The sequence below is a fragment of the Micromonospora polyrhachis genome (genome assembly GCF_014203835.1).
GTDB lineage: Bacteria > Actinomycetota > Actinomycetes > Mycobacteriales > Micromonosporaceae > Micromonospora_H > Micromonospora_H polyrhachis.
In genome coordinates, this window is sequence record NZ_JACHJW010000001.1 from 3,374,049 (window position 1) to 3,601,634 (window position 227,586).

Sequence of the window (227,586 nt, forward strand, 5' to 3'; positions counted from 1 at the left end):
GTGCACTGTACAGATCTGGACTGTGCCGGTTGTCGAGTCCAGTGTGTAGTTGAACAGTGCAAGATCACAAGGAGTAGTTGGGAGTGTTCTGTGCGCGAAGAGGGGGTCCGCCGCCGCAGCGGTGGACCCCCTCTTTGTCAGCCTGGTACGTGTCAGGGTTGCCTGATGCGCCCACTCCGGAGCGCGTCGAGGAACTCGGAGAACGCGGACTCCGAAAAGGCGAGGACAGAACCGTTCTCGCCGGCCTTGCTATCGCAGACTCCCACCAGCCCATGTTGCTCCGAGTGCTGGAACTCCACGCATGCGTTATTGCCGTCGCTCCGGCTCGACTTGCCCCATCTGCCCGTAAAACGCGGATCGGTGGGGTTCACATGACCAGAAATCATTCCCGGCTCCTCTCAGGAGTTGAGTTCAGCGGTCAGGGTCTTGATCGCAGACTGAAGGAGTCGCATGCTCTCGTTCGGGCCGTGCGCTGCGTTGAGCAGCCGGCCAAACAGCTCTACGTAGTCCCTCACCTCGGCTTGTCCCGCATCATCATCGTCCGGGACGAGATAATCTTTGTAGACCGTGTCTACGACGACAACCCGCAGGTCAAGGTCGTTGTAGCGGTAGATGGTGAAGGGGCTTCGCGGGGCAGGTCCATCGGCAAGCCGGGCTCGGACTGGCAGCACGCGTAGGTCGACGTTGGCTTGCTCGGTGATGATGCCGACCAGGTGGTGTAGCTGACCGAGGGCCACTCTGGTATTGACAACCCGGTCGTAAATGGCCGCCTCCTCGACGACCACCGTGAGCCGCGTCGGATGCGAGCCGTGCAGGACCTCCTGCCGACGTAGTCGTCCACGGACTACTTGCTCTGTCGAGGGCGATGCCGATTGCGATGTCGCGTGTACGCGAAACCGGGCGTACTCCTCGGTCTGCAAGAGCCCAGACAGGACATGCGGGTTGTACTCGTAAATCTTTGCGCCCTGTTCAAGGCGGGCAGCGGTGACCTGAGCAGCCCCCATGCCCGCGAAGGCGCGACGCTGCCACCATCCCGGCCGCTCGGCGTATCTCGCGACACCAACCAACGTCGTGTACAGCGCCGAGTCCGGACTGATCTTGAGCGCTTCCAGTACGTCCACGACCAGGCCGGCGCTTACTCCGATCTTGTGCTGCTCTGCCCGGATGATCGCGACGCGATCTCTCCCGACCAAAGCGGCCAGCTCCTCCTGAGTGAGGCCATGATCCTCCCGCAAGCGCCGCAGGTCCCTGGCCAGGACTATCCGTGCGGCGAGTGGGCTTACGGGTACTGGCTCCAGGTCCGGCTCACCTGATGGCATGCGCACCTCCTCTGAGGAGCAGACGTTGCCAGAGTCGCACATCGCGATCTAAAGGGGTGGCCGGGGTGCTGATCATGGATCACGCAGGAGGTACGCAGATACCCCACTACCTGCTTCGTCAGCTGTTTCAGGAGCGTCCGTCGGGCATGTTGACGGAGTGGCGATGCCGCCGCTATTACAGCGAGTGGACCTTACAAATGACCATTCCAGAGGAGGCAAACGATGACCGCACCCGATCTGGCCCATGCTGGCTGGCGCAAGAGCAGCCGCAGTGGGCCAAACGACTCGAATTGTGTCGAGGTTGCTGAGCTTGCTGCGGCGGTCGGGGTACGTGACTCGAAGGACCCGTCCAGTCCGGTGTTGGTCTTCGCGTCGTACGCCTGGTCCAGCTTTGTTGGCGGCCTGCGGGGCGATGGCGGCAAGTCACGTTGATGGGCGCTGGTGATGCCGCCGGCATCACCAGCAGCTTGCCTTGCTGCCGAGCCGAGTGCCGACACCCACCCTTGGTAGTAGCGGCAGATGGACGTCGGCGGCAAGGTCGTCGGTGACGCCGTGGGTGTCGAGGAGTTCGGCGAGAGGGGGCGGACGACGTCAGATGCCCGTCGGGTACAGGTCTACCTTGACGTTACGCAGTTCGACCCAGTAGCCGACCGACCGCTCCGGCAGGTCGGCGATCTCCGTAAGCACCAGACCGTCGCCGACCCTGATTGTTACCACGCTGTCTCGGCCCTGGGCGGGTTCGATCCGACCACGCATGACCACGGCCGCATCGCGGCTGCCGATGAAGTCCGTCGCCTCAGTCGCAGGTACGGCCGAAACGCCCCATTGCACCGGATCGCGAATCTCCCACTCGACATCGACCTGCTGCCCTGGCGTAGGCACCTCGGTGTCGCGCCAGATGCCGGCTGCGGCACCAACAGCACAGGTGAAGATGACCCGCAGGGGCGTTGCCTTCACCACGTCCAGGAGAAGCACGTTCACGGTGCGGCACGGTACCGGTCAGCCGACCAGCTTGTGCTCCGTGTCGACCGTAGGTCGGTGACCGAGAGGCGGACAGCGAGGCGTACGAGCATCGTGCAGTCGAGGTCCACCACCTGTTGCGTGAAGCAGGGTTTGCCTAGCGAGCAGGGCCCTACCCCGATGATTCCACGGCAGAAAACAAGGATGCCGGCGGCGAATTGGGCGTGGAAGACTGCGCCAGCGACAGCAGGCACAAGCAGCGAGGGCCAGCGTGATGACTGAGGACGGGACGACAGTACTGTGGCGGCCGGCCGGACCTGAGGAGCTGGGACTCGTACGTGAATCCGGCTGGCGGCGCTGGCCCCCTCGGTTGCCGGATCAGCCTATTTTCTATCCGGTCCTCAACGAGGACTACGCGATCAGGATTGCCCGGGACTGGAACGTCCCCGCCTCCGGGGTCGGGTACGTGACGAGGTTCCGCGTCGAGGCGGAGTTCCTGCGTCGCTACCCCGTACGCAGGGCTGGCGGTGACACCATCCTTGAGCTGTGGGTGCCCGCTGAGGAGTTGACCGAGTTCAACGGACACATCGTCGGGTTGATCGAGGTGGTGTGCGAGTTTCGGTGACCGTCGTGGTTGGGCATGCGCGAGGACCCCTAGCACACCGACCCGCAATGACAGAAGATGTCTTTCGGCACGATCCTTGTCCGCCAAGTTTCTGATAAGGACCGACCGGGCGGAACCCGGTTGCGAAAGATGCGGTGCACCCTTCCGGATGGCACTCTTCGGCGACGGCCAGTCAAGTGCCGGGGCAGTGGTGCGTGAGGCATGCCCACCCTGTCGGAAGAGTTGCGTAGCCATCGCTGGGAGGAGCGTCAATGGTTGGGGAGCCGCGCACCCCGCTCAGCCTAGCGATGAGTTTCGCTGGGGCACCTGCCTGCGGCGCGATTTGTTCCACAGTGGACGATTGCTCGTCCGTAGGCTACCACCTCCGCCGTTCGTCGCCCGCCGGGCGCGCGTGCCGGCCCACTCGTGACTGCGCGGTCGGAGTGCATCGCGCTGGATCGCTCGGAATCGACCGTGGCTAGACCCGGCCGCATCCGCGCGTTCTCCAGCGCTGCCGTCAAGCTGTTTCGCGGCACCGATGCTTCAGCTGGGCAAGCGCGCGACGACTGGGCAGATCAACAAACCATCGAAACTGTCACGATTAGTGAGGAATCAATGTCTGAGTCGAGCTTGTCGCAAATCGTCATCAACGCGGTCAAGAGCTTTCGCAGTTCGGTGCCGGAATGCGTTGCCGCTGGAGTCGTCGACATGTCGACCGGCATGCTGCTGTCGGTCGACACGACGGACAGCCACCCGCAGGAGGTGCTGGATCTGCTCGCGGCGGCGACCTTCGACATCTTCCAGGGTCGGAACGTCACGATGATCGAAGACATCTTCAAGGCGCGGCGGGGTGTCAGCGGTGGTGGCCACTACTTCCAGGAAATCCTGGTGAACAGCCAGAATCTCACCCACTTGTTCATCCGCAGCGCGGTGAGCCCCAATATCGTCGCCGTTGTCGTCTGCCGGCGTGCGGTCAACATTGGCATGATGTTCGCGCAGGCGCGGATGGTGATGCGGCAGATGGAGTCCGAAGGGGTGTGACCGCTTTGAGGCATGCTGACCTGGGGGTCGAGACAGTCCACGAGGCCACGGGCTGAGCTGGGTCGACGGCGAGCATCCCGGTGCCTGCCCGTCGCCGTTGCTGGGTGACGGGTAGCTCGAAAGGCGCACACACATGTCCGGACGGTTCGCTGTCCTCCACCAGGCCATGCAGATTCTCGGGGCGCGTTCCGTCACGGTGTTCTCGGTTTCGTCCGGATCCGAAGTCTGGTCGAAGACCGTGACCACGGTGACAACCGACCCTGACCTGGTGGCTGCCATGGCCGGCATGGTTGCGGCAGCCGGACGTCTGGCGACGGTCGCCGACCCGGTCGGTCCGTTGGACGAGGTTCTCGCGCTGGACGAGGTCTGGTTTCATGTGCTGTACCCCATCGGCAGCCCGGAGACCGGACCCCAGGTCGCATACCTGCTGCTCGAACGGAACGTGGCAAATCTCGCTGCGGCCCGGCGTGAGTTCCGGACCCTGGTCCAGGCGGTGCCGGCATCGCAACCCGGTCCCACGTCGTCGAGCGAGGAAACGACAACACCGGCCACGACACCCCATGCCGCTGATCGGCCCGCCTTCCCGCGACGGGTAGCGGCGATCCCGACCGAGCCGGGAGCATTGCCTGAGGACCGAACGTTCGGCGATCACACCCGGTGGCTGAACCAGGCAGCGGGCCCGTTCGTATCAGATGAGCGGACACTCCGCCGACTGCTGGAAGCCTTGCGCCAGCTGTAGTGGACGTAACTTGAGGTCAGGTTGTCCCGCCGAGGCGGGCATGCACAGGGAAGTGGCGTGTATCTGGACGACGAGAGTGGCAGGGCCGTACAGGCCGAGTTGGCTGCCCTGCGAAACCACGTGTCGGGCGTGCTCGGCTGCGTTCTCGCGGGGGTCGACGGTCTGCTGATCCTCAACGATGCCGGTCCCGGCATCGAGCCGCACGACATCGCCGCGATGGCCGCAGCCACCGTCGGTCTCAGCCGGCAGTTCAGCCGCGCACTGGACCAGGGGGTGTTCCAGGAGTGCACCGTACGAAGCACGCAGGGGCACTTCGCCGTGTACAGCGTCGGTGAGTGGGCGGTGCTCGCCGTACGGGCCACCGAAGGATTGAACATCGCGCGGCTGCACCTGGAGGCGCGGGCCATGGCCGCCAGGATCGCCCGGATCCTTCCCGTAAACCAGTGGTACGGCCAGAGCTAGCCGTACCCGCTGCGCCATCCGGCCCTCGTCACCAACCCCACTTGGATCGCATCGGTCGGGCGGTCAGCGACTTCGGGGTGCCGTACTCGGTGATCTCGGCCCTGACCCGGGTGACAAGCTGATCGGCGCTGTCGCCGTCCGCTGCCTGACCTCGGTATTCGGGACCTTCCCCCACCCGGTACGCCACTACTGTCCATGGTCGACCGAACATTGCCCGCCCGATCAGGGCGAACGGGGTGAGCAACAGGTTCAGCGTCAAGTGGATCAGGTATACCAGGACGAATGGCAGTGACAGAGCCATCACCAGCACACCGACAATCATGATGGCGTCGCTGAGGTGCAGGCCAACCTCCATCAACCGGAACCCCCACGGCTGTTTCGGGGCCCAGGGCAGCCAACGTCGTCCCACCCGCCATCGGCGTCCGTCCCGGCTGGTCAGTCGCGCCATCGGTCAGGCCTCGGTGAAAACGGTAAGGTCGCCGCCGAAGATTTCGTACATGCTGTGCAGGTTTGCCACCATCATCTCGATGGAGGAGGCGAACATCTTCGTCTGAAGCTCGATCACCCGGCCGGTGTCTTTGATCAGATCGACCACGGTGAGCACCAGCTGGAGCAGGCTCCATGCCGCCTTTCCGAGGCTGTCGGTGGTGGCCAGGGTCGCGACGGCCTTCTTGATCCGCGCGGTATAGAAGTTCAGCGCCAACAGAAAGCTGTTGATGATGTATTCGTAGGCGTTCGCGATCCACTCGTACGTCTGCTGATACGCCTTGAAGACGTTCGCGAGCGCCCCGAAGCCCCGGATCAAGCGGTCCCGCATGTGGTAGTCGAAGGCCGTCGACGCGCTACCAGCGTCGCCGGTCCAGTGCGCGGAGAGCAGGTCCATGCCGTGTTCGAGGTTGTCGGCGACCTGCTCGGCACCCCGCTCCAGCTCGCCCATGGCCTCGGCTATGCGGCGCAGCGTCCCCCATTCGCCGAGCACGAGGGGCAGCGCCTCCGCCAGCAGGTCGTATCCGGTCACCCATTTCACTATGTCGTTGATGTGGCCGAGCAGGCCGTACACCGATTCCTTGGCGCTTTCGGAGTCGCGGCGTTCGGTCGGCACGACCAGCCGCACCGCCGCGCCTGCCGAGAAGCCGTTGGTCACCACCACGACGTCCTGTTCGCGGTGGTCCGCCGGTAGGTTCCAGGTGCGACCGGTGGTCCACAACCGGTCGGCTGCTGCGGCGTCGGCCCGGTCGTAGTTGTCGGCGGTCAGCCGCAGGTCGTACGCGGTCAACCACAGCCCACGGTCAGCACCGCCGAGGAACGTCAGCAGCGCTTCCGAACTGCTCTCGACTGCCCAGCGGGCCGGGGTCAGCAGGCCGGTCAGGCCGGTGGTGTCGGCACAGTACTGCGCGCAGTACGTACGCATGCTCGCCACCGCTCCACTGCGGTTCTGGTCGATCTGGTCGGCGTATCCACGCAGGTGGCCCGTCTTGACGATCAGACTCATCGGCCCGACCGTCCCGCCGTCTGGTCCGATGATGCCGTCGCCGTCGCCGTCGCCGTCGCCGTCGCCGTCGCCGTCGCCGTCGCCGTCGCCGGTGGCTGGCCTGACGGTGCCGTCCCGGGCGACGATGGCTGGCCTGACGGTGCCGTCCCGGGCAGGGCGGCGCGGATCGCGGCCTCCGCCTGCTCGTCCGTCATCTCCTCGGTGACCAACTCGAACGAGCGCCGTACCGCAGCCAATCGATCAGCCAGCCAGATGTGGGCGGATCGTACGTCCGGATCCTCGCTGTCTCCGCGCGCGACGTCGACCCAGTCGAGGTCGGCGTCGGCGATCCGCGCCCGTACGCGGAGGAAGGCAGGTGGCGCGTCCTCGGGTACGTCCTGGTCGGTTCCGCCGCCGGAACGTTGGGCAGCCTCCCGTTCTGCCGCCTCGCGGGCCTCGAACTCCTCGATTTTGGCCAACACCCCGGTACGCCACTGTCCGAGCTGACTTTCCATTTCCGCGATTTCAACTCGCTGGCGCTGGACGTACTCGTCCCTTGCGATGCCCGCTTCCCCCATGCCGGAGGATGTTCGCAGCGCTCGACGGGACGTGCAACCCCTGTCGATCATCTGAGTTTCGGCTGTCGGATTTGTTACTCGCGGCCGTAATAGGCTCTCGACATGCGGATAGGCATCGTGATTCTGGCGGACCAACGGTGGACCGAGGCAGAGCGCCGGTGGCGTCAGGTCGAGGAGTGGGGATTCGACCACGCCTGGACGTACGACCATCTCGGCTGGCGGGATCTGGTCGATGGCCCCTGGTTCGACGCGGTGCCGACGCTCACCGCCGCAGCCATGGTCACCTCACGGATCACACTCGGCACGCTGGTCGCCTCACCGAACTTCCGGCATCCGGTCTCCTTCGCCCGGCAGGTGACCACGCTCGACGACGTCTCCAACGGCCGGGTGCTGCTCGGGATCGGGGTCGGTGGACTTGGCTTCGATGCCGCCGTACTCGGGGCGGAGCCGCTGACTCCTCGGCAACGGGTCGACCGGCTCGCCGAGTTCACGGAACTGTTCGATCGGATCCTGCGCGAGGATCGGGTCACCTGGCGCGGTGACTACTACGCGGCTGTCGATGCCCGAAGCAATCCCGGCTGTGTGCAGCAGCCCCGGGTGCCCTTCGTGATGGCGGCCAACGGGCAGCGTTCGATGCGGCTGGCCGCCCGGTTCGGGCAGGGTTGGGTGACCGTCGGCGACGCCTGTGACGACATCGAGGAGTGGTGGCGGTCGGTGGCACGGCGGTCGGAGCAGATGGACCGGACCCTGGACGCCGCCGGTCGCGACCCGGCCAGCCTCGACCGCTACCTGTTCCTGGATTCGGCACCGGTCTTCTCGCTCTCCAGCGCGTCGTACTTCGCGGACGCGGTCGGCCGAGCCGCCGACCTCGGCTTCACCGACGTGATCACTCATTGGCCGCGGGAGTCGAGCTGGTACGCGGGGGACGAGGCCGTACTGGAAGAGGTGGCGACGACCCTGCTGTCGCAGTTGCGTACCGGCGGTTGAGTCGACCGGGTTGGCCCGGCAAGTGTCAGACGAGTCGGGCGGCGTGGGCGACTGCGCCGAGCACCCTCTCGTCTCCGGTATGGAGGTACACGTCGGCGACCGCGTCCGCCAGCTTGATGACGTGCGCGTCACCGTGTTCGGCGGCTCGGTGCAGTGCCTCCTCCGGCGAGGTGTTCGGGACCACCGAGGGGGTGGTGCCGACCGTTGGCGCGTACCCGGCGGTGATGGCCGCGGTCGCGGCCCAGGCGGCGGCGAGGCTCGGTGCCCACAGTGCCGGGTCGAGCGCCGGCAGGGTACGCAGTACCGCGGTGGGCGCGGTCACCGCGTGTACGAGCATGACCGGTTCCCCGTGGGCGAACCGGAGGTAGTCCAGCGCCGCCCGGTGTACCAGCTCACCGAGGAGTTTCCGCGCCTCGTCGGGGGTGTGGGCGGGTCGCAGGGCGGCTACCGAGGCCGGCCAGTCGGGCAGGTCGGGGAGCCGGCCGAGCCGGTCCCGGATGCCACCGGTCTGGTCGTCGATGCGGGGAATGCCGGCCAGGGCGACGGCCACCTCAGCCCGACCCGGCAGCCCGGTAGCCACGTCGAGTAGGTCCGCTGCTGCGCCAAGCTGGCCAGTGGTCACGCCGGGCAGACCGGGGATCGCCTGCCAGCGGGCCGCCCAGTAGGCGAGGGCCTGGCCGAGTTCGGTCAGCCGGGTTGGCGTGCTGCCGGCGCGCAGCGCCCGGACGGCGTGTCCGACTCGGATCACCCCGTGGGTCGCGCCGGCGGCGAGCCCGGGGAGCAGTCGCGGCCACCAGCGACCCAACACCTCCGGCCAGGGCTGTTCTTCGAGCGCTCGATCGAAGTAGGCGAGCCAGTCGCCGATGCGTGCCGGGTCACCGAGGGCGGCCCGCCAGTCCGTGATGGCATCCCTGGTGCCCGGCAGATCGTCCAGCCGGGGCAGGTACGCGTCGAGCCAGCGGTGGATGCGGGCACCGTGCCCGTGGCGGGCGAGTGCCTCCACCGTCATCGGTCCGTGATTGGACAGCCAGCCCCGGTATTCGGGGCCGGTGCGGTGCAGTCGCTCGTATGCCTCGTCCAACAGGTCGAAATCCATGGCTGGCAGCCTGCAACTTGAACCCAGGTTCAGGTCCAGTCAGATTTCCCTGCCGGTGAGCAGGGCGCGTACCCGTAGCTCCGCCGCGAGTCCGGCGGGGCAGTCGGCGATCACGGCGGCGGTGCCGACCGGCTCGGCGGACCGGGCGGCCACCACCTGGTAGAGCGCGCGGAGTTGGGCGCCGGTGGCCACCCAGTCGTCCACGACGAGTACCCGGTCGCCGGGACGCAGGTGCCGGTCGCGTACCCCGAGGGTGAGGGTCCGACCCCGGTAGTCCGATGTCGTGCTGGCCCAGGTGGTCGGCCCGGCGATCAACCGACCATCGGGACGCTTCTTGTACGCGGGCACGAAACCGACGCCGAGCGCGGTCGCCACCAGAGGGCCGAGCATCAGCCCGGTCGCCTCGGGGCTGACCACGACGGTGGGTCGGTCGGGCCGGAACAGGTCGGCAAGAGCCGGACCGAGTCGGGCCAGGATTTCCGGCTCTCGCCACCAGCCGGAGACGTCGCTGACCAGGTGGCTCGCCGCCGGCCCGGGATCGACCCAGCGGAAGTGTTCTACCAGGAGTTTCCTCAACTCGTCGGGCACCCGACCATGGTGCGGCACCCGGGCACTTCCGACCCAACACGGGTCGGATGATCGGCTACACGTTTCCCCGCAAATGCAGGCAAATCAGAATGATCACGTTGACCTTCGAAGTGCTTCTCTGGCTAGCGTCCGCACGGTCTCCTAGTCGATCGAAGGGCCAGGTCAGTGGCGGGCAAGCACTTCCGGGTACGGGCATTCAGGTCGCGGGTCGGCGTCGTCGTCGGCGCGGCGGTGGGCGTGGCGGTCGTCGTCGGTGGCACGGTGGGCGCGGTCCAGCTCGCCTCCGGCGGGACGGACGGGGCATCGGTGCCGACGTCCGCGACGGCGGGTGAGGCGTACCCGTCGTTGGTGCCGAGTGCCTCCGGCGAGCCGTCGCAGACCCCGTCGGCCACGCCCACCACCGTCGCGCCGACCACGGCCAGCCCCACCGCGACCCGGTCGCCCGAGCGGGCGTCGCGCAAGACCCGGGCCGCCACGCCGAGCGCCACCGCCAGTCGGAGCGCGGCGGGGAGCACGGTGGTCGGCAGCGGTGCCTGCGGCGCGTCCTTCTACGCCGAGGGGCAGATGACCGCCAACGGGGAGACCTTCGACCCCGAGGCGCTGACCGCCGCCCACAAGACCCTGGCCTTCAACACCAAGGTACGGGTGACCAACCCCGCCAACGGCAAGTCCGTCGTGGTGCGTATCAACGACCGGGGTCCCTACATCGACGGCCGGTGCATCGACCTGTCCCGGGCGGCATTTCGGGCGATTGCCTCACTCGATCTCGGCGAGGTCAACGTCAAGTACGAGATCCTCGGGTAACTGTCCAACCGCATGTCCCGTGACCGTTCGGCGGGTGCCCGATGGCTGATGCGCCAGGTGGCCAGAACCGTATCGGACGAGGGGTCAACTTCGTTCAATCGCCGCGCTCAATCATGCATGCTGTTCGGCGTACCCATGCAACTTTTGTCGTCGGGCCGCCGCCCGCTGAGCCCTGGATCCCGCGCCGGCCTCGGCGCGGCCCTTGTGTTGCTCGCGTTCGTGTCCGCAGTGGAACTCGCCGATGGTGGTGGCGCGAACTATCTGGGCCTGATGGCGGCGGCGCCCTTCCTCGTGGCCGCGTTCGCCCCCTGGCGGATCGTGCTGGGGATCGGGGCGATAGCCACCGGGCTCGCGGCCACCTTCGCGCTGAGCAGCGACAGGATTACGCTGGCCATGGCGGTCAACGTGGTGGGGATCGCCCTCTCCACGGCCATCGCCGCCGCAGTGGCGATGATCCGGCAGCGGCAGGCCGAGCGGATCGCCGAACTGTCCAAGCTCGCCTCGGTGGCCCAGCAGGCGGTGCTGCGCCCGCTCGGTCCACAGGTGGGTGCGTTGGCGGTGGCGGGACACTACATCTCCTCCACGGCTGCGGCAGATATCGGTGGAGACCTCTACGAGGCCATCGACACCCCGTACGGCGCTCGGCTGATCATCGGCGACGTACGCGGTAAGGGGTTGGACGCGGTCCGGCTGGCCAGCATCGTGCTCGGCTCCTATCGGCATGTCGCCTATGAGCGGGCCGACCTGCGGGCCATCGTCGCGGATCTGGACCGGGCGGTGGCCCGCAGCGTCGGTGACGAGGACTTCGTCACGGCGGCGCTGGTCGAGGAGCGCGGGGGAACGTTGACGATCGTCAACTGCGGTCATCCGGCACCGCTGCTGCTGCGTCGGGGCAAGGTGATCCCGTTGGAGCCGCCGGCCCCGGCACCGCCGCTGGGGTTCATGCCGGTCGTCGCGCCCCGCGTGGAGCGGCTCGAACCGGGCGACCGCCTGCTGCTGTTCACCGATGGGCTCGGCGAGGCCCGCCGGGACGGCGAGTTCTTCCCGACCGCGGATCGGGCCTGGCAACTGTTGGGGCACGGTACGGTCGCCGACGGGCTGGCGTCCCTGGAGACCGCCCTGGTCGAGTGGGTGCAGGGGCAGCTCGACGATGACATCGCGCTGGTGCTGATGGAGTACTCCGGTCCGCAGGCGATCAGCACTGCGGCGGTGCCGAGCTGGGAGGTGGGCGCGGCCGACGTCTGAGGCCGGGTCCGCGATCCCGGAGTCTGCTGTCCGTGACATGTCAGCAGCAGTTTCGCCGAGTGGCTTGTCGCTGCCTACCGACGAGTAATATAGTTCGGAGTTACTGATCGGTAACTGGTGCGTGGAAGCGGGGCCGGCGAGCATGACCCATTACAAGAGCAATCTTCGGGATATCGAGTTCAACCTCTTCGAGGTCTTCGGCGCGGACCGTACGTTGGGGCAGGAGCCGTACACCGAGCTGGACACCGACACGGCCCGGAGCATCCTTGCCGAGATGGACCGGCTCGCCCGCGAGGACCTGGCGGCCAGCTACGTCGAGGGCGACCGCAACCCGCCGAAGTACGACGCGGCGACCCACTCGGCGCCGCTGCCCGAGGCGTTCAAGAAGTCGTACCAGGCGTTCATGGACTCCGAGTTCTGGCGACTGGACCTGCCGGGCGAGCTGGGCGGCACCAACGCACCGCGCGCCTTCTGGTGGTCACTGGCCGAGCTGGTGCTCGGCTCCAACGCCCCGATCTGGATGTACGCCTCCGGCCCGTCCTTCGCGCACACGCTGAGCATGGAGGGCACCGAGCGGCAGAAGCGCTGGGCCAAGCTCTTCGTGGAGAAGCAGTGGGGCTCCTCGATGGTGCTGACCGAGCCGGACGCCGGTTCCGACGTCGGTGCCGGTCGTACCCGGGCCATCGCACAGCCGGACGGCTCGTGGCACATCGAGGGCGTGAAGCGGTTCATCACCTCCGGTGAGCACGACCTCACCGACAACATCGTCCACTACGTCCTCGCCCGTCCCGTGGGTGTCGAGGGCGTCGGTGGTCCGGGCACCAAGGGGCTGTCGCTCTTCATCGTCCCGAAGTTCCACTTCGACGAGGAGACCGGCGAGCTGCTGGACCGCAACGGCGTCTACGCCACCAACGTCGAGCACAAGATGGGCCTGAAGGTCTCCAACACCTGTGAGCTGACCTTCGGCGAGCACGGCGTACCGGCCAAGGGCTGGCTGATGGGTGACGTGCACGAGGGCATCCGCCAGATGTTCCTGATCATCGAGTACGCCCGGATGCTGGTCGGCACGAAGGCGATCGCCACCCTCTCCACCGGCTACCTGAACGCCCTGGAGTACGCGAAGAACCGGGTGCAGGGTGCCGACCTGCTCCAGACGGCCGACAAGACGGCTCCCCGGGTCACCATCACCAACCACCCGGACGTACGTCGGTCGCTGATGCTGCAGAAGTCGTACGCCGAGGGGCTGCGGGCGCTGGTCTGCTACACCGCCTCCTGGCAGGACAAGGTGCACCTGGCTGAGGCGGCCGGTGACGAGAAGGCTGCCAAGATCGCCAAGAAGGTCAACGACCTGCTGCTGCCGCTGGTCAAGGGCGTCGGTTCGGAGCGGGCCTACGAGCTGCTCGGTCACGAGGCCCTGCAGACGTTCGGTGGATCCGGTTTCCTCCAGGATTATCCGCTTGAGCAGTATGTCCGGGATGCGAAGATCGACACTCTCTACGAGGGTACGACCGCGATCCAGAGCCTCGACCTCTTCTTCCGGAAGATCGTCAAGGACGGCGGGAAGGCCCTGATGTCGGTGGCCGCCGAGATCCAGGCGTTCGTCGAGTCCGAGGCCGGCAACGGACAGCTCAAGGAGGAGCGGCAGGCGCTGGGCAGGGCGCTGGTCGAGGTGCAGACCATTCTCGGCACCATGACCAGTTGGCTCGGTGAGGCGCAGGGCGGCGAGCCGCGGGCGCTCTACAAGGTGGGCCTGAGCAGCCGCCGGCTGCTGCTCGCCGTCGGCGACCTGGTCGTCGGCTGGCTGCTCCAGCGCCAGGCCGAGATCGCGCTGGCGGCCCTGGCTGGCGAGGTTTCGGAAGCGGACAAGTCGTTCTACACCGGAAAGGTGGCCGCTGCCCGGTTCTTCGCCCACGAGGTGTTGCCGCGTATCGGCGCCGACCGCCGGATCATCCAGTCGACCAGCCTCGACCTGATGGACCTCCCGGAAGACGCCTTCTGACCGATCCGGGGAAGTGGCACGCCTTTTGATCGACCCGGGAAGGTGCCACGTCCGGGGTTTGCTTCCCTGGCCAAGGGAATCCCCCGAATATGCGGCGGCCGGCGAGCAGTTGCTCGCCGGCCGCCGCGCTATTCTTGAGGGGAGTAGTTCGCCCGATTTGTAATAGGAAGCCCAGAAGCCATCGCACAGGGGGAGTGCAGCGCACATGGGCATCGGTAGCGGTATCTTCCTTATCACAATAGGCGCGATTCTGACATTTGCCATCAGAGCGAACGTATGGTGGATTGACCTACGCGCGGTGGGCTGGGTGTTCATCCTGGCCGGTCTGGCCGTACTCCTGACGACCTTCTGGTTCTGGCAGGACCGGCGACGGCGTGCTCGTACGTTGATCGTCGAGGAGAACCGGCTGTCCCATCCCACGGCGATGATGCCACCACCACCGGATCCGCCCCCGCCGAACGCGCCACCGAGCTGACCATGGCTGGTCGGGGCAGCCGATCGATGGGGCAGTGCTGACCGTAAGTGTTCAGCGGAGTTCGTTGACGTCGAAGCGGATCTTCCGGCCGAGCGCAGTGGCGACGGCCCGGACCTGGTCACGGTGAGTGACCAGGTCCGGGCCGTTCAACGTGTACGCCTACCGTCCTTCTCGCGTTTCGCCGATTCGGTGGGGTGGCGTACGGAGGTTCAGGGGTGCGCGGTGAACCGGTCCGTGACCGGTGCCTCGCCCGGGTCGACGGTTGCCCAGTCGCCGGTCACCCGGTGCACCGCCATGTCACTCGCACCCAGTCCCCCGGAGATCGGGTGCGTGGGATCCAACAGGTACGACAACTGGGAGATGCTCGGGTTGTGCCCGATCAGTAGCACCACGCTCCGCGACGGATCCAGGGCGCGAAGCAGGTCGAGTAGCTCCTCGGCACCGTGCTGATAGATCGTGGCCTCGTAGTGGACGATCGGTGCGTTCGGGGATGCCAGCGGATCACTGGTCCTGCTCGGCCGCTCCGCCAGCTCCGTCAGGCCCAGTGCCACACCGTGCCAGGTCTGGCGGGTGCGTTGGGCCGGTGAGCAGATCACCGTGTCCGGTCGGTAATGGTGTTCGGCCAGCCACTGGCCGGCGGCCGCCGCGTCGGCGGCACCGAGCGCGGTGAGCGGCCGGTCGAAGTCCGGCAGGTCCGGTGACTGTCCGGCCTGGGCATGGCGGAGTAGGACGATGCGCCGTTCGGTCATCCGCCCAGCTTGCCTGATTGACCGTGGAACCACGTGGGTAAGTCGATGAATGCCGCAACCTCACATGTGGCAAGCGGCGGGTAGCGAATGCCAGCTGATAGCCAAGGAGGCAGCAAAGTGGGCATCGGTGGAAGCATCTTCCTTATCGCCCTGGGCGCGATCTTCGCGTTCGCGGTCGAGTTCGAGCTGGGCTGGCTCGACATCAGCGTCGTCGGCTGGGTGCTGATGATCGCTGGTGTGGTCGGTCTCATCATGACCAGCTGGTTCTGGAACCGGCGTCGCACCGTCGTCACCACCCCCGTGGCGGAACGCCGGGTCGTACCCACCCAGGACGCCCGGGTCGTCGAGGAGTACCGCGAGGTGCGCCGCCCCGGCCAGCCGCGTTGACGGCACAGCAAGTCATCGGCCCCGATCAGGATCTGCGTCAATGGGTGGAGTGAGTGTGAGCGCTCACCCCACCCATTGCGCTCAGGCGAAGAGGGCGAAGTAGATGGCGATGTGGTGGCAGATCGCGGCCAGCAGGGTGCAGGCGTGGAAGAACTCGTGGTGGCCGAAGACGGTGGGCCAGGGGTTGGGTCGGCGTAGCGCGTAGAAGACGGCACCGACGCTGTAGACCGCCCCGCCGACGATCAAGAGGACCAGCGCGGTGACACCACCCTCGCGCAGGATGTCCGGCAGGATCGCGACCGCCACCCAGCCGAGAGCCAGATAGAGCGGCGCGGAGACCCAGCGTGGTACGTGCGGCCAGACGAGTTTCAGCGCCACTCCGGCCAGGGCACCGCCCCAGACCAGCGAGAGCATGATCGCTGCGCTCCGGTCGGAGAGCAGCAACAGGCAGAGCGGGGTGTACGTACCGGCGATGAATACGAAGATCATCGAATGGTCGAGTCTTCGCATCACCTGATAGCCGCGCTCGGACCAGACCCGTCGGTGATAGAGGGCGCTGGTGCCGAACAGGCCGCAGACGGTGAGGCTGTAGATGGCGCAACTGATCAGCGGAGCCCAGCCGGGCCGACTGGCGGCGAGTGAGCAGAGCACTATGCCGCAGACGGCTGCGACAAAGAAGGCGTAGGCGTGCAGCCAGCCGCGCATCCGTGGCTTACCGATGTCGACCGGCTTCATCCGTAACGGGGCCGAGGTGGTCACGTCACTAGGTTACGGCACCGTAGGTTACTTCTAAGTAGTGGAACGCGTCACGTGTCGCCGGCAGGCGCGCCGGCGCCAGGATCACCCGGCCAGGCTCCGGCGGCCAGGGTGTGCAGCACGAGCGCGCCGATGTTCCACGCATCGTCGGCACCGCTGTGATGGCGGCCCTCCAACGGAAGCTCGACGTGCCGAAGCGCCCCGGCCATCCCCATCTTCCGCTGGAGGCCGTACGCCTGCGCGAACACCGCCTTGGCGTTGACGTGCCGGGCACCGAACGGGTACGGCACCTGCGTGGCCCCGCATTGGCGCTGGAACTGCAGCCGGTCGTAGTCGCCCCAACTAGCCCAGACCCGGGGACCCGCCTGATGCCGCGTCGCCAGGAGTCTGCACGCCTCCGCGAAACTCACGCCGGCGTCGACCTCGGCCTGGGTGAGGCCGGTGAGTTCCGTACAGAACGCACTCACCCGCGACCGTGCCGGCCGGACCAGGATCCGGTCACGGGCCACCCGCCGCCGGTCGACCAGATCGACCACGCAGAGTCCGATCTCGATGATCTCGTTGGTCTGGTCCCGTGGGGACGGACCCCGCCAGCAGGTCGCCTCGACGTCCACGACGTTGAGTAACCGATCGGGCTCCCATGGATGTGACACGACGGTGAGCCTATGGATCGGCTGGTACGCCAGCATCCGGTTTTCCTCCGCCGCCCGATCCTGTCGATTGGACGGCTGGATGCCGAGTGGACGCCCGGACCGATGGAGCTGACGCCCAGCCCGATGTCAGGCAGGATGCTGAGCCATGCGGGTACGGCGGGTGGGAGAGCACGGACTCCTCCTCGACTGCGTCGACGCGGGCCAGGTCGAGACGTGGCGAGCCGAACTCTGGCGACGACGCGCGGCCGGCGAACTCGACGCCGTCGAGATCGTCCCGGCGGCGCGAACGGTGCTGCTCGACGGGGTGCCCGATCCCGCCGCGACAGCGACGTCGATCGCCCGCTGGTCGCCGCAACCGGTCATCGAGACCACCACCGGGAACAGTCCCGAGGTGGCCATCCCCACCGCGTACGACGGGGCGGACCTGCCCGAGATAGCGGCATTCTGGGGCACTACCGTCGAGGCGGCGGTCGAGCGGCTGACCAGCATCGAGTTCCGGGTGGCGTTCTGCGGCTTCGCCCCCGGCTTCGCCTACCTGACCGGCCTGCCCGAACAGTGGACAGTGCCCCGACTGGCCACCCCCCGACCGAAGGTGCCGGCCGGCTCGGTCGCGCTCGCCGGGGCGTACGCCGGGATCTATCCCACCGCCTCGCCCGGCGGTTGGCGACTGGTCGGTCGGACCGAGGTCACGCTCTTCGACGTACACCGTGACCCGCCGGCGCGGCTCGTCCCCGGCGCTCGGGTCCGGCTGGTGCGGGCATCGTGATCGAGGTCGTTCGGGCCGGTGCCCTAACCACCGTCCAGGACCTGGGCCGACCAGGCTACGCGCACCTCGGCGTACCCCGCTCCGGCGCGCTGGACGCCCCGGCGTTACGGCTGGCCAACCGGCTGGTCGGCAACCCGGAAGAGTGTGCCGGGCTGGAAACCACGGTGACCGGCTGTGCGATCCGACTGGTCGACGCCGGGACGGTCGCGGTGACCGGAGTCGACGCGCCGGTACGGGCCGCCGGGCGGCCAGCCGATCCTGGGCGGCCGTTGGCCATACCGGCGGGTGGGCTGGTAGAGGTCGGACCAGCTCGGACCGGGGTGCGCTCCTATCTGGCCGTCGCCGGAGGCATCGCCGTCGAGCCGGTGCTCGGCAGCCGCGCCACCGACACCCTCTCCGGGCTCGGCCCGGCACCGCTGCGCGACGGCGACACCCTGCCGACCGGCCCGGTCACCAGCGCCCCCGCCCCGGTCGACTTCGTGCCGTGGCCGGCCCCGTCCACCATGGTCGACCTGCCGATCCGCCTCGGCCCCCGGGACGACTGGTTCACCGACGAGGCCATCGCCCGACTGCTCGGTACGACGTACACGGTCACTCCGGTGAGCAACCGGGTTGGTGCGCGACTGGCCGGTGTGGCCCTGCCCCGCGCGAAGGTCGGCGAGTTGCCCAGCGAAGGGATCGTGCTCGGGGCGGTACAGGTGCCCGCCGACGGGCAGCCGCTGATCTTCCTCGCCGACCATCCGACCACCGGTGGCTATCCGGTGATCGGTGTGGTCGCCGACGTGGCGCGGCTGGCCCAGGCCCGCCCGGGTACTACCGTGCGATTTCATGGACCTCAACGCTGACCTCGGTGAAGGCTTCGGCATCTGGCGGCTCGGTGACGACGAGGCACTGCTCGACCTGATCACCTCGGCCAACGTCGCCTGCGGCTTCCACGCCGGAGACGCCAGCACCATGCGCCGGATCTGCGCGGCGGCCGCCGAACGCGGGGTCGCCGTCGGAGCCCAGGTCGGCTACCGCGACCTGGCCGGCTTCGGCCGGCGGCGGATCGAGTACGCCTTCGACGAACTGCGCGACGAGATCGTCTACCAGATCGGTGCGTTGGACGCCTTTTGCCGGCTCGCCGGAACCTCGGTGCGGTACGTCAAACCACACGGCGCGCTCTACAACACCGCTGCCCGGGACGAGTCCCAGGCGGCGGCGGTGGTGGCCGCGGTGGCCGGCTACCACCCGGGGCTGCCGGTGCTCTGTCCGCCCGGATCGGTGCTCGCCCAACTGGCCACCGGGGCCGGACTGCGGGCCGTCGCCGAGGGATTCGCCGACCGGGGCTACCAGTCCAACGGCGCGCTGGTGCCACGTACCGCCCCCGGTGCGTTGGTCACCGATCCGGACCAGGCAGCCGACCGGGCGGTGCTGATGGCCGTCGAGCAGCGCGTCGTGGCGGTGGACGGCACCCCCGTACCCGCCCCGGTGGAGTCGATCTGCCTACACGGCGACACCCCGGGCGCGGTGACGGCCGCCGGGCGAGTCCGCGCCGCTCTCAGCCGTGCCGGGGTGGAACTCGCCTCGTTCGCGGGCTAGCGCCGTACTCGCCGGTTGCGGATGACCGTCCTCTCCTTCGGCTTCAAGTGGAACTCGCCTCGTTCGCGCGCTAGCGGTGCACTTCGGGGGTCAGGTGTCGAGGCCGCGCAGGATCAGCGGGAGGCGGTTCGGGCCGTCGGGCGTGAGACGTACCGGCACTCCCCAGTCCTGCCGGGTGAGGTGACAGGCCGCATGCTCCTCGTCGGCGTCACAGGTCGCCGCCTGGGCGGTCACCTGGAGCACACCGCTGGTCACCTCGGGATTGACGACCAGCCGGCGGGACAGCTCGGTGGTGACCCCGACGCCGTCGAGCAGCAGCTCCGGTGGGGACGCCGACACCTCAAGCCGGGTCGACGGCCCGAACGTCTCGTCCAGTTTCTGGCCGGGCGGCGGAGTGAAGACGATGTCCAGGGTCACCTCGCCGGGGGCGAGGTCGGTCGGTGGGCGTTCCGCCCGGTGCCGGTCGCCGTTGACCGTCGTCGCGCCGATGGCGGAGAGCGCACCCGGCGCCAGCCGGGACAATCGATGTGCTGCCGACTCGACCACCAGCACCACGCCGTCAGCGGCCAGCACGACGTCGCTCGGCTCGGCCAGGCCATCGGCCACGGTGGCGACGACGTCGGCCTCCGGGTCGTAGCGGCGGACCGCCCCGTTGTACGTGTCGGCCACCAGAACCGAGCCGTCCGGCAGCGCGCACACCCCCAGCGGATGCTGGAACAACGCCTGGTCGGCGGGACCGTCGACGTGACCGAAGTCGAACAGGCCCTGCCCCACCGCCGTGTGCATCGCACCGTCCTCGACGTACCGCAGGGCGCTGGTCTCGCTGTCTGCGATCCACAGGCGGGAGCCATCCGGTGAGACGGACAGCCCGGACGGCTGGGCCATCCATACGTCGGGCAGTGGCCCGTCGCGTAGCGCCTCGACCGTGGTGCCGGCGTAGATCCCGACTGTCCGCTTTACCGGATCGAACCACCAGAGCTGGTGGATACCGGCCATCGCGATGACGACCTTGTCGTCGTACCAGGCGAGGTCCCAGGGGGAGGAGAGGTCGATGGAGAGCGCGTCGTGTGCGTGGTCGTCGACCGTCGAGCGCCACTGGCGGCCGGTGCCGGCGACCGTGGTCACCTCGCCGGTCGCCAGGCTGACCCCGCGCAGCAGGTGGTTGACGGTGTCTGCGACGACCAAGTCGTAGCCGGCGATCCCGGCGACGTGCTCAGGCAGCCGGCACATCCCCTGCGGCTCGGAGAAGCTCGCCTGGTCGGCCGCACCGTTGGCCCGACCGCGCTCGCCGGAGCCGATCCGCCGCCGCACGGTCTCCCCGTCGGGGGCCAGCTCGACCAGCGAGTGTCGGGCCGAGTCGGAGACCAGCAGGTTTCCGCCGTCGAGCGCCACGGCCTTGCCGGGAAAGCGCAGGCTGGTCGCCGGTTCGGCCGGCGGGACGTACGGCCCGACCCCCCGGTGCAGGGTGCCCTTGGCCTCGTGCACCTCGATCAGCTCGTCGAGGAGTCGACCGATCCCCTCCGCGTGGCCCTCACCGGCCATCGTGGCGACGACGTAGCCCTCCGGGTCGATCACGGACAGGGTCGGCCAGGCCCGGGCCGCGTACTGCTGCCAGGTCTTCAGTTCCGGATCGTCCAGCACCGGGTGCGCGACGCCGTACCGCTCGACGGCGGCGACTACGGCATCCGGGTCTCGTTCGTGCTCGAACTTTGGCGAGTGCACGCCGATGACGACGAGTACGTCGCCGTACTTCTCCTCCAGGGGACGCAACTCGTCGAGTACGTGCAGACAGTTGACGCAGCAGAAGGTCCAGAAGTCGAGGATCACGAAACGTCCTCGGAGATCTGCCAGCTTGAGGTCCTGCCCGCCGGTGTTCAGCCACGCGCGGCCCTGGAACTCGGGTGCGCGTACCCGTGGTGATGCGTCCATGCGATCAGCCTGCCACGCCGTCTGGCGTCGAAGGCGGGGGGTTGTGCAGGTCTGCCAGCGGTGAGCGTCCCGGAGCATGGCCTCACCCTGGGGAGTCACGATTCCGCCCCGGCACCGGACGTCCCCCTGTGGCGGGCCATTGGCGAGCCACCACTACTTGTTGCTGCGGTTGCGAGCCTGGATGGCGAGCATGACCGGGGTGGGTGTGCCGCCTTCGGTGAAGTGCTCGAACTCCAACCCAGCGTCGAGGAAGGCGTGCAGCAGTTCCGGCAGAGGGCGGTGGGTGGCCCCGACCTTGTCGCGGACTCCTTGATCGGTCCAGGAGTTGTGGGTCCAGTGGCTGTCGAGATAGCCGGGCCGGATTACGACGGCGTCCGGGTCGGTCCGGTCGGCGAACCCGCCACAGAAACAGGGGTGCACCCCGATGTGGACGAACCTGCCGCCCGGCCTCAGTACTCGGGCGACCTCACGGAGCACCTGAGGATAGGCCGGCATGTCGGTGTGGACCATCACGGCGACGACGGCGGGCAGGCAGCCGTCGGGGAACGGGAGTCGTCCGACGTCGGCTCGGGCGATCGGTAGGCGGCCCGCAGCGTGTCTCAGCATCCCCGCGGAGAGGTCCACCCCGAGGGGGCACCAACCCAGCTCACGAACGAGCGAGGCGTACCTGCCGGTGCCGCAGCCGATCTCCAGGCAGGTGCCTTTACCCGCACCCAGCAGAAGGCGTAGCGCCTGCTCGATGCCGAGTGGATCGCCGTCGGCTTGTCGCCCGACGAACTCCTCCTCGTACCAGTCCGCGATCTCGTCGTACGTCGACACCGGTCCCATGCGTTCCACCCTAACCATCTCAATCGATCAGACGCGATGGCCGACGTAGGTGCTCTCTTCGTGAACGTGGTGCCATTGGGTGATGACGATGGAGTCATTGTGGCTTCATCTAGGGCCAAATATGTGCCATCATGGCACCATGAACGTCAATCAGAGCAAGATGCTGCGGATCTTCCGGCGAGTGGGGGTCATGGCCCTGGCTGTCACACTGCTGGCCGGGGCAGCCACACCCGGGATGGCCGCTCCGGACACCATGGCCGCGTCGAAGGTCGCTGCCGGGCAGGAGCGCCCGGAGTTGCAGGCGGCTATCCAGGAGTTCGTCGACATCGGTTTCGCCGGGATGCAGATGCGCGTGCACGATCAGCAGGGCGAGTGGGTCGGCAGTGCCGGGGTACGCAAGCTGGGTGAAACCGCGAAGCCGCCGACGAACGGGCGGTTCCGGATCGGCAGCAACACCAAGACCTTCATCGCGACCGTGGTGTTGCAACTGGTGGCCGAGGGCAAGGTCCGGCTGGACAACCCGGCGGCCGACTACCTGCCGCAGTTCGGGCTGGACCGGCGGATCACGGTGCGGATGCTGTTGCAGCACACCAGCGGGGTGTTCAGCCACACCGGCGACTATTACGACGGGACGGCCATGCCGGGGATCCCCTCGGCGGGCCAGGAATGGGTGGACAACCGGTTCCGCACCTACCGGCCGGCGGAACTGGTGCGGTTCGCCCTGTCCAAGCCGGCGCTATTCGCGCCCGGGACGAGCTGGAACTACTCCAACACCAACTACACGCTGGCCGGACTGTTGATCGAGCAGGTCACCGGCCGCTCGTACGCCGAGGAGATGCAACGGCGGATCCTGCGGCCACTCGGGCTATCGGGCACTGTGGTGCCGGGTGCCTGGTCGGGGATCCCCGGGCCGCATGCCCGCAGCTACTACCACTATCAGGACGCCGGCCAGTGGCGGACGGTCGACGTCACCCGGCAGAATCCCTCCTGGCTGTTCGGTGCCGGTGACATGATCTCGACCACCCAGGATCTGCACACGTTCTTCTCCGCGCTGCTGGGCGGCAAGCTCCTGCCGGCCCCGCTGCTGGCCGAGATGCGCAAGGCGCATCCGGGCGGCAACGGCTTCGGCCTGGGGTTGCGCGTACAGGACGTGAGCCCGGACTGCGACGGCACCATCTTCTTCCACAACGGCAGCACCATCGGCTCCGGAGCGCTGATGTACAGCACGCCCGACGGCAGCAAGACCCTGACTGCCTCGGTGACCGGCGGAAACACTGAAGTCGACCTGGTAGGGGAGTATCCGGCAGCGTTGGACAACCTCCTCAAGGAGGTGTTCTGCGGCGAGTAGGCCGCAGCCTGACAGGCCAGCCGACAGCCTGAACACCGGACCGGTACGCCTGCTCGGACGCCGGGCAGAGCAGGTATACCGCGTTCGTAGTACGCATCGAGGGCGGTCCGTTCGTACAGTGCCGGTATGCGGCGGTGGCTGGTGGACGCGGCACTGGTGGTCGGTGCCGGTGGTGTCACGGTGTATCGGGTCGCCGTCGCGACGGTGGCCCCGGCGGACCGACCACCCGACGAGTGGGCGTACGTCCTCAGCGTGGCGATGGCGGTGGCGCTGCTGGCGCGTCGAAGATGGCCGGGGACGGTCATGGCCGCGGTGGGCGGCCTGTTCCTGCTCTACCACGTGCTGGAGTACCCGGGCGGCGCGCCGGCGGTGCCGCTGTGGGTGGCGCTGTATTCGGTGGCGGTGGCCACCCGCCGCCGGGCTGGACTGGTGCTGGCCGGGATCCTTCTCGGGTTCGACGCCTACAGCCGCATGGTGATCAACCAGGTCGGGCTCCTGGACGCCACACTGGACAGCTCGACCGTGGTGTTCGTGTCGATGCTGCTCCTCGGCGAGGTGGTACGGGGTCGGCGGACAAGACTGGCGCTGCTGGCCGCCGACCGTGAGCGGGTGGCCGCGCTGCGGGTCACCGAGGAGCGGATACGCATCGCCCGGGAGTTGCATGACGTGACCGCGCACACCCTGGCGGTGGTGAACGTGCAGGCCGGGGTGGCGGCCGAGGTGCTGGACGACGATCCGGCACAGGCTCGGGCAGCGCTGGAGAACGTACGGCGTGCCGCCCGGGAGGCGCTGAACGAACTACGCGCGGCGGTGGGAACGATCCGCGACGGGTCGCGCCCAGCCGAGAGCGCAGACGACAGAACCGGGGGCGACAGAACCGGCGGCGCAGACGACAGAATCAGGGACGACAGAGCCGGCGGCGACAGAACCGGATGCGACAGAACCGAGGTGGAGCCGCCCGGACCCACCCTGGACCGGCTGCCCGCACTGGCCGCCTCGACCGGGGCCGTCGTCGTCTACGAGGGGGAACGACGGCCGCTGTCCCGGGCGGTGGAGTTGACGGCGTACCGGATCGTGCAGGAGGCGGTGGCCAACGCGCTGCGGCACGCGGAGGCCCAGCGGATCGACGTACGGCTGGGGTTTCGGCCGGATGGCCTGTCGCTGTTGGTCTCCGACGACGGTCGGGGCGCGACCGGACCGCCGGGCAACGGGCTGCGTGGCATGACGGAACGGGCCGTCGGCCTGGGTGGCTGGTTGCGGGTTGGCCCGGCCGACGGCGGGGGTTTCCAGGTACGGGGGTGGCTGCCGGGATGACGGTACGAGTGTTGCTGGCCGACGATCAGACGCTGGTCCGGGCCGGTTTCCGGGTGCTGTTGGAACGGGCCCCGGACATCGAGGTCGTCGGCGAGGCGGCCGACGGTGACGAGGCGATCGCCGCGACTCGGGCGCACCGGCCGGACGTGGTGCTGATGGACGTACGGATGCCCGGCACCGACGGGCTGACCGCCGCGCGGCGGATCCTCGCCGACGAGCGGCTGCCCGGGGTACGGGTCGTCATGCTGACCACCTTCGAGTTGGACGAGTACGTCTACGCCGCGCTGCACGCGGGCGCGAGCGGTTTCCTGCTCAAGGACCTGGAACCGGAGGAGCTACGGCGGGCGGTCCGGGTGGTGGCCGCCGGGGACGCGCTGCTGGCCCCGGCGGTGACCCGACGGCTCATCGCGGCGTACGCGGGTGGTCCGGCCGTGCCAGGGGTGCACACGTTGACCGCTCGGGAGCGGGAGGTGGTGGCGTTGGTCGCCGACGGGCTGTCCAACGCCGAGGTGGGAATGAGACTGCGGATGAGCCCGGCGACCGCCAAGACCCACACGAACCGGGCGATGGTCAAGCTCGGTGCCCGGGACCGGGCACAGCTCGTGGTCTTCGCCTACCGCAGCGGGCTGGCCCGGCTACCGCGTCCGCGGTAGCGTGCCGTCCGCGATCGACGGATTGGTCGACGTCGTTCCGCTCGTAGCGTCGAGCACATGTTTCTTATCTTGGGTCCGGCGCTCAATCTGCTCGCCGGCTTCTTCTGGGAGAGCGACCGGCAGGGGGTCACCGCCGGTACGCTCATCGTGCTCTCCACCGGTCTCTGGCTCATCGGCCTGCTCGGGCTCTACGACCGGCTACGGCCGCTCGCGCCGAGGTTCGTGGCGGTGGCCGTACCGCTGGCGGTCTTCGCCACCGTCGGTGGGCTCGCCTTCGGGTTCCAGAGCATCTACGAGGGGATGTTCGACGTCTCGCATGCCGCGGCGGTCGAGCAGCTCAACCACTATCCGTTCACCGCCAACTCGCTGTACTGGCTGGCCGGTCCGATGTTTCCGCTGACGCTGTTCCTGCTGGGGGCGATGCTGCTCAAGCTGCGGGCTGCGCCGCTGCCGGTCAGTGTGCTGATGATGTTGGGGGCAGTGGCGTTCCCGCTGAGTCGGATCACCCGGGAGCCGACCATCGCGCACGTGGCGGACGTACTGCTGTTGCTGCCATTCCTCTACCTGGCGGTGCGGTCGCGGTTTCCCAGCCGTCCCGCCGCCGAGGCAGCCAAGGCAACCGAATTATCCGAATCGGACGCGGGACGTAGGGGTCTCCCCCTATTGCGTCGATCTGCACCGAAGTAGAGGTGTCGGGGACGGCTGCGACCTGAGCAGGATGTGATCATCGCCGATGGATGGCAGGGTTTGGGTAACGGTCAGGTCGCTGACCGTAATCTGAAGGGAGCCTCTGTTGGCGATACCAAGTCGTACGCGACTGGCAGCGTTCGCCAGTGCGACCGTACTGGGAGTGGGGGCGGTGTGGGGCGGTGCGCCGGCCGCCTCCGCTGCCCCCACCGAGCCGGGACCGGCTGCTGTCACCACCGAGCCGGGACCGGTTGCCGCCCCCACCGCGCCCGGCCTGGACGAGCGGACCGCGGCCCGGATCGACTGGCAGCCCTGTGCCGACGCGCCCGGGGTGCAGTGTGGATCGATCACCGTACCGATCGACTGGAACGATCCGGGCAGGGGCGGCGTGGACATCGCGCTGGCCCGCCGGCCGGCCACCGACCCGGGCCGCCGGATCGGTGCGCTGCTGATCAACCCGGGTGGGCCGGGCGGCTCCGGGGTGGACGTCATCAAGCAGGACTCGATGCTCTCCGCCGACGTGCAGCGGCAGTTCGACATCATCGGGTTCGACCCGCGTGGCGTCGGCGCGAGCAACCCGATCCTCTGCCCGGCCGTACCGGCGCTGCCGCCGCCGGCCGAGTTCCCGACCACGCCGGCGACCTTCGCGGCCCTGAAGACGTTCAACCGGGCGTACGCCCAGGACTGCCGCCGGTTGACCGGACCACTCTTCGACCACGTGGACACGCTCAGCGTCATCAGATTCCTCCGTGGATACTGCGGCCTTCAGGCCGGAGAGGAAGCGGACTCCTGCGGAGCAGGTCAGGGGTAGCCGATTCGCCGTCGAGGCGAAGTCGGCGTCTACCCACACCCTGTCCGCAAAATCTGTCACAAACAAGTGCGCTAACATGTGAGGCATGTCCACGCGTGTCGTGAAGCGGGCCTTCAAGTTCCGCTTCCACCCGATCCGGGAGCAGGCCGACCTGCTGAACCGGACGTTCGGTTGCGTGCGCAAGGTCTACAACCTGACCCTGGAGGCCCGCACCACTGCCTGGTACCAGCGGCAGGAGCGGGTCAACTACAACGCCACCAGCGCCCTGCTGACCGCCTGGAAGAAGACCGAGGAGCTGGCGTTCCTGAACGAGGTGTCCTCGGTCCCGCTCCAGCAGTGCCTGCGGCACCTCCAAGGCGCGTTCGCCGCGTTCTGGGAGAAGCGGGCCAGGTACCCGCGCTTCAAGTCCAAGCACAAGTCCCGGGCCTCGGCCGAGTTCACCCCATCCGCCTTCCGCTGGAACAACGGCGAGCTGACCCTGGCCAAGATGACCGACCCGCTGGACATCGTCTGGTCGAGGCCGCTGCCCGAAGGGCAGTCGCCGTCCACGGTGACGGTGTCCCGCGACTCGGCTGGCCGCTGGTTCGTGTCCCTGCTCTGCCAGGACACGATCGAGCCCGGCCTGGCCACCACGGCGGCCGTCGGCATCGACGCCGGACTCGAGCACCTGATCACCCTGTCCACCGGGGAGAAGATCGCCAACCCCCGCCATGAACGCGCCGACCGGCTCCGGCTGGCCCGGGCCCAGCGGGAACTGGCCCGCAAGGACAAGGGCTCCAGGAACCGGGCCAAGGCCCGGCTCAAGGTCGCCCGTGTCCACGCCCGGATCGCCGACCGCCGCCGTGACCACCTGCACAAGCTGAGCACCCGACTCGTGCGTGAGAACCAAACGCTCGTGATCGAGGACCTGACCGTGCGCAACATGCTCGGCAACCACACCCTGGCCCGCGCCATCAGCGACGCGGCCTGGACCACCTTCCGTGAACTGCTCACCTACAAGGCCGACTGGTACAGCCGGGACCTGGTCGTGATCGACCGCTGGTACCCGTCGTCCAAGGTCTGCTCGGCCTGCGGGCACCTCACGGAGAAGATGCCGCTCAACGTCCGGTCGTGGACCTGCCCCTGCGGGGCCGTTCACGACCGCGACGTCAACGCGGCCCGCAACATCTTGGCCGCCGGGCTGGCGGTGTCCGCCTGTGGAGCTGGCGTAAGACCTCAACGGGGGAACCTCCGTTCGGGGCAGCAGGCCGTGAAGCAGGAAACCCGGCGGGCGACCGCCGGAATCCCCGCCCTTTAGGGCAGGGAGATGTCAACCAGGACATGGACGCGATCCGGGCGGCCCTCGGCGAGCGGAAGTTGAACTACTACGGCGTCTCGTACGGCACGCTGATCGGCCAGCAGTACGCCCAGCGGTACCCGAACCGGATCCGGACCATGGTGCTGGACAGCAACATGGACCACAGCATCACCACGGCCTGGCGGTTCATGCGGACCGAGGCGACCGGCGTCGAGGAGAGCTTCGACGAGTTCGTCGCCTGGTGCCAGCGCTCGACCGAGTGCGCGCTGCACGGCCAGGACGTACGGAAGGTCTTCCGGGAGCTGCGTGCCAAGGTCGAGCGGGGCGAGGTGGTCTTCCCCGGCACGGACATCACCCTCACCCCGATCCTCTTCCTGCGGGTCGTGATGGGCATGCTGTACGGACCCGAGTGGCACGACCTGGCCCAACTGCTCGTCGTGCTGCGCGACGGCGACCCGGTGCCGGCCGGCCTCGCCAGCTCGATCTCGGGGCTGGTACCGACCACCGGCTCGGCCGGTACGGTGACGCTGCCCGCCGCCCCGGTCCGGATCGCCGGCGAGGCGGCGATACCCGACCCGACGATGATCATTTGTCAGGACTGGCGGCTGCCGGTGCGCAGCGCGGCCGAACTGGCCATCTATCGGCAGGGGCTGCGGCTGGTCGCACCGGACATGACCCTCTCGCCGCTGGGCTGGCTGGTCCCGGTCGCCTGTGCCGGGCTGGCGGACCTGCACCGCAACCCGCAGGCCCCGCTGCGCTTCACCGGATCACCATCGATCCTGATGCTGACCAGCCGGTACGACCCGTCCACCCCGTACGAGTGGACGATGACCGCAGCCCAGCAGAGTGGTGTACGGGTGCTGCACTACGACGGGTGGGGGCACGGCGTCTACTTCAAGGGCAGCGCCTGCTCGATTACGGCGACGGACAACTACCTGATCACCACGCGACTACCGGCGGCGGGCACGTACTGCCCGGCGGTGGAGCCGACCGCCGGAGCGTCACGTCGTGGCCCGGTGGCACCGCCGACCATTCGCTTGTGGAGATGGTTTTCCGAAAGTGATTCGGAGCTGATCGCTGACGCGGCTGGGCCCGGGACAACTGTCCCGGGCCCAGCCGTTCAGTGTCGGCATTCCCCTCGCCAGCTGCGCAGTTGGATACCAGTGGGTAACTAGCAAATTTACGTTGATCTCCTCTTGCCGCGCTTCTTTCCGTCCGGAAAACTGAGGCTCGTCTCCTCTTTCGGGTCGATGGCGACGAGCGGCCCGTGGTGCGGACGAAGGGGCTGATCGAGGTGCGCACTGGGCCGGCGCGGCGGAGAAGAAATCGATGACGGCCGGTAGCGTCGGTGCGACGAGCACCATGTTCGCGATGCTGACCCGGGGGGCCGTCGCGGGCTTTTGGCGGATGACCCGTCGACCCCTGTTTGCCCGGCGACGGCAAGTTGTCGAGGCCGGACCATCCTGGACCGCCGCCTGCGCCACCATCCACCGGCAGGCGTTCCGCAGCCTACTTCTCGGGGCCCTGGCCTTCCGGGTTCTCGTGTTGCTGGCGCTGCCCATCCCGATCGCCGCCCGGGGCGGGGCGGAGACGCTGGTCTGGCTGTTGCCGGGCGGCGCGTTGCTGCTCGTCGCCAACGTCGGTGCCCTCGCCACGGCATACCGTTACCAGACCATCGATTTCGGCCGGATTCGCGGCATCGTGCTCGTCGACCTCCTCCTGGCGTACGCGGTCAGCCTCCTGATCAGCGCGACGACGTCGTACCCGGAGTTGTTCGTGGCGTACCTGGCCGGCGCGGTGGCCCTGATGACCGGGGCGTACGGCCTGCTCGGCGGGCTGGCCGCCGCGCTGCTCTCCGTACCGGTCCAGCTGGCCGGACCGGCGCTGGGGGCGAGTGTCGGCGGGGCGACCGTCACCGGGCGGTTCCTGTGGCTCGGCCTGGCCGCCGTGGTGGCGGTGGCGGCCCTGGTGGTCTGTGGCCTCAGCGTCCACCGGGCGATGCTCTACGGCTTGCGGGCCGGTCGGGACGCCGAGCGGGCCCGGATGCTGCGTGCCCTGCACGACACGGTGCTTCAGACCCTGGAGGCCATCGCCCTACAGAGCGCGGCGGACGAGACCGAACCCCGGGCGGCCCTGGCCGAGCTGCGCGGCGCCGCCCGGGTCCAGGCTGGCCGACTGCGCCGGATGCTCACCGAGGGCGGCGGTACGGACGACACCACCTTTTTCGGGGCGCTGGCCGAGCTGTCGGAGGAGTTCGCCGTCCAGGGATTCCGGGTCGAGCTGGCAGTGGCGGCCGGGGCTGGCAATCGGTTGCCCCGCGTCGGCCGGGAGGCGCTGCTCGCCGCGGTCCGGGAGGCGCTCGGCAACGTGGCCAAGCACGCCGGGGTGGGCGACGCGGTGGTTCGCGTCGTCGAGGACCGGGGCGGCCTGGTCGTGGTGGTACGCGACCACGGGCGCGGCTTCGACGTGACCACCTGCCGGCGGGGGTACGGCCTGCGGGAATCCATCACTGCCCGACTGCGCGATGTCGGTGGTGAGGGAACCGTCGAGTCCCGGCCCGGCCGGGGCACCCGGATCACCCTGCGAGTGCCCGCGTGATCCGGCTGCCTGCCGGCAGGGGTCGGGCTGCCGGCGTGGGGCGGTCGTCTGCTGGCCTGGGGCGGTCGTCTGACGGCGGAGGTCGGCCTCGGCCGGGTAGTGGCGCGGGCCTCCGCCCGGGGCCGCTCGTCGCGGCGCTCGGCTGTGTCGGCGTACTGGCCTGGACCTCGCTGACTGCCGCACAGGCAGCAGAGGCAGCACCGGCGGCACAGGCGGCACAGGCAGTTTCGGCGCCCGCACAGGCAGCACAGGCAGTTTCCGCGCCTGCGCAGGCAGCACAGGCCGTCGCGGCATCGTCGTTGTCGGCAGCCGGTGTACTGGACGGCTGCACCAGACCGGTCGGGGTGCACACGACCGGCACCCCCTGGGCGGTGGAACTACTCGGTCCCCAGCGGGTCTGGCCGTTGACCACCGGACGTGGCGTACGGGTGGCCGTGCTCGGCACCGGGGTCGACGCGGACAACGCCCAGTTTGGCCCCGACCAGGTCGAGACCGGCACGGATGTGCTGGCCGGACAGCGTGGGGCCACCGACGACTGCGACGGTCGGGGCACCTTTGCCGCCGGTCTGATCGCCGCTCAGCCGAACGACCAGACGACCATGGTCGGGCTCGCCCCCGGGGTGACCGTGCTGCCGGTGCGCTACACGCAGGCCACCCGACAGGGCAATGGCGCCGTCGACCCGGATCGGCTGGCTGCCGCCATCGACGCCGCGGTCACCGCCCGCGCCAAGGTCATCTGCGTGGTGGTGCCGGCCACCGCCGACAGCCCGGCCCTGCGTACCGCCGTTACTGAGGCACTCGACGCCGACGTCGTGGTGGTGTCGCCGGCCGCACCGGGGGCCCAGAGCCGGGGCGGCATCAGCTATCCCACCGCACTGCCCGGCGTGTTGGCGGTCGGTGCGTTCGGGCCAGACGGCGCGGCGGTCTCCCCCGAGTCCGGGGAGCACATTCGGGTGGCCGCCCCCGGCCGTGGCCTGGTCAGCCTGGCCGCCGGCACGAACAGGCTCGGCCACACCCCGGTGGTCGACGACCCGGCGTACGCGGCGGCGTACGTGGCCGGCACGGTAGCGCTGGTCCGGGCGTACCGACCGGGGCTGCCCGCCACCGAGGTGGTGGCCCGCATCGAGGCGACCGCCGACCGGGTGGCGGTCGCCGGTCGACATCCACAACTCGGCTGGGGCATGGTGAATCCGTATCGGGCGGTCACCGCCGAGGGGATCGGTAGTACGCCGCCCAGCGGCAGCGCCGGTCCGGAGATGATCGCGGCGGCTCGTCCCGCTCCGGATGACGGCACGGAAGGGCTCGTCGTACCCCTGGTGCTGGCGGGGCTCGGTGTGGCCGTGGCGACTGGCATCGGCACCGTGGTGGTACGCCGGGGCCGGGCCAGGGGATGGCACCCCGGCCCATAGGCCGTGCCTTATTGCTGCCAGACGATGCCTGTGCCGTATGCCTGAATGTAATGGCCGGCCGTGGCGGCGCTGCGGAACACATGCTTGTTGCCAACAAATCGAAGGCCGACGACGGCGTGGAAGCCATTGTGTAACGCCGCGTTCATGATGTCCTGATAGGCCTCGGCGACCGAGGGCTGCGGGTGTGAGCAGACAATTCCGCTGTGCACCACGGTGCGGTCCGCCATGTGGGGAATGCTGTCAGTCGTAGACATTGACAGGAAAGGCTGACTCACATCAGCGAGGATACCTGATGGCGACCCTTGAGCTACCCGACGAAATTGTCGGCAACACCCGGCAGCCGGCTCAATTTCCGTCCGCGGTCGGTACGCAGGCGGTGGCACCGCCGACGACCACGTCGCCGGTGCCGTCCCGGGCGATGTGCACGCCGAGGTTGGCCCCGTCTCGCTGGAACTGGTAGGCCACCTCGGTCTCGCTGCTGCGGTCGGTGCTGTGCCAGCCCTCCGCCGTCAACTCCGGCACCACTTCGGTGAGGAGGATGCCGATCGCCTCCGGTGTGGTGGCCACCCGCAGGTTGTATTCCCACCGGACCGACTCGCTCGGTGTGCCGGCCGGTCGGAACATGTCGCAGTCCAGTTGCTCGTCGCGGCTGATCCGGGGCTCGCCGAACCGGGCCGCGATGCCGTCCAGCATCGTACGCAGAGGTGCCGCGACAGCGGCCAACGGTGCGAAGTCGATGGGTGTGGTCACGGCGTCGACCGTACCGGCACCACCGCGCCACCCGTGAAGACGTTGTAGATGTTCCACCATGCGTCGGAGTGGTAGATCAGCACGTCGGAGTGGGCGGCCTTGCCCTCCAGCGGCCGGCCGTCGGGATAGTTGCCGGTCTCCAACCGGACCACCCCGGGAAACTCGTCCGGATCGGCACCATGACCCCAGTTGCCGATGTTCACGTCCCGCACCCAGGCGATCGGGTCGCCGGGCGCGGTCATCGAATAGCGCTGCACGTCCTGGTGGACCGGGCGCAGGTCCGCCGGCCCGCCCACGTCGTGCCCCATGCCGGCTGACTCGATGTGCAGCACCCGGTTGGCGTCCAGCCCGAACTGCTCGGCGGTGCCGACGACCGCGCCGCCGTACGAATGGCCGGCGTAGGTGACCTGCACCCCGTTACCGGCGGCAGCCGAGCCGGCGATCTCCGTACGTAGCTCCTGGGAGAACTCGGCGAGCCGGGGCCCGAGATCGTCGGCGTAGCGCGCCGACGGTGCCTGCGGAAACAGGTTGGACGGCAGGTCACCGTCCATCCACAGGACGACCGCCAGGTCCCGCTTCGGGGCCGCGTCCACGAACCCGGCCATCGTGTCGTGGTAGCGCTCCAGGGTGGCCAGCTCGGAGTACGTCCCGGGGACGAAGACCGCCACGTTGCGGGTGTGGGGCCCGATGTCACCGACCAACTCGACCATCGAGCCGTCGCCCGACGGATCGAACGACAGGATCTTGCGGTGTTCGGCGAGGATGTTCTCGTACAACTCGATGCGAGCCTGCGACTTCTCGATGTCCTGCTTCAGGAAGCGTTCTTCCTGGTAGTCCCGGTGAAACGGTGGGCCGTCCAATTCCTCCTTGAGCTGGGCCAGCCGCTGCCGTTCGGCGTCCAGCGCGGTGCTGACCGCCTGCCGGTTCGCGGCGATCCGGTTGGCGAACGGGGTGGAACCGGCCGGTGCGGCACCACCACGTCCACCCTGGGCCGGGTCGGCGGCACCACCGAGCAGGCTCAGGAAACTCTGGCTGACCCGGGTGTCACCCTGTCGGTAGTTGGCGACCGAGGCGGTCACCCCGGCGGCCAACCGGCGCGTACCGGTGACCGCCGTCTCCAGTTCGGTGGTGCTGGTCTGGAGGCTGCTGCCGTGGGCGTGCATCGCCTGCTGGGACTGGGGCAGTCGGCCGAACGCCTCGGCGGCGACGGGCGGTGTGCCGATCCGGGCCCGTACGTTGCTCAACTGGTCCGCGCCGCTGTTCAGTTCGGTGGCGGCGGTGTCGAGGGCGGCCGGGACCGCCCGGTATCCGGTGGCGGTCATGCCCATGGCCGTTGGTTGTTGGCGTGCTGGGTCGGGTCGAGGTCCTCGCCGATCACCGCCGGGGTGACCAGGGACTGCTCACCCCAGACGTCCTCGGTCTCGATCAGCCAGGGCGGAATTCGGCGACCACCGGCGGCGTCCCCCGCCCCCATCGGCGCGAACGGCATGGCCGGCATGAAACCTCCGGCCATTCCCTTCGCGCCGACCGCCGCCGCGGCTCCGGCGGCACCAGCGAGGCCGTTCACCACCGGGGCACCGGACTGCCCATTGAGCATCTGGTTGCCGACCGGGGTCCTGTCGGGATCGCCGCCACCGCCGATGCCACCGATACCTCCACCTCCGCCACCGCCGAGCCCACCGCTACCACCACTGGCGAGCGGGGTGGTGCCGGTGCCGGGGGGATCGGTCTTCTTGCCACCCGGCTTGCTGCCGGGCAGCAGCCGGGGCAGCATGCCGGTGAACCGGCCGCCGAGCGCGGCCGAGGCGGCGGCGATACCGGCGGTGAACATCGCACTGAACAGCGGCGGGCTGGGAGCGGGGTTGGGCTGCGTCGGCCCGGTCGGTGGTGTGCCGTCGGGCGGGGGAGCCACACCCGGCTGGGGCACGACCGGGACGGGTGGTGAGACCGGGGCCGGGTCGTTCGCCGGGGGTGCGGTGGTGGGCCGGCTGGCGGCGGTCGGCGCGATCGGCATGGTGTCCTCGGCCACCGTGTAGTGCCCGGCCAGCGTGGTCATGACCTGGACGGCCTGCTGGTGGGCGGCGCTGGCTGCGGCCTGTGCCTGTTGTTGGGCCTTGACCTGGTTGATGGCGTCGGACTGCTGTCTCTGGAGTGCGTCGACTGTCGACGGCGGGGTGTCGGCCGGCAGGACGAGTGGTGTCGTCGCGGCGGCGATGACCGACGGAGCGAGGTCGGGTACGGACTGTGGGGCGGGCATCGCCTTACGGGCGGTGTCGAGCGCCTCGGCCGAGGTGTAGGTCAGGTCGCGGATCGCGTACGCGGTGTCGGCGACCCGGCGGATGCCGGAGGTCAGGTCTTTGATCATCGTTTGGTACTGGCGGGCCGCACTGCCGTCCCACCACTGCTCGAACTCGCGGAGCTGACGCTCGACGTCACCGGCCCGGTCATGCAGCGCGTTTCCGGCCGCCTCCCAGCCCCGTGCCGCCGAAACCACCGTCTCCGGTTTGCTGGCGTAGAGCATCCGGACGAGTTCCGGGTGGCTGTGCTGACTGAAGTCGCTGCGGACCCGGCCGCCCCGCTGGTTGCCCGGCATCGTCTCAGCCCTTTCCGTGGCCGCGGAAGGAGGTGGCCACGCCGAAGTCGTACTCGGCGTAGCCGTCGGCGATCATGTGGGTCACGTCGTTGGCGAACGCGATGGCTTCCCGCACCGTGTGCAGCAGCTCGTGCATCTGTTCGACCGCCGTCCGATGCCGGTCGCTCAGTGAGGACGCCTCGACGAAGTCGCCGAGCAGCATCGGCTGTACGCGCAGCAGGCCGAGACTGTCGGTCGGCTTACGCATCGCCTCCAGCTGGGTCTCCAGCTCCCGGGCGAACTCTTGCAGCGATTCCAGGTGGACCCGGAACGACTCCTCTTGGGACATCGGCGCGCTCTCCTGTCTCGGCGCTCGTCGGCAAGACCCTCATCAGGCTGATCCGGATCGGCGACCGATGGGTCACCGGTTCCGTTCTGCGACGGCCGCTCCGGTGGTCTGGCCGGCGATGGCGCGGGTGGGTCCCCCCTAGGCCCCCGCGCCATCGCCGATCAGTTCAGCCGAAGTAGCTGGCGTTACGGTTCTCCAGCGCCAACTGCACGTCGTGCGCCTCGTTCACCTTGCCGGAGAACTGACCGATGATCGTGATGATCTCGTTCAGCGCAGCGCGCAGCCGGGTTTCGGACTGCTCGGCGGCCTGACCGGCGGAGCTGCCGGAGGCGTACCAGGTTTCCTTGATCGGACCCAGGCTGGTGTGCAGCTGCTCCATGTGGCCGGTCAGCGACTGGGCTTTCACGTGCAGCGAGTCGGCGGCGGCACGAAGCCCCGCGAACTCGACGTTGATGACATCGCCGTTCATCTCAGATCACCCCATCCGGGCAGGTCAGGCCGGCCCACCGGCGAGACGGTTGAGTACGGAGCTGCCCTCGCCGACGGCGCCCGCGAGGCCCTTGAGGGAGTCGGCGACGGTCCAGTCGCCGGTGTCGTAGTTGCGGAAGCTCTGGTTGACCAAACCGGACATGGTCTCCAGTTCACGGGCCGCGACCCGCATGCTCTCCTGCAGTCGGTTCTGCAACTGCCAGAACGCGGTCGCCTGGTTGCCGGCGTACCGGCTCAGCACCGAGACGAGTTCGCTCTCCAGCTCGGTCATGGTCCGCGCCGCGTTCGTAGCGGCCTCGTCGAACCCGCTGACCGCTCGCGTCATCGCAGCGGCATCGCTCTTGAATCCGGGACTGGCCACGTCGGGTCACCTCCTTCAGGCGGAGTGGCGCGCCGGCTCGCGGCGCCGTACACGCTGGGGATGTTAGGTAGGTGTGACCCTTTGTTAGTACGGCACAACTACCGGCCGGGGACACGGCACTATTACCCACACGACCGACACGCGGGTGCCCACTCGGCCCATCAGACACCCGTAGGAATCAGGTGGAACCATCACCGGACCAGGCGATCTGGACCAGCGACACCCCGGTACGCCGGTTCACCAACTGGCCCCGGCCGGGCGGCTGCACGCTGGGCTTGACGTCCGCCAGCAGTGCCCCCTCGTCCCGGGGACCGGAGAGCAACAGGCCGGGCGTACCGAGGTCACGTAGCCGTTGCATCCCCGGCTCGTAGAGGGCCCGGCTCGCGCCACCCGTACGGCGGGTTACCACCAGGTGCAGGCCGACGTCCTTGGCCTGCGGCAGGAACTCCAGCAACGGGGCGAGCGGATTACGGGTCGGCGTCACCACCAGGTCGTAGTCGTCGACGAGGACGAACAGCTCCGGCCCGGTCCACCAGCTCCGGTCGCGCAACTGCACGGCGGTCAGCTCGGGGCCGGGCATCCGCTGCTGGATTCCCTGCGCGGCCTCGGCGATGAGCTGGGTGAGCACCGGCTCGCTGCCGGCGTAACCGAGCAGGTGGGGACCGGTGATCGCGTCCAGCAGCCCGCGCCGGTAGTCGCCGATGATGATGGCGGCATCGGCCACCGAATAGCGGGCGGCGATCTGCTGGGCCAGCACCCGCAGCAGGTTGGTCTTGCCGGACTCGACGTCCCCGAAGGCGATGAAGTGCGGGTCGGCGTCGAAGTCCAGATAGCTCGGGCCGAGGTCCGCCTCGGCCAAGCCGACCGGGACGCGCCGGTCGGCGCGGGCCTGGCCGTCGGCTGGTACCGGTGCCGGCAGGTCGGTGACCGGCACCAGCCGGGGTAGCAGCCGTACCTGCGGGGCTCGCGCCCCCCGCCAGGCGGCGTCCACCTGTTTGACCAGGTCCGCCGCACCGGCTGGCAGGTCGGCCACCGAGTTGCCCGCGTCGATCCGGGGCAGGGCCCCGAGGAAGTGCAGCTTCTCGCTGGTCAGGCCGCGCCCGGGGGAGCGTGTTGGCACGCTGGCGGCGGCCCGCCGGTCGTACGCAGAGTCGGCCGGGTCACCGAGCCGCAGTTCGATGTGGGTGCCGATCAGGTCCCGCAGCGCGGGGCGGATCTCCATCGCCCGGTTGGCGGAGAGTACGACGTGGATGCCGAACCCGAGCCCCCGGGCGGCCAGCGTGGTGACCGTCTCGTCCAGCGGCTCGAACTCCTGCCGCAGCGTCATCCAGCCGTCGATAACCAGGAACACGTCACCGAAGGCACGCCCGTCGGCGGTCGGTGGCGGCTGCCGTCGGAAGGTGGCCATCGAGTCGATCCGGTGCTCCGCGAACAGCTTCTCCCGCTCGGCGAGGAGCGCGGTCAGCTCGGCGACGATCCGGCGTACCTTCTCGGTGTCCATTCGGGTGGCGTAGCCACTGACGTGTGGCAGCCCGGCCACGGTTGCCAGCCCGCCACCACCGAAGTCGAGCACGAAGAACTGCAGCTCGGCGGGGGTGTGGGTGAGGGCGAGGGCAGAAACCAGGGTACGCAGCAGCGTGCTCTTGCCGCTCTGCGGACCGCCGAGCACCAGGGCGTGCCCGGCCGCGCCGGAAAGTTCCGCCCAGAACAGGTCCCGACGCTGCTCGTACGGCTTGTCCACGATGGCCAGTGGCACGGTGAGCTGGCCGTTGCCGGCCCAGCCGACCGGGCAGAAGCCACGCTCCGGGTCGAGGCCGAGCGGGGGCAGCAGTTGGTCGAGGCTGGGTGGCTCGGCCAGCGGCGGCAGCCAGATCTGGTGGGCGGCGGGGCCGTGCCCGAGCAGCCGACCGACCATCGCGTCCAGCACTGTCATCCCGACCGATCCCGGGGCCGCTTTCCGGTCGTCGACGGTCGTGGCGGTCGCGATTGCACCCGCCTCCGCCTCGGTCAGCTCCAGCGGAGCCAGCCGGTACGGCAGGATGCGCCGCTCGTAGGGCACCTCCGCCTCGGTGCCGGGGGCCTGCTCGGGTGGGAGTTCTCCGGAGACGTACGCGGCCTTGAAGCGTTGCAGGGTGGTGGTGTCGTGCTTCAGGTAGGCCGAGCCGGGCACCGAGGGCAGCTCGTACGCGTCGGGCACCCCGAGCACCGCCCGGCTCTCCGAGGCGGAGAAGGTACGCAGCCCGATCCGGTAGCTGAGGTGACTGTCCAGGCCGCGCAGTCGCCCCTCCTCCAGCCGCTGCGACGCGAGCATCAGGTGGATGCCGAGGCTGCGACCGAGCCGGCCGATCATCACGAACAGGTCGATGAACTCCGGTCGGCTGGAGAGCAGTTCACTGAACTCGTCGATGATCACCAGTAGGGAGGGCAGCGGACGCAGCGGGGCACCGTCGGCGCGGGCCCGCTCGTAGTCGCGTACCGAGGCGTAGTTGCCGGCGGCCCGGAGCAGTTCCTGCCGGCGTACGGTCTCGCCGCGCAGCGCGTCACCCATCCGGTCGACCAGGGTCAGGTCGGCGGCGAGGTTGGTGATCACCGCACAGGTGTGCGGCAGGTCGGTCATGCCGGCGAAGGTCGCCCCGCCCTTGAAGTCGATCAGCGCGAGGTTCAACGTCTCCGAGGAGTGGGTCGCCGCCAGGCCGGTGACCAGGGTGCGCAGCAGTTCACTCTTGCCGGAGCCGGTCGCCCCGATGACCAGCCCGTGTGGACCCATGCCGCCCTCGGCGGACTCCTTGAGGTCGAGGTCGACCGGGCGGCCGTCTGGGTCCACGCCGATCGGGATGCGCAGCCGGTCGCGGGGGGCGCGGGGGCACCAGGTGACGGCGGTGTCGAGGTGCCGAGGGTCGCCGATACCGAGCAGGTCGGAGAGGCCGAAGGTGCCGGCGAGGGGCTGGTCGGTGCGGATGGGTGATCCGGTGTGCAGCGCGGTGAGCTGCCGGGCGACCACCTCGGCACCGGCCACGCTGAGCTGGTCGGGTTCACCGACCAGGGCCACCCCGTCGGTCGTACGCATGCCGAGGTGCCCCTGGGCGAGGACCAGGTCGAGGACGCCCGCACCGTCGCTCGGTGCGCCGCCGATCTCCAGCACGGTGGTGCCGGCCAGCCCACCGGCTGGGACCAACCCCGCGTCGGGGTGGGTGGCCCCGCCGTCGACCAGGATCAGCAGGTGCGGAGCGTCGGGGCGGGCACCGGGCCGGAACGTGCCCCGGGTGCCCGGCTCGGCAGGGTCGTCGGCGAGCAGTGCGGCCAGCCCGGCCAGGGTGGGTGCGGCGAGCCGGGTGGGGCCGCTCGGGTCGGTCCGGCCCGGGTGCATGGCGTGTGGCAGCCACTTCAGCCAGTCCCAGGTGTCCTGCCGGTCGGGTGCGACACAGACGGCGATCCGCAGGTCGTCCGGGGAGTGGAAGGTGACCAGGTGGGCCAGCATGGCCCGGACGAGGTGCAGCCCGATCGGCCGGTCGCCGGCCAGGGTGATCCGGCGGAACGAGCGCAGCGAGACCGCCACCGGCAGGTCGGCGACGGTGGCATAGGTGCGGATGAAGTGCCGTAGCGAGGTGGAGGCGACCGGGTCGAGGTCCTCCAGTGGCGCGGTCTGCGGGGCGCGCAGCGCCGTGGCCAGCCGCTGCGGCCCGACGCCGACGCGTACCCGGCCGAAGTCCGGATCGGTGCGGCCCCGTTCCCACAGCCGGTCGGTGCCGGCGTACGACCACAGGTCGGCCGGTTCGGGTAGCGCGGCGAGGGCAGCCTCCCGTTGCCGTACCGCCACCTCCCGGACCTGACCACGTAGGCCGCCGAGGTAGCGCAGGTAGTCGCGCCGCTCGTCGTTGATCTGCGCTTTCTTCGAGGCACCGCCCCGGGACACCGCCATGATCAGCATTCCCACCATGACGCTGATGTAGAGCGCGCCGAACACCCAGGTCATCGCGCCACCAGAACGTCCGATATAGACGAACGACATGGCGCCCATGCCCAACATCATCGGCAGCATGAACATCATCTGCATGCCGCCCTGACCGGAACCTCGGGGCAGCGCCGGAGGTGCCTGGAGCATGATCTCGCCCTGGGGCGGCTCGGGCAGCGCGACCCGGCGGCGGAACATGTCGATCGACATCCGGCCTCCTCGGCAGGGGGATCCGATCACCGGGACATCGGCAGACTTCCCGGTGACTCGTGGTCACTTCGACAGGGCGGCTAGTGGGTAGTTTTGCCGTACAGAGCGCCGCGCGCACCAACCTACGATGACCCGCAACCATCCGGAAACCGTGCGGACGCAGGGAAATCACCCTCGCCGCCACGGCTGGTCCGCGTGATCGGCGGAAAGGTGCGGGCGATGACGACAGGGGCTTCCTACCACGTACGGCCGGATGCCGTACGCGGAGTTGTCGGCAACGTGGTCGGCCTCCTGCTCCAGACCTACAGCACGGTGATGGAGCTGGAGGCGCTGACCCTGGCACCCACGAAGTTTGCCAGGATCGGCTCACCGGTCGCCTCGGCGAACATCGCGATGCAGGGCCAACTCGTCGGCACCATGCGGACCCTGCTGCAGCTGTTGCAGGAGGTCAACGACCTGGTACACCGCAGCGCGAACGACTACGAGGCGGCCGACCGGGCGGTCGCGACGGCGCTGGGCGGAAACCTGGGCAGCGACCTCGGCGGACACCCACCGAGCGGCGGCCAGCCGGCCGGCACGGCCCTGGCCGGATACGCCATCAACGACAGTGCCGGGGCCGCCGGTGAACCCGGATCGGTCGGCAACGTGCTCGACTACCTGACCCGGGCCCGGCTCGGTGACCTGGCCAGCCGGCCCCTGACCGACGTCACCTTCGGCAACGCCGGCGACTTCGCCGACTGGCTGGACCGCAGCCCCACCAACCAGGAGCGGGTCGGCCTGCTCGCCGTCTACTCCGGCAGCGGACGGGACGTCTCCGGCGTGGTGAACACCGGAGACGTGGTGGTCGTGCAGCCGTACGTCGGTGACTCCGGGCCGGTGATCGGCGTGGCCGGCGCGAACGGACAGCTCTACAACCACGGTGCGGTCGGCGAGGCCGCCCAGTTCGGGCGGGTACGGGTCTATCGGCCGATGACCGACGCGACCCCGCTGTGGTGACCCCGTCGTGCTGACCGACGTGCCGCCCCCAGCGGCCAGCGCGCCGCCGCCCCCAGCGGCCAGCGCGCCGCCGCCCCCAGCGACCAGCGCGCCGCCACCCGCAGTGACCGACGTGATGCCGAGAGAGGTGCGTCGTGTTTAACATCCCCAACTCAGGCGCGATGGACGCCGCAGCCAGCGGCCGTGGCCCCAGCACCGTCGCCCTGCCCTCGATCGTCGGCGGCGACCCGGCGGCGATCCTGGCCCACGCGGCGGCGCTCACCGCCCGGGCGGCCCGCCTGGTCAGCCTGCTCGCCGACCTGGAGCGCGCCCGCGAGCAGCTACGCGAGGTGTGGTCGGCCGGTGCCGCCAGTGATTCGGTGGTCCAGAAACTCACCAAGTCGTTCGCCAGCTTCCAGAAGATCATCGAAACCGTGTACGCCGGCATCCGCGAACTGGAGGGCTCCGCCGCGCAGATCACCACGGCCCAGGCCGCGTACCGGGCGGTGGTGAGCGCGATCAACCCGACGGTGGCGGCGTTGATGTCCAACCCGTACACCCGGGCGGCCGGGCGGGCGCTGGCGGTCAGCACCACGGGCATCCTGAAGGCGTTCCTGACCGGCATCGGGGGCATCCTCACCGCCATCGGCGCGACCAACATCGGTCAGATCCTCACCGGCCTGGCCACCATCGTCACCCAGGTCGAGCAGCTATTTTCCAAGAACAACGACGCCGGACGGTCGACCGCCGCGACGGTCCCGACCGGGATCGCGAACACCGCCATCACCGCCCCGCCGCAGATCGGCGGCGTCGCCACCAGCACCGGGCAGACGGCACTGGGTGGCGGCTATCCCCTCGGTCAGACGATGCCCAATTTCACCGGCTCCGGCTATCCGACCACCGGATCGCTCACCAACTACCTGCCGCCGGCGCTTGGCGGCACCGACCAGTGGGTAGCGGTCGACCGGGGGCAGTCCACGCTGCCCGGGGCCATCCCCGTACCCACCGCCCCCGTCCCGGCAGCCCCGGCTGACGTCACTCCGGCACCGTCCACGGGTGGCCGGGACAGCGACGACGACGTCACCATCACCGCCAGCAAGGGCGACCTGAAGGTCACCGTCGAGGTGCCGGTCGACACCGGCCGGGCCTTCGACATCGAGGTCTCCGCCAGCTCCGGCGGGCAGACCGTCGAGGCGGACGTCAGCGTCGACGCCGACGGCTCGGTCAAGGTGAGCTGACGTGACCACCACCGTCCCGCTCTCCGGTCGCCTCGTCCTGGATCTCTCCGGCGCGCTGTCCGGGCTGCTCAACCGGTACGTCCAGGTGCTCAGCGAGTACCGCCGGCAGATGACCGGCGACCCGGCCGGACTGTGCGCGGTGGCCCAGTCCTATCGGACGCTCGCCGACCAGGCCGCCGGTGTCTGCACCGACCTGCACCGGCACCGCACCCAGCTCGCCCACCACTGGTCGGGCGCGGCCTACGACGCGTACGGCACCGCGACCGGTCGGGTCACCGCCGGGCTGGACGGCAGCGAGGCCCGGCTGCGCCGGCACGCCACCGCCTTGGAGAACGCAGCCGGCGCGCTCCGATCGGCGGCGACCGGTGCCGATTCGGTCCTCGCCCAGTTCCGGGCCGTCGCCGGAGTGCTCATCGCCTACGCGCGGGCGGTGCCGCAGAACCAGATGGCCGCCCTGGTCCGCCAGGCCCGCCAACTCGGCGAGCAGGCGATCAGCGCCATCCGGGGGATCCACGACACCCTCGCCGCCGCGCTGGTCCGGGTCGCCGCCGAACTGGGCGCACCCGGCACCGCCCAGGCCACCCCGGCCCAGCTGACCGCCTCGGCCACCCAGGGTCGGGCCGCCGCCATGGCCGTACGAGCGGCGTTGGCCGGGGATGCCTCGCCGGAGCGGTTCCGGCAGGCCATGGCCGAACTCGGGGCGGTCACCGAGCGGCTGCGCACCAGCCAGCCGCCGTCGGCCGCCGACAAGGCGTACCTGACGGCGTTCTACGGCGAGCTCGGCGAGCGGACCTTCGACCTGCCCGGCTACCTCAACGCCGACGAACACCGATTCAACACCAGCCTCTTCGGACTCTTCGGGGAGACCGCGCCCGGCTTCGCCACCGCCGACCGGCAGGCAATGATGACCACCGTCGGCAACGGCATCCTGAGCCTGTCCCAGCACCCGGCGGACCTGCCGCCCGCCGTACGGGACCTGGTGTTCTCCTCCGCCGCCACGGAGACCAACATCGGCACCGACTCGTGGGGGTTCACCCGGGAGATGTCCGGCGGTGCGAACGGACCGCTGACCGGGGTGTTCGGCGGGACGGTCTACACCAACCGGCTCGACGTGCCGCGTTTCGCACAGTGGGAGGCACTGTCCCAGCTCACCCAGGCCGCCGACCGGAACATGGTCGCCGGTACGGAATTCTCCACCGCGATGACCCGCCGGGTCGGCGAGATCGCCGACGTCACCCAGCGGCTCGACGACATCTCCCGACTGAAGCCCACCGACCCCGGCTACTACGTGTCGACCAACGACGCCGTGCTGTGGGACAAGCCACGGGTGGACACGACGTTGACCTCGATGCTCGACGTGTCCACCCGTAACCACGTCGCCAACGCCGCACTGGTTGGCGACTCCGCCACGCTGAGCCACCTCAGCGGCTTCGCGTGGGCGGATGATGGCCGCGCCGCGGGCCGGGTCATCGACTGGATCGGCTCCGGGACCGCCGATCCTGCCGAACACGACCTGGCCCGCGGCGCGTACGTCGACCTCACCCAGACGATGACCGACCCGTCGTCGTACGAGCGGATGCTGGCCGGGATGCGGGAGAACCCGCACCTGTCCGAGGCGATCGCCCGCGCCACCGTGCCCAACCTCGACCTGTACGCCCAGCCCCTCGACGGACTGGACACCGACACCCGGGCCGACCGGATCGGCGGCACCGACGCCCGGCACATGCTGATGCTGGCCGAAACCACCCAGAACGGCCGCGACCAGATCAACGCGGGTGCCGACCTCTACAAGGAATACCTGCTCCGGCAGGCCGACGCCGGGACGATCCCGATGGAACAGGCCGGGCGGTACGCCGGCAACGTCGACGGGTTGACCAACGCGGCGGCGGCCAACGCCATCTGGCACGCCAACGTCTCAGACGCCGAGCAGGCCACCAAGGTGGCGCAGGAGGCGTACACCCGGCAGATGGCCATCGCCAACGCGGTCAAGGACGTGGCCGGCTTCGGTGCGGGCACGATCCCGCAGGTCGGCTCGTTCGCCGGCTTCGCGGTCGGCCAGGCCGGCAACCTGATCACCGGAGCCATGCAGGCACCGCCTGCGGTGCATCCGGTCGGTCTGCCGACCGACGTCTTCCACCATCCACAGTTCACCGGGAACGGGGCCGTCTACACGGCCGCCAGCGACCTGGCCGGCTACGAGTTGCGCACCGGCGGCAACGCGCCGGACGTACCGGTCGGGTCGATGCACGGCACAGCCGCCGAGGAAGCCGTACGGTGGGCTCGCGCCGATGCCGGGCGGGCCGACTACCTGGACGCCTACAACACCGCAGCGCACTACGTGTACCTGGAGAACCTGGCCACCCAGACACGTGAGTCGATCCAGTACGACGTGCAGGGGCGGCGGCCGTAGAACCGGAGGTAGCAGGCATGGAACCGGCGATCGAGGAACTGATGGCCCAGGTGCGCGAGCAGCAGCAGCGCATTGAGGACATCCAGCGTTCCGTCGAGACGATGGAAATCACCGGATACGCCGGCAACGGTGACGTGACCGTGAAGCTGAAGGGCGACGGCCGGTTCACCGACGTGTCGATCGACCCGCAGGTGCTGCGCCGCTACGACGCGCAGACCCTCGGTCAACTGGTGCTGGAGGCGGTCAACGACGGGCTGGCCAAGTTGGCCGCCGCGAGTGAGGCGAAGTACGCGCCGCTGCTGGCCGAGGCCGAGTAGTGCCCACCACGATCGCGCCCCGGCGGGTGACGGTGGTGGCACCGCATTCCCGGTTGGACGTGTCGTTGCCGGTGCAGAGCACCGTGGCGGAACTGGTGCCGCAACTCGTCCGGCTGCTGAGTGTCGAGACCGACCGGGCCGGCGGTGCCGGCTGGGAGTTGCACCGACTCGGTGCCCCGCCACTGGACAGTGCCGTGACGGTGACCGGTGCCGGGCTGCGCGACGGTGAGGTGCTCTATCTGAGCAGTGTGGACCGACGGGCCACCCCGATGCTCTTCGACGACGTGGTGGACGCGATCGCCAGCGCCGCCGCCGACCGGCCCGGTGTCTGGCGGGGTACGGTGTCCCGCCGGGTCGGTGGGGCGGTGGCCTGCCTGGCCTTCGCCGCCGTGGCAGTGGCGGTGGGCTTCAGTGGGCTGCCCGCCGGCACGGTGGCGATCCTTGCCGGAGCCCTGGCCCTGGCTCTGCTTATCGCCGGCGGGGCACTGTCCCGGGCGTACGGTGACCGGGGGCTCGGCGCGGTCGTGGCCGCCGGTGGCGTACCCGCCGCCCTGGTCGGTGGCCTGGCGGTACTCGCCGGTGACGGGCAGGCCGCGCTGGCAGTGACGGCCGGACGGCTGGCGCTGGCCGGCACCGCCGCCACCGTCTACGCCGCGCTCGCCGCCGTGGTCGTGGCCGAGCAGCGGTTCGCGGCGGTCGCCGTCGCCGCTGCGGTCGGTGGCATCGCGGCCTTCACCGCCCTGCTCACCGGGGCGGCACCGGCCTCGGTGGCGGCGATCGTCTGCTGTGCCGCCGTGATGGCCAGTCCGGCGCTGCCGATGCTCGCGCTGCGGCTCGGCCGGCTTCCCCTGCCCAGTGTCCCGACCGATGTGGCAGCGTTCCGCCGGGACGAGACGCCGACGTTGGGCCCGGAGATGGTCGGCGGTACCGAGGCCGCCGAGCGGATCCTCACCAGCCTGCTCTGCGCGCTCGCAGTCATCGTGGCCTGCTGCGCCGGGGTGCTGCTGACCACCGACGACCGGTGGTCGTGGGCATTGTCCGGCCTGGTCGGCGCGGCCCTGCTGCTGCGGTCGCGCGCCTATGTCGGGGTGGGTCAGCGGGCGGCGTTGCTGCTGGCCGGGGCGGTTGCCGTGCTCGGTACCGCTGCCCGGATCGGGCTCGTCGGGGATTCGGGCACCCGCCTGCTGCTGGCCGGACTGATCGGGCTGGTGGGGGCGGTGTGCGCCACGTACGCCGTCCGCGCCCCGGCCGGCACGCCATCGCCGTACTGGGGGCGGCTGCTCGACGTGGTGGAGTTCCTGGCGCTGGTCAGCCTGGTCCCGGTGGCCGGTGCGGTGCTGGACGTCTACGGCGCGGTACGCGCATGGGGTGGTTGAGTCAACTGCGGGCCGGCCGGGGAGGTCAGTTGCTGCCTGGCCGGGGGCTACCGGCGAGGACCAGCCGGGGAGGTCAGTTGCTGCCCGGCCAGGGGATGCAACCGCAGGCCGGCCAGGGGTTACAGGCGAAGGCCGGCCAGGGGAAGGCTGTCCCAGGCCGCCACGGCATGCGTGCCATGCAGCGGGACGAGCCCTTTGCCGAAGCCGGCGGTGGCCCGGCCGACCACTTCGGCGACCGCCTCCGGCGCAGGGCCGGCCGGCACCCCGAGGCGCACCAGGGCGCTGGTCCGGGTGCCACCGCCACGCTGCCGGTCCAGGCGGATCGAGATGGCGCTGACCAGAGCCGGTTCGCTGCCGTGTCGGCGCAGCAGGTGATGGGCCACCTCGTCCCAGTTCCGGGGCGTCCGGCGCGGCCGGTAGCAGACCTGATGCAGCATTCCCAGCGACCAGTAGCGCCAGTTCTCGGTAGTGGGCTCGGCAGCCTGTCGGGGGTCGACGCCGAGCGACGCCGCCCAGTCATCGTGCAGCTGGGTGCCGTCGGGCAGCAGGACCCGGTGGCCGGCGGCGCGCAGTACGGTGGCGAGCCGCAGAGCGGCGGTGCCAGCCGTACGGATCAGGCCCTGGTCGCCGCCGCCCCGGGCCGCGACGGCTCGCCCTGCGTGTCTCGGGTCGACCCGGATCGCGAGCCAGCGGGCGGCCTGGCCGGTGCCCGGGGAGGTCCAGTCGACGAGTTGCAACCCGGTCAGGGGCAGTTCGGGATCGGAGTAGCTGGCCGAGAGGTGAGGCAGCAAATGATCGAGATCACCGGACGGGTCGAGCCGCAGCAGCCCGCTCCAGGAGTTTCCGTCGCTGGCCAGTCCGGCGCGATTGCCGGCCCGGTCGGCGTAGGTGCGGGTCGACAGGGTGGGCAGGGTCGGTTGTGGATGCCGGGCACGGCGCTGGTAGCGGTGCCGGACCAGCGCCCAGTCCGGCAGCCACCGACCCCGGACACGCAGCGCGGTGCCACCCACCACGAGGGCGGCGAGCCCGGTTGCGGTACCGCCAGCGGCGTCGAACGGGCCACCGGCTGCGACCACGCCCAGTGCGGCGGCCTGCCAGAGGGCGACTCGACCGGCGTCGACGCCCAGCCAGCGGCGCTGCCCGACCGGTGGGTGAGGCAGCCGGCCGGCCCGCGCGAGCGCCGTTTCCCTCGCCGGCCCAGTGTTCGGTTCGATTGCCGGCTCGGTGGTCGGCTCGGTGGTCGGTGTGGCAGTGGGCATGGCCTGGTCCCCTCGGCTGGAGATTGCCGGATGGCTATACCTTGCACCCGTAGTTCTAGTGCACCGGAGCGGTGCCACACCAGTCGGGAGACGAACTGATGTGGACGCAGCGCGACCAGTTGCAGGCGTACCAGTTCCTGCGTCGCCGACTCGTCTCAGCGGTGCAGGTGGGTGACGCCAACCATCCGGTATCACCGAGCCGGCGGCTGGTCATCGGCTGCGCGCTGGGCGCCGCTGCCGCGTTGCTGGTGACCGCCGGCTTCGGTGTGTACGGCTTACTTCGCCCCGGCGCGAACACCGACTGGCGCAAACCCGGCCAGGTGGTGATCGAGAAGGAGACCGGTGCCGCGTACGTGATGGGGGCCGACGGCCTGCTGCACCCGATGCTCAACTACACCTCGGCCCGGTTGCTCGCAGGTGGCGACGGTACGGCGACCAAGCAGGTATCGCGCAAGTCCATGGCGAAGGCACCGCGCGGCGTCCCGCTGGGCATTCCGGGCGCACCGGCCTCCCTGCCGGCGAAGGACCTGTTGACGACCGGCCCGTTCACCGTCTGTGTGCAACCGCCCCAGGGGCGGCCGGTGGGCAGCCCGCCGGTCACCACCGCCCTGGTCGGGGTGGCCCCGGTGGGCACCCCGGTCGACCCGGCGACGGCCGTGGTACTGGCCGATTCCGGGGGTGCCCGGTACGTGGCGGTGGCCGGTCGGCGGCATCGGATCGCCGATCAGGGGACGGCCATGGCCCTCGGCTACGACTCGACCCGGCCACTACCGGTCAGCGCGGCCTGGCTCAGTGCCGTACCGGCCGGGCCGGACCTGCGCCTGATCACGGTGCCCGAGGTGGGGGAGGCCGGACCGAGGGTGGGTGACCGGGCCACCCGGGTCGGTCAGGTGCTGGCGGCCACGACCGTTGGTGCCGAAACCCGCTACTACCTGGTACGCGCCGACGGCATCGTCTCGATCAGCCAGACCGAGGCGGCGTTGGTGCTCGGTAACCCGGCCAACCGTGCGGCGTACGCCGGTGGCCCGGCCCGTGAGGTGCAGGTGTCGGCCGTGGACATGACGGAAGTGGGGGCGGCGTCGGCCGCTTCGGGTGCTTCGGGTGCTTCGGGTGCGGCCCCGGACGGTGGGTCGACCGGTTATCCGCCCCGGCTGGCCCCACCGGTCGTGGTGACCGGTGAGCGGGTCGCCACCTGCGCCACCCTTGACGGGGACCGCGCGACGATCCGACTGGCCGGTTCGATCGGCGTACCGACCGGGGCGCAGCCGGTGGCGGCCGGCGGCGGGACCCAGGCCGACGCGGTGTACGTACCGGCAGGTCGGGCGGCCGTGCTCCGGGACCAGCCCGCCCCGCAGGCCGGCCTCGGCACCGTATATCTCCTCACCGACCAGGGGGTACGCCATCCGGTGCCGACCGGCGAGGCGTTGAAGGCGCTCGGCTACGGCTCGGTACGCCCGACCCCGGTGCCGACCTCGGTCCTGGCGTTGTTCCCGACCGGCCCGGTGTTGGACCAGGCCAGTGCGCAACGCACCGCACCGGTGATGCCGGCGATGGAGGCGGGACGGTGAGTGGAGTGTCGACGCCGATCGAGGTTTCCGTGGTCGAGGACCACCCGCTCTACCGGGCCGCCCTGGCTCGGGCCCTGGGCGATGCGCCGGACGTACGGGTCGACGTGACGGCGCGCTCGGTGGAGGAGTTCGCCGCCTACCGGGTGCCCACCGGTGGCGTGGTGATCCTCGACCTGAAACTGCCCGGGGTGCACGACGCGGCGGCGGTGGTCACCGTCGCCGGCATGGGGCACCGGGTGCTGGTCGTCTCGGCCCACGGCGACCAGGCCGACGTGCTGGGCGCGATCGCCGCTGGGGCGCGGGGCTACCTGACCAAGGACGCCGACGCCGACGAGATTCTGCGGGCCGTCCGCGAGATCGCCGCCGGCAACACGTACGTCTCGCCCACGCTCGCCTCGATCCTGTTGGACTCGGCCCGGAACCGCCCAGCGGTCTATCGTGTGCCGTTGTCCGACCGGGAGCGGCAGGTGCTGTCGCTGCTGGCCGCCGGTGAGCGCGACCAGGACATCGCCGACGCGTTGGCGATCAGTGTCCGTACGGTCCGCTCGCATCTGGACCGGATCCGGGAGAAGACCGGCCGCCGTCGCCGCCCCGAGTTGACCCGGCTCGCCATCGAGGAGGGCATCGTCACGCCCACCCCGGACCGCTGACCGCCGAGCGCTCCCCGCCCGCTGAGCGCCGAGCGTCACTGGAACACCAGGTACGTCATTCGCTTTGGTTGACGTACCTGGTGTTCCAGTGACGGGGTGGTGTCAGGTTGGTGGTGTCAGGTTGGTGGTGTGGTGGCGGAGGACGTCGCAGAGTACGCGGAGTTCGATGCAGGGTGGGTGGTATTTGCTGGTGGGCCAGGTGCATTCGGGGGCGTGGCCGGTGATCCAGACGGATATGTCGGTGGCGCTGTCGGCGGGTTCGGGGTGGCGGGGGTTGTCGCGGCGATGTCGGCCCTGGTAGCCGTGCCTGCGGTGGAGGTTCATTGCAGGTCGGGGCAGAGCCGGACCGGGCCGGGTGGTTCGGGCGGGTCTTCGCCGTCTTCCGTGGGGATGGGCAGCCAGGGAGTCGGTGGAGTCGGCGGCGGGTTTTCAGGCGTCTTTTCGTGGTCGTCTTTGTTGAACCACCGTTTGGCCGATCCTTGTAGATCGCACGGTACGGCTTTGTAGTACCTGCGGCTACCACCGTCTTTGGTCAGCGGGGTCGGACGCCGTCGAGGACGAAGCTGACAGTACGTCGGGCGAAGTCCTCGCCGATCGGTGTCTGACGGAGGACCACCCGTACCCACACGGCACCGGCGAGCAGGTCCATCAGCAGGGTCGGGTCGGCGTCGGGTGGAAGTTCGCCCCGGGTGGCGGCGCGTTCGAAGACCGGGTTCTCCCGGGCCAGCCGGTCGGCGAAGAACGTACGGGCGTGCACGGCGAGTTCGGGGCTGTGCGCGGCGGCGGCGAGGGCCGCGACCGCGACGTCGGCGGCGGGCGGCTTGGTCAGCAGGGCCAACACCGCGTCGACGAGGGCTTCCAGGTCGCCACGGAGGCTGCCGGTGTCGGGTACGTCGAACCGGAGCGCCGGGGTTCCGACGAGGGCTGCGCCGAGCAGGGCCGCCTTGGACGGCCACCACCGGTAGATCGTGGTCTTGTTGACAGTCGAGCGCTCGGCGATTGCTTCGATGGTCAGCCGTTCGTAGCCGTTCTCAGCAAGCAGGCTCAGCGCGGCGTCGAAGATCTCCCCCTGCCGGCGGGGGCCTTCGCCACGCTGCCGCCCGTGTTGCCCGGTGCCGTCGACCACCGGGTCACCCTAATACTCCAGCGCCGCTCGGCTTCGAGTCGGCGCTGGAGTACCAGGGTGATCCTTCGAGTGGTGGCGTCAGCCGCGCGTCCGGCGGAAGCGCTGCACGATTTCGCTGCCGGCGATGACGAGCACGCCCAGCACCGCGACGGTGTAGAAGGCGTCCGGCACGGTCCAGTCCTTGTTGAGGCTGGCCAGGAACTCCGGGTTGAAGAACTTCTGCTGGTAGAGGATCCAGGCCAGCGGTAGCGCGAAGACACCCTGCGCGACGGCGTGCAGCGTGGCCAGCACGACGGTCCACTTGCGGGCGGCGAACCAGACCAGATCGAGCACCACGAGGGCGGCCAGACCGGCCAGGATCGGCCAGATCCAGCCCGACCACAGCGCCGCGTCGAGCACCTGGAGTCGGTCGCCGTCGTCGGTCCGGTACGGCTTTGCGGTGGCCTGCCAGACGATCAGCCCGATCAGCACGGTGTGCCACGCTGCGGAGGCAACTGCCTCTACCCCGCTCTTGTTTGCCTGCCGAAGTTCGGGCAGTTGGTCGGGCGTCCACTCCTCGGTGCTCTTGAGCATCTCGTTGCGATGGCGGGACCGTTCGATCAGGGCGAATACCACGGTGAGCCAGGCGATCATCTGCGCGCCGACGGTGAGTAGCGCACCGATGCCGCTGCCGATCGCTGAACCCAGATCGTTCTTGTCGAGTACGTCGATCACCACGATGACGGCGGTGACCACGGGCAGCACGGTGGAGAGCAGAAGAACGAGCAGCCGGATGTACGCCGGGTAGAGCTCGGGTCCGATCAGCGCGAGCGGCCGACCGGCGTAGCGGGCGGCGAGTCGGATCGGGTCGCCCATCTCGGTGAGCACCGCGCGTTCGGCCCCCGCCGGGTCGGCCGGGTCGCGTGCGTCGACGGTGTCGGCGATGGTGGTACGTAACTCTTCGGCGACGTCGCCGCGCTGGTCGGCCGGGATGCGCCGCACGACCTCGTGTACGTACCGCTCGGTCAGGGTGTTCGTGCTCATCAGTTCTCCTTGGTCAGTCGTGAGATCGAGGTGACGAGGTCCTGCCATTCGCGCACCAGGCCGGTGCGTACTCGGGAGCCCTCGGGGCTGGCCCGGTAGAACTTCCTTGGTCGGGACTCGTCGGTGTTCCACTCGCTGGTGAGCAGGCCCTGCTTCTCGAGTCGGCGTAGTAACGGATAGAGGGTGTTGCCGTCGACGGTGACCCCGGCGTCGTTGAGCGTCTCCAACAGCGCGTAGCCGTATTGCGGCTCGTCGAGTAGGGCGAGGCAGGCCAGTACGACCGTGCCGCGACGCAGCTCTTGAGCCTGACTGAGGATCAGTTCTTCTGCGGTCACGGGGAACACGTTACCGTGTGCCACACACTATTGTCCAGCGCCATTTATCGTGCGGCCTCCACTGATGCGTCAGGCGTCAGGCGTCGAGGACGGCCAGGTCGAGCTGGCGGAGTCGGTCCGGGTCGGCGAGGATGTCGATCGCGGCGATCCTCCCGTTCGTGATCGTGAAGCTCATGACCGACACCGGCTCTCCGTTGGTGGTGTTGACCAGCCCGGCGAGACCGTTGACCAGCGCTGGCGTCGAACGGGAGTTGCCGAACCGTCGGAAGGTGAGCGCCTGCCCGGCCACCGCTGCCGCCCCGCGTACCACCCGCAGGCCGGCACCGGGCAGGCCGGTGTCGGCGCGCAGCACCACTTCGGGGTCGAGGACGGCGACCAGCGCGTCGAAGCTGCCGCCGTGCGCGGCAGCCAGGAACGCCTCGACCACCTCACGTTGGCGGGTCAGGTCCGGGTCAGGGGTGGGAGCCGCACCCTGCACCCGGCGGCGGGCACGGCTGGCCATCTGCCGGGCGGCGGCCGGCGTACGCCCGACGATCGGAGCGATCTCCTCGAACGGCACCGCGAACATGTCGTGCAGCACGAACGCGAGCCTTTCGGCGGGGTTGAGCGTTTCGAGTACGACCAGCAGCGCCAGCCCGACCGAGTCGGCCAGCAGCGCCGCGTGTTCGGGGTCGATGCCGTTGGCGGGACTGATGATCGGGTCCGGCAGGTGCTCGCCCATCGGGTCCTCGCGGCGTGCGGCTCGCGAGCGGAGCATGTCCAGGCAGACCCGACCGACCACTGTGGTCAGCCAGCCGGCCAGATTCCCGACCTCGCTGGTGTCGGAGCGGCTGAGTCGGAGCCAGGCCTCCTGGACGGCGTCGTCCGCCTCGGTGAGCGAGCCGAGCATCCGGTAGGCGACCGCTTTCAGGTGGCTGCGGTGCGCCTCGAACCGGTCCGCCAGAAAGTCGTGTTCGTTCATCGGTCACATCTCCTTGTCGGGGTCCGTCAGAGCAGTGACGAACGAGAACCGGCCGGTGTGACGAGCGGACCGCCGGACGACTGGAGAAAGAAGATCATGACGGCGCGGATGAAGAACCCGGCGATGGTGCTGCCGGACGCAATGAAGGGCATCCAGAACCTCTTCAAGGCCATCGATAAGGGGGGTGTGTCGGCGCAGACACAGGAATTGGTCGGGCTGCGGGCCAGTCAGATCAACGGCTGTAGCGCCTGCGTCCACGCCCACGTACAGAACGCCAGGAAGGCCGGCGAGACGGACGAGCGACTGGCTGCCGTGGCGGCGTGGCGGGAGGCACCGTTCTTCACCGACCCCGAACGAGCCGCCCTGGCGCTCACCGAGGCGGCCACCCGGCTTGCCGACCGGAGTGCGGACGCGGTGCCGGACGAGATCTGGGACGAGGTGACCGACCACTACGACGAGGAGCAGCTCGCCGCCCTCATTCTCGTGATCGCCACGACCAACCTCTTCAACCGCATCAACACGACCATCAAGGAGCCGGCCGGCACCACCTGGGGCTGACCTGGGCGCACGGGCAGTCGATCGACCATGGATTCGAGCAAGGAGAGATCATGAGCGGCAAACTCGACATGACCGCGATGTACGCGATCCACGACGCGCTACGGCGGGAGTTGGCGTACATCGCCAAGGCCACCGCCAGCGTCGACGACGACCCCCAGCGGGTCCTGCGTACCGCCGCCGGCTGGGAACTGTTCAAGAAGTCGTTGCACGTGCATCACACCACCGAGGACGACGCGCTGTGGCCGGTGATGCGGCAGGCGCTGGCTACTCGCCCCGACGATCTGGCCCTACTGGACGCGATGGAGACGGAACACGCCGCCATCGACTCGGCGATCGAGGCGATCGACGCGGCGTTGCTCGACCGGGAGACCGGACTGGAGCGGCTCGGCGAACTCGCCGACGCCTTGGCGACCGGTGTCGGCGCGCACCTTAACCACGAGGAGAACGAGGCGCTGCCGCTGATCCAGTCGGCGGTGACGGAACAGCAGTGGCAGCACTTCGGCCAGGTCAGCGCCGCTCGGGTCGGTCCGGACGCCGCTCGGATCATGCCGTGGATGCTGGACGGGGCGAGCGCGGAGACCATCGCGACGATGCTGGCACCGCTGCCGGAACCCGTACGGATGGCTTACCAGAACGAGTGGCTGCCCGCGTACGACGCCCTGGACAGGTGGCGCGCGGGTAGCGCGGCCTGACCGGCCGCACGGCCTCGACCCGATAAATTGCAACGCAACGTTGCGTTGCAATTCAGCTCCCTCGTCGCTACGGTCTAGACGTCTGGATCGCGTGTGGGTGGGAGGACCGGATGGACGTCGAGGCTGGTGGCGGCCTGCCCGTGGTGTTCGTACACGGCATCCGGGTCAGCGGCACCATGTGGCAGCCGCTGACCCGGGTGGTCGAGCGACACCATCCGTCGGCCGCACCCGACCTGCCCGGCCACGGACGTCGGCGTGGCGAACGGTTCACCATCGAGGCGGCGGTGGAGGGCGTCGCCGACACGATCGACCAACTCGGCGGCCGGGCGCTGGTCGTGGGACTGTCCCTGGGCGGCTACGTCGGAATCGCCACTGCCGCACGTTACCCGGAGCGGGTGGCGGGACTGGTCGCCATCGGCTGCACCGCCCGCCCGGTCGGGACGTTCGCGGCACTGTTCCGCCAGGTCGCCTGGCTGGCTGGCAGATATCCGGAGGTCGCCAACCGGCTCAGCGCACGGACGTTCCGCCGGGCGTTGCCGGAGCCACTGGCCGAGGCCATGGTCGTGGGCGGACTCTCCTGCGAAGTGCTGCCACAGGTCGTCGATGAGGTGACCCGGCTGGACGTCCTGCGCGAGCTGTCCACGTACCAGGGCCGGGTCTGCCTGGTCAACGGTGCGCGTGACCACTTCCGCGCTGACGAACGGCGCTTCCTCGACGCCTGTCCGGACGGTCGACTGGTGGTGCTGGCCCGCCGCGGCCACCTCGACTGCCTCGTCGAGGTCGAATTTTTGGCCGGGATCGTGACCGAGCAGGCCGGGATGACCACTCTGGCCTGACCCAACCGGACTCGGTACCGTCCCGGCTCATGACCGTCACGGTGAAACCGCAACAGCGCAGGTCCCTCCGCCTGGCCGCCGTACTCGCCGGACTGACGATCGCCACGGCCGGCTGTGGCAGCGACGAACCGGCCGACACCGGGACGACGGCATCCACCCCGGCCACCCCGATAGCCGGCACGTCGACCCCGACCGCCACGCCCTCCCGCCAGGGCGACGGCTGCCCGGTCGACGAGAAGACCCTCTATACGGCGCTCAAGGCCAACAAGGAGCTGGTCGACGTGATCGACCGGAGCCTCAGCGGAGTGCGGAACGCGGTCTGCCACCGGGGCTACGCGACCGCGTACACGGTGGTGAAGGACGCGGATTCCCTTGCGGTTGCCTACCGGTACGACGCGGGTGCCGGCACCTGGCAGGCGCTTGCCGCTGGAAGTGACGCCGTCTGTACCGACCTCGTTCCCACCGCGATCATTCCGCACCTCCCGGGCTGCGTCGGCTCCTGACCGGCGACCCGCTGTTCCACCGGGTCGCCGGAACATCACTGAGACGGTGACACCAGGCCGCTGTCGTACGCGATGATGACGAGCTGGACCCGGTCTCGGGCGTCGAGCTTGGTGAAGAGCCGAGCCACGTGCGCCTTGGCGGTGGCCATACTGATGAAGAGTTCGGCCGCGATCTCGCTGTTGGACAGGCCCCGGCCGACGAGGGTCAGCACCTCGCGTTCGCGGTCCGTGATGCCCTCGATCGCCCGTGGGTTGCGGGCGGGTTCGGGCCGTCCGGCGAATTCCTCGATCAGGCGGCGGGTGACGCTCGGTGCGATCAGCGCATCGCCGGCGGCCACCACCCGGATCGCACCGAGAATCTCCTCCAGCGCCATGTCCTTGACCAGGAATCCGCTGGCTCCGGCGCGGAGCGCGGCATAGACGTACTCGTCGTCGTCGAAGGTGGTGAGGATGAGTACGCGCGGCGACGCGCCTGCCGTGATGATCCGGGTGGCCTCGATGCCGTCCATTCCGGGCATCCGGATGTCCATCACCACGACGTCGGGTCGGACGTCCGTGACCAGTCGGACCGCCTCCGCCCCGGTCCCGGCCTCCCCGACGACGTCGATGTCGGGGGTGTCGGCGAGCAGTACGCGCAGACCGGCCCGGACCAGGGGCTGGTCGTCGGTGAGGACGACACGGATCGTCATCGGTCTCCTGTCGGTAGTGGCAGCCGGGCCGCCACGCGGAAGCCGCCCTCGGGTCGCGGGCCGGCAGTGAACTGGCCGTGCAGCAGGCTGACCCGTTCCCGCATGCCGACGATGCCGTACCCGGTGCCGCCGACGGCACTGCCTCGACCGTCGTCGACGATCTCGACGGAGAGTTCCTCGTCCCCGTAGTCGACGGTCACCTGACAGCCGCCGGTGTGCGCGTGACGTACGACGTTGGTGACCGCCTCCTGCACGATGCGGTACGCCGACAGGTCGATCTCGGCCGGCAGCGGCCGGCGCTCTCCCCGCCATCGGACGTCGACCCGGACACCGGCGTCCGTTGCCGTGGCGGCCAGCCGGTCGACGTCGGCAAGCCCCGGCGTCGGGTCGAGCGGCACCGGGTCGAGCGGCACCGGCCCGGCGGCGGACTCCGGATCGGCCCGACGCAGCGCACCGAGCATCCGCCGCAGCCCGGCCAGGGTCTCCCGGCTGGTGGTCTCGATGGCGCTCAACGCATTCCGAGCCTCGGCCGGCTGGGTGTCGATGACCCGGCAGCCCACGCCGGCCTGAATGGCGATGATGCCGATGCTGTGCGCGACCATGTCGTGCAGTTCGCGGGCGATCCGCAGCCGCTCGGCGGTGACCGCCTGGGTCGCGGCCTGTAGGCGCACCGCCTCGGTGTGCTCGCGGCGTTGGCGGAGCGAGTTACCCACCAGCCAGGCGGTGACCATCGCCAGGGCGTAGAGCAGGCCCTGCGTGGCGAGGTCCGGCTCCTGGGCGATGGCACCCGGCCACTGTCGTGTCTCGATCGGCTGGGCTGCCTCGGTGACGGCCTGCACCGTGAACGCGATGACGGCGGCGGCGATCGAGAACCGGCGGGACCGGGTGGCGGCGAGGTAGCCCACCGCCAGGTCGATCCCCGCAAACTGTAGATATCGGATGTCCCGCAGGTATCCGGCCTCCCATGACTGCACGGTGAACGCCACGAGCACTGCGGCGGACAGCATCAGCGCCATCGTGGGGAGCGGTCGGTGGCGTAGCAGACCGAAGGGCATCGCCAGCACCAGAGCCGGCAGGACGTATCGGAGCCCGGACCAACCGCCCGGGTTGCTCGCCCCGCTGAGCGTCACGGCGAGCAGGACGAACGGGAACGCGAGGGCCGCACACCACCGCAGCGTCGCCCGTACCGTTGGGGCGCGCAGCCACCGCGATGGGCTGGGCAGATGCGGCGTCACGTCCATGCGCTGAGCGTAGTGAGCTTTGCCCCGGCACGGCATTGGCCCACGGGCGTACGACCTCGGGCTACCGCCGGTCGCACGGATGTGGCCCCCGGTCGCGCAGATGTGGCCCCCGGCCCACTGTGGGGTGGGGGCGACCTGCGGCAGCGTTGGACCGGTGATCGAAGTCAACGAACTGACCAAGCGGTATCGCAAGGTCAACGCGGTGAACGGACTGACGTTCACCGTACGACCCGGACAGGTGACCGGGTTCCTCGGCCCGAACGGCGCGGGCAAGAGCACCACGCTGCGGATGCTCCTCGGCCTGAACGAGCCCACCAGCGGCACCGCCACCATCGACGGCCGACCGTTCCGGGACCGGCCGCGCGGACTGCGGCACGTCGGCGCGCTGCTCGACGCGCACGACGTACACGGCGGGCGTAGCGCGACGGCGCACCTCTCCGCGCTGGCCCGCAGCAACGGCATCGGCCGTAGCCGGGTGCACGAGGTGCTGGCGGAGGTCGGTCTGACCGAGGTCGCCCGGCGGCGTATCGGCGGGTTCTCGCTCGGCATGCGACAGCGGCTCGGCATCGCCACCGCCCTGCTCGGCGACCCGCCGGTGCTTATCTTCGACGAGCCGATCAACGGCCTCGACCCGGAGGGTGTGCGCTGGGTACGCGGCCTGTTCCGCCGGCTGGCCGCCGAGGGGCGGACTGTCTTCGTCTCCAGCCACCTGATGAGCGAGATGGAGGCCACCGCCGACCAGCTGATCGTCATCGGCCGGGGGGAGTTGATCGCGGCCGAGAGCCTGGCGCAGTTCGCCGCCCGCAGCACCCAGCAGAGCGTGACCGTACGCACCCCGGACGGCACCCGGCTGACCGACCTGCTGACCACCGAGGGCGCGAGGGTGCTACCGGACGACGACGGCTCGTTCACGGTCACCGACATGACCGCCGCCCGGATCGGTGAACTCGCCTTCCACCACCGCGTGATGGTGCAGGAGTTGACCACCCACACCGCCTCACTGGAGAAGGCGTTCATGGAACTCACCGCCGACAGCGTCGAATACCTGGCCGGAGACCGCCGATGACCACTCTGACGAAGCCCGCAACCGCCGGTACCGGAACCGGTGCCCGTGTCCGGTTCGGCGACCTGGTCGCCGCCGAGTGGATCAAACTGTGGTCCTTGCGGTCCACCTGCTGGGGACTGGCGGTCACCGCACTGATCGTCGTCGGGACGAACGTGAACTCGGCCATCTCCGACATGAACAACTGGGCGCGCTACTCGCCGGGGATCAGGGACAACTTCGTCCCGACCTGGTCCATCCGGGACGCCTTCACCGACCCCGCCGCGTTGGTTCTCGTCCTCGCCACCGCCAGCATCGGGGCGATCATGATCGTCGGTGAGTACTCCAGCGGGCTGATCCGTACCACCTTCGCGGCCGTGCCCGCCCGTCGCTCGGTGCTGGCGGCCAAGTTCCTGGTCGTGACACCGGTGATGCTCGCGTACGGTGCCGTCGTCTCCGGGGCCTCGTTCTGGGTGACCCAGGCGATCCTCTCCAGGGAGGACGTCGGGCTGTCCATCAGCTACCCCGGCGCGCTACAGGCGGTCACCGCATCGGCCCTGCTTCCGGCGGTGTGTGCCCTGGTCGGCATGGGACTCGGTGCGCTCATCCGGCACACCGCGACCACCATCGTCACGGCGACGCTGCTACTGCTCATGCTGCCGACCATGATCGAACCGAACCAGCCGTGGAAGGCGGCCCTGCACCATGCGCTGCCGCTGAACGCCTGGCAGCGGCTGACCGACATCAGCCCGGTCAACCTGGGACCGCCCATCCTCTACCCGGCGACGATCACCGAGTCGTGGCTGGTCTACGCGATCTGGCCGCTCGTCGCGGCGGTTCTGACGCTGATCGTCGTACCCCGCCGGGACGTCTGACGTGACCATCGCCCCTTCGGTCGCTGGCCGGCGGGTCCCGGCTGACCACCACTGGAACACCAGGTACGTCATTCGCTTTCGTTGACGTACGTGGTGTTCCAGTGAACGACTCACCGACAGGTGGCAACGCGGTCGGTCAGCGGAAGGCGGCCTGGCCGGTCAGCGCCTGGCCGACGACCAGCTTGTGCACCTCGCTGGTGCCCTCGTAGGTGATGACCGCCTCCAGGTTGTTGGCGTGCCGCAGCACCGGGTATTCGAGGGTTACGCCGTTCGCGCCGAGGATCGTCCGGGCGGTACGGGCGATGCTGATCGCGGTCTCACAGTTGTTCAGCTTGGCCAGGCTGACCTGGGCCGGGGTCGCCTTCCCGGCCTCCCGCAGCCGTCCGACGTGGACGGCCAGCAGCATGCCGTTGACCAGGCCCCGGGTCATCTCGGTCAGCTTCTCCTGGGTGAGCTGGAAGCCGGAGATCGGCTTACCGAACGCCTCGCGGCTGCCGGCGTAGTCGATCGCGGCGCGCAGGCAGTCGTAGCCGGCACCGAGCGAGCCGAAGACGATGCCGAGCCGGGCCTCACCGAGGCACTTCAGCGGGGCACGTAGCCCGATCGCCTCCGGCATGATGGCGTCGCCGGGCAGGCGTACGTCCTGCAACACCAGGGCCGAGGTGACCGAGGCGCGCAGCGACAGCTTGTGCCCGACCGGCAGGGTGCTCACCCCGGGGGTGTCCATCGGCACGACGAAGCCCCGGATGCCCTCGTCGGTACGGGCCCACACCACGGCCACGTCGGCGATCGCCGCGTTGGTGATCCACATCTTCTCGCCGTTGAGGATCCAGTCGCCGCCGTCGCGGCGGGCCGAGGTCCGCATCGCGCCCGGGTCGGAACCCGCGTCCGGCTCGGTCAGTCCGAAGCAGCCGATCGCCTCCCCGGCCGCCATGGCGGGGAGCCACCGCTGACGCTGCTCCTCGCTACCGAAGGTGCGGATGGCGTACATGGCCAGCGAGCCCTGCACCGACACCAGGCTGCGTACGCCGGAGTCGGCCGATTCCAGCTCGAAGCAGGCCAGCCCGTAGGCGACCGCACCGGTACCGGCGCAGCCATAGCCCTCCAGGTGCATGCCGAGCAGGCCGAGCTTGCCGCACTCCCGGGCCAGTTCCCGGGCGGGCAGCTCACCGGCGGCGAACCACTCGGCGATGTGCGGCCGGATCTGTTCGGCGGCGAACTTGCGTACGGTGTCCCGGATGTCGCGTTCCTCCTCGGTGAAGAGGCTGTCGATCGCGGCGAGTTCCAACGGGTCGGTCATCAGGTGCTCTCCATGGAGGAAGGGGTGGCTTGCGCTGAAGGGGCGGCTTGCGCTGAAGGGGTGGCTTGCGCTGCGGGGGCGGCGGCTCGCGATGTCGGCACGGTTCGCCGGGTGGCGGCGAGCCAGTCGAGTACGTCGGTGGTGTGCTCGCCGAGCCGGGGCGGCGGGCGGTGGTAGCCGGCCGGCGTGCTGGACAGGGTGATCGGGTTCGCCACCTGCCGGGCCGGCAGGGTCCGGTCCGGCCCGTCGATCTCCACCACCGGAGACAGGCCCAGCTCGGTGGCGAGGTCGAAGGCCCCCGCCAGGTCGTTCACCGGTCCACACGGTACGCCGACCGCGCTGAGCGCGGCAGCCAACTCGTCGGCGGGGCGCAGCGCCGTCCGCTCACGCAGGGTGGCGATCAGCGGCTCGCGATGCCGGACCCGGTCGGCGTTGGTCAGATAGCGCGGGTCTACGGCGAGCGCCGGAACATCGAGTACGCCGCAGAGCGCGGCGAACTGCGCGTCGGTGCCGACCGCCACGGCCAGCGGCCGGTCGGCGGTGGGCAGCAACTGGTACGGCACCACGCTCGGATGCGCGTTGCCCAGGATGCCCGGCACCACGCCCGCCGCGACGTACCCGGATGCCTGGTTGACCAGGGCGGACAGCAGTGAGGAGAGCAGGCTGACCTCGACGTGCTGCCCCTCGCCGGTGGCGTCCCGGTGCCGCAGTGCGGCCAGGATGCCGATCGTGGCGTGCAGTCCGGTGATCACGTCGACCACGGCGACCCCGGCCTTGACCGGCTCGCCCGGCTGCGCCCCGGTGACACTCATCAGCCCGCCGACGGCCTGCACGAGCAGGTCGTACCCGGGTCGATCGGCACCCGCCCCGGAGCCGAAGCCGGTGACCGAACAGTAGACCGCGCCCGGGTTGACGGCGGCGATGTCGGCGTAGCCGAGGCCGTACCGTTCCATCGTGCCGGGGCGGAAGTTCTGCACGATCACGTCCGCCCGGTAGGCCAGCTCGCGGGCGGCAGCGAGATCATCCGGACTGGTCAGGTCCAGCGTGATCGACCGCTTGTTGCGGTTGACCGCCAGGTAGTAGGTGGCGGTGCCGTCGGCGTCGTACGGCGGACCCCAGGATCGGGTGTCGTCGCCCTTGCCGGGCCGCTCTACCTTGACCACGTCCGCGCCGAGGTCGGCCAGGAGCATGGTGGCGTACGGCCCGGCCAGCACCCGACTGAAGTCGGCCACCAGCACGCCATTTAACGCGCTCATGCCACCGCCTCGCTTCGCTCGGCGTCGTCATGAGCCTTGACACTGAGCTGGCTGATTCGCTCGCTACGCTCGCTCATGCCACCGCCTCGCTTCGCTCGGCGTCGTCATGAGCCTTGACACTGAGCTGGCTGATTCGCTCGCTACGCTCGCTCACGCTGACCACTCTCGGACGGCGGCGACGGCTCGTCGCCAGCGCTGGTGTGCCTCGTCGCGGCCATCGGCACCCGCCCCGGCGGTGAACTCCCGGTCCAGGTGCCAGCGCTTGGTGATCTCGTCGGTGCTGCCCCAGACCCCGGTGGCCAGGCCAGCCAGGTAGGCCGCGCCGAGCGCCGTGGTCTCGGTGATGGTGGGCCGGCGTACCGGCAGACCGAGCTGGTCGGCCTGCAACTGGCAGAGCAGGTTGTTGACGGCGGCCCCGCCGTCGACGGTGAGCCCGGTCAGCGGATGCCCGGTGCATCGGGCCATCGCGTCGGTCACGTCCCGCACCTGGAAGGCGATCGCGTCCAGGGTGGCCCGGGCGACGTGCGCCCGGGTGGTGCCCCGGGTGAGACCGAACATCGCCCCCCGGGCGTACGGGTCCCAGTCGGGTGCGCCGAGCCCGGTCAGGGCCGGTACGAAGACCAGCCCGCCCGAGTCGGGCACGCTGGCGGCGAGCGGCTCGATCTCGGCGGCGGATGGGATCACGCCGAGCCCGTCACGCAGCCACTGCACGGCCGCCCCGGTGACGAAGATCGACCCTTCCAGGGCGTACGTGGTGGGCTGGCCGTCGAGCTGCCAGCCGACCGTGGCGACCAGCCCGAAGTCCGGGTCCGCGATGGCCGTACCGGTGTTGACCAGCACGAACGAGCCGGTGCCGTAGGTGCACTTGGAACTGCCGACGGTGAAGCAGGTCTGCCCGAACAGGGCGGACTGCTGGTCGCCGACGAGCGCCGCCACCGGCAGGTCCAACCCGAGGAACGCGTCCGGGTCGGTCCGGCCGATCACCGCGTTGGTGGCGACGATCTCCGGCAATGCCGACCGGGGTACGTCGAACAGCGCACACAGCTCGTCCGACCAGTCCCCCTGGGCTAGGTCGAAGAGGAGGGTGCGGGAGGCGTTGGACGGGTCGGTGACGTGTACCCGGCCACCGGTGAGCCGGGCGGCGAGGTAGCTGTCGACCGTACCGATCGCGGTCCGACCGGCCCGTACGTCGGCCCAGGTGGCCGGCTCCTCGGCGGCCAACCAGGCGAGCTTGGTGGCCGAGAAGTACGGGTCGAGCCGTAGCCCGGTCCGGGCGGTGATCAGCGATTCGTGCCCGTCGGCGCGCAGCCGCTCGCACAGTTGCGCCGAGCGCCGGTCCTGCCACACGATCGCCGGCCGGGGTGCGGCCAGCGTCTGCCGGTCCCAGAGGACCACGGTCTCCCGCTGGTTGGTGATCCCGACGCAGGTCGGGGTGGTCGGGGCAGTGGCGAGCGCCGAAGCACTCGCCGCCCGTACCGCGTCCCAGATGCTCTCCGGGTCGTGCTCGACCCAGCCGGGCCGGGGGAAGAGTTGCGGGAACTCCTGGTATCCCCGGGCCACCACCGTGCCGTCCGGGTCGATGACGACTGCGGTGACCCCGGTGGTGCCGGCGTCGATGGCGAGTACGGCCATCAGGCCACCCCGACCAGCGCGGCCCGGTTGGAGCCGGTGACCCGCCGGTACCGGGCGGCCTCCCGCTCGATCCAGTCGTGGTCCTGGCCCAGCGCCTCGGCCATCAGCGTGGCCACCTCGTCGGCGGCGTCGGCCGCCCCGTCGACCGTTTCCAGGCCGGCGTGGCTGCGCCGCAGCAGCACGTCCTCGACGGCGAGCGCGCCCTCGTGGCGTACCGCGTGGGTGACCTCGGCCCGCAGCAGCCCGCCGGCTCCGGCGACCGGGCGCAGGCCCGTCTCGTTGGCCCCGGCGAGCACGTCGGTGACCGCCGTACCGTGCCGGCGCAGCAGGTCGTCGATGGTGCCGGCGGTCAGGTTGTGCTCGCGGGCGAGGAGCCCGCGCCGGTTCCAGAGGGCCTGGAACCCGTCGGCTCCGACCAGCGGCAGCCGATCGGTGCAGGACGGCGGGTAGCCGCCGCCGAGCCGGTCCACCACCGCGTCGACCGCGTCCTTGGCCATCACCCGGTACGTGGTGAGTTTGCCACCGGCGATGGCCAGGCACCGGCTGTCGATGTTGGCCACCACGTGTTCCCGGCTGAGCTTGGCGGTGTCGGCGGTGCCGGCCTTGTCGACCAGCGGGCGGAGCCCGGCGTAGACGCCGACGACGTCGGCGCGTTCCAGCGGCCGGCGCAGCCACCGGTTGACCTGGTTGAGCAGGAAGGTGATGTCGTCCCCGTCGGCGGCGACGTCCCGCAGGTCACCCGAGTACGGCGTGTCGGTGGTGCCGACCAGCACGGTCGAGCCGACCGGGATGATGAAGAGCACGCTGCGGTCGGTACGGGTGATCACCGCCCGGTCGACCCGCAGCGCCGACTTCGGCACCACCAGGTGTACGCCCTTGGAGGCGCGTACCCGCAGCACCTCCCGGCCGACGAGCCGCTGCACCTCGTCGGTCCAGACGCCGGAGGCGGCGAGGACCTGCCGGGCCTGGATGGTGCTCTCGGCACCGGTCAGCTCGTCGCGGACGGTGACCTGGGCTCCGTCCGGACCGGAGGTGTAGCCGACGGCGCGGACCCGGGTGGCGATGACCGCCCCTTCCCGGGCGGCGGTACGGGCGACGGCGAGGGTGAGTCGGGCGTCGTCGACCTGGCCGTCGTCGTATTCGAGCGCGCCGGTGGTCAGCTCGGCGCGCAGGGCGGGCATGACCCGGGAGAGGCCGCGTCGGCTGAGGTGCCGGTGGATGCGGAAGACCCGTTCGGCCTTGCCGGAGGGGAGCTGCCCCATGCCGTCGTAGAGGCTGAGTCCAGCCCCGATGTAGGCGCGTTCCCACACCCGGTGGGTCAGTGGCAGGACGAACGGCAGTCGGCGGACCAGGTGCGGGGCGAGTCGCCCGCCGAGCAGGCCGCGTTCCCGTAGCGCCTCGCGGACCAGCCCGAATTCGAGTTGTTCGAGGTAGCGCACGCCGCCGTGCAGCAGCCGGCTGGACCGGCTGGAGGTGCCGCCGCCGAGGTCACCGGCCTCGACCAGGGCGACGCGCAGGCCCCGGGACGCCGCGTCCAGGGCCGCACCGGTGCCGGTGATGCCGCCGCCGACGACGAGCAGGTCGTAGGTTCCTTCTTCCAGTGCCGCCAGCGTCGCGGGCCGCCGAGCGGCGTCGATCATTCCGCTGTCCACGTCCAGGTCCTTTCCGCAGAATATAGAATCTGTCTGCCGGTAAAGCTCGGCGTCACCATCGGCGCCGGACCTCCTCGGCCCAGCCGAGCAGCCCGTCGACCGGGATCCGCTCGCCCTCGTCGGTCACCACGTGCCCCGAGTAGTGCCCGAAGACCTGGTGCTCGGCGCTCTCCACCACCAGCCAACTGCTGTACGCGGCCCGGTCGTGGAACGGGGTGAAGGTCAGGTCCACCCGCTTGCCCACCATCCGCCACGGGGCCAGCCAGTCGTGGCTGTCGTAGTACCAGGTCAGCTCGTCACCGATCTTGTGGAGCCGACCGTCCACCCGGATGGCGTTCTCCGTCATCCCGGTGCCAACCGTCCACTTGCCACCGATCTGCAACCCGATCTCCCGACCGTGGCACCGGCCACTGGCCGCACCCCAGTTCCAGACGATCGAGTACGGCCACCGGCCACGCCCGTGGTCCAACGTCGCGTACGCGGTGTCCGGGTCGAACTCGTACGCCTGCCCGTCGGCCACCACCCGGCCCTGCGCCCGCAGACAGTTGTCCTTGCGGGTGTACTGGAACGTCCGGTCGTCCCACGGCACCACCACACCCAGCGACTCGTGCCCATCGGGCCGGTCCACCAGCAGGTCGACCGAGAGCCGCTCCGACCGGGCACGCAACCGGGTGCCCGACGGCGTCTCGTCGAAGCCGAGCGCGATCTGCCGGCCCCGGGCACGTACCCCACCCTCGCCCGAGATCGTCGGCATCGGTGCGCCGAGTGGCAGTACCTGCCGCTCGGCGACCTGGATCTCCTGATCCGTGGCGAAGTCCAGGAAGAACGCGGCATAGGTGACCCGGTAGTCGGCGTGCGAGATGTTCACCGCGACCAGGTGGGTCGGGGTGGTCACACACCAGTACTCGAACCGCTTGTTCCGGCCCCAGCCGCGCAGGTTGGCCCGGTGCAACGGCTGGCGGGTCCAGCCCACCGCCTCCGGATTCAGCCGGCCATTGGGCAGGCACAGGTCCACCCGGCTGGTGATCTCCCGTTCGTGCGTCAGATGATCGTCGGCGAGTTGCTTATCCATCGAGTTCCACCGCCAGGTACTTGTAGTCGAGGTAGTGCTCGACGCCGTGGTGGCCGCCCTCGCGGCCGTACCCGCTGCCCTTGATCCCGCCGAACGGGCCCTGCGGCGCGGCGAAGTTGCCGCCGTTGACCGAGACCATGCCGAAGCGCAGCGCCTCGGCCGAACGCATCACCCGGGACAGATCCCGGCTCCACAGGTAGGAGGCCAGGCCGTACGACGTGTCGTTGGCGCGGGTCAGCGCCTCCTCGTCGGACTCGAAGGTGAGCAGCGGCGCCACCGGACCGAAGGTCTCGTCGTTGCTGATCACCATCTCGTCGGTCACCCCGGCGAGCACCGTCGGGGTGTGGAAACTGCCCCCGGTGTACGACTCACCGCTGGGCAAGTTCCCACCGGTCAGCACCTTCGCACCCCGGTCCAGGGCGTCCGCCACGTGCGCGGCGACCTTGTCCACCGCCGCCACGTTGATCAGTGGCCCGATCCGGGTGCCCTCGGTCAGCCCGTTGCCCACCGGCAGCGCCGCCGTACGCTCGGCCAGCAGCCGGCCGAACTCCTCGGCCACCGAGGCGTGGACGTAGATCCGGTTCGGCGAGGTGCAGGCCTGCCCGGCGTTGTAGAACTTAGCCCGGGCCACGCCCGCCGCCGCCTTTTCCAGGTCGGCGTCGGCGAAGACCAGCACCGGAGCGTGCCCGCCCAGCTCGACCGACATCCGCTTCACGTCCGGCGCGCTCGCCGCGATCAGCAGCTTGCCGACCCGGGTGGACCCGGTGAAGGACACCTTGCGAACCTCGGGCGAGGCCATGAAGACCTCGGTGACCTCGGCCGGCCGGGTGGTCGGCACGATGTTCACCACACCCGCGGGCAGACCGGCCTCGGCGCACGCCTCGGCCACGGCCAGCGCGGAGAACGGGGTCAGCTCGGAGGGCTTGAGCACCACCGTGCAGCCGGCGGCCAGCGCCGGGCCGATCTTCCGGGTCACCATGGAGAGCGGGAAGTTCCACGGGGTGATCGCGGCGACCACGCCCACCGGCTCGGGCAGCAGCCAGATCCGGGATGTGGCCGAAGTGGAGGGGATCGTCTCGCCGTACAGCCGGCGGGTCTCCTCCGCCGACCAGAGCATGTGCTCGGCACCGGAGAGCACCTCGGCGCGCGCCTCGGCCAGCGGCTTGCCCTGCTCCCGGGTCATCGTCTCGGCGATCTCGTCGGCCCGGCGGCTGAGCACCGCGCCGACCGCACGCAGCTTCTCGGCCCGCAGGTGGGCCGGGAGCGCCCGCCACTCGGTCAGCGCCCGGGTCGCCGCCTCGACCGCGGCCTTCGCCTCGGCCGCCCCGGCGTCGACCACCGTGCCGATGACGGCACCGGTGGCCGGCTCCCGTACCTCGAACACCGCGCCGCCGGCCGGCTCGCACCACTCGCCGTCGATGTAGGCCCGTCCCACGTCACTCATATACAGTCTCCTGTCGGCGACCAGCCGGCCGCGGTTCGGTCTCTGGTCGGCGGCCGGTCGGCCGCGGTTCGGTCTCTGGTCGGCGGCCGGTCGGCCGCGGTTCGGTCTCTGGTCGGCGGCCGGTCGGCCGCGGTTCGGTCTCTGGTCGGCGGCCAGCCGGCCGCGGTTCGGTCTGGTTCTGCATGCCTTGCAGCAGGGCGTCCATTCCGGCCTGTTCGTGCTCCCGGACGAGTTGCGCAGCGAGGGTGTAGTCCTGGGCCACGATCGCGTTGCGGATCGCGACATGCTCGGCGTGCGATTCGGGCAGTCGCCACGGCACGAAGCGGAAGCCGTACTTGGCCCCCTCGGTGCGGGACCAGAGCGAGGTCAGCATCCGGTTGATCACTGTCGTCTGTGGCGTGTCCGAGAGCAGTGCGTGGAACCGCCGGTTGAGCTTGGAGAACGCGTCGACGTCCCGGTCGGCCACCACCGGCTCGCACTCGCGCAGCACCGCGTCGATCTCGGCGATCCGTTCCGGCGAGTACGACGAGCCGCCCAACTCGATGGCGAGACCGCCCAGCGCTCCCCGGATGCCGTATATCTCCTGGATGTTGTCCAGCCCGACACTGGCCACCACCGCGCCGACGTGCGGGCGCAGCACCAGCCACTCGTCGGCGACCAACGACTTGATCGCCTCCCGGACCGGGGTCTCGCTGATGCCCAGCGCCTCGGAGACGACCCGGGCGACGATCCGGCTGCCCGGAGGTGCCTCACCCGACATGATCAGCCGCTTTATATGGCTGATGGCGATGTCGGACTTCATCTGGAAGGTATCGGTGGTCACCGGTTTCCCCTCACACTCGCTGCACGGTCAGCTGGTCGATCGCCGCCCGGTCCAACGTGACGCCGAGGCCGGGCGCGGTCGGCAGCCGTACGACACCGGTGGCCGGGTCGGGCAGCAGCGGCTCGGCCAGCATCACCTGGAAGACCTCCGGCACGATGACCGGTGGGTCGTACGGGTACTCCAGCCATTCGCAGGACGGCAGGGATGCGCAGAGCTGGAGATTGCCGGCGACGCCCAGCCCGGTCGCCCACGCGTGCGGAATGATCCGCCGGTGCCGCGCGGCGACCATGGTGCCGAACTGCCGCAGGGCATGGATCTCCTCGCTCTCGTTGGCGTCGGGCTGGTAGATATCGAAGCAATCATCTTCCAGCAGTCGGACCAGTTCGGCGAAGCCCCGGTTGTGTTCGCCACCGGCGATCGGGATCGGCGACTCGGCGGTCAACCGGCGTTGCGCGCCGTAGTCGTGCCGGGGCAGCGGCTCCTCCAACCAGGCCACGTCCAGATCGGACAGCTCCCGGGCGGTGGTCAGGGCCCGCTCGTACGACCACATCAGCCGGCTGCCGTCCGGGGCGTACCGCCACCGGGAGGCCGCCTGGTTGGCGTCGACCGCGAGCATGACATCCGGGCCGACCGCCTCCCGGACGGCGGCGACCTGGCGCAGATCCTCGGCCACCGTTGCCGAGTGGACACGCAGTTTGATGCCCCGGAAACCGGCTGCCACCACCGCCAACGCGTCGTCGACCCGTTGCGCGGGGTCGCGTACCTCGCCGAAGCTGGCGTACGCCGGCACCTCGTCGGCGGTCCCGCCCCACAGTTGGTAGAGCGGCCGATCGCAGACCTTGCCGACCGCGTCCCAGACCGCGACACCGACCACCCACGGGCGGGGGAAGAAGTACTGCGCGACGTAGCGCAGCCGGTTGGCGATGTGTTCGGTGGCGAACAGGTCGTGACCGACCAGCAACGGCCGGATCACGTCCCGGATCGTGGCGAGCAGCAGCGGACCCGAGCCGTGCCCCATGTCGCCGCCGGACACCCCGACCACGCCGGAATCGGTCTCCACCTCGACGACCACCGCCGCCATCGTCCGGTGGGCACCCTCCGGTGCCCAGGACGGTACGAACGGCCGGGGGTAGGGGATCTCGATCAGCGAGGCACGGACGTCCCGAATCTTCATGCTTCCCGCCACCTTCTGGGGGTCGACCTTGGGCGTCAGCCCTTGGTCGCGCCCTCCGCCAAGCCCTTGATCAGCCACTTCTGCACGAACAGCGCGAACACCACCACCGGGATGACGGTCAGCGTGCCGACCGCGGTCAGCGGTCCCCACATCGCGCCCTGCTCGGTGTCGGCGGCCATTCCGGCGATGGCCACCGGGATCGTCGCCGCGTTCCGGTTGGTCAGGACCAGCGCGAAGAGCAGTTCCTCCCAGGCCAGGATGATGCTGAAGATCAGCGTCGAGATCAGCCCAGGCAGCGTGCAGGGCACGATGATCCGGAAGAACGCGCCGAGCCGGGAGGCGCCGTCCAGCATCGCCGACTCCTCCAACTCCTTCGGCAGAGCCATGAAGAACGAGCGCATCAGCCACATCACGTACGGGATCAGGAACGTGCAGTACGCGAGGATCAGCGTGATGTGCTGGTCGGTGAGGTTGAACCGGCGGGCGACCAGGAACATCGGTACGGCCAGGGCGATCGGCGGCACACCTCGCGAGGCGAGGATCAGCCCACCGATCAGGCCGCTGCCCCGGATCGGCAACCGGGCCAGCGCGTATCCGGCCATCGCCCCGGCGACGATCGACAACAGACCCGACCCGAGCGCGACGATGATCGTGTTGACCATTCGCGGGCCGATGTCGGCCTGCGTGAAGTAGCTGGTGTAGTTCTCCCAGGTGACGGTGCTGAGCCAGCGCGGCGGACTGGCGAAGATGTCCCGGGGCAGCTTCAGCGAGGTGCTGATCATCCACAGCACTGGGAACAGGAACACCAGCGTCGCGGCGATCGAGCCGCCGATCCGTAGTCCGCGTCCGAGCCGGCCGTGCCGGGACCGGCCGCGAGTGGCGGGTGCCGCCGCCGTCGTGGTCACCATCGCTTCTCCAGAAAACGGTTGAGACGCAGGAACAGGAAGGTCAGCAGCATGGTGATGGCGAGCACCAGGGTCGCCATCGACGATGCCGTGCCGAACTCCAGACCCCGGAACGCCTTCTCGTAGATGTAGAGGTTGACCACGTCGGTTGCCTGGCCCGGCCCGCCCTTGGTGGCGGCGAGCGCGATGTCGAACATCTTCACCGCGCCGAGCCAGCGCACGATGAACGCGGCGAGGATGACCGGCGCGAGCAGCGGCAGGGTGACCTTGCGCAGGGTGGCGAACCAGCCAGCGCCGTCGACCTTGGCCGCCTCGAACACGTCACCGGGCAGCGACATGATGCCGGCGGAGGCGATCAGTACGACGAACGGCGTCCACCGCCAGGTGTCGATGAGCACCAGGCTCACCATCGCCAGGGTGGGGTCGGCCAGCCAGTTGATCGGATCGATGCCGACCAGACCGAGCAGGTAGTTGACGAAACCCCACATCGGGTCGAGCAGCATCTTCCACACGCCACCGGCGACCACCGGGACGACCACCATCGGGATCAGGAAGAGCGCCCGCAGTACGCCCCGACCCCGCCACTCGGCGTTGAGCAGGAAGGCGATGCCGAAGCCCAGGATCATCTGCAACGGCAGTGCCAGCGCCAGGTAGACGCCGGTGACCTTCAGTGAGTTGAGGAACCCGGGATCCTCAAGCACGGTCCGGTAGTTGAGCCACCCCACGTTCTTGGCCGGGGTGAAGGTCGACAGGTCCAGCTCAGCGAAGCTGATCTGGATCGTGTAGAAGAGCGGGTAGGCCAGCACCGCCACCAGGATGATCAGCGCGGGGGCGAGGAACAGCCACCGTCCGCCGATGTCCTTCAGGCGGTCGCCGAGCGGCCGACGCCGAGGGGACATGTCCGCCGGGGCGGTGGGGGGCGCGACCGCGCTCCCCACCGCCTCCGTCTCAGTCTTGGTAGACACCTGATGCTCCGCGCTCAGTAGCCCTTGGACTTCAGCAACTTGTTGACCTCGTCCTCGGCGTTCTTCAACGCCTGCGCCGCGGTCACCTGCCCGGAGACCGCCAGGCTGTGCTGGGTCGCCAGGATCTGCTGGATGGCGTCGGACTCGGGGAGCTTCGGACGCCACATCTTGCCCTTGTCGATGGCGACGTAGCCGTCGGCGATGGCCTTGAAGACCGGGGTCAGCCAGGCCTGCTCCGGGGTGGAGGAGAGGGTCGACTTACGGGCCGGGAAGACGCCCAGGGTGTTGGCGTGCCACTTCTCGCCCTCCTTGGAGGAGAGCCACTGGAGCAGCGTCCAGGCCGCCTCGGCCTGCTTGCTCTTCTTCGCCACGGCGCCGGTCCACATGCCCCGGTGCGCGCCCGCGCTGGCCGTACCGACCGGCATCACCTGGATGCCGACCTCCTCCGGCTTGAGGGTGGTGGTCTTCGGGTCGATCGCGGTGCCCTTGTAGACGCTGCCCCACATGAACATGGTGGCCGTCTTGCCCTGCCGGAACGCCTCCAGCGGCTCGTTGAACTGGTAGGTGGCCGCACCGGGCGGGGCGTACTTGAGCAGGTCGATGTGGGTCTGCAGGGCGGCGACGCCCTCGGGGGTGTTGAACGTCGGCTTGTTGTTCTCGTCGAGGAGTTGGCCGCCGTTGCTGTTGAGGATGGTCTGCCAGATCGTCGGGGTCAGCGGGTCCTTGGTCCAGTAGGTGCCGACCGCCCAGGCGTCGGGCTTACCGTCGCCGTTGGTGTCCCGCACCAGCTTCGGAGCCTGCTCCAGGTACTGCTGCCAGGTCAGCTCCGGGGTCGGTGCCGCCAGGCCGGCCTTCGAGTAGAGCGTCTTGTTGTAGAACATCAGCAGCACGTTGGAGCGCAGCGGTACGCCGTACTGCTTGCCCTTCCATTCCCCGGCGGCCAGCGGCCCGGTGTTGAAGTCGTCCCAGTCGTAGTCGGACTTGGTGTACTTGCCCAGGTCACCCTTGAGGTCCGCCAGGCCACCGGTCTTCGCCAGCTGCGGGATCCACGGGTCGTCGGCGATGACGATGTCGTACGTCGGGTCCGGCGCGGTCAGCTCCAGCATCTCCTTGGCGAGCAGGTCGCCGTAGGGCACGCCGTCGATGGTGACCTTGATGTGCGGGTAGAGCTTGTTGAACTCCGGGACCATCTGCTCCTGCCACTGCCGCGCGAACGCGTCATTGGCGATCATTCGGATGGAGACCGGCTTCTCGGCGGTACCCACACCGCCGCCGGTGACCTCACCGTCGTCGCCGGAGCCGCAGGCGGCCAGGGACAGAGCGACGGTGGCGGCCAGGCCGCCCGCCAGAACCGCTCTGCGGGTCGTGCCGCGCGTGGCGCGGGGAAGGCTACGCACAGGTAACCCCTCTCAAGGGAATGGTTTTCACTGGGGGATGGGTGTTGCCCGGGCCGTCGTCTACCGGGACGGGTCGATGGCGATCTTCACGACATCGCTTCCGTTCAGCTGATAGCCCGTACTGAGTGATCGCAGTGCCAGCTCCACGTCCCGCAGCGGGACGCGGTGCGAGACCACCCGGGCGAAGGGCAGGGCGCCCCGTCCGAGGATCTCCAGGGCGCGCAGGTAACGCGCCTGCATGTCGGGACCGGCACCGTAGACACCGGCGATGGTGATGTCCCGCTTGAGCAGGTCGGTGTACGGGTTGAACGCCGTCGTCCCCCGGTCGGTGAAGTTGCCCAGCTCGGCGAGGGTGCCCCCGTCGGCGACGTAGCCGATCGCCTCGGCGAACCCGGCTGGGGAACCACTGCATCCGACGACAGCGGTCGCCCCGGTTCCGCCGAGCGCGTCGCGTACGGCCGCGTGTCGGGGTGCGCCGGGGTCGAGGGGACTGATGTCGACCACCGCGTCGGCACCCAGCTCCGCCGCGAGGGCGAGTCGGCTGGCGTTGCCGTCCACGGCGACTACTCGGGCGGCCCCGGCGGCGCGGGCGGCGGCGACGACCATCAGGCCGATGGCACCGACGCCCTGCACCACCACGGTCGAGCCGAGCCCGATGCCGGCCCGGTGGAGTCCGTGCAGGGCCACCGACATCGGTTCGGCCAGGATCGCGACCTCGGGCGGGAGTTCGGTCCGGTAGAAGACCGTCCCGGGGTTGGCGAGATGTAGGTATTCGGCGAATCCGCCGGTGAGTGACGGTCCGACTTCGACAGGTGACTTGAATCCGTACGATTGGGGTTTTTGTCGGCACTGGCCGGGGCGGCGCAGCACCACGCACTCGTAGCAGGTGCCGCAGCTCGTCGCCGGGAACACCCCGATCCGGTCACCGATCGTGACTGGCTGGCCGGCGAAGTCCCGGTCCAGACCGGGACCGAGGGCGGTGATGGTGCCGACGATCTCGTGCCCCAGTAGGGCCGGGAAGGTGATGCTCGGTAGGCGGCCGTGGAAGACGTGGGCGTCGGTGCCGCAGATGCCACACAGCTCGACCCGGATCACCGCTTCGCCGGGGCCGGGGGTGGGTACCGGGTAGTCACGGATCTCCACCGGTCCGCCGGGGCCGGTGACGATCGCCGCGCGGGAGGTTGCCATCACCATCGCCTCCGCCTCTCACTCCGGTTCTACATTCTGGATTCCATAGAATGTGGAGACCGTAACGTGCCGGCAATAAACTGTCTACCCCCGGGTTCACGCCAGTTGGTGCAGCTCAGGGTGGTGCAACCGGGTTCAGGGGTGCCGTCGAGGCGGGCATGGAACCCTCCGCGAGGTGTCCGGCCCGACGCCGGCGGGCGGATGCGCAGCCGCTTGGGGACGCACCTACCGGCCGGGCCCGCCGAATGCGGCGGGGCCCGGCATGCCCGTACTGGCGGGGCAGATATAGCTGAACGGACGGATGGCGTAACGGGCTCCTGCCGGGCCCCGGGGGACTTTGCATGCCCCGGTCGCGGTCAGCACACTCGTACTGGCGCCGGCCGGCTCGGTGTCAGTCGTCGAGCGCCTGGTAGAGCGTGGTCCAGAAGTCGTGGATGAGCCGCGCCGAATCCGGAGTGGACATCCCGACCTGGGTGAGCAGGAGTCCGGTGAGCTGCTTGTCCGGGTCGGCGTAGGTCGAGGTGCCGCTGCCGCCGTCCCAGCCGAACTGGCCGATGGAGGCGTAGTCACCGCGATAGGTGCGTACCGCCATTCCGAAGCCCCAGCCGCCGTGTTGCCCCTGGCCATGCGACACGTGGACGTTGTTGGTGGCCATCGCGTTGCGGGCGGCGTTCTGCTCGGGCGTGAGGCGGTTGGTGGTCATCAGCTCGACCGCAGGCCGGGACAGGATTCGTTCGGTTCCGTGCATACCGTGGTTGAGCAGCATCCGGAAGTAGGCGTGGTAGTCGTCGACGGTGGAGGTCAGTCCACCCCCGCCGCCCTGGAACGCCGGAGGCTTGCTGTGGCGTCCCCCCTCGGCCTCGTCCCAGACGAGGAACTCTCCGGTCTGCGGATGGGGGGCGTAGAGGGGCGGCAGTCGATGGATCTCGTCGGCGGGTACGTGGAAACCGGTGTCGGTCATGCCCAGCGGGTCGAAGATGCGTTCGCGCAGGAACGTCTCGAACGACTGGCCGGTGACCCTGGCCACGAGCACGCCGATCAGATCGTCGCTGATCTGGTAGTGCCAGTGTTCTCCGGGCTGGTGCATCAGCGGAAGCGTGCCGAGGCGGCGCATCCACTCATCCGGTTCGGGCGTCGGCTCGGGCAGATTGGGCGTGAGTCCCTGCTCGAAGATCGCGTTCATGATCGGGGTGCCCAGCGACGCCATGTCCATGCCGAGCCCGAATGTGGCGGTCAGCAGGTCCCGCACGGTGATCGGCCGCCGTGCCGGCACCGTGTCGTCCAGCGGGCCGTCGATGCGCTTGAGCACCCGTCGGTCGGCGAGTTCGGGCAGCCACTGCTCCACCAGATCGTCCAGCCGCAGCCGGCACTCGTCCAGCAGGACCATCGCCGCCGCCACCGCGACCGGCTTGGACGTGGAGGCCATCCGGAAGATCGTGTCCCGGCGCATCGGCGGGCCACCGTCGTGGCGCATCGTGCCGATCGCTTCGACGTGGGTCTCCTCGCCCCGACCAACCAGGGCGACCAGCCCGGGGATCTTCCCCGACTCGACATGGCGGGCCAGCACGTCGTGCAGCCTCCGTAGCCCGGTTTCGGAGAAGCTGCGGTTGCCAGTTTCCATGTCTCTCCTTGCACACAGTGTTCGATCTGCGAGATCCGTTCCCGCGTGCCCTCCATGGCGATGGAGAGCAGGAGCGCGTCATCGGATCCTCGCTACGGTGCGCCGGCACCTCGCGAACGTTCGGGAATTGCTGAACATCGGAGACAGTACGTTGCGTTTACGAAATCGTCAACATGAAAACTGGACGGCCTCGCTTGTAGGACGGTGTTTCTTGCTTGACATTGCAATGGACGTGGCGCTGAATGCAATGGATGGGACGGATGAATATTGCAATGAGATGCGAGTGAACGCATACTGTGCAGGAGAGTGGGCCGGGGCGGACAAGCTTCGCGCCGGTCGACAGAGAGGAGTCACGCGCCGATGCCCGGGGGCAGACTGACCAGCCAGGATCGACAGCACATCGGCGTGTGGCTGGCCGAGGGGCTCGGATACGCAGAGATCGGTCGACGCCTGGAGCGCCCCGCCTCGACCATCATGCGCGAGGTCGCCCGGAACGGCGGACCCGACGACTACCGGGCGGACCGGGCGCACGAGGCCACCCGGCATCGTGCCCGCCGACACAAGCAGGCTCCGGCTGCCCCGTCATCGATGCCCGACAGCGGCCATGGACGCGATCCACAGGCGGTCGAGGACTTCACGGAGTCCTTTACCGATCTCCTCGTGCAACAGGGGCTGCCCCGGATGGTGGCCCGGGTGCTGGCCTGCCTGTACGTCACCGACTCCGGCAGCCTCACCGCTGCTGACCTGGTCCAGCGTCTTCGAGTCAGCCCGGCGTCGGTGTCACACGCCGTTGCCTTTCTCGAACAGCAGGGAATGGTCGAGCGGGAACGAACGCCCGGCGGACGCCGCGAACGCTATGCCATCGGCGATGAGGTCTGGCTTCCGTCTCTCCTTGCCTCGCTGAAGATGAACGAGGCCCTGGTGGCCGCATCGCAGCGTGGAGCCGAGATTCTCGGGACCACCACCCCGGCGGGTGCCCGCTTCGAGTCCTCCGCCGAACTTCTGCTCCTCGTGAGTGAGGCATTCCGGCAGGTCATGGAGCAGTGGCGGCAGAACCTGGCCGCCCGGAACGCCGGGTCGGATTAGCGGTCGCTCCGTACCCGGCTCAGGGGCGGTCGCTGGCCGTTCCAGGGTGACCCTCCCGGCCCAGATACGGGGCGAGCAACTCCCGAGCGCGGTCCCGCATGGCTGCCTCGTCCGCGCCCGACTCGATCATCCGGGATGCGGCGTAGACGACCGCGTTGATCATCTCTGCGGTGCTGGCCGGATCGGTCGCGCCCTGGTCGGTGAGGGCACCGACCAGGGGCGTGAGTAGTTGTTCGTGCATGACGCGACTGTTGTGGTCCAGTTCTTCGCCGGGAGCGGTGGCGGCCAACGCTCGGGCGATCGCATGTTCGCCCTCAGCGACCAGGACCAGGTTCGTGTCCACGTACGCGAGCACCCGGTCTCCCGGGTCGGTCAGCGCGCCCATCGCTTCGGTGACCCGGCTCGACCAGCGGGGAAAAACGTCCTCGATCAGCGCTCCGAGCAGGTCCTGTCGGGACCGGAAGTACTGGTAGACCGAGGAGCGGGCCAGACCGGCCCGGGCGGCGACGGTGGCCAGCGCGGGGGGCTGGTCGCCGTTCTCGGCGAGGACGGCCCGGGCGGCGTCCAGCAGGGCCCGGCGCTGCGCGGCACGGTGCTGCGCGACGGTCGGGGCGCTGATCCGTGGCACGAGCCCTCCTGCACTGGTCGTCCGGACCGTCAGACGTGGTACGGCCCGGTACCCGCGTCGTCGCGGGCCGCTCTCACCGTAGCGACCGGGTGGCCGGCCCACCGCCCGGCCACCCGTCGGACCGAGTCGACGGGGTGGACCGGGTGGACCGGAGCGGTGCGGTGGGTCGGTTCGACGGTGGTGGGTCGGTTCGACGGTGGTGGGTCGGATCGGTCAGCCGCCCAGCCGGATGACCGCGTACCCGAGGATAAGGATGCCGAAGATCATGTCAACGATCGTGCACCACTCCGAGTACCAGCGGGCGACCACCTGGTTGGCCCGGTAGTGCACGAGATCCCACACCCCGTGCAGGAACCACGCCGCACCCGCCAGCCAGATCGCCACGTCGGACTGCCAGTACGCGCTGATTACCGCGATCGCTCCGAAGAGTGCGACGCCGATGAGTTGTAGGCCGATCCACTGCCGGCGTACCAGAGCCATGACGAGGTAGACGCCCGCCAAGAACAGGAAGATCCAGCCCATAGGCGGGTTGTCGCCCCAGGGCGGCAGTCCGATGAGCAGTACGGTGCCGATCGCGGCGATCGAGACGAGCAGGTGCCGCAGCCAGGGACGGGACATGGCCTTGCCAGGGGAAGCCGAATTGGCGGTAGTGGTCATGCCACTCACGGTCCATCCAGGAAGTACGAAACCCCACGACGCCGCCCAGTCGTGTCCGGAAACCTGCGAACCCTGTCCGAGGGGCTAACCTGGATCGATGGCTGACCGTCGGGTGGTGGTTGTCGGATACGACGCCGCCGAACTGCTGGATATCGCCTGCGTTACGTCGACCTTTGCGGGTGCGAACCGGCTGGGTGCCGATCCGCCGTACCAGGTGCGGCTGGCGACCCCGGGCGGACGGCCGATCACCTGCGACTCCGGGCTGGTCCTCGCTGCCCAGGAGACGCTGGAGCGGGTCAAGGGGCCGATCGACACCCTCGTCGTCTCCGGTGGTACCGGCCACGAGTGCTCGGCAGCCGACGAGCGCCTGGTCGGACACGTACGCCGGTTGGCGCGGGAGAGCCGACGGGTGGCCTCGCTCTGCACCGGGGCGACCGTACTCGCTGCTGCCGGTCTGCTCGACGGTCGCCGGGCGACCACACACTGGCACTATGCGGCCCGGCTCGCGGCGCAGTACCCGCAGGTCGACGTCGACTCCGCGCCGATCTTCATCCGGGACGGGGTGGTCGCCACCGCCGCCGGGGTGACCAGTGCGTTGGACCTGACGCTGGCGTTGATCGAGGAGGACCATGGGGCCGAACTGGCGCGTTGGGTGTCCCGCGTCCTGGTCACCTATCTACAGCGGCCGGGCAATCAGGCGCAGATGAGCATGTTCACCGCCGCGCCCGCTCCGCGTACCAGCCTGGTCCGGGACACCGTCGACCACGTGACCGGAAATCTGGCCGGTGACCTGCGCACGACGGCGTTGGGCTGCCGGCTCTCGGTGAGCGCCCGCCACCTCACCCGGCTCTTCGTCGCCGACATCGGGCAGACGCCCGGCCAGTTCGTCCGGGCCACCCGGGTGGCCGCCGCCGCGCAACTGCTCAGCACCACCACGCTGCCGGTGGCGGCGGTCGCGAAGCGGTGCGGATTCGGTACGTCCGAAGCCCTGCGGCAGGCGTTCACCGACCAGTACGGCACCTCGCCGACCCGGTTCCGGCTGGCCATGTCGCGTACCTGATGGGTTTGACCTGTTCAGTGGAGCAGGACCGGGATCAGGGGCAGCGAGTTGACCGCGCCGTGTACGACGATCAGTGCCCAGGCGTTGCGGTACCGGGCCCAGAGATAGCCGACGAGGAGCCCGAACCCGCCGTTCCAGACAATGATCGTGGCCAGCACCACCCAGTGTGGACCGTCGCCGATCCGGGACAGGTGCATGGCGGCGAAGAGCAGCGAGGTGACCATGATCGCCGGCCACCGGCCCAGGACCGCCTCCAGCCGGGTCTGGAGCAGCACCCGGTAGAAGATCTCCTCGGCCACGCTCGCCGTCAGGAAGGTCAGCACCATGGCGGTGATCAGGAACCCGGTGTCGTACTGCTCGTAGTCGGACATGTCCCGGTCACCGGCGAGCGGGCTGTAGTAGAGCAGATATCCCCAGGCCAGGACGGCGGGGATCGGCCCGAGCCAGTATGCCCAGCGGGGCATTGCCGAGCGTTGGGCGGCGGCACCGGCCGACGGTGCCCGCCAGATTCGTAAGGCCAGCCACGAGCCGCCCAGCAGCACTGTCACCTTCACCAGGCCGTACCAGTCGCCGAGATCGACGACGAGTACGACCAGCGCGAACAGGACCGCGATCGCGGTCAACACCCAGCCCTGTCGAGCCACCGCCGGCCGGTCCGACCCGGTCAGCGGAGGCAGCACCGGCAGCCGGGCCGGGACCAGCCGGATCAGCACCATCGCCACCACGATCGGCAGCAGTGCGGTGACCAACGCGGTCGGCGGGGACTCCGCATCGGCCGAGGTGCGGATCTCGGTACGTCCGGAGAACAGCAGCGCTGCCAACGCCGTACTGAAGACCAGTAGGCCGGTGCCGAACAGGATTCGCGATCGCATCATCCGAGCGTGGCAACCGGATCAGCGTCGATCATCCGCGCCGAGACCGATGTTGGGATACCTACTTCGACGGACGTGGCAAGGACCGTAGCGCCTGTTCCATGACGGTAGGCCCAGCCATACCCCCGGTTCGGGTACTGCGGGTAGTGCCTGCGGGGCGGGTCAACTGGTGTCCTGGCCGGGTGAATCAGTTCAACCACGAGGTACAGCCGTGACCTCGCAGAAAAAGGGGCTCCTGGTATTCCTGGCGATTTCCTTTGGCGGCGCCTGGTCCTATCTGCTTGTCGCCCGGATGGTCTTCGACTGGTCGTTGGTCAACGCGCTGGTGCAGCTCCCCTTCGCCTTCGCGCCCGCCATCGCGGCGGTGGTCGTACGCCGTTGGGTCACCCGGGAGGGGTTCGGCGATGCCGGCCTCGCCCTGCGCCTGAGGCGGAGCTGGCCCTACTACCTGCTGGCCTGGTTCGGCCCGCTGTTGCTGGTCGCGGCGACGGTCGGGCTGGCCGGTGTGCTCGGATTGTGGGACGGGGATCTGTCCGCTCTGGACGACCTGGTGCCGGGTCTGCCCGGCTGGGTCGCCCTGCTCGCGCTGATGGCGGGGGTGCTCCTGCTCACGCCCTTCTACTGGGGCGAGGAGTTCGGCTGGACCAGCTATCTCCGGCTGCGCATATTCGTGGATCGGCCTCTGCTGTCGGTGACGGTGACCGGGCTGGTCTGGGCGGTCTGGCACTATCCGCTGGCGTTCCTTGGCTACATCGAGTTCGACAACGTACCGCTCGGGTTGTTGGCCTGGACCGTTTCGTTCCTGTGCCAGGAGATGATCCTGGCCTGGCTCCGGCTACGCAGTGACAGCATCTGGGTGCCGAGTCTGGCGCATGCCGGAAACAACATGGTCCTCGCGATGCTCACCGGAATGCTGCTGGCCGGCGGCGGAAAGATCGACGAGGTCGGCCTGATCCTGTTGGCGGCGGTGCCGATGGCCGCGATCTGCATCTGGCTGCTGGTCAGTGGGCAGTTCACCCGGCACTTCAGCCGGCAGGTCAGTCGGATCCAGGTCGTCGACGATCGGACCGGGCGCGGCAAGCCGGTCGAACTGGCGGAAAGACACTGAACAGCCGGTGAGGCCGGACCCGCGATCGCGGGTCCGGCTCCACCGGAGCAACATCGGTCAGCGCAGTTTGCCGTAGAAGGTACGCAGGTCGGTGGTGAGCGCGTCCGGCGCGAGGTGCGCGGCGTAGTGGCCGCCCTGGTCGTACGAGTTCCAGTGCGTGATGTTCTTGTGGTCGCGCTCGGCGAAGGTGCGCATGGAGACGAAGTCACCGGCGAACATCGTCAGGCCGAGCGGGACCGTCGTCGGCTCCTTCGGGGCCTCGGCCTTGGCGTCCTCGTAGTAGAACCGGGTGGCCGAGGTGGCGGTGCCGGTCAGCCAGTAGAGCATCGTGTTGGTCAGGACGAAGTCGGCGTCGACGTCGTCGCCGAAGAGCTGCGAGTTCCAGCCGAGCAGCCCGGCCGGCGAGTCGAAGATCGCGTACGACAGGGTCTGCGGCTGCTGCGAGTGCAGGATGTTGAACGACATCTTGTTGTCGTTGAACCACTGGAGCACTTCCAGCCCCTTCAGCTCCTCCGGGGTGATCTTCTCGAATTCGGCCGGGTCGCCGGAGGGGAACGAGTAGATCTGCGTGACGTGCACACCGACGACGTGCTCGGGGTCGATCCGGCCCACCTCGGGGGAGACGAACGAGCCACCATCGTTGCCGACCGCGCCGTACCGGTCGTAGCCGAGTCGACGCATCAGCTCCGCCCACGCCTTGGCGGTGCGGTACCGGTTCCAGCCCCGCTCCTTCGTGGGGCCGGAGAAACCGAAGCCGGGCAGGGACGGGATCACCAGGTGGAACGCCTGCTCCCCGTCGGCCGGGTTGGTGAGCGGCTCGATGACGTTCAGGTATTCCACGATCGAGCCCGGCCAGCCGTGCGTGAGGATCAGCGGCAGGGCGTCCTCACGGGTGGAGCGGACGTGCAGGAAGTGGATGTTCTGTCCGTCGATCTCGGTGGTGAACTGCGGGTACTGGTTGAGCTTCGCCTCCCAGGCCCGCCAGTCGTACCCGGAGCGCCAGTAGTCGGCCAGCTTCTTGACGTACCCCACCGGAACGCCGTAGTCCCAGCCGACGCCGGGGATCTCGTCCGGCCAGCGGGTGTCGTCGAGCCGGCGGTACAGGTCGTCGAGGTCGGCCTGCGGAACGTCGATGCGGAACGGCTTGATCTCGGTGTTTGCGCTCATGGCAGGAACACTACGGACCCTTCCGGACAGGTTCTGTCCTGAAGTCCTGGCAGACTGAAAAACATGTTGGAGACCTCGGCGCGGCTGCTGCGCCTGCTGTCGTTGTTGCAAGCCCGGCGGGACTGGCCCGGTGCCGCCCTCGCCGAGCGGCTGAACGTGAGCGAACGGACCGTACGCCGAGACGTCGACCGGCTACGCGACCTCGGCTATCCGGTGAACGCGACCCGGGGCACCGACGGTGGTTACCGCCTGGGCGCCGGCACCGCCATGCCGCCGCTGCTGCTCGACGACGAAGAGGCGGTGGCGGTGGCGGTCGGGCTACGTACGGCGGCCGGTGGCACCATCGCCGGCATCGAGGAAACCTCGGTACGCGCGCTCGCCAAGCTCGAACAGGTGCTGCCCGTACGGCTCCGACACCGGGTCAACGCGGTGCAGACGTACACCGAACCGGTGCCGGCGGACCGGCCGGGCCCGGTGGTGGACCCGGCCGTGCTGACCGTGCTCGCGTCGGCCTGCCGGGACCGGGACCGGCTCCGGTTCGACTACCGCGCACACGACGGGTCGGCGGCGGTCCGGGCCGTCGAGCCGTACCGGTTGGTGTCCTGGGGACGCCGCTGGTATCTCGTCGCCTGGGACGTCGACCGCGAGGACTGGCGTACCTTCCGGGTGGACCGCATCCAACCGCGCACCCCCACCGGTCCGCGCTTTCCACCCCGCGATCCGCCCGAGGGCGGGGCCGCCGCGTACGTTGCCCGGGGTGCTTCGGCCGCCGCCTGGCGATACCGGTCGCGGGTCGTCGTGCACGCCCCCGCTGAGGTGGTGACCAGCCGGATCAACCCTGCCGTCGGTGTGGTGGAGGCGGTGGACGAGCACACGTGCGTCCTACACACCGGCGCGGACCGGTTGGACAATCTCGCGGTGCACCTCGGTCTGCTCGACCTCGACTTCGACGTCACCGAGCCGCCGGAACTCGTCGCGCATCTGCGGACCCTGGCCGCGCGCTACGCCCGGTCCACTCCCGACGCGGACCGGTAGCGGGCGCCCGACGTTGGCCGCTAGCAGCTCCCCGTTGCCGACCTCCACAGGCCGTCCGACGACTGCCGGTTGCCGGTTACCGGTCTGCTCGAACCGGCGGACCGCGAGGACCAGGGCGGCCAGCGTGGCGGCCAGCACCGGGAACCAGCCGAGCCGGGCCAACACCCAGTTGCCACTCGTCGGCGCGTCACCCATCCCGGGGAACGAACCCACCCGGCGGGTGGCCTCGGCGACCACCACCAGCGCGGTGTTGTGCCAGCAGAAGATGCTCATCGCACTCACGTTGAGCGCGGTGACGATCGCCCACGGGGTCGGGCGGCGCAGCAGTCGCTCGAACCGGTCCCGCAGCAGCAGTGCGGCCCCGATCTGGGCCAGCGCCAGCGCCGGCACCAGCAGCGACGGCGGGTTGGAGTTCGACCGGTCACTGCCCGGCACGCTCACGACGCTGATCGGATAGCGCGCCACGATCAGCAGGAACGCGAACAGGGCGACACCGCCGGCCAGCATCGACCAGGCCGCGCGCCGGCCAAGCCGGTTGTGTGCCCAGGCGATGCCGAGCAGGTAGGCGAAGCCCCAGGCGGGCAGTGTGGTCAGGTAGCCGAACCAGCCGGGCACCAGGTCCTGGCCGGGGCCGTACCGCACCAGATCCACCACCGCGACCGCGCCGACGCCGGCCAGCGCCGCGCGGACGCCGTACCGCTGGTCCAGCCGCATCAGGTACGGCGTGAGCATGGTGATCACCGCGTAGACGCCGATGAACCAGAGTGGCTGGAAGAAGAGCACCACCAGGGTACGTAGCGTGCCGCTGGGCATCCCGCCGATCGCGGCCCCCGCCAGCAGTACGGCCATGAGGCCGATTCCGACCAGCACCGGTGTGCCCAACCGGCGCATCCGTACGCCGATCCAGGCCCGATCCGACTGGCCGCGTTGCCGGGCCCGGGTCAGACTGCGGGCGCACGAATAGCCGCCGACGAGGAAGAAGATGCCGAGCATCTGCAACATCCAGGTCGACGGTTGCAGCCAGGACAGATAGCGCATCGGGCTGTCGATCCGCAGCGCCCCGGTCTGGTCGGCGACCAGCGCCCCGACCAGCCAGTGCCCGCCGACGACACCAAGGATCGCCAGCGCCCGCAGTCCGTCCACCACCCTGTCCCGGTCCATCCGAGCCTCCCCATTCGGCATGCCAACGACGCTAGGAATTTCGGCGGCTCGGAACGATCCCGCTCACCAGCCAATCGCTGGTGGGGCCTACCCCACCCCTAGGGGGACGGCTGGCCGGTGGTTACTGACGAAAGTTGGGGCGACTGCTGACGATCGGGCCCTGTCCCGCTGCTCCGGGCTTCATAGCGTGGTGAACATCTGACCGGCTGGTACGGGAGCAACTCGATGAGCAGGAAATTTGTTGGCGCGCTGGCGGCCCTGGTGGCGTCGGCGGCGGCGGTCGGTACGGTTGCGATGCCTACTGTGGCGTACGCCGAGACGGGTGGGATCGATCCAGCCGCGGTCGAGCACTACGTCACGGAGTACGCGGAGCGGGCCGCCTATCCCGGCGTGGCGGTCGCCATCACCCGGGGCGACACGGTGTTGCTGACCGCCGGTTACGGTCACGACTCGGCGGGGGCCGCGATCACGGCGGCCACGCCGATGCCGGTGGCCTCGGTCAGCAAGTCGTTCACGGCGCTGGCGGTGCTGCAACTGGTCGAGGCGAAGAAGGTGGCCCTCGACGCGCCGGTGCGCGACTACCTACCGGAGTTCCGGATCGCCGACCCGCGCGGTGAGCGGATCACCGTACGGCAGTTGTTGAACCAGACGTCTGGGCTGACTGACGGCACGCATCCGGAGAAGAGCCTGCCGCAGCCGGACTCCCTGGCGGGGGCGGTCAGCCGGGCGCGTACCGCGAAGTTGGCGGTCGAACCGGGGACGAAGCATTACTACACAAACACGAACTTTCACATCGCGGCTCGCCTGGTGGAGGTCGTCGCCGGTGAACCGTTCGGTGACTACCTGCGCCGGCACGTCCTGGAACCGGCGGGGATGCGGGCGAGCGTCACGATCGACAAGGCCCCGGGTGACCTGCCGACCAACCTGGAGAAGGGCTACGTCTACGCGTACGGGGCGTCGATTCCGACCACGGAGCCGAACCGCTTCGTCAACGGGTCGGATGGGCTGATCACGACCGCCGAGGACATGGCCCGGTGGCTGATCGTGCACAGCAACGGTGGAAAGTCGGCTAGCGGCGAGCAGCTCATAACGCCGGAGAGCATCAAGATGATGCACACCTCGTCGGATCCGAGGTGGACCTACGGGCTGGGCTGGGACACCGAGGCTGGTGGCCGGGTGCGGCACAGCGGAATCTGGTTCACCCACACGGCAGGCCAACTGCTGCTGCCCTCCGGTCATGGCATCGCGGTGATGACCAACAGTGGCATCGGCCTGGGCAACGAGGGCACCAACGAACTCGTGAACGGCCTGGCGACGATCGTGCAGGGCGGTACGCCTTCGGTGGGGGCACCGATTCGACTGATCATCGATGTCGTACTCGGTGGTCTGGCGCTGCTCAGCCTGGCTCTGGGGATCCGGACGCTGCGACGGGTGCCGGTCTGGGCGCGGCGGCTGGCGGACCGCCCGATCTGGCGTCTCGCCCTGCGGCTGCTGCCCCGGTTCGTCCCGCTCGCCTTCCTGATCGCGATGCCGACGTTGCTGGGCCTGCTCTTCGCCGGTGGACGGGACCTGACCCACTTCCAACTCCTGCACTACTCGGTCGCGTTGACCGTGTGGCTGGTGGTGGCATCCCTGATGGGGGTGAGTGTGACGGTGGCCCGGGTCACCGCCGTCCTGCGGCTACGTAGGGCGCGGGTCGGCCGGGTCGACTGTGACGTGGACCGCATCGAGGAACATCGGGCTCCGGTCTGAACTTGAGTCTTACACGCTCAACTCGACGTGATAGCAGGTGTTCGATGTCCACTCTTCCGGTTCTGCCCCTGGTCGACGAAGTCCTGTTGCCCGGCATGGTCATCCCGGTGACCCTCGACCCGACCACCCAGGCCGCCGTCGACGCCGCCCGCGCGACCGGCGACAAGCAGCTCCTGGCCGTACCCCGGGTCGACGGGGAGTACGGCTCGGTCGGCGTGGTCGCCACCATCGAAAAGGTCGGCCGACTACCCAGCGGTGAGCCCGCCGCCGTGATCCGGGGCCTGTCCCGGGCCCGCATCGGCTCCGGCGTACCCGGGCCCGGTGCCGCGCTCTGGGTGGAGGCCAGCGAACTCGACGAGCCGGCACCCGCCGGCCGGGCCAAGGAACTGGCCCGCGAATACCGCGCCCTGATGACCTCGGTCCTCCAGGAGCGGGGGGCCTGGCAGGTCATCGACGCGATGGAACGGATGACCGACCTCTCCGAGCTGGCCGACTCGGCTGGTTACGCGCCCTGGCTCACCCTGGCCCAGAAGATCGAACTGCTCGGCGCGCCGGACGTCACCGCCCGACTCGAACTGCTGGTCGGCTGGGTCCGCGACCACCTCGCCGAGCAGGAGGTCACCGAGCGGATCAGCACCGACGTCCGGGAGGGGCTGGAGAAGTCCCAACGGGAGTTCCTGCTCCGCCAGCAACTCGCCGCGATCCGCAAGGAGTTGGGCGAGGACGAGCCGGACGGCTCCGCCGACTACCGGGCCCGGGTGGAGGCCGCCGACCTCCCCGAGAAGGTTCGCGAGGCGGCACTGCGCGAGGTCGGCAAGCTGGAACGGGCCAGCGACGCCTCCCCGGAGGCGGGCTGGATCCGTACCTGGTTGGACACGGTGCTGGAGATGCCGTGGTCGACGCGTACCGAGGACAACACCGACCTGGCGCAGGCGCGGGCGGTGCTCGACGCCGACCACGCCGGCCTGGCCGACGTGAAGGACCGCATCCTGGAATACCTGGCGGTGCGCAACCGGCGGGCGGCGCGCAACCTGAGCGTCGTCGGCGGGCGCGGCTCCGGTGCGGTGCTCGCCCTGGGTGGCCCGCCCGGCGTCGGCAAGACCAGCCTCGGCGAGTCGGTTGCCCGTGCGCTCGGCCGCAAGTTCGTCCGGGTGTCGCTCGGCGGCATCCGTGACGAGGCCGAGATCCGCGGCCACCGCCGGACGTACGTCGGTGCGCTGCCCGGCCGGATCGTCCGGGCGCTGCGCGAGGCCGGGTCGATGAACCCGGTGGTGCTGCTGGACGAGGTCGACAAGATCTCGGCCGGCTACGCCGGTGACCCGGCCGCCGCCCTGCTGGAAGTCCTCGACCCGGCGCAGAACCACACCTTCCGGGACCACTACCTGGAGGTCGACCTCGACCTGTCGGACGTGCTGTTCCTGGCCACCGCCAACGTGGTCGACGCGATCCCCGGCCCGCTGCTGGACCGGATGGAACTGGTCACGCTCGACGGCTACACCGAGGACGAGAAGGTCGCCATCGCCCGTGACCACCTGCTGCCCCGACAGGTCGAGCGGGCCGGTCTGACCGCCGACGAGGTGGGCATCGCCGACGAGGCGTTGGCCCGGATCGCCGCCGAACACACCCGGGAGGCCGGGGTACGCCAGCTCGAACGCGCCCTGGCCCGGATCCTGCGCAAGGTCGCGGTCGGGTTGGCCACCTCCGACGAGCCGGTACGCGTCGACGTGGACGACCTGACCGGCTACCTCGGTCGGCCCAGGTTCACGCCCGAATCGGCCGAGCGGACCGCCGTACCCGGGGTGGCGACCGGGCTGGCGGTCACCGGTGCCGGTGGCGACGTGCTCTTCATCGAGGCGACCAGCATGGAGGGTGAGCCGGGGCTGACCCTGACCGGTCAGCTCGGCGACGTCATGAAGGAGTCGGCGCAGATCGCGCTCTCCTACCTGCGCTCGAATGGTCGCAAGCTGGGGCTGGACCCGAACGCGCTGGCCGGACGCCGCATCCACCTGCACGTGCCGGCGGGTGCGGTCCCGAAGGACGGCCCGAGTGCGGGCATCACCATGGTCACCGCGCTCGCCTCGCTGGCCTCCGGCCGGGCGGTACGCCCCGAGTTCGGCATGACCGGCGAGGTGACCCTGGCCGGTCGGGTGCTGCCGATCGGTGGGGTGAAGCAGAAGCTGCTCGCCGCACACCGGGCCGGGCTGACCGAGGTCATCATCCCGGCGCGCAACGAGCCGGACCTGGACGACCTGCCGACCGAGGTACGCGAGGCGTTGACCATCCACACCCTGGCCGATGTGGCCGACGTACTGGCCCTGGCCCTACGCCCCGTCGAGGATCTCGGCGTGGCTGACCCGGCCGACGCCCCCACCCTCACGGCCGCCTGAGGCGCAAGGCTGAGGTGTAAGGCTGAGGTGTTAGGAAGGGCCCCTTCTTATCGTTTTTTGTGCAGAGGAAGGGGCCCTTCCTAACACCAAACCCGCCCGGCGCTCGATCAGGCGAACAGCTCGTCGATCAGGCGAGGTGTTCCAGGTCGCGGCGCAGGAACTCAGCGGTGTACGAGCCGGAAACGGTCAACAGGTCGCGGGGAGTGCCCTGAAAGACGATGTTGCCGCCCTGACTGCCACCCTCCGGGCCGAGATCGATGATCCAGTCGGCGTTCTTGATGACGTCGAGGTTGTGTTCGATGAGGACGACGGAGTTGCCCTGGTCCACCAGCCGCTCGATGATGTCGAGCAGGTGGCTGATGTCCGACATGTGCAGCCCGGTGGTGGGTTCGTCCATGACGTACACGCTGCCGGCCTTGTGCAGCTCGGTGGCGAGTTTGACCCGCTGGCACTCGCCGCCGGAGAGGGTGCTCAGCGGCTGGCCGAGCTTGAGATAGCCCAGCCCCACGTCGTTGACCGCCCGGAGTACGTCCCGCAGCTTCTTTTCGGTGAAGAACTCCACCGCCTCGGCGGCTGGCAGGTCCAGCACCTCACTGATCGACTTGCCCCGGAGTTTGTGTTCCAGCACCTCCGGCTTGAACCGCTGCCCCTGGCACACCTCACAGGGGGACTTGATCCCCTCCATGAAGGCCAGGTCGGTGTAGATGATGCCGAGCCCCTGGCAGTTGGGGCAGGCCCCGGTGGAGTTGAAGCTGAACAGCCCGGCGTTGACCCCGTTGGCCTTGGCGAAGAGCCGGCGGATGCCGTCCATCATCCCGGTGTAGGTGGCGGTGTTGGACCGGGTCGAGGTGCTCACCGACGACTGGTCGATGACGATCGCGTCCGGGTGCTGGCCGAGGAACACGTCGTTGATCAGGGTGCTCTTGCCCGAGCCGGCCACCCCGGTCACCACGGTCAGTACGCCGGTCGGGATGTCCACCGTGACGTTCTTCAGGTTGTGCAGGTTGGCGTCGACAATCGGTATTGCGCCGGTGGGCGTACGGAACTCGCTCTTCAGGGGCAGTTTGTGCCCGAGGTGACGGCCGGTCAGGGTCTCCGCGTCACCGAGCTGCTTCACGTCTCCCTCGTAGACCACCTGCCCGCCATACACTCCGGCCCGGGGGCCGATGTCGACCACGTGGTCGGCGATCTCGATGACGTCCCGGTCGTGTTCGACCACCAGTACGGTGTTGCCCTTGTCCCGCAGCTTGACCAGCAGTTCGTTGAGCCGGTGTACGTCTCGGGCGTGCAGCCCGACGCTCGGCTCGTCGAAGACGTACATCATGTCGATGAGGCTGCTGCTCAGGTGCCGGACCATCTTGACCCGCTGCGACTCACCGCCGGAGAGCGTCGTGGTCTCCCGGTTGAGGCTGAGGTAGCCGAGGCCGATGGTGACCAGGTTCTGTAGCCGGTCCCGCAGGCTCTCCAGGACCGGGGCGACGGTCGGTGCCTCGATTCCGGCCAGCACCTCGACCAGCTTCGACACCTCCAGTGCGGAGAGCTGAGCGATGTCGTACCCGTTGATCTTGCAGCTCAGGATGGTCGGGTTGAGCCGGGCGCCCTGGCATACCGGGCAGGTGGTGGCGGAGACGAAGCGCTGGAAGACCTCCCGGTTACGGTCGGACATCTCGTTGATGTCCTTCTTGAGGTAGAGCCGGGTGAACCGGTCCGCCAGTCCTTCGTACTTGGACGGGATCTGGCCGCCCTGCCACTCCAGGGCCACCTTGATGCCGCCACCGTCGCCGTGCAGCAGCATCTGCCAGCGGGCCTCGTCATAGTCCGACAGCGGTTGGTCGTTGTCGAAGAGTCCCGAGTTGGCGTAGATCTTCCAGTACCAGGTGCCGACGGCGAAGTCCGGGTGCTGGATCGCACCCTCGTTCAACGACTTCGATCGGTCGAGGAACCTGTCCAGGTCGAGGGTGACGGTACGGCCGATCCCGTCGCACTCCGGGCACATGCCCTGCGGGTCGTTGAAGGAGAAGACGTTGGAATAGCCGACGTACGGCTCACCGATGCGGGAGAAGAGCAGCCGCAGCAGCGGTGAGATGTCGGTGATCGTGCCCACCGTCGAACGCGAGTTCCCGCCGATCCGCTTCTGGTCGACGATGACCGCGGCGGAGAGGTTGTCGATCGAGTCGACGTCGGGCTGCCCGTACCGGGGAAGGCGGCTGCGGGCGAAGGCGGTGAACGTCTCGTTGAGCTGCCGCTGTGCCTCGGCAGCGATGGTGTCGAAGACCAGCGACGACTTGCCGGAGCCGGAGACCCCGGTGAAGACGGTGATCTGCCGTTTCGGGATGCGTAGCGAGACGTCCTTCAGGTTGTTCTCGCGGGCACCGATGATTTCGATGTGGTCGGTCGGCAATAGCGCTCCTCGATTCGAATGGCGGCTGAGATTTCAATGGACGGGCCGGTCAGCGGCTGGTTGGGCCGGTCAGCGACTGAGCCGGCGGTAGCGGCGTACGGAGAGCGGGAAGAAGATGGCGGTGAGCAGCGTCGGCCACACCACGGCCATCAGGACCGCGTGCTGGGCGATCCAGGAATCGCCTTCCCAGCCGGGGTTGCCGAAAAGCTCCCGGGCTGCGGAAATGGTGGCGGACAGCGGGTTCCACTCGGTGACGAGGGCCAACCATCCGGGCATGGTCTCGGGTGCCACGAAGGCGTTGGACAGGAAGCCAAGCGGCCAAACCAGGAACTGTAACACCGCTACGGCCTCGGGATTGCGGATGACCAGCCCCAGATAGATGCCGATCCAGAGCAGGGCGACTCGAAGTAGTAACACCAGGCCGAGGGCGAGCAGGGCCCGGCCGATGCCGTCCCGCCAGTGCCAACCCACCGCCAGGCCACACAGGAGCATGACTGCCAATCCGACGAGGGAGTTGAGCATGTCGGCGGCGGTGCGGCCCGCGACGACGGCCGACCCGGCCATGGGCATGGAGCGGAATCGGTCGGTGATCCCTCGGGAGGCGTCGGTGGCGATCCCGGCGAAGGTGGTCTCGATGCCGAAGACCATGGTCATCGCGAACATGCCGGGCATCAGGAATTCGCGATACCCGCCGCCACCCGGCACGGTCATTCCGCCCCCGAAGAGGTAGGCGAACATCAGGAGCACCATGACCGGAAACGCCCATCCGACGGCGATCTGGAGGGGATGGTTGGCCCAGTGCGCCAGCTCGCGGCGGGTGATGGTCCAGGTGTCGACGATCGCCCAGCGCAGTCGGTCGAGAGGCGCTTGGGATCCTCCGGAAACCAGTACGGTCATGCCGTCACCTTCTGTCCGCTCGTCGCCTCGGCGACCCTGGTGGGTTCACCGGTGAGGTGCAGGAACACCTCGTCGAGGGTCGGGCGGCGCAGCGCGATGTCCTCGACGGTGATCTCCTGGGCATCTAGCTGCCGGACCAGTTCGATCAGCGTGCCGACCCGGTCGCGTGCGGGCACGCTGATGCGGCGGGTGTCGGGATCGACCTCCGGCTCCCTGTCCGCGATCCTGCCGATCAGTGCGGCAGCGGCGGGTAGGTCGATGGCCCGGCGCAGGACGACGTCGATCCGATCTCCGCCGAGTCTTGACTTGAGTTGGTCGGGGCTTCCGGCGGCCACCACCTGCCCGTGGTCGATCACCGAGATCTCGTCGGCCAACTGGTCGGCTTCGTCCAGGTACTGCGTGGTGAGCAGTACGGTCGTGCCCGCCTTCACCAGGGTGCGGACCGCGTCCCACACCTCGGTCCGGCTGCGCGGGTCGAGGCCGGTGGTCGGCTCGTCGAGAAAGAGGACCGACGGTGCCAGGATCAGGCTGGCAGCAAGGTCGAGCCGGCGGCGCATGCCGCCGGAGTAACGTCCGACCGGTTTTCGTCCCGTGTCAGCCAGTCCGAACCGGCTCAGCAGCTCGTCGGCGCGCTGGCGCGAGGCTCGGGCACCGAGGTGGTAGAGCCGGCCGAACAGTTCCAGGTTCTGCCGTCCGCTGAGGCTCTCGTCGACCGCCGCGTGTTGGCCCACCAGCCCGATGCGTTGACGTACCTGGTTGGCCTGATCGACCACGTCGAAGCCGGCGACGCGGGCCCGGCCGCCGTCGGGACGCAGCAGGGTCGTGAGGATTCGTACGGCAGTGGTCTTGCCGGCTCCGTTCGGTCCGAGTAGCCCGTGCACCGAGCCGGTGGGCACGGTCAGGTTGAAGCCGTCGAGGGCGGGTGCTTCGCCGAAACGTTTCCGTAGCTCCTCGGCGACGACGGCCTGGTCGATCGAACTCATCAGACCCCCTATATTATACGACGTATAGAGTTAAGGGGTTGAAGAGTAGCATACGATGTACGGAGTTTCGTTGCGAGGAGAATGGTCGAGGTGACGACGGAACATACCGGGGGCGGCGACCCGAAACGCAGCATCGAACTGCTCTGGGGGCTCCAGGATCGCCCCCGCCGAGGCCCCAAACCACGCTTCACCGTGGCACAGATCGCCCAGGCCGCGATCGACCTCGCCGACCGGGAAGGGCTCACGGCGCTGTCCATGCGCCGCGTCGCCGACCAGCTCGGCGTCACCGCCATGTCCCTCTACACGTACGTGCCGAGCAAGGCGGAACTGCTCGACCTGATGCTCGACACCGCCTATCGGGAGATGGTCCGCACCGAGCCGGCCGACGATTCGTGGCGGGCACGACTGACCGCCATCGCCGATGACAACCGGATCCTCTACGAACGCCACCCATGGCTCGCCGACATCTCCACCGGCCGCCCACCGCTCGGCCCTGGTGTCATGGCCAAGTACGAGCACGAACTCCGGGCACTGGACGGGCTGGGCCTGGACGACGTGGAGATGGACGCCGCGTTGACCTTCCTGCTCGGCTTCGTACAGACCTGTGCCCGCGCGGCGGCCGATGCCCGAGCCGCCGAGCACGAACGCGCGATGAGCGACCAGCAGTGGTGGGAGTCGAACGCGCCACTGCTGGAGAAGGTCTTCGACACCACGAAATACCCGACCGCCGCGCGGGTCGGTGCCGCCGCAGGCGAAGCGCATGGTGCGGCATACAGCCCGACCCACGCGTACGACTTCGGCCTCGATCGAATCCTGGACAGTCTGGCGGTCCTGATCGAGGCGCGCACCGGCTGACGGCCGACGTGTCTCAGCCGTACCCGTTGCGGTCGGTGAGTTGCTCGATGCCGGTGAGGCCGTCGTGCAGCACCCGTGCGGCCGCCGTCGCGTCACCACCGGCGCTGAACAGGTCGGCGAGGGCGACCGTGGCCTGGGCCAGTTCCCGCCGGGGCCCGATCCGGCGGTACAGCTCGATGGCGGTACGCAGGCAGCGCTCGGCCCCCGCCTGGTCGCCGTCGTCGGTGGCCAGCAACGCCAGCACCCGGTACGCGCGGGCGGCCCGGAGCGGGTGGGGCGGCGTCGGGTCGGGGGCCGCCGTGCGGCCACCGGCCAGCGGTACGGGGTTCACCGCGTCGATCGTCGTCGGGTCGGTGGCGGCCAGGGCCGCGTCGAGCAGCGCCCGGGCCTGCGCCGGCCGTCCCAGCGCACGGTGCACCTGGGCGAGGTCGACTCCGGTATCCAGAGCGGCGTCGAGCTGTCCGGTGGCGGTGTAGTCCCGATGCGCGGCGAGCAGGTCGGCGGCGGCCCCGGCGACGTCGGCGTCGACCAGCCGGGCCCGTCCTCGGATGTGGTGACAGCGGGCCAGCTCGGGGCGGAGCATCGCCTGGGCACGGGCTCGTCGGGCCTGGTCGAGGGCGGTGGCGGCGCACTCGGACCGGCCGGCGGCGAGCAGCGTCCGGGCCACCGTGAGGTGCAGGTCGGCTGCCGTGTCGGGATCGGGCGGCCCGGCCAGGGCCAACGCCGCCTCGGCCGCCTCGATGGCGGCCTCCTCGTCCCCCCGGTCGGCCTGGCAGGCGGCGAGCTGGGCGTGCAGGGCAAGCAGCGCGGCGGGATCCGGGTAGCCGGTCCGGTGCAGCTCGTCCCGTTGCGTACTCAGCAGGTAGGCACCGTAGCCGGCGGCTCCCCGCAGCCGGGCGCAGGCGGCCTGCTCGGCGACCGCCTCCGCGCGTAGTCGCGGGTCACCATCGGCGAGTAGCCGCCAGGCCGCGTCGAAATACCCGCTGGCTCTTTCCACCTGCTCGTCGGCTGTCGAGGCTGGCTCGGTGTTCTGGCTGGTTCTGCTGGCCAGGGCCAGGGCCAGGGCCAGGGTCAGAGCCAGCCGACCGAGGCCCAGTTGGCAGCGGGCGGCCCGGAGCGGATCGTCGGTGGCGGCCTCGGCCACCCGCTGATACGCGGCCACCACCCGCCGGTATTCGGTGGCCATCTGCTGGTGTTCGGTTGCCGCCTGCTGGTGTTCGGCTGGCGCGCGGTCTGGGTCGATGCCGGCGCGGGGCTCGGCGAGAGTGCTGGCAAGGGTGAGGGCGAGGGCGTCGGCCTCGGCCAGTTCGAGGTCCAGCACGATTGTCGAGGTGGCCGGCTCTCCGGTCGCCAGTTCGACCAGCGGTATGCCCAGCCGCTCGGCGAAGTGACTCAGCGCGTCCGTGGACGGAATCCGTCGGCCCCGTTCCACGGAGGAGATGTAGGCGGCGGTGTAGCGGGGTTCCGCCAGGGCCCGTTGGGTGAGCCCGCGTGCGGTGCGTAGCGCGAGGATGCGCTGCCCGACCTCGGATTCCATCCCGCCTCCCAGCTTTCCTGATCCCGTTCGACACCCCGACCGGTACGCCCCGACGCCGCCCGTCGGGACAGGCCGGTCAGGGCAACCGCTCGGCCATGAGCAGCCCTCGTCGGAACACCGCCATCGCCTCGTCGGTGCGGTTGGCGGCGAGCAGCAACTCGCCCAACTCGCGGCAGGTGACCATCAACTCGGCCGTCATGCCGGCCCGGTCGTACCGATTCGCGGCCCGGCGGAACAGTCGCTCGCCGTCCGTCGTGTCGCCCCGGGCGGCAGCGAGCCGACCCAGTAGCCGGTCGGCCTCGGCCATTCCCTCCACGTGGTGTGAGGACCGGCAGATCCGGGCCGCCTCGCTGGCCAACTCCGCCGCCTCGGTCTGCGCGCCGGCCAGTCGTCGGGCCTCGGCCATCTCCAGCGTCGCACCCGCGTAGTCCTGGATCGCGCCGACCTCGCGCAGCAGCGTACGGGCCCGTTCGAACTCGACGGCGGCGTCGACCGGCCGTCCCACCCGGCGCAGGACGAAGCCCCGCGCCCAGTGGCAGATCCCGATCTGCCGGGTGAGGCCGAGTTCGGTGTAGAGCCGCGCGGCCCGGTCGAGCATCTGTTCACTGTGGACCAGCTCGCTGCCGACCTGCCGCAGCTGCGCGGCGGTGGAGTAGAACCGGGCGACCCACTCCGGGTTGCAGACGCGGGGCAGCAGCGGCAGCGCCTCCCGTTCGAGCTGGCGGGCCCGGTTGCGCCAGTCCAGCTCCAGGAAGACGTACATCAGCATGGTGAGCAGGCGTACCTCGGCGTCCGGGTCGGTGACGGGCTCGGCGCGTACCGCTCGAAGCTCGTCCTCCAGGAGGGCGACCGCGGGCATCGATTCGCCGCTGTAGAACCGGCAGTACGCCTGCCGGGACACCAGGGCGGCGCGAAGTTCGGGCCGCCCTGGTGGGAGCAGCTCCAGTGCCCGGTCGAACTCGGCGACGGCGGTGGCGGTCTCGCCCCGGTGCAGGGCGACCTCGCCCGACAGGTATACCGCCCGGCACCGTAGCTCCGGTAGGGCGTACCGGTCAGCCAGCTCGTACGCTTCCGTCGCCGCCTGGGCCGCCGCGTCCACCGCGCCCTGGAAGAGGCGCCGACGACCGTCGACGAGGGCGGTGGTCAGGGTCTCGGCGATGCCGGGCGGTCGGCCGTACCGCAGGTCGTCCGGGTCGACGTCGAGCCGTTCGGCGATGTGCCGCAACGCCTGCTCGGTGGGGATGCGGATGCCGGACTCGATTGCGGCGAGGAACGCCCGGGTGTAGCGGGGTTCGGCGAGCTGCCGCTGGGTCAGCCCTCGGTCGTGCCGCAGGGCCCGGATGCGATCACCGAGCGCGTCTGGCGGGACGCTCCGATCCGGGGCGGCATTGGTTGCGCTGCCCGGCTCAGCGGCATTGGTTGCGCTGCCCGGCTCGGTTGCGGCGGTCGCGTCGCCCGGCTCGGTCGCGGTGGGCACGCCGGTCGCGGCTGTCAGGTCAGCCGTCACTCGATCTCCTCGCATGTGGTGGGTCTCAGCCTAGCCGGCACCGGCCGGACTGGCGGTCCGCCGAGTACGGCCACCGAGATGGCCTGTAATCGAAAGTTTTCTTTATTGACACCCGTCGTGGCGGCGTCCTACGGTGCAGGGCAACAACATTGCTAACTGTTGTTACATCTGTTGTTGCCACTATCCCCTCCTGTCTTCGGCCTGCTCACACCCCCGAACCGGAAGGAATCCCGATGTCCAGAAAACCCACGATGCTGACGGTGAGTGTCCTCACCGCAGTGGGGATGGCCGCCGCCGTCGCGCTCGCCGGTAACGCCCTCGCCGGTACCGCAGGGAACGGCGCGACCCCGGCGGCCGGTGCCGGTGCACCGGCCGGTATGGAGCCCGCCGCGTTCGCCGCGATGCAGCGCGACCTGAAGTTGACCCCCGCCCAGGCCCGGGACCGGCTGGCCAAGGAGGACCGTGCGGCCCGAGCCCAGCAGGTGCTCCGGCAGACGCTCGGTGCCGGCTACGCGGGCACCTGGCTCTCCGCCGACGCCAGCACCATCACCGTGGCCGTCACCGACCGCGCCCACGAAACGGCGGTACGCGCCATCGGCGCGACCCCGAAGCTCGTCACCCGCAGCGAGGCCCAGCTCGACGCCCTCGTCGGCCGCCTCGACGCGTACTCGGCATCGGTGCCCAAGACGGTCAAGGGCTGGTACGCCGACGTCACCAGCAACGCGGTGGTGGTGCTCAGCGCCACCGGTGTCGACCCAGCCGCCGCCGCGTTCGTCAAGGCCAGCGGGGTGGACCCCGGCGCGGTACGGGTGGAGACCACCACCGAGAACCCGCGTACCTACATCGACGTGATCGGCGGCAACGCCTACTACATGAGCGGCGGCGGACGCTGCTCGGTCGGCTTCTCGGTCAACGGCGGATTCGTCACTGCCGGCCACTGTGGCCGGACCGGCTCCCGGACCACCCAGCCCAGCGGCACGTTCCGGGGCTCCAGCTTCCCCGGCAACGACTACGCCTGGGTGCAGGTCGACGCGGGCAACACCCCGCGCGGCCTGGTGAACAACTACGCCGGCGGTACGGTCGCGGTGGCCGGCTCGCAGGAGGCGGCGATCGGTGCCTCGGTCTGCCGTTCCGGCTCGACCACCGGATGGCGTTGTGGTGTCATCCAGCAGAAGAACGCGTCGGTGACCTACCAGGAGGGCACCGTCACCGGTCTGGTGCGCAGCAACGCCTGCGCCGAGCCGGGTGACTCGGGCGGCTCGTGGCTGGCCGGCAACCAGGCGCAGGGCGTCACCTCCGGTGGCTCCGGCACCTGCTCCTCAGGCAACTCCGTCATGTACTACCAGCCGGTCAACGAGATCCTCCAGGCCTACAGCCTGACCCTGATCACCTCGGGTGGGCCGAGCCCCACCCCGACCAGCTCGCAGACCTCGAACCCGGGCGGTACGTGGGCACCGGGCGTGACGTACCAGCCGGGCGCGACCGTCACCTACGGCAGCCAGACGTACCGGTGCCTCCAGGGGCACACCTCGATGGCCGGTTGGGAGCCGCCGGTCGTACCGGCGCTCTGGCAGGCGATCTGACCACGTACCCGATCGCCGGCTGAGTCCGGTGGCGAAACGACCCGGGTGGCCCGGCTGATCCGATCCCCTCCGGTCGGGCCGCTCGCATCACCGCTCGGCACCACCAATGGTGCCGGGCGGTGATGGCCCATTCGAGCAGCGGTTTCCTGCGGCGATGCCCAGGCTCTCCTGCGTTGCTGGTCAGGCCGGTGTCGCCGGCTGGGCGGCGTTCCGTGTTGCCGGCTGGGCGGCGTCCCGTGTTGCCGGCCGGGTCACGGTCGCCCACGGCGATGCCGGGGGCGAGGCCGACCGTCCGGCCGCCGCCGCCGCACAGCCGACCATCCCGCTCGATACGGTGAGCTGGACTGATTCACGCGGATCGGCCGGCAGCGCAGCCACAGCACGGGTGCCGCCACAGCGGTGAGCGCCAGCAGTATGAGGCGGGGTTCGCAAAACTTGCCCCGATCGGGCATCCTGTCACTGTCCTCTCACAAAGAGTGATCATGGACGGGCCCCTCGCATCGAACTGAGTTCCAGGTCAGTCGGACGACGCGAAGGACCCTGACCCGCCCGCCGCTTGCGACGGGATGGCTGAAGGAACCTTCGCCGATTACGGATATGTCGGGGAAGGCCCAGACGCACTGTCCCGACAAACACCGTTGTTGTCGGGTCCAATGACCAAGGACAACCAGCATGCCCACGGGCCCAGACCCGACACCAAAGCCACGAAAGCCCCGGCCACGTACGCTTGACGACGACACCGTGCGCAAGCGCTGCGCTACCCCGGAGGCTGCCGCCTACACCCTGTACGTCCGTCAGCTCATCGAGGAGCACTACCAGCTCGATGGTCAGGCCACGATTCTGCGCGTGGCGGAGGACCGAGGAGTCCTGGTCGTCGGCTTCGACCGGCGGTCACTGTCCGAGCAGATCAGCGGCAAGTACAAACGCGGGCCGAACTGGCCCACCACCGAGATGGTTATTCGGGCACTGCCGAAGGGATGTCACACCGAGGCTCTCCTGGCGCATGCGGCCGCGCTCTACCGGCGGGCACGCAAGGAAGCCCCACCCGGCTACAAGGGAGAAATCAGTCGCCTCGACGACGATCCGGTGCTGCCCGAGGTGCCGGAGAGCGGACCACCGACTGTCGAACAGCTCCAAGCCAAGATTGCCCGGATGCGACGCCGACACCATGAGGAGACCACGGGGCAGTTGGAGTCAATCCGCATGGCGCAGCGGCAGCGACGAGATGCCGACCTGCGGGCAGACCAGCTCGAAACGGAGCTTCTGAGAGTGCGGGAGCTGTATCTCGGCGCGCGTACCGAGGCGGCCCAGTTGGCGACCCTGCGCGAGGAGTGCGCCCGGTTGTCGGTCGAGCAGGAACTGCTGGCTACGCCCCAACTGCGGTCGCGGCGCATTCTCGAACTGCCTGAGTTGTCCCACGCTCAGCAACGAGTACGAGTGGGCCATCTCGCCCATGCGATCGATCCGATCGCGCCGCGCTGGCGGCGGGCGTTGGCCAGGTATCTCTGCACCTACGCGGAGATGCTGGGAATCACCATGGCCGAGCTGTCGATACGGGCCGGGATCAGCCCGGCCGTCGTACAGGACACCCTGACCGGTCGGCGAGCACCCACCGATGTCGACCTACGTGATATCGGCGAGGTGCTTCAGGTGCACATGGGAACCGCGTTGTACCTCGCGACCGAGGCCCGCAAGCCCGAGCCGTCGACTTCGTTCGAGGAAATCACCTGGGTCCTTCCGGATCTCGCGCAGTTGCCGACCTTGCCACCCGACATCCCGGACGTTGTCGGAGCCGGTTCCGACAATCGTGCATCCGATTCCGACACTGCTCCGACAGCTGGAAACCTCCCCGATCGAGCCGAGCCGGATGGCGCTGACTCCCGGTCCGCCCGCCGATGGCGACGACCGACCTCGTGGCGGTTCTGGTCACGGCGGGGCCGCCGCTGAAGGGTTGGGTGTGCGCCGGCCCCGCCGATTCCGGGTGCCCGTCGGGTTGCGTTGCCGCGCAGGTCGACGGGTGGCTGGTCAGTTGTCGGTCTGGGGTGTGCGGCCGGGTCGCCACATGGGGTGGATGGTGTGGTGGCGGGTCAGGTGCAACGGTGGCCGTGCCTGGTAGCCGTGGCGGGCCAGCAGGTCGCGATGCACGTCGCTGAAGGCTTCGGTGTAGGCGGCGGTGCCGTAGCGGTCGAGGCGGCTGTGATGGTGGTCGAGCAACCTGGCGGCGATGCCGGTGGCACGGTGGTCGGGTGCGATGGCGAGTAGGGCGAGGTGTTCGTGACCTGTCTCGGGACGTTGGCCGTCGAGGAGTCGACCGAGGGTGGTGAACCGTTCGGTGTGCTGGTGGCAGGCGGCGGCGAGGCGGGCCTCGTACGCGGCCGGTGGTGGGATCTGCCGGTAGCGGTGGAACCAGACCCCGGCCCCGATGAGCCCGTCAGCGTTGGCGAGGACGTCGACTTCACCGAAGAAGAGGGCGTGTTCGACCCAGATCCGTACGGCCTCGGTGAGGACGGTGGGGCGTTGCTGCGGGCCGGGGACGAGCCATTCGGCCAGGGGCAGATCGTGGGCGGCGTCGGTGACGAGCGCGGCGACGGTGGCGACCTCGGCGTATCGGGCACGTCGTACGACGGGTGCGTGGGCGGCGACCATCACTGCTCACCATCGCTTTCGCCGTTGGCTGTTGCGGGTGGGTTCTCCTTACGCGGTTCGGGATCCGGCTGCGGTACGGGTTTCGCGGGCGAATTCGGGACCGGCTCGTAGTCACCGCTGTACATGACGCACCACCCTTCGGGAAACGATCAACGAAGCCCTTAGCGATCAATTGGTAACCGACTGTTGCTGCTTTGTGTTTCACGGCGTACAGTGCCCGGCGTAGTGGAGCAGTTACACCGCCCAGATGAATGCTCTGCAAACATCTAAAACGTCCCTTCAGGAGCTGGGTATGAACCATGCGCTGCGGTCGGCGATGATCGAAGCTGGGGAGACCGCTGACTCGCTTGCGGGAAAGGTCGGAGTGGACCCAAAAACCGCTGCACGGTGGGTGACGCAAGACCGGATACCGCATCCTCGGCATCGGACCGCAGCGGCGGCCGTCCTCGGCAAGGACATCGGGGATATTTGGCCGGACGTCTTCAAACGACGGGAAGCCGCATGGTTTCGTCCCTGGGCAGAAATCGAGCGAGAGGCGGTAGCGCTCCGCTGGTACGAGCCGGCCTGGGTGCCAGGGCTGTTCCAGACCGAGGCATACATCAGGGCGACGATTGCTGGCGAAATGCTGAGTGTCGAGGCGGTCGAGCGGTTTGTAGCCTCGCGACTCAAGAGGCAGGCCATCCTCAGGCAGGATCAGCCGCCCCTGCTCATCGCGGTGATCGACGAGTCGGTGATATGGCGGCTCGGCGAGGGTGACCCGATGTTGCGCTCGGCGCAGATCGAGCACCTTGTCGGCCGTGCGGAGCTGCCACATGTCGAACTTCATGTGGTTCCGGCCAGTGCCGGGCTCTATCCCGGGCTTGGTGGACCGTTCATCCTCGCCGAAATGCGGGACGGTGCTCGGGCGGTGTATGCGGACAGCCAGCTCGCAGCGCACATCCTCGATCGAGCGGAAGACGTTGCTACCCTGGCGAGTAGGTGGGAGCGCATTCGGAGCCTTGCGCTTCCCGGTCCTGCGTCACTAGCCCTGATCAAGAAAGTGGCAGCATCATGGATGACCTGACTGGCGCCGTCTGGCGCAAGAGCACCCGCAGCGGTAACAACCAAGGTGCCTGCGTCGAGGTTGCCGACAACCTGCCTGGCGTCGTCCTGGTTCGGGACACCAAAGACCGTGACGGCGGCACGCTGGCCTTCGGACCGGCGGCGTGGGCGGGCTTCGTTTCCTCCGCGAAGTCCGGCGCGTTCGAGCTTCACTAGTTACGACCACGTACGTCGAACCCCGGTTCTCCATGGGAGAGCCGGGGTTCGGCGCATGAACTATCGAGCTGCACCCCGTACGCCTTCCTCGGCGGTCCGATCAGTGCCCCGTCCACAGTTGCTTGAGTTGGAGTTTCAGCAGCTCAGCGTCGTCATACAGGTTGGGTTGTTGTCGAGGATGTGTCTGCCGCGGTCGATGGCATGTGGTTGTCGGGGGGACTAGCTTGTCGCATCGGTGGTGTGTCTCGGCGAGCCCCGGTGGCAGGCCCGTAGTCACCTGCTCGGACTGCCCTTGGCTGCAAGAACGGTGGGACTCTGGCCGAGGCTGCTGGGGGTGAGACCCCGGAAGCCGGCCGGGGCGCAGCGGCAGTATTCCGGCATCGCCGGGCGGACCGAGACCTGCCAGTCGGGGTGTTTCCGGCCTACGCCACCGTCAAGGGCGCGCGTTGGTTGACCGGGGGCCAACTGTTCGGGGCGGTGTGCCGACGGCGGGTTGTCGCGGGTAGGTGGGCGACCGCAGCCCTCGCCGGTCACGATAACCCCGGGATAGTGTTTTTTTCGGTTCTGTAGCATCCGTCCACGATCGTCGTTACGTTCATCCCGCGCCAACCGTCGGGCTTATCTGTCCGCAGTGATTCGACTACCGTGAGGATTCCCAAAAGGAAAGAGAGGGACCTTAATGCCGTTGTCGGTAGCGGATTTCGCGGCGCTTGGGAACACGCCGATCACCATCAAGTCATGGTTCTTTCCGAATGTGTATCTGCGCATGGACGGTGCCGGGGTGACGACCTTCAGTGGGTCTGGTGCCGGGACGGTCAACTGCCAATTCGGGGCAGGGCCCTTGGAGAAGTTCAAGCTTCGCCCGCAGGCGGACGGTTCATTCTCCTTCGAATCGGTGACCTGGCCGAATGTGTATCTGCGTATGGACGGTGCCGAGGTGCCACCCATCCCCGGGGGGCCTGGCGGTGGCACGGTCAACTGCCAATTCGGCGCGGACACCCACGAGAAGTTCAAGCTTCACCAGCAGGCGGACGGCTCGTTTGCCTTCGAGTCGGCGGCGATCTTCCCAAACGTTTATCTGCGCATGGTCGCCCACGATGTGAAGGCTGCCACCAACAATGGTGGTGGGATAGTCAACTGCCAGGTTCACAACGGCAACGGCATCTTCGGGCCCGATAACGCCGGCCACGAGAGATTCATTCTCGACGTGGCCAACTAGCCACCGCCCCGGCGAACAGTGGAACCCTGGTTGGAGAACCCGACTGGGACGTGTCGGGTGTGGTGATTCGCTGATAGGACAGGCACGGCTTTCTGATGCCCATGTGGTGTCGAAGCCGACGATCGTGCTGGAAAGCCGTGCCTGCGCCTGATGCTCCAGTCGTAGCTGTGTCTTCGCTGGTAGTGGGCTTTGTTGGTGTGGTGTTGGTGCCGGCGTCGCCACCGTGGCCATCGATGGGTGCGCCCAAGGGGGTGGTGGTCAGGTGTGCCAGGAGACGGCGGACCTTGCTGCGACAGCCTGCCCGAGTCTGGACCGGCGGGACACCGCTAGCGGCGTGACAGCTAGACCCGAGAATCATATGGCCATCGACTGCGGTGGACGCGACGATTTCGTGGCCTTTCTTCAGCGGTTCGTGGCCACCTGCAAGGGGCACGGAATCACGGGCCGGGGCCTCGGGAGCTGACAGCTCGCGTGTGTTGGTGCTTTCGAGGGCTTGGTGATCAGAACACCATGGCCGTTACCGGGTTGCTGTAAGGCCCATGGCGTTCTGATCACGTTCGTCGTCGCTGTCGACCGAGTGGAGTGTCAGGGGCTCGTGACGGCGGTGGCTCGGCCAGTCGACACGCACCTCAACCGCCTCACCGCACCTCACGCGCCCGTGTGCTGCCGCTGGCGTTGGGCGGTGTAGCCCTTGAGCACGATCGCGTCGGACTTCTGGAACTGCCCGACCAGGATCTGACGCATCGGCCACCGGGTCATCATCCGTATCGCCCGGGCATTGGCCTCCGGCGAGGAGCGACTCTGCGGCGAGATCATGCCGGACGTCCCGAAGTCGAGCATGACCCATCACTGGCGGAGCCTGCGCGAGAGCGGAGTGATCCGCCAGCGCCCGTCCGGCCGCAAGCTCTATCTCATGTTGCGCCGCGACGACCTTGAGGCCCGTTTCCCCGGCCTGCTCGACCTCGTCCTGAACGGTGGACGCCGCCCCGCAGCCAGCTGCCTTGGGCTTCCTCGCGCTCCGACTCCGTCCGTACGGGAGGGCGGCCATGCCGCCCCCGTACGCCGCCTATTCCGAGGGCAGTTCGGCGTGGCCGGGTGCCAGTTCCTGGCCGGAGAGCTGCTGGATTGCCGCCATGATTTCGTCCGTCACCAGCCGTCGAGCCCGGTTGGCGTTACCGTCGGGCGGCTGGGTGAAGCGCAGCGGCTGTCCGAATCGGACCGTGATCCGGCCGAAGCGGGGCAGCCGTGCACCAACCGGCTGGACTCGATCGGTGCCGAGGACGGCGACCGGTACCACCGGTGCGCCGGTGGCGAGCGCCAGCCAGGCGACCCCGGTACGGCCGCGGTAGAGCCGGCCGTCGCGGGACCGGCTGCCCTCGGGATGGATCCCGAAGACGCGGCCGGCGGCGAGGACCTCGCGAGCCGCCTCCAGTGACGCCTGTGCGGCGCGGTGGTCGGTGCGATGCACCGGGATGGCGTCCATTCCGGTGAAGAAGGCCCGGGTCAGCGCACCCGTGAGTCCTGGCCGACGGAAGTATTCCTCCTTCGCGAGGAAGGCGACCGGTCGCGGTGCTACCAGTGGAATCAGGAAGCTGTCCAGGGCGGAGAGATGATTGGCGGCCAGGATGACCGGCCCGGTTGCCGGAACGTGGTGTCGTCCCTCGACCTCGGGGCGATAGGTCAGACGCAGCAGGCCGGCGAGGGCCGGCCGTACGCCAGCTTGGATCAGCACGTCGTCGGCTCGCTGCGGGGTGGCGTAGGGAGGTGGGCCTCGACCGCGGTCCGTAGCAGGAGGTCGACGTCCTCGGTCTGCGTGGCGAGTTGGAGGCTGCCCCACAGGGTTAGTTGGGCGATGCCTTGCAGGTTTGCCCACAGCGCGCCGGCGACCACGGCCGGCGGCCGGTCCGTCGTGGCCCGGGTGACTGCGCGCGCGACGAGCTGGACGAGGATCTCGAAGAGTCGCAGGCTGTCCTCCCGCAGGCCGATCTGGTTGCCGCGCAGCAGGTCGTGCCGGAACATCAGCTCGAACATGCCGCGGTTGGTACGGGCGAAGGCCAGGTATTCCCGGCCCAATTCGTAGACCTGGGCGCGCGGGTGGGCGTCTTCGTCGAGTAGCGGCTCGATCCGCCGGGCGAGAGCGCGGTAACCCTGCTGCGCGATCGCTGCGAGCAGGCTCTGATGGGTGGGGAAGTAGCGGCGGGGAGCGCCGTGTGACACTCCGGCGCCGCGCGCGATCTCCCGAAGGGAGAGCGCCTCGACGCCATCGCGGGCCACCAGGTCGACGCCGACTTCGACGAGACGGGTACGGAGGCCGCCCTCCGACTGCTGTTGCATAGACACTGTCTACCAAACGCAATAGACACTGTCTACTTCCAGTCGAGGGAGTCGGGTCGCGACGGTTCGTCGAGTCCACCCGTCGGTTGCGTTCAAGATCTTGGACATGTAACGTCCAGGATGTGCGGATGAGCGAGGGTGTCGAATGGGCGTTGCACAGCTGCCTGAATCTGTCCTGGGTCGAGTCGGGTCAGGCGGTCCGGACGGCCACGTTGGCGGCGTTCTACGAATTGCCCTCGGCTTACCTGAACAAGCAGCTACAGGCGTTGGCTCGGGCGGGCATCCTCTCGTCCACCTCGGGGCCGCGTGGTGGTTTCCGGTTGGCCCGCAGCCCTGAGGCGATCACGCTGCTCGACGTGGTAACGGCCATCGAGGGGCCGGAGGAGGCGTTCCGCTGCGACCAAATCCTGCGGCAGGGGCCCGGGGGTGACGCGGAGACCGACTATCGACAGACGTGTCTGATCTCCCAGGGTATGCGCCGAGCGGATCTCGCCTGGCGGCGCGAGTTGGCTGCGCAGACGCTCGCTGACATCAAGTCCGCAGTGGAGCGGCAGTTCCCCGCCGCTCCGCAGAACACCCGCAACCGGCTTGCTGCGCTGCGCGCCTGACGGGCAGCCGAGGCTTCTGTGGCAATTCCCGCGTAACCGTATTCTGGATATTTTTTATCCGCGATTAGATCCAAGGAGAGATGATGTCCCCGATCCAGCCCCAGCCGTTCTTCACCATCAAGGCGACCGACGCCGAAGTCCTCGCGGATGGGCCCACCAGCCTCATCACCCTGCTGGCCGACGCGGACGACACACACGGCGCGCTCACGGTCAACCGCGCCTTCCTGGCCAAGGGATCACCCGGTGCGCCGCCCCACTTCCACACCCGGATGGCAGAGACCTTCTTCGTCATCGATGGAGTCCTACAGGTCCTGGCGGGGGAGCAGATCCTCACCCTGGAAAAGGGCGACCTGCTCGTCGTCCCCCCGCACCTGCCGCACGCCTTCGCCCCAGCCCCCGGCGAGGAGGCTGACGTCCTGGTCAGCTTCAGCCCGGGAATCGCGCGGTTCGACTACTACCGACTGTTGGAACGCGTCTACAAGGGTGAAGCCGACCCGAAGGAGATCGGTGCCTCATCCGAGAAATACGACAACCACTACTTCGACAGCCCGGCCTGGCGGGCCCGCGCCGCCGGCTGACCGGACTCGGATAGGCGGTGGCTCGCCTGCTCGGTGCGTAGCAACTCCCGCGCCGAACGGGCGAGCTGCTCGTCGTACGGCCGACCCAGTTCACGCGCGAGTTCGATGGTGCGGTCGAGCAGCGGCAGCGCCTCGTCATAGCGCCCCGCCGCGCGGCACGTCTCAGCGTAGGTGTGTAGGCAGTCGATTTCGAGCTGTACCTCGGCCAGCGGTTCCAGCAGCTCGAAGGCGCGCCGATGGTGTTCGAGCGCCTTCTCGGGAGAACCCATGACCCGCAGCGCGACACCGAGATAGTTGTGACACCACGCCTGGTTGTGCGGGAGATCGTTCTGCTCGGCCAACCGCAGCGCGTCATGCAGCATCCGCAGCGACTCCGCCGGATCGTCTGGCGCCAGTGCGACACCGAGGGTTACCAGCCCGGTGATCTGGGCAGGCCCGTCGGCCAGCGCGACGGATGCATGGGCGAGTTCGACGGCTTCGCTGTGCCGGCCGAGGTGCAGGGTCACCCATCCATCGAAGGCCAGCGCCTGGGACTGCCCCGCGCGGCGACCGATCCTCTCGAACAGGTCACGGGCCTGCCGGAAGCGTGCCTGTGCCGCTTCGAGGTCGCCGAGATCCCGGCGTACGAAGCCGATGCGCAGCGCCAGACCAGCTGCGAGGTCGTCGTCCGGCCCGGACTGCTCGGCCAGTTCGTAGGCGGAGAGCGCCTCGGCGAGGCGTCCGGCAGCGGCATGGACGAAGCCGAGGTCCGCGAGCAGCGAAGCCCGCTGCTGGTCGCGGCCGAGCCGTGCTGCGGCGACTGCGGCGGCTTCGAGCAGCCGTGCCTGGTCGTCGGTGCCACGGTGCCGGAAGAACCAGACCCGCATGGCCTGTGGCAGCTCGACCACCACCTCGTCCGCACCCAGTCGTACGGCGGCATCGAAACAGGCGACCAGGTTGACGTACTCAAGCTCGAACCAGGCCATCGCCCTCGCCGGATCGCCCGGCGAGGGCTCCCGCCGGTACGGCGAGGGCAACGTCCGATCGTGGGCGACCGCCTGCGCCAGATAGTGGCGTAGGACCCGGCGCAGCGCGGCTTCCGCCTGCGGCTCCTCGTCGGCGGCGAGGTCCGCCGCGTATCGCCGGATCAGGTCGTGCATCCGGTACCGCCCGGGGGAGAGTTCCTGGACGAGGTGGGCGTCGACCAGCTCCTCCAGCGCCGCGCCGAGCCGGTCGGGTGGCAGGTCGGTGAGCGCGCCCGCCACCTCCACGTCGAAGTCGGCACCGGGCAGCACGCCCAGCAGGCGGAAGATACGGCGCTGGACCGAGTCGAGCTGCTGGAGCGACATGCCGAACACGGAGTCGAAGCGGCTGGGGGTGGTACGTAGCCGCTCAGCCAACACCGCCACGGTCCAGCCGGGGCGGTGGCGAAGCCGTGCGCCCGCCATCCGTAGCGCCAGGGGGAGCCCGGCGCACTGCCGCAACACCTGGCTGACCGCTTCCTCTTCGGTGATTGTCAGCCCGGCCGCCCGGCTGAACAGGTGCGCGGCGTCAGCGTCGGTCAACGGCTCCAGGGACACCGGCGGCACGCCGTCCAGGCTGACCAGCCGATGGCGGCTGGTGATCAGGACTGCGGACTTTCCCGCGCCGGGGAGCAGCGGGCGTACCTGCTCCGCGTCGACCGCGTTGTCGAGCACGACGAGCGCCCGCCGCCGGGACAGCTCCGACCGCCAGAGCGCCGCGCGTTCGGCGGCACCTGACGGGGGGTGCGTGATATCCAACGCGCCCAGCAGCCGGCCCAGCGCGGCCTGCGGCTCCAGTGGCTCCTGGCCCGGCGTGAAGCCGTGCAGGTCGAGGTAGAGCCCACCGTCCGGATACGAAGGGGCGAGCCGGTGGGCCACGTGCACGGCCAGGCTGGTCTTGCCCACGCCTGCCATGCCGTCGATCACGACCGCGCCGGCGCTGTGCAGCAGCCCTTCGACCAGCGCCGACTCCGCTTCCCGGCTGGTGAAGTCGAACAGGTCGGCCGGCAGGTCGTTGCGGCGTGGGGCGGGTGCCGCGCCGGCCTTGGCGGCCTCGGCCCACACCCCGCGCAGGGGCCGTGGGTCGCGACCCACGGACCGGCACAGCGCCACGACGGCCTCCCACGGCGGCACGAGCCGACCGGCCAGGTATCGGGACAGCGACGAGCTGCTCAGACCCGCCTGGCTGGCGAGGGCGCGCAGGCTGAGCCCGCTCATTTCCTTGATCCGGGCGAGCTGAGCCACCAGTCGCTCCTGGGGGCTGGACACGTGCAACACCGTACCTGTCCCGGTGCAGACGAACGCATCGGCGTTGCGTTTGCGCTGCTAGACCGGGTTCTAGGTGTCCCACGGTGTCCCACGGACCGCGCGGGTCCCGGCCCGTCGATGGTCGGATCACTCCTGTCAGCAACACCCACGACCGTCAGCAACACCCACGACCGTCAGCGACACCCACGACCAAGGAGAAGCGATGTTGACCGAGCGCATGCCGAACCCGGCGGTTCTGATCCCCGAGGCGATGCCGGCCCTGATGGCCGTCAACAAGGCCATCGCGGGCGCCGGGATGGACGGCAAGGTACTGGCGCTGAGCCACCTGCGGGCCAGTCAGATCAACGGCTGCGGACCCTGTGTGGCCGGGGGTGCCCACCAGGCCCGCCAGCAGGGCGCGACCGACGACCAGGTGCACGCCGTTGCCGCGTGGCGGGAGACGCCCTGGTTCAGCGACGAGGAACGCGCCGCGCTGGCCCTGACCGAGGCCGTGACCCGGCTCGCGGACCGGTCGGACCCGGTGCCGGACCAGGTGTGGGACGTGGCCGCCAAGCACTTCGACCAGAAGGAGTTGGCCGCACTGCTGCTCAACATCGCGATCACCAACGCCTTCAACCGGCTCAACGCGCCGACCCGCCAGCAGGCGGGCAAGTGGTGACCTGTTCCTGATCGCGGCCGAATAGCCAGATTTTCACCAGAGAGAGGAACGCTGCCATGGCGACCACGACCAAGACCACCACTACCACCAAGACCACCACCACCGCCAACGGCGAGAAGTACGACGGATTCACCGACGAGGAGCGCGCCGCGATGAAGGAGCGCGCCAAGGAGCTGAAGACGCGCGCTCGGCGGGGTGCCAAGGCCGACACGGAAGGCGAGGTGCTCGCGAAGATCGCCGAGATGGCGGATTCCGACCGCGTGCTTGCCGAGCGGTTGCACGCCGTCATCAAGGCCAACGCGCCGGTCCTCACGCCGAAGCTGTGGTACGGAATGCCCGCGTACGCCCGCGACGGCAAGGTGGTCTGCTTCTTCCAAAGTGCGGCGAAGTTCAAGACGCGGTACGCGGTGCTCGGCTTCAGCGACGAGGCACACCTCGACGAGGGCACCATGTGGCCAACCTATTTCGCGCTGCCCGAACTGGCCGCCGACTACGAGGCCAGGATCGCCGCACTCGTGAAGCAGGCGGTGAGCTGAGGACGGGGCACCTCTCCAGCGGAATGCCGGGTCGGCAGGCCCGGCGTTCCGCTGACGTTGGTATCGACGGACACCGTCAGCGGCACCGGCGACGGTGTGGGGCCAAGGTCGCCGGTCTACCGGAACTTCCCGGTAGCTGGTGCCCGTCATGGGACGGCCCGCGAACGGGGAGCAGCCAGCGAGCCGACCCCCCGTTCGCGGTCTGCGGCGTTACGCCGCCGGCACCGAATCGGAGGTGACCGAGGAGTGGGACGCCCGTTCCAGGAGTGCCGGCAGGATCGTGGCGATCAGGACGCAACCCCCGACCACCGCGCCCAGCGCCCCCCACGACACGTCGAGCGCGATCGGCCCGGCCACCCGTAGCAGCGCCAACCACAGTCCGCCCAGCCCAGCTACGGTGACGGCTGCCGCGAGGACCACCCCGACGGCGACGGAAACCAACGACTCGGCCAGCGCGTACCGGAGCACCTGGCCACGATCGGCACCGAGCAGACTCATGACGCGCCGCTCGCCGGCGCGGTCCGGTGCACCCATGACCAGGGTGTTGACCAGCGCAATCGTGGTGTAAGTCAGCAGGATTCCGAGCACCATCAGCAAGCCGAGACGACTCGCGTCACCCTGTGCGGCGGCGGTCGCTGCCGACCACTGCGGCTTGCTGACGACAGCGGCGCGATGCCCCCGGGCGGCGTGGCGCAGGGCCGCCTCCACGGCCGTCGGGTCGCTGCCGGGACGGACGTCGACCAGGGCCTTCGACGGCAGGTCGGCGCGGGCGTTACGGGGGCTCACCTGTGCGGCCGTCGTCGCCCCCAGCGGAAGCAACCCGATCACGCGCAGACGGGTCTCGGTGCCGTCGGCGAGCCACAGTCGGACGTTGTCGCCCACCCGGTATCCCCAGTCCTGCTCCACGACGATTGCGTCGTCCGGGACAAGCTCCGTTCCCTCCGCCGGGCGGCGGTTGAGTGCGGTGTCGCCGTCAAGGGTGTAGACGCTGCTTTCGCTGATGGTTGACACGTCGGCACCGGGCACCGCCCGCAGGCGAGCCGTCAATTCGTTGTCGAGCCCTGCCGTGCCGTTGGGCAGCACCAGGTAGTCGGCCTGCACCGACCGGCCGCCGGCCGCCGCTTTCGCGGTGTCGGTCATCGTCGAGGCGGTGAGCAGCATCGCGGGCAGGGCCACCGTCATCAGTACCGGCGTCGCGAGCGTCGCGGTACGCCGCGCCGAACTCGTCACGGTGGCCGCCACCAGCATGCCGATGGCACCCCCCGATCGCTGGAACGGCAGCGTGAGCAGGCGGGCGGTGGGCCGGACCACCGCCGGGGCGAGCAGCGCGGCGGCCGCGATCAGCAGCATCAGCACCGGCATGTACGTCTTACGGTTGGTCGCCGAGCCAGGGTCGTCGATGGCGGTGAACGCCATGCTCACCAGCGCGGTGGCCAGCGTGCCGAGGCCGAGCACCCAGCGGCTGAGCGGCATGTGTCGGGTCTGCACCGTGGCCTGGCGCAGCGCCTCACCCGGCCGGATCCGGCTGGCCTGCCACGCGGCGATCACCACGGCGAGCAGGGCGACGAGCACGCCCGTACCGAAGGCCAGGTACGCCGGTACGGCGGAGTTGCTGACCGTATCGATCCAGTCCGGAGCCATGCGTCGCGCGATGAGCCAGTCGAGGAGCGCAGGTGCGGCGTACGGTCCGGCGACCGCGCCGGCTGCGGCCGCAAGGCTGGAGACGACCAGCGCCTCGGTGTAGATCATCCGACGGATCTGGCCGGGTGTGGCCCCGGCCGCCCGGAGCAGCGCCATCTCCCGGCGCCGCTGGCCGACCGCGAACGCGAAGGTCGCGGCCACCACGGCGATCGAGATGAAGATGGCGAACCCGAGGGCGATGCCGGCGATGGTGTTGGCGTTGTTGCGGGCGTCGGCGTCGCCTTCCCGGTTTGGGTCCAGTCGGGCCCGCGCGTCGCCGACCAACACCCGGGCGTCGGTGCCGACCGCCGCGCGGACCTGGGCCTCCGGCTGTCGGGTGAGGAGCGCGTCGATGCGGGGGGAAAGCTCTGCGGCACGGGCATCGGTGAAGAAGAGACAGATCTCGCGAGTGGGGCTGTTGAGGCCGACGACGGTGTACGGGCGTACCCCTGCCGTCGTGATCACCTGGACCTGGTCGCCGGGCCGGGCCCCCGCACTCACCACGATCTCGTCGTCGGTTGCCGGCGCCCGACCGGCGAGGAGTGTCTGCCCCGCCGCCGTTCGGGCCGACCAGGGCCGTCCCACACTCCCGCCGGGTCCCTCGGCCAGCGTGGCGGGAAAGACCCGGTCCGCGACCGCGTCCGGCAACCGGGCGGCCGTCGTGGCGGGAACTCCGCGTCGCTGCGCCAGTGGTTCCGTCTCCGTACCGCGCCAGGTCGGCACGTTCAGCTCGTCGACGCCCACCACGACGACCGTGACGTCCTGGTAGCGCTGCGGTTCCCGGTCGGGGGCGCTGATCGTGGTGGCGAGCACCTGGCCGAGCGCCGCGACCAGCGCCGCCCCCAGGGCGAGTGCCACGAACATGCCGACGAACGAGCGCCACCGGATCCGCAGCGTCGCCAGAGTGAGCATCAGCATGCGGTCGCCTCCAGCCGGGCCATGTGGATCATGATGGCCTCCGCGGTCGGCGCGGCGATCTCACCGTCGATGCGGCCGTCGGCGAGGAAGAGGACCCGGTCGGCGTACGCGGCGGCGTGCGCGTCGTGGGTGACCATCACCACGGTCTGGCGGCGCTGGTCGACCAGTTCCCGCAGCAACCGCAGCACCTGCTCACCGGAGCGGCTGTCCAGCGCGCCGGTCGGCTCGTCGGCGAAAAGCACCGCCGGCGCGGTCAGCAGCGCCCGGGCAATCGCGACGCGCTGCTGTTGTCCGCCGGAGAGTTCGCCCGGCCGGTGCCCCCCGCGATCGGCGAGACCGACCGCGGCGAGACTGGCGAGCACCTCGGACCGGCGGGGACGGCGCCCGGCGAGCCGCAATGGCAGGGCGACGTTCTGTTCGGCGGTGAGGGCCGGCATCAGGTTGAAGGACTGGAACACGAAACCGATGCGTTCTCGCCGCAGCAGGGTGAGCCGTCGCTCGCTGAGCGAGGTCAGCTCCTGCCCGGCGAGGCTGACCCGGCCGGAGGTGGGCCGGTCCAATCCGGCCGCGCACTGCAGCAGGGTCGACTTGCCGGAGCCGGAGGGCCCCATGACAGCGGTGAAGGATCCGGTGTCGAAGCTGACGGAGACACCGGCGAGAGCGGTGACCCCGTTGGCGTAACACCGGGTCACCTCGTTGACCTCGACGACGGGTACGGAAGGCATGCGCTGACGCTATGAAGATCGATTCCGGCGCGGTACCGGACACGTGACTGGTGTAGTTTCCGATTTCATGCTGCTGGGGCGGGACGCTGACCGGGCTGTCCTGCGGACCGCCGTGGAGCGGGCGCGCGCTGGTTACAGTGCCGCACTTGTGCTTCGGGGCGAAGCCGGCATCGGCAAGAGTGCCCTGCTCGACGACACCGCCACCGGCTCGGGGCTGACCGTGCTGCGCTGCGCCGGGTACGAATCCGAGGCGGAGATGCCTTTCGCCTCGCTTCACCTGCTGCTCTATCCGGTGCTCGGCCGTGCGGAGGCACTGCCCGAGTTGCAGCGCACCGCCCTGCTCGGTGCGCTCGGGGTGGGCCCGGCCGCCGGTCGTGACCCACTGCTCATCGGTGCCTCCGTGTTGACCCTGCTCGGCGACCTGGCCGAGGACCAGCCGGTGCTCTGCCTTGTCGACGACGCGCACTGGCTTGACGAGTCCTCCGCGCGGACACTGCGCTTCGTCGCCCGGCGGTTGCACGCCGACGCCGTAGCGATGATCTTCGCGGCGCGTCCCGAGTTCGACCCCGCCGGTCTGCCGGAGCACTGGCTCGACGGGATCGGGGCCTCGGACTGCGTCGCCCTGCTGGATCGGTGGGCTCCCGGCCTGGATCGGGTGGCCCGGGAACGGATCGTCCGGGAGAGTGGGGGCAATCCGCTGGCCCTGCGCGAGCTGCCGCGCGTCGTGGGGGATCAGGCCCACCTACCCGGTCCGCTCCCGCTGCCGCAGCGCATCGAGCATGCCTTCGGTACGCGAATCGCACGGATGACGCCGGACGTGCGTACCGTGCTCACCATCGCCGCCGCCGACGAAACCGCCGGGCTCGGCAATTTGCTACGCGCCACCGCGACCTGCGGGATCTCGCGCGACGAACTGCGTGCCGCCCTACGGGAGGCCGAGCAGGCCGAGCTGCTGCGAGTGTCCGGTGGCCGGATCATCTTCACCCATCCGTTGCTGCGGGCCGCCGCGTACCAGCAGGCCGACTTCGACGAGCGGCTGGCCGCGCATCGGGCGCTCGCCGAAGCAGCCGCCGCGGAGCCGGACCAGCAGGCGTGGCACCTCGCCGCCGCGGCGACCGGCCCCGACGACACCGCAGCCCGCGCCCTCGAACTGACCGCCGAGCGGGCGCAGGGTCGCAGCGGACACGCCGCGGCAGCGGCGGCGCTGGAACGCGCCGCCGAGTTGACCGGCGACCCCGGGCTGCGCGGTCGCCGGCTGATCGAGGCCGCGGTCGCGGCGAACCATGCCGGACAACAGAACCGGACTCGACACCTGTTGGACCAGATCGACGAAATTCCCACGGACCCGCTCCGGGCCGCTCGCTACTACGAACTTGAGGCCCGCGTCGCGTTCGACTCCGGGGACGCCGCCCGGGCACACGATCTGCTGGTCGAGGCGTCCACGGCACTCGCCGAGGTGGACCCGGTCGCGGCGCACGCCGTACTGGTCGACGCCGGCCGCAACGCCTGGCAGCTCAGCGATCCGTCGCGGTTGACGGACGCGGCCGAACGGCTGGCGAAGCTGGGGCCTGCCCCGGACGGCCTGGCGGCGGCGGTCGCCGCCGTCACCGGGGCCGCCAGACTGCTCACCGTCGGACCGGTGGATGCCCTGCCTGCCATGCGTCCGCTGGTCGCCGAGGGGCTGCGATCCCGTGGTGCCTACGCCCTCCGGCTCAATGCCGCCTTCGTAGCGGGCATCGTCGGCGATTTCAACGCTGGCGGCAGCATCGCCCGGCAGGTCGTCGACGACTGCCGTGTCGCTGGCGCGATCGGCTGGTTGCCACTCGCACATGTCACACTCGCCACGGCCGAGCTGTATCTCGGACGGTTCCGCAACGCCGTCTCATCGGCCACCGAGGGCTTACAACTGACCACCGACACCGGCCAGCCGAACCGCGCCGGATACCTGGAAGGCGTGCTCGCCTGGATCGCCGCCGTGCAGGGCGACGAGGAGGAGTGTCTGCGCCTCAGCGCCCAGTGTCACGACGGCTTCACCACCCACCGCATCGCCAACGGACTCGCCTGGGCAATCTGGGCCCGAGCGATGCTCGACCTTGCCCATGGTCGCGCCGCCGAGGCCATGACGCGGCTGGAGACGGCCCTGGACGGACCGGTACGGCATCAGGCCCACGCGGTCTACTTCGCCCCTGACCAGGTCGAATGCGCAGTGCGCCTGGGCGAGCCGGAACGCGGCCGTGTGCCCTGCGACCGATTCGGGACCTGGGCTGAGGCGGCCGGGCAGAACTGGGCGCAGGCCGTCTGGCACCGCTGCCAAGGCATGCTTGCCCCCGACACCGACGTCGCGGACCAGCACTTCACGGCGGCGTTGCGTGCGCACGCGGACGGCTCACGGCCGTGGGAGATCGCCCGTACCCACCTGGCCTTCGGTGAGCGGTTGCGCCGGGACCGGCGAAAGAACCAGGCCCGGTCGCAGCTGCGGACCGCACGGGAGATGTTCGAACGGCTACCGGCTCAGCCGTGGGCCGACCGGGCGGCGGCGGAACTGCGTGCCGCCGGAGAGCAGACGCAGGTCGACCCGACGGTCGACCTGCTCGCGGCGCTCTCACCGCAGGAATTGCAGATAGTCAAGCTGGCTCACGCCGGATTGACCAACCGGGAGATAGCCGCGCAGCTCTTCCTCAGCCCGAAGACCGTCAGCTACCACCTTTACCGAGCGTTCCCCAAACTCAACGTCGCCAGCCGGCGTCAGTTGGCGCGCCTCGACCTGCCCGGGTGAGTTGACATCAGCGGCTGCTCGGAGTCGGGGCAGGCAGGGAGCGCCGAGGCGGGTCGTACGTCCAGGTGACCCAGAACTTCTACGTCACCGGCTGGCAGCGTTCGACCTGTACGGGGGCGGTCAGGCCGCCCGCATGCACTGCCTCTCCGCCCCCGTGTCACCGATAACGCTGGCAGTTCGGCGGGGCCTGCGAACAGTAGGTCAGGTGTGGGGATGGTTGGTGATGCCATCCAGGACGGTGATCAGGTTGTGGTGGAAGGTTTCCTCGGCGTTGAGGTGTGCGCCGTCGATGACGAGCCGGGCGACGGTGGGGTAGCGGCCTGTTTCGAGCATGCGTGTCAGGTAGGGCCCGAGGGCGGCTTGCCAGGCGGACTCGTCAGTGCCGGTGGAACGGGCGGTGCGGCGCTCGGCGATCTCTCTGCGGAGCGCTCCGACGATGAACGCGTTGAGGGCGCCCACAGCCCGCCGGAGACCGAGATCGACCGCAGCGTACTGCGTGAACTTCTGCTCGTTTCCCTCCCCGGTGACACGGTTGCGTGGCAGCACCGGCTCGTCGCGGCGACCCCACGACCCGACAGGGGCTGGGATCTGGCGTTCCATGGCGGCCACCGAACCGGCTGCGACATTCTCATCGGCGCGGACGGCGCGCGCTCTGTCGTCCGGCCGTTGCTGGCCGACGTTCAACTGTCCTACGTGGCCACTCTCGTAGAGCTGAACATCGAAGACGTCGACCAGCGCCATCCCGATCTCGCCGAGTTGGTCGGCCCCGGGAACCTGTGGTGCGTCGGCGTGAACCAGATTCTGGCAGCGCAACGCCTCGGCGACGGCAGCCTACGGGTCGGGATCTCGCTGCGTGCAGGCGATCGCCCCATCGACACATTCGGTAGTAAGCGTGCTCTGCTGGACATGTTCGGTGGCTGGGACCCCCGCCCCACCGCACTCATCGAGGCCAGCGGCAGCGCACCGACCCCACGTAGGATCGATGATGCTGTCCTCCACCGCGGCCGACGACATCATCCGCTTCTTCGCACCCCGGCCCACCGAGCCGGCACCCGCAGGTTGACAACGCGCGACGTAGCCGACCTCGTCCCTGTAGACGCTCCTACCCTGGGGGATCAGGAGTCCGATCATCGGCAGTTGTGGAAGCCGAGAAGGTCGCTGCCGAGTCCTGGCAGCGACCTTGGTGCTGGCCGACTGACCTGACTCCTGACGGCCTGGAACCTGAGCTGAGGCGCTACCAGATTCGGAAGCGCTCGTCGGTGCTGAGGAGAAATGCGAAGCGTCCGGCGCCCGCTCGGTCGAGGCTGTCAATGCTGGAGTCCGCAGCCTCCTCCTCGCTCAGCTTGTTGCGACGCTGCCAGTACATGACCTGGTGCAGGAATCGTCGCTGAACAAGGTCTGGGTAGCGATCGGCGATCATGCAGAGGAAATCGTCGACATGTTGTACGTCGATGCCAGCGCCGACTTGGTCGAGACACTCCTGGAAATCCTTGATGTCCCCGTCACGGGTGATCAAGGTATCGACTTTGCCGCTGTGCGCGGCCGCCAATACATGATGATCATTTAGGTCGGTGGGGCAGGGGACGGATTGCGGGTCCCAATGGGCGACCTTAGCTTCAGGGAAATTTTCGTCCAGCAGGTCACGCCAGCGCTCAATCTGCTGTGCCGGCGCGCTTGGGTGATTGCGGCGTAGATGGTAGAAGGCTTCGGCCAGAACGGCCTCGCTCCACCGAAGGTCATAGGCGGTGCGGTGGCTGTCGAGAGCCATCAGCACCAACCAATCACGTAGGCATCGCGAGTATAGGACGTTGGCGTCTACGAACACCGTGAGCGGCACCGGCAGCACGCGTTCAGGCTACCGATGCCGCACGCCTAAAGCGACGGTGAGAAGATCACTCGTATATCCCCAAATCGTCCTGTTCGGCCATCAAGGCTTCATATGCCTCGCGCTGCTCTTGGATCCGTCGTCGACGGTAGGCGAGGACATCTCTTAGCGCTATTCGCCGATGAGTGCCCACCTTGTGTGACTTGATCGAGCCTTTGTCGAGCAAGCTGATCAGCGTCGGTCTCGACACGCCCAGCACTCGCGCGGCCTCACTGGTGGTGAGCTCTCGCGCGACTTCGCTTACGACCAAGCCGTCTCCACGGTCCAGAACGGCGCTTACTTGCCTTAATAGATCGACCACGAGGGCGGGCAGGACGACAGATCCCGCGCTGCCGGCTGCTATGCGTACGTCGCCGTGTGGATCGATTTGAGCGAGGAGGGTGAAGAGGGACTTCAGTGCGTCGTGTTCCGGGTTGTCCTTCCGGTGGGCTGCCTCGGAAAGTCGGAGCGCCGTTGCTTCCAGCGTCGTCGCCGTTGCCATGATCCACTCCTCGCTGCGGGGCCTGCTTTGCGGGGCGGGATTCGTGCACCTAGTTTGCGCGTCACTTGCAGTATCCGCAACTGACTTTGACTTATTTCACCTGGCAGTAGCCTAGTTGACAGCCAGCTTCTTCGCTGCCCGGTCGGTAGGTGCGGCGTCAGGCTGGCTCGTCCAGGCGGCGGCGCTGCTCGACGGTCAGCGCCAACTCGCGGGCACCCAGCGCCTCGTCCAACTGCGCGATGCTGCTCACCCCGACGATCGGCGTCGCGATGGGATCGCCCCCGGTGAGCCAGCTCAGCACCACCTGGTTCCGGGTGGCTCCCACCTCGTCGGCGATCTCAGCCAGCACCGCCAAGCGGCGGGTCGTCCCGGGGTGGTCGTACGCCTCCGGGAATGGCCGGTCGGCCCGGGTGTAGCCGCCGTTGAGCAGGGACGTGTAGACCCACAGGATCAGGCCCGGCTCACTGCGCAGATAATCCAGCGCCTCCGGGGAGACCAGTTGATGTCCGGCGTCGGGCAGCACCGCATTCGGTCGTGGCTGCACGTACGAATAGCGAAGTTGCACGGCGGTGTAATCAGTGATGTTCTGTTCCCGGGCGATCTGGCGGGCCCGCTCGATTCGCCAGATCGCGTGGTTGGACGCCCCGAGCCGGTCCACGACTCCGGCGTCGACCAGCCGGCCGAACGCCTCGACCGTCTCGGCCAACGGCACCGCGCGATCGTCTGCGTGTGCCCAGTAGAGGTCGATTCGGTCGGTGCCGAGCCGCTTCAGGCTGAGCCGTACGGCGTCCTCGATCGCGGAGGCCGACAACCCCTCGGCCGACTCCGGCCAGTTGCCCGGCACCGTTGGCTGCTGACGTACCTTGGTGCTGATCCGGATCCGGTCGCGCACCCCGGGACGCTGGGCCAGCCATCGCCCGATCACCGTCTCGCTCTGCCCGCCGACACCGCTCGGATCGGACCAGAACGAGTAACAGTTCGCCGTGTCGATCCAGACACCGCCGTGCTCGACGAAGTGGTCCAGCAGGGCCATCGAGGTGGTCTCGTCCACCTTGGTCCCGAAGTCCATCGCGCCGAGGACGAAGTCACGTCCGCTCATTTCCGTACTCTCCTCCGTGGTTGGTGGGGAGTTCCCACCGTGCCCGCTGGAGCGCGCTCCAGGTCAAGTCGTCCTGTCGAATTCCGGGTGGCAGGCTTGGTGGGATGCGGCACTACTCCCCGGGCGAGACCGTCGAACGGACCGGCTTCAGTATCGACACTCTGCGCTACTACGAGCGGATCGGACTGCTCGCCGACGTCGCGCGGAACGCCAGTGGGCAGCGGATCTTCACCGAGGACCATCTCGCCTGGCTCGACATTCTGCGGTGCCTTCGGGACACCGGAATGCCGATCGCCCAGATGATTCGGTACGTGGAGTGTGCCCGGGATGGGGACGAGTCGTTCGACATCCGCATCGCCCTGCTGGAGGAGCACGATCGGCAGGTCGAGCAGAAGATCGCCGAGATGCGCGACCAGCAGGAACACCTCCGAGGAAAGATCCAGTGGTATCGCCTGGCCCGGCAGCGCACCGGAGAGTCACCAGCCGAGGCGGGCCAGGCAACGGTCTAGCGTGATTCGGCCCGGTGTTCGGCGACGGTGTTGGGGCTGACAACGGTGTCGTGACCGGCGGGGGTCGGTCCGGTGGGCTCGACCGGGGGTTGGTGTCGGGGCGACGCGACGATCGCCGGCCGCTGGGCGTTGGTGAGCCAGCGCAACACCCACTCGACGGGGCCGTAGCGGAACCAGCGCAGCCACAGTGCGCTCCCGGCCAACTGGACCGCGAAGACGACCGCGACGAAACCGAAGAGCGCCAGCGGGGAGAACGTGCCGGCGAGGCCGAAGCCGATGCCGGTGAAGGCGATCAGACCGAGGGCCGACTGGGCCAGGTAGTTGGAGAGGGCCATCCGGCCGGCCGGGGCGAGCGCGGACCGTACGAACGCGGTGCGTGGATTGTGCATGATCCGCAGGAGGGTCGCCACGTAGGCGGCGGCCAGCAGGGGTGCGGTGGCGACGCTGGCCGCGACGGCGAGGGTGTTGCCGTTGCCGCCGCCAGTGGCGTAGGCGATCGATCCGAGCAGCCCGACGGGGAAGCCGATCCACTGGATCCGGCGCAGGATCGGTTCGTTGCCCGATATCCGTGCCAGCCACTGTCGGCGACCGGCGACCATGCCGAGCAGGAACAGGGCCAGCGCGGTCGGTCCCTGCATGCTCACCGCCTGGAGGACCAGCAGCGGTAGGCCCGCGAGGCGTGCCTCGAAGTTCGACCCCCACCCGCCGAGCAGCGCCTGTGTCGCCTGCTCGCCGTTGGCCAGCGCCTCGGCCGGTTCGGGCAGGAACGCCGAACTGTCGAGGAACAGGGAGCTGGAGACCATGCTGAGCAGCACGACGGCGTAGAGGCCGACCGCGATCCGGATCGCGGTGCGGTCGGTCACGTTGCGCAGCAGGAACAGGACGAGACAGACCACGGCGTACGTGGTCAGGACGTCGCCGCCGTAGAGGAGGGCGATGTGTAGGGCACCTATGGCGAAGAGTCCGACGATTCGGCGGAGCATCCGCGACGAGAAGGCGGCCCCGGCTCTCCGCGCGGAGTCCATCTGCAGGGTGAAGCTGTATCCGAAGAGGAACGAGAAGAGCACGTAGAACTTCATGTCGATGAAGACGGACGACAACGTTCGGACGACGTTGTCCAGTCCCGAGTCGAAGGCGGGATCGATCGTCAGGTTCCCGGGATAGCCGGAGGCCATGAACGTGACGTTGACGGCGAAGATTCCGAGGAGTGCGAATCCCCGGATCGCATCGACGTCGAGTACGCGTCGGCCGACGGTCTGCGCAGCCACGTGCGTCTCCAATCATTGTGTATGAGGTACACCGTAGAAGATACAGAGTATGGCATACACAATATGAGTGCCAGGGGTCGCGACTAAAGTTGACGCGAACTAGGTGAGATCGGGGGCAATGTATGGCGAACCGGGCTCTTCCCCTGGTGGTGGCCCGGATGTGGGGCCGCGAGACGGCCTCCCGACACGGTCCCCGGCCGAGCCTCGACCTGCCCAGGATTCTCCAAGCGGCGATCGGGATCGCCGACCGGGAGGGGCTGGAGAGTGTGCGGATGAGTAGCGTCGCCGCCGAGGTCGGCATGGCGACGATGTCCCTCTACCGGTACGTCGGCAGCAAGGACGAGTTGCTGACCCTGATGGCCGACATCGCCGCCCCGGAACCGCCCGCCCTCGACGGGCGACCCTGGCGTGACTACCTCGCTGCCTGGACCCGCGCCAACCGGGACTTCCTCCTCGACCGGCCCTGGCTGTTGCAGATCTCCCGTAGCACCCCACCGGTCGGACCTCGAAGCCTGCGCTGGCTCGATCGGGCGCTCGCCGCGCTCGCCGAAACCGGGCTCGGCCTCGGCGAGCGGATCAACATCGCGAGCACGCTCACCGGCTACGCCGCCAGTCAGGCGGCCCTCGTCCTGAGCATGGCCACCGGCCGAACCACGGCCGGCGGCGACGATGCGATCAGCGGGATGGTCGGCTACAGCGACGTTCTCAGTCAGGTCCTCGACCCAACGGACTACCCGGAACTCGCCGTCGCTGTTCGCTCCGGTGCGTTTGGTGCCGCCGAGGAGTGGGTCGACGAGGGCGACTTCACCTTCGGACTCGACCTGCTCCTCGACGGCATCCAGACCCTGGTGACCCGCCGCGACGGCGGTTCGGAGGTCAGGTGGTGACGGCGACGTGTACGTGGTCGTAGTGGCAGGCCGTGACGGGCGGCCGTTTACCGCTGCAACCTGACTGGGCGTAGCCCTTCCAGTTGCCCCTCGGCGAGTAGACCTTGCCTCGCCACATCACGTGGTCGATCTTGTACTTCTTGTGGTTCTTGACCAGCCAGGCGCGCATCTTGTCGCCATCGGACTTGTTCGAGCCCTTCGCGGCGGTGCCACCCGGGCCGTACATCAGATCGCAGGCCCGGCCACTCGGGTGGTACGGATAGCTGTCCGGAGCCCGGTAGCAGCCAATCCGGTCCCACTTGAAGCCGCCCGCCTTCGCCTTGGACAGCATGGCCCGGTACAGCTTGCACATCTTGCTGGTGGTTCTGCTCGGGCACTTGGCCTTCGCGGCAGTCGTCGTGGCGGCCGATCCCGTCTTTGCCGCATCGGTCTTCTCGGCGGCCGGTCCCGTCTTTGCCGCATCGGTCTTTTCCGCGGCCTCGGTCTCCGCCGAGTCGTCCGCGTCGGTCATCTCCACGCCGTTCGGCTGGACGGTGCCACCGATGCCGCCGAGGGTGTCCGTCGGGTCACCCCAGACGGTTGATCCGGATCCGGCCGCCGGGTAGGAACTGGTCGTCCCGACAATGGTTGTCGGCTGTCCGGACGACTTGGCGGAGACCAGGTTCGACGTGCCGACGATCGCTGCGGCGATCGCCAGTATCGCGAGAAAGAGAGGTAGGGCCTTTGTCCTGAATGTTGTCACCACGATTGGCTCCCAAGGGGAAGTAACGGTCCATCGATCGCGCCCGGCCGACAGCGCTTGACAGCCAATCCACCTGTTCCGTTGCCCTCTTACAAGGCGGAAACGGAGTCCCGGACTGATCCGGACGATCGCGGGTACGACGTCCTGTTCCGAACAGTTCCACCGCCGCTGCTCAGCGACGGGTGAAGGTGAAAACCTCGTGCTTTCCGCCCCTGCACCGCACCTGGATGAGTTGAGCTCCAGCGTCGTCGGTGGCGAAGACGGCACCGATACAGTTTCCACTGGCGCTGGCCGCCGACCGGATGCGGAAGCCGACCGTAGGCGAGGTGACCGGTTCGATGACGAATTTCTGGTCGGCCCGACTGTTGTCACAGTCGTCCACCGCCATCAGCACCTCGTCGATCTTCCCGCCACCGTCGACGGTCACGCAGCCGATGCCCCACCGAGGATGGTCCGCCTTGATGCGGTAGACGTTGCCGCTGACCCCTTCGAGAACCATTGTTGGCGAGGCGGTGGCGCATGGGTATTGGCCGATCACCAACCGCCCCGAGTCGGTGTAGAGCTGAGGTCCCTCGCCGACGCAGAAGCCGGTGTGCGACACCTTGATCCGGACCGGTCCGACCGGTGGTCCGGACGGCTTGGGGGTGGTCGGCGTACTGGCGCTCGGCTTGGGCTTGGGCGTCGCCGTCCTGGTCGGCGCTGCGGAGGCGGTCGCGCTCGGCTCGGCCGTCTCCAACCCCAGATCAGGATCCATGGAGATATCGGCGACGACGCCCGGGTCGCTGGCCTGATGGGTACGGTCGTCGCGTAGGAACCTCGCGGTCGCCCCGATGGCGATGAGCGTCATTATGAACACCAGCACCCCGGAGAGCACCCGGGCCGACCAACCGGTGCGATACATGATCGGCGGGATCAGCCAGCGCAGTCCTGCCGGACGGGGCACCTCGACCGCTGGGTCGTAGCGGTGCAGGCCCACCCACTGTTCGCTCTTCTGCTCGGCCACGGTGGACGCCAGCTTCCCGTCCGCGAACACCGGCACGGTCTCGTGGGTAACCGGCGTGTCCGGTACGGGACTGTCCCGATCAGCGGCTACGACAGCTGGCTTGGCGACCTCCGACGCTGGTGGTGGTAGTACCGACGGTGGTGGTACCGACGGTGGTGGTGGTACCGAGGGTGGTGCTGCGGCCGGGGACGGTTCCACGTCGAGCGGAGCAGGCTGCTGCGGCGCATGGCCGTCCGCCTGTTCCGGCTTCGCGGGGGTGCTGGCGGGCTGGCCGGAGACCGGGGTTGCCACACCGGGATCGACGAGATCGGCCCAGGCGGCGGTCAGCGGGTCCAGGTGGTCGACCCTGCCGAGCATGGTGGGTTGCTCGGTCAGCCACGACCCGGGAACTGCGGTCGGATCGGCCGCTGCTGCCGCTGTCTCGGCCGGTTTTGCTACTTCGGGCGTGGGCACCGGGGCTGTCGGCGCGGGCTGGCTGTTGGTAGCTGGACCGCTGGTCGTCGCCGGATCACCGTGGGTGGACGTACCACTGGTCGCCGCCGGATCACCGTGGGTGGGCGTACCGTCGGTCGTCGCCGGATCGGTGGCAGTGGGCGGTGCCGTCGGTGCCGGGATGATGGTCGGCACGGGCTGGGCGGTGGCGACCGCGATGCGTCTGCGGGCGGCCAGCCAGACCGCCACGGTGGCCTCGTCGCCGCCACAGGCCCGGACGAATGCGGCGACCACGTTCTCCCGGGGAAGGGTGGCCCGTCCCAGGACGGCAGCGGTGGTGCTGTGGGGCAGTACGTCCCCGGCGGTTTCGGCCCGGCGTTGAAGTTGCCGATAGGTCAGCCCCGACCACTGCTTGAGAGCCCGCATCGCCGCGACGAACTCCGGTGGTGAGGTCGCCCCCTGAGGCCCCGGAGCCGTCCCGACCTGCTCGATTGGGTCTGTCCCGCCGTCGTCGCGCCCCGGCACGTCCGCCTCTCCCTGTCGGTGCGGGGGGCGAAACATCCTGACTCGGCATGACGTTCGACTTCGATGCCGTCCCCCGGGTCGAATCAGGGTCAATATTCCATCGCCACCCGAGTATGTAAAGGGTTGTCGCAGCACGTCCGCCGCGTTCGGCGAATTGGAGACAGCGAATGGGATTGGGACGCCATCTGGTCGACCTGCTATCCGGTGTCCGCCTGATGCATGCGGTATGGGGCGAATGCTATGGGCGGCTGACGCGCACCTTGCTTATGTTAATGCTCATCGATCAATGATGCCCTTTGGGTGCCCCGTACCATTTCGAGGAGTCCTCATGCGCAGACGACAGGTACTGCGGCTCGCCGCAGGCGTACTGGCAGCCGCGCTGTCGATCGCCGGTGTCCAGTCCGGCGCCAGCGGCGTAGCCTTCGCCGATCCCGCTGTCGCGGTCCGTACCGTCTACTACGACGCGAGCCGGGCCGGCGAGTTCACCACCAACTTCACCCAGGCCGCCGCGATCTGGAACAGCAGTGTCTCCAACGTACGACTGGTGGCCGGCACCCCGGCGAGCGTGACCATCTACGTCGACAACGGTTGGCCCCGGGCGTACGTGCAGGGCCTCGGTCGGGGCCGGGTCTACATGGGCTGGCAGGCGGTCAACCAGGGGCACGACCGGACGCGGATCGCCACCCATGAACTTGGTCACATCCTCGGCCTGCCCGACCGTCGTACCGGCCTCTGCTCGGATCTGATGTCCGGCAGCAGCGCCCCGACCTCCTGCCGCAACGCGTATCCGAGTGCGGCCGAGGCGACCCAGGTCGACGCGCTCTTCGCCAACGGTCTCGCGCCGGCCCAGCTCACGGCCGACACCGCACCAACCGGCACGGCCCACGTGTGGAGCAACGGCTAGCGCACCGGACACGTGTGGAGCAACGGCTAGCGCGCCGGACCAGTCCGTAGGCGCGGCGGCACACCCCATGGCCGACATCCCGCCGGCCGGACCGCCGCCGTGACCTACGCGACAACGAGGCGTACCGGCTCGTCGCGTCGGTCAAGATGCCGCGATGGGCAGTAGTACCTCGGTCGACGTCGGTCCGACGCTTCTCGTCGTACTGGCCGTGCTCGCCGCCGTCGGTGCGGTAGTCGTCCGGTGGGCCGGCCTCGGGCCCGGGCGGACGGTACTGACCGCCACGCTCCGGGCCACCCTGCAACTCGCTGCCGTCTCGTTGATCATCGTGGCGGTGCTCCGAGCCTGGTCGACGACGATCGCCTTCGTCCTGGTGATGTACGTCGTCGCGGCGGTCACCTCCGCCCGCCGGATCAGCGACCTGCGCACCGGCTGGCTCGCGGCACTGCCCATCGCGCTCGGCGTGGCACCCGCGCTCGCCCTCCTGCTCGGCACCGGCGTCCTGCCCGGTACGCCCCTGGTGGTGCTGCCCACCGCCGGCATCCTGATCGGCGGCGCGATGACGGCGACCAGCCTGGCCGGTCGGCGGGCCCTCGACGAGCTGCGGCAACGCCACGGCGAGTACGAGGCCGGCCTGGCCCTGGGCTTTCCTGAGCGCGTCGCCGCACTGGAGATCTGTCGCCCGGCCGCCGGCCAGGCGCTCGTCCCCGCCCTGGACCAGACCCGGACGGTCGGGCTGGTCACCCTGCCCGGCGCGTTCGTGGGCGTACTCCTCGGCGGGGCCAGCCCGGTACAGGCCGGCGTGACGCAGCTCGTCATCCTGGTCGCGCTGCTCGCCGTGGAGGCGATCGCCATCGGCGTGGTGGTGGAGTTGGTCGCCCGGGGAGCCGTACGGGCTGCCGACGCCCCGAACTAGTTGGGCTTCTTCTCGCAGCGGTAGCGCGGCTCGGCCTCGTACCGCCAGGTGAACTTCTCCCGCCGGATCTCCTTGCCGTCCTTACGGAAGATGCGCCAGGCGTCCTGGGTGAAGCCGTCGATGCCGTTCGTGGCGATGCAGCTCGGCCCGGGTTCCAGGTAGACCGTTTCCGGCCGGGTGATGCTCCGGCGCGGGCTCCACTGGGTGGTCACGCTGTCGTAGACCTTGGTGCTCCAGATCGACACGGTGATCGAGTTGTTGGTCACCGCCGTGTCGATGATCAGCCCGTGCGGGGTGTCGTTGCGGAACTTGAAGTCCAGGGTCGGGTAGATGATGGTCGACTCGATCACCGACGGATACGAGCTGAAGTAGTAGGAGTGCGGCTTGTGCTGCACGTCCTCCAGTCCGGCGTAGTAGGTGGCGTTGAACAGCGTGGTGGTGAACTGCGAGATACCGCCACCCACGCCCGGCACGAGCTTGCCGTCGGAGATGACCGCCGCGTCCCGGTAGCCCTCCGCGTAACCCCGGGGCCCGGTGTGGTTGTTCAGCGAGAAGGTCTCGCCCGACTTGACCAGCGCACCGTCCACCTCCTCGGCGGCCAGCCGGATGTTGTGGCTTCGCGGATGGGAGAGACCGCCGGTGAAGTAGGTGGTGAAGCTGGAGACCTTCTCCTTGATGCCCAGGGTGGGCAGCTCATCGTCGGTCACCTTGGGTTGGACCGCCTTGAGCGTGCCCTTGACCTCGCGACCGACGCCGTTGGGCAGCACCGCCAGCAGGTCCCGGCTGAGCGCGGCGGTGTCCACCTGCCGGCCGCTCTTGCTGGTTACCGGGTGCAGTTTGCCGCCCTGCACGGAGTAGGTGGCGTCCTTCGGGGCCACCTCCACCTTGGCGAGCTGTCCACTGATCGCGGCGCGGAGCTTCTTCTCGTCCACCCGGGGCGTGATCTGCCCGTACTTGTCACCGGCGAGTACGAGGCTCTTGGCGATCGCGGCGGGGGAGATGGTGAGCTTCCCCTTGTCGGTCTCGACCGTGACCGGTGCGGCCACCGCCGGAGTGGCGAGCTGGGCGATGAGGCGGTCCACCTCCTCGGTGCTGGTCGCGGGTTGGACGTCGACCACGGGTATGGTCACCGGCTCCCCGCTGAGCCAACCAGTGCGGACCGCCTGCGCTGATTGTTCGGGGTTGAGCCCTTTACCTGGCTTCGGGTAGACCGCTGTTGGTGTGGTGCCGGTGAAGGTGACACGCGGCACGGTCATCTCCGGGCCAAGCTCGCCAGCGACCTTGCGTAGTTCCGTGTCGAGCCGTTCGGCGTCCACGGTCACCACCGGCTCGACCTCGCGGGAACCGAAGAGCCGGCTGAGCGGGTTCGCCTCCGCCTTCAGGCTCGCGGCCACGGTCGCATCCACGTCCACAGCGAGGCCGACGTCGGCGGGCTTGATCTGAGCGGTCTTCTCCCCGATCCGCACCGTCACCGGCGCGTCGAGGGTCTGCGCCCGGCGGGTCAGGTCGGCGCGCAGCGCCTCGGCGGCCTCGGTCCGGCTCTTGCCACCCACGTCGACCCCGAGTACGACGGTGCCCCGGGGCACCTCACCGGAGTACGCGTAGGCGGTGGTCACACCGATGGTGGCGAGCACGACGGCGGCGGCGCCACCGGCGATCAGTGCCTGACGGGTACGACGACGTGGTGTCCGGTTGTCCGGGGCCGTGCCCGCTGGCCCGGCCGGTGTGGCACCACCACCACTCGGCCCGGTGGCCGGAACGTCGGCGAACGAGATGGCCTTGACCTGAACGGTCGGTGCCTCGTTGGCCGGGACCTGCTTGTCGCCGTACAGACTCACTCGCAACCTCGTTCGGGGCTACGACCGGCGCCCGGGTTGACCTATCCTCCCGCGCCGGCCACGACACTGAATGACTACGGTAGCCAAAGATCTGGGCGGGACCGAGTACGAGGCCCGGCCCACCGCATCGACCAGCTCACTTGATCAATCGGCCAGTAGGATTGTCGGGCACGGTCCGGGGCAAACGACGCGCGGTAACCGTCGAGCCGGGACAGGAATCTCGGCACCCTATCCTCGCAGAGCGCGAGGACGATGTGCGAGCGTGAGGCGCATGACGGTAAGGGCGGCGAACTCATCCGCGAAGACGATGCCCCAGCAGTCCCTCACCTATGGCGGCGGCTGGCTGGACCGGGCGAGCGGATCGCGTACCGATCCGGCCTGGCTCGCGTCGAAGCTGGCCAGTCCCGGCGCGCGGATCATCCCCATGTGGCGGGACCAGTGCCTGGTGACGGGGGAGTCACCCATCCCGGTGCGGCTGGCGGCCACCGAAGCGGCCGAGGTGCTGGCCGTCGCCGCCGAAGGACCGGTGTTCCTGGGGCTCGACGGTCCGGACGGTGTGTTCGCGGTGGACCTGTCGGCTCTGGCCGTGACCAGGGCGGTCGAGGTGACCGGTGCCGACCGGGTGCTGGACGTACGGGCCCTGGTCGGGACACTCAGCCCGAGCGAGGCGGCCAGCCACGCGTACGCCCGGGGCCTGCTCTACTGGCACCGTCATCAGCGGTTCTGTGGCACCTGCGGCGGCCGGACCGACACCCGTGATGGCGGACACCTGCGGGTCTGCCCGAGCGCGGACTGTGCCCGACTGTTCTTCCCGCGCATCGAACCCGCCGTCATCGTTCTGATCGAGGCACCGGAGGCGCCGGACCGTTGCCTGCTGGCGCAGCACCGGGGCGCGCCCGAAGGGGCGTATTCGCTGCTGGCCGGGTTTCTGGAGATCGGCGAGAGCCTGGCGGACGCGGTCCGACGCGAGGTTGCCGAGGAGGCGGGCGTACGGCTGGCTTCGGTGACGTACCAGGACTCGCAGGCCTGGCCGTTCCCGGCGGGGCTGATGGTCGGGTTCCGGGCAGTCGCCGCCACCGAGGAAATCTCGGTCGACGAGGACGAGTTGGTGGCGGCACGCTGGTTCACCCGGGCGGAGCTGCGCGAACGGGTCGCCGCTGGGCATCAGCTCGATCGCCCGGACTCGATCGGCCGGCAGCTGTTGCAGGCCTGGCTCGACGCGGGCGACTGAGCCGGGACGCGGGTCAGTTGACTCCGAGCCGGGTCAGTTGACTCCGAGCGGGGGGTCAGTTGACTCCGAGCGGGGGGTCAGTTGACTCCGAGCGAGGTCAGCTGACGTCGACTTCTCGGCTGGAACTGGTCGGGCAGGAACGTTCTGGCCGATGGGCCAGCCAGCCCATCACCAGCACGGTCGCTGCGGCGGTCACCAACGAACTGCCCAGGACCCCCGGGAGGCTACGTGGCGCGACCAGTACCGCGACGACGACCAGCCCTGCCAGCGCCAGCCACAGTGGACCGGACGGCCAGGGCGCACCGGCCGCCACCTGGGCGTTGACCAGCACGAACACCAGGGCGTAGAGCGCTCCGGTGGCGGCGAAGAGGGGCGCGTACCCGGCCAACCACAGGTAGTCGGCACCACCGGCCAGCCGGATCGCGAACTCTCCACCGACTGCCGAGGCGGCGACGAGCACGACCCCACAGACGGCGGTGACGATCAGCGCCACGCTCCGGGTACGCCGGTCACCCCGAGCCAGCCGGGGCAGGGCGAGCACGGTGACCACCTGCGGGGCCCAGAGCGCCCCCTTGGTGAGCACGCTGCCCACCGCGTACCCGCCGGACTCCGCGACCGACAGCAACTGCCGGGCCAGGAGCAGGTCCGCGTACGACACGGCGAGCATCGCCAGGGTGGCACTGCCAGCGGTGAGCACCGAGCGTCCCCTCAGGACACTGTCCAGCTTCGCCACCGGGTCCGACCCGGTGTCCGCCCGCCGATCGGGAGCCGCGAGCCAGGCCAGGACGGGCAGGGTCAGGTAACCGACCACCACCCCGACCAGCAGGGACCGGGTCAGCCCGGCACCCGCCGCCAGCCCGCCGATCAGCCCGGCGTACCGGCCGGTGGCCAGGACACCCATTCCGGCGGCGAGCCGCAGGAAGCGTTGGTCGCCCTGGAGCTCCCCGAGCCACCGGCCGGCGAGTACGACCGGGACGGTCGTCGCGGCCAGCAGCACCGCCACCGGAACCGGCAGATGCAGGTACGACGTGAGCAGCGGCGTCGTCGCGAGCAGGGCACCGCCGGTGAGGGCGGCGGTGGCCACGGTGACCCGGGTGGCCGGGATCCGGCCGTATCGGGCCCGGCGGACGGCGACCGCGATCTGGAGGCCGAGGCCGGGAACCCCGGCGATGCCGCCGAGCGCCAACACGGTTGCCAGCGCGCCCAGGTCACCGGCGCTGAGTTGCCGGGCGCCGAGCATCGGCACCAGGAACGCCAGCCCGTTGGTCAGCATTGCCGCAGCCGTGACCGCCGCACCGGCCATCCCCAGGCGGCTGCTGCCAGCCCCGGTGTCCCGTTCCGTGCCCTGTGTCATGCCGCCCCAAGTCCCTCATCGGTCCGGGTGGATTCTCCGGATAAGTGCCGGCCTGCGGTTAGCGTAGTGACCCCGGTCATTGGCAGGACCCCCCGATCCTGTCCGGAAACCGATAACGTCTCGCGTCATGGCCCAGTCGAACGGTCTGTTGACGAAGGTGAGTTCCGGACTCGCCGCGATGCTGCCCGAGCGGTTCGTCGCCGCAGCGATCCGCGGGGTCTATCCCCGGGTCGAGCCGGAACTCGCCAGGATCGCCGATTTCGTGCCCTCCGGCGGCACCGCGATCGACGTCGGCGCCTGGTACGGGCCGTGGACGGCCCGGCTGCGGCGACGCGCGGAGCTGGTGGTGGCGGTGGAACCCAACGCAACCCTCGCCCGCTGCGTCCGGGCGGCCTTTCCGCAGGTACGGGTGGTCGAGGCGGTCGCCTCCGACCATACCGGCGAGGCGCAGCTCTTTCTGCCCCCGGCCGGCCCGGCGGTCGGAACGTCGTCGGTGGAGTACGGCGACGGCGAGCCGGTCACCGTACCCCGGGTGACCATCGACGGCCTCGGCCTCACCGAGGTGCGGTTCATCAAGCTGGACGTGGAGGGGCACGAGCTGCCGGCGTTGCGGGGTGCGGCCGAGACGATCCAGCGGGACGGCCCGGTGCTGCTGGTCGAGGTCGAGGAACGGATCCAGCCGATCGAACCGATCGTCGAGCTGCTTCGAGGCTGGGGTTATCGCGGCTTCGTCATGCCGGAGCGGGACTGGATGCCGCTGGACGACTTCGACCTGGTCGCACACCAACGGGCGACGATCGCCCGGGTACGGCAGAGCTTCGCCCGCCGGGTGCTGGTGCCGAAGCCGCGCTACGTCAACTCGGTGTTGTTCCGTCGGGCCTGAGCCGAGACACCTCTCGCCGAGCAGGTACCTTCCGTCGATGGCGCAGGAGTTGCCCGTGATGTCCGCTGGCCCAGTGTCCCCCGATCGCGCACCGGCCACCGCCGCCCACCGTGCCGACCTGGCCCGGTCGGTACGGCTGTTCCGGGCGTTCCGTAAGGAACAGACCGACCCCGACTTCTTCTACGGGATGCTCGCCGAGGACACCGTGGGCCAGCTTCGGGCGTACACCGATCTGGCTGGGACGACCCTGGTCGACGTCGGTGGTGGGGCCGGCTACTTCGCCGACGCACTGCGTCGGGCGGGTGCCCGGATCGTCTGCGTGGACTGCGACGCCGGGGAGATGTCGGCCCGGGACGGTGTCATGCCGGCCGGCGGTGTGCTGGGCAGCGCGCTGGAGTTGCCGGTGCGTACCGGTTCGGTGGACGTCTGCTTCTCCTCCAACGTCCTGGAACACGTGCCGCAGCCGTTCACCATGGCCGAGGAGATGGTGCGGGTGACCCGGCCCGGTGGCATCGTCTACCTCTCGTTCACCAACTGGCTCTCCCCGTGGGGCGGGCACGAGACCTCGCCCTGGCACTACCTCGGCGGGCACCGGGCCGCCCGACGCTACGAGCGCAGGTACGGCCGGCGGCCGAAGAACGTCTTCGGCGAGAGCATGTACGCGGTCTCCGTCGCCGAGACCCTGCGCTGGGCCCGGAGCCAGCAGGAGGCGGAGATCGTCGAGGTCATGCCGCGTTACCTGCCCCGGTGGGCCAAGCCGATCGTGCGGGTGCCGGGGCTGCGTGAGGTGGTCACCTGGAACCTGGTGCTCGTCCTGCGCAAACGCTGATGACCACCGACGTGGCCGTCCCCGCGCTGGGCGGTTCCCGGCGGGACCGGCTGGTCCTGCACGTCACGGCGGCGGTGGTGACCGCCGTCGTACTCGCCCCGCTGCTGCGTCCCGGCTACGTCCTCCGGTACGACATGGTCTTCGTCCCCCGACAGCCGCTGCGCTGGGACCTGATCGTCTCCCTGGACACGCTGCCCCGGGCCGTGCCGCAGGACCTGGTGGTTTCGCTGCTCAGCCAGGTTGTACCCGGGTGGCTGCTGCAAAGGATCGCGCTGGTGGCGGTGATCTGGCTGGCCACGGTGGGTGCGGGTCGACTGGTGCCGGCGCGGCGTCGGCTGACCCGGATCGTCGCGGCGGTCGGCTACGCGTGGAGCCCGTTCCTGGCCGAACGGCTGCTGCTCGGGCAGTGGGGGCTGCTGCTGGCGTACGCCGCCCTGCCCTGGCTGGTCGCGGCAGCGCTCGACCTGCGGGCTGGCCGACGTGGCGCACTGTCGAAGTTGGTGCTCGCCGCCGCCTTGGCGGCGATCACTCCGACCGGTGGGGTGTTGGCGCTGCTGACCACGGCGGTGCTGGTGACGGGCCGACGTGGCGTGGCCGCGCTCGGGGCGGTGGTCGCCCTGAACGCCCCCTGGTTGACGGCGGCGGCGGTGACCACCGCTGGGGGCCGGTCGGCCGCCGAGGGGGTGGCGGCGTTCGCCGCTCGGGCGGAGAACTGGGCCGGTCCGCTGGTCGCGCTTGCCGGGACCGGGGGCATCTGGAACGCCCAGACCACTCCGGAGAGTCGATCCTCGGTGCTGGTGCCCTTGGTCACCGTCGGGCTGCTGGTGCTGGCCGCGATCGGCTTCCCGGTGCTGCGTCGCCGCTGGCCGGCGGGGCTGGCGGTCCGGCTCGGTGCCCTGGCGCTGCTCAGCTATGGTCTCGCCGCGCTGGCCACCCTGCCCGGCGGGGCCGCCGTGCTGCGCTGGCTGGTCAGTGAGGTGCCCGGGGCCGGTCTGCTGCGCGACGGGCAGAAGCTGCTCGTCCCGTACGCGATGTGTTTGTTCCTCTGCGCGGCGCTCGGTGCGGAGCGGCTCGTCGACCGGCTGGCCGACCGCCTGGCCGACCGTCTGGCTGCACCCGCCGACCGCCTGGCTGCACCCGCCGACCGCCTGGCTGCACCCGCCGAGCGGCTGGTCCTGGTCGGGCTGGTCCTGCTGCCGGTCGTGGTCCTGCCGGACCTGACCTTCGGGGTCGGCGGGCAGCTCCGGCCGGTCCGCTACCCGGCCGACTGGACGACGGTGTCCCGGATCGTCGCGGACGAGCCGGGGCCGGTGCTCTCCCTGCCGTTGAGCATGTACCGGGCCTATCCGTGGAACCACGGAACCGTGGTGATCGACCCGCTGCCCCGGCACCTGCCGGCCGAGGTGCTCACCGACGACACCCTCTACGTCGGCGACCTGGCGGTGCCGGGGGAGAACCCCCGGATGCGGCGGATTCGGCAGACGATCGCCGAGGGCGGGTCGGTGGCCGGCACCGACGTCCGCTGGGTCGTGGTGCAGCCCGAATCGGGTGGCCGGCTGCCGGAGACCGCCCTGGTCGGCCTCAGGCTGATCCACAGTGGCCCGACGTTGACCCTCTACGAGAATCCTCGCGCGGTGGATGCGGGCTCGCCGCCGAATCAGCGACGGTGGATCGCCCTCGGTGGTGCGGTGCTGGCCCTGTCGGTGCTGCTAGCCGCCCTCGCGAACCTTTTGCGGCGGGCTACCGCGTGGTAACGTGCCGCGACGCGCATCGATGAAGGAGCGTGCGAGATGCCAAAGCCGATAACCATGCTGATGGCCGGCGTCATCGGAGCGGTGCTCGCCGTGCTGGGCCTGGCGGCGATCACCCCTAAGCTGGCGGTGTCGACCGAAACCGCAGCCGCCAATGAAACCAAGACCGGGCAGGAACAGCCCCAGGTCTACGGCAGTCGGTAGCCGGAGCCGCAGTCGGAGTCGTCGCGGCAGGCGGCAACACCGCCGCGACGACCTCGGCGAACCGCTCTCCTGACGCCGTCCAGGTGAACTGGGCGGCGTGCTTTCGTGCGGCCGTACCCATCGCCCGGCGATGGTCGGAGTCGGCAAGCAGTTCCTCCACCCGAGCGGTGAAGTCCGCCTCGTCGTGGGCGAGCAACCCGGTTTCGCCGTCGACCACCGACTCGGTCACCCCGCCCGCGTCCCGGAACGCCACCGTCGGTGTGCCCACCGCGCCAGCCTCCACGATGGTCAGGCCCCAGCCCTCCTTGAGGGAGGGGGTCAGCGCCAGCCACGCCCAGGACAGGAGTTCCTGCTTCTCCTGATGACTGACAAAACCGGCGAAACGCACTCGGTCCGCGATGTTCAACTCGGTGGCCAACCGGCGCAGCTGCGACTCCCACCAGCCCTGTCCCGCGACCACCAGCTGCAACCCGGGAAACCGGCCGACCAGCGCGGCAACGGTGTGCAACGCGATCTCCACCCGCTTGTGCGGCACCAGACGACCGAGGACCACCAGCGACGGTTCCGGCGAGCGCTCCGCCGACCGGACCAGCTCCGGCGTGCCGTTGTGGACGACGGTGACCCGCTCCGGGGCGACACCGAGCTGGGCCAGCTCCTCCCGGGTGGCCGCGGAAACGGTGACGTATCGGCAGTTCCGGTAGGTCCACACCGACAGGCGCGACTCGACCCACCAGCCGAACCGGGCACCCCGGGCACCGAGCACCACCGGCCACTGCTCCCGGTGCACATGGTGGACGAGGGCGATGACCGGCCGCCGGGCGTACCAGGGGGTGAAGAAGGGCATGCCGTTGCAGACGTCGACCAGCAGGTCGACCCGACCGCTGTGCCGGCGGGCCAGCGGACCGAGCCCCAGCCAGCCAGCGAGGTACGTCAACGCGGCGAAGAGGTAGACCGTACGGCGACCACCACGCCGGACGATCCGTACGCCGGCAGCGGTCACCTCCTCCGCCGGGGCACCCGAATGGGCGGCGCAGAGCAGGGTGGCGCGGTGGCCACGGGTGACCAACTCGCCAGCGATGCGTTCCACATAGACCTCCGAACCACCGCCTTCCGGATTGTCGGAGTCGCGCCAGTTGAGGAAGAGGACATGACGATCGGGGGTGTCGAGGGTGTCCACGAAAGCTCCTACTGCCGAGTAGTCTTCGCGATCGCGCCACACTATGGGCTCATTGACGACCTGGCAATGGTTCGAGTGTCATCACTGCCACCCTCGGTGAAGGGAGCACGATGCAGTTGACGGTCCGCCGCGAAGAAGTTGCGGAGGTCGATGACGGGTCGAGGCTGACCTGGCGGTTGCGTACCGTCGCGCTCTGCGCCGTGCTCACCGGGCTGGCGTTCCTGCAGGCCCCGGGGCTCACCGTGGCAGACTCGAAGACCGACCTGGTGGTCGATCCACTGGGCTGGCTCGTCCGGGCGGCGCAGGTCTGGTACCCCGAGGGCACCTTCGGCCAGATGCAGAATCAGGCCTACGGATATCTCTGGCCGATCGGCCCGTTCTTCGTCGTCGGAGACTGGCTGGGGATGCCGCCGTGGGTGGTCCAGCGGCTCTGGTGGGCCCTGCTGATGTGCGTCGCCGCCACCGGCGTGATCGCCCTCGCCGGTCGGCTTCGCATCGGCACCCCGACCACCCGCCTGATCGCCGGGGCCGCCTTCGCGCTCTCGCCCCGGATCCTCACCGAGTTGGGCCCGATCTCCATCGAAGCCTGGCCCACCGCCGTGGCACCGTGGGTGCTCGTACCGTTGGCCGGGTTGCGGGCCGGTCAGCCACGACGTACGGCGATCGCCCGATCCGCCCTCGCCGTCGCCTGCGCGGGCGGTGCCAACGCCACCGCCGTGCTGGCCGTGGTCCCGTTGGCACTCCTGCTGCTCGCCAGCACCCAGCCGGCCGGACGCCGCTGGTCCACCCTCGGTGCCTGGTGCCTGGCCGTCGGGGCCGCGACCGCGTGGTGGCTGGTGCCGCTGCTGCTCCTGGGCCGGTACAGCCCGCCGTTCCTGGACTACATCGAGACCGCCGACGTGACCACCCGGGTCACCGACCTGACCACGGTGTTACGCGGTGCCTCGCACTGGCTCGGCTACTACAGCGACGTGACCGGCCCGGCCTGGCCGGCCGGCTGGCGGATCGCCACCGAGCAACTGCCCGTCGTCGCCACCCTGGTCGTCGTCGCCTTCGGTATCGCCGGGCTGGCCCGGCGCGGCATGCCACACCGCCGCTGGCTGGTCACCGGCCTGCTGGTCGGCCTGGCCCTGGTCGGCCTCGGCCACGTCGGCACGGTCGACGGGCTCGCCGCCGACCTGCAACGGCAGTTCCTCGACGGGGCCGGTGCGCCACTACGCAACGTGCACAAGTTCGACGTGGTGCTGCGCCTGCCGCTGATCCTGGGCCTGGCCCACCTGCTCGGCACCTTCGACCGCTCCGCCGCCACCGCCGGCCTCCCCGGAGGGAGTGGTGCCGCGTCCCCGACCGCCGGGCCCGGCTGGCACCCGGCCCGCAAACGGGCCGCTGCGATTACCGCCGCCGCGCTCGCCGCGATCATCGGAGTGGCGAGCCCCGCCCTGACCGGCGGGCTGGCCCAGAAGGAGGGGTACACCGAGGTCCCCGGCTACTGGCGGGACGCGGCCGGATGGCTCGACGAACGGCTGGAGCGGGACAACGTACTGGTGGTGCCCGCCGCCAGAGCCCCCCGCTACCTCTGGGGCACCCCCACCGACGAGATCGCCCAGTCGCTGCTCCACTCCGGTTGGGGCGTCCGCAACTCCATCCCGCTCACCCCACCGATGACCATCCGGCTGCTCGACACGGTCGAGTCGGCGCTGGCCAGCGGGGCCGGATCGGCCGGGCTGGCCGACCTGCTGGCCCGCTCCGGGGTCAGGTACCTGCTGGTGCGTTCGGACCTCAACTACGGCGCGTCCGGTGCGGCCCGCCCGATCACCGTGCACCAGGCGCTCGACCGGTCCCCGGGAATCCGGTCGGTGCGAAGCTTCGGGCCGATCGTCGGCAACAACAAGTTGTTCGGCGGCTTCGTCGACGAGGGCCTGGACGTCCCGGTCCGGGCGCTGGAGGTCTTCGAGGTCGACCGCGCGGTTGACCGGATCGTCGCCTACGACGCCAGCAGCGTCACCACCGTCGTCGGCGGACCCGAGTCGCTGCTGCACCTTGCGGCGGCCGGCCAGCTCACCCCGGCACCGACGGTGCTGGCCGGGGACCACCCGACCGGGCTGCCCCTGGGCGAGGTCACGATCACCGACGGAATGCGTCGCCGGGAGGTGACCTTCGGGCTGCCGTACGACGCGGTGTCGGGCACCCTGACCAAGGACGAGCCGGCCCGGCTCGGCATGGCCAGCCGGGACTTCCTGCCAAGCTGGGGGGACGGCAAGACGACGGTGGTGCACTACGAGGGCATCCGGGGTGTGACCGCGGCCAGCTCGTGGGCGCAGGCCAACCCGTTGGCCGGGGCGCGACCGGCGTACCAGCCGTACGCCGCACTCGACGGCGACCCGGGCACCTTTTGGCGCTCCGCACCCGGCAGTATCGCCCAACAGCAGTGGCTGGAGGTCGAGCTGGCCCGACCGCAGGTGGTCGCACAGGTACGGCTCCGCTTCGACCTCGGTGCCGACCTGGTGCCCACCCGGATCAGCGTCGTCACCGGCGCGGAGACGGTACGCGCCGATGTGGTGGACGGGGTCGCCGAGGTACGTCTCGCCGGGGTCCACGCGACCGGTCGGGTACGGGTCGACATCGACCAGGTGGCCGTCCAGCGGGTCGAGTACGGCCAGGTCGGCATCGCCGAACTGGAGATCCCCGAGGTGACCGCCGAACGGACCATGGTGGTGCCCGAGCCGCCCGCCACGCACCAACCGGCGTCGATGGTCTTCGCCGCGGCTCCGAGCGTCCCGTCCTGCTTCTTCCTCGCCGACCAGCCGCGCTGTGCCGACGGGGTGGCCCGCGCCTCGGAGGACGGCGACCGCGTCGACCGTACGGTGCACCTGCCGACCGGTGGGGCGTACCGGCCCGAGCTGTGGGTGCGGGCGAAACCCGGGCCAGCCCTCGACGCGCTCCTCGACCGGGAGATCGCCCGGGCCCGAGCCGGCGCCCGGGTGGCCGAGGCGGGTTCCGGAGCCGGGGCGAGGGCCGGGGGTGGGGCCGACGGCGACGAGTTCCCCACGGTCGTCGCCTCCTCCACCCGGCTGCCCGAGCCGGCGACCCGAGCCGGCGCGGTGCTCGACGGCGATCCGGCCACCGCCTGGTCGCCTGCGGTCGGCGACCCCGGACCCTGGCTACGGATGACCTGGCCGTCGGCCCGGACCATCACCGGCCTACGAGTGACCGCCCATCCGGAGGTCGCCGCGTCCCGGCCCAGCCGGGTGCAGGTGATCGGTGACCGGGACACCCGCAGCGGCACGATCGGCCCCGACGGGACGGTCACCTTCGACCAGCCGATGGAGTCCCGGGCGATCACCGTCCTGTTCCGGGCGGACGCGGTTGCCAACTCGTACGACCCGTACACCAACCGGACCGAGTCGCTGCCGATCGCCGTCGGCGAACTCTCCGTACTGCCCGGTCCGGCCAATCCGCTGCCCGAGCTGTGGCAGCAGGTGACCCTGCCGTGCGGGTCCGGCCCGGAGCTGACGGTGGGCGGGGTGCCGGTCCAGACTGCGATTACCACCACGGTGCGGGAGCTGTTGGAGACCCGGGAGATGCGGGCCCGGATCTGCGTGTGGGGCAACGGGACCGTCCCGGTCGAGGCCGGGCAGAACCGGATCGTGGCGAGCGCGAGCGAGCTGACCACCCCGGTCCGGTTGGCGCTCACCGCGAATGAGGCCCCGGCGCTGGCCACAAGTGCGGATTCGGCGCGGCCGACGCCCCGTCCGGTACGCGTCGACGACTGGTCGGCCACCAACCGGCTGGTGCGGTTGGATTCGCTTCCCGTGCACCGGGTGCTGGCGATGCGGGAGAACACCAACCCGGGCTGGCGGGCGACGGTTGGCGGCCGGACGCTCACCCCGATCGTGGTGGACGGTTGGCAGCAGGGCTGGTTGGTCCCGGCCGGGGTGGGCGGTGAGGTGCGGATCTCGATGGAGCCGGCGACGCCGTACCAGGTTGGGCTGGCGGCGGGGGCGGGCTTGCTGCTCGGTGTGGTGTTCCTGTCCGTGCTGCCGGCTCGCCGGCGTACCGACGACGATCCGGCCGAGGCCGCCGAAGCGGACCTGACCGACGATCCGGCCACCGCCACCGTCGATGTCGCCGCAAACGCCGACGTCACCGCCACCGCAAACGCCGACGTCACCGCCACCGTCGATGTCGCCGCAAACGCCGACGCCACCGCAAACGCCGACGCCACCGCCACCGCAAACGCCGGCGTCACCGCCGACGCGGATGTGGGTGTTGACGCGGATGTGGATGTTGACGACGAGCCAACCGGCGGGCGGGACTGGCTCCTCCCCGCGATCGTCGGTGGGATCGCGTTGCTGCTGGTCGGTGGCCCGGTGGCTGGGGCGCTGGCCGGGGCCGGAATCGCTGTGCTCGCCCTCCGGTCGAAGCTGGTCGCCCGGAACCCGACCACCGAGCAACGTCGGCTGCGTCGGCTCTGGCGGCAGGCGGCGTGGCTGCTGCCAGTCGCGTGTTTCGCGCTGGCCGGTTGGCAGTCGACCGTCAGCCTCGACCCGCACCGGGCGGCGGCGCCTCAGTTGGCGGCGCTGGCAGCGGTAGCCGCGCTCTGGCTCTCGGTCGTGGGGTCGGACTTCCGGCGCGGGCGCCGGGCGAGGACCAGTCGGGGCCGCCAGGCGGAGAGCCGCAACGCCGGACGCTCCACCGCGTAGTAGCTGATCGTGGCGAGCAGCAGGCCACCACCGAGGGTCAGGGCGAACGTGCCGAGCAGGTCGCCGCTGAACATCGGACGACCGGTGGACCGGTAGGTCGCCTGCAACACGAAGGGGTGCCAGAGGAAGAGACCGTAGGAGACGGTGCCGAGCCACCGGGCGGTGGCGGTGCCGAGCAACGCCTTCGTCCGGGTCTGTGGCCCGAACGCGATCGGCAGCACGAACAGCACGGCGACGGCCAGGTAGAGCACCAGTCGGGTGGCCACCTGCGCGGTGCTCGGAGTGGTCAGGTCGTGCCGCCCGGCGACCGGGGTGGTCGCGATGGCGAGGATGCCGAGAGCGATCGCCCAGCAGGCCAGCGGGCTGCGTCCCAGCGCGTTGAGGAACCGCCAGGCCCGTGGCGCGGTGCCGGTGGCCAGGGCCACGTGTACGGCGGCGAGTGCGATGCCGGCCCCGAACCAGGTGGCGTACGACGGCAGCCACATCCCGTACGGCCAGCCGCTGAGCAGGCCGGTGGCCATGGCGACCAGCCAGCCGACGGTCACCGGGATGGTTGCCGCGGCCACGGCGACGGCCCGCCACGGTCGCCACCGACGACCGGTCGCCGCCACCGCGATCACGGGCAGGATCAGGTAGAACGCGACCTCCGTGGCCAGGCTCCAGGTCTGCCCGACGCTCTGCCGCAGGGCGCTGCCGTCGTAGATCTGTGTCAACGTCAGGTAGCGCAGCCAGTCCGAAGGGGTCAGCGCTGGGCTACCGGGCAGCAGGAGCAGGCAGACGACGACCGTGAGCCAGTACGCCGGCAGGATGCGCAGCGCCCGCCGCCACAGGTACCGGCGGCTGCTTGGGGCGGCTGTTCCGGTGGCCGAGGCGTACGCCCAGGGCCGGAACAGCAGGAACCCGGAGAGTACGAAGAACAGCGCCACACCGACGTCGAGCACGCCGAGCCAACCACCCCAGGGCGCGGTCAGGGTGACCCCGGTGTAGAAGCCGACATGTTGGGCGAGGACCGCGATCGCGCCGATCACCCGTACGGCATCCAGCGCCGGTAGGCGGGTCAGCACATGGGGAGCACCTGTGGACATCAGCCTTCCAGGGGGTCGCGCTCGAAGTGACTGGGGAGTAACCTGCCGCCATGTTAAGGGCGTGTCATCGATACGTCAGCTACACGTTCGGCCCGAGGTCGAGCGGCGCCACTCGCCGTAACATTTGGGAGGATCAGTGAAACGACTTGTCGGCGCCGCCCTGTTCGGGGTGGGCGTCCTGTTGGCCATTTTCGCTATTGGCTTGCCAGCGTACGTCGCGCCAGCGGTGACCCAGCTCCCGTACGACCTGGAGAAGTCGACCTCGGTGGCCGAGGCGTCCGGCGCCCAGTTCCTACAGATCAAGTCGGGTCAGGCCACTGTGGAGTCGGGGGCCCTGCGGACCACCGTCGAAGTCCTGCCCCGCGCCCGGCAGACCAAGGACAAGATGACGGGCAAGCTGGAAGGCAACGCCGTCGTCTGGGAGGTCTACCAGGCGGTACGGCGCGTCGACAACGAAGAGCTGATCAACGCCTACAGCACCGAACTCGCCCTGGACCGACGTAGCGGTGCCGCTGCGGCCTGGGACGGCGCGTGGCTCAAGGACGGCACGGACCTGGCTCCCGACTACTCCGGCCAGGTCTACAAGTTCCCCTTCGGCACCGAGAAGAAGTCCTACCTGGCCTACGACCGAGACCTGCGGCGGTCCCTGCCGGCGGAGTTCAAGGAGGAGACCACCATCAACGGCGTACGGGCCTACCGGTTCGAGCAGGTCGTGCCCGAGCAGCAGGTGCACGTGGCCGAGGAGAGCGTCAAGCTGTTGCTGAGCAAGTTCGCCCCGGGGGCGACCAGCGGCCAGGTCTTCTACCGCACCACCCGTACCTTCTGGATCGAGCCGGTCACCGGCCTCTACCTGGACTTCCGGGACCAGCCGCACAAGGAGCTGCGGCCGAACGTCGGCTCGCCGACGGTGCTGCTGGACGCGGACTTCCGCTACACCAAGGAGACCGTGACCTCAAGCTCCAACCGGGCCGCCGAGAACGCCCAGAAGATCTCGCTGGTCACCTTCTGGCTGCCGGTCATCCTCGGCGTGCTCGGCCTGATCGCCATCGTCGTCGGACTGCTGCTGGTGCTGCGTGGCCCTCGGGACGGGGCGGCCCGGCATCGCCAGCCCGAGCCGGACCAGACGCCGGTCGGGGCGCGGGCCGGGGCGGCTGGCGCAGCCGACCGGGACACCGCAGTACTGCCGTCGGTCGGCTCCGAGGCGGACGGCCGTCCTCCGTCCCGCTGACCTGACCCCGGCCCTGACCGTACGGCGGGGGCCGACCGCACCGTCGGTCCCCGCCGTATCCATCGGTCATTGCTGTGGTGCCGTCAGCGTTTGACGGCCAGTACGACGAGGATCGAGGCCAGTGATGGCCGGCGGCACGCCAGCGAATCCAGCCAGGTCATCGCTCGGGGGACCTCGTGGAATCGGGCACCCCGGAACCGGACCGGCTCGAAGCCCTCCCGGCGGAGCAGGTCGACCAGTGCGGTGCGGTGGAAGAGCCGCAGGTGCCCGACGGGCAGGGTCTGCTCCTTGAACCGGCACAGCGGGCCGGCGCCGACCTGGGTGGAGCGGCTCGAGGTCTCATAGAAGATCGGCTGGATGCCGAATGGAAAGAGCATCCGGTTGTACCAGGCGTGCAGGTTCGGTGTGGTGATCACGAGGTGGCCGCCCGGCCGGAGCACCCGGGCACACTCCTCCACCAGTAGGTCGGGGTCGTAGAGGTGCTCGATCACCTCTGCCGCGTGCACGATGTCCACCGTGGCGTCCGGCAGCGGGATCCCCTCGCCCAGGTCACACTGGTGAAACTCGTACGGCAGCCGTGTCGCCCGGGCCAGTTGGTGTTCCGAGTAGTCGACCCCGATCCAGCGGACCGGGCGGTCGCCCACCTGCCCGGCGAGGTGGTCGAGGTAACCGCCGTCGCCACAGCCCACATCCAGAACGCTCACCGGAGCATCGGCTTGCTCGGCTTGCTCTGCGAGCGAGGCCAGGACGATGTCGCGCGCGACGACCTGACGGTGATACAGGCCCGGCGTCTGGGTGTCCCAGCCCTGTGCGCCGTAGTAATCGATGATCGGCACGATGGTGAGCTTAGTTCGCGCTGGCTGGCCGCGTGACCCCGCTCATCGGCTCCGGACGATGAATCGTTCGGAGCCGATGAGCGGGATGGTCTACCCGGTGTTGGTCAGAGCAGACCAGGGACGGCGGTCAGAGCCGGGCCAGGGCGGCCCGCAGCGGGTCGAGACCCAGCGAGCCGAGGTCGAGCGCGGCGCGGTGGAACTCCTTGAGGTTGAAGTCGACGCCCTTGCGGGCCTTCGCGTCCTCGCGGGCCTGGAGCCAGATCCGCTCACCCACCTTGTACGACGGCGCCTGCCCCGGCCAGCCCAGGTAGCGGTTCAGCTCGAAGCGCAGGTTCTCGTCCGGCACCCGACAGTGTGCCCGCATGAACTCCCAGCCGAGTTCCGGCGTCCAGCGCTCGCCCGGGTGGAAGCCGAACGGATTGCCCTTCGGGATCTCCAGCTCCAGGTGCATGCCGATGTCGACGATGACCCGGGCGGCCCGCATCGCCTGCCCGTCGAGCATGCCGAGCTTGTCACCCGGGTCTTCCAGGTAGCCCAACTCGTCCATCAGCCGTTCCGAGTAGAGCGCCCAACCCTCACCGTGGCCTGAGCACCAGCAGAGCAGTCGCTGCCAGCGGTTGAGCAGCTCGGCGCGGACGGCGGTCTGGGCGACCTGGAGGTGGTGGCCCGGTACGCCCTCGTGGTAGACCGTGGTGACCTCACGCCAGGTGGAGAACTCGGTGATGCCCTGCGGCACCGCCCACCACATCCGCCCGGGACGGGAGAAGTCCTCGCTCGGGCCGGTGTAGTAGATCGCGCCGTCGCTGGTCGGGGCGAGGCAGCACTCGATCCGGCGGACCTGCTCCGGGATGTCGAAGTGGGTGCCGTGCAGTTCGCCGATCGCCTTGTCGGCCAGCGCCTGCATCCAGTCGCGGAACGCCTCCTTGCCGTGGATGCTGCGGGCCGGGTCGGAGTCCAGCGCGGCGACCGCCTCGTCGATGCTGGCCCCGGGGCCGACGATCCGGGCGGCCACCGCCCGCATCTCGCTCTCCAGTCGGGCCAGCTCCTCGAACCCCCAGGCGTACGTCTCGTCCAGGTCGACCTTTGCGCCGAGGAAGTACTGCGAGGCGAGCTGGTAACGCTCCCGCCCGGCCGCCTGCTTCTCCCGCCCGAGCGGGGCGAGCTCCTCGCGCAGGAACTGGCCGAACTGGGCCGTTGCGGCGGTGGCGGAGGCGGCTCCCCGCCGGAGGTCGGCGGCGAGTGCGCCCTCGGCCGTCAGACGGTCGACCAGACCGTGGAAGAAGTTGTCACCGTTCGGGTCGGTCCAGATGTCGCACTGCTTGGCGACCTCGACCATCTGCACCCGGGAACCGACGTGGCCCTGCTGGGCGGCGGTCCGCAGAGTGGTCCGCAGATCCTCGACCGCCCCGGCGAACTGGTTGAGCCGGGCGGCGATGTTGGTGACCGCCTCCTCGCCCTCGGTGGGCATCAGGTCGAAGACCTGGCGGATGTCGTGCAGCCCGCTGGCGATCACGTTGAGCTCGCTGGTCGTCTCACCGGCGTCGTAGCGGGCCAGCTCCAGACCCAGCCGCTCCTGCATCGCCTCCTTGGCGGTTCGCTCAGCCTCGGTCTCCGGCTCGGTGACGTCGAGCTTGGCGAGCGTACGGCGGGTCAGGTCGGCCTGTGCCGCGTAGCCGGCCGGTGACAGGTCGCCGAGCTGATCGTCGTAGCCACTGATGCCCGAGTAGGTGGCCCCGGTCGGGTTGAGGGGCGCCCATTCGGCGACGTAGTGGTTTGCGAGGTCATCGATTTGTCCCACGTCACGACCCTACGTGATCCACAAAGCCCGCTGCACTGGCATTACGCTGACCGAAAACCGCGCGCAAGCGAGTTGGCCGCCGGGCAGGATGTCAGGAGTGACTGTCGGAATCGCCCCTGACAAAGCCAGCCTGCGTAGCTGGTTGCCCGGTTTTCTGTTCCTCGCCGTCATCTGGGGATCGAGTTTCCTGTTTATCAAGATCGGCGTCCGGGAACTTCACCCGCTCCACGTCACCCTCGCCCGGGTCGGTATCGGCGCGCTCACCCTGCTCGTGGTGCTCGCCGTGCTGCGGGACCGGTTGCCCCGCGACCCGAGGCTGTGGCTGCACCTGGCCGTGACCGCCGCCATCGGCACCGCCGTGCCGTTCACCCTCTTCGGGTACGGCGAGCAGCGGGTCTCCTCCATGCTCGCCGGCATCTGGAACGCCACCACGCCCCTGGTGGTGTTGCCGCTGGCGGTGCTGGTGTTCCGTACCGAGCGGATGACCATGCGCCGGGCAGTCGGCATGACGCTCGGCTTCGTCGGCGTGCTGGTGGTGCTCGGCGTGTGGCAGGGCGTAGGCGGCGCCCAGTTCACCGGACAGATGATGTGCCTTGGGGCGGCAGCCTGCTACGGCCTGGCCATCCCGTACCAGAAGCGGTTCGTCACGGACCGGACCGAGTCGGGCCTGGCGCTGTCGGCGGGGCAGTTGCTGATGGCGACCGCGCAGCTCGCGGTCGTCACGCCCCTGGTCGCCGGTGCCCCGCCCGCGCCGACCAGCCTGTCGCTCGACGTGGTAGCCGCCATCCTGGCGCTGGGCGCGCTCGGCACCGGGCTGGCCTTCGTCATCAACATGCGGAACATCCGACTCGCCGGGGCGAGTACCGCGTCCACGGTGACCTACCTGATGCCGGTCGTCTCGGTGTTGATCGGCGTGTTCCTGCTCGACGAACACCTCGCCTGGTATCAGCCGGTCGGCGCGCTGGTCGTGCTGGTCGGGGTCGCCTACTCCCAGGGGCTGTTCCGCCGTACGACGAAGTTGGACCGGTCGCCAGCCGGCACGCTCCAGCCGGCCGGCGTGGGCAGCGAGCCCTAACCGACGTGACTGGCGGTCCACTCCACTAGTTGCTCGGCTGGCCAGGTGTTGACCACCTGGTCGGCCGGTACCCCGCACAGCGCCGCCCGCTGGCAGCCGAACCGCTGCCAGTCGAGCTGGCCCGGGGCGTGCGCGTCGGTGTCGATCGCGAATCGGCAGCCCGCCTCCAGCGCCACCCGGATCAGCCGCTTCGGCGGGTCCTGCCGTTCCGGTCGAGAGTTGATCTCGACGGCTTTGTCGTACTCGACGCAGGCGGCGAAGACCGCCACCGCGTCGAAGTCGCTCGGCGGCCGGGTACGGGCCCGATGCCCCCGGTCACCCGGCCCGGTCACCCCCGCCGGCCGGGCCGCGACCATCCGACCGGTGCAGTGCCCCAGGATGTCCAGGTGCGGGTTGGCGATCGCGGCCAGCATCCTTCGCGTCATCCGGGCGCTGTCGTCCCGCAGCCCGCTGTGCACCGAACCCACCACCACGTCCAGCCGGGCCAGCAGCTCGTCGTCCTGGTCGAGCGACCCGTCGGCGAGGATGTCGACCTCGATACCGGTCAGGATGCGGAAACCTTCCGGCAACGCGTCGTTGACGGCGGCGATGTGGTCGAGCTGCCGGCGCAGCCGGGCGGCGGTCAGGCCCTTGGCCACCGTCAACCGGGGCGAGTGGTCGGTGACGACAACATACTCGTGGCCGATCTCGACCGCGGCCAGCGCCATCTCCTCGATCGGCGAACCCCCGTCCGACCAGTCCGAGTGGGTATGGCAGTCGCCCCGCAGCGCCGTACGCAGGTCCGTTGCGGCGGCGTCCAGGTCGGTGCCCTCGGTGGCTTCGAGCCGCCGCAGGTAGACCGGCTCTTCCCCGGTCAACGACTCGGTGACCGCCCGCGCGGTGACCTCACCGACCCCGGAGAGCTCGGTCAGCGTGCCGGCCTTCGCCCGCGCCGCCAACTCGTTTGGAGGCAGTGCCCCGAGGGTCTTCGCGGCGGACCGGAAGGCCCGGACCCGATAGGTCGCCTCGTTGGCCCGTTCCAGCAGGAAAGCGATGCGGCGCAGATCGGCGATCGCGTCCCGAGCGGCAGCCATGGGGAGACGATAGCCGCCCCGTACCGCCTCCGCCGGTATCACCCGTGTCGGCACCCCAAGCGAGTGCCACATCGCTGTCGTCATGAGCGGGTACTACCGTGTTGCCGCCGCAATCGCCGCCCGGGCCCGGACAAACCGACCGGCCGGATCGCGCCCGTTGAGGTACTGCCACGGCCATTCGGTTACCTGGTCGCCCACCACATCAAACTGCTCCAGTGCGGAACGATGGTCGCCCGCGAGCGCGAAGGCGAACGCGAACAGGTTGTGTAGAACCGGCCAGCCAGATTGACGCTGGAAGTCGGGGTGCCGGATGCTGCGATCCGCAGCAGCGTTGAGTTCCGCTACCACCGCGCTGGTTTTCATGTAGTCGGCGTCCTCCGGGCTGGGCAGGCCGAGCCATCTTTCAATATGCGCCACGGCGATGAGCTCGCCCAGCGAACTGCCGGCGGGTGCCTTCGCCGCCGACTCGCGGGCGAAGGTGAACATCTCCTCGTGGCTTCCGGACCACTTCTGGCAGCGGTATTGCAGCATGTGTTCGTGGGCGAGCCGATGGTACGGATGGCGGGCGATCACCTCATCGAACCGCCGCCGCACCTCCGCCCGGTCGACCTGCCGACCACGGGCCGAGAGCACCAGGTACATCCGGCCGGTCGTGTCGTCCGGATCCCGCTCGACGACCTCGTCCAGGCAGTTCTCGGCAAACTTGAGCCGTTTGTGAAATTCCCGAAACTGATCCTGGCTGGTGTACGCCGCACGGGCAGTGCCACGGGCCTCCCAGGCCCAGCGCACCGCATGTGTGCCCCGTACCAGCACTGGAAGCGTCGAGTCCGGCTCGGCCGTGATCCACTCCTCGATCCAGTCCTGCACCCCGGGCACCTCAGCAGCCACGGACACGCAGAAGGCGTGATCGTCGGGATCGGTGACCGACGTCAGCGCGTCGCGGGCGGTGGGCCAGTCCCGTCGGGCCAGGGCGTCGTATACCAGCCGTGCGGCCGGATCACCCATTGCCGGGTCGATGGCCGGCTTCGCCGACCTACGCCTGAATAGTCGCATGTGGACCTCTCCTTGATCGACCGAGAGCGTACGGGTGGCGGTCGCTGACCGTAAGGGGGTTGCCGCTCAGAGATCGACACCGTACGGTCCCCTGCGCCGCCGCCCAGAACGGGCGGCCGTACGAGAAGGGAACGACGTGGTCGCGACCTACCGGGCGTTGGCGTCCGTGGTCATGCTCGCCGGCTTCTATCTGGTGGCGCTGGTGCAACTCGGTGCCGCCGTCGCCCTGGTGTTGTGGTTGAGCACAGTGATCGCTGGTGCGGTCGCGGTGAAACTGGTCCTGCCGCTGTTCATCGCCCTCGGCGGCGCGGTGGTCGCCCTCTGGCGGGCGATCCGCACCGAGTCGGGACCCGCCCCCGGGCTGGTGGTCCAGCCCGACCAGGCACCGCAACTCTGGCAGCTCGTGCACGAACTGGCCGGCCAGGTCGGCACCCGCGTGCCGGACGAGATCCGGATCGTGCCGGAGATCAACGCGGCGGTCGGTGAGGAGTCCAAGCTGCTCGGTCTGATCGGTGGCCGGCGCACCCTCTACCTGGGACTGCCGTTGGTGCAGGCGCTCAGCGTCGACCAGCTCCGGTCGGTACTCGCCCACGAACTCGGGCACTACTCCGGGCGGCACACCCGGTTCGGTGCCGTGGCGTACCGGGGGCGGCTGGCGATCGGCGGCACGATCGACCGCATCGGACCGTGGAACCCGGTGGGCTGGGTCTTCAAGGGGTATGCCCGGCTCTACCTTATGGTCGACAACGCCGCCTCCCAGCGGCAGGAACTGGAGGCCGACCGGGCATCGGTCCAGGTCGCCGGTCGGGCGGCTGCCGCCTCCGCGTTGCGCGAGCTACCCGCGCTCGACGCGGCCTGGGGTTTCTACTTCAGCCGGTACGTCGAGTCGGGCTGGGAGGCAGGATTCGCCCCCGACGACCTCTTCGGCGGGTTCGCCGAGCTGATCGCCGCTCGGGAGGACGAACTTGCCGCACTGCGCGAGCAGGAGCCGTCCAGCGAGCGGTCACGGTGGGAGACCCACCCGCCGATCGGCGAACGGATCGCCACCATGGCCGAGCTGCCCGAGGGCACTGTCACCTCGGACGGGCGACGAGCCACCGAGCTGCTGCCCGATGTCGCACTGGTCAGCCGCCGGCTCCAGGAGTTGATGGTCGACGTGGCACAGCGGACCGTACTGCCCTGGCCGGAGTTCACCGCGGCGACGATCGCCGCCGGTGTGCAACGGCAGGCGGACACGATCTTCCGGGCAGCGGCCCGACTGACCGGCGCGACCGACGTCGCCCTGCCCACCATCTTCGAGCTGGTACGGGCGAACCGCCTAGGGGAGTTCGCCGAACAATTCTTCCCCGATGCCACCCGCAGGGAGGCGGCCCAGCGGTTCGTCGGCCGGATGGAGTTGCTGCTGTGCAACGCCGCGGTCTCCTCCGGGGTCGCCCACTGGCAGCACTCGTGGTCCAGCCCGGCTCGACTGGTCGACAAGACCGGTGAGCCGCTGCCGCTCGACGAGATCGCCAAGCTGGCCGTCGACGAGGAAACCCTCGACGAGGCAGAACAGCGTCTGACCGAGCTGGGCATCGACTCCGCCCAGTCCACCCTGGTCCAGCGCCAGGCCACCGCGACGGGTGCCGACCTGATCGGCGGGTTGGCGAACATCAAGGTGGACGGGGTCGACCACGATCTGCTGATCCTCGACCGGGGGTTCGTCTTCATCGGTGACCCGGGCAAGGCCAACAAGGGGGAGAAGCGGCTGCGGGAACTGGTCGCCGGGATGCCGGTCGCCAAACTCGCCGAGATCCACCGGTTTCTGCCGTACGAGGAGGTCGCCTCGGTGACGTTTACCCAGCGGACGCCGCCCAGGGCGGAGCTGCGGCTGCACGACGGACGGACGGTCAGCATCCAGGCAACCTGGGGCGGTGAGATGCTGGAGAAGAAGAGCCGGGAGACGCTGCTGCGGGTGCTCGACTCGTTCGACCAGTGAGGTCAGGCAGGGCCCCTCCTGACGTTTTGTTTACGGGAGGGCCCCTGCCGAACCATCCTCAGGGAGCCGTCGGGCAGCCCCGGGCGCGCTGCCAGTCGGCAACGGTCCTGGCCGGTGAGGTGTCGTTCTTGCGACGCCACGCGTCGAGATACTTCGCCGGCCAGATCACGCCCCGCCGGACCCACCAGTCACCGGTACGGGCACACACTGGCGAAATGCCGAAGTGCAGGTGGCAGATGTTGTTGGCGTTGCCGGTCTTGCCAACGGTGCCGATCTTCTGCCCGGCGCGTACCCGTACCCCGGCCTCGATACCGACGGTGACGTCGGTCAGGTGCGAGCCGTAGTAGCGCACCCCGTCGTCGCCGAGCAACGACACCGCCTTGCCGCCGTTGAGCGGCCCCTTGGGGCCACGCTTGTCGAACCTGTCGACCCGGCTCACCTCAAGGATGACGCCGTCGGTCACCGCCACCACCGGTGCCCCACAGGCGGCGAAGAGGTCAGCAGCCGGGTAGGCGGAGTGGGTCGAATGGTAGGAGACGTCGGCGGTCTGCACCGGGAAGACGTACTGGGGTCTGGTCGCGGTCACCGACGGACCGGCAGTGGTCGGCGAGCCGGTGGGTGACGTGCTCGCCGTCGCGGAGCCCGAGCTGGCCGGTGCGCCGGTACCCGAGGTGTGGAACGACGGCCGGTCTGCTGCTGGTTGCGCGTCGCCGCAGCCGGCGGCGAGCGTCGCGAGCAGCGCCACCATCGGGTACGCCAGGTTGCGGCGCAACGGTACGGCAGGCACCTTTTCTCCCCGTGACATCCGGACATCCTGACAGACGGTTTCGTGGACTATCTCCCGAACCGTCGGCGTGCGGGGCGGTTGCCACCCGAAGCAGGTGGGCTATCCAGCCTCGGCGGGTACGCTGCGCCGGAAGAGCGGTCGTCGGGAGAGTGGTGGCCGCTGGTGAAGGAGCGACGGTGATGACGCAGCAACCGGCGTTTCCCCCGCGGCCGGGGAGTGGGGTCCCGCCCAACTGGTACTACGGCCCCGGTGGTCGTACGCCCTCCGGGCTGTTCCCGTCCGGTCCGAGACTGTTTCCGGTCGGCCCGCAACGACCGACCTATCGGGAGCCACACCCGGTACGCGGTGGCGCGGTGGCCGCCGGTGCCGGTGCCACGATGGCCTGGTTGCTGTTCTTCGGATTGCTCGGTAGGGACCTGGCCGGCTACGTGTGGTGGACGGTGTTGGCGGGCGGGGTGGCCTGGCTGGTGGCGATGCTGTTGGTCCGGATAGGTGACCGGGGCGCCGCCGCCGGGATTGCGATGGTGACGGCGTTCGGCTGGAGTGTTGCCGTGGTGGTGACGGCCGCACGGTGGACGGTCAGTGGAAACTGGCCCCTGTGGTGATGGGTTCAGGCGACCCGTTCGACACGGCGTGTGGTGAAACCGATACCTAATCGTCACCAGGCTTGACGAATTCTTCATAACTCGGCACGCTCGCCTCATGGCCTGGACAGAGCAGCGGTCCGATGCTGATCGCAGCCGCCGCCGGTTACAGCTCCTCGCCGAGCTGGCCGGGGCTAAAGCGCAACGCGAACGCGAGCGTCCGCTTCGCCACCGCGCCGACCGGCTGCGCGAGCTGATCGACACTCGCCGTCGCCTGGCCGGTTAGCCGGTTCGCCGCTCTTCGAATCCCGCCCCGTCCTTCGGGGAGTTGTCCGACCTGTCGCCGAGGCGACCGGTTACCGTCACGCGGTAACGACAAGTCAGCGGTGGTGTGCCGCAGGGCAATTGGGGGGACGGGACCGTGCCGTACTTCGCTGGGGCCGCGGTACGCGGTGCGGCCGGCTGGACAGCCGCCGAGATCGACCTCGGCGGTGTAGCCGATCTGGACGAGGTGGCCGACCGACTACGTGACGTCGACCTGGATGCCGAGGTTTCGCTGCTCTTCGTCGAGGCCGATGACGTCTACCTGACGATCCTGCGGCTGGACGAGGGCGAGAACCTGCGGGTCTTCAGCTGTGACTCGGCGTTCGCCGAGGAGTCCCGACTCGGCGCGCTGCTGGTCGGTGATCTCCAGGCACCCGTCCTGGACGCCGACGAGGCCGCCGACTCGGACGACCAGGAAGGATCGTCGGGCTCGGGCAACACAACCGACGAGGACGAGGAGCCAGCGGCCGACCCGGACGCCGACCCGATCGGCGACGCCGACCTGCTCACCGACTTCGGCATCTCCGCGCAGCGGCTGCTCACGCTCTGCGCGCACGACGGGATGATGCCGGCCGACGTGACAGCCGAGGTCTGCCAGATCATCGGCTGCGGCGACGAGGTCGAGGAACTGCGCGAGGCGTGACCGGACCGGTGGAGATGGGCGGCCTCGCGGACGAGTCGTTTCCGGTCGGCCGGCGGCAGCGGCATGAAGCCTGGATGCGCCGGGCGCTCGACGTCGCGGCTGCGGAAGGACGCTCGGTCGACACCGAAGAGGTCACCCGTTCGGCCCTCGAACCGGTCGGTGACGTACCGGTCGGTGCGGTGCTCTACGGACCGGACGGCGTGGAACTCGCGGCCGGTCGCAACGAGCGGGAGTTGACCGGTGATCCGACCGCGCACGCGGAGATCCTCGTGCTGCGCCGGGCGGCGGCGAAACTCGGGGCTTGGCGGCTGGACGGCTGCACCCTGGTGGTGACGCTCGAACCGTGCACCATGTGCGCCGGGGCGCTGGTGCTGGCCCGGGTCTCCACGCTGGTGTTCGGGGCGTGGGAGCCGAAGACGGGCGCGGTGGGCTCGCTCTGGGACGTCGTACGTGACCGCCGGCTCAACCACCGCCCGGAGGTCTACGGCGGCGTCCTCGAAGCCGAGTGCGCCGCCCTGCTCCGCGTGTTCTTCCGCTGACCCGAGGGACGGCGCTCTTTCGCTGATCCGGGGACGGGGCTGTGTGCCGCCGTCCCCGGATCCGCGGGTCGTTCGCAGGTGAAGGGTCAGGCGATGGCGGTGTCGAGGGCGATCTCGACCATCTGGCCGAAGGTCTGCTCGCGCTCCTCGGCGGTGGTCTTCTCGCCGGTCTTGATGTGGTCGCTGACGGTGAGCACAGTCAACGCCCGAGCCCGGAACCGCGCCGCGATCGTGTACAGCGCCGCTGACTCCATCTCCACCGCGAGTACGCCGTAGTCGGCCAGCGTGTCGTACAGGTCTGGGCGGTCGGTGTAGAAGGCGTCCGCGGCCAGGACCGGCCCGACCCGCATGCTGATGCCGCGCCGCTCGGCCACCTCGACCGAGGTACGCAGCAGCCCGAAGTCGGCGACCGGGGCGTAGTCGACCAGCCCGTCGAACCGGACCCGGTTCATGTTCGAGTCGGTGGACGATCCGTTCGCCGCGATCACGTCCCGCAGTTGCAGGTCAGGGCTGAGCGCCCCGCAGGAGCCGACCCGGATCAGGGTCTTCACGCCGTACTCGTTGATCAGTTCGTGGGCGTAGATCGAGGCGGACGGCATGCCCATGCCGGAGCCCTGGACCGACACCTCGACGCCGGACCATCGGCCGGTGAAGCCGTACATGCCCCGGACCGTCGAGTAGCACTTGGCATCCTCGAGGTAGGTCTCCGCGATCCACTTGGCCCGCAGCGGGTCGCCCGGCATCAGGACCCGCTCGGCGATCTCGCCCGGCTTCGCGCCGATGTGCGTACTCATGACATGTGATCCTGCCAGGTTGGCGCAGGCGATACCGCCGCGACGTCCGCCCACGGCATCGGGTACCCTTCTCGGCGGTGGCGTGTCCGAGCGGCCTAAGGAGCACGCCTCGAAAGCGTGTGAGGGTTTACGCCCTCCGAGGGTTCAAATCCCTCCGCCACCGCTCATGAAGTGCGAAAACGCCCGGCCGGTCCTGACGGACCAGCCGGGCGTTCAGCTTTCGGTCTCAGTTTTGGTCTCAGTCGTCGTCAACCACGACGTGCTCGGAGCGGAACCGATGAGTGCCTGTCACTCCTCGCGCTTGACCTCGGCGGGCTGATCAAGTTGCTGCTGCCGCTTGTTCTGCTCGTCGCGCAGCCTCTCGACGCAGTCTGCGAAGAGGGCGTATGCCGCCTCCTCGTCTAGCCCTGCATACTTGCCCACGCGGAGCTCGACAGCTTCGTATTCCCGTTCAATCGCGTCGGCCGTCTGTTGGGAGTTAAAGCTGCGCTCGTGATATTTGAAGTACCCGGTAAAGCCTGCCGATAGTCCCACAGCGGCGCTGGCTGCCACGGTTAGCCACCTTGCTTGACTGAAGGCGACTGACGCTGTAGCAATCGCGGAGGTGGCTACCGAGCCGATAATAATTACGCTTTGGAATCTGTTATGAATCCCCCGGGTTCTCCCGGCATCTTCACGGAACTGTGAGATCAGGTCGGGAACGTCATCCCTGTAGCGCTTTTGTGCGAGCAGTGCCCCGTCGTCTCCACTGCTCATGCTCGTGTCTAGGTCGGCCTGGGTGCGTCGACGGACGACATGGAGCTTCTTAATGATGATGCGGGTTTTCCTCATGCGCTTGTATTGCCAGTATGCCAGCGCTGGTGAGGCAAGCAGTGATACGGCGCATGCAATGTATAGCTGTGTAGAGAAGCGGGTTAGTTGTCCGAAATCGGAGAAAGTGGCGACTGTAGCTATGGCCACGAGGGCGACATTGCCTACGAAGATCCAGGCGATTCCAACCTTGCGCCATAATCCCTGAAGATGGAGCTTTTCTTCGGCGTCGAGGATTAAGCTGCGGACATGGTCGGGGTGCCAGCTCTTGGAGCCATCACTGATGACCTGGTTCCAGTTTTCCTCGTTTGTGGTTCCACTCTTCTTTTTCCAAAGCTGCGACATTTTCGACCACATGGCGTAACGCTATGGTTACCCGTCTGGTGAGACAAGGTGAGGCTTAGTCGTCTTATCGACACTTGCCTGTGGACTCCCAGTGTGCTTCAAGGAGCAGCCGGAAGGGGCCGGTTCATCTCGCAGTCCCTTCCGGCTCCTGGGCGGCAGGTAGGCCCGGCTAACTGGTGCTGCCGCTATCTTTTTTCCATAGCAGCCCGTCAACTTTTCGGGCGATATCGCGGCGCACCTGCCCAGTGAGGTGCTGGTAGCGGGTCGCCATAGCCGAGTTCGACCAACCCATGATGCCCATCACCGCACGCTCCGCCACCCCGGGAATTAGCAGCACGGTGGCGGCGGTGTGCCGAGCATCGTGTAGGCGGCCGTCCCGCAGCCCGGCCAGCTTGAGCAGGCGCTTCCACTCGTCGTAGTCGGTGCGAGGGTTGACCGGTTCGCCGGTCGGGGTGGCGAATAGCCAGCCGCCATCGGCCCAGAGTTGTGCGGCGGTTGCGCGTGCCTGTGTCTGTTCCTGATGGTGCTCCCGCAACAGGTTCACCAACTCGGCGGGCAGGCCGATGGTCCGGCGGCCGGCGCGCGACTTCGTCTCTGCTGTCTCGGCGCGTGTCGGTTGCCGGTTGGGGCAGTGCCCGCCGAACTTCCGGCCGCAGGGCTTGTCGCACCCGTGCCGCCACCGCGGGCGTTGCCGGCCGCGCCGGACTACCAGCGTTCCGGCGTCCAGGTCGACATCCGACCAGCGCAGGCCGAGCGCTTCCCCTTGGCGCAGGCCGAGGGCGAGCGCGACCGCCCACCGGGCGCTGTTGCGGCGCCCGCGGGTTGCGGCCATGAGTCGTTGCACCTCCGTGACTGAGTACGGCTCGATCTCGCTCTCCGCCAGGCGTGGGGCCTTGGCGAGAGCGGCAGGGTTCCTTGCCAGGTGCCCCCGGCGTACTGACTCGTTGAGCGCGGTCCGGATCGTGCGGTGAGCCTGGTGGGCGGTTGCCGGGGCACTGCCGTTCTCCTGCATTCGACGGTAGAAGCGCTCCAGGTGCTCGGGCTCCAGGCGCTCAAGCCGGTGCCCGCCGAGCCCGGGGATGAGGTGCCGGTAGACGGCCACCCGGTAGCCGGCGATGGTGTTCTCTCGTACGGCCGGGGCGGCGATGTTCTCCACCCAGTGGATTAGCCAGGTCTTCACCGTCCAGCGCTGGCCAGCCTTACGGACCGTCCCACTGTCCCGTTCCCGTTCAAGGAGCCGTACCTTCTTGATGACTGCTGCTTCCGTCTTTCCCCGGACGTGCCGGCGGTCTGGCGATCCGTCGTCCTTCACACCGACGGTCACCCGTCCATGCCAAGAACCGTCGGCACCGAGGTAGGTGCTCGACGCCCCGTTGGGTCGACGTCCCATCTGTTAGGCTCCTTCCGTCAGGCGACGCGGTTGAGGGGTGCCGGGTTTGTCAGGAGGCTTCGCACGTACTCGTCGATGCAGAAGGTGGGCACGCGGCGGAGACGGCCGATGGTGACGGTGCGAATCTGCCCGGCCTTGATGAGGGCGTACATAGTGGTTCGGCCGATGCCGAGTCGTAGGGCGGCTTCTTCGATGGTCAGGACGACGCGGTTTTCGGCGGTGGGCACGGTTTCTCCCGGTGATTCGTGGCCTGTGAACACTTATGGGGTGGGTTGTTGGGGCGGTTGGCCGAGTGGCTGGCTGCGTTGTTTCTTGCGGGGAGGGCTGAAACATCGCCGCATCGCCGCATCTCCGCAAACGTGCCTGTGAGCTGGGCAAATGCTTGCGGAGATCTTGAGGAGTTGACCCGGCTCATCTCCGCAAACGCGGTGTCATCTCCGCAGATGTTGCGGAGATGCGGAGATTGATATCTGTCGACTCTGGGATCTCCGTAGGTTCTCCGCAGGGTGTTTGTGCTGGTCACCGTGGCTTTGCTGCGGAGATGCGGAGATGCGGAGATGTTTCAGCCGACTTTTGTCCCTACTGGTTGTGGTGGTCGACCCAGAACACGTTCCGGTCTCCTCGGTCGCTCTTGCCGGCGCGTAGGACGTGGTCGCCTCGCCACCGTCCGGCCTGCCCGGTGAGGAGCCTGCCGAGTTGCAGCGGGTTAGGCAGCTTGCCGGACGGGGTGGTGATGAACTGGCCATCCCACGGGTCGTGCACGTCCGAACCGAGGTGTACGGGTTCGGCGTCGCGGCGTAGCTCAGCCGAGGTCATCTGTTTGCCGCCGTGCCGGTCGTGCCAGCAGGCGAGGAATCCGCGCCACCGGGTTTCGTCTTCGTCTACCCCGCGTACCGCTTCGGCGTTGGCCAGGAATCCGGGGATGTTGTGGTGGGCGAGGAACCCACCCAATGCCTGTGCCCAGGGGGTGAACTGCCACATGGATACCCCGGTGGCTTTGGGTGCCCCGTTGCGGGTCCAGTCGAGCACGAGGACCAGGAGGTGACGCATGACGGTGAGTTGGTTGGCCGGTTGCGTGATCCACTGGTCAAGGTGCGGGATGCCGAACTGGCTTTGGTCGCGCTGTTCGGGTCGGGGCATGTTCGGGTCGAGGTGTACCCGCACGGTCCGGGAGGCCATGTCTCCGCCGACCTGGAGGTTGTTTCCGGTGGCCATCCATAGCCGGTCGTTGACGCTGGCGAGGTTGCGGGATGAACCTAGCTGCCGGTCGGACCAGACTCCGGCGGTGACCAGCAGGGCGAGGTTGGCGGAGTCGATGACGGTGCCTTCTGCGAGGTTGTCCCAGATGACCACGCCGACCTGCTCAGCGAATACGGCAGTGATGGACTTGCGTAGCTCTTCTTCGGTGTAGGCCCAGGGCATGACGCGCTGCCCGTAGAGCATTCCGGGTCCGGCGGTCAGGATCGATTTGCCGGAGGCGGGCATGGTCGCGTCGATCAGCCCGAACGGCGTCAGGGACCGGGTGTAGTTGCGCAGGATCGGCGTAGCCAGAAGTGCGATGTAGTTGGCCCGGTCCGCCGGGGACGACCAGGGGAAGTCGCGTAGGAACCGGTTGAGCAGGAAGTTCCGGGCGTCGCGTACCTGCTCGGCGGTGGGCTGTCGGGCACCGGGGGCAGGGCGACCTTGGAGGCCAGGTAGAGACCGGTGGCCGGGTCGTAGCCGGGCCGCTGCAACAACGTGCCGTCACGGCGCAGCACGGGTGCTCCGATGATGCCGCGTAGCGGGGCGGTTTTCGGCCAGGTCTTGCCGGCCAGCACCGACGCGAGGATGTCCCGGGGTGGGGTGACCTCGTCTTCGTACACCTCGGGTTGGCCGTCGTTGCCCTTGCGGGTCTTGAGCCGGTACACGTAGGCGTGCTCAGCCAGCAGTCCAGCGAGCCCGGCCGGGGTGAGGTGGCTGGCCGACACCGGTAGGGGCGAGTCCTCGTCAACCTCGGTGGCCAGCCCACCAGACACGGTTTCCATGTGGACCAGTTCCCCGGCCTGCACGTAGGTGTCGGGCAGCATCCCGTCGGCCAGGGCGGCTTTCAACACTCGGATGGTTTCCGGGCCGGTGCCGACCTGGACGGACATGCCACGGTCGGTGGTGGTGATGGTCATGCGGCCACGCTCCGGGGGCGTCGGGCTCCGGCACGCAGGCCGGACGCGATGGATCGGGTGATCTCTTCGTCGCACTGGCGCGGCCGGCGACCAGGACGCTACGCGGGCGGTAGAGGATGCGCTCTGCGCAGCCGAGCGCCGAGCTGTCGAGACTGCCGAACCCACGCCGTACGGGAGGGAAGTCATTGTGGCCGCTCGCCAGGCCAGAATGCCGGTGGCGGTGGTCAGCAACAACTCTGCCGGCGCGGTCACCACCTACCTGACAGACCACCGGCTCGCCGATTACGTTTCCCCGGTGGTCGGCCGGGCGTACGCCGACCCGGCCCGCATGAAGCCCAACCCGGAGCCGATCCTGCAAGCCGTCCGATCCCTGAGCGAGCCGCCGGGCCGCTGTGTTCTCGTCGGCGATTCGCTGTCGGACATCGAGGGAGCGCGGGCCGCAGGGGTACGCGTGATCGGTTATGCAAACCGGCCGCCCAAGGTCAGGACGTTCCGAGCGGCCGGGGCAGACTTAGCCTCGGTCTTTCGTGCGCCCAGCTGACCTGGAGGTGAGTGTGTAGTTCATCTTGGGTCGTAAGCTCGTCGTCGCCTGCCGGTGGAAGTCCGGTCCGGGTAGCTGCCAGGAGGCCCGGTAGCAGGCTGGCGGCTCGGTCTGGAAACGGGTCGGGTCGAAGCCCAGCGTCGAAAGCCCTATTGGGGGAGCGACTGAGCGGTCCGTAGCATGACGCGAAGCCTGCGGCGTCGTTAGAGGTCTCGCCTGTTGGGGTGGGGCAGAGGGAGTGCCGAGCCCCCGAATTCAGGGTGAAGGCCATGGAAGCGGTGTAGCTCCTGGATTGCAGCCGCGAAGAACTCCCCGGCGTATGGGGCGCGGAACGTTCAGATGGTGGCGGCGGGAACTGGGGAGACCCTCCCCGGCCCGGCAACCTGCGGAGTGTTGCCGGAGCGTGGCGTCCTATAACCGATGATCTCGGGAAGGGGATTGCTGGCCGGGAGGGAGTCGGAGGCGGCCGTAGTACCGATCGAGCCGGACGGACAACACAACCGCCGGTGATGGGAAGGGCCGCTACTTCGTTGACGCGCCTGCTGTCTGGAGGAGCCCGGTGAGTGCCGGTCAGGCTAGTTCCACCGTTTCGGGATCGATCGTTGATCCGGTTCGAGCTTTGCAGCATGCGCTGTACCGGGCGGCCAAGGCCGATCCCGGGCGTCGGTTCCATGCGCTGCGAGACAAGGTCTTCCGCAGGGACGTCTTGTGGCGGGCGTGGGTCGCGGTGCGCCGTAACAACGGTGCGCCGGGCGTCGACCAGACCACTTTGGGCCAGGTTGAACAGTACGGGGTTGCCCGGCTGCTGGACGAGTTGGCTGACGAACTCAGGGAAGGACGGTATCGGCCGTTGCCGGCGCGTCGGGTGTTCATCCCGAAGCCTGGTAGCAGCGAGTTGAGGCCGTTGTCGATCCCCGCGGTTCGTGACCGCATCGTGCAGGCGGCGGTGAAGATCGTGCTCGAACCGGTCTTCGAAGCCCAGTTCCTGCCGTGTAGCTTCGGGTTCCGCCCGAAGCGGTCGGTGCACGATGCCCTGCAGGTACTCGTGGACGAGTCCTGGCGGGGTCGGCGGTGGGTGGTCGAGACGGACATCGCCAACTGCTTTTCGGCGATTCCGCATGAGAAGTTGATGCAAGCAGTTCAGGAACGCGTCTGTGACCAGGCCGTACTCAAGCTCCTGCGGGCGATGCTGCGCGCTGGGGTGATGGAGGACGGCCAGGTCCGGCGACCGGTCACCGGCAGCCCACAAGGCGGGGTCATCTCGCCGTTGCTGTGCAACGTCTACCTGCACCGACTCGATCGGGGATGGGACATGCGTGAGCACGGGGTGCTGGTCCGGTTCGCAGACGATCTGCTGGTGATGTGCGCCTCCCGGGCGCAGGCCGAGGCCGCGCTTCAGCGGCTTCGGCACTTGTTGGCTGAACTCGGCCTGGAGCCGAAGGAGGTCAAGACCAGGATCGTGCACCTTCAGGTCGGTGGGGAAGGGGTCGACTTCCTCGGCTTTCACCACCGGTTGGTGCGCGCCTGGGCCCGCACGGGAGGTAAACAGGTCACCTTCCTGGCCCGCTGGCCCGCGAACAAGGCTATGCAGCACGCCCGGGACCGGATTCGGCAGTTGACCGCCCGGTCCCGGCTGGGGCTGCCCGTGGAGTGGATCGTGGAACACATCAACGTGTTCCTGCGCGGCTGGGCCGGGTTCTTCAAGTACGGCAACTCGGCCCGACACTTCGAGAAGATCAGGTACTACGCGAAGATACGGCTAGCGCTGGTGATCGCCAAGCGGCACCAACGCAGCCGGAAGTTCGGCTGGCAGGTGCTGTCCTTCCAGTCGAGCAACGAGTTGGGCCTGATCGGCCTGGGAACCGTCGTCGCACCAAGGCCATTTAAGCCTTGGCGGCGGGATAAGCCGAATGCCGGCGGTGAACGACGTCGGTGAGCCGTGTGCGGGAGAACCGCATGCACGGTTCGAAGCGGCGGGAGCTGGAAACGGAGCACCACGGTCACGGCCACGGCAGTGGGACAGCCAGAAGGGAAACCGGTGGAATTCAAGGCTGCCGGGCCTACCACCACGACGTGCCACCGCGCCAGCTCCCGACCCTACATTTGAGTGTGGCCGCATAGCCGATACCCGATGGGTGTGATTCGCGTGGTTGCTGATGTTTTAGCGGCATGCTGAGGACCCGGCGTGGGGCCGGGTTCCTCCGTGTTGACTGGTAGGGGTGTGGGGCTGCGGGATCAGCCGGTGGGTCGGGGTAACGCGGCGAGAGTGGTGAATGCGCTGGTCAACGCGTCGGTCCAGGGCCAGCCGTTGGCGATAGCGAGACGGGTTCGGCGGGCGGTGCGGGTGATCCGGGCTGCGACGTGTAGCAGTCGGTAGCGCAGTTTCTTGGGTTCCGCGGTGGCCAAGTCGCCGTTCAGGAGCAGGTTCTGGGTCCAGGCGAGCAGGTCGATGGCGGTCAGGGCGAGTTGCAGCCAGGCCTGGTTGATGGTGAACAGCCGGGACGGGAACCGGCCGAATCCGGTGTCTTTCCCGGTGCGGATGCGGTCTTCGACGCGGGCGTGAGCCCGGTGTCGGGCTTCCAGGAACTGGATGCTGCCACCGCCGGGCGGGGTATCGGTGGCGACGATCTGGTGCCGCCAGCCTTCGATGGTGTCGAACAAGCTCAGTTGTGCGCCGGGGTGTGGGCGTTCCCGGCGGATCAGGAACCGGGTGCCCTCGGGCCAACCGGTGGCGTCGAACAGGCCGGTGATCTCGCAGACTTCGGCATGTTCTCGCAGGTCACCGCCGGTGTCGATAGCGGGGATCCAGCCAGTCGCGGCCCGGATCGCCTCGCGCACGGGTTCGGTGATCGCGGCGCCGACCGAGAACCGGATATCCAGGTGCTGCTGTTGTCGCAGGCCGCGGATGTGGGCGAGGAACCCGTGACTGGAACCGGCAGTGTCGGCGCGAAGCAGGATCGGGCTGCCGTGCCGGCAAACGTCGGGGACCAGGGCGAGGGCCTGGTCGAGGACGGTGATGTGGTCGGTGGTGGTGTTGGAGCCGGCTCGGCCTTCCCGTAGCAGGCCGGCGAGGGCTTCGCCGGTGTTGTCCAGGAAACACAGCAACGGGTGGAACCCGAACGTCTTCTTCCAGGTACGAGTCGCCCCTTCCTTCTCGGAGTGGCAGATCACGATGGTCGCGTCGATGTCCAGGACCAGACCATCAACCTGCTGGCCGGCCGCCATCGGCTGCGGCAGGTCACCGTTCACCTCGGCGTGCTGGGCCCAGGCGACCTCACGGGCGCGTGCCCGCGCGGACTGTAGGCCGGCCAGCATGGGCTGGTCCAGTCGGGACAACATCCGCCATGCGGTTGGGTCGGACGCGACCGGCCCGAACAGGCCGGGCTGGTCACGCAGCACGGCCAGGTCGGCGATGGCCTCACCGCCGCCGGCGAGCATCACCGCCAGATCCACGGCAATCCGGCCCGGATCGTGCCCGCCCTGCCGCTGCCGCAGACCTGCCAAGGCCTCACCGAACGCGCTGGTCAACCCGGTCGCATCAGCGAGATCAGTGAGCAACCGGGCACCGGCATGACCGACCACGCCCCGCCCACCACCGGTCACCATGATCTTCGGACGTGTTGCGGTAGCCTTCACCCTGCAAGTGCCTTCCGTGGCGGGACTATGGGACCTTCGACAAGCCCTATTCTCCCTGATCAGAAGGCACTTCTTCGTTCTCGACCCACTCCTTGGACAGCCCTTAACGAAGGGCCGGGGTTAGTGGTCAACAGCATGGGGGCGATAGCCGGGGCATTGATTGACCTAGTGGGTGGTTGAGATCCGTCTTCCTCATGAGCCGCCACCACTGGCCAGCGTTGCGGCCGTCGTTATTAAACCCAAGGAACCGGATCAACTGCACCCGCCCAGCGATTGAGCGACAAGGCGGATTTATGCTGCCCCGTATAGCCCAACATGTTAAGGATGCCGAGCCTGAGAAAGTGACACGCTACCATGCTAGCTTCGGCCCAGGCATATGCATTCCACCTGTCCAGCGTCTTGGTCGGATGAACCATCTTGTTCCGAAGGTAGATAACAGCGCCGAGGGCATCCCGCGCAAGTCCGTGGCTGACTGGCATAGCCGCTGCTGCCGCTTGCAATTCAGTGAGATGTGAAGGGATGGAAGTATCAATTTGGCAGTCGTCCAAGAATTCTCGGATTTCGCCTTCCGTGTTTCTTGCTGCACTTTCAAAGGCGTTAGACGAAGTGTACTTCTTTTTTTCGTTCACCAGACGCTGATGTGCCAGCAGTTGCAGGCCGGAGACGGCTAGACCGATCGCCGGCTCAACATCTACATCTGCATTCGCACTGACGTAATACGAAGCAGCGTATTTAAGCGCGTTCTGGTGGTCCGGCTTTGACAAGTAATTCAAGCCGAATTCTAGTAGTTCTGTTACTTGCTTGGACCCGATCGAAGAGTCGAGCCAGGAGGTGGCATTCATCATGCTGTCTACCGGCGGTGCCGTCCACCGCGCCCACACCACGTTGTCTCCCCGCCAGCCAACGGGCAAGACGGGGTTGATGCGGCGGCCCACTGCGACGTTCAGCAAGATGCGGATAGATTCCATGACAGCGCAGCGTCTTCTGGTGCAAACTCTGCGCCGCCCACCCTGCGCAACTCGCCGATATGGGTGACGGCACGGCCTCCTGTGTTCTTCAAGCCCTTCCGGAAATCCCGGCGGCTGGCCTGCTTTGTCCGGTCAATCGTGACTGACCAATCACCTGCCTGCACCTGCACCCGCGCATTCCAAGAATGCGTAAGGTTATCTGGGCTGCAGACCATGCTGCCGTCATTGGCATCCCAGCCATTCGGGATTAGAAACCCGATCTTGTCAACAGGACCAACGCCAATCTCCTGTAGTCCAAGGTTATCTTGATACAGCGAAGATTTCTCCGGCGGATCAGCTAGGGCGCAGTCCATCGATTGAACAAAAAGTTTGGCACCGGGCGGGAATCTTACGGTAGCGAAGTCCTTCCATAAAGTCTCATCTAACGGCTTCAGCCTGTCATGCAGGTCCACGAGTGAGGCATCCCGAGAACCCTGAACAACAATATGCGTGCTCGGATTCCATTTGAAGCGAATGTCACCTTCAAGCAACGTTGGGTTGGAGTCGGCGGCGAAGCCGAAGCTTCCTTGGTATAGGCAAATCTCGGGGTTGATTCCTTCAACGAAGTATGGATGGATAAGGACGTCTGGGTGCTGGTGCCGTATAACGACAGGACGCCCATCGGTCATCCTAATTCTTTCCTCAACAACTCGATTGCCGGCCGCATCGAGCAAGACTAACACTTGCCGAGAGCCACCGGGCGACTCGTAAATCACGGTCATGTAGACACCTAGCCATGTCGGGTCGATATTTTTGAATATTCGTCATAAGCTCACTCAGTGCCTAACTGTGCCGCTTTCTTCACGAGGTCCTTAAGTTCCTCGACCGTAAGTCACGGCTGCGAGCGGTGGATCATCGATGGTAATTGGAGCAAATGAGGAGCAACGCTCTTGTCGCGACCGGTGAAGTCATTCGCACGTAGCGGCGGCCCGGTGCTCAGTCCGTGGGCGTGGCCGGCGATTGCCTTTGTTGCGACGCTCCGTTGAGGGGGCGGGCGGTCTCAGTTGTGGTTGCCGGTCCTCCCTTTATAGGCGAGACGTGATGTCTCTGCTACGAGAACATGGCAGCGATTCGAGACGCCAGATCGGCAGCCCCAGAGACGGCGGGAACCATCTGCTGAAGACTGGAGAATAGAGCCTTCATCCTTGCTCGACTGGGCTCCTCTGTCCTGGCTTCAGCGAGGAAACCATCGAGTACTTCGACTGCCTCATCGTTATTGGATCCTCTGACTATGTGTTCAAGCTCGCGCAGCGCTTCAACCGTGTCAGTTCCATAGCGACTGCGGTAGGTGCCGACATTGGAATTGACTATCACGCTCTTATTTACCACATTGGAATTGTCGCCCACTGAAAAATACTCGTTGTAAGTCACGACAGGATCACGCTCCCTGAGACGCTTGTCGCCTTCAGCCGTTACGGCAACTTTCGAGAATGAGTTGAAATCGGTGGGCAAGCTCTCGTCATGGGCTGAGGTGACTTCAAGTTGACCCCACTTGACGAGTGGTCGCACTATGCGGATAACGTACCGCTCGTGCTCACTTATTTCGGAAGCGATCTCCCTAATGCTTAGGGCGTGGTCGCGACCCTTGTATATGACATCGAGAACCTGCCGCTCAATGGCGTCGCGTTCTGAATGGCTAAGGCTTTTTGCTCGTGTTTCAGCGTCGCTGATTGCGATGCGCTCACGGTAGTAGCCACGCACGAAGAATGCGGCGATCGCAAGCAGGGCTAACACTCCGAGGACATTATCCAGGAAGCTGGGCTCCTCGGTTTCCGCCGATCCGGCCAGTATGTCGTACACAAGTAGAGACGGCGTCATGATCCACTTCCGTGTCGGGCGATCCGAGTATCCCTTAACGAGCGATGGATGGGTCTGTCAGATCAAGGACTCTTGCGCCGGGGGGATGAACCGGCGGTCTCAGTTGTGGTCTCGTTCTTTGCCGTACGGCGGTGCCCGCCGCCGTCCGCCCGGAGAGCGTTGCGCCTGGCTGGAACCCTCGTGGAACGACTGTGGACGGTTGGTCGCAGACCTCGAAAGCGTGTGAGGGTTTACGCCCTCCGAGGGTTCAAATCCCTCCGCCACCGCTCATGAAGTGCGAAAACGCCCGGCAAGTCCGCGAGGACGAACCGGGCGTTCCGCTTGTGGTCTCAGTTGGGTTCGCCGGCCTTGTCGGGCTCACGGTTCTCGCCGCCCCGTAGTCAGCCCTGTGGAGAGGGCTGGCAATCATCCGGACCTCATGCTGCTTCTACAAGTAGTTGCGGAGCCGGCCGGGGTCGTCGGTGCCTCAAATCTCCCTGGCTAGCGCTTCCCGGAAGGTGCGTCCTTCTTGTCGACCTCGTGGTTCAGGGTTCCAGAGATGATCCTTCCATCGGCCTTCTTGGAGAAGCGGTTGGAGACCAGTTCGTTGCCTGCAACAATTGAGTTGTAATCAGTCCGAAGGTTTCGGACGATCTTCTCTAATTCGGCTTTGTCTTTCCCATTTGCGGTCTCTCTCTCCAGTCGGATCGTGTGACGGAGGGCGGTGAACCGGTTTCCCGCTTCGCGGAGGGATTTGGATTTCCTTTCGGAGCCGAGGAAAGCTGATGTGGCGGCAATGGCTCCCGCTACTGCCCCGACGGCTCCCCAATGCCTGGTCTGCCCGATCACAACAAGTATCGAAGCTGCGGAACTGATCAAGGCTGGAAGGAAGACTATCGTCCTTCCCCAGAACTCTGCCGACTTGGCGGCTTCGAAATAACTCTGTGCGGAGTACGTGGAGTCTTCGTACATCCGGTCCAACTCGGCTACGTAGGGGCTGGTTGAATCCTTGGTCACCATGCTTTCCTCCAAAGTGAAGCAGTGGGATATCTTGGCGCCTTGATTAAGCGATCGGCTGTGGGGGCGGAGAGCTGAGGGCGTCCTGGACGCATTCCTTGTGAGCATTCGGCGCTCTGCCTGACGCGTAGCAGGCTGCTAATAGCGCTTGCCGAACTCGCGAATCATCTAAAACAGGCTCCATGCCGCTTCTCTGGCAGTGGGCCCACTCATTCCGTGGTGAGTCATTTACGCCGTTGGCGACAGCCGTGCTTCTGACGGCGCTGGGTGGTGGCTTTCGTTCGAGCGGCTGGCTGGTCCGTGGCGCCTTGAGCGGCCGTAGGCGGGGGTGGGTCTGGACTCTCCAGGCCGCTGGCCCCACCGCAGATGCCAGCCCGGTTTGGCCGGTACACCCTGTACTTTGCGAGTTCCCTCCGGTTTTTCGCAAGTTGAGCCCAGTGGGTAGCCCGGGATTTCGCCGTAGGTGCGATCGGGAGCCATGGCGGCACGATAGGGCAAGGTGTCGATGCCTGTGAGTTCAGGGGTCGCAGGGACTGGTTCCCGTTGCCATCGCTCGTGAAGTGCGAAAACGCTCGGCAAGTCCGCAAGGACGAGCCGGGCGTTTTCGCTTGTGGTCCCAGTTTTGGTGACGCGATCCGCTAGGTCTGATCGCTGCTGACGTTGTCGATCATCCGGCGGAGCACCTTGAGCGTGGTGACGTAGTCGGCATCGTCGATGCCCTCGTGGATGCGTGCGCGGATGGTCGGAGCATGGCTCTTCAGGTCGACGCGCGCATGCTCGCCGGCTTCTGTGATCCACAGCCGGTCCTCGTCGTCCCGGCGAAGCCAACCCCGCTCCAGCAGGACCTGCGCCTCGCCGGCCAGGTCGTCCTCGGGACGGATGTAGGTCGCCATGGCTGCCTGAAGTCGCGGGATGGTCATGCCCTGACCGTCCGGGGAGAGGTCGTTGGTCGACAGGTTGCGCAGCAGCCAGAACTGGGGCTGGGTGAAGCCGAACTCGGCCTGTCGGGCGCGGGTGAAGGCGATGAGCGCCTCGTAGGCCAGACCGGTCCAGTAGGCAGCCGGCTGGGCGGCGAGTTCGGCGTCGGAAAGCTGGTCGATGGTCATCGTGGCACCCCAAGTTGATGATCGTTTGCGAATCGACCGTAGGACCTGAAGCATGGTTGAGGTCAATGCGAAGCTGAATGGGGTGCAGCAGGTGCAGGTAGGTCCAACACTGGTGCTGATCCACAGTCCGCTCGTCGGCCCCGGGAGCTGGCAGCCGGTCGCTGACGAACTACGGAAACTCGGCCACCGGGTCGTGGTGCCGTCGCTCGGTCCCCTCGCCGACGTCGAGCCGCCGTACTACCTCTCGGTAGCCGAGCAGGTGGCGGACGCCGTGTCGGTCGGATCGGACGACCGCCTGGTGCTGGTCGGGCACAGCGGGGCGGGGGCGCTGCTGCCGGCCATCGGAGCGGCCCTGGCGGGCCGGGCGGGACTGTCGGGTCGGGCGGGACTGTCGGGCCGACAGTGCCAGGCGTACGGCACCGTCTTCGTGGACGCGATGCTGCCGCACCCCGGCACCAGTTGGTTCGCGAACGCACCGACGGCTCTCGTCGGGCAGCTTCGCGACCTGGCCGTGGACAGGTGGTTGCCACCCTGGCACCAGTGGTTTCCGGCCGAGGTCATCCAGGCACTGCTGCCCGACGAGCAGATGCGGGCGGACTTCGTCGCCGAGCTTCGGCCACTACCCCTGGCGTACTTCGACGAACCTGCGCCGTCGGTGCCGCAATGGGTGCCGCAGCGGTGCGCCTATCTCCAGCTCAGCGAAGGGTACGACGCCGAAGCGGCGCAGGCTCAGCGTCAGGGCTGGACGGTGCGGCACGAGCGGGCTGACCACCTGGCACTGCTTACCCGACCCGCACGGATCGGTACGCTGCTTGACCGGTTGATCACAATGTTGCTGGACCCGGACCACCCAGCAGGTGACGAGGAGATCGAATGAGGCGAGCTGTCGTCCCGATTGCCCTGGCACTGTTGCTGGCGGGGGTCGCGGGATGTGCCGACGGGGGCGCGAAAACCGCCCCGGCCGACCCTGCCTCGCCGAGCGTTGCTGCCTCGCAGGTCGATCCGAAGGCCGTTACCGAGCACGGCGTCGGGCCGATCCGGATCGGGGCGCAGACCCAGCCGTTGGTGGACGAAGGCATCCTCAAGAAGGAGGCCGACGGGTTCTGCCCGCTCTCCTGGTCCGGAGTCGGGGAGTGGACGGGCATCTGGGTCCTGCCCGACGATTCCGGGAGCCGGATAGCGCAGGTCTACATCACCGCGCCAGCGAAGTTGGCCACCATCGAGGGGATCCGGGTCGGCAGCCCGGAGGCCAGCTTGACCGAGGCGTACGGCGAAAGCCTCCGGCGCTACACGTCGACCATCTACGCCGAGTCGCAGTTCGACTTCGTCGACCACGAGTCCGCCTCGATCGCGTTCTACGTCGACCCGACCGGCAACGTCAAGCAGATCATGGTCGGGAACGCGGGGCTGCTGGAGATGGCCGCGGAGTACGCCGAGCCGACCTGCTGAGGTTTTCCACAGCCCGCAGAGTGCGGTGTGGACGTGCGAGGTGTGCGGTCGACGTCATGTTCCCGGCCCGCGCCGGTTCCTACCGTCTTCTGCATGATCAAACGAAGGAAAGTGCTGGCCGGGCTGCTGCTGGCGGCCACCATGATCGGAATGTCCAGCGGTCCGGCCAGCGCCGGGTCAGTGAGCGTGCCGGGGGCGGAACTTCAGGCCGGGTTGACCGGGATGGTGGCCGCCGAGTCGGCGAGTGCCGCGCTGCTGCGCGTACAGGATGGGCGGGATGGCTGGGCCGGTGCCGCCGGGGTGACCGACCTGGTGTCGGGCCGACCGGCGCGGGCCGACGGTTACTTCCGGATCGGCAGTGCCACGAAGACCTTCGTGGCGACGGTGGTCGTGCAACTGGTCGACGAGGGCCGGCTGTCGCTGGACGATCCGATCGCCCGCCACCTGCCGGGAGTTGTGCCGAACGGCGAGGCGATCACCGTACGGCAGATTCTCAACCACACCAGCGGGCTGTACGACTACGCGCACGAGGCCGGCTATTCGACGAACCGGTGGCGGGGTGCGGAGCGGTTCCGCACCTACCGGCCCACGGAACTGCTGGCCGTCGCCTTCGCGCACGAGCCGTACTTCCCACCCGGCGAGGGTTGGCGCTATTCGAATACCAACTACATCGTCGCCGGGCTGCTCATCGAGCGGCTGACCGGCCGCAGCTACGGAGTCGAGATCCAGCGTCGTATCCTGCGTCCGCTCGGTCTGTGGCAGACCAGCGTCCCGGGTACCGAGGCGGGGCTGCCCGAACCGCACGCCCACGGTTACACCCTGGTCGACGGCGAGTACGTCGACGCCACCCGGATGAACCCGTCCCTCGACTGGGCGGCCGGTGAGATGATCTCGACGACCGCCGACCTGAACCGGTTCTTCGCCGCACTGATCGGCGGCCGGCTCACCAGCGCGGCCGGGCTCGCGGCGATGCGGACCACCGTCGAGACCGGCACGATCTTCCGGTACGGCCTCGGCCTGCAACAGTTCGACCTGCCCTGCGGCATGAGCGTCTTTGGCCATGGCGGCGAACTGCTCGGCTACCTGACCTACGCGATGGCCTCCGATGCTGGCCGTCAGGTGACGCTCTCCTACAACCCGTACGTCACCAAGCCGACCATGGAGACCCTGGTCGGGATCTTCAGCACGGCCTACTGCCCGGCCGGTTAGCCGGTTCGGTCCGGGGTAGCGGACCCGGCCTGGGGCAGACCCTCCCGGGCCGGGTTCCACCGATCGGCGAAGAAGTCGAGCAGTTCCCGGTGCACGAAGATGTAGCCGTCTCCGACGTTACGGAGGAAGAGGCACTGCACGGCGTACTCCAGGAACGGCAGCATCGGATAGGGCACCACGCCCTGGCGGGCCAGCCGACGGCGTACCAACCACTGCTCCGTGATCGGGGCGAGGGCGACCAGGATCAGCAGGAACACCGCCGAACTGGTACCCATCAGCGCTCCGAAACGAACGGCCTCGGCGGCCGTGCCGGGCCAGGCCACGGCGAGCCCGGCGATGGTTCCGGTGACCAGACCGAGGACCGGGGCGACCCGTACGGCGAACCGGAGCCGGTGACGCAGCGCCGGACTCGGCACCTCACGTCGTACGACGATGGTCGGGTGGCTCCTGAAGTACATTTCGAAGATCGCGGTGGCGGTGACGCCCAGGCTGACCAGAGCCGCGGCCAGGAATCCGAGTCCGTAGGCGATTCCGATCGCCACGCCGCGCCCGGCGTCGGTGCCGGTACGGATACTGGTCGCGGTGGTGAAGGCGGCGCCCACCGCGAGCGCGGACAGCCCGCTGACCGGGACGGGCTCGGCCTCGTTGTAGACGGCTCGGAGGTCGCTCCAGAATTTTCCGAACCAGTCGACCCCGTAGCTGCGGACGTTTTCCCGTCTGACGGCGGAGGAGATGGCGCGCAGGTCGTCGTACTGGATCATGGACATTCCGGTCGCCGTCACGGCACCGACCGCGGCGCCGGCGAGCGCGCCCGGCCAGCCGAGGAGGAACCAGCCTGCCGCACCGAGGAGAAGCGTCGTCCCGAGGCTGGTGATCCAGCGGGCGATGGTGTCGGCGGTCGTGATGCGGAAATGGCGCGGCGACCAGGTTTCGGCGATTCGGTCCAACACGAAGACGCTCTGCCCGTCGGTACGGAGCTGGTAGGCGAGTGCCGCCAGATATCTCGCCGTCTGGTCGGGAGGGTGCCGAGGATTCGTCCGCTGTCGAAGCATGGCTTGCACGTAGTGGGTGAACAGACGTCGTCGGCCGGACGGCGCTTCACCTCCGTCCGGATCGCCTGCCGGCTCCGGATCGCCTGCCGGCTCCGGGCCGTCGGCGTACGCCAGGGCCATGATGCTCAACAGCAGCGGTGAGTCGGCGAACTCCCACAGCTCGGTGTCGACGGCGAGTGCCGAGCGGAGTCCGGCGAGCGCGGTGCCGGCCCGGTCGAGGAACTGCTCGATCTGTGGCCGGGTCAGTGGCTGGATGCGCACCGTGCCGTAGACCGGGACCTGCTGACTGAGCTGGGCGTATTCGACTGTCCGGCAGCAGAAGGCGATCGGGGTGAGTGGTTGCTGACGGTGGAACTCGGTGATCGCGGCAGCACACCGGTTGCGGTGTTCGGCGGCTACCTCGTCCAGACCGTCGAGCAGCGGCAGGATCTCACCCGCCATCACCCAGTGGGTCGCCTGATCTGCCGGCACGCCGTATCGCTCGGTCAACTGCTCGACGAGCCACTGGGCGATGGGTCGGCGGTAGATCGCCCACGACGAAAGGTTGACCACGACCGGGATGGGGGCCGCCGGATCGCGGTCGGCCAGGTTCAGCAGATCTCGGGCAAGTTCCAGGAGCATCGTCGTCTTGCCCGCGCCGGGTTCGCCGAGGATCACCATGGCCTGGTCGAGTTGGGTGAACACGCTGCCCATGGCGACGCCGTCGGTAAGCACGAGCGGAGTGCCGTTGGCCTGCTCGGCCAGTACGTCCCACGGGTGCCGCTGTGTGTCTGCCGTCGCCGTCAGGCCCAGTTCGATCCGAACCTCGTTGTAGAGCGAGCGTTCCAGGACGTTGGTGACCCAGTAGCGGCGTACCCGGCCGAGCAGGACCTGCCGGGCCCGGTCCGGTGAGGTCATCGGGACCGGTCGTTTCTCCTGGTTACGGGCGACCTCAAGCACGACGAGCGTCACGATCAGCGCGACGAGCAGCGGCCAGGCCAACCACAGGTACGGTTCCCAGGAATCGGGTAGCGCGCCGGTGGCGACGTTGGTGGCCACCCCGAGTAGCGCCACGCAGATCACTGACAGGACGACCGTCGTGACGCGATGCATGCGTCGTCTCTACCGTGTGGCCTGACTCGGCACAAGACCCGGATCCGGGCGTGCTCATCGCACCTGGCCGACCGCATCGGGCCGCATCGGGCCGTATTGGGCCGCCTCGGGCCGCGTGGTGCTCGTCAGCAGGTGCCGAAGCCCTCGTCGAACAGTTTGCGGGCGTAGTCGGTGTAGCCGGCCACGGTCTTCCGCACGATCTGGCCATCGTGCAGGAAGAGGTAGGACCGGTCGCCTTCGCTGACCAGCAGCCCGTCGAACCGGTATGTCCCCTGTGGAGCGTCCAGCGACGTCAGCGCCGGATAGGTGGCCTGCACCTGACGCACGGACGTGCCGCTGGTGACCCCCTCCGGGGTGTGCATCGACGGATCGGCCCACAGCAGGACGAGGCGGTCGTCGGCGAAGATCGGTCCCACCGTCGTCATGCCGGCCAGGCTTGGCCCGCATGACGCGATCGGCGGCGTCAGCAGGCCGCGCCTGGCCAACTCCTGTTCGGTGTCGCCGAATTCGATGCCGCCCAGCCCGTCGAGGTGTACGACGTCCGGCCCGTACGCCGCCCTCTCTGGTGGCTGGCTGGATGCCGTCTTGCCCGGTGTACGAGTTGGGCCGCTGAGCGACGCGACGGTCGCGATCAGCAGCCCCATGATCGGCAGTAGTTTGCTCAGTTTCATGTTGCTTCCCCCGGCTACCCAACGCCGCTGGCCGCAGAAGGTTGCGCCAGATTTCCACATCCTGTGGATAGGACATGTGTACGACCGACGAGGTTACGGCCTGCCCGAGCCCAGCTGGCCCGGTGGGAGGCGTCCGAGGTGAGCGTCCCGTCGCTATCCGGTGACGTCGGTGCCGATGTCGGCCGGTCGCTGGTTGGTGCCTGCCAGCCCGGAGGCGACCAGCGTGTTCAACAGGGCCAGTGCATCGACCCCCGGCGAGTCGGGGACGGCGCGGTATATGCATAGTGTCTGTTCGTCGCGGGTCAGGGTGAGGACGTCGGGTTCCAGCTCGAACGTTCCGGCCAGCCGGTGGCGGAACGTCTTGCGGCGCGTTACCCCGGCCGTCACGTCATGACGGGACCACAGGGCCGCGAACTCCCCGGAGGCGACAGTCAACTCGTCGATCAGCTCTGCCAGTTCGCCGTGGGTCTCGCGCGCGGCGGACAGCCGACGCAGGTGGGCGACAAGCTCGGCTGCGACCGCATCCCAATTGGGGTAGAGCTGTCGGGTCTCGGGTAGGAGGAAGATCCTGCGTGCCATGTTGCGCTCGCCGTCGTCGCTGAGGGCCAGCAGCGCCGCGCCGAGCGGTGTCCAGGCCAGTGCGTCGAGCGCGCGTCCGAGGACTATCGCCGGCAGATCGTCAAGTCGGCTGAGGAGGTCCAACGTTCCGGCAGCCACGACCTCTCGCGGTCGGCGACGGATGATCATGTGCGCCGATCGCTGGGCCAGCCGTAGCAGGTGCTCGCGCTCGGTGCCATCAAGGCGTAGCACGCGGGCCAGCGCGGCGAGCACCTGCTGCGAGGGCCTGACCCGGCCCTGCTCGATGCGGGTGTAGTAGTCGGAGCTGACGCCAGCCAGCAAGGCAAGCTCATCTCGGCGTAGGCCCGCCACCCGCCGGGTCCCTCCGGACATCAGCCCCAGGTCGGAAGGCTGTGCGCGGTCACGGCGAGCACGCAGAAAGTCTCCCAGCTCAGAGGCCATGGAGCCATGGTCCCAGAGATCTTCTTAAGTACGGTAGGCACAGCGAACCTAGGAAGATTCCGCGGATGGTTCACCCGTCGACCGGCGCGCAAACTCGACGCCATGACGACGACTACCGCCTCGCTGGCCGGACGGGTGGCGCTGGTTACCGGCGCTGCGTCCGGCATCGGTGCCGCCACCGCTCGACGCCTCGCCGCCGCCGGAGCCCGGGTGGCACTCGTGGCTCGCCGCGGTGACCGGCTGCATGCCCTGGCCGACGAGATCGGTGAACGGGCTCTGCCTGTGCCGGCTGACATCACGCAGTCCGCTGCGATTCACACGCTCGCCGAACAGGTCGCCGCACGACTCGGCACCGTCGACCTGCTGGTGAACAATGCTGCGGTCATGCTGCCGAATCCCCTGACCGAGGGGCGTGACGACGAATGGCGGCACATGCTCGGTCTCAATGTGGGCGCGTTGCTCCAGGTGACCCGTGCGCTGCTGCCCGGCCTGCTCTCCGTAGCCGCAGACGGTCGGGCTACGGACATCGTGAACGTCTCCAGCACCGGCGCTGATGTCCGCGCGCCCGCCTTCGCCGTGTACGGCGCGACGAAGGCCGCCGTGACCTACCTGTCGGGGGCCATCCGCGTCGAGCTGGCGTCTACCGGCCTACGGGTCACCGACATCAAGCCGGGCGGCGTCGCCACGGAACTGTTCGAGCACGCCACGCATCCCGGCATCCGTGAGAAGCTGGTCACCGCAGGTCGGCGGATGAGACTGCTCGACGCTGACGACGTGGCGGACGCGATCGTCTACGCCGTCACGCGTCCACCGCACGTGTGCCTGTCCCAACTCACCGTCATGCCAGTCAACCAAGCCCAGTAGGACGAGGGGGCGGTCCGCTTCGATCGGGGCCGTGGTCGGCCTCGATCGAACCGGTTGGGCGGATGGGCCACCGCCGCTCGCTGGTCAGTAGGTCCAGGCCGTCGAGGATGCGGTCCAAGCCGAAGTCGAACGCCTGGTTCTGTGCACCCTCGTCGGAGGCGGAGGCCATCGTGGCGGTCAGTGCGGGGAAGCGTTCTCCGTGCTGGCTCAGCAGTTCGCCGATCATCGTGATCAGCTGGGTTTCGGGCTTCCGGTTCGCCCCGGCCTGCTGGGCGATCATCCGTACGTGCCCGGTGAGCAGGGCCAGCGCGTCTAAGCGCTCGCTCCCGGTCAGTTCAGTAGTGGCGAGTAGTGTCACGCCGCGCTCCATCCAGCCCAGTTCATTGGGGCCGATGGCGCGAGGGCCGACGGTGGCCTCCAGTGCCCAGGGGTGTCGCAGGTAGCCGGCCAGAAGCTGGTGCGCCCAATTCTTCAGGCCGCCTCGCCAGCTGGCGGTGTCGAGGGCCGGTGGCTCCCCAATTGCCCGTTCGACCATCGCCGCCACGAGTTCGGCCTTGCCGGGTACGTACCGGTAGAGGGACATCTTGGTGAAGGCGAGGTCGGCTGCGACCCGCTGCATGGAGACTGCGGCCAACCCTTCGCGGTCGGCGATCGCGATGGCGGCGTCGGTGATGACTTCGAGGGTGAGTGCCGGCTTGGGGCCCCGGGTGGGCTGGGCGCGACTGACCCACAGGAATTCGATCGTCATCTGCACCTCAACCCAAGGGCTTGCCAGCCGCCGAAACCGTCTCTACCGTACACAATATTAATCGTGTCCGGTGGACACAGTTCCTGTCTTGGGGAGATCATGAAGAACACGACGGTGCTCATCTCCGGCGCGAGCATTGCCGGTCCCGCCTTGGCCTACTGGCTGGGCCGGTACGGCTTCCAACCGACCGTGGTCGAGATCGCGCCAGCGCTGCGCGACGGCGGCAACGCCGTCGACTTCCGGGGGAAGACCCATCTGGGTGTGCTGGACCATCTGGGTGTGCTGGACCACCTGCGGGCGGTGCAGACCGGCGGTACGGTCATGCGCTTCGTCGACGAGCAGGGCCGAAAACTGATGGAGATACCCGCCGAGTTCGCCGGAGGTGACATCGAGGTACTGCGCTTCGACCTGTCCCGGGTGCTCTACGAACACAGCCAGCACACCACCGAATACCTCTTCGGCGACAGCATCGCCGCGATGACCGACACCTCGCAGGGCGTACACGTCACCTTCGCCAGTGGTGCCCAGCGCACCTTCGACCTGGTCGTCGGGGCGGACGGCGTGCACTCGAACGTACGGCGACTGACCTTCGGGCCGGAAGAGCAGTTCGTCAGCTACCTCGGCTACTACGTGGCGACCTGGGCGCTACCCCACCCGCCCGGGCTGGACAGCGGATCGCTGCACTACAACGTGCCCGGCAAGATGGCCAGCGTCGGCCGCGACCACCGAGACCCGTCCCGGGCCGGCGCGTTCGTCGCCTTCGCCTCACCCAAACTCGAATACGACCGGCACGACCTGGACCAGCAGCGCCAGATCCTCCACGGGGTCTTCGCCGGCCTGGGATGGGAGGTGCCCCGACTGCTCGCAGCCCTGCGTGGGGCACCCGACATCTACTTCGATTCGATCTGCCGGGTCGACATCTCGCCGTGGTCCAAGGGGCGGATCGTGCTGCTCGGCGACGCCGCAGCCGGTGCCACCATCGGCGGCATGGGCAACGGCACCGCGATCCTGGCCGCGTACGCGTTGGCTGGCGAACTGGCGATGGCCCGAGGCGACCACACCGTCGCGTACGCCCGCTACGAGAACCTGCTGCGCGACTTCGCCCGACGGTGTCAGAAGGGTGGTGACACCACCGGTCGGTTCCTCGCCCCACGCAGCGGCTGGGGGATGCGGCTGCGTAACAGGGTGCTCAACCAGAAGCTGTTCATGAACATGATGCTCAGGACGACTGAGGACCGCACCAATGACATCGACCTGCCGGACTATCCCCACCTGTTCGCCGCGCTGGTGTGACTGGGCCTGGTAGTCGCGGCTCGTGAGGTCACGAGGTGTGGGCCTTGGCGAGCATTTCCACGATCTCGGTAGTGGAGCCGGTCTGGCCGAGAAGCGGGAAGATCCGTTGAATGCTGTTGTGGTGGGCCGCCAGGTCCAGGTCCGCCATTGCGTCCGTCGCGAGTGTGACGTGATAGCCGTGTTCGTACGCGGCGCGGGCGGTCGACTCCACGCCGATGCTGGTGGTGAGCCCGGCCAGCACGATCTGTGTGACGCTACGGCGGCGCAGTTGGAGGTCGAGATCGGTGCCGTGGAAGGCGCCCCAGGTGCGCTTGGTCACGATGATGTCGTCGGGGTGGCCGGTGAGGTCGTCGACGATTGCATCCCAACCTTCGGGCGGTAGGGAGCCGGGCTGGGCCGGGATCTCGTTGCGGCCCGGTGTGACGTCCGATCCGTCCGCGCGGGCCGTGACCCGGACCAGGATGACCGGGGCGCGGTGTTCGTGGAAGGCGTGGGCCAGTTCGACCGCCCGGGCCACCACCTCTGGGCCGGTGTACGGGACGGTGGGGGCGCTGACGATGGCGTTCTGCAGGTCGATGATGACCAGCGCGCTGGACTGGTCGAGTGCGGTGACAGTCATGGATTGTGGCTTTCTGTATCGGCGGCTCGGCTGTGGTGCCTCACCTGTGGCTGGGGGCTAGTACTCCAGCCGCAGTTGCCTCATCTGAGGTTTCAGCAGCTCATCGCCATGATCGATGTCGGAGTTGACTCGACCACGCAGCTGCGCATGTCGATGCTATCGGTCGGTGGTTCGCGTGGTCGCACTGTCTGTCTGTTGTGGCCAGTCGCAGTGCGGGCAAGCTCCCGTGCTTGTGTTGATCGATGAGATTGTGGGCTGGCGGGCGGGTCTGGATGATCTGCTGGCGCGGTTCGCGCACCGGTTTGGGCGGGCGGAGCCGCGCCGGCAGGCGCTGACCTACGTGGTCGGGTTGTTGTCACCCCTGGCCAGCAAGAACGGCTGGACCCTGGCCGAGGCCGCCGGCGACGCGACGCCGGATCGGATGCAGCGGCTGCTCAACCGGTCGGCGTGGGACCCGGATGCGGTCCGCGATGACCTGTTCGCCTACGTGTCCGAGCACCTCGGCGACGACGACGGGGTGCTGATCGTCGACGAGACCGGGTTCCTGAAGAAGGGCATCAAGTCGGCCGGGGTGCAGCGTCAGTACTCGGGCACAGCCGGGCGGACGGAGAATTGCCAGCTCGGGGTGTTCCTGGCCTATGCCAGCCCGGCCGGGCGCACGCTGATCGACCGGGAGTTGTATCTGCCCCGTGGCTGGTGCGACGACCCCGCCCGCCGCGAGGAAGCCGGCATCGCGGCCAGCGTCGGGTTCGCCACGAAGCCCGCGCTGGGGCTGCGAATGCTCGAACGCGCCATCACCGCCGGCTTGCCAGCGAGATGGGTCACCGCGGACGAGGCCTACGGACAGGACTCCAAGTTCCGGACCTGGCTGCAGCAGCGGCGCATCGGATACGTCCTGGCCGTGCCCCGCAACCAGCGGGTCCCGACCACGGTGGGCAGCTCCCGCCCGGACGTCCTCGCCGCCGCCGCGCCGGCCCCGGCGTGGAAGCGGCGCAGTTGCGGCGACGGCGCCAAGGGACCGCGGCTCTATGACTGGGCCGTGGCCTCCCTGCCCGACACCGACGACAGCTACGGCCACTGGCTGTTGATCCGACGCAGCATCACCGACCCCACGGACCTGGCCTACTACCTGTGCTTCGGCCCCGCAGGCACCCAAGACGAGCAGCTGATCCGCATTGCCGGAACCCGTTGGGCGATCGAGGAGTGCTTCCAGACCGCCAAGACTGAGGCCGGCCTCGATCACTATCAGGTGCGTCGGTACGGCGCCTGGTACCGGCACATAACCCTGGTTATGGTGGCCCACGCCTTCCTCGCCGTCACCGCCGCAGGCGCGGAAAAGGGGGCTCCGAATCCGAACGGGACGGCCTCATCCCTCTTACCCTGGGCGAGATCCGCCGTCTCCTGGCACACCTAACCACCAACACCCGACCCTTCGACCACACCCATCGATGGTCACGATGGCGACGCCGACACCAGTACCGCGCCAAAGTCAGCCACTACCAGCGAAGACTCCGATTCCAGCAAGTGCTGCTGGAGTACTAGTACTCCAACGTCACTTCGCCTGTCTGTGCTGGTAGTGGGATCGTCGGGCTCGGGCTTGCGATGTTCGCCGCCAGATCGACCAGCGCAGGGTGTGTGCTGGCGGTAGCGATACGGCGAGGACGAAAACGTTGAGGAGTCGGCGGATCTCGGGGACGGTCAACGCGATGAGCTCCGGATTGGCGTCGGACTGTTGCGCGGTGGCGGCGAGGATGGTCAGGACGGCCAAGGCGAGCATGGTCAGGGTGATGTGGCGGTGCCAGCCGGTCCAGCCGCGGACCTGGTAGTGGTCCAGGCCGACCTGCCCTTTGCCGGTCTGGAACAGTTCCTCGATGCTCCAACGGGAGCCGGCTACTCGTACAAGGGTGTGTAGCGGCACCGGGTGGGGCGTCCAGCACAGGTAGAAGGCCAGCTCACCGGTGGTGCGGTTGCGGCGGATGAGTAACCACCGATGCTCACCCTGGTTGGTGGCGGTGGTGATCCACGCCCACAGGTAGTCACGGGGACCTTTCGCCCCTGGCCCGCAACTGTGTAGCTGCCACTGGCTGGTGGGGATCCGTTCGGCGAGATCGTCGACGCGGACCAGGGTGCGGCCGTCGTTGACCGCCACGCGTCGGTCGCAGCCGACCGCCAGGACATAGCCGATTGCGCGGTGTTCCAGGTCAGCGCGTAGGCCGGGGTCGGCGCCGTAAACCTCGTCGCCGGTCACCCAGCCAGCCGGAACACCAGCGTCCAACGCGGCCGTGATCATCTGCCGGGCCAGGGTAGGTTTCGTAGCGAACCAGACCTCTCCCTCGGGGACACCAGCGGCGGCGAGACGGTCCGGCCGGTCACACCAGGTTGTCTCGGGTAGGTAGAGCCTGCGGTCGATCATCGCCCGCGTGGCAGGCGTCACGTAGGCCAGAAACACCCCGACCTGGCTGTTCTCCACCCGGCCGGCGGTGCCGGTGTACTGCCGCTGCACCCCGACCGAACACACGCCCTTCTTCAGGAACCCCGTCTCGTCGACGACCAGGACCGCATCGGGGTGTCCGAGATGCTCCACCAGCCAATCCCGCACGTCATCACGCACGGCGTCTGCGTCCCACACCGCCGTACGCAGCAGCCGCTGCATCGCCTGCGGATCAGCGTGACCAGCCCGTTCCGCCAACGACCAGCAGGTCTTACGTTCCACGTCCGACAGCAGCCCTTCCACGAACTGCCCGGCCGTCTGGCGTGGCTCCGCCCGCACGAACCGGCCCGCGACACGCGCCTTCGCCTCGTCCAGAATGACCCGCCACCCGGCAGGGTCTACGCTATGGCCCACGGCCACCGCACGATCTTCGATTGTCCTCACAAACCATCGATGATCTACGCGGTGGCCGTCCTCATACCCACGCCACGCCCAACGCCAAAGCCAAGTGACGTTGGAGTACTAGTTCGTGCTTACGGTCTGGGACAAGTGTGGGAGCCGGGCGGCGGGGTAGCAGCAGCGGGCTGGTGAGGATGAGCAGTCCCGCGACCACGAGCGCGGTGCGTGTGCTGGTGGCGGCGGCGAGCAGGCCGACGAGCGCGGTGAGGATGGCGATGGAGGCGCTGCTGCTGATCGACCAGGCCGACAGGGTACGGGCGATGCGGTCCTTGGGGGTGTGTTCCAGTCGATAGGTGGCGAGTACCGGGTTGTACAGGCTCATGCTGATGATGATCGCGAGCTCGACCGCGATCACCGTCGCGAGACCGGTGACGCCGGGCTGGACGAAGGCGAGGCCGATCAGCCAGACCGCGCGCAGGGTGCCGACCGTACGAAGGATCCGGTGTTGGCCGTACCGGGCCACGACCCGAGGGGCCAGGCGTGAGCCGATGAGCCCGCCGACACAGGGCACGGCGAAGGCGAGGCCGTACTGCCAGGGTGGGAATCCGAGTTCGCGGAGCAGGAGCACGGCCAACAGCGGGTCGGAGGCCATGATCAGCCCGCTGACGAGCAGCTGGTTGAGATAGAGCGCCCGCAGGCCGGGGTGGCTCAGGAGGTGCCGCCAGCCGTCGAACAGCTCACCGGCCCGGATCCGGTGCTTGTCGGTGCGTTGCGGGCGTTCTTCTCGGCCGCGAATCGCCTTGATGCCCAGCGCGGAGAGCAGGTAGCTGAGCGCGTCGACCACGATGGTGGCGACCGGCCCGAACACGCCGACCGCGGCGCCACCCAGCGGTGGCCCGATTGCAGTGGCGCTCCACATCGTCGACTCGAACCTCGCGTTGGCCACGAGCAGGTCAGCCGGTCGGACGAGAGCCTTGAGGTAGGCGCCGCTGGCCGCGTTGAAGGCGATCTTGGCGGCGGCGATCGCGGCCGAGACGACCAGCAACTGCACGAAACCGAGCCGGCCGAGGGCGTACGCGACGGGGATCGTGAGCATGGCCGCGAACCGGGCCAGGTCCATCACGATCATCACCGGCCGCTTGCGATGGAACTCCACCCACGGCCCGAGCGGCAACGCGATCAACGCGCCCACCGCCGGCCCCACCGCTGACAGCGCGGACACCTGGGCGGGGCTGGCATCCAACGCCAGTACGGCGATCAACGGCAGGGCACCGAACCCCAGCCCGGAACCGTAGGCGCTGACCGCGTACGCCGCCCATAGCCATCCGAACCGCCGACCCAGGGATCGTCTCGCGGCCAAGCCCCACACCTCCCGCCTTGAACAACTCGCCGTTGACCGCTGTGATCAAAGCAAGGGCGAAGAGGGCTAATCAAACAACTGAACCGGCGGCGAGGCACAACCAATCGTTGTGGGAGTACGGTTTGTTCCGTGGATCTCGACGCCGTGCGTACCTTCGTCGCCGTTGCGGATGCCGGCCAGTTCCAGGACGCCGCCGGCACGCTGTCGATCACCCAGCAGGCCGTGTCCAAGCGCATCGCCGCGCTGGAGAAAGACCTGGAGGTACGGCTCTTCACCCGCACCGCTCGCGGTGCCCAACTCACGATCGACGGCCAGGCATTCCTGCCGCACGCCCGGGAACTGCTCCGGGTCGAGGCACGCGCCGACGCTTCCGTACGCCCCGGTCGACGCGCCCTCCGCGTCGACGTCCACAGTCGCCGTACCGCGCCAGCGGTGCTGTTGCAGGACTTCCACCGTACGTACCCGCGGATCGAGCTGGATGTCGTCACTCTCGACGCCGACGTCCATGCCGCAACCGCCGCCGTCGAGGTGGGGACGGTCGACGCCACCTTCCACGCCGTCACCGTCCCCGCGCGCCAACTGCCCAGTGCGATCAGGACGGCCCGCGTGATCGACGAGCACCACGAACTCCTCGTTGGGCCACGCCATGCGCTCGCCAACGCCCGCGCCATCACGCCCGCGCAACTCGCCGAACACCGCATCTGGATGCCCGGCATGGCCGCCGGGACCGAATGGGCCGCCTACTACGACGAACTCGCCGCCGCGTTCGGCCTCACCATCGACGTGGTCGGTCCGGTCTTCGGAAACGAGGCGCTACTGGCTGAGATCGCCGACTCCTCGGAACTGGCGACGTTGGCCGGCGAACGTACCCGATATCTGTGGCCGGACAGCTACGACCTGCGGCGCATACCGGTACGCGACCCGGCACCGATCTACCCGATGTCACTGATCTGGCGTGATGACAACCCACATCCCGCGCTCGGCAAACTTCGCGACCATCTCAGCTCCCGACGGCTGGAGGCACCCGACGAGGAGGTGTGGCTGCCGAAGTGGGCATAGCGTCCAGTCCTGGTGCACCCGACGGTCTCTGCACTGGGATGAACGTTCACACCTGCATCCACAGCCTGCGTCCACAGCCTGCATCCACAGCCTGCGTCCACAGCCTGTGGATAGAACGTGTGTACGAGCGGCTGGGCCGCGTGTCGACTCCCTGATCCCTGTCCGGCCTTCCCGGAGACGGATGTGAGTGTCAGCGCGGGGAAGGGCTGTCGACGCCCGCGCTGACCTGCGCCGTCGGTTCGGGGAGTCGCTCCAGGAACGGTGCCAGCAGACCAGGTACGGCAGCGTCCGCGAAGTCGAGGATCGTGTGGGCGTCGGCGTCGATTACGGCGTAGTGGCCCCGACCGGCGGCCGTCGTCGCGTCAAGCGTCATCAGCCCGAGTCGGCGCTGGAACACCGACTGGCTGATCCGCCAGCCGATGATGCCCGCCCGGTCGAGGTAGACCGTCGACCGCCGGACGCTGCCCTGACGGGCGACCAGATGCTTGCCCTCCAGCGCGTGCCCGAGAGCAGCGTAGGCGTCGACAGCCAGCCAACCAGCCCCGATGGCCAGCAGAGCCGCAACGATGACGATGACCGAGCTCCAGAACGTCGGCATCGACCACAGTAGGTGCGCCAGCGCCACTACGGTCGCGATGACGAGCGCCACCACCCCGGCCCAGCGCAGCCGACGAGTCCGGGCTGTACGGGGATGCCCGACCAGCTCAGCGCTGCCCAGTGGGCCACGCACGGCTGCTGCGGCGGCGAGGATCACGTCGCGGGGTGCAGCCGGCACCAGTGTGCTCAGGTCACTGCCGGGCTCGTCCGTCTTCAGCCCGATCGCGATGACGTCCAACCGGGCCGCGCTGGCGGACCGGATTCCAATCGGCTCCACGATCTCGATGCCCCGGATCCGCTGTTCCTCCAGGCTCAGCGACCGGGCGACCAGCAGGCCCCGCTGCACCCGCAGGGTGCCGCCGGGCTCGCGGTCCAATCGATGGTTCCAGTACGCCTCGGCCTGCACAGCGAGGCTTCCGATCGCCCCTGCGACGACGAACGCGACGACCCCTATCCCGAACACCCGCCATGGTCCGTACCGGTCGACCAGGTCCGCCACGATCTCGACCGGCAGCCCACCTCGGCCGAACCAGTCCGACAACTGGAAGATGCCGCCGACGAGGGCCGCCGCCAGCAGGGGCGTACCGAACGACAGCGGGCCGTACCGTACCCAGGAGGTTTTCCAGGTAGTTAGGCGCTGCTCGTTGGTCGTACCGTCGTTGACCGTGCTGCGTCGGAGCAGTTCGGCCCGCAGCCGTTCACCCTCGGCCCGACCGACCGGGTCGAGGACCAGCGACTGCTCGGTGGACGAGCCGGATCCGCTGCCGGTCTCACCCGTGCCGACCTTGACGTTGACCAGGCCGAACGCGCGGAGCAGCGGGTGCGCACTCAGGTCGACCGACCGAATCCGCTCCAGGGCGAACGACCGGTGCCGTTTGAACAGGAGCCCCGAGTTCATCTCCAGGCGCCCCTCGGTCATCCGGTAGCGCGTGACCCGCAGGCGGAGCGCGTCGAATGCGGTAACGGCCGCTGTCAGCAGGGCAGTGGCCGGCAGGACCCAGGCGAGGGCGATCGTCCACGAGGTGGCGGACGCGACCCCGATGACCGTTGGCACGCCGGCCGAGAATGCGCCGCCAGCCGTGAGCAGGGCAGTGACCTTCAGACTGTCGCGATGCAGGGGCAACCAGTGTGGATCGTCCTCGACTGCCGCTCTGCTGTCGGCCGCCTTTGCTGCGCGGTCGGGCACCTTGGTCGCCTTGGCTGCGCGGTCGGGCACCTCGGCTGCCGCAGCGATGCCGGATGCCTCGTCGGCGGGAACCTTTTCCGCGGTCATGTCGCGTCCCCGGGCGTCGTGCCGGTGAGCCGGGTCAGCTCTTCGGCCAGCGTGGTCGCCATCTCCGCATCGAGGCCTTCGAGTTTCACCGCGCCGGCGGCCGATGCTGTGGTCACCACCACCGTCGACAACCCGAATGCCCGCTGGACCGGACCGCGAGTGGTGTCGACGGTCTGGATGCGTGACATGGGTGCGATCCGCCAGGTCTGCCAGAAGTAACCGGTGAGTGTGTAGACCGCATCATCGGTGATTTCCCACCGGTGCACCCGGTGCCACCACACCGGCAGCGCGATGGTGGCCGCCAGGCCGATCGTCGCCACCACGGCAGCGGGCAACAACAGCCAGGTCCGGGCCGGCTCGATCAGTACGCCGAGCACGGCGAGCGGCACGACGACCGGGGTGGTCAACAACGCGAGTTGGGTGCGCCACCAGCCGACACACCGTGGATCGAACCGGTGTCGGGGCGGGCGCAACCTCGTGCCGGTGACTGTCATGTCCACACGGTATCGGCGTCACTCCAGCGCCTGTCTGTGGCGGCTTCGGCCACCGGTCAGTGGAGCCACCGTCAGTGGAGTCACCGGTCAGTAAAGCCACCGGTCAGTGGAGCCGCCCGCCAACGGTCATGCTCTGCTCGACTGGGCCGGTGTCGGCTCGTCGAGCAGGAAGGCCATCAGGGTGGTGCCGACACGTACCGTGCCGGGGGCGTGTGGCACCTGCGCGGCGTCGTGCAGGTCGGCCATCAGCGCCGCCAGCCGCTGCCGTACGTCGTCCCAGACCTCGGGGGCCACCCACAGTTCCGCGTCGGTGGTGACCCCGGCGGTGGCGCGAGTCCGGCGGGCGGCGCGTTCCCGCAGGTTGTGGGCGAGGGATTCGGCCACCAGCGGTGTACCGACCTGCTCGTCGGAGAGCGGGGTGCCGCGTACCGTGCGATAGCGCCGCTCTCGCCCGCCGCGATGGGCCCGGACCTCGACGAGTTCGACGAAGCCAGCGGTGTCGAGCTTGCGGAGATGCTGGCTGGCCAGGGCATGGGAGATGTCGAGTTCACGGGCCAGTTCGGCGGCGGACAGTGGCGCGCTCCACATCAACGACAGCATGCGCAGCCGTACGGGGTGGGCCATGGCCCGGAGTCGGGGGTCCGTCGCGGTCACGTCGGTCAGTAAACCCCAGAACGGTGCCCGGATGGCAACCCCCAAGCATTGACTAGGGGGTTGAATGGCGGCAGGATCGGCCGCAGCCGGGAGCGTCGTCGGCTGCCGGTCGATCGGGGAGAAGACCATGGCCTGGGGTACGGTCCGCGTCCTGCGGGACCGCAACAGCGGGCTCTATCTGGGCGGGGTGCTGGTCTCCGGGTTCGGCACCGCAGCCATGCTCCTGGCCGCCGGGGTGTGGGTGAAGTCGTTGACCGGGTCGAGCAGCCTCGCCGCCCTGGTCACCTTCTGCGTGTGGGCACCCACGTTGGTCGGGCCGGCGATCGGCGTGCTGGCCGACCGGGTACGCCGCCGGCCGCTGCTGATCGCCACCAACGCCACCCTGGCCGCCATGCTGCTGGTGCTGCTCAGCGTCGATTCCGCCGACCGCGTCTGGATCCTCTTCGCCATCATGGTCGTCTACGGGGTCGGCATGGTTCTCGCCGATGCGGCCGAGGCGGCCATCGTCACCACCATCGTGCCGGGCAACCTGCTCGGCGACTTCAACGGACTGCGGATGACCGTCAACGAGGGGATGAAACTGGTAGCCCCGCTGGCCGGGGCAGGACTCCTTGCCCAGTTCGGCAGCACACCGGTGGTGCTGCTCAACACCGGCACGTTCGTCCTCGCCGCCCTCACCTTTTCGCTGCTGCGGATGCCAGAGAAGCGGCCGGAGCGGCAGGTCGGCAACTGGACTCGGCAGATCATCGAGGGCGTCCGCTTCGTACGACACCAGCCCGTCGTACGGCATCTGGTGTTCTGTGCCGCCGTCACGATGCTGCTGGCCGGCCTGAATGGCGCGGTGATCTACGCCGTGGTCGACGACGGTCTGCACCGTTCACCGGCCTTCGTGGGGGTGCTCTACGCGGTGCAGGGTGTCGGCTCCACGATCAGCGGACTGGCCACCGGACCGCTGCTCCGCCGGATTCCCGAACGGATCTTCGCCGCCGCCGGCATTCTGTTGTTCGCCCTCGGGATCGGCCTGCGCGCAATCCCGTCGACCAGCGTCGCCCTCGCGACCAGCTTCGCCATCGGTCTCGGTCTGCCCTGTGTGCTGATCGCCACCCTGACCGCTGTCCAGCGGGAAACCCCTGGTCAGCTCATCGGTCGAGTGTCAGCCACCGCGAACACGCTCATCTTCGCGCCGAACACGGTGGCGCTCGCGATCGGTGCCGGCCTGATCGCCGTTATCGATTATCGCCCGTTGCTCGTTGCCATGGGTGTCGCCGGTCTCCTTGTGGCCGGCTACTGCCTCCGTCGTGGCGGTGGCCCCGCCAGCCCGTCCGAGCCGCCCGCTGGCGCTCCCGAGGATGTCTCGGCTGCGGCCCCGGTCCCGCAAGCCGCGCCGCAGGTGGCGTAAGCAACCCCTCGTCCGTCACTGGAACACCAGGTACGTCATTCGCTTTGGTTGACGTACCTGGTGTTCCAGTGACGGGGTGGGGTCATGTTGGTGGTGTCAGGTTGGTGGTGTGGTGGCGGAGGACGTCGCAGAGTACGCGGAGTTCGATGCAGGGTGGGTGGTATTCGCTGGTGGGCCAGGTGCATTCGGGGGCGTGTCCGGTGATCCAGACGGATATGTCGGTGGCGCTGTCGGCGTGGACTTTGGCGACGATGAGTACGACCTGGCGGTCGATGTCGAAGGTGGTTTCGTCGGGGTGGTACCACTCCTCGCTGCCGAGGGTGAAGCAGGGTGCCGGGTGGGTGGGATGTGGGGTAGGTCGGGTTTGGGCATCGCTTGTCTCCGGGTGTTGCGTGGTGGTCGCTGCGGGTGCGGGTGGATGGCCGATACGAGTTGGTCTATCGGATGCCGGTCGACTGACACAACTGCGGGCGCCAAGGTGCTTCCTGCCTGGGCAAGCTCTCTGCCTGGGGCGAGGTACCGACCGGGGGTGGAGCTGGATACACCCCTGTCGGGCGGCTGAGCCCATTCTGTGCGGGCCTCGCAATTTCTACCGTCGTTGGTATGTCAGTCATCGAGGTGACGAACCTGCAGAAGCGCTACGGCGACCACGTGGCCGTAGCGGATGTGTCGTTCAGCGTGGACGAGGGCGAAATTTTCGGGATCGTAGGCCCGAACGGTGCCGGCAAGACGACCACCGTGGAGTGCATCGAGGGAATCCGTTCCCCGGACGCGGGATCCGTACGGGTGCTGGGGCTCGACCCGAGTCGGGACCGTACCGCGCTGCGCCAGAAGCTGGGCATCCAACTTCAGGAGAGCCAACTACCGGACCAGCTCAAGGTGTGGGAGGCGCTCGACCTGTACAGCTCGTTCTATCCGAATCCGGCCGACTGGCGGGAACTGATGGATGAGCTGGGCCTGACCCCGAAGCGCAACACGGTGTTCAGGAAGCTCTCCGGCGGCCAGAAGCAGCGGCTGTCGATCGCGTTGGCCCTGGTCGGTAACCCCTCGGTGGCGATCCTCGACGAGTTGACCACGGGGCTCGACCCGCAGGCACGGCGCGACACATGGGAGCTGATCCAGCAGGTACGGGCGCGCGGCGTCACGGTCGTACTGGTGACCCACTTCATGGACGAGGCGGAGCGCCTGTGTGACCGGTTGGCGGTTGTCCGGGCTGGCCAGCTCGTCACCGTCGACACCCCCGGCAACCTGATCGCCGAGGCCCGGGTGCCCGGTGTCGAACGTCCCACCCTCGAAGACGCGATTCTCGCCCTCACCTCTCCCCGGAGCCTCTGATGACCGGCCTGACCAAGATGATCAACGTCGAAACGAAGCTGTACCTCCGGGAACCGCTCGCAGCGTTCTTCGGCATCGCGTTTCCGGCCCTGCTGATCCTGGTGCTCGGCCTGGCCATGCCAGGGATGATGGATCCACTGGAGGGCATGGGTGGCAAGCGTGGCATTGATGTCTACCTGCCGATCACCCTGACGTTGGCCATCGCGACAGTAGCGATGGTGACGCTGCTGGGCGTGCTGGCTACCTATCGCGAGCGGGGAGTGCTCCGTCGACTGTCGACCACTCCGGTCTCGCCAATGACGCTGCTCGGTGCGCAGGTGATCGTGAACGCCGGCGCGCTTTTGGTCGGCAGCGGTCTGGCCTGGCTGGTGGCGGCAATCGTCTTCGATGTCTCGCCCCCCGAAAATGTGGTCGGCTTCGTGCTGGCGTTCACCCTCGGGTCTTTTGCCATGTGCTCCCTCGCCCTGCTGGTGGTGGCCGTGACGCCGAGTGCCCGGGCATCGTCGGGGATCGGCTCGCTGATCTACTACCCGATGATGTTCTTTGCCGGAGTGTGGACGCCGGGGCCGCTGATGCCCGACCTGGCAAAGAAGATCGGCGACTTCACCCCGCTGGGTGCCACCTCCCAGGCCCTGCAGGACGCGTGGACGGGTTCGTGGCCGACGCCGCTGCATCTGGTCGTGATGGTGGCGTTCACCGTGGTGCTGGGTGGGCTCGCGGCCCGCTACCTCCGCTGGGAGTGATCACCGGTAACGGACGACCGATGGGAGCCCGGCCGGGCGACAGACCCGGGCCGGGCTCGACCATGCTGTCTCCACCGGTCAGCTGTCCACGTAAAGGCAGAAGGGGTGCCCGGCCGGGTCCAGTAACACCCGTACGTTGTCCTGTGGCTGATGGTCGGCTTCTCGTGCGCCGAGATCGAGCGCGTGGGCGACCGCGGCGGCGAGGTCACTGACCTCGAAGTCGAGGTGCATCATCATCTGCTGGGTGCCCTCGGCGGGCGGCCACACCGGCGGCACGTAGCCGACCGCGGTCTGGCAGGCCAGGTAGGTCACTCCCTCGGCCGGTGTGACGATGGCCCAGTTTTCGTCATCCTGCACGATCCGCCAGCCGAGCAAGGTGGCGTAGAACCGAGCCAACGCCAACCCGTTGGGTGCGTCGAGCACCACGCCCCAGGAGTCGCGCCGAGGCTGCTCCGGCGAACCTTGCCCCTCCACACGTCCACGCATGGAAATATGGTGCCACCTGCCGGGCAGCGTCGATGCGACGCTAGGCGATTCGGCGGACGAACCGGAGCGCCGGTCGATCTTCCAGGGTCGTCTCACCGGCGGGTGAGAATCCGGTACGGCGGAGCACCTTGAGTGAGGCCGTGTTGTCGACAGTCGCCGATGCGCGCTCCACAAGCAGGTGGCAGTGACAACTACCGGTGGCCTGCTCGGCCAACAGCGAGCGATGCCGGGTGTCGAAGTCGCTGAAGTAGTTGTCACCCCGGTCCGGGATCGAGGCGGCAAAGTAGGCGCGATTCTCCCGTTCGAAGGCGAGTAGGGCTGGACCGTGGTCGAGGCTAAGACGTTCCAGTGCCGGCACGGTGGTAACCGTAGCTGCGCCTGCGGCGCGGTCAACGGCCATGGTGGCTGACCGACGTTCCTACCCCCGGGCGAACAGGCTCGCGCCAGGTTCGCGAGCGCGGGTGCGACGGCAGCCTCAGCGACAAGCGTCACCGCCGTTGGGTGCTTACGAGATCTTTAGGCTGCTGGTGTGAAGCTGTAGCGGGCAGCTAAGAGGTGATCAAGGTGCGAGTGCTGGTCGCGGATGACGAGCAGGTTCTGGCGGACACGGTCGCGGAGGGTCTGCGGCAGTTTGCGATGGCGGTGGATGTGGTGTACGACGGGGCGGCTGCTCTGGAGCGGGCCACTGTCAACAGCTACGACGTTGCGGTGCTGGACCGGGACATGCCGGGCTTGACCGGGGACGACGTGTGCCGGCGGATGCTGGACTTGGAGTCGGGCACTCGGGTGCTGCTGCTCACCGCCGCAGCCGGGATTCGAGATCGGGTCGAAGGGCTCGGGTTGGGTGCGGACGACTACTTGACCAAGCCGTTCGCGTTCGCCGAACTGGCGGCGCGGGTGCAGGCTCTGGGCCGCCGGGCCGGGCGGGCGGCGAAGCCGGTCCTGGAGTGCGACGGCATCGTGCTGGACACCGCCCGGCACGTGGTGACCCGCGACGGGCTGCCGTTGGCGCTGTCACCCAAGGAGTTTGCGGTCCTGCTGGTGCTGATGCGTGCCGACGGTGCCGTGGTCAGTGCGGAGGATCTGCTGGAGCAGGCGTGGGACGAGCATGCCGACCCGTTCACCAATTCGGTGCGAGTGACCGTGATGACGTTACGCAAGAAGCTCGGCTACCCTCCGGTGATCCACACGGTGCCGAGAGTCGGCTACCGCCTAGAGACATGAGGCTCAGCTCGCCGCGCTGGCGGATGCTGTTGCTCGGCGCGGTCGCCGTCGTGGCCGGATACCTGGTGCCGGAGTTGGCGACCTGGACTGTCGATCGGCTTCGCATGGCCGGTGCCTTCGAATGCACGAGTTCTTGGTGGTGCCAGTACGTCGATTCCCCCAGGCGCTACTACCAATTGACACTCGTGGTACTTGTCCTGGTCTATCTGGGCCTGTTCTTCTGGGCGATGCGCTGGGCGATGCGGCCGCTGCGTGACGTGGCGACAGCGCTCGCGAGTATCGGTCCGCAGAACTTCGGCCATCGGCTCGCGGCCAGCCGGCGCAGCGGCGAGATGATCGTGCTGGCCCGGGCGGTCAACGACATGCTGGACCGGCTGGCGGCCGGTTACGAGGCCCAGCGGCGGTTCGCCGCTGACGCCTCACACGAGCTGCGCACCCCGCTGGCGGTGCAGCGCACCCTCATCGAGGTCGGCCTGGCCGGGCGGCCCAGCCCGGAGAAGCTTGAGGTGCTCACCGAGCAGCTGCTGGCGGCCAACGAGCGGAACGTCAGGTTGATCGAAGCGCTGCTTGTGCTCGCCGAGAGCGACCGAGGGTTGGTCAGCCGCTCGGAGCTGCGCCTGGACATGATCGTCGGTCGGATGATCGAGGACCATCGGGTGCCTGCGGCCGACGCTGGGTTGACGATCACCAGCCTGCTGCAGCCACGGACCGTGGTGGGGGAGCAGGCGCTGCTGGAACGTCTCGTCACCAACCTCCTTCAGAACGCGATCAAGTACAACCGGCCGGGCGGCATGATCGACGTGCGGGTCGGTGACCGGCCGGCACTTGTCGTGGTCAACACCGGTGACGACGTGCCAGTGGAGGCGGTTACCGGGCTCTTCGAGCCGTTCCGGCGGCTCGCCGGGTCCCGGATCGGTCGCTCCGGTGGGGTCGGTCTCGGACTGACCATCGTCCGGTCGATCGTGCAGGCCCACGACGGCACTGTCGCGTGTTTCTCGACCGGGCACGACGGCCTGCGTTTCGAGATCACCCTGCCGTAAAGAAACGGTAAGTGTCGCACTTACGTTCCCGGAACGTCCCGACCGGCAGAGTCCCCGGTGTCCTTTCGAATTACACCGGGAGAGAAATTGCGACGCGTACTGATGTCCGCCGCCGTGGCCGCGGCTGGCCTGTCCCTGCTCGCCGGCTGCGGCGGCACCGACGAGACGCCAGCGGCCGGCACGGCGAAGGGCCCCGAGAAGACGCAGAACGTCGCCGACGAGGAGACGGCCAAGCGGCAGAAGGCCGAGAACCTGCTCGCCGACTGCATGAAGAAGAAGGGCTTCCAGTACGTCCCACGCACGCTGGAGGTGAACCGGAGCCGTACCGACGACTTCACCGGTGCCAGTTCGCTGCTCCAGCCCGCTGACACGGTCCGCCCGCTGCGGGAAAAGTACGGGTTCGCGATTTTCGCGGAGGCCGTCTACCCCGGCGATCCGGTTATCACCCGGCCGGATCCGAACCCGGATGCCAACCCGAACAACAAGATCTACGGGGAACTGAGCGCGGCGCAACAGAAGGCGTACGACGAGGCCCTGGGCACCGACGGCAAGAGCGGCAAGAAGATTCCCGGCTGCGCGGACGAGGCGTACGGAGCGACCTTCGGAAACAGCGGCTCCGGTGACGCCGCGGCGGCCAGCAGGGAGTGGGACAAGTTCCGCAGCGACCCGAAGGTGGTCGCTGCGGCCCAGAAGTACGGCGACTGCCTGCGCGGCAGGGGCTACCGGATCACCAGCAGCGAGCCGGGCCTGATCGAGCAGGCCGCGGCCGAGACCGTACTCGCCCGGATGCCCGCCGGAGGAGTGGCCTCGATGAGTGTCGAGAAGGCCAAGGCCGAGCTGGTGAAGGAGGTCAAGGCGGCTCTGGACGACCTGGACTGCCGCGGTGACTACGCGGAGATCGTCCGGACGAAGTACCCCAAGGTCGTTCAGGGCGGCGCGGGCTGAACATGCGTATCCATCTGCCCCGCTCCGGGCCGTCGCGGGTAGTCGCAGTGACCGCCGCGGTTGCCCTCGCGGCCGGCGTCACGGGTTGGGTGCTCGCCTCCCGCGTGCAGTCTCCGGCCGATGCGGCCGCTGGCCGACAACCCCCCGCCGCCTCGTTGATCACCGTTCCGGTCGAGCAACGGGCCCTCACCGCGACCGTGGTTGCCCAGGCGACCGTCACGTACGGAACCCCACAGCCGATCACTCTCACCGGCACGGTTGCTGCCGGTGACGGTGCCGAGTTGGGCGCGCAGCTCGTCACCAAGACGGCGTCCGGTGGCCGTACGCTCGAGGAGGGCGACGTCCTGCTGGAGATCAACGGCAGGCCGGTGTTCGTCCTGGCCGGCCCCGTGCCGATGTACCGCAGCCTGGTGCGGGGTAGCACCGGCGACGACGTCCAGCAGTTGCGGGCGGCGCTGCGCCGCCTGCTTCCGGGGCGGGGGGTGGCCTCGTACGGTCCGCTGGACAACCGCACTCTGGATGCCCTTGCGACCTGGTACGACAAGAAGGGCTACCAGGCCGCCGGCCCGACCGCCGCGCAGCGGGCCGAGCTGCGGCAGCTGCAACAGGCCGCCGAAGGGTCGGCCGCCACCGCGGACGCGAAGGCTGCCCTGGCCGAATTCCGTGCCACATACGGGACCACCGTCCCCAGCGGTGAGGTTCTGTTCCTGCCGAAGCTGCCCGTACGCCTCACCACCGTCACCGCCAAGGCCGGGGCCGCGGTGTCGGGCCCGGTCGGCACCGTCTCCGACCCGACCCTGGTAATCGACGGCACCGTCGCCACCGAGGACGCCGAGTTGTTGAAGCCGGGACTGACGGCGACCGTGGAGGCGCCGAGCGGGGAAACCTACCCGGCGAAGCTGTCCGCGATGGGTGCGCAGCTCAGGGCATCGTCGGATAACACGGACGAGGGTGAGAGTGAGCAGCAGGTGGGCCTCCCCATCCGGCTCATCCCGAGCATGGGTGCCAAGTTGGCGCCGCTGGCCGGACAATCGGTCAGAGTGACGATCAAGGTGGGCGGGACCGGCGACGACGTGTTGGTGGTACCGGTGGCAGCGGTCTTCACCGCCGCCGACGGGCAGGCCCACGTCACGGTTGACAGCGGCGGCGGCATCACCCGAGACGTACCGGTCGAAGCCGGCCTGACCGCCGACGGCGACGTCGAGGTGACACCGGTCGGCGGTGGCCTGGAGGTGGGGGATCGCGTCGTGGTGAGCGGCTCATGACCGGCGTCATCACCCTTACCGGGGTCGGCCGGGTCTTCCCGGCCGACCCGCCGGTGGCCGCGCTGCGCGACATCGACCTGCACGTGCGGCACGGCGACTACATCGGCATCGTCGGACCGTCCGGCTCCGGCAAGTCGACCCTGCTCAACATCCTCGGGCTGCTCGACAGGCCGGACTCCGGCTCGTACGTCTTCGAGGGCACCGACACCACCCGCCTGGACGACCGCCGCCGCACCGCCCTGCGCGGTTCCCGGATCGGCTTCGTCTTTCAGTCCTTCCACCTGCTCTCCTACCGCACTGTCGAGGAGAACGTCATGCTCGGCGGCCTCTACATCGGCCTGTCCCGTCGGGAACGCCGCGAGCGGGCGGTCCGTGCGCTGGACAGGGTCGGCATGAAACACCGGCGCGACTTCCGGCCGAGCCGGCTCTCCGGCGGCGAACGGCAGCGCGCCGCCATCGCCCGGGCGCTGGTCGGCGAGCCCGCCCTGCTGCTGTGCGATGAGCCCACCGGCAACCTGGACAGCGCCAACACCGCCGCAGTGCTGGATCTCTTCGACGAACTGCGGGCTGCGGGAACCACCCTGCTGGTGATCACGCACGACGAGACGGTCGCTCGGCGCGCCGGCCGGCAGGTCCGCATCGCCGACGGCCGACTGACCGAACTCGAACCCGGTCAGACCACCGTGCCGCTGCCCGTGTGCGGCGCGACGGGACGGCCACGATGACCCGTAACCGGAAAGGCCCGTCACTACGGGAAATCCTCACGGAGGCGCTCAGTGGCATCGGTGCCCGGCCGGCGCGTACCGCGCTCACCGTCCTCGGCACGGTCCTGGGCATCGGTACACTGGTCACCACCCTCGGCGTCTCGGCCACCGCAGGCAACCAGATCGCCGTACGATTCGACGCCGCCACCGCCACCGAGATCACCATCGCTGTCCCGGCACCGCTCGCGCCCGATGATCCGCCGGTGGTGCCGTGGCCAGCCCTGGACAACCTGTCCCGGCTCAACGGAGTGGCGGCCGTCGCAGGCTTCTCCCGATCAGAGCAGGGCCGGGACCTCCCGGTACGCGCGAACACACTGCACGACCCCACCCGGGTGCTGGACCGCCGGCTACCCGTGATCGGCGCCACCGCCGCCCTGCCCGCCGCCGCACGAGCCGAAGTTACGACCGGACGATTCTTCGACAGCGGCCACATCACCCGGCGCGACCGGGTCGCCGTACTCGGTGCCCAGGCCGCGCAGCAACTCGGCGTGACCTGGGTGGACAACCAGCCGGCCGTCTTCATCAACGGCAAGGCGTTCACCGTCATCGGCATCCTCGGCGAGGTCCGGCGCGCCGACCAGCCCGCCTTGACCAGCGCCATCATTTTGCCGTGGAGCAGCGCCGACGACACCCTCAACCTGGGCCCGGCCACCACGGTGCTGGTCACCACCAACCTCGGAGCGGCCGGCCTGATCGCCGACCAGGCACCGATCGCCCTCAATCCCAACGATCCGGCGGCACTGCACGTCACCGCGCCACCGGATCCGGCGAGCCTGCGCACCGGCGTGGCCCAGGACGTCAGTGGCCTCCTGCTCGTTCTCGGCCTCGTGTCCCTGGTCGTAGGCGCTCTGGGCATCGCCAACGTCACCCTGGTCACCGTCATGGAACGTACCGGCGAGATCGGCCTGCGCCGGGCACTCGGCGCTCGCCGCCGGCACATCGCCCTGCAGTTCCTGCTGGAGTCAATGGTCGTCGGTCTGCTCGGCGGTGTCGTTGGTGCCAGCGCCGGCATCCTGGCCGTCACGGTAATCAGCGTCAGCCGGCAGTGGACGCCGGTGCTGGACGGCCTGCTCGCTGCCAGCGCGCCCCTGGCCGGCGCCGTAGTCGGCCTGCTCGCCGGCCTGTATCCGGCGTTGCGTGCCGCCCGGATGCAGCCGGTCGACGCCCTGCGCGGACCAGGTTGACGTACTTGCCGGACCTCGCCGGCTTCGGTCCAGCTGTGCTGCTTGGCGTGTTGGGCTCGGGGGGGGGGGGGGGGGGGGGGTAACTGGGCGCGCTGAGCGAGTTCGCTGCCGCGCCCCAGGACAGCGAGCGGTGGCCTGACGGGCGTCGGGACAACTAGAGACGACAACTGCGACGGGTGTGGCGACAGAGACGACTCAGGGCCGACCCCGGTGGGGCCAGCCCTGTCGTTCATGCTGCTCAGGTGAGCGGAGGATACGAGATTCGAACTCGTGAGGGTGTGAACCCAACACGCTTTCCAAGCGTGCGCCCTAGGCCTCTAGGCGAATCCTCCGTGGGACAGGATACAGGCTTCCCGACGAACGCCCATCCCGCCACCCGTGAAGATCGACAATCGGGCGAGGTATGCTGAATGCACCCCCCGTGCGGCGTGCATCTCGTGAACCTCCCCAGGGCCGGAAGGCAGCAAGGATAAGCGAGCTCTGGCGGGTGCACGGGGGGCCTTTGCGTCCCAGCGCCCGCCTGGCGTAGACGCGGTCAGCCGCCCAGGTGGGCACCAGCCGAGCCGGACAGACACCACCAGATCACCCCAGCGTTGCCCAGGGCGCCGACAAAGAGTCCGTCGTCTCGCGGGGGAGAGTGGTCTTCAGCGGCGGGGCAGCGGAGAATGGCCCGGTCGAGAGGAGGCGGACGAGTGGCACTGGCGCTCTACCGCAAGTATCGCCCGCGTACGTTCGCCGAGATCATCGGCCAGGAGCACGTCACCGAGCCGCTGTCGCAGGCGCTGCGGAGTGGGCGGCTCAACCACGCCTACCTCTTCTCCGGCCCACGTGGCTGCGGCAAGACCTCCAGCGCCCGCATCCTGGCCCGCTCACTCAACTGCGAGAAGGGCCCGACCCCGGAACCGTGCGGCGTCTGTGACTCCTGCCGGGCACTGGGCGGCGACGGGGCCGGCTCGATCGACGTACTGGAGATCGACGCGGCGAGCCACGGTGGCGTGGACGACGCCCGCGAACTGCGGGAGAAGGCGTTCTTCGCGCCGGCCAGCAGCCGCTACAAGATCTACGTCATCGACGAGGCGCACATGGTCTCGTCGGCCGGCTTCAACGCCCTGCTCAAGCTGGTCGAGGAGCCCCCGGAGTACGTCAAGTTCATCTTCGCCACCACCGAGCCGGAGAAGGTGCTCGGCACGATCAAGTCGCGGACGCACCACTATCCGTTCCGGCTGATCCCGCCGAGTGTGCTGCGGCCGTACCTCGAACAGCTCTGCGAATCCGAGGGCGTCAAGGTCGAGCCGGCGGTCTTCCCGCTGGTCGTACGGGCCGGTGGCGGCAGCGCCCGGGACAGCCTGTCGGTGCTCGACCAGTTGATCGCTGGGGCGGGACCGGAGGGCGTCAGCTACGCCCGTGCCGTCGCCCTGCTCGGCGTGACCGATTCGAGTCTGATCGACGAGATGTGCGACGCGCTCGCCGTCGGGGACGGCGCGGCCGCCTACCGTACGGTCGATCGGGTCGCCGAGGCCGGGCACGACCCGCGTCGGTTCGCCTCGGACCTGCTGGAACGGCTGCGTGACCTGATCGTCCTGCAGCAGGTGCCGGACGCGCCAACCAAAGGCCTGGTGGACGGCCCGGCCGACCAGATCGAGCGGATGGCCTCCCAGGCGGAACGGCTCGGCCCGGCGACGCTGTCCCGGTGTGCCGACATCGTGCACAACGGTCTGGTCGAGATGCGCGGCACCACCGCGCCGCGACTGTTGCTGGAGCTGATCTGCGCCCGCATGCTGCTGCCCGGGGTGGACGACTCCGCCGGTGGACTGTTGCAACGACTGGAACGTATGGAGCGCCGGCTGACGGTGCCCGGCGCGGACCTGACGCTCGCCGCCCCGGTCGCGGCTCCGGTTCCGGCAGCGGCACCCGTCGAGGCCCCGGCACCGGTACGCCCGACACCCCCCGCCTCACCAGCTGCGGCCAGTCCTGCGCCGGTTGCCACCGGTCCCGCACCGGCTACCGCCAGTGCGCCGGGCCCGGTCGCCAGTGAACCGCCATCCGTTCAGCGGGTGGTGCCGCCCGAGGCAGTGCTGCCCGACCCGGTCACCCCGGAACCCCCCCGTCCCGGTGCGGTGGCCTCGACGGAGTTGGACGCTGTCACGATCCGTCGATCGTGGGGCGAGGTCGTCGGGGCGGTCAACCGCACCAACCGGCGGATCGCCGCGCTGATGCGGGACGCGGTGGTACGTGACCTCGACGGGGACACCCTGGTGCTGACGGTCAAGTCGCAGGTCCTGGCCACGATGCTGTCCCGCGAGGCAGCGGTGCTCACCGCCGCGCTCTACGAGGAGTGGGGCCGGCAGTGGCAGATCCGCTGCGAGGTTACCGGTGATCATCGGGGCGGTGCCTCGCCCGCCGCACCCCGTCCGGCGACGCCGAGCCCGCCTGCGCCAGCTCGTAACGACGTACGCCCGGCACCTGGGCGGGCCCCGGCGGGCCCGGCTGGTGACACGGAGTGGCCCGAACCGGTGCGTCCGGGTGGCGGGACTGGTCCGGCGGCCAGCGGCAGTACGGCCAGTGCGAACGGCGGTAGTGCGAACGGCGGTAGTGCGAACGGCGGTAGTGCGAACGGCGGTAGTGCGAACGGCGGACCGACGGCGACCGCCGGTACGGCGAACGGCGGTACGGCGAACGGCGGTGCCCCGGTTGGCAGGGGGCTCGCGGCGGCGCGGGCTGCGGCTGCGGGACGGGGCCAGCGCTCCACAGCAACAGCGGCACCGACGGCGGGTCCCAAGGTCGCAGACCAGGACTGGGCTGGTGAACCACCTTACGACCCCGAGTACGACGGACCTGCCAAGAAGGGGGCAGCGCCTGGCGGGAGTGCCGCCACCGCCACCGTCGCCTACGACGGGTTCGACCCGGGGGACGAGCCGTTGGACGAGATCGTCGACGACCTGGTGGTCCGGCAGACCGGCGAGCAGCAGGCGGTCCAGGTGTTCCAGCAGGTGTTCCAGGGCGTGGAGCGGATCGATTAGTCGACCGGCGGCGGGCTGGTCGAGATGTCGTACGCCCGCGATGACGGCTCGGCCCCGAGCGGCGACTAGGCTGGGCAACGGCCATTGCCGGCCGAGCAGACGAGTGCGAGAAGGAGCTAGCCGTGCGCCCCGGTGGACAGCCCAATATGCAGCAGATGTTGAAGCAGGCGCAGAAGATGCAGCAGCAGATTGCTGCCGCGCAGGCTGAGCTGGCTGCGGCCGAGCTGACCGGCACCGCTGGCGGCGGTCTGGTCACGGTGACCATCTCCGGCACCGGCGAGATCAGGGCAGTGAAGATCGACCCGAAGGCGGTTGACCCGGAGGACGTGGAGACCCTCGAAGACCTGGTGGTTGCGGCGGTGCACAACGCCAACGAGGCGGTGCGCAACCTGACCGAGGAGAAGATGGGCCCGGTCACCGGTGGCATGGGCGGCCTCGGCCTGCCCGGTTTCTGAGCACCGCCGCATGTACGAGGGTGTCATCCAGGATCTGATCGACGAGTTGGGGCGGCTGCCGGGGGTCGGCCCGAAGAGCGCACAGCGGATCGCCTTCCACATCCTTTCGGCGGACACCGCCGACGTGGCGCGGCTGGCTACCGCGCTGCGCAAGGTGAAGGAGTTGGTCCGCTTCTGCACCGTCTGTTTCAACGTCGCCGAGTCCGACCAGTGCCGGATCTGCCGCGATCCACGCCGTACCGATGAGGTGCTGTGTGTGGTCGAGGAGTCCAAGGACGTCGTCGCGATCGAGCGGACGGGCGAGTTCCGGGGCCGCTACCACGTTCTCGGCGGGGCGATCAATCCGCTGGAGGGGATCGGTCCGGACAATCTCCGGGTACGCGAGTTGATGACCCGGCTCAGCGCCGGCACGGTGAAGGAGTTGATCCTCGCCACCGACCCGAACACCGAGGGTGAGGCGACGGCGACGTACCTCGCGCTGATGGTGAAGCCGATGGGCATCTCGGTCACCCGGTTGGCCAGTGGCCTGCCGGTCGGGGGCGACCTGGAGTACGCCGACGAGATCACTCTCGGTCGTGCTTTCGAGGGACGTCGGGCGATCTGATCCATCTGGCCGCGCCTATGGCGTTCTGGCCCTCTGTCCCACCTGTTGGGCAGTCTGACCCATGTGCCGGGCGTTCGGAAGGCGCTGGTCGGTGGCTGTCGGGCCAGCCGCCGACCGTCCCGGCCCGCTGCTCGATCTGATCAATGTAAATGCTGCCCCACCAGGGCGTTCTTGTCATCTGCGGTTATGACAGATGGTTGTCGCGCCGATACGGCCGCTGTTTCACCTCTGGCGCTAGGTGTCGGCTTGATAGAGATTCGCGAACGGCCGTTCCGTTCGGGTGCCTGTGCCCACTACCGTGCCGCTCACGGACCGTGCCAAGAAGCCGGCGTTGGTCAACGCGCATGACAGAGGTGAGAGATGCAGGCAAGAAGGCTGAAAACGGCGGTTGCCGTCGCGGCCGTTGCCGTCCTGGCAGCCGGTGCGGCCGGCTGTGCGGAAAGTGATCGGGACGACAGCGGTGGGGCGAAGACGGGCGGCACGTTCATCTTCGCGGGTGCTGGTGACCCGAAGAACTTCGATCCGATCTTCAATGACGATGGCGAGACGTTCCGGCCGGTCCGGCAGATGTACGAGACGTTGGTGAGCCACAAGCCGGGCACCGCCGACCTCGAAGGTGGCCTGGCGGAGAGCTGGGAGCACGACCCGACGGGCAAGATCTGGACCTTCAAGCTGCGCAAGGGCGTGAAGTTCCACGACGGTACGGCGTTCAACGCCGCCGCGGTCTGCTTCAACTTCGACCGCTGGTACAACATGAAGGGCGCTGCCGCCCAGAGCCAGATGATGTACTACGCCGACGTCTTTGGCGGATTCGCCAAGAACGAGGTGGAGACCGCCGGTGAGCCGGTCTACAACAAGTGCGAGGCCAAGGACGACGGCACCGCCGTCCTGACCCTCAACCAGTACAAGGGTGCCTTCCCGGGTGCCTTCGCGCTGACCGCGCTCTCCATCTCCAGCCCGGACGCGCTGAAGAAGTACGACGCCGACAAGGTCGTCCAGAACGGTGACTCGTTCGAGTACAGCGCGTACGCCAACGAGCACCCGGTCGGCACCGGCCCGTTCACCTTCGGCGGCTGGGACAAGGCCAAGAACGAGATCGTCCTGAACCGGAACGCCGACTACTGGGGCGAGAAGGCCAAGGTCGACAAGGTGATCATCAAGATCATCAAGGATGAGAGCACCCGGAAGCAGGAGCTGAAGGCGGGCACCGTCCACGGCATCGACTTCCCGGCCCCGGCCGACCGCAAGGCGCTGGCCGACGAGGGCTACCAGGTCCTCAACCGGCCGTCCTTCAACATCCTCTACCTGGGCATCAACCAGAAGAACCCGAAGCTGAAGGACCTGCGGGTGCGCCAGGCGATCGCCTACGCGCTCAACCGGCAGCAGCTGGTGCAGACCAAGGCACCGGGCGGCTCCAGCGTGGCCGACCAGTTCCTGCCGGACACCGTCCTCGGCTACGCGCCCGACGTGCAGAAGTACGAGCACAACCCGGAGAAGGCCAAGCAGCTGCTCAAGGAGGCCGGCGCCGAGGGGCTGACGCTCAACTTCTACTACCCGCCGGACGTCACTCGGCCGTACATGCCGAACCCGCAGGAGATCTTCACCGTCCTCGCCAACGACCTGCAGGCCGTCGGCATCAAGGTCAACGGTGTTCCCCGGCCGTGGAACGGTGGCTTCAAGGACGACGTCCAGCAGTTCGGCAAGCACGACCTGCACATCCTGGGCTGGACCGGTGACTACAACGACCCGGGCAACTTCGTCGGCACGTTCTTCGGCCGCGGCAAGGCCGAGTTCGGCGACCAGGCGATGACCGAGATGTTCGACGCCATCGCCAAGGCCGACGCGACCGTCGACGAGGCCGCCAAGAAGGCCGCCTGGGAGCAGGTCAACCGGGACATCGCCGCGAAGTGGCTGCCGGCCATCCCGGTCTGGCACGCCCCGCCCGCGATCGTGGTCACCAAGGACGTCAAGGGTCTGGTCGCCAGCCCGCTGACCGCCGAGGTGTTCGACACGGTCACCGTTCCGGCGAAGTAACCAGCGGCCAGTCACCGCGAAGGAAGAGGCCCGGGTCGGGTGCGTAACCCGGCCCGGGCCGACTCTTCGGGCACTCAAGAATCCTGGTGTGAAAGATGTTGCGAGTGATAGTTCGCCGTCTGTTACAGATGGCGGTGACCCTGATCGCGCTATCCGCGCTGATCTTCATTTGGCTTCGGAGTCTCCCGGGCGGCCCCATCGACGCCCTGCTCGGCGAGCGGGCCACCCCCGAACGGCGGGCGCTGCTGACCAAGGCGCTCGGCTACGACCAGCCGATCTGGGTCCAGTACGGCCGGTTCATGAAGAGACTGGTCACCGGAGACTTCGGTAACTCGATCCGGACCGGTGAGCCGGTGACGGAGGTGATCGGTCGGGCGTTCCCGGCGACCATCGAACTGGCCCTGACCGCCTTGATCATCGCGGTCGGCCTGGGAATCCCGTTGGGTTACCTGGCCGCCCGGTATCGGGGCCGGCTGCTGGACAACCTGACGATCGCCGGCACGCTGCTCGGCATCTCTATCCCGATCTTCTTCCTGGGCTACCTGCTCAAGGACATCTTCACCCAGGACATCCACTGGTTCCCGCCGTCCGGCCGGATGACCACTGGCATGGACAACACCAACGTCACCGGCTTCTTCGTACTCGACGGGTTACTCACCCGGGAGTTCGATGCCAGCGCCGACGCGTTGTGGCACCTACTCCTCCCGGCCATCACCCTGGCCACCATCCCGCTGGCGGTCATCGTGCGGATCACCCGGGCCAGCGTGCTCGACGTGCTCAACGAGGACTACGTACGCACCGCCGAGGCCAAGGGCCTGCGGCATCGTACGATCCGGGGCCGGCATGTCCTGCGCAACGCCCTGCTGCCGGTGGTGACCGCGATCGGCCTCCAGACCGGTGCGCTGCTGGCCGGCGCGGTGTTGACCGAGAAGGTCTACAACTGGGGCGGGCTGGGCACGCTGATCACCGACTCGATCACCGGTAGCCGGGACTATCCGGTCCTCCAGGCGATCATCCTGCTTGCCGCGCTGGTCTTCGTGGCGGTCAACATGCTGGTCGACCTCTCCTATGCGGTCATCGATCCCCGGGTGCGTGTGCGATGAGCGAACGCAGTGAGCGAATCAGCTGGTTCAGTGTTTCTCATGACGCTGGTGAGCGGAGCGAGTGCGGCGTCATGAGCGAACGCAGTGAGCGAATCAGTTGGCGCAGGGGCTATGGCGCTGGTGAGCGGAGCGAGGCGGCGTCATGAGCGAACGTAGTGAGCAGGTAGTGCAACCTGAAAACGCCGAGCAGCCGGAACGTGGTGAGCCGGCGGTGAAGTCTGGGCGGGGTGGCATCGCCACGCTGGGCGAGAAGAAGAAGGCCCGGCTGGATGCGCTGGCCAAATCCACCGCGGACGCGGGCGGGGTCAGTCTGTTCCGCGACGCGCTGCGCCGACTGCGGCGCAATCCGGTGGCCATCGTCGGGGCGGTGATTGTCGGCCTCTTCATTCTGGTGTCGGTCTTCGCACCGCTGGTCGCCCCACACGATCCGATGCGGGTGTTCCCCGAGTTGGTCAAGGACCTACGGGTCGACAACATTCCTGGCGCCCAGAAAGGGTTCATATTCGGTTCCGACCCGATGGGGCGGGACTTCGCCTCCCGGATGATCCACGGTGCCCGGCAGACTCTCTTCGTCGGCGTCGTGGCCACCCTGATCGGGCTCGGGATCGGCGTGCTGCTGGGTGTGCTGGCCGGTGCGATCGGCGGCTGGGTCGACATGGTCCTGATGCGACTCACCGACGTCATGTTGGCCCTGCCCAGCCTGCTGCTGGCCATCACCCTGGTGGCACTGGCCAGCAAGTCCAGCCAGTGGACCGTCATCTTCGCGGTCGCCATCGTCAACGTACCGATCTTCGCCCGGCTGTTGCGTGGGGCGATGCTTGCCCAACGCGAGAGCGACCACGTGCTCGCGGCGCGGGCACTCGGCGTACGGCAGTGGTCCATCGTGCTGCGGCACATGCTGCCCAACTCGCTGACCGCGGTGATCGTGCAGGCCACCCTCACCTTCTCGGTGGCCATCCTGGAGGCGGCCTCGCTCTCGTTCCTGGGGCTGGGCGACCCGGACCACAACCGGGCTGAGTGGGGCCTGATGCTCGGCGTCGACGGTCAGCGCTACTTCGAGGTACGGCCGGAGCTGGCGTACTATCCGGCGCTTGCGATCATCATCGTGGCGCTCGGCTTCACGCTGCTCGGTGAGGCCATGCGCGAGGCCATCGACCCGAAGAACCGGCGGTGATCGTGCCGTGAAGGTGAGCATTGTGCACGACTGCGGCAGGTACGAGGGAGTAGCCAGATGACCCTGCTCGACGTACGGGATCTCAGCGTCGTCTTCACTCGACGCGGCGCATCCTCCTTCACCGCTGTGGACGGTGTCAGTTTCAGTGTGGAGCCCGGCCAGACCGTGGGCCTGGTCGGTGAGTCGGGCTGTGGCAAGAGCGTAACCAGCCTGGCGATCATGGGCCTGCTGCCGAAGCGGGGTAACAAGGTCGGCGGCGAGGTGCTGTTCGACGGGGTCGACCTGCTCAAGCTGCGCCCCGACGCCATGCAGGACCGACGGGGCCGGGAGATCGGCATGATCTTCCAGGACCCGCTCTCCTCACTGAACCCGGTCATTCCGATCGGTGTGCAGGTGGCGGAGGTCCTCGAACGACACCAGGGCCGGGACCGTAAGCAGGCGTTACGGGAGGCCAGGGACCTGCTCGACGCGGTCGGCATCCCGGACCCGGCCCGGCGGCTGGACGAATATCCGCATCAGATCTCCGGTGGGATGCGCCAGCGGGCACTGATCGCGATCGCGCTGGCCTGTAAGCCCCGGCTGTTGATCGCCGACGAGCCCACGACGGCGCTCGACGTCACCATCCAGGCGCAGATCCTGACGCTGCTCAAGGAACTGGTCGACGAGACCGGCACCGCCCTGATCATGATCACTCACGACCTGGGGGTGGTCGCCGGGCTGTGCGACACCGTCAACGTGCTCTACGGCGGCAAGGTGGTGGAGACGGCACCTCGGCACGAGCTGTTCGCCCGTCCCCGGCACCCGTACACCCACGGGTTGTTGAACTCGGTGCCGAGGCTCGACGCGCCCCGGGGCGAGCGGCTGCACACCATTCGCGGTTCGGTCGCGGACAACGTCCCCTGGTCGGAGGCGTGCGCGTTCGCGCCCCGCTGTGACCGGGTGGTCGACGCCTGCGTGGGTGGTACGCCGGTGCTGGAGCCGACCGCCCGGGGCGGCCAGTTCCGCTGTAACAACCCGGTCCGGCAGGAGGTGGCGGCATGAGCGAGCGTAGCGAGCGAATCAGCCTGTTCAGTGTGGTTACTCACGCCGTCGGTGAGCGTAGCGAGGTGGCGGCGTGAGCGAGCGTAGCGAGCGAATCAGCCTGTTCAGTGTGGTTACTCACGCCGTCGGTGAGCGTAGCGAGGTGGCGGCGTGAACGTGAAGGTGGACGTGAGCGAGCGGTCCGGTGACGCGCCGCTGATCGAGATCCGCGACCTGAAGGTGCACTTTCCGATCAAGAGCGGAATGCTCTTCGACCGGACCGTCGGCTATGTCTACGCGGTCGACGGGGTCTCCCTCGCCATTCGGGCCGGTGAGACGTACGGGTTGGTCGGCGAGTCGGGCTGCGGCAAGTCGACGCTCGGCCGAGGGTTGCTGCGGCTGGTCGAGCCGACCGACGGGGAGATCATCTTCGACGGCACGGATGTGCGTGCGCTCAAGGGCGAGGAGATGCGACTGGCCCGGCGGCGGATGCAGATGATCTTCCAGGATCCGTTGTCCAGCCTCGACCCGCGTCAGTCGGTGCAGTCCCTGCTGGTCGAGGGGCTCAAGGCGCACGGGCTTGCCGGTGACAAGGCGGAGACGGCGAAGCGGCTGCGGGAAGCCCTCGACTCGGTGGGGCTACCGGCCTCGGCGCTGAGTAAGTATCCGCACGAGTTCTCCGGTGGCCAGCGGCAACGGATCGGCATTGCCCGCGCACTGGCCCTCGGGCCGGACCTGATCGTCGCCGACGAACCGGTCTCCGCGCTCGACGTGTCGATCCAGGCCCAGGTGCTCAACCTGATGGAGGACCTTCAGACGGAGCACGGACTGACGTACCTGATCATCGCCCACGACCTGGCGGTGGTACGGCACATCGCCGACACGGTCGGGGTGATGTACCTCGGCGGCCTGGTGGAGGAGGCGTCCAGCGACGACCTGTACCGGGCACCCATGCACCCGTACACGAAGGCGCTGATGTCGGCGGTGCCGGTGCCGGACCCGCTGGTCGAGGACCGTCGGGAGCGCATCCTGCTCGCCGGTGACCTGCCCTCGCCGGCCAACCCGCCGGCGGGATGCCGGTTCCACACCCGCTGTCCATGGGCTCAGCCGACGAGGTGTGGCGACGAACGGCCGGCGTTGCGGGAACTGGCGACCGGGCACCGGGTGGCCTGTCACTTCGCCGAGGAGATCGCCGCCGGCAAGCTGCGGGCGCACGAGGTGGAGCCGGAGCTGGTCCGGCCCAGCGACTCGGCCGCGCCAGGTGACTCGGGCGAGCTGATCCCGACACCGTGATGCCGTAGGCACCGCCCGGTTCGGGTGTGAGGAAGGGCCCCTTTCCTATTGCGAAGCGACGAGAAAGGGGCCCTTCCTCACACCTCAGCCCTTGGGTCGGTCGAGCAGGCCGACAGCGATCGTGTGCACCGCGTCGAGGCCGGCCGGATCGGCCAACGGGGCCCGGCCGCCGGTCACCACGTACCACTCGTCGGCGTCCTTGTACTGGATGTGCAGGGTGACCTGGCCCGCCTCGTACTCCGTGCGCAGGGTCAGGTCACCGGTGATCACACCCACCTCGTCCGTCATCACCCCACCGGGGCCGGCAGTGATGTCTGCGGTACGGCTGACCGGCGCGTTCTTGCCGCCTCCGGTGGGCGTGGGGGATTGACTCATCGGCATGTTCCTAGCATGTCGGAGAGGGTGGTCTTCTCGTCGGCCGTAACGGAAAGTTTCCAGTGGTACTTGACCGCGATCCAGTTCTCGGCGTACTTGCACCAGTGTTCGCGATTCGCCGGTTTCCACTGGGCCGGGTTCTGGTCACCCTTGGCCCGGTTCGAGGAGGCGGAGACCGCCAGCAGCTGCGGCCGGGTCAGGTCGTTGGCGAAGTCCCCCCGCTTCGTGTCGTCCCACTCGTTCGCGCCGGACCGCCAGGCGTTCGCCAACGGAACGGTGTGGTCGATGTCCACATCGGAGGGATCCGAGAAGGTGGCGTTGTCGTACACACTGTTCCAGCGGCCGCCGACGACGTTGCAGCCAGAGAGCTTGATGTCGGTGCCGTCCCGCTCAAGCACGCTGTCGCGCACATCGCAGTTCTTGCCGGTCTTGCGCCAATGCGGAAACTTCTTCCGGCTGTAGCCGCCCATCGCGCCCTCCTTGGCCACCTTGAGCTGGCCGAGCTGCGCGGTGGCGTCTCCGCTGCCGCTGGACGGGCTGGCTGGCCCGGACGGTTCCTCGTCGGGCACGGCGCAGCCAGCGGCACTGCCGAGCGCGACCGCCGTCACGAGCGCGGCCACTGTCGTGCGCCAAGATCTTGATCTGGTACGAGAGAACGGCACCCGTCCAGCTTGCGCGGTTTCCGGCCGGAGGCACAGTATCTCCGCGCGGGTTTTGGCAATTCGTGGGATAAGCCACGCCCAGACGGGCAGATTGGCAGGCATGAGCCAGCCCGCCGTGCCCCTGCGCCTACACGGGCCAGCGGGCCGAGGAACGCTGCTCGCGGTGATCCTCGCCTCCGGCATGGTCTTCCTGGACAGTACGGTGGTCAACGTCGCGCTCCCGCATCTGGGCGCCGACCTGCACAGCGACACGGCCGGACTACAGTGGACTGTCAATGGGTTCCTGCTTACCCTGGCAGCCTTCGTTCTACTCGGCGGTGGCCTGGGGGACCGCTTCGGTCGACGGCGGATTTTCCTGCTCGGCGTCGGTTGGTTCACCGGTGCCTCGGTCCTGTGCGGGCTCGCCCCGACCATCGAGTGGCTGATCATCGCCCGGGTACTCCAGGGGGTCGGTGGCGCGCTGCTCACTCCCGGCTCGCTCGCACTGCTCCAGGCGAGCTTCCACCCCGACGACCGGGGCCGGGCGATCGGGGCGTGGTCCGGGCTGACCGGCGTGTCGACCGCGCTCGGCCCGTTCGTCGGGGGCTGGCTGATCGACGCTCTCTCCTGGCGCTGGATCTTTCTGATGAACGTGCCGCTCGCCCTGGTCGTGCTGGTCGCCGCGCTGCGGTGGATACCGGAAAGCCGCAACCCGGATGCTGGCCGTACACCCGGTGCCGGGGCGGGACAGCACCACCGACGGGATCGGCGCGACCGGCACCGGTTTGACCTGGCCGGGGCGCTACTCGGTGCACTGGGCCTGGCCGGCGTCACGTATGCGCTGATCGAGGCCCGGCAGTACGGCGGTGGTTCGGTTCCGGTGGTGGTGGCCGCCTTGGTCGGGGTGGTCGCCTCGGCGGCGTTCGTCCTGGTCGAGCGGCGACGGGGCGGTACGGCGATGCTGCCCCCGGAACTGTTCCGAAGCCGCCTCTTCTCCGTACTCAACGGCTACACGGTGATGGTCTACGCGGCGTTGGGCGGCCTGACCTTCTTCCTCGCCCTGCAACTACAGACCGTCGCCGGCTATTCGGCGTTGGCGACCGGGCTGGCGACCCTGCCGATGACGATCCTGCTGCTGGTCGGCTCACCCCGGGCCGGTGCGCTGGCCACCCGGATCGGTCCGCGCCTACCGTTGACCGTCGGCCCGGTGGTGGCCGCCGTCGGGTTCCTGCTGCTGCACGGGATCGACGAAAACGCGCCGTACTGGACCGAGGTGTTTCCCGGAGTGGCGTTGTTCGGACTCGGCATGACCCTGGTGGTGGCCCCGCTGACCGCGTCGGTGCTGGGTGCGGTGGCGGACCGGTTCGCCGGGGTGGCCAGCGGCACCAACAATGCCGCGTCCCGGGCCGGCGGGCTGCTCGCCGTGGCGGCGTTGCCACTGCTGGTCGGCCTCTCCGAGCGCGGCTACGACGTACCCGCCGAGTTCACGGCGGCCTTCCGGGCGGCGATGTACTGGTGTGCCGGTCTGATGCTGGTTGGCGCGGCCCTGGCCGCTCTGCTGATCCGCGGCGCGACGCGCGAGTCGTAACAGCGGACGCGAGGCGGGGCGAGGCGGGCGGGGGGTGATGAGCGCGGGGCGGGGGGTGATGAGCGCGGGGCGAGGCGGCGTGTGGGGATGCGGAGTGATGAGCGAGAGGCGGGCGGGGCGGGGTGACGGGCGCGAGTAGGGACGGTGGGTGGTGTCGGCGCGTGCCGACACCACCCACGGCAGGCGTCAGCCGCGTACGCGGTTAACCGCGCTGGTCACCGCGCGGACCGAGGCGGTGACGATGTTGGCGTCCAGCCCGACTCCCCAGACGGTACGACCGTCGACCTCACACTCGACGTACGCCGCGGCCCGGGCGTCACCGCCGGAGGACATGGCGTGCTCGGCGTAGTCGAGCACCCGTACCTGGACGCCCAGGGTGTGCAGGGTGTTGACGTACGCGTCGATCGGACCGTTGCCGACCGCGGCGAGCGATCGGCGCTCCCCGGCGAAGTCCAGCTCGGCACTTATCTCGACCTTGTCCTCGATGGTGGCGGTGGTGTAGCCCACCAGCGAGACCCTCGGGTCCGCTTGGTGGTCGACCAGGTACTCGCCAGCGAAGATCTCCCACATGCGGCCCGGCTCCACCTCGCCGCCGGCGGCGTCGGTGAGCTGCTGCACCACACCGGAGAACTCGATCTGGAGCCGGCGGGGCAGGTCCAGTTGGTGCTCGGCCTTCATGATGTACGCGACGCCGCCCTTGCCGGACTGCGAGTTGACCCGGATGACCGCCTCGTACGTCCGGCCCAGGTCCTTCGGGTCGATCGGCAGGTACGGCACCTCCCAGGCGTACTCGTCGACCGGCACGCCGGCGGCGGCCGCGTCGGCGGCCAGCGCGTCGAAGCCCTTCTTGATCGCATCCTGGTGCGAACCGGAGAAGGCGGTGAAGACCAGATCACCCGCGTACGGGTGGCGCTCGTGCACCGGGAGCTGGTTGCAGTACTCGACGGTCCGCCGGATCTCGTCGATGCCGGAGAAGTCGATCTGCGGATCGATTCCGTGCGAGAAGAGGTTCATCCCCAGCGTGACCAGGTCGACGTTGCCGGTGCGTTCACCGTTGCCGAACAGGCAGCCCTCGATCCGGTCGGCGCCGGCCAGCAGGCCCAGTTCGGCGGCGGCGACGCCAGTGCCCCGGTCGTTGTGCGGGTGCAGCGACAGGATGATGCTGTCCCGTCGGGGCAGTCGCCGGTTCATCCACTCGATCGAGTCGGCGTAGACGTTGGGCATCGCCATCTCGACGGTGGCCGGCAGATTGATGATCAGTGGACGGTCCGGGGTCGGGGCGATCACGTCGATCACCGCCGAGCAGACCTCCAGCGCGTAGTCCAGCTCGGTGCCGGTGTACGACTCCGGCGAGTACTCGTAGTAGATGTCGGTATCCGGGGTGTGGATCTCGGCGTACTTCTGGCACAGCCGGGCACCCTGGGTGGCGATGTCGGTGATGCCGTCCTTGTCCAGACCGAAGACCACTCGACGCTGCAGGGTCGAGGTCGAGTTGTAGAAGTGCACGATTGCGCGCTTCGCGCCCCGGAGCGCCTCGAACGTCCGCTCGATCAGGTGTTCCCGGCACTGGGTGAGCACCTGAATGGTGACGTCATCCGGGATCATGTCCTGCTCGATGAGCTGCCGGACGAAGTCGTAGTCGGTCTGGCTGGCCGAGGGGAAGCCGACCTCGATCTCCTTGTAGCCCATCTGGACCAGCAGCTGGAACATCCGCCGCTTACGTTCGGGCGACATCGGGTCGATCAGGGCCTGGTTGCCGTCGCGCAGGTCGACCGCGCACCACCGAGGTGCGGACTCGACGCGCCGGCTCGGCCACTGCCGGTCCGGCAGGTCGACCGGGAACTGCCGGTGGTAGGGCTGGTAGCGCTGGTAGGGCATGTGGCTGGACTGCTGCCGGGCGATGGGATCGGTACCGGTGGTGACCGTGGCGGCGGCAGCGGTGGACTCAGCGGGCCTGGTGTTTTCGACGGGCGTGGTGGTTTCAACCGGCGTGGCGGGCGTGGCCGGCGTGGTGGGCTCAGCTGCGGTCGAGGCGGCTGGGTGCGCCATGTGGAGATCTCCCATGATCATGTGGGTGAGCGTGGAGCGGCGTCGCTGCCGAAGATGTGGACCTGGCGGTCGGCGGGGCCGACCCGGCGGGATCCGGTGATCGACGGGGTCGATCCGACTGGTCGAACGGAGGTCGACCGATGTGCTGGACGGCGCGCGTCAACTCCGCGACGAGGTGCCGGCCGGATGGGCCTCGTCGCGGCACGGAAGGAGAAGCGCCTGCCACATGACAATGGTGACCCTAGGTGATTGCCGCAAGATCTGGAAAATCCCGCCCAGTACGTGGGATTGCCCTACGGCGAGTTTGCCGTATCGGGGGAATCAGTATCGAGTCGGACATACCAATTGTGGCTAACCGCACTCGTTCAGAAGGGTTGGTGCCGGGGCGGTCACCCGGAGGGCGTGGGGGACACCTCCGCCGAACGGGACGGTGTCGGAGGTGCGGTGATCCCTAGCGGTTCCCCGTCTACCGCCGGTCCGGGCAGGGTGACCGTTGGCGGGGCCGGGCTCGGCGTACCGGCCAGGACAAGGGTGCCGAACGCCACGCGAGCCCCGGTCAGCGTGCCGTCCTGGTCGTAGCAGTAGATGCCCACGTCCAGCGGTGCGGCCAGCGACGCGGAGGTCGAGTCCACCGAGAAGCAGGTGCCTCGGGTGCCGGGCAGCGGTCGGCTGGTCGAAACGGCCAACGGTGCCTGCCGGTCGATCAGTACACCGCGCCAGTCGGTGAAAAGATGCTGCACCCGTGGATCGATCCCGCTGGCGATCCGGCCATTCGGCGGGGCCACCCGGACACAGGTGGTCGGATCCGGCCGTAGCGGCGATTGTAGGGCGCACTGGAAGACACCCGATGCGGTCTGGATGATCGAGATGTCGGCGGTGCCACTGAGCGCGCCACCCGGAATGTCGACCCGCCAGGTGCGGTCCCCAGCATGGGTGACGACCACCGTACGGTTCGGCCGGTCGTCGACGGTCAGCGTGTAGGAGGCCACCAGGTGGCGGTCTTCGGCCGCCGCCGCCAGTGCGGCGAGCTGGGCTCGCGCCTCGGTGGCCGGGGTCGAGGCGGCGTCGCTGGTGGTCGACGGTACGGGTGGCGCTTGGTCTGCGGTGCAGCCACCCAGCAGGACCGGTACGCCGAGCGCGACCGCGCCGAGCAGGCTCCGGACACGACTGCCGAGCAGGCTCCGGACGCGACTGCCGAGCTGGTTCTGGGGGTGACCGCCGAGCAGGCTCCGGACGCGACCAGCGGGGCGAACCGAGTGGCCGGCGAGGAGGGCGCGCGGGTTGGCGAGGTGGGCCCGCCGGGCAGCAGGAAGCAGGCCACGACGGATGGGGGACGAAAGGGCGGCACCGGGACGCACCCTGCCATTGTCCGGGTGATCATGCCTCGTCGTGCGGCTACCCGCCCTGCCGTCCCCGGCGTGTCGTTGTTTGCTCGGGCCGGATGGTGGGATCACAGGATCCGGTGCCGAGACCCGCCCGATACCCTGAGGAGGTCTCATAGGGCGCCGCCGGCATCGCAACCGGCGGCGCTGGCACGCTTAGGACCGTCGGAGGGAGTGGCCGGTCGTGGCACTGGTGGTGCAGAAGTACGGCGGTTCCTCGGTCGCCGATGCCGAGCGGATCAAACGGGTGGCCGAGCGGATCGTGGCGGCCCGCAAGAGCGGTGACGACGTGGTCGTCGTGGTCTCCGCGATGGGTGACACCACCGACGAGCTGCTCGACCTGGCGCACCAGGTCAGTCCGTTGCCGGCGGGGCGGGAACTCGACATGCTGCTCACCGCTGGCGAGCGGATCTCGATGGCGCTGCTCGCCATGGCGATCCACAATCTCGGTTACGAGGCGCGGTCCTACACCGGGTCCCAGGCCGGGGTGCTGACCACCTCGGTGCACGGCAAGGCCCGGATCATCGACGTCACTCCCGGCCGGTTGAAGAGCGCCCTCGACGAGGGGGCGGTGGCGATCGTCGCCGGTTTCCAGGGGGTCTCGCAGGACACCAAGGACATCACCACGCTGGGCCGGGGTGGCTCTGACACCACCGCCGTGGCGCTCGCGGCAGCGCTGAACGCCGACGTCTGCGAGATCTACACCGACGTTGACGGGGTCTTCACCGCCGACCCCCGGATCGTCCCCAACGCACGTCATATCAAGCAGATCACGTACGAAGAGATGCTGGAGTTGGCCGCCTGTGGCGCGAAGGTGCTGCACTTGCGCAGCGTCGAGTACGCGCGGCGAGCCGGGTTGCCGATTCACGTGCGCTCGTCATACTCGACCAACACCGGCACCATGGTCACCGGATCGATGGAGGACCTTCCCGTGGAGCAAGCACTGATCACCGGGGTCGCCCACGACCGGAGCGAGGCGAAGATCACTATCGTCGGCGTTCCGGACGAGCCGGGGGCCGCCGCACGGATCTTCGAGACGGTAGCGGGCGCCGAGATCAACCTCGACATGATCGTGCAGAACGTGTCGACCGGGGTGCCCGCCCCGCAGAGCGCTGGTCGTACGGATATCTCCTTCACGCTGCCGCAGGGCGACGGCCCGACTGCCATGGCGGCGCTGAGCAAGATCCAGAACAGTGTCGGCTTTGCCGGCCTGCTCTTCGACGACCACGTCGGCAAGGTCTCACTGGTGGGGGCCGGCATGCGGTCCCACCCGGGGGTGGCGGCCAAGTTCTTCGCCGCGCTCGCCGAGGCCGGCGTCAACATCGAGATGATCTCCACCTCCGAGATCCGGGTATCCGTGGTGTGCCGGGACACCGACCTCGACCTGGCGGTCCGGTCCATCCACGAGGCATTCGACCTCGGTGGTGAGGACGAGGCCGTGGTCTACGGCGGAACCGGGAGGTAGCTCCCCATGGCCAAGCCCACCCTCGCCGTCGTCGGAGCGACCGGTGCCGTCGGCACCGTGATGTGCGAACTGCTCTCCGCCCGTAAGAACGTCTGGGGTGAGATCCGGCTACTGGCCTCGGCCCGCTCGGCGGGTCGGAAGGTGCGGTGCCGGGGCGAGGAGCTGACCGTCCAGGAGTTGACCGCGGAGGCGTTCGACGGCGTCGACGTGGCGATGTTCGACGTGCCCGACGAGGTCTCCGCACAGTGGGGACCGGCGGCGGTGGCGCGTGGTGCCGTGGTGGTCGACAACTCCGGTGCGTTCCGGTTGGACCGGGACGTGCCGCTGGTCGTACCCGAGATCAATCCGGAGCAGGTCCGTAACCGTCCCCGGGGGATCATCGCCAACGCCAACTGCACCACCCTCGCCATGATCGTGGCGGTCGCCCCGCTGCACCGCGAGTACGGCCTGCGCGAGTTGGTGCTCGCCTCCTACCAGGCTGTCTCCGGGGCTGGTCAGATCGGCGTCGACACCCTGTACGACCAGCTTTCGAAGATCGCCGGGGACCGGGTGCTCGGGTCCCGGCCGGGCAACGTACGGCAGGCCGTCGGTGACGACCTCGGACCGTTCCCCGCGCCGATGGCGCTCAACGTGGTGCCCTGGGCCGGCTCGCTCGCCGACGGCGGCTGGTCGACCGAGGAGCTGAAACTGCGCAACGAGTCTCGCAAGATCCTCGGGCTGCCAGATCTCAAGGTCTCCGCCACCTGCGTACGGGTGCCGGTGGTCACCGCTCACTCGGTGGCCGTACACGCTGTCTTCGGGGCCGAGGTGGACGCCGAAGGGGCCCGGGAGGCGCTGCGGAACGCCCCCGGAGTGATCCTGGTGGACGACCCGGCGGCCGGTGAGTTCCCGATGCCGATCGACGCGGTGGGGACGGACCCGTCTTGGGTCGGACGGATCCGGCGGTCCGTCGACGACCCGAGAGCGCTCGACTTCTTCGTCACCGGTGACAACCTGCGCAAAGGCGCGGCCCTGAACACCGCCCAGATCGCCGAGTTGCTCGCCGCCGAATTCTCGTCCCGCTGAATTGTCGGCCCGCTGACTGCTGACCGCTGACTGCTGGCCACTTACCACTGCCCACTGGCGGCTGACGGCGGGCCCGCGCCACTGTTTTCCAGCTGGACCCAGCCACCCCAAATCGGACTGGGGGCGAGGCGGATCGCGTCAGGTCGAGGCCAGCCGACTCCGTCAGGCCGGGGCCAGTCGATCCCGTCAGGCCGGGGCCAACCGGACGCCGTCGCGGCCCTCCCGCTTGACGCCGTAGAGCGCCTCGTCCGCCCGGCGCAACGTCAGTTCGGGTGGTTCCCCGTCGTGCCGGAGGGCGACCCCGACGCTGATCGTCCGGTCGATGCGTCGAGCCGCCTCAGCCAGCCGCTCGGCGATACCCACCGCCTCCTCGGGTCGGGCCACCTCGATGACGGCGACGAACTCGTCACCGCCGATCCGATACAGCTCGTCGCCCTGGCGTAGCGCGGCCTCCAGCGCCCGGGCGAGATCCACCAGCACCTGGTCGCCAACCTGGTGCCCGTACGTGTCGTTGATGATTTTGAAGTCGTCGACGTCGATGGCGAGCAACGCCGTACGCCCCGGGGTGGCGGCGGCGATTCGCTCCCCGAACGGCCCATGGTGCCGGAGTCCGGTCAACGGGTCGGAGGTGGCAAGTTCGTGCAGCTTCGCCAAACTGCTCAACCGATCCAGACAGGTCCAGACCTGGGCGGCGAGTAGTTCGACCAACCCGAGTGTGCTCGGCTCCGGGCTGACCTGCCGCTCGTCGGCCACCAGCAATACACCGCCGGTCTCCGGTTGCCCGAACGGAACGATGATCAACGTTCCGACCCCGGCCGTGATCAGCGGCGCGTACTCGACTTCGGCCGCGATCAGCGGCGGGGCGGCACCGATGGTGCACGCGGCACCGTACTGGTGGGCCCGGGAGTGGATCCGTTCCAGCGCTGGCTGGCCGGCGTCGGCGAGCCCCGCGCGAACCCTGGCCTCCAGGCCGCCCAGTGGGATGGTCGCCGGGCCGACCCACAGCCCCTGGGCACGGGTGAGCACGAGGATCGCCGCCGAGAACCCGGTGATGTCGCGGGCGGCGTCGGTGGCGGCGATCGCCAACTCCCGCTCGGTCACCGCTGCGGTCAGCACGGTGCTGTGTCGCAGTGTCCGTTCGCTGCGACTCTCTGTCGGAACGCCACCGAGCCGCTCGATGCGTACGCCGAGGGTGGTGGCGATCCGTTCGATGCTGTCGGGCCACTGGTCGAGGTCGACCGGGCTGCTCCACACCAGCTCCAGCACCCCGATCGGGCAACCTGCGGAGTCGCGGATCGGGGTGGACAGTTGCGCCGTGGCACCGGTGGGCAGCAGAAGATGATCCGCATCGTCAGGCCCCGGGAAGATCGTCTCAGTCTTGCCCGAGACGTAGACCCGCCCCACCGCGCCGGTACCCGGGGCGACGCCGGACGGCACCTGCCACGCGCCGGTGGCGGCGACACACCGGAGCCGGTCGCGCACCAACAGCAGCACGGAGACCCGGGCGGGCGTACGCTGACCGATGGCGGCCACCGTCGCCTGGCATGCTGCCAGCGCGCTCGTTGCCCGAGAAAGACGGGCCACGACATCGCGGATGATTCGTTCGTGATCTAGGCGCACATCGGGCGTTTCGGGGTGAGGGGCAGAGGGGTCGTCCGGCGGGCCGGACGGAGTTGCCCCAGCTTACTCAGCGTGCTGCGGGTTTGCCGATCGCCTGATGGGTGATGGTGCTTCAGACCCATGGGTTCACGGTTCGCAGGACGTGCAGAACCGGACCGCCGGGTGTTGGGCCAAGTGCTCGATCGGGATCTCCGTACGACACTGCTCGCAGCAGCCGTAGGCGTCATGGTCCAGGTAGTGCAGGGCTCGGGCGATGTCGCCCAGCGCCTGGCGGGACGAGGCGGTCAACACGGCGGCGGTGTCGGCGTCTCCGCCTCGGCACCGGCTGTCGCCGGCCTGCCGGTCGAGCAGCGCCAACTGGGTGCTGTGGCGTTCATACTGCTCCTCCAACACCATCCGCAGTACGCCGAGCTCATCCTTCCTGCGCACGGTCTGCACAGTGGGTTCCTTTCGAACGACGGGGGACAAGGCAACGGGCGGAGTGCTGTCGCACCCCGCCCGCCTGGAAGATCGATCGAACTCGTACTGCGGGCGGGCGGACCCCGGTTGGGGCGCGGTACGCGCGGCGGAGCGACGAGCGGCGTACCACCCTGGCGACGGCCGGTCCCAGCCGAGGTGTCGGCCATTCGGGCCGGCGTTTCGGAGCGGTCGGTGGCGGTGGCGACGACCAGCGGAAGGTGGCGAGCGGTCACGGTCCCACGCCGGCAGCTGAGCAGGCGTACGCGGAGGGACCGGCCGTGGGCGACCACGGCGTCACCATAGCCGCTGACCAGGCTTCAGCTACTGCGGCCCGGACCGCCACCGTCCGTATCCCGGTCCTCGTCGATCCGTGTGGGAGCAGCTGCCGGCCCGAGCGGATCGAACCTTTTTGGGGTATCTGAGGTTCCGTGGGCAATGCATTGGTCTCCGGCTGTGTCGGGCCCTATGGTGTGCGGATGGAACGGGTGGCGCAGTTCGAGCCGGCCGGCGTCACTGTGGTGATGCCGGAGCTGGCCGCTGCGCTGGCACCGGAGCTGGCTGCCATGCTGGCGCCGACCGGGGCGCACCCGACGGTTTCCATTCGCATCGCCACCACCGGCGACGACGCCTACGTCGTTCCCGCCGAATCGCCGCGGAGCGCCTCCGCGACCTACGGGCTGCCGAGCCCCACCCCAGCCGGCCGCAGCCCGCCGGTGGTCGCCTGACACGCAGACACGGCCACCAGGGCGGAGCTTATTAGCTCCGGCCTTTTTCTTTTTGGGGGACAACATGAGCACCGATACCCAGAACACCGCCGAGCGTGACTGGATCACGGATCTGCGTACCTCGCTGACCAGCGAGTTCGAGGCGCAGACGGCCCGACTGACCGAGCTCACCTCGGACGCCGGAGATTCCGGCGAGGCACACACCCGAGCGGCGCTGATCGCCACCACGCGACAGAGCCTCACCCAGGTCACCGAGGCACTGCGCCGAATCGCGGAGGGCCGGTACGGCAGCTGCGAGAAGTGCGGGAGGGACATTCCCCGGGAACGGCTGGAAATCTTGCCGCACGCTCGGTTCTGCGTGCCGTGCCAGCAGAAGCACGGAGCCTGACACCAGTACCCGACCGGTGTGAGGGCAGCGCACCAGCGTGGCGCGGGGAGCCCGGGGTGAATACTCAACCCCGGGCTCCAGCCGGTGGACGCCGCGCCGAGCCAAGCCAGCCTGCCGACGCCGCGCCGAGCCAGCCAGCGGCGTATTGCCGCGCCGAGCCAGCCGACGGACGCCGCCCGGAGCCAGCCAGGGCTGGTTAGGTGGTCGGCAGTCAGGCGGTCATCAACAGGCGCAGGCCGCGGATGGTGGCCAGTCGACTGTCCGCCGGCATCGTCACGATCCGGCCGGTGAGGGCGGCCAGGCGCCCGGCCACATCCGGGCCGGCCGCGCCACCGCCGGTCAGCAGCAGCAGGCGTCGGTGTCCCAGCCGGGCCGACTCGCGGGCCAACTGTCGTACCGTGGCCGCGATGGCCGGCACCTGGTCGAGCAGGTTGTCCGGGCCGACGCGCTCGGCGGCGGTCACCGTGCCCCCGGTGATCCGGACCACCTCGGTACGCCCCTGCCCCAGGTCCACCGCCACCACGTCGTTGCCGGTTTCCAGGCTCATCCGGCAGGACAGGGCGGCGGCCAGTGGCTCTTCGACGGCCACCACCCGACCGCCGGTCGCCCGGCCCACGGCGGCGGTGAGAAGATCCTGCTGCCACAGGGTGGCGGTGGCGGGCACGCCGACGAGCACCGGCGACACGTCGCCGACCGGTCGGGCGCTGGCCGTGACCAGCGCTTGCAACAGGTGTACGCAGGCCCGGAAGTCGTCGATCACGCCGTCCTGGATCGGACGGACCAGCCGTACCCGGCCCGACCTGGCGAGCGTCAGCGCAGCGTGACCTACCGCGCGGACCATTCCCGCCGAGTCGTAGGCCACCACCGTCGGCTCGTCGATGACCGAACCGGCCGCCGGCGTCCAGATCCGGACATTCGCCGTGCCCAGGTCGATAGCCAGCGGATGCGGGACGCCAGGACGGGCGTACACGCCGGGGCCGAGCATCGCAGCGCTCCTTCCACACAGAGATCAGCCAGGGACTGCCACCCACGGCTGAGGTTCTTTCACGGTTGGACAGCGGTTGAGACGGGGCATCGCGCCCGCCAGCCGTCCATGAGTCCGGCCACCATAGTCGTACGGTCAGGAAATCGCCACGCTGTGCTGGTAATTCCCGGAGCGCTGTGGGCACTCTTTGCCGGCGACCGGCAAGTAGCGGAGCCGTTGTTCGCCGCAGGCAGCCCGTGTTGCGAACGGTGTTAGGGCGCACGCTGGAACTTCGATGTCGAAACGCCGACGTCGTACCGGAATCAGCGAGGAGGCGGTGATGACGATCAGTACGGCAAGCCCGGAGCGGGCCGACTCGACCGTTCGCCGACGCTCGTCCGTCACAGCACGGCGGTCCGAACCCGACACCGTCGCCCGTCCGGCCGCGATCGCCGTTGACCTGGGCAGCGGTCAGGCTCGGGTCTGGACCGCCGGAAACGGTGAACGCACCGCCACGACCACCGGTAAGGCGCTCGGTCAGGCTGTGCCGTTGTTGCGGCGGGGCCGGATCGTCGACGACGCCGGCTGCGTCACCCTCCTCACCCGACTACTCGAAGAGCACCCGGATCTGCCGCCAGGACCTCCGGTCGTGGTGGCCTGCCGGCCGGTATTGACCACTGCGGACGATCAGGCCCGACTCCGTCAGGTGCTGACCGCCGCGTTCACCCCGGCCCGGATCCTGCTGCTCGACACCGTGCTGGCAGCGGCGATGGGGGCCGATGCGGCCAGCGGTGTACTGCTCGTCGTCGACATCGGGGAACAGCTGACCGAGGTGGCGATGATTGCTAACGGCCGGGTGGCCGCCGCGCGCCGAATCGATCTGGGCACCGGAGACCTGGGCCTGGGGGTCAGCGCAGACCTACTCGCCGACATCGTCACCCGGCTGGTGGCGCAGTTGGAGCCCGAACCTGGCAGCCGACTGGCGGCGATGCCGCCGAGCGCAGTGCTGGTGGTGGGCGGCGGTGCCGCTACCGCTGGGCTGACCCGGCGTCTGGCGGACCACCTGCACGTACCCGTACGCCGGGTGCCCGCGCCGCTCAGCGCGGCGGTGACCGGTGCCGGACGTGCCGCGCTGGCGGCGGTCCGTCACCCCGCCCTCGGCTGACCAGCGGGAATCCCAACGTCTCCGAGTCACGTCGTTGCGGACGTGGACTCCTCTCCTACGTCGGAAGGACCAGGTACGTGACCAGCACCGTGCACAACCCCGCCGAGCTGCTCCGCGACACCCTGGAAGAGCAGTTCAGGACCCACACCGATCAGTTGACCGAGCTGACGGTGTTCAGCCGGCAGCCCGATCTCGGTGGCTACGACCGGGACACCCTCAACGGGTTGATCGCCTCCGCCCGGCAGGGCGTGGCCGACGCCGCGCAGGCGCTGCGCCGGATGTCCGAAGGAACGTACGGCATCTGCGAGCGCTGCCAGGCGAGCATCCCGGTCGGACGGTTGGAGATCCTGCCGCACGCTCGGTTCTGCGTACCGTGCCAGCAGAAGCAGGTCGGCTGAGCGTAACGGGCCGGCGGAGCGCGACCGGCCGGCGGAGCGCGACCGGCCGGCGGAGCCGGTGACTGGCGGCCAGCAGCGGAGCCGATGACCAACGGCCGGTCAGCGGATGGTCCCCCGGCGGCGGGCCTCCGCTACCGCCGCCGTCCGGTTGTCGACCCCGAGCTTGGTGAAGACCTGCACCAGATGGGACTTGACCGTCGCCTCGGTGATGAAGAGTCGTCGACCGATGGCCTGGTTACCCAGGCCATCGGCGACCATCTGCAGGATCTCGGTCTCCCGGCGGGTGAGGGTCCGACCGGGGGACCGGACCCGGGACACCAGCCGGCTGGCCACCGATGGGGCGAGGACGGTCTCACCAGCAGCGGCGGTACGGATCGCGGCCAGCAGGTCCGCCGGGTCGGCGTCCTTGAGTAGGTAGCCGGTCGCCCCGGCCTCGATCGCGGGCAGGATGTCGGCGTCACTGTCGTACGTGGTCAGGATCAGTACCCGGGGCGGATGGGACATCGTCCGGATGCGCCGGGTGGCCTCGGCACCATCGATGCCGGCACCGAGTTGCAGGTCCATCAGCACCAGGTCGGGGCGTAGCTCGGTGACTCGGTCGAGGGCGTCTTCCCCGGTGGCGGCCTCCCCGACGACGGTGATCTCGGGATCGGCGTCGAGTGCGGCCCGCAGCCCACCCCGGACGATGGGATGGTCGTCGACGAGCACGATCCGGATGCTGGTCATGGCACCTCATCGGTGAGTGGGACGGTGGCACCGAGTACGGTGCCCTGCCCCGGGGCGGATTCGACGACGAGGGATCCGCCGACCTCGGCCAGTCGGGCCCGCATGGCCGCCAGGCCGAGACCGGTGCCAGCGGTCGGCCCGGAGATCGCCGGAAGTTGGGGGTCGAAGCCGCGCCCGTCGTCGGCCACGTCGAGGCTGACCGCGTGCGGTAGGTAGGTGAGGGTGACCACCACCCGCCGGGCGGCGGCATGCGAACGGACATTGCCGAGGGCCTCCTGGGCCGCCCGCAGCAGGCTCACCTCGATCCGGGTGGGTAGCGGCGCGGGCTCGCCTTCCACGGTGAACCGGCCGTCCAGTCCGAACTCGCCGGTGCCGTCCACCAGGCGGCGCAGGGCCTCGGGCAGGGACCGGCCGACCAGCTCCGCCGGAGCGAGGGCCCGGACCAGCCGCCGCGTGTCGTCCAGGGCGGAATGCGCCGCGGCGGTGGCCGTGTCCAGCTGGTGCCGGGCGGCGGCAGGTGCGTCGGGATACGCGCTCCGCGCCGCCCGCAGCAGCAGGATGATGCTGGAGAGGCTCTGGGCGACGGTGTCGTGGATCTCGCGGGCCAGCCGTTCCCGTTCGGCGAGGGTGCCGGCCCGGCGCTCGGTGGTGGCGAGCTGGTCCTGGGCGGCGGTCAGTTCCGCCAGCAGCCGGTCCCGGATGTCCGTCTCCCGGCGTAGGCCCTGGTAGACCAGGGTGATCACGACCGCGACCGCAGCCCCGATGACCGGCCCCAGTACGGCTGCGGGGTCGAGCCGCCCCCGGTGCAGGCCGAACGCGGTGACCACCCCGGCGGTCAGTACGGCGACGGCCGGGAGTGCACCGGCCAGCGGCAGGAGTTGCGGGTAGAGCAGGAACAGGACGAAGGCCAACCAGACGAAGTCCACCGAGAGGACCACCAGTCCCGCCCAGCCGGCGGTGAGCACGAGCAGCCAGGCCAGTCCGAGCCAGCCGGCGCGGGTGCGTCCCGCCAGCAGCCCCGGGCCACGGTGGGCCACTGTCCCGGCCGGGGAGGTAACCAGGTCGGTCACCGGGACGGTGCGTTGAGCCACCACGACGCCCAGGACGTACCACGCGCCGAGGAGTAGGGCACCGGTCAGCACGACCACCGCCGGCCGGCCGTCGAGCACGGCTCGCGCCGCCCCCACGGTGAGCAACCCGATGAACAGGATGTGCTCGGCCCGGCGGAGCAGGACCAGCGCGACCGAACCGGAAAGTGCGACGTCACCCATGACGCTACCGACAGTAGTGGGATCGGTGGTGGTGCGGCCCCCAACTTTGGTTGGAGATCGGCCTGCCACCTTCGCGGCCGGGCGGCCCGTCTCCGGTCCGATGGCGGCAGCGGCGTGGGCGACGAGGCTGGATACATGTTCATCGCACTTCGTGACCTGCGGTTCGCCCGGGGACGGTTCGCGCTCCTCGGTGGCGTCATCGCCCTGATGACGCTGATGGTCGTGCTGCTCACCGGGCTGACCGCCGGGCTGGGCGCGGCCAGCATCTCGGCGGTAGCGCGGCTGCCGGTCGACGACATCGCCTTCCAGCAGCCGGCGTCCGGGCAGCAGGTCGCCTTCGCTACCAGCGCCCTGCCGGCGGAGACGGTCGGCACGATCGCCGGGCAGCCGGGCGTGACCGGGGCGTACCCGCTCGGGGTCGCCACCACCCGGTTGCAGGCCGGTGAGAGTTCGGCGGCGGTGACGCTGCTGGGGGCCGACCCGGCCCTGTACCCGACCCGCCAGCAGGGGGCGGCCCCGACCGCCGGCGAGGTGGCGATCACCGCCGACCTGGCCGACGAGCAGTCGCTGCGGGTCGGCGACCGAGTCCAACTCGGCGGTCAGGAGGTACGGATCGCGGCGATCGTGGACACCGTCTCCTTCAACCACCTGCCGGTCGCCTACACCCCCATCGACACCTGGCGGCAGTTGTCCCGGGCCGAGACGATCACCGCGGTGGCGATCACCCGGGACGGCGGCGACCCGACCGCCATCGACCGGGCCGCCGGCACCGCCACGGTCAGCCGCGACGAGGCGTACGACGCGGTCGGTGGCTACTCGTCCGAGCAGGGGTCGCTGAACCTCATGCGCGGGCTGCTGCTCGGTGTGTCCGTGCTGGTCGTCGGGGCGTTCTTCACGGTCTGGACGATGCAGCGCGCCGGCGACCTCGCGGTCGTCCGGGCCATCGGCGGCGGCCGGGGCTACCTCCTCCGGGACGCCCTGGGACAGGCCGCCGTGGTGTTGCTCGCCGGTGCCTCGGTCGGTGCCGGGGTGGCTGCCGCGCTCGGTGTACTGGCCGGACAGGTGGTGCCGTTCGTGCTTGACGCCGGCACCGTCGGGATTCCGCTGGTGGCGATGGTCGCCGTCGGCGTCCTCGGGGCGGCGGTGTCCGTACGCCGGGTCAGCAAAGTCGATCCTCTTACCGCACTGGGAGCAGCCCGATGACCCTCGACCTGACCGATGTCCGGTTGACGTATCCGGATGGTGATCGCCGCCTGGTGGCGCTGGACGACGTCGACCTGCACGTTCCCGCTGGGGAGCTGGTCGCCGTCACCGGCCCGTCCGGTTCCGGTAAGTCCAGCCTGCTGGCGGTCGCCGGGGCCCTGATCACGGCCGAGTCCGGCACGGTCACCGTTGCCGGGGTGGCGGTCGGCCCGCTCGACCAGGCCGGTCGGGACCGGCTGCGCCGGGAGCGGATCGGGTTCGTTTTCCAACAGGCCAACCTGCTGGGCTCGTTGACCGTGTTGGACCAGTTGCTGCTCGTTGCCCACATCAACCGGACACCGCGTACCACAGCCCGGGACAGGGCTCGACACCTGCTGGATCGGGTCGGTCTGGCAGCCAAGGCCGGACGGCGTCCGCACCAACTCTCCGGCGGCGAACGGCAGCGGGTCGGGGTGGGGCGGGCCCTGATGGGGGAGCCCAGTCTGCTGCTGGTCGACGAGCCGACCTCGGCACTCGATCACGAACGCGGCGAGACCGTCGTACGGCTACTGCGGGACATCACCCACGAGAACCGGATCGCGACGGTGCTGGTCACCCACGACCTGCAACACCTGCATCTCACCGACCGGGCGGTGACCATGCACGACGGGCGGCTGTCCGAGGTCCGCCCGGCCACGGCTTCAACCCGACCCGCCTAACCTCCTGG

The 227,586-nt window shown here is 68.9% G+C and carries 205 protein-coding genes, 2 tRNA genes, 1 other RNA gene and 8 pseudogenes; 108 read left to right on the plus strand and 108 right to left on the minus strand.

Going from position 1 to position 227,586, the window contains the following annotated elements; translation table 11 throughout:
* Positions 1-152 precede the first annotated feature (152 nt).
* A complete protein-coding gene (locus tag FHR38_RS33560; RefSeq protein ID WP_184535188.1) occupies positions 153-386 on the minus strand; it encodes a DUF397 domain-containing protein in 234 nt (77 codons plus the stop codon).
* 12 nt (positions 387-398) lie between these two features.
* Entirely contained in the window at positions 399-1,319 is a 921-nt protein-coding gene (locus FHR38_RS14615) for a helix-turn-helix domain-containing protein (RefSeq protein WP_184535189.1), read from the minus strand.
* 222 nt (positions 1,320-1,541) lie between these two features.
* Between FHR38_RS14615 and FHR38_RS14620 the strand changes: the two genes are divergently transcribed.
* Complete coding sequence (locus FHR38_RS14620; RefSeq protein ID WP_184535190.1) at positions 1,542-1,751, plus strand: DUF397 domain-containing protein; 210 nt, start codon at positions 1,542-1,544, stop codon at positions 1,749-1,751.
* Between the two features lie 159 nt (positions 1,752-1,910).
* On the opposite strand, the gene FHR38_RS14625 is transcribed toward FHR38_RS14620, so the two are convergent.
* Entirely contained in the window at positions 1,911-2,300 is a 390-nt protein-coding gene (locus FHR38_RS14625; protein WP_184535191.1) for a hypothetical protein, read from the minus strand.
* 253 nt (positions 2,301-2,553) lie between these two features.
* Between FHR38_RS14625 and FHR38_RS14630 the strand changes: the two genes are divergently transcribed.
* The 4 genes from FHR38_RS14630 to FHR38_RS14645 all read left to right on the plus strand — a co-directional run bounded on the left by FHR38_RS14630 (position 2,554) and on the right by FHR38_RS14645 (position 5,125).
* Entirely contained in the window at positions 2,554-2,904 is a 351-nt protein-coding gene (locus FHR38_RS14630; RefSeq protein ID WP_184539677.1) for a hypothetical protein, read from the plus strand.
* Positions 2,905-3,357: 453 nt separating this feature from the next.
* Positions 3,358-3,924, plus strand: a complete 567-nt coding sequence (locus FHR38_RS14635) for a hypothetical protein (protein ID WP_246446539.1) — start codon at positions 3,358-3,360, stop codon at positions 3,922-3,924.
* Positions 3,925-4,171: 247 nt separating this feature from the next.
* Positions 4,172-4,663 carry a hypothetical protein gene (locus FHR38_RS14640; RefSeq protein WP_184535192.1) on the plus strand — a complete coding sequence of 164 codons (492 nt, stop codon included), beginning with the start codon at positions 4,172-4,174 and terminating at the stop codon, positions 4,661-4,663.
* 57 nt (positions 4,664-4,720) lie between these two features.
* Positions 4,721-5,125: a roadblock/LC7 domain-containing protein gene (locus tag FHR38_RS14645; protein ID WP_184535193.1), complete on the plus strand. Its 405-nt coding sequence runs from the start codon at positions 4,721-4,723 to the stop codon at positions 5,123-5,125.
* 28 nt (positions 5,126-5,153) lie between these two features.
* On the opposite strand, the gene FHR38_RS14650 is transcribed toward FHR38_RS14645, so the two are convergent.
* From FHR38_RS14650 to FHR38_RS14660, 3 genes are read right to left on the minus strand one after another with little or no spacing between them, the layout of a single operon-like run.
* Complete coding sequence (locus FHR38_RS14650; RefSeq protein WP_184535194.1) at positions 5,154-5,573, minus strand: hypothetical protein; 420 nt, start codon at positions 5,571-5,573, stop codon at positions 5,154-5,156.
* Positions 5,574-5,576: 3 nt separating this feature from the next.
* Positions 5,577-6,617: a hypothetical protein gene (locus tag FHR38_RS14655; RefSeq protein WP_184535195.1), complete on the minus strand. Its 1,041-nt coding sequence runs from the start codon at positions 6,615-6,617 to the stop codon at positions 5,577-5,579.
* The gene (locus FHR38_RS14660; RefSeq protein WP_184535196.1) at positions 6,614-7,111 is read right to left on the minus strand and encodes a hypothetical protein; all 498 of its coding nucleotides are present in this window, start codon (positions 7,109-7,111) and stop codon (positions 6,614-6,616) included. The genes FHR38_RS14655 and FHR38_RS14660 overlap by 4 nt, the downstream gene beginning before the upstream one ends.
* Before the next feature lie 165 nt (positions 7,112-7,276).
* Between FHR38_RS14660 and FHR38_RS14665 the strand changes: the two genes are divergently transcribed.
* Positions 7,277-8,161, plus strand: coding sequence for an LLM class flavin-dependent oxidoreductase (locus tag FHR38_RS14665; protein WP_184535197.1), 885 nt, complete (start codon positions 7,277-7,279; stop codon positions 8,159-8,161).
* Positions 8,162-8,186: 25 nt separating this feature from the next.
* On the opposite strand, the gene FHR38_RS14670 is transcribed toward FHR38_RS14665, so the two are convergent.
* Entirely contained in the window at positions 8,187-9,257 is a 1,071-nt protein-coding gene (locus tag FHR38_RS14670; protein WP_184535198.1) for a questin oxidase family protein, read from the minus strand.
* Between the two features lie 39 nt (positions 9,258-9,296).
* Complete coding sequence (locus FHR38_RS14675; RefSeq protein ID WP_184535199.1) at positions 9,297-9,845, minus strand: phosphoribosyltransferase family protein; 549 nt, start codon at positions 9,843-9,845, stop codon at positions 9,297-9,299.
* Positions 9,846-10,010: 165 nt separating this feature from the next.
* Here FHR38_RS14675 and FHR38_RS32215 point away from each other — a divergent pair, with 165 nt between their 5' ends.
* The 4 genes from FHR38_RS32215 (at position 10,011) to FHR38_RS14695 (ending at position 14,368) form a co-directional block, all read left to right on the plus strand.
* A complete protein-coding gene (locus FHR38_RS32215) occupies positions 10,011-10,649 on the plus strand; it encodes a septal ring lytic transglycosylase RlpA family protein (RefSeq protein WP_184535200.1) in 639 nt (212 codons plus the stop codon).
* Positions 10,650-10,766: 117 nt separating this feature from the next.
* Complete coding sequence (locus FHR38_RS14685; RefSeq protein WP_184535201.1) at positions 10,767-11,894, plus strand: PP2C family protein-serine/threonine phosphatase; 1,128 nt, start codon at positions 10,767-10,769, stop codon at positions 11,892-11,894.
* A 142-nt stretch (positions 11,895-12,036) separates the two neighbouring features.
* A complete protein-coding gene (locus FHR38_RS14690) occupies positions 12,037-13,893 on the plus strand; it encodes an acyl-CoA dehydrogenase (RefSeq protein WP_184535202.1) in 1,857 nt (618 codons plus the stop codon).
* 205 nt (positions 13,894-14,098) lie between these two features.
* Entirely contained in the window at positions 14,099-14,368 is a 270-nt protein-coding gene (locus FHR38_RS14695; protein WP_184535203.1) for a DUF6458 family protein, read from the plus strand.
* A 209-nt stretch (positions 14,369-14,577) separates the two neighbouring features.
* On the opposite strand, the gene FHR38_RS14700 is transcribed toward FHR38_RS14695, so the two are convergent.
* A complete protein-coding gene (locus FHR38_RS14700) occupies positions 14,578-15,117 on the minus strand; it encodes a SixA phosphatase family protein (RefSeq protein ID WP_184535204.1) in 540 nt (179 codons plus the stop codon).
* Between the two features lie 117 nt (positions 15,118-15,234).
* Here FHR38_RS14700 and FHR38_RS14705 point away from each other — a divergent pair, with 117 nt between their 5' ends.
* Complete coding sequence (locus tag FHR38_RS14705) at positions 15,235-15,504, plus strand: DUF6458 family protein (protein ID WP_184535205.1); 270 nt, start codon at positions 15,235-15,237, stop codon at positions 15,502-15,504.
* A gap of 81 nt (positions 15,505-15,585) precedes the next feature.
* On the opposite strand, the gene trhA is transcribed toward FHR38_RS14705, so the two are convergent.
* Positions 15,586-16,263 carry a PAQR family membrane homeostasis protein TrhA gene (gene trhA / locus FHR38_RS14710; RefSeq protein ID WP_184535206.1) on the minus strand — a complete coding sequence of 226 codons (678 nt, stop codon included), beginning with the start codon at positions 16,261-16,263 and terminating at the stop codon, positions 15,586-15,588.
* A 47-nt stretch (positions 16,264-16,310) separates the two neighbouring features.
* A complete protein-coding gene (locus FHR38_RS14715) occupies positions 16,311-16,913 on the minus strand; it encodes a 3'-5' exonuclease (RefSeq protein WP_312882146.1) in 603 nt (200 codons plus the stop codon).
* Between the two features lie 145 nt (positions 16,914-17,058).
* Here FHR38_RS14715 and FHR38_RS14720 point away from each other — a divergent pair, with 145 nt between their 5' ends.
* From FHR38_RS14720 to FHR38_RS14730, 3 genes are read left to right on the plus strand one after another with little or no spacing between them, the layout of a single operon-like run.
* On the plus strand, positions 17,059-17,679 hold the full coding sequence (locus FHR38_RS14720; protein WP_184535208.1) for a 5-oxoprolinase subunit B family protein: 621 nt from the start codon (positions 17,059-17,061) through the stop codon (positions 17,677-17,679).
* Positions 17,673-18,524: a 5-oxoprolinase subunit C family protein gene (locus tag FHR38_RS14725; RefSeq protein ID WP_184539681.1), complete on the plus strand. Its 852-nt coding sequence runs from the start codon at positions 17,673-17,675 to the stop codon at positions 18,522-18,524. Before FHR38_RS14720 ends, FHR38_RS14725 begins: the two co-directional genes overlap by 7 nt.
* Positions 18,508-19,260, plus strand: a complete 753-nt coding sequence (locus tag FHR38_RS14730) for a LamB/YcsF family protein (protein WP_184535209.1) — start codon at positions 18,508-18,510, stop codon at positions 19,258-19,260. Before FHR38_RS14725 ends, FHR38_RS14730 begins: the two co-directional genes overlap by 17 nt.
* 90 nt (positions 19,261-19,350) lie before the next feature.
* On the opposite strand, the gene FHR38_RS14735 is transcribed toward FHR38_RS14730, so the two are convergent.
* Positions 19,351-21,189, minus strand: coding sequence for an NHL domain-containing thioredoxin family protein (locus tag FHR38_RS14735; protein WP_184535210.1), 1,839 nt, complete (start codon positions 21,187-21,189; stop codon positions 19,351-19,353).
* A 153-nt stretch (positions 21,190-21,342) separates the two neighbouring features.
* Positions 21,343-22,017, minus strand: a complete 675-nt coding sequence (locus FHR38_RS14740; protein ID WP_221449024.1) for a class I SAM-dependent methyltransferase — start codon at positions 22,015-22,017, stop codon at positions 21,343-21,345.
* A gap of 139 nt (positions 22,018-22,156) precedes the next feature.
* On the opposite strand from FHR38_RS14740, the gene FHR38_RS14745 reads away from it, so the two are divergent.
* The 9 genes from FHR38_RS14745 (at position 22,157) to FHR38_RS14785 (ending at position 32,134) form a co-directional block, all read left to right on the plus strand.
* Complete coding sequence (locus tag FHR38_RS14745; protein WP_184535211.1) at positions 22,157-23,365, plus strand: serine hydrolase domain-containing protein; 1,209 nt, start codon at positions 22,157-22,159, stop codon at positions 23,363-23,365.
* A gap of 126 nt (positions 23,366-23,491) precedes the next feature.
* Complete coding sequence (locus FHR38_RS14750) at positions 23,492-24,679, plus strand: sensor histidine kinase (protein WP_184535212.1); 1,188 nt, start codon at positions 23,492-23,494, stop codon at positions 24,677-24,679.
* Positions 24,676-25,332, plus strand: coding sequence for a response regulator transcription factor (locus tag FHR38_RS14755; protein WP_184535213.1), 657 nt, complete (start codon positions 24,676-24,678; stop codon positions 25,330-25,332). The genes FHR38_RS14750 and FHR38_RS14755 overlap by 4 nt, the downstream gene beginning before the upstream one ends.
* 57 nt (positions 25,333-25,389) lie before the next feature.
* The gene (locus FHR38_RS14760) at positions 25,390-26,019 is read left to right on the plus strand and encodes a hypothetical protein (protein ID WP_184535214.1); all 630 of its coding nucleotides are present in this window, start codon (positions 25,390-25,392) and stop codon (positions 26,017-26,019) included.
* A gap of 106 nt (positions 26,020-26,125) precedes the next feature.
* Complete coding sequence (locus tag FHR38_RS14765; RefSeq protein WP_184535215.1) at positions 26,126-26,830, plus strand: alpha/beta fold hydrolase; 705 nt, start codon at positions 26,126-26,128, stop codon at positions 26,828-26,830.
* Positions 26,831-26,915: 85 nt separating this feature from the next.
* Complete coding sequence (locus FHR38_RS14770; protein ID WP_184535216.1) at positions 26,916-28,127, plus strand: RNA-guided endonuclease InsQ/TnpB family protein; 1,212 nt, start codon at positions 26,916-26,918, stop codon at positions 28,125-28,127.
* Positions 28,025-29,302, plus strand: a complete 1,278-nt coding sequence (locus FHR38_RS14775; protein ID WP_376771480.1) for an alpha/beta fold hydrolase — start codon at positions 28,025-28,027, stop codon at positions 29,300-29,302. The genes FHR38_RS14770 and FHR38_RS14775 overlap by 103 nt, the downstream gene beginning before the upstream one ends.
* Positions 29,303-29,456: 154 nt before the next feature.
* Positions 29,457-30,725, plus strand: a complete 1,269-nt coding sequence (locus FHR38_RS14780) for a sensor histidine kinase (RefSeq protein ID WP_184535218.1) — start codon at positions 29,457-29,459, stop codon at positions 30,723-30,725.
* A 344-nt stretch (positions 30,726-31,069) separates the two neighbouring features.
* Complete coding sequence (locus FHR38_RS14785; protein ID WP_221449025.1) at positions 31,070-32,134, plus strand: S8 family serine peptidase; 1,065 nt, start codon at positions 31,070-31,072, stop codon at positions 32,132-32,134.
* An 8-nt stretch (positions 32,135-32,142) separates the two neighbouring features.
* Here the strand turns inward: FHR38_RS14785 and FHR38_RS14790 are convergent, their stop codons facing one another.
* The 8 genes from FHR38_RS14790 to eccCa all read right to left on the minus strand — a co-directional run bounded on the left by FHR38_RS14790 (position 32,143) and on the right by eccCa (position 40,817).
* On the minus strand, positions 32,143-32,361 hold the full coding sequence (locus tag FHR38_RS14790; RefSeq protein WP_184535220.1) for a hypothetical protein: 219 nt from the start codon (positions 32,359-32,361) through the stop codon (positions 32,143-32,145).
* Between the two features lie 118 nt (positions 32,362-32,479).
* On the minus strand, positions 32,480-32,884 hold the full coding sequence (locus FHR38_RS14795) for a hypothetical protein (RefSeq protein WP_184535221.1): 405 nt from the start codon (positions 32,882-32,884) through the stop codon (positions 32,480-32,482).
* Positions 32,881-34,206 carry an alpha/beta hydrolase gene (locus FHR38_RS14800; protein ID WP_184535222.1) on the minus strand — a complete coding sequence of 442 codons (1,326 nt, stop codon included), beginning with the start codon at positions 34,204-34,206 and terminating at the stop codon, positions 32,881-32,883. Before FHR38_RS14800 ends, FHR38_RS14795 begins: the two co-directional genes overlap by 4 nt.
* Positions 34,203-35,477: a WXG100 family type VII secretion target gene (locus FHR38_RS14805; protein WP_184535223.1), complete on the minus strand. Its 1,275-nt coding sequence runs from the start codon at positions 35,475-35,477 to the stop codon at positions 34,203-34,205. The genes FHR38_RS14800 and FHR38_RS14805 overlap by 4 nt, the downstream gene beginning before the upstream one ends.
* Before the next feature lie 4 nt (positions 35,478-35,481).
* Positions 35,482-35,805 (minus strand): DUF2563 family protein, encoded by a 324-nt coding sequence (locus FHR38_RS14810; protein WP_184535224.1) that lies wholly within the window; start codon positions 35,803-35,805, stop codon positions 35,482-35,484.
* A 166-nt stretch (positions 35,806-35,971) separates the two neighbouring features.
* Positions 35,972-36,274, minus strand: a complete 303-nt coding sequence (locus FHR38_RS14815) for a WXG100 family type VII secretion target (RefSeq protein WP_184535225.1) — start codon at positions 36,272-36,274, stop codon at positions 35,972-35,974.
* Between the two features lie 24 nt (positions 36,275-36,298).
* The gene (locus tag FHR38_RS14820; RefSeq protein WP_221449026.1) at positions 36,299-36,655 is read right to left on the minus strand and encodes a WXG100 family type VII secretion target; all 357 of its coding nucleotides are present in this window, start codon (positions 36,653-36,655) and stop codon (positions 36,299-36,301) included.
* 178 nt (positions 36,656-36,833) lie between these two features.
* Positions 36,834-40,817: a type VII secretion protein EccCa gene (eccCa, locus tag FHR38_RS14825; RefSeq protein ID WP_184535226.1), complete on the minus strand. Its 3,984-nt coding sequence runs from the start codon at positions 40,815-40,817 to the stop codon at positions 36,834-36,836.
* A gap of 219 nt (positions 40,818-41,036) precedes the next feature.
* Here eccCa and FHR38_RS14830 point away from each other — a divergent pair, with 219 nt between their 5' ends.
* The 5 genes from FHR38_RS14830 to eccD all read left to right on the plus strand — a co-directional run bounded on the left by FHR38_RS14830 (position 41,037) and on the right by eccD (position 47,133).
* Positions 41,037-41,813: a WXG100 family type VII secretion target gene (locus tag FHR38_RS14830; protein ID WP_221449027.1), complete on the plus strand. Its 777-nt coding sequence runs from the start codon at positions 41,037-41,039 to the stop codon at positions 41,811-41,813.
* A 134-nt stretch (positions 41,814-41,947) separates the two neighbouring features.
* Entirely contained in the window at positions 41,948-43,030 is a 1,083-nt protein-coding gene (locus tag FHR38_RS14835) for a hypothetical protein (protein WP_184535227.1), read from the plus strand.
* A gap of 1 nt (position 43,031) precedes the next feature.
* Positions 43,032-45,440: a WXG100 family type VII secretion target gene (locus FHR38_RS14840; RefSeq protein ID WP_184535228.1), complete on the plus strand. Its 2,409-nt coding sequence runs from the start codon at positions 43,032-43,034 to the stop codon at positions 45,438-45,440.
* Between the two features lie 17 nt (positions 45,441-45,457).
* Entirely contained in the window at positions 45,458-45,757 is a 300-nt protein-coding gene (locus FHR38_RS14845) for a YbaB/EbfC family nucleoid-associated protein (RefSeq protein WP_184535229.1), read from the plus strand.
* Positions 45,757-47,133, plus strand: coding sequence for a type VII secretion integral membrane protein EccD (eccD, locus tag FHR38_RS14850; protein WP_184535230.1), 1,377 nt, complete (start codon positions 45,757-45,759; stop codon positions 47,131-47,133). Before FHR38_RS14845 ends, eccD begins: the two co-directional genes overlap by 1 nt.
* A 119-nt stretch (positions 47,134-47,252) precedes the next feature.
* Here the strand turns inward: eccD and FHR38_RS14855 are convergent, their stop codons facing one another.
* A complete protein-coding gene (locus FHR38_RS14855) occupies positions 47,253-48,392 on the minus strand; it encodes a type VII secretion protein EccE (RefSeq protein WP_184535231.1) in 1,140 nt (379 codons plus the stop codon).
* A gap of 98 nt (positions 48,393-48,490) precedes the next feature.
* Between FHR38_RS14855 and eccB the strand changes: the two genes are divergently transcribed.
* Both eccB and FHR38_RS33215 read left to right on the plus strand, forming a co-directional pair.
* Complete coding sequence (gene eccB / locus FHR38_RS14860; protein ID WP_184535232.1) at positions 48,491-49,960, plus strand: type VII secretion protein EccB; 1,470 nt, start codon at positions 48,491-48,493, stop codon at positions 49,958-49,960.
* Entirely contained in the window at positions 49,957-50,610 is a 654-nt protein-coding gene (locus FHR38_RS33215) for a LuxR C-terminal-related transcriptional regulator (RefSeq protein WP_184535233.1), read from the plus strand. The genes eccB and FHR38_RS33215 overlap by 4 nt, the downstream gene beginning before the upstream one ends.
* 532 nt (positions 50,611-51,142) lie before the next feature.
* Here FHR38_RS33215 and FHR38_RS14870 read toward each other — a convergent pair.
* The 4 genes from FHR38_RS14870 to sigJ form a co-directional block, all read right to left on the minus strand.
* Positions 51,143-51,736 carry a TetR/AcrR family transcriptional regulator gene (locus tag FHR38_RS14870; protein WP_184535234.1) on the minus strand — a complete coding sequence of 198 codons (594 nt, stop codon included), beginning with the start codon at positions 51,734-51,736 and terminating at the stop codon, positions 51,143-51,145.
* A 78-nt stretch (positions 51,737-51,814) separates the two neighbouring features.
* Complete coding sequence (locus tag FHR38_RS14875; RefSeq protein ID WP_184535235.1) at positions 51,815-52,759, minus strand: HAAS signaling domain-containing protein; 945 nt, start codon at positions 52,757-52,759, stop codon at positions 51,815-51,817.
* Positions 52,759-53,094: a PadR family transcriptional regulator gene (locus tag FHR38_RS14880; RefSeq protein WP_184535236.1), complete on the minus strand. Its 336-nt coding sequence runs from the start codon at positions 53,092-53,094 to the stop codon at positions 52,759-52,761. Before FHR38_RS14880 ends, FHR38_RS14875 begins: the two co-directional genes overlap by 1 nt.
* A gap of 76 nt (positions 53,095-53,170) precedes the next feature.
* Entirely contained in the window at positions 53,171-54,055 is an 885-nt protein-coding gene (gene sigJ / locus FHR38_RS14885; RefSeq protein ID WP_184535237.1) for an RNA polymerase sigma factor SigJ, read from the minus strand.
* Between the two features lie 96 nt (positions 54,056-54,151).
* Between sigJ and FHR38_RS14890 the strand changes: the two genes are divergently transcribed.
* The 4 genes from FHR38_RS14890 (at position 54,152) to FHR38_RS14905 (ending at position 56,644) form a co-directional block, all read left to right on the plus strand.
* Positions 54,152-54,613 (plus strand): carboxymuconolactone decarboxylase family protein, encoded by a 462-nt coding sequence (locus FHR38_RS14890; RefSeq protein ID WP_184539687.1) that lies wholly within the window; start codon positions 54,152-54,154, stop codon positions 54,611-54,613.
* A gap of 50 nt (positions 54,614-54,663) precedes the next feature.
* Complete coding sequence (locus FHR38_RS14895; RefSeq protein WP_184535238.1) at positions 54,664-55,305, plus strand: hemerythrin domain-containing protein; 642 nt, start codon at positions 54,664-54,666, stop codon at positions 55,303-55,305.
* Positions 55,306-55,415: 110 nt separating this feature from the next.
* Positions 55,416-56,141 carry an alpha/beta fold hydrolase gene (locus tag FHR38_RS14900; RefSeq protein ID WP_184535239.1) on the plus strand — a complete coding sequence of 242 codons (726 nt, stop codon included), beginning with the start codon at positions 55,416-55,418 and terminating at the stop codon, positions 56,139-56,141.
* Between the two features lie 29 nt (positions 56,142-56,170).
* Positions 56,171-56,644 carry a hypothetical protein gene (locus FHR38_RS14905; RefSeq protein WP_184535240.1) on the plus strand — a complete coding sequence of 158 codons (474 nt, stop codon included), beginning with the start codon at positions 56,171-56,173 and terminating at the stop codon, positions 56,642-56,644.
* Between the two features lie 35 nt (positions 56,645-56,679).
* Here FHR38_RS14905 and FHR38_RS14910 read toward each other — a convergent pair whose 3' ends face one another.
* A complete protein-coding gene (locus tag FHR38_RS14910) occupies positions 56,680-57,333 on the minus strand; it encodes a response regulator (protein ID WP_184535241.1) in 654 nt (217 codons plus the stop codon).
* On the minus strand, positions 57,330-58,574 hold the full coding sequence (locus FHR38_RS14915; protein ID WP_221449028.1) for a sensor histidine kinase: 1,245 nt from the start codon (positions 58,572-58,574) through the stop codon (positions 57,330-57,332). The genes FHR38_RS14910 and FHR38_RS14915 overlap by 4 nt, the downstream gene beginning before the upstream one ends.
* A gap of 154 nt (positions 58,575-58,728) precedes the next feature.
* Here FHR38_RS14915 and FHR38_RS14920 point away from each other — a divergent pair, with 154 nt between their 5' ends.
* Together FHR38_RS14920 and FHR38_RS14925 are read left to right on the plus strand one after the other, a co-directional pair.
* Positions 58,729-59,640, plus strand: coding sequence for an ABC transporter ATP-binding protein (locus FHR38_RS14920; RefSeq protein ID WP_184535242.1), 912 nt, complete (start codon positions 58,729-58,731; stop codon positions 59,638-59,640).
* Complete coding sequence (locus FHR38_RS14925) at positions 59,637-60,491, plus strand: ABC transporter permease subunit (RefSeq protein WP_184535243.1); 855 nt, start codon at positions 59,637-59,639, stop codon at positions 60,489-60,491. Before FHR38_RS14920 ends, FHR38_RS14925 begins: the two co-directional genes overlap by 4 nt.
* A 136-nt stretch (positions 60,492-60,627) precedes the next feature.
* Here FHR38_RS14925 and FHR38_RS14930 read toward each other — a convergent pair whose 3' ends face one another.
* From FHR38_RS14930 to FHR38_RS14990, 13 genes are all read right to left on the minus strand, one after another.
* Complete coding sequence (locus tag FHR38_RS14930) at positions 60,628-61,791, minus strand: acyl-CoA dehydrogenase family protein (protein ID WP_184535244.1); 1,164 nt, start codon at positions 61,789-61,791, stop codon at positions 60,628-60,630.
* Positions 61,791-63,047 carry a CaiB/BaiF CoA transferase family protein gene (locus tag FHR38_RS14935; RefSeq protein WP_184535245.1) on the minus strand — a complete coding sequence of 419 codons (1,257 nt, stop codon included), beginning with the start codon at positions 63,045-63,047 and terminating at the stop codon, positions 61,791-61,793. Before FHR38_RS14935 ends, FHR38_RS14930 begins: the two co-directional genes overlap by 1 nt.
* A 150-nt stretch (positions 63,048-63,197) precedes the next feature.
* Positions 63,198-64,679, minus strand: a complete 1,482-nt coding sequence (gene glpK, locus FHR38_RS14940; RefSeq protein ID WP_184535246.1) for a glycerol kinase GlpK — start codon at positions 64,677-64,679, stop codon at positions 63,198-63,200.
* Positions 64,679-66,331 carry a glycerol-3-phosphate dehydrogenase/oxidase gene (locus FHR38_RS14945; RefSeq protein WP_184535247.1) on the minus strand — a complete coding sequence of 551 codons (1,653 nt, stop codon included), beginning with the start codon at positions 66,329-66,331 and terminating at the stop codon, positions 64,679-64,681. Before FHR38_RS14945 ends, glpK begins: the two co-directional genes overlap by 1 nt.
* 52 nt (positions 66,332-66,383) lie before the next feature.
* Positions 66,384-67,403 (minus strand): DUF2804 domain-containing protein, encoded by a 1,020-nt coding sequence (locus FHR38_RS14950; protein ID WP_184535248.1) that lies wholly within the window; start codon positions 67,401-67,403, stop codon positions 66,384-66,386.
* Positions 67,396-68,847, minus strand: coding sequence for an NAD-dependent succinate-semialdehyde dehydrogenase (locus FHR38_RS14955; RefSeq protein ID WP_184535249.1), 1,452 nt, complete (start codon positions 68,845-68,847; stop codon positions 67,396-67,398). The genes FHR38_RS14950 and FHR38_RS14955 overlap by 8 nt, the downstream gene beginning before the upstream one ends.
* Entirely contained in the window at positions 68,840-69,670 is an 831-nt protein-coding gene (locus FHR38_RS14960; protein ID WP_184535250.1) for a GntR family transcriptional regulator, read from the minus strand. The genes FHR38_RS14955 and FHR38_RS14960 overlap by 8 nt, the downstream gene beginning before the upstream one ends.
* A gap of 10 nt (positions 69,671-69,680) precedes the next feature.
* Positions 69,681-70,844 carry a mandelate racemase/muconate lactonizing enzyme family protein gene (locus tag FHR38_RS14965; RefSeq protein ID WP_184535251.1) on the minus strand — a complete coding sequence of 388 codons (1,164 nt, stop codon included), beginning with the start codon at positions 70,842-70,844 and terminating at the stop codon, positions 69,681-69,683.
* A 35-nt stretch (positions 70,845-70,879) separates the two neighbouring features.
* Positions 70,880-71,752 (minus strand): carbohydrate ABC transporter permease, encoded by an 873-nt coding sequence (locus FHR38_RS14970; protein ID WP_184535252.1) that lies wholly within the window; start codon positions 71,750-71,752, stop codon positions 70,880-70,882.
* Positions 71,746-72,714, minus strand: a complete 969-nt coding sequence (locus FHR38_RS14975; RefSeq protein WP_221449029.1) for a carbohydrate ABC transporter permease — start codon at positions 72,712-72,714, stop codon at positions 71,746-71,748. Before FHR38_RS14975 ends, FHR38_RS14970 begins: the two co-directional genes overlap by 7 nt.
* A 14-nt stretch (positions 72,715-72,728) precedes the next feature.
* Positions 72,729-74,111: an ABC transporter substrate-binding protein gene (locus tag FHR38_RS14980; RefSeq protein WP_221449030.1), complete on the minus strand. Its 1,383-nt coding sequence runs from the start codon at positions 74,109-74,111 to the stop codon at positions 72,729-72,731.
* Positions 74,112-74,171: 60 nt separating this feature from the next.
* Positions 74,172-75,299: a zinc-dependent alcohol dehydrogenase gene (locus FHR38_RS14985; protein WP_184535253.1), complete on the minus strand. Its 1,128-nt coding sequence runs from the start codon at positions 75,297-75,299 to the stop codon at positions 74,172-74,174.
* 391 nt (positions 75,300-75,690) lie between these two features.
* The gene (locus tag FHR38_RS14990; RefSeq protein WP_184535254.1) at positions 75,691-76,920 is read right to left on the minus strand and encodes a serine hydrolase domain-containing protein; all 1,230 of its coding nucleotides are present in this window, start codon (positions 76,918-76,920) and stop codon (positions 75,691-75,693) included.
* 360 nt (positions 76,921-77,280) lie between these two features.
* Between FHR38_RS14990 and FHR38_RS14995 the strand changes: the two genes are divergently transcribed.
* Positions 77,281-78,006 (plus strand): GbsR/MarR family transcriptional regulator, encoded by a 726-nt coding sequence (locus FHR38_RS14995; protein WP_184535255.1) that lies wholly within the window; start codon positions 77,281-77,283, stop codon positions 78,004-78,006.
* A gap of 19 nt (positions 78,007-78,025) precedes the next feature.
* Here FHR38_RS14995 and FHR38_RS15000 read toward each other — a convergent pair whose 3' ends face one another.
* Together FHR38_RS15000 and FHR38_RS15005 are read right to left on the minus strand one after the other, a co-directional pair.
* Entirely contained in the window at positions 78,026-78,634 is a 609-nt protein-coding gene (locus FHR38_RS15000) for a TetR/AcrR family transcriptional regulator (RefSeq protein ID WP_184535256.1), read from the minus strand.
* Positions 78,635-78,847: 213 nt separating this feature from the next.
* The gene (locus tag FHR38_RS15005; RefSeq protein WP_184535257.1) at positions 78,848-79,291 is read right to left on the minus strand and encodes a hypothetical protein; all 444 of its coding nucleotides are present in this window, start codon (positions 79,289-79,291) and stop codon (positions 78,848-78,850) included.
* A 97-nt stretch (positions 79,292-79,388) separates the two neighbouring features.
* Between FHR38_RS15005 and FHR38_RS15010 the strand changes: the two genes are divergently transcribed.
* Positions 79,389-80,351, plus strand: coding sequence for a GlxA family transcriptional regulator (locus tag FHR38_RS15010; protein ID WP_184535258.1), 963 nt, complete (start codon positions 79,389-79,391; stop codon positions 80,349-80,351).
* Between the two features lie 14 nt (positions 80,352-80,365).
* On the opposite strand, the gene FHR38_RS15015 is transcribed toward FHR38_RS15010, so the two are convergent.
* Complete coding sequence (locus FHR38_RS15015; protein ID WP_184535259.1) at positions 80,366-81,223, minus strand: CPBP family intramembrane glutamic endopeptidase; 858 nt, start codon at positions 81,221-81,223, stop codon at positions 80,366-80,368.
* 211 nt (positions 81,224-81,434) lie between these two features.
* Between FHR38_RS15015 and FHR38_RS15020 the strand changes: the two genes are divergently transcribed.
* A complete protein-coding gene (locus FHR38_RS15020) occupies positions 81,435-82,331 on the plus strand; it encodes a CPBP family intramembrane glutamic endopeptidase (RefSeq protein WP_312882154.1) in 897 nt (298 codons plus the stop codon).
* A 57-nt stretch (positions 82,332-82,388) separates the two neighbouring features.
* Here FHR38_RS15020 and FHR38_RS15025 read toward each other — a convergent pair whose 3' ends face one another.
* On the minus strand, positions 82,389-83,498 hold the full coding sequence (locus tag FHR38_RS15025; RefSeq protein ID WP_184535260.1) for an epoxide hydrolase family protein: 1,110 nt from the start codon (positions 83,496-83,498) through the stop codon (positions 82,389-82,391).
* A 63-nt stretch (positions 83,499-83,561) separates the two neighbouring features.
* Here FHR38_RS15025 and FHR38_RS15030 point away from each other — a divergent pair, with 63 nt between their 5' ends.
* Positions 83,562-84,533: a helix-turn-helix transcriptional regulator gene (locus FHR38_RS15030; RefSeq protein ID WP_184535261.1), complete on the plus strand. Its 972-nt coding sequence runs from the start codon at positions 83,562-83,564 to the stop codon at positions 84,531-84,533.
* 117 nt (positions 84,534-84,650) lie between these two features.
* Here the strand turns inward: FHR38_RS15030 and FHR38_RS32220 are convergent.
* Positions 84,651-85,715 (minus strand): annotated as a pseudogene (locus FHR38_RS32220) (acyltransferase family protein); the annotation flags it as partial.
* 204 nt (positions 85,716-85,919) lie between these two features.
* On the opposite strand from FHR38_RS32220, the gene FHR38_RS15035 reads away from it, so the two are divergent.
* A complete protein-coding gene (locus FHR38_RS15035) occupies positions 85,920-87,446 on the plus strand; it encodes a serine hydrolase domain-containing protein (protein ID WP_184535262.1) in 1,527 nt (508 codons plus the stop codon).
* A gap of 44 nt (positions 87,447-87,490) precedes the next feature.
* Positions 87,491-89,833 carry an endopeptidase La gene (lon, locus tag FHR38_RS15040; protein WP_184535263.1) on the plus strand — a complete coding sequence of 781 codons (2,343 nt, stop codon included), beginning with the start codon at positions 87,491-87,493 and terminating at the stop codon, positions 89,831-89,833.
* A gap of 127 nt (positions 89,834-89,960) precedes the next feature.
* Here the strand turns inward: lon and FHR38_RS15045 are convergent, their stop codons facing one another.
* The 3 genes from FHR38_RS15045 to FHR38_RS15055 all read right to left on the minus strand — a co-directional run bounded on the left by FHR38_RS15045 (position 89,961) and on the right by FHR38_RS15055 (position 94,114).
* Positions 89,961-92,234, minus strand: a complete 2,274-nt coding sequence (locus tag FHR38_RS15045) for an ATP-binding cassette domain-containing protein (protein ID WP_184535264.1) — start codon at positions 92,232-92,234, stop codon at positions 89,961-89,963.
* A gap of 69 nt (positions 92,235-92,303) precedes the next feature.
* On the minus strand, positions 92,304-93,131 hold the full coding sequence (locus FHR38_RS15050; protein WP_184535265.1) for an ABC transporter permease: 828 nt from the start codon (positions 93,129-93,131) through the stop codon (positions 92,304-92,306).
* On the minus strand, positions 93,128-94,114 hold the full coding sequence (locus tag FHR38_RS15055; protein ID WP_184535266.1) for an ATP-binding cassette domain-containing protein: 987 nt from the start codon (positions 94,112-94,114) through the stop codon (positions 93,128-93,130). The genes FHR38_RS15050 and FHR38_RS15055 overlap by 4 nt, the downstream gene beginning before the upstream one ends.
* 81 nt (positions 94,115-94,195) lie before the next feature.
* Here FHR38_RS15055 and FHR38_RS15060 point away from each other — a divergent pair, with 81 nt between their 5' ends.
* Complete coding sequence (locus FHR38_RS15060; protein ID WP_221449031.1) at positions 94,196-94,969, plus strand: TetR/AcrR family transcriptional regulator; 774 nt, start codon at positions 94,196-94,198, stop codon at positions 94,967-94,969.
* Positions 94,970-94,982: 13 nt separating this feature from the next.
* Here FHR38_RS15060 and FHR38_RS15065 read toward each other — a convergent pair whose 3' ends face one another.
* Positions 94,983-96,506 (minus strand): helix-turn-helix domain-containing protein, encoded by a 1,524-nt coding sequence (locus FHR38_RS15065; RefSeq protein ID WP_184535268.1) that lies wholly within the window; start codon positions 96,504-96,506, stop codon positions 94,983-94,985.
* Positions 96,507-96,582: 76 nt separating this feature from the next.
* Positions 96,583-98,013, minus strand: a complete 1,431-nt coding sequence (locus FHR38_RS15070) for a helix-turn-helix domain-containing protein (RefSeq protein WP_184535269.1) — start codon at positions 98,011-98,013, stop codon at positions 96,583-96,585.
* Positions 98,014-98,246: 233 nt separating this feature from the next.
* On the opposite strand from FHR38_RS15070, the gene FHR38_RS15075 reads away from it, so the two are divergent.
* The 3 genes from FHR38_RS15075 (at position 98,247) to FHR38_RS15085 (ending at position 101,543) form a co-directional block, all read left to right on the plus strand.
* Entirely contained in the window at positions 98,247-99,596 is a 1,350-nt protein-coding gene (locus FHR38_RS15075; RefSeq protein WP_184535270.1) for an alpha-lytic protease prodomain-containing protein, read from the plus strand.
* Between the two features lie 154 nt (positions 99,597-99,750).
* Positions 99,751-99,999, plus strand: coding sequence for a hypothetical protein (locus FHR38_RS15080; protein ID WP_184535271.1), 249 nt, complete (start codon positions 99,751-99,753; stop codon positions 99,997-99,999).
* Positions 100,000-100,337: 338 nt separating this feature from the next.
* Positions 100,338-101,543 (plus strand): helix-turn-helix domain-containing protein, encoded by a 1,206-nt coding sequence (locus FHR38_RS15085; RefSeq protein ID WP_221449032.1) that lies wholly within the window; start codon positions 100,338-100,340, stop codon positions 101,541-101,543.
* Between the two features lie 78 nt (positions 101,544-101,621).
* On the opposite strand, the gene FHR38_RS15090 is transcribed toward FHR38_RS15085, so the two are convergent.
* Positions 101,622-102,242 carry an N-acetyltransferase gene (locus FHR38_RS15090; RefSeq protein ID WP_184535273.1) on the minus strand — a complete coding sequence of 207 codons (621 nt, stop codon included), beginning with the start codon at positions 102,240-102,242 and terminating at the stop codon, positions 101,622-101,624.
* A 292-nt stretch (positions 102,243-102,534) separates the two neighbouring features.
* Between FHR38_RS15090 and FHR38_RS15095 the strand changes: the two genes are divergently transcribed.
* The 4 genes and pseudogenes from FHR38_RS15095 to FHR38_RS33765 all read left to right on the plus strand — a co-directional run.
* Positions 102,535-103,305 carry a DUF5753 domain-containing protein gene (locus FHR38_RS15095; RefSeq protein WP_184535274.1) on the plus strand — a complete coding sequence of 257 codons (771 nt, stop codon included), beginning with the start codon at positions 102,535-102,537 and terminating at the stop codon, positions 103,303-103,305.
* Positions 103,293-103,499 carry a DUF397 domain-containing protein gene (locus FHR38_RS15100; protein ID WP_184535275.1) on the plus strand — a complete coding sequence of 69 codons (207 nt, stop codon included), beginning with the start codon at positions 103,293-103,295 and terminating at the stop codon, positions 103,497-103,499. The genes FHR38_RS15095 and FHR38_RS15100 overlap by 13 nt, the downstream gene beginning before the upstream one ends.
* A gap of 679 nt (positions 103,500-104,178) precedes the next feature.
* Positions 104,179-104,718: a fascin domain-containing protein gene (locus tag FHR38_RS15105; protein WP_184535276.1), complete on the plus strand. Its 540-nt coding sequence runs from the start codon at positions 104,179-104,181 to the stop codon at positions 104,716-104,718.
* A 778-nt stretch (positions 104,719-105,496) separates the two neighbouring features.
* Positions 105,497-105,547 (plus strand): annotated as a pseudogene (locus FHR38_RS33765) (hypothetical protein); the annotation flags it as partial.
* A 237-nt stretch (positions 105,548-105,784) separates the two neighbouring features.
* On the opposite strand, the gene FHR38_RS15115 reads toward FHR38_RS33765, so the two are convergent.
* A complete protein-coding gene (locus FHR38_RS15115) occupies positions 105,785-106,450 on the minus strand; it encodes a lysophospholipid acyltransferase family protein (RefSeq protein ID WP_312882157.1) in 666 nt (221 codons plus the stop codon).
* Positions 106,444-107,052, minus strand: coding sequence for a TetR/AcrR family transcriptional regulator (locus tag FHR38_RS15120; protein ID WP_184535277.1), 609 nt, complete (start codon positions 107,050-107,052; stop codon positions 106,444-106,446). The genes FHR38_RS15115 and FHR38_RS15120 overlap by 7 nt, the downstream gene beginning before the upstream one ends.
* 128 nt (positions 107,053-107,180) lie before the next feature.
* On the opposite strand from FHR38_RS15120, the gene FHR38_RS15125 reads away from it, so the two are divergent.
* Both FHR38_RS15125 and FHR38_RS15130 read left to right on the plus strand, forming a co-directional pair.
* A complete protein-coding gene (locus tag FHR38_RS15125) occupies positions 107,181-107,660 on the plus strand; it encodes an RrF2 family transcriptional regulator (protein ID WP_184535278.1) in 480 nt (159 codons plus the stop codon).
* An 83-nt stretch (positions 107,661-107,743) separates the two neighbouring features.
* Positions 107,744-108,238 (plus strand): cupin domain-containing protein, encoded by a 495-nt coding sequence (locus FHR38_RS15130; protein WP_184535279.1) that lies wholly within the window; start codon positions 107,744-107,746, stop codon positions 108,236-108,238.
* Here the strand turns inward: FHR38_RS15130 and FHR38_RS15135 are convergent.
* Positions 108,196-110,508, minus strand: a complete 2,313-nt coding sequence (locus FHR38_RS15135; RefSeq protein WP_312882158.1) for an ATP-binding protein — start codon at positions 110,506-110,508, stop codon at positions 108,196-108,198. The two genes, FHR38_RS15130 and FHR38_RS15135, sit on opposite strands and share 43 nt — an antisense overlap.
* A 202-nt stretch (positions 110,509-110,710) precedes the next feature.
* Between FHR38_RS15135 and FHR38_RS15140 the strand changes: the two genes are divergently transcribed.
* Both FHR38_RS15140 and FHR38_RS15145 read left to right on the plus strand, forming a co-directional pair.
* Positions 110,711-111,166 (plus strand): carboxymuconolactone decarboxylase family protein, encoded by a 456-nt coding sequence (locus FHR38_RS15140; RefSeq protein WP_184535281.1) that lies wholly within the window; start codon positions 110,711-110,713, stop codon positions 111,164-111,166.
* Between the two features lie 56 nt (positions 111,167-111,222).
* Positions 111,223-111,702: an iron chaperone gene (locus tag FHR38_RS15145; RefSeq protein ID WP_184535282.1), complete on the plus strand. Its 480-nt coding sequence runs from the start codon at positions 111,223-111,225 to the stop codon at positions 111,700-111,702.
* 210 nt (positions 111,703-111,912) lie between these two features.
* Here the strand turns inward: FHR38_RS15145 and FHR38_RS15150 are convergent, their stop codons facing one another.
* Positions 111,913-114,300: an FtsX-like permease family protein gene (locus tag FHR38_RS15150; RefSeq protein ID WP_184535283.1), complete on the minus strand. Its 2,388-nt coding sequence runs from the start codon at positions 114,298-114,300 to the stop codon at positions 111,913-111,915.
* A complete protein-coding gene (locus tag FHR38_RS15155) occupies positions 114,294-115,025 on the minus strand; it encodes an ABC transporter ATP-binding protein (protein WP_184535284.1) in 732 nt (243 codons plus the stop codon). Before FHR38_RS15155 ends, FHR38_RS15150 begins: the two co-directional genes overlap by 7 nt.
* A gap of 67 nt (positions 115,026-115,092) precedes the next feature.
* Between FHR38_RS15155 and FHR38_RS15160 the strand changes: the two genes are divergently transcribed.
* Complete coding sequence (locus tag FHR38_RS15160; protein ID WP_184535285.1) at positions 115,093-117,801, plus strand: helix-turn-helix transcriptional regulator; 2,709 nt, start codon at positions 115,093-115,095, stop codon at positions 117,799-117,801.
* A 201-nt stretch (positions 117,802-118,002) separates the two neighbouring features.
* On the opposite strand, the gene FHR38_RS15165 is transcribed toward FHR38_RS15160, so the two are convergent.
* The 4 genes from FHR38_RS15165 to FHR38_RS15180 form a co-directional block, all read right to left on the minus strand.
* Positions 118,003-118,542, minus strand: coding sequence for a TetR/AcrR family transcriptional regulator C-terminal domain-containing protein (locus tag FHR38_RS15165; RefSeq protein ID WP_184535286.1), 540 nt, complete (start codon positions 118,540-118,542; stop codon positions 118,003-118,005).
* Between the two features lie 493 nt (positions 118,543-119,035).
* Positions 119,036-119,647: a PIN domain-containing protein gene (locus FHR38_RS15170; protein ID WP_184535287.1), complete on the minus strand. Its 612-nt coding sequence runs from the start codon at positions 119,645-119,647 to the stop codon at positions 119,036-119,038.
* Between the two features lie 46 nt (positions 119,648-119,693).
* On the minus strand, positions 119,694-120,167 hold the full coding sequence (locus FHR38_RS15175; RefSeq protein ID WP_184535288.1) for a helix-turn-helix domain-containing protein: 474 nt from the start codon (positions 120,165-120,167) through the stop codon (positions 119,694-119,696).
* A gap of 157 nt (positions 120,168-120,324) precedes the next feature.
* On the minus strand, positions 120,325-121,266 hold the full coding sequence (locus FHR38_RS15180; RefSeq protein WP_184535289.1) for an aldo/keto reductase: 942 nt from the start codon (positions 121,264-121,266) through the stop codon (positions 120,325-120,327).
* A 104-nt stretch (positions 121,267-121,370) separates the two neighbouring features.
* Here FHR38_RS15180 and FHR38_RS15185 point away from each other — a divergent pair, with 104 nt between their 5' ends.
* A complete protein-coding gene (locus FHR38_RS15185; RefSeq protein ID WP_184535290.1) occupies positions 121,371-121,775 on the plus strand; it encodes a MerR family transcriptional regulator in 405 nt (134 codons plus the stop codon).
* On the opposite strand, the gene FHR38_RS33220 is transcribed toward FHR38_RS15185, so the two are convergent.
* Positions 121,772-123,043 (minus strand): DUF418 domain-containing protein, encoded by a 1,272-nt coding sequence (locus FHR38_RS33220; protein WP_312882160.1) that lies wholly within the window; start codon positions 123,041-123,043, stop codon positions 121,772-121,774. The genes FHR38_RS15185 and FHR38_RS33220 overlap by 4 nt on opposite strands.
* A 122-nt stretch (positions 123,044-123,165) precedes the next feature.
* Here FHR38_RS33220 and FHR38_RS15195 point away from each other — a divergent pair, with 122 nt between their 5' ends.
* Complete coding sequence (locus FHR38_RS15195) at positions 123,166-123,930, plus strand: TetR/AcrR family transcriptional regulator (RefSeq protein ID WP_184535291.1); 765 nt, start codon at positions 123,166-123,168, stop codon at positions 123,928-123,930.
* Here the strand turns inward: FHR38_RS15195 and FHR38_RS15200 are convergent.
* Positions 123,920-124,675 (minus strand): VldE C-terminal domain-containing protein, encoded by a 756-nt coding sequence (locus FHR38_RS15200; RefSeq protein WP_184535292.1) that lies wholly within the window; start codon positions 124,673-124,675, stop codon positions 123,920-123,922. The two genes, FHR38_RS15195 and FHR38_RS15200, sit on opposite strands and share 11 nt — an antisense overlap.
* Positions 124,676-124,844: 169 nt before the next feature.
* Positions 124,845-126,632: a hypothetical protein gene (locus tag FHR38_RS15205; RefSeq protein ID WP_184535293.1), complete on the minus strand. Its 1,788-nt coding sequence runs from the start codon at positions 126,630-126,632 to the stop codon at positions 124,845-124,847.
* Positions 126,633-126,960: 328 nt separating this feature from the next.
* Here FHR38_RS15205 and FHR38_RS15210 point away from each other — a divergent pair, with 328 nt between their 5' ends.
* Positions 126,961-127,536: a snapalysin family zinc-dependent metalloprotease gene (locus FHR38_RS15210; protein WP_184535294.1), complete on the plus strand. Its 576-nt coding sequence runs from the start codon at positions 126,961-126,963 to the stop codon at positions 127,534-127,536.
* Between the two features lie 154 nt (positions 127,537-127,690).
* Complete coding sequence (locus FHR38_RS15215) at positions 127,691-128,449, plus strand: ABC transporter permease (RefSeq protein WP_184535295.1); 759 nt, start codon at positions 127,691-127,693, stop codon at positions 128,447-128,449.
* Here the strand turns inward: FHR38_RS15215 and FHR38_RS15220 are convergent.
* Positions 128,446-130,293 (minus strand): VanW family protein, encoded by a 1,848-nt coding sequence (locus tag FHR38_RS15220; protein ID WP_184535296.1) that lies wholly within the window; start codon positions 130,291-130,293, stop codon positions 128,446-128,448. The genes FHR38_RS15215 and FHR38_RS15220 overlap by 4 nt on opposite strands.
* A 265-nt stretch (positions 130,294-130,558) precedes the next feature.
* On the opposite strand from FHR38_RS15220, the gene nudC reads away from it, so the two are divergent.
* The gene (gene nudC, locus FHR38_RS15225) at positions 130,559-131,518 is read left to right on the plus strand and encodes an NAD(+) diphosphatase (protein WP_246446550.1); all 960 of its coding nucleotides are present in this window, start codon (positions 130,559-130,561) and stop codon (positions 131,516-131,518) included.
* Between the two features lie 97 nt (positions 131,519-131,615).
* Here nudC and FHR38_RS15230 read toward each other — a convergent pair whose 3' ends face one another.
* Positions 131,616-132,872 carry an MATE family efflux transporter gene (locus FHR38_RS15230; RefSeq protein ID WP_184535298.1) on the minus strand — a complete coding sequence of 419 codons (1,257 nt, stop codon included), beginning with the start codon at positions 132,870-132,872 and terminating at the stop codon, positions 131,616-131,618.
* A 127-nt stretch (positions 132,873-132,999) separates the two neighbouring features.
* On the opposite strand from FHR38_RS15230, the gene FHR38_RS15235 reads away from it, so the two are divergent.
* From FHR38_RS15235 to FHR38_RS15245, 3 genes are read left to right on the plus strand one after another with little or no spacing between them, the layout of a single operon-like run.
* Entirely contained in the window at positions 133,000-133,755 is a 756-nt protein-coding gene (locus tag FHR38_RS15235; protein WP_184535299.1) for an FkbM family methyltransferase, read from the plus strand.
* A 58-nt stretch (positions 133,756-133,813) separates the two neighbouring features.
* Positions 133,814-134,584 (plus strand): class I SAM-dependent methyltransferase, encoded by a 771-nt coding sequence (locus tag FHR38_RS15240; RefSeq protein ID WP_184535300.1) that lies wholly within the window; start codon positions 133,814-133,816, stop codon positions 134,582-134,584.
* Positions 134,584-136,338, plus strand: coding sequence for an MmpA family trehalose lipid delivery protein (locus tag FHR38_RS15245; protein WP_184535301.1), 1,755 nt, complete (start codon positions 134,584-134,586; stop codon positions 136,336-136,338). The genes FHR38_RS15240 and FHR38_RS15245 overlap by 1 nt, the downstream gene beginning before the upstream one ends.
* A gap of 220 nt (positions 136,339-136,558) precedes the next feature.
* Here the strand turns inward: FHR38_RS15245 and FHR38_RS15250 are convergent.
* Positions 136,559-137,716 (minus strand): annotated as a pseudogene (locus FHR38_RS15250) (glycosyltransferase family 4 protein); the annotation flags it as partial.
* 110 nt (positions 137,717-137,826) lie between these two features.
* Between FHR38_RS15250 and FHR38_RS32235 the strand changes: the two are divergent.
* Positions 137,827-140,340: pseudogene (locus FHR38_RS32235) on the plus strand (alpha-(1->3)-arabinofuranosyltransferase); the annotation flags it as partial.
* A 1,943-nt stretch (positions 140,341-142,283) separates the two neighbouring features.
* Here the strand turns inward: FHR38_RS32235 and FHR38_RS15255 are convergent.
* Positions 142,284-143,504 carry an acyltransferase family protein gene (locus FHR38_RS15255; RefSeq protein ID WP_184535303.1) on the minus strand — a complete coding sequence of 407 codons (1,221 nt, stop codon included), beginning with the start codon at positions 143,502-143,504 and terminating at the stop codon, positions 142,284-142,286.
* A 136-nt stretch (positions 143,505-143,640) separates the two neighbouring features.
* Here FHR38_RS15255 and pgfA point away from each other — a divergent pair, with 136 nt between their 5' ends.
* Positions 143,641-144,732, plus strand: coding sequence for a cell envelope lipid trafficking protein PgfA (gene pgfA, locus FHR38_RS15260; protein WP_184535304.1), 1,092 nt, complete (start codon positions 143,641-143,643; stop codon positions 144,730-144,732).
* 83 nt (positions 144,733-144,815) lie between these two features.
* On the opposite strand, the gene FHR38_RS15265 is transcribed toward pgfA, so the two are convergent.
* A complete protein-coding gene (locus FHR38_RS15265) occupies positions 144,816-145,568 on the minus strand; it encodes a class I SAM-dependent methyltransferase (protein ID WP_184535305.1) in 753 nt (250 codons plus the stop codon).
* 127 nt (positions 145,569-145,695) lie between these two features.
* On the minus strand, positions 145,696-147,366 hold the full coding sequence (locus FHR38_RS15270) for a DUF885 domain-containing protein (protein ID WP_184535306.1): 1,671 nt from the start codon (positions 147,364-147,366) through the stop codon (positions 145,696-145,698).
* Positions 147,367-147,454: 88 nt separating this feature from the next.
* Here FHR38_RS15270 and FHR38_RS15275 point away from each other — a divergent pair, with 88 nt between their 5' ends.
* Entirely contained in the window at positions 147,455-148,441 is a 987-nt protein-coding gene (locus FHR38_RS15275; RefSeq protein WP_221449033.1) for a DMT family transporter, read from the plus strand.
* Here FHR38_RS15275 and FHR38_RS15280 read toward each other — a convergent pair.
* On the minus strand, positions 148,438-149,514 hold the full coding sequence (locus FHR38_RS15280) for a PHP domain-containing protein (RefSeq protein WP_184535308.1): 1,077 nt from the start codon (positions 149,512-149,514) through the stop codon (positions 148,438-148,440). The genes FHR38_RS15275 and FHR38_RS15280 overlap by 4 nt on opposite strands.
* Before the next feature lie 93 nt (positions 149,515-149,607).
* A complete protein-coding gene (locus FHR38_RS15285) occupies positions 149,608-150,567 on the minus strand; it encodes a DUF4034 domain-containing protein (RefSeq protein WP_184535309.1) in 960 nt (319 codons plus the stop codon).
* A gap of 136 nt (positions 150,568-150,703) precedes the next feature.
* Between FHR38_RS15285 and FHR38_RS15290 the strand changes: the two genes are divergently transcribed.
* Positions 150,704-152,545 (plus strand): M48 family metallopeptidase, encoded by a 1,842-nt coding sequence (locus FHR38_RS15290; protein WP_312882162.1) that lies wholly within the window; start codon positions 150,704-150,706, stop codon positions 152,543-152,545.
* A gap of 58 nt (positions 152,546-152,603) precedes the next feature.
* On the opposite strand, the gene FHR38_RS15295 is transcribed toward FHR38_RS15290, so the two are convergent.
* Positions 152,604-153,332, minus strand: a complete 729-nt coding sequence (locus tag FHR38_RS15295) for a M23 family metallopeptidase (RefSeq protein ID WP_376771481.1) — start codon at positions 153,330-153,332, stop codon at positions 152,604-152,606.
* Between the two features lie 179 nt (positions 153,333-153,511).
* On the opposite strand from FHR38_RS15295, the gene FHR38_RS15300 reads away from it, so the two are divergent.
* From FHR38_RS15300 to FHR38_RS15315, 4 genes are all read left to right on the plus strand, one after another.
* Positions 153,512-153,937, plus strand: coding sequence for a hypothetical protein (locus tag FHR38_RS15300; RefSeq protein WP_246446553.1), 426 nt, complete (start codon positions 153,512-153,514; stop codon positions 153,935-153,937).
* Positions 153,938-154,034: 97 nt separating this feature from the next.
* Positions 154,035-154,202 (plus strand): hypothetical protein, encoded by a 168-nt coding sequence (locus tag FHR38_RS15305; RefSeq protein ID WP_184535311.1) that lies wholly within the window; start codon positions 154,035-154,037, stop codon positions 154,200-154,202.
* A gap of 135 nt (positions 154,203-154,337) precedes the next feature.
* Positions 154,338-154,883 (plus strand): tRNA adenosine deaminase-associated protein, encoded by a 546-nt coding sequence (locus tag FHR38_RS15310; protein ID WP_184535312.1) that lies wholly within the window; start codon positions 154,338-154,340, stop codon positions 154,881-154,883.
* Between the two features lie 14 nt (positions 154,884-154,897).
* Positions 154,898-155,422, plus strand: a complete 525-nt coding sequence (locus FHR38_RS15315) for a nucleoside deaminase (protein WP_184539704.1) — start codon at positions 154,898-154,900, stop codon at positions 155,420-155,422.
* A gap of 86 nt (positions 155,423-155,508) precedes the next feature.
* Here FHR38_RS15315 and deoD read toward each other — a convergent pair whose 3' ends face one another.
* Positions 155,509-156,216: a purine-nucleoside phosphorylase gene (gene deoD / locus FHR38_RS15320; protein WP_184535313.1), complete on the minus strand. Its 708-nt coding sequence runs from the start codon at positions 156,214-156,216 to the stop codon at positions 155,509-155,511.
* A 76-nt stretch (positions 156,217-156,292) separates the two neighbouring features.
* Here deoD and FHR38_RS15325 point away from each other — a divergent pair.
* Positions 156,293-156,379: transfer RNA gene (locus FHR38_RS15325), tRNA-Ser, on the plus strand.
* Between the two features lie 125 nt (positions 156,380-156,504).
* Here the strand turns inward: FHR38_RS15325 and FHR38_RS32240 are convergent.
* From FHR38_RS32240 to FHR38_RS32250, 5 genes are all read right to left on the minus strand, one after another.
* Positions 156,505-157,383, minus strand: coding sequence for a DUF4231 domain-containing protein (locus FHR38_RS32240; RefSeq protein ID WP_246446557.1), 879 nt, complete (start codon positions 157,381-157,383; stop codon positions 156,505-156,507).
* A 157-nt stretch (positions 157,384-157,540) separates the two neighbouring features.
* On the minus strand, positions 157,541-158,761 hold the full coding sequence (locus FHR38_RS15335; protein ID WP_184535314.1) for a tyrosine-type recombinase/integrase: 1,221 nt from the start codon (positions 158,759-158,761) through the stop codon (positions 157,541-157,543).
* Positions 158,762-158,778: 17 nt separating this feature from the next.
* On the minus strand, positions 158,779-158,988 hold the full coding sequence (locus FHR38_RS15340) for a helix-turn-helix domain-containing protein (protein ID WP_184535315.1): 210 nt from the start codon (positions 158,986-158,988) through the stop codon (positions 158,779-158,781).
* A 352-nt stretch (positions 158,989-159,340) separates the two neighbouring features.
* Complete coding sequence (locus FHR38_RS32245) at positions 159,341-160,246, minus strand: hypothetical protein (protein WP_246446561.1); 906 nt, start codon at positions 160,244-160,246, stop codon at positions 159,341-159,343.
* Positions 160,247-160,272: 26 nt separating this feature from the next.
* On the minus strand, positions 160,273-160,920 hold the full coding sequence (locus tag FHR38_RS32250; protein ID WP_246446564.1) for a hypothetical protein: 648 nt from the start codon (positions 160,918-160,920) through the stop codon (positions 160,273-160,275).
* 64 nt (positions 160,921-160,984) lie between these two features.
* On the opposite strand from FHR38_RS32250, the pseudogene FHR38_RS15350 reads away from it, so the two are divergent.
* Positions 160,985-161,461, plus strand: a pseudogene (locus FHR38_RS15350) (HAD family hydrolase); the annotation flags it as partial.
* Positions 161,462-162,080: 619 nt separating this feature from the next.
* Positions 162,081-163,397 carry a group II intron reverse transcriptase/maturase gene (gene ltrA / locus FHR38_RS15355; RefSeq protein ID WP_246446378.1) on the plus strand — a complete coding sequence of 439 codons (1,317 nt, stop codon included), beginning with the start codon at positions 162,081-162,083 and terminating at the stop codon, positions 163,395-163,397.
* Positions 163,398-163,696: 299 nt separating this feature from the next.
* Here the strand turns inward: ltrA and FHR38_RS15360 are convergent, their stop codons facing one another.
* The 7 genes and pseudogenes from FHR38_RS15360 to FHR38_RS15385 all read right to left on the minus strand — a co-directional run bounded on the left by FHR38_RS15360 (position 163,697) and on the right by FHR38_RS15385 (position 170,024).
* Complete coding sequence (locus FHR38_RS15360; protein WP_184535316.1) at positions 163,697-165,097, minus strand: IS1380 family transposase; 1,401 nt, start codon at positions 165,095-165,097, stop codon at positions 163,697-163,699.
* Between the two features lie 233 nt (positions 165,098-165,330).
* A complete protein-coding gene (locus FHR38_RS15365; RefSeq protein WP_184535317.1) occupies positions 165,331-166,065 on the minus strand; it encodes a YopA family protein in 735 nt (244 codons plus the stop codon).
* A complete protein-coding gene (locus tag FHR38_RS15370; RefSeq protein ID WP_184535318.1) occupies positions 166,041-166,826 on the minus strand; it encodes a YopA family protein in 786 nt (261 codons plus the stop codon). Before FHR38_RS15370 ends, FHR38_RS15365 begins: the two co-directional genes overlap by 25 nt.
* 110 nt (positions 166,827-166,936) lie before the next feature.
* Positions 166,937-167,074, minus strand: a pseudogene (locus tag FHR38_RS33770) (ScoMcrA-related endonuclease); the annotation flags it as partial.
* Between the two features lie 80 nt (positions 167,075-167,154).
* Positions 167,155-167,922 (minus strand): hypothetical protein, encoded by a 768-nt coding sequence (locus FHR38_RS15375; protein WP_184535319.1) that lies wholly within the window; start codon positions 167,920-167,922, stop codon positions 167,155-167,157.
* A gap of 480 nt (positions 167,923-168,402) precedes the next feature.
* A complete protein-coding gene (locus tag FHR38_RS15380; protein WP_184535320.1) occupies positions 168,403-168,921 on the minus strand; it encodes a hypothetical protein in 519 nt (172 codons plus the stop codon).
* Positions 168,922-169,556: 635 nt separating this feature from the next.
* A complete protein-coding gene (locus FHR38_RS15385) occupies positions 169,557-170,024 on the minus strand; it encodes a winged helix DNA-binding protein (protein WP_184535321.1) in 468 nt (155 codons plus the stop codon).
* Positions 170,025-170,076: 52 nt separating this feature from the next.
* Here FHR38_RS15385 and FHR38_RS15390 point away from each other — a divergent pair, with 52 nt between their 5' ends.
* The 3 genes from FHR38_RS15390 (at position 170,077) to FHR38_RS15400 (ending at position 172,682) form a co-directional block, all read left to right on the plus strand.
* Positions 170,077-170,901 carry an alpha/beta fold hydrolase gene (locus FHR38_RS15390; RefSeq protein WP_184535322.1) on the plus strand — a complete coding sequence of 275 codons (825 nt, stop codon included), beginning with the start codon at positions 170,077-170,079 and terminating at the stop codon, positions 170,899-170,901.
* Positions 170,898-171,473 (plus strand): hypothetical protein, encoded by a 576-nt coding sequence (locus tag FHR38_RS15395; RefSeq protein WP_184535323.1) that lies wholly within the window; start codon positions 170,898-170,900, stop codon positions 171,471-171,473. The genes FHR38_RS15390 and FHR38_RS15395 overlap by 4 nt, the downstream gene beginning before the upstream one ends.
* Positions 171,474-171,566: 93 nt before the next feature.
* Positions 171,567-172,682, plus strand: a complete 1,116-nt coding sequence (locus tag FHR38_RS15400) for a serine hydrolase domain-containing protein (protein WP_221449034.1) — start codon at positions 171,567-171,569, stop codon at positions 172,680-172,682.
* Here FHR38_RS15400 and FHR38_RS15405 read toward each other — a convergent pair.
* From FHR38_RS15405 to FHR38_RS15415, 3 genes are all read right to left on the minus strand, one after another.
* Positions 172,679-174,826, minus strand: a complete 2,148-nt coding sequence (locus FHR38_RS15405; RefSeq protein WP_184535324.1) for an NACHT domain-containing protein — start codon at positions 174,824-174,826, stop codon at positions 172,679-172,681. The two genes, FHR38_RS15400 and FHR38_RS15405, sit on opposite strands and share 4 nt — an antisense overlap.
* A gap of 125 nt (positions 174,827-174,951) precedes the next feature.
* Complete coding sequence (locus FHR38_RS15410; RefSeq protein ID WP_184535325.1) at positions 174,952-175,497, minus strand: hypothetical protein; 546 nt, start codon at positions 175,495-175,497, stop codon at positions 174,952-174,954.
* 153 nt (positions 175,498-175,650) lie between these two features.
* Positions 175,651-176,517: a helix-turn-helix domain-containing protein gene (locus FHR38_RS15415; RefSeq protein ID WP_184535326.1), complete on the minus strand. Its 867-nt coding sequence runs from the start codon at positions 176,515-176,517 to the stop codon at positions 175,651-175,653.
* 102 nt (positions 176,518-176,619) lie between these two features.
* Here FHR38_RS15415 and FHR38_RS15420 point away from each other — a divergent pair, with 102 nt between their 5' ends.
* A complete protein-coding gene (locus FHR38_RS15420) occupies positions 176,620-177,381 on the plus strand; it encodes an SDR family oxidoreductase (RefSeq protein ID WP_184535327.1) in 762 nt (253 codons plus the stop codon).
* On the opposite strand, the gene FHR38_RS15425 is transcribed toward FHR38_RS15420, so the two are convergent.
* Positions 177,365-178,129 (minus strand): TetR/AcrR family transcriptional regulator, encoded by a 765-nt coding sequence (locus FHR38_RS15425; RefSeq protein ID WP_184535328.1) that lies wholly within the window; start codon positions 178,127-178,129, stop codon positions 177,365-177,367. The genes FHR38_RS15420 and FHR38_RS15425 overlap by 17 nt on opposite strands.
* 99 nt (positions 178,130-178,228) lie before the next feature.
* On the opposite strand from FHR38_RS15425, the gene FHR38_RS15430 reads away from it, so the two are divergent.
* Positions 178,229-179,422, plus strand: a complete 1,194-nt coding sequence (locus FHR38_RS15430; RefSeq protein WP_184535329.1) for an FAD-dependent monooxygenase — start codon at positions 178,229-178,231, stop codon at positions 179,420-179,422.
* A 28-nt stretch (positions 179,423-179,450) separates the two neighbouring features.
* Here the strand turns inward: FHR38_RS15430 and FHR38_RS15435 are convergent, their stop codons facing one another.
* Positions 179,451-180,041: an isochorismatase family protein gene (locus FHR38_RS15435; protein ID WP_184535330.1), complete on the minus strand. Its 591-nt coding sequence runs from the start codon at positions 180,039-180,041 to the stop codon at positions 179,451-179,453.
* Positions 180,042-180,273: 232 nt separating this feature from the next.
* Between FHR38_RS15435 and FHR38_RS15440 the strand changes: the two genes are divergently transcribed.
* The gene (locus FHR38_RS15440; protein WP_184535331.1) at positions 180,274-181,455 is read left to right on the plus strand and encodes an IS701 family transposase; all 1,182 of its coding nucleotides are present in this window, start codon (positions 180,274-180,276) and stop codon (positions 181,453-181,455) included.
* Between the two features lie 138 nt (positions 181,456-181,593).
* Here FHR38_RS15440 and FHR38_RS15445 read toward each other — a convergent pair whose 3' ends face one another.
* Together FHR38_RS15445 and FHR38_RS15450 are read right to left on the minus strand one after the other, a co-directional pair.
* Entirely contained in the window at positions 181,594-182,892 is a 1,299-nt protein-coding gene (locus FHR38_RS15445; RefSeq protein ID WP_446685674.1) for an IS701 family transposase, read from the minus strand.
* Positions 182,893-182,947: 55 nt separating this feature from the next.
* Positions 182,948-184,231, minus strand: a complete 1,284-nt coding sequence (locus FHR38_RS15450; RefSeq protein ID WP_184535332.1) for an MFS transporter — start codon at positions 184,229-184,231, stop codon at positions 182,948-182,950.
* Positions 184,232-184,360: 129 nt separating this feature from the next.
* Between FHR38_RS15450 and FHR38_RS15455 the strand changes: the two genes are divergently transcribed.
* Positions 184,361-185,290, plus strand: a complete 930-nt coding sequence (locus tag FHR38_RS15455; protein WP_184535333.1) for a LysR family transcriptional regulator — start codon at positions 184,361-184,363, stop codon at positions 185,288-185,290.
* Between the two features lie 190 nt (positions 185,291-185,480).
* Here FHR38_RS15455 and FHR38_RS15460 read toward each other — a convergent pair whose 3' ends face one another.
* From FHR38_RS15460 to FHR38_RS15470, 3 genes are all read right to left on the minus strand, one after another.
* Complete coding sequence (locus FHR38_RS15460) at positions 185,481-187,160, minus strand: PH domain-containing protein (RefSeq protein WP_184535334.1); 1,680 nt, start codon at positions 187,158-187,160, stop codon at positions 185,481-185,483.
* Positions 187,157-187,654: a PH domain-containing protein gene (locus tag FHR38_RS15465; protein ID WP_184535335.1), complete on the minus strand. Its 498-nt coding sequence runs from the start codon at positions 187,652-187,654 to the stop codon at positions 187,157-187,159. Before FHR38_RS15465 ends, FHR38_RS15460 begins: the two co-directional genes overlap by 4 nt.
* Before the next feature lie 126 nt (positions 187,655-187,780).
* A complete protein-coding gene (locus FHR38_RS15470; RefSeq protein ID WP_184535336.1) occupies positions 187,781-188,308 on the minus strand; it encodes a winged helix-turn-helix domain-containing protein in 528 nt (175 codons plus the stop codon).
* A gap of 64 nt (positions 188,309-188,372) precedes the next feature.
* Between FHR38_RS15470 and FHR38_RS15475 the strand changes: the two genes are divergently transcribed.
* The 3 genes and pseudogenes from FHR38_RS15475 to FHR38_RS15485 all read left to right on the plus strand — a co-directional run bounded on the left by FHR38_RS15475 (position 188,373) and on the right by FHR38_RS15485 (position 191,785).
* On the plus strand, positions 188,373-189,707 hold the full coding sequence (locus tag FHR38_RS15475) for an MFS transporter (RefSeq protein ID WP_221449036.1): 1,335 nt from the start codon (positions 188,373-188,375) through the stop codon (positions 189,705-189,707).
* Positions 189,708-190,310: 603 nt separating this feature from the next.
* Positions 190,311-191,015: pseudogene (locus FHR38_RS15480) on the plus strand (ABC transporter ATP-binding protein); the annotation flags it as partial.
* A gap of 26 nt (positions 191,016-191,041) precedes the next feature.
* Positions 191,042-191,785: an ABC transporter permease gene (locus tag FHR38_RS15485; RefSeq protein WP_184535338.1), complete on the plus strand. Its 744-nt coding sequence runs from the start codon at positions 191,042-191,044 to the stop codon at positions 191,783-191,785.
* Positions 191,786-191,863: 78 nt separating this feature from the next.
* On the opposite strand, the gene FHR38_RS15490 is transcribed toward FHR38_RS15485, so the two are convergent.
* Both FHR38_RS15490 and FHR38_RS15495 read right to left on the minus strand, forming a co-directional pair.
* Complete coding sequence (locus tag FHR38_RS15490) at positions 191,864-192,271, minus strand: VOC family protein (protein WP_184535339.1); 408 nt, start codon at positions 192,269-192,271, stop codon at positions 191,864-191,866.
* A gap of 40 nt (positions 192,272-192,311) precedes the next feature.
* Complete coding sequence (locus tag FHR38_RS15495) at positions 192,312-192,629, minus strand: hypothetical protein (RefSeq protein WP_184535340.1); 318 nt, start codon at positions 192,627-192,629, stop codon at positions 192,312-192,314.
* A 206-nt stretch (positions 192,630-192,835) separates the two neighbouring features.
* On the opposite strand from FHR38_RS15495, the gene FHR38_RS15500 reads away from it, so the two are divergent.
* The 6 genes from FHR38_RS15500 (at position 192,836) to FHR38_RS15525 (ending at position 198,693) form a co-directional block, all read left to right on the plus strand.
* The gene (locus tag FHR38_RS15500) at positions 192,836-193,495 is read left to right on the plus strand and encodes a response regulator transcription factor (RefSeq protein WP_184539714.1); all 660 of its coding nucleotides are present in this window, start codon (positions 192,836-192,838) and stop codon (positions 193,493-193,495) included.
* On the plus strand, positions 193,492-194,535 hold the full coding sequence (locus tag FHR38_RS15505) for a sensor histidine kinase (RefSeq protein WP_184535341.1): 1,044 nt from the start codon (positions 193,492-193,494) through the stop codon (positions 194,533-194,535). Before FHR38_RS15500 ends, FHR38_RS15505 begins: the two co-directional genes overlap by 4 nt.
* Before the next feature lie 87 nt (positions 194,536-194,622).
* Complete coding sequence (locus FHR38_RS15510; RefSeq protein WP_184535342.1) at positions 194,623-195,480, plus strand: hypothetical protein; 858 nt, start codon at positions 194,623-194,625, stop codon at positions 195,478-195,480.
* Positions 195,481-195,527: 47 nt separating this feature from the next.
* A complete protein-coding gene (locus FHR38_RS15515) occupies positions 195,528-196,745 on the plus strand; it encodes a permuted SH3 domain-containing protein (RefSeq protein ID WP_184535343.1) in 1,218 nt (405 codons plus the stop codon).
* Positions 196,742-197,470, plus strand: a complete 729-nt coding sequence (locus FHR38_RS15520) for an ABC transporter ATP-binding protein (RefSeq protein WP_184535344.1) — start codon at positions 196,742-196,744, stop codon at positions 197,468-197,470. The genes FHR38_RS15515 and FHR38_RS15520 overlap by 4 nt, the downstream gene beginning before the upstream one ends.
* A complete protein-coding gene (locus FHR38_RS15525) occupies positions 197,467-198,693 on the plus strand; it encodes an ABC transporter permease (protein WP_184535345.1) in 1,227 nt (408 codons plus the stop codon). Before FHR38_RS15520 ends, FHR38_RS15525 begins: the two co-directional genes overlap by 4 nt.
* Before the next feature lie 247 nt (positions 198,694-198,940).
* Here FHR38_RS15525 and FHR38_RS15530 read toward each other — a convergent pair.
* A tRNA-Ser gene (locus tag FHR38_RS15530) sits at positions 198,941-199,025 on the minus strand.
* An 81-nt stretch (positions 199,026-199,106) separates the two neighbouring features.
* On the opposite strand from FHR38_RS15530, the gene ffs reads away from it, so the two are divergent.
* The 9 genes from ffs to FHR38_RS15575 all read left to right on the plus strand — a co-directional run bounded on the left by ffs (position 199,107) and on the right by FHR38_RS15575 (position 209,396).
* Positions 199,107-199,197, plus strand: an RNA gene (gene ffs, locus FHR38_RS15535) — signal recognition particle sRNA small type.
* Positions 199,198-199,385: 188 nt separating this feature from the next.
* Positions 199,386-201,713, plus strand: a complete 2,328-nt coding sequence (locus tag FHR38_RS15540) for a DNA polymerase III subunit gamma and tau (protein ID WP_184535346.1) — start codon at positions 199,386-199,388, stop codon at positions 201,711-201,713.
* A 146-nt stretch (positions 201,714-201,859) separates the two neighbouring features.
* On the plus strand, positions 201,860-202,168 hold the full coding sequence (locus FHR38_RS15545) for a YbaB/EbfC family nucleoid-associated protein (RefSeq protein WP_221449728.1): 309 nt from the start codon (positions 201,860-201,862) through the stop codon (positions 202,166-202,168).
* A 10-nt stretch (positions 202,169-202,178) separates the two neighbouring features.
* Positions 202,179-202,772, plus strand: coding sequence for a recombination mediator RecR (gene recR / locus FHR38_RS15550; RefSeq protein ID WP_184535348.1), 594 nt, complete (start codon positions 202,179-202,181; stop codon positions 202,770-202,772).
* A 360-nt stretch (positions 202,773-203,132) separates the two neighbouring features.
* Positions 203,133-204,806, plus strand: a complete 1,674-nt coding sequence (locus FHR38_RS15555) for an ABC transporter substrate-binding protein (protein ID WP_184535349.1) — start codon at positions 203,133-203,135, stop codon at positions 204,804-204,806.
* 95 nt (positions 204,807-204,901) lie between these two features.
* Positions 204,902-205,909: an ABC transporter permease gene (locus tag FHR38_RS15560; protein WP_184535350.1), complete on the plus strand. Its 1,008-nt coding sequence runs from the start codon at positions 204,902-204,904 to the stop codon at positions 205,907-205,909.
* Positions 205,910-206,141: 232 nt separating this feature from the next.
* On the plus strand, positions 206,142-207,083 hold the full coding sequence (locus FHR38_RS15565) for an ABC transporter permease (protein WP_184539716.1): 942 nt from the start codon (positions 206,142-206,144) through the stop codon (positions 207,081-207,083).
* 57 nt (positions 207,084-207,140) lie between these two features.
* Positions 207,141-208,124: an ABC transporter ATP-binding protein gene (locus FHR38_RS15570; protein ID WP_184535351.1), complete on the plus strand. Its 984-nt coding sequence runs from the start codon at positions 207,141-207,143 to the stop codon at positions 208,122-208,124.
* A 243-nt stretch (positions 208,125-208,367) separates the two neighbouring features.
* A complete protein-coding gene (locus FHR38_RS15575) occupies positions 208,368-209,396 on the plus strand; it encodes an ABC transporter ATP-binding protein (protein ID WP_184539718.1) in 1,029 nt (342 codons plus the stop codon).
* Positions 209,397-209,480: 84 nt separating this feature from the next.
* Here FHR38_RS15575 and FHR38_RS15580 read toward each other — a convergent pair.
* Positions 209,481-209,723: pseudogene (locus FHR38_RS15580) on the minus strand (hypothetical protein); the annotation flags it as partial.
* 44 nt (positions 209,724-209,767) lie between these two features.
* Positions 209,768-210,391, minus strand: a complete 624-nt coding sequence (locus FHR38_RS15585) for an HNH endonuclease family protein (protein ID WP_312882167.1) — start codon at positions 210,389-210,391, stop codon at positions 209,768-209,770.
* Between the two features lie 142 nt (positions 210,392-210,533).
* Between FHR38_RS15585 and FHR38_RS15590 the strand changes: the two genes are divergently transcribed.
* Complete coding sequence (locus FHR38_RS15590) at positions 210,534-212,000, plus strand: MFS transporter (protein ID WP_184535354.1); 1,467 nt, start codon at positions 210,534-210,536, stop codon at positions 211,998-212,000.
* A gap of 186 nt (positions 212,001-212,186) precedes the next feature.
* Here the strand turns inward: FHR38_RS15590 and leuA are convergent, their stop codons facing one another.
* The gene (leuA, locus tag FHR38_RS15595) at positions 212,187-213,878 is read right to left on the minus strand and encodes a 2-isopropylmalate synthase (RefSeq protein WP_221449729.1); all 1,692 of its coding nucleotides are present in this window, start codon (positions 213,876-213,878) and stop codon (positions 212,187-212,189) included.
* A gap of 560 nt (positions 213,879-214,438) precedes the next feature.
* Positions 214,439-215,407 carry a hypothetical protein gene (locus FHR38_RS15600; protein WP_184535355.1) on the minus strand — a complete coding sequence of 323 codons (969 nt, stop codon included), beginning with the start codon at positions 215,405-215,407 and terminating at the stop codon, positions 214,439-214,441.
* 208 nt (positions 215,408-215,615) lie between these two features.
* Here FHR38_RS15600 and FHR38_RS15605 point away from each other — a divergent pair, with 208 nt between their 5' ends.
* Positions 215,616-216,896 carry an aspartate kinase gene (locus FHR38_RS15605; RefSeq protein ID WP_184535356.1) on the plus strand — a complete coding sequence of 427 codons (1,281 nt, stop codon included), beginning with the start codon at positions 215,616-215,618 and terminating at the stop codon, positions 216,894-216,896.
* A 6-nt stretch (positions 216,897-216,902) separates the two neighbouring features.
* Positions 216,903-217,961, plus strand: coding sequence for an aspartate-semialdehyde dehydrogenase (locus FHR38_RS15610; RefSeq protein ID WP_184535357.1), 1,059 nt, complete (start codon positions 216,903-216,905; stop codon positions 217,959-217,961).
* A 186-nt stretch (positions 217,962-218,147) separates the two neighbouring features.
* Here FHR38_RS15610 and FHR38_RS15615 read toward each other — a convergent pair whose 3' ends face one another.
* Together FHR38_RS15615 and FHR38_RS15620 are read right to left on the minus strand one after the other, a co-directional pair.
* Positions 218,148-219,581, minus strand: coding sequence for a GGDEF domain-containing protein (locus FHR38_RS15615; RefSeq protein WP_184535358.1), 1,434 nt, complete (start codon positions 219,579-219,581; stop codon positions 218,148-218,150).
* Positions 219,582-219,707: 126 nt separating this feature from the next.
* Positions 219,708-220,010, minus strand: a complete 303-nt coding sequence (locus FHR38_RS15620) for a TraR/DksA C4-type zinc finger protein (protein WP_184535359.1) — start codon at positions 220,008-220,010, stop codon at positions 219,708-219,710.
* A gap of 506 nt (positions 220,011-220,516) precedes the next feature.
* On the opposite strand from FHR38_RS15620, the gene FHR38_RS15625 reads away from it, so the two are divergent.
* Together FHR38_RS15625 and FHR38_RS15630 are read left to right on the plus strand one after the other, a co-directional pair.
* Positions 220,517-220,765, plus strand: a complete 249-nt coding sequence (locus tag FHR38_RS15625) for a hypothetical protein (protein WP_184535360.1) — start codon at positions 220,517-220,519, stop codon at positions 220,763-220,765.
* Between the two features lie 64 nt (positions 220,766-220,829).
* A complete protein-coding gene (locus FHR38_RS15630; RefSeq protein WP_184535361.1) occupies positions 220,830-221,153 on the plus strand; it encodes a TraR/DksA family transcriptional regulator in 324 nt (107 codons plus the stop codon).
* A gap of 211 nt (positions 221,154-221,364) precedes the next feature.
* On the opposite strand, the gene FHR38_RS15635 is transcribed toward FHR38_RS15630, so the two are convergent.
* On the minus strand, positions 221,365-222,138 hold the full coding sequence (locus FHR38_RS15635) for a rod shape-determining protein (RefSeq protein ID WP_184535362.1): 774 nt from the start codon (positions 222,136-222,138) through the stop codon (positions 221,365-221,367).
* A gap of 274 nt (positions 222,139-222,412) precedes the next feature.
* Between FHR38_RS15635 and FHR38_RS15640 the strand changes: the two genes are divergently transcribed.
* The gene (locus FHR38_RS15640) at positions 222,413-223,282 is read left to right on the plus strand and encodes a rod shape-determining protein (RefSeq protein ID WP_184535363.1); all 870 of its coding nucleotides are present in this window, start codon (positions 222,413-222,415) and stop codon (positions 223,280-223,282) included.
* 77 nt (positions 223,283-223,359) lie between these two features.
* Positions 223,360-223,680, plus strand: a complete 321-nt coding sequence (locus FHR38_RS32255) for a TraR/DksA family transcriptional regulator (protein WP_312882173.1) — start codon at positions 223,360-223,362, stop codon at positions 223,678-223,680.
* Between the two features lie 99 nt (positions 223,681-223,779).
* On the opposite strand, the gene FHR38_RS15650 is transcribed toward FHR38_RS32255, so the two are convergent.
* Together FHR38_RS15650 and FHR38_RS15655 are read right to left on the minus strand one after the other, a co-directional pair.
* Complete coding sequence (locus FHR38_RS15650; RefSeq protein WP_184535364.1) at positions 223,780-224,406, minus strand: response regulator; 627 nt, start codon at positions 224,404-224,406, stop codon at positions 223,780-223,782.
* On the minus strand, positions 224,403-225,677 hold the full coding sequence (locus FHR38_RS15655; RefSeq protein ID WP_184535365.1) for a sensor histidine kinase: 1,275 nt from the start codon (positions 225,675-225,677) through the stop codon (positions 224,403-224,405). Before FHR38_RS15655 ends, FHR38_RS15650 begins: the two co-directional genes overlap by 4 nt.
* Positions 225,678-225,812: 135 nt before the next feature.
* Between FHR38_RS15655 and FHR38_RS15660 the strand changes: the two genes are divergently transcribed.
* Positions 225,813-226,880 carry an ABC transporter permease gene (locus tag FHR38_RS15660; protein WP_184535366.1) on the plus strand — a complete coding sequence of 356 codons (1,068 nt, stop codon included), beginning with the start codon at positions 225,813-225,815 and terminating at the stop codon, positions 226,878-226,880.
* The gene (locus FHR38_RS15665; RefSeq protein WP_184535367.1) at positions 226,877-227,578 is read left to right on the plus strand and encodes an ABC transporter ATP-binding protein; all 702 of its coding nucleotides are present in this window, start codon (positions 226,877-226,879) and stop codon (positions 227,576-227,578) included. The genes FHR38_RS15660 and FHR38_RS15665 overlap by 4 nt, the downstream gene beginning before the upstream one ends.
* Positions 227,579-227,586 lie beyond the last annotated feature (8 nt).

What these genes read in the sequence shown, in the direction of transcription:
- FHR38_RS33560 (WP_184535188.1), bottom strand. Translation starts at nt 386, where the DNA reads ATGATTTCTGGTCATGTGAACCCCACCGATCCGCGTTTTACGGGCAGA.
- FHR38_RS14615 (WP_184535189.1), bottom strand. Translation starts at nt 1,319, where the DNA reads ATGCCATCAGGTGAGCCGGACCTGGAGCCAGTACCCGTAAGCCCACTC.
- FHR38_RS14620 (WP_184535190.1), top strand. Translation starts at nt 1,542, where the DNA reads ATGACCGCACCCGATCTGGCCCATGCTGGCTGGCGCAAGAGCAGCCGC.
- FHR38_RS14630 (WP_184539677.1), top strand. Translation starts at nt 2,554, where the DNA reads ATGACTGAGGACGGGACGACAGTACTGTGGCGGCCGGCCGGACCTGAG.
- FHR38_RS14650 (WP_184535194.1), bottom strand. Translation starts at nt 5,573, where the DNA reads ATGGCGCGACTGACCAGCCGGGACGGACGCCGATGGCGGGTGGGACGA.
- FHR38_RS14655 (WP_184535195.1), bottom strand. Translation starts at nt 6,617, where the DNA reads ATGAGTCTGATCGTCAAGACGGGCCACCTGCGTGGATACGCCGACCAG.
- FHR38_RS14660 (WP_184535196.1), bottom strand. Translation starts at nt 7,111, where the DNA reads ATGGAAAGTCAGCTCGGACAGTGGCGTACCGGGGTGTTGGCCAAAATC.
- FHR38_RS14665 (WP_184535197.1), top strand. Translation starts at nt 7,277, where the DNA reads ATGCGGATAGGCATCGTGATTCTGGCGGACCAACGGTGGACCGAGGCA.
- FHR38_RS14670 (WP_184535198.1), bottom strand. Translation starts at nt 9,257, where the DNA reads ATGGATTTCGACCTGTTGGACGAGGCATACGAGCGACTGCACCGCACC.
- FHR38_RS14685 (WP_184535201.1), top strand. Translation starts at nt 10,767, where the DNA reads ATGCTGTTCGGCGTACCCATGCAACTTTTGTCGTCGGGCCGCCGCCCG.
- FHR38_RS14690 (WP_184535202.1), top strand. Translation starts at nt 12,037, where the DNA reads ATGACCCATTACAAGAGCAATCTTCGGGATATCGAGTTCAACCTCTTC.
- FHR38_RS14695 (WP_184535203.1), top strand. Translation starts at nt 14,099, where the DNA reads ATGGGCATCGGTAGCGGTATCTTCCTTATCACAATAGGCGCGATTCTG.
- FHR38_RS14700 (WP_184535204.1), bottom strand. Translation starts at nt 15,117, where the DNA reads ATGACCGAACGGCGCATCGTCCTACTCCGCCATGCCCAGGCCGGACAG.
- FHR38_RS14720 (WP_184535208.1), top strand. Translation starts at nt 17,059, where the DNA reads ATGCGGGTACGGCGGGTGGGAGAGCACGGACTCCTCCTCGACTGCGTC.
- FHR38_RS14730 (WP_184535209.1), top strand. Translation starts at nt 18,508, where the DNA reads ATGGACCTCAACGCTGACCTCGGTGAAGGCTTCGGCATCTGGCGGCTC.
- FHR38_RS14735 (WP_184535210.1), bottom strand. Translation starts at nt 21,189, where the DNA reads ATGGACGCATCACCACGGGTACGCGCACCCGAGTTCCAGGGCCGCGCG.
- FHR38_RS14740 (WP_221449024.1), bottom strand. Translation starts at nt 22,017, where the DNA reads ATGGGACCGGTGTCGACGTACGACGAGATCGCGGACTGGTACGAGGAG.
- FHR38_RS14745 (WP_184535211.1), top strand. Translation starts at nt 22,157, where the DNA reads ATGAACGTCAATCAGAGCAAGATGCTGCGGATCTTCCGGCGAGTGGGG.
- FHR38_RS14750 (WP_184535212.1), top strand. Translation starts at nt 23,492, where the DNA reads ATGCGGCGGTGGCTGGTGGACGCGGCACTGGTGGTCGGTGCCGGTGGT.
- FHR38_RS14755 (WP_184535213.1), top strand. Translation starts at nt 24,676, where the DNA reads ATGACGGTACGAGTGTTGCTGGCCGACGATCAGACGCTGGTCCGGGCC.
- FHR38_RS14760 (WP_184535214.1), top strand. Translation starts at nt 25,390, where the DNA reads ATGTTTCTTATCTTGGGTCCGGCGCTCAATCTGCTCGCCGGCTTCTTC.
- FHR38_RS14770 (WP_184535216.1), top strand. Translation starts at nt 26,916, where the DNA reads ATGTCCACGCGTGTCGTGAAGCGGGCCTTCAAGTTCCGCTTCCACCCG.
- FHR38_RS14780 (WP_184535218.1), top strand. Translation starts at nt 29,457, where the DNA reads ATGACGGCCGGTAGCGTCGGTGCGACGAGCACCATGTTCGCGATGCTG.
- FHR38_RS14790 (WP_184535220.1), bottom strand. Translation starts at nt 32,361, where the DNA reads ATGGCGGACCGCACCGTGGTGCACAGCGGAATTGTCTGCTCACACCCG.
- FHR38_RS14800 (WP_184535222.1), bottom strand. Translation starts at nt 34,206, where the DNA reads ATGACCGCCACCGGATACCGGGCGGTCCCGGCCGCCCTCGACACCGCC.
- FHR38_RS14805 (WP_184535223.1), bottom strand. Translation starts at nt 35,477, where the DNA reads ATGCCGGGCAACCAGCGGGGCGGCCGGGTCCGCAGCGACTTCAGTCAG.
- FHR38_RS14810 (WP_184535224.1), bottom strand. Translation starts at nt 35,805, where the DNA reads ATGTCCCAAGAGGAGTCGTTCCGGGTCCACCTGGAATCGCTGCAAGAG.
- FHR38_RS14815 (WP_184535225.1), bottom strand. Translation starts at nt 36,274, where the DNA reads ATGAACGGCGATGTCATCAACGTCGAGTTCGCGGGGCTTCGTGCCGCC.
- eccCa (WP_184535226.1), bottom strand. Translation starts at nt 40,817, where the DNA reads ATGTCGATCGACATGTTCCGCCGCCGGGTCGCGCTGCCCGAGCCGCCC.
- FHR38_RS14830 (WP_221449027.1), top strand. Translation starts at nt 41,037, where the DNA reads ATGACGACAGGGGCTTCCTACCACGTACGGCCGGATGCCGTACGCGGA.
- FHR38_RS14845 (WP_184535229.1), top strand. Translation starts at nt 45,458, where the DNA reads ATGGAACCGGCGATCGAGGAACTGATGGCCCAGGTGCGCGAGCAGCAG.
- FHR38_RS14855 (WP_184535231.1), bottom strand. Translation starts at nt 48,392, where the DNA reads ATGCCCACTGCCACACCGACCACCGAGCCGACCACCGAGCCGGCAATC.
- eccB (WP_184535232.1), top strand. Translation starts at nt 48,491, where the DNA reads ATGTGGACGCAGCGCGACCAGTTGCAGGCGTACCAGTTCCTGCGTCGC.
- FHR38_RS14875 (WP_184535235.1), bottom strand. Translation starts at nt 52,759, where the DNA reads ATGAGCACGAACACCCTGACCGAGCGGTACGTACACGAGGTCGTGCGG.
- sigJ (WP_184535237.1), bottom strand. Translation starts at nt 54,055, where the DNA reads ATGAACGAACACGACTTTCTGGCGGACCGGTTCGAGGCGCACCGCAGC.
- FHR38_RS14890 (WP_184539687.1), top strand. Translation starts at nt 54,152, where the DNA reads ATGACGGCGCGGATGAAGAACCCGGCGATGGTGCTGCCGGACGCAATG.
- FHR38_RS14895 (WP_184535238.1), top strand. Translation starts at nt 54,664, where the DNA reads ATGAGCGGCAAACTCGACATGACCGCGATGTACGCGATCCACGACGCG.
- FHR38_RS14900 (WP_184535239.1), top strand. Translation starts at nt 55,416, where the DNA reads ATGGACGTCGAGGCTGGTGGCGGCCTGCCCGTGGTGTTCGTACACGGC.
- FHR38_RS14905 (WP_184535240.1), top strand. Translation starts at nt 56,171, where the DNA reads ATGACCGTCACGGTGAAACCGCAACAGCGCAGGTCCCTCCGCCTGGCC.
- FHR38_RS14910 (WP_184535241.1), bottom strand. Translation starts at nt 57,333, where the DNA reads ATGACGATCCGTGTCGTCCTCACCGACGACCAGCCCCTGGTCCGGGCC.
- FHR38_RS14915 (WP_221449028.1), bottom strand. Translation starts at nt 58,574, where the DNA reads ATGGACGTGACGCCGCATCTGCCCAGCCCATCGCGGTGGCTGCGCGCC.
- FHR38_RS14925 (WP_184535243.1), top strand. Translation starts at nt 59,637, where the DNA reads ATGACCACTCTGACGAAGCCCGCAACCGCCGGTACCGGAACCGGTGCC.
- FHR38_RS14930 (WP_184535244.1), bottom strand. Translation starts at nt 61,791, where the DNA reads ATGACCGACCCGTTGGAACTCGCCGCGATCGACAGCCTCTTCACCGAG.
- FHR38_RS14935 (WP_184535245.1), bottom strand. Translation starts at nt 63,047, where the DNA reads ATGAGCGCGTTAAATGGCGTGCTGGTGGCCGACTTCAGTCGGGTGCTG.
- glpK (WP_184535246.1), bottom strand. Translation starts at nt 64,679, where the DNA reads ATGGCCGTACTCGCCATCGACGCCGGCACCACCGGGGTCACCGCAGTC.
- FHR38_RS14950 (WP_184535248.1), bottom strand. Translation starts at nt 67,403, where the DNA reads ATGGATAAGCAACTCGCCGACGATCATCTGACGCACGAACGGGAGATC.
- FHR38_RS14955 (WP_184535249.1), bottom strand. Translation starts at nt 68,847, where the DNA reads ATGAGTGACGTGGGACGGGCCTACATCGACGGCGAGTGGTGCGAGCCG.
- FHR38_RS14965 (WP_184535251.1), bottom strand. Translation starts at nt 70,844, where the DNA reads ATGAAGATTCGGGACGTCCGTGCCTCGCTGATCGAGATCCCCTACCCC.
- FHR38_RS14970 (WP_184535252.1), bottom strand. Translation starts at nt 71,752, where the DNA reads ATGGTGACCACGACGGCGGCGGCACCCGCCACTCGCGGCCGGTCCCGG.
- FHR38_RS14985 (WP_184535253.1), bottom strand. Translation starts at nt 75,299, where the DNA reads ATGGCAACCTCCCGCGCGGCGATCGTCACCGGCCCCGGCGGACCGGTG.
- FHR38_RS14990 (WP_184535254.1), bottom strand. Translation starts at nt 76,920, where the DNA reads ATGGAAACTGGCAACCGCAGCTTCTCCGAAACCGGGCTACGGAGGCTG.
- FHR38_RS14995 (WP_184535255.1), top strand. Translation starts at nt 77,281, where the DNA reads ATGCCCGGGGGCAGACTGACCAGCCAGGATCGACAGCACATCGGCGTG.
- FHR38_RS15005 (WP_184535257.1), bottom strand. Translation starts at nt 79,291, where the DNA reads ATGACCACTACCGCCAATTCGGCTTCCCCTGGCAAGGCCATGTCCCGT.
- FHR38_RS15010 (WP_184535258.1), top strand. Translation starts at nt 79,389, where the DNA reads ATGGCTGACCGTCGGGTGGTGGTTGTCGGATACGACGCCGCCGAACTG.
- FHR38_RS15015 (WP_184535259.1), bottom strand. Translation starts at nt 81,223, where the DNA reads ATGCGATCGCGAATCCTGTTCGGCACCGGCCTACTGGTCTTCAGTACG.
- FHR38_RS15025 (WP_184535260.1), bottom strand. Translation starts at nt 83,498, where the DNA reads ATGAGCGCAAACACCGAGATCAAGCCGTTCCGCATCGACGTTCCGCAG.
- FHR38_RS15030 (WP_184535261.1), top strand. Translation starts at nt 83,562, where the DNA reads ATGTTGGAGACCTCGGCGCGGCTGCTGCGCCTGCTGTCGTTGTTGCAA.
- FHR38_RS15035 (WP_184535262.1), top strand. Translation starts at nt 85,920, where the DNA reads ATGAGCAGGAAATTTGTTGGCGCGCTGGCGGCCCTGGTGGCGTCGGCG.
- lon (WP_184535263.1), top strand. Translation starts at nt 87,491, where the DNA reads ATGTCCACTCTTCCGGTTCTGCCCCTGGTCGACGAAGTCCTGTTGCCC.
- FHR38_RS15050 (WP_184535265.1), bottom strand. Translation starts at nt 93,131, where the DNA reads ATGACCGTACTGGTTTCCGGAGGATCCCAAGCGCCTCTCGACCGACTG.
- FHR38_RS15055 (WP_184535266.1), bottom strand. Translation starts at nt 94,114, where the DNA reads ATGAGTTCGATCGACCAGGCCGTCGTCGCCGAGGAGCTACGGAAACGT.
- FHR38_RS15060 (WP_221449031.1), top strand. Translation starts at nt 94,196, where the DNA reads ATGGTCGAGGTGACGACGGAACATACCGGGGGCGGCGACCCGAAACGC.
- FHR38_RS15065 (WP_184535268.1), bottom strand. Translation starts at nt 96,506, where the DNA reads ATGGAATCCGAGGTCGGGCAGCGCATCCTCGCGCTACGCACCGCACGC.
- FHR38_RS15075 (WP_184535270.1), top strand. Translation starts at nt 98,247, where the DNA reads ATGTCCAGAAAACCCACGATGCTGACGGTGAGTGTCCTCACCGCAGTG.
- FHR38_RS15080 (WP_184535271.1), top strand. Translation starts at nt 99,751, where the DNA reads ATGCCCAGGCTCTCCTGCGTTGCTGGTCAGGCCGGTGTCGCCGGCTGG.
- FHR38_RS15090 (WP_184535273.1), bottom strand. Translation starts at nt 102,242, where the DNA reads ATGGTCGCCGCCCACGCACCCGTCGTACGACGTGCCCGATACGCCGAG.
- FHR38_RS15095 (WP_184535274.1), top strand. Translation starts at nt 102,535, where the DNA reads ATGAACCATGCGCTGCGGTCGGCGATGATCGAAGCTGGGGAGACCGCT.
- FHR38_RS15100 (WP_184535275.1), top strand. Translation starts at nt 103,293, where the DNA reads ATGGATGACCTGACTGGCGCCGTCTGGCGCAAGAGCACCCGCAGCGGT.
- FHR38_RS15105 (WP_184535276.1), top strand. Translation starts at nt 104,179, where the DNA reads ATGCCGTTGTCGGTAGCGGATTTCGCGGCGCTTGGGAACACGCCGATC.
- FHR38_RS15120 (WP_184535277.1), bottom strand. Translation starts at nt 107,052, where the DNA reads ATGCAACAGCAGTCGGAGGGCGGCCTCCGTACCCGTCTCGTCGAAGTC.
- FHR38_RS15125 (WP_184535278.1), top strand. Translation starts at nt 107,181, where the DNA reads ATGAGCGAGGGTGTCGAATGGGCGTTGCACAGCTGCCTGAATCTGTCC.
- FHR38_RS15130 (WP_184535279.1), top strand. Translation starts at nt 107,744, where the DNA reads ATGTCCCCGATCCAGCCCCAGCCGTTCTTCACCATCAAGGCGACCGAC.
- FHR38_RS15140 (WP_184535281.1), top strand. Translation starts at nt 110,711, where the DNA reads ATGTTGACCGAGCGCATGCCGAACCCGGCGGTTCTGATCCCCGAGGCG.
- FHR38_RS15145 (WP_184535282.1), top strand. Translation starts at nt 111,223, where the DNA reads ATGGCGACCACGACCAAGACCACCACTACCACCAAGACCACCACCACC.
- FHR38_RS15150 (WP_184535283.1), bottom strand. Translation starts at nt 114,300, where the DNA reads ATGCTGATGCTCACTCTGGCGACGCTGCGGATCCGGTGGCGCTCGTTC.
- FHR38_RS15155 (WP_184535284.1), bottom strand. Translation starts at nt 115,025, where the DNA reads ATGCCTTCCGTACCCGTCGTCGAGGTCAACGAGGTGACCCGGTGTTAC.
- FHR38_RS15160 (WP_184535285.1), top strand. Translation starts at nt 115,093, where the DNA reads ATGCTGCTGGGGCGGGACGCTGACCGGGCTGTCCTGCGGACCGCCGTG.
- FHR38_RS15165 (WP_184535286.1), bottom strand. Translation starts at nt 118,542, where the DNA reads ATGGCGCTGGTCGACGTCTTCGATGTTCAGCTCTACGAGAGTGGCCAC.
- FHR38_RS15175 (WP_184535288.1), bottom strand. Translation starts at nt 120,167, where the DNA reads ATGGCAACGGCGACGACGCTGGAAGCAACGGCGCTCCGACTTTCCGAG.
- FHR38_RS15180 (WP_184535289.1), bottom strand. Translation starts at nt 121,266, where the DNA reads ATGAGCGGACGTGACTTCGTCCTCGGCGCGATGGACTTCGGGACCAAG.
- FHR38_RS15185 (WP_184535290.1), top strand. Translation starts at nt 121,371, where the DNA reads ATGCGGCACTACTCCCCGGGCGAGACCGTCGAACGGACCGGCTTCAGT.
- FHR38_RS15195 (WP_184535291.1), top strand. Translation starts at nt 123,166, where the DNA reads ATGGCGAACCGGGCTCTTCCCCTGGTGGTGGCCCGGATGTGGGGCCGC.
- FHR38_RS15210 (WP_184535294.1), top strand. Translation starts at nt 126,961, where the DNA reads ATGCGCAGACGACAGGTACTGCGGCTCGCCGCAGGCGTACTGGCAGCC.
- FHR38_RS15215 (WP_184535295.1), top strand. Translation starts at nt 127,691, where the DNA reads ATGGGCAGTAGTACCTCGGTCGACGTCGGTCCGACGCTTCTCGTCGTA.
- nudC (WP_246446550.1), top strand. Translation starts at nt 130,559, where the DNA reads ATGACGGTAAGGGCGGCGAACTCATCCGCGAAGACGATGCCCCAGCAG.
- FHR38_RS15230 (WP_184535298.1), bottom strand. Translation starts at nt 132,872, where the DNA reads ATGACACAGGGCACGGAACGGGACACCGGGGCTGGCAGCAGCCGCCTG.
- FHR38_RS15235 (WP_184535299.1), top strand. Translation starts at nt 133,000, where the DNA reads ATGGCCCAGTCGAACGGTCTGTTGACGAAGGTGAGTTCCGGACTCGCC.
- FHR38_RS15240 (WP_184535300.1), top strand. Translation starts at nt 133,814, where the DNA reads ATGTCCGCTGGCCCAGTGTCCCCCGATCGCGCACCGGCCACCGCCGCC.
- FHR38_RS15245 (WP_184535301.1), top strand. Translation starts at nt 134,584, where the DNA reads ATGACCACCGACGTGGCCGTCCCCGCGCTGGGCGGTTCCCGGCGGGAC.
- FHR38_RS15255 (WP_184535303.1), bottom strand. Translation starts at nt 143,504, where the DNA reads ATGTCCACAGGTGCTCCCCATGTGCTGACCCGCCTACCGGCGCTGGAT.
- FHR38_RS15275 (WP_221449033.1), top strand. Translation starts at nt 147,455, where the DNA reads ATGTCAGGAGTGACTGTCGGAATCGCCCCTGACAAAGCCAGCCTGCGT.
- FHR38_RS15280 (WP_184535308.1), bottom strand. Translation starts at nt 149,514, where the DNA reads ATGGCTGCCGCTCGGGACGCGATCGCCGATCTGCGCCGCATCGCTTTC.
- FHR38_RS15285 (WP_184535309.1), bottom strand. Translation starts at nt 150,567, where the DNA reads ATGCGACTATTCAGGCGTAGGTCGGCGAAGCCGGCCATCGACCCGGCA.
- FHR38_RS15300 (WP_246446553.1), top strand. Translation starts at nt 153,512, where the DNA reads ATGACGCAGCAACCGGCGTTTCCCCCGCGGCCGGGGAGTGGGGTCCCG.
- FHR38_RS15305 (WP_184535311.1), top strand. Translation starts at nt 154,035, where the DNA reads ATGGCCTGGACAGAGCAGCGGTCCGATGCTGATCGCAGCCGCCGCCGG.
- FHR38_RS15315 (WP_184539704.1), top strand. Translation starts at nt 154,898, where the DNA reads ATGGGCGGCCTCGCGGACGAGTCGTTTCCGGTCGGCCGGCGGCAGCGG.
- deoD (WP_184535313.1), bottom strand. Translation starts at nt 156,216, where the DNA reads ATGAGTACGCACATCGGCGCGAAGCCGGGCGAGATCGCCGAGCGGGTC.
- FHR38_RS32240 (WP_246446557.1), bottom strand. Translation starts at nt 157,383, where the DNA reads ATGTGGTCGAAAATGTCGCAGCTTTGGAAAAAGAAGAGTGGAACCACA.
- FHR38_RS15335 (WP_184535314.1), bottom strand. Translation starts at nt 158,761, where the DNA reads ATGGGACGTCGACCCAACGGGGCGTCGAGCACCTACCTCGGTGCCGAC.
- FHR38_RS32245 (WP_246446561.1), bottom strand. Translation starts at nt 160,246, where the DNA reads ATGCCCGCCTCCGGCAAATCGATCCTGACCGCCGGACCCGGAATGCTC.
- FHR38_RS32250 (WP_246446564.1), bottom strand. Translation starts at nt 160,920, where the DNA reads ATGACCATCACCACCACCGACCGTGGCATGTCCGTCCAGGTCGGCACC.
- FHR38_RS15365 (WP_184535317.1), bottom strand. Translation starts at nt 166,065, where the DNA reads ATGGAATCTATCCGCATCTTGCTGAACGTCGCAGTGGGCCGCCGCATC.
- FHR38_RS15370 (WP_184535318.1), bottom strand. Translation starts at nt 166,826, where the DNA reads ATGACCGTGATTTACGAGTCGCCCGGTGGCTCTCGGCAAGTGTTAGTC.
- FHR38_RS15375 (WP_184535319.1), bottom strand. Translation starts at nt 167,922, where the DNA reads ATGACGCCGTCTCTACTTGTGTACGACATACTGGCCGGATCGGCGGAA.
- FHR38_RS15380 (WP_184535320.1), bottom strand. Translation starts at nt 168,921, where the DNA reads ATGGTGACCAAGGATTCAACCAGCCCCTACGTAGCCGAGTTGGACCGG.
- FHR38_RS15385 (WP_184535321.1), bottom strand. Translation starts at nt 170,024, where the DNA reads ATGACCATCGACCAGCTTTCCGACGCCGAACTCGCCGCCCAGCCGGCT.
- FHR38_RS15390 (WP_184535322.1), top strand. Translation starts at nt 170,077, where the DNA reads ATGGTTGAGGTCAATGCGAAGCTGAATGGGGTGCAGCAGGTGCAGGTA.
- FHR38_RS15395 (WP_184535323.1), top strand. Translation starts at nt 170,898, where the DNA reads ATGAGGCGAGCTGTCGTCCCGATTGCCCTGGCACTGTTGCTGGCGGGG.
- FHR38_RS15400 (WP_221449034.1), top strand. Translation starts at nt 171,567, where the DNA reads ATGATCAAACGAAGGAAAGTGCTGGCCGGGCTGCTGCTGGCGGCCACC.
- FHR38_RS15405 (WP_184535324.1), bottom strand. Translation starts at nt 174,826, where the DNA reads ATGCATCGCGTCACGACGGTCGTCCTGTCAGTGATCTGCGTGGCGCTA.
- FHR38_RS15410 (WP_184535325.1), bottom strand. Translation starts at nt 175,497, where the DNA reads ATGAAACTGAGCAAACTACTGCCGATCATGGGGCTGCTGATCGCGACC.
- FHR38_RS15415 (WP_184535326.1), bottom strand. Translation starts at nt 176,517, where the DNA reads ATGGCCTCTGAGCTGGGAGACTTTCTGCGTGCTCGCCGTGACCGCGCA.
- FHR38_RS15420 (WP_184535327.1), top strand. Translation starts at nt 176,620, where the DNA reads ATGACGACGACTACCGCCTCGCTGGCCGGACGGGTGGCGCTGGTTACC.
- FHR38_RS15425 (WP_184535328.1), bottom strand. Translation starts at nt 178,129, where the DNA reads ATGACGATCGAATTCCTGTGGGTCAGTCGCGCCCAGCCCACCCGGGGC.
- FHR38_RS15430 (WP_184535329.1), top strand. Translation starts at nt 178,229, where the DNA reads ATGAAGAACACGACGGTGCTCATCTCCGGCGCGAGCATTGCCGGTCCC.
- FHR38_RS15435 (WP_184535330.1), bottom strand. Translation starts at nt 180,041, where the DNA reads ATGACTGTCACCGCACTCGACCAGTCCAGCGCGCTGGTCATCATCGAC.
- FHR38_RS15460 (WP_184535334.1), bottom strand. Translation starts at nt 187,160, where the DNA reads ATGACCGCGGAAAAGGTTCCCGCCGACGAGGCATCCGGCATCGCTGCG.
- FHR38_RS15465 (WP_184535335.1), bottom strand. Translation starts at nt 187,654, where the DNA reads ATGACAGTCACCGGCACGAGGTTGCGCCCGCCCCGACACCGGTTCGAT.
- FHR38_RS15475 (WP_221449036.1), top strand. Translation starts at nt 188,373, where the DNA reads ATGGCGGCAGGATCGGCCGCAGCCGGGAGCGTCGTCGGCTGCCGGTCG.
- FHR38_RS15485 (WP_184535338.1), top strand. Translation starts at nt 191,042, where the DNA reads ATGACCGGCCTGACCAAGATGATCAACGTCGAAACGAAGCTGTACCTC.
- FHR38_RS15490 (WP_184535339.1), bottom strand. Translation starts at nt 192,271, where the DNA reads ATGCGTGGACGTGTGGAGGGGCAAGGTTCGCCGGAGCAGCCTCGGCGC.
- FHR38_RS15505 (WP_184535341.1), top strand. Translation starts at nt 193,492, where the DNA reads ATGAGGCTCAGCTCGCCGCGCTGGCGGATGCTGTTGCTCGGCGCGGTC.
- FHR38_RS15520 (WP_184535344.1), top strand. Translation starts at nt 196,742, where the DNA reads ATGACCGGCGTCATCACCCTTACCGGGGTCGGCCGGGTCTTCCCGGCC.
- FHR38_RS15525 (WP_184535345.1), top strand. Translation starts at nt 197,467, where the DNA reads ATGACCCGTAACCGGAAAGGCCCGTCACTACGGGAAATCCTCACGGAG.
- FHR38_RS15545 (WP_221449728.1), top strand. Translation starts at nt 201,860, where the DNA reads ATGCAGCAGATGTTGAAGCAGGCGCAGAAGATGCAGCAGCAGATTGCT.
- recR (WP_184535348.1), top strand. Translation starts at nt 202,179, where the DNA reads ATGTACGAGGGTGTCATCCAGGATCTGATCGACGAGTTGGGGCGGCTG.
- FHR38_RS15555 (WP_184535349.1), top strand. Translation starts at nt 203,133, where the DNA reads ATGCAGGCAAGAAGGCTGAAAACGGCGGTTGCCGTCGCGGCCGTTGCC.
- FHR38_RS15560 (WP_184535350.1), top strand. Translation starts at nt 204,902, where the DNA reads ATGTTGCGAGTGATAGTTCGCCGTCTGTTACAGATGGCGGTGACCCTG.
- FHR38_RS15570 (WP_184535351.1), top strand. Translation starts at nt 207,141, where the DNA reads ATGACCCTGCTCGACGTACGGGATCTCAGCGTCGTCTTCACTCGACGC.
- FHR38_RS15575 (WP_184539718.1), top strand. Translation starts at nt 208,368, where the DNA reads ATGCTCTTCGACCGGACCGTCGGCTATGTCTACGCGGTCGACGGGGTC.
- FHR38_RS15590 (WP_184535354.1), top strand. Translation starts at nt 210,534, where the DNA reads ATGAGCCAGCCCGCCGTGCCCCTGCGCCTACACGGGCCAGCGGGCCGA.
- leuA (WP_221449729.1), bottom strand. Translation starts at nt 213,878, where the DNA reads ATGCCCTACCAGCGCTACCAGCCCTACCACCGGCAGTTCCCGGTCGAC.
- FHR38_RS15610 (WP_184535357.1), top strand. Translation starts at nt 216,903, where the DNA reads ATGGCCAAGCCCACCCTCGCCGTCGTCGGAGCGACCGGTGCCGTCGGC.
- FHR38_RS15625 (WP_184535360.1), top strand. Translation starts at nt 220,517, where the DNA reads ATGGAACGGGTGGCGCAGTTCGAGCCGGCCGGCGTCACTGTGGTGATG.
- FHR38_RS15630 (WP_184535361.1), top strand. Translation starts at nt 220,830, where the DNA reads ATGAGCACCGATACCCAGAACACCGCCGAGCGTGACTGGATCACGGAT.
- FHR38_RS15635 (WP_184535362.1), bottom strand. Translation starts at nt 222,138, where the DNA reads ATGCTCGGCCCCGGCGTGTACGCCCGTCCTGGCGTCCCGCATCCGCTG.
- FHR38_RS15640 (WP_184535363.1), top strand. Translation starts at nt 222,413, where the DNA reads ATGTCGAAACGCCGACGTCGTACCGGAATCAGCGAGGAGGCGGTGATG.
- FHR38_RS15650 (WP_184535364.1), bottom strand. Translation starts at nt 224,406, where the DNA reads ATGACCAGCATCCGGATCGTGCTCGTCGACGACCATCCCATCGTCCGG.
- FHR38_RS15655 (WP_184535365.1), bottom strand. Translation starts at nt 225,677, where the DNA reads ATGGGTGACGTCGCACTTTCCGGTTCGGTCGCGCTGGTCCTGCTCCGC.
- FHR38_RS15660 (WP_184535366.1), top strand. Translation starts at nt 225,813, where the DNA reads ATGTTCATCGCACTTCGTGACCTGCGGTTCGCCCGGGGACGGTTCGCG.
- FHR38_RS15665 (WP_184535367.1), top strand. Translation starts at nt 226,877, where the DNA reads ATGACCCTCGACCTGACCGATGTCCGGTTGACGTATCCGGATGGTGAT.